Here is a 197,500-nt window from a genome sequence, read left to right as displayed (position 1 = left end):
GCAGCCATCATTTAAAGAAAGCGTAATAGCTCACTGATCGAGTCGTCCTGCGCGGAAGATGTAACGGGGCTAAGCCAGTTACCGAAGCTGCGGATTTGCAATTTATTGCAAGTGGTAGGAGAGCGTTCTGTAGGCCTGTGAAGGTGTCTGGTAACGGATGCTGGAGGTATCAGAAGTGCGAATGCTGACATGAGTAGCGTTAAAGGGGGTGAAAAGCCCCCTCGCCGTAAGCGCAAGGTTTTCTACGCAACGTTCATCGGCGTAGAGTGAGTCGGCCCCTAAGGCGAGGCAGAGATGCGTAGCTGATGGGAAACAGGTCAATATTCCTGTACCGATCAATAGTGCGATGTGGGGACGGAGAAGGTTAGCTCAGCCAACTGTTGGATATGTTGGTTCAAGCCTGTAGTCGTGCTCGGTAGGCAAATCCGCCGGGCTTAGATGAGGGGTGATAACGAGTCTGCTTGCAGACGAAGTGAGTGATACCCTGCTTCCAGGAAAAGCCACTAAGCTTCAGCTATTGACGACCGTACCGCAAACCGACACTGGTGCGCGAGATGAGTATTCTAAGGCGCTTGAGAGAACTCAGGAGAAGGAACTCGGCAAATTGATACCGTAACTTCGGGAGAAGGTATGCCCCAAGTAGGTGAACTCGTACAGAGGGAGCCCAACGGGGTTGCAAAAAATCGGTGGCTGCGACTGTTTAATAAAAACACAGCACTCTGCAAACACGAAAGTGGACGTATAGGGTGTGACGCCTGCCCGGTGCTGGAAGATTAAATGATGGGGTGCAAGCTCTTGATTGAAGTCCCAGTAAACGGCGGCCGTAACTATAACGGTCCTAAGGTAGCGAAATTCCTTGTCGGGTAAGTTCCGACCTGCACGAATGGCGTAACGATGGCCACACTGTCTCCTCCTGAGACTCAGCGAAGTTGAAATGTTTGTGATGATGCAATCTCCCCGCGGAAAGACGGAAAGACCCCATGAACCTTTACTGTAGCTTTGTATTGGACTTTGAACAGATCTGTGTAGGATAGGTGGGAGGCTTTGAAGTGAGGACGCTAGTTCTCATGGAGCCAACGTTGAAATACCACCCTGGTGTGTTTGAGGTTCTAACCTAGGTCCATTATCTGGATCGGGGACAGTGCATGGTAGGCAGTTTGACTGGGGCGGTCTCCTCCCAAAGCGTAACGGAGGAGTTCGAAGGTACGCTAGTTACGGTCGGACATCGTGACGATAGTGCAATGGCATAAGCGTGCTTAACTGCGAGACTGACAAGTCGAGCAGATGCGAAAGCAGGACATAGTGATCCGGTGGTTCTGTATGGAAGGGCCATCGCTCAACGGATAAAAGGTACTCTGGGGATAACAGGCTGATACCGCCCAAGAGTTCATATCGACGGCGGTGTTTGGCACCTCGATGTCGGCTCATCTCATCCTGGGGCTGTAGCCGGTCCCAAGGGTATGGCTGTTCGCCATTTAAAGAGGTACGTGAGCTGGGTTTAAAACGTCGTGAGACAGTTTGGTCCCTATCTTCCGTGGGCGCTGCAGATTTGAGGAAGCCTGCTCCTAGTACGAGAGGACCGGAGTGGACACACCTCTGGTGTATCGGTTGTCACGCCAGTGGCATTGCCGAGTAGCTAAGTGTGGAAGAGATAACCGCTGAAAGCATCTAAGCGGGAAACTCGTTTCAAGATGAGATCTGCCGGGGCCTTGAGCCCCCTAAAGAGTCGTTCAAGACCAGGACGTTGATAGGTCAGGTGTGGAAGCGCAGTAATGCGTTAAGCTAACTGATACTAATTGCTCGTGCGGCTTGACCCTATAACTTTGATAGCCAACACGCAACCAGCGTGAAGCTCAAAGTCTGTTATGCCAAGTTAGACGCAGTCAAATACACAAAATCTGATTCCAGACTCTATGAATTCGCCAGGCAGTTCACAAAAACTGCCCAGCACCAAGTTATGCCTGATGACCATAGCAAGTTGGTCCCACTCCTTCCCATCCCGAACAGGACAGTGAAACGACTTTGCGCCGATGATAGTGCGGGTTCCCGTGTGAAAGTAGGTCATCGTCAGGCTCTTACAGCCCAGAAAACCCCAGTCAGATATGACTGGGGTTTTTTGCTTTCCAGGCGCACAAAATTATTTAGACCACTTAGGCGCCTATATCGACTCACACGCCTTTCCGGCGTTGATCACCATCTATCAGCGTGGCTGAGTGTGCTATTTAGTTGCTGCTCAATAAGCGCTGGCTGGCCACGCATTGGGTGCGGTTATCCACCGTTCGGTGCGCGAAATCTCTGAACCCCGGCTTGGTCGAGAAAGCGCTCCAGCTTCCCATCCATCCACAGATGATGAAGATGTGCCAGCGCCTCACCCATAGCAAAAGTCATCTGGTGGGTGTCCAACTGGCGTTGAAACAGAATTGGCAAAGTATCCGCAGCGCATAGTGCGCGGCTGTGCGCGGCTTGCAAAATCTCAGTGAGCCGCTCGCGGTGATGGTCTTGTAGCTGTGCAACGCGCGTGCCCAGGCCTGTAAACGGCTTGCCATGCGATGGAAGCACCAAGGTGTCTTTTGGTAGATCCAGATACCGCAAGAGCGAAGTCAAGAACAGCTGTAGCGGGTTGGCCTCTGGCTCGCTGGCGTGGACACTGACATTGGTGGAGATGCGCGGCAACACCATGTCTCCGCTGATCAAGGTGGTCAGCTCAGCGCAAAACAATGCCATGTGTTCGGGTGCGTGGCCGTAGCCGCTGATGCAACGCCAGGTGTGGCCCCCGATGTTCAACGTGTCTCCATCCATGATTCTTCGAAAACGGGGTGGGAGAGCAGGGACCAGGGTCGGAAAATACGAAGCGCGTCCTCGCACATGGTCCAAAAAGGACGGTTCTTGTGCACCGTGCAGCGCATAAAAATCGGCCCCTGCTTCCCCGCCAAACCCCAGCGGGTCATAGATGGCGACACGCGCTACGTTGTAGTCCGTGGCACTGATCCACAAGCGCACATCCCAGCGCTCGCACAGCCAATGTGCCAGCCCGATATGGTCTGGGTGCATGTGGGTCACGATGACGCGAAGAATGGGCAAGCCCTCCATGCAGTTTGCAAATATCTGCTCCCACTGCGCGCGGCTCGCAGCGCTGTCGATGCAGCAATCCACCACGGTCCACCCGTCCACCAGCACACCGCCAGCATCCGGCTGGCGATCGCGCAGCAGCCACAGATTGATGTGATCCAGGGCAAAGGGCAGGCCCATACGGATCCAATGCACTCCAGGCGCGACCTCCAAGGTGGCGCCCTCGACGGGCAGCGCGTCGCCGAGCGGGTAGTGGATCTGGTGTTCAAGTGGATTCATGGAGGCGGTGTGATGGGTTAGCATTGACGTTAACGTAAACGTCATGCATTCGATGCATTGTAGGGAGCTGCAGCCACCCGGCTGTCTCCTGTGCGAAACCGATACTGCTGTGTGCAGCACCCACCATGGCCAATACCTACACCATCAGCGACCTTGCCAAAGAGTTCGATCTCACCACCCGGGCGATCCGTTTTTATGAAGACATGGGCTTGCTGCAGCCTGAACGCACCGGCGCCGCCGGCCGCAACCGGGTGTACAGCGCACGCGACCGCACGCGGCTGCGCCTGACGTTGCGGGCCAAGCGCCTGGGACTGTCTCTCACGGAAGCCAAGGAGATCATCGACCTCTATGACAGCCCCCGTGATACCGGTGTACAGCTCCGCAAGTTTCTGGACGTGCTGGTGGTCCATCGCAAACAACTCGAAGAGCAAATGGCCGATCTGCAGGCCAACCTGGAAGAGGTGCGCGAGCACGAAGAAGAGGCGCGCACGCTACTGGCCAAGGTAGAAAAGCAAAATTGATCCATAATTGACGTTTACGTAAACGTAAATCAGGAGACTGCAGTGAGCACGCCCCCCTTTGAGCCGCGTTGCATTGACTTTGCCGACCGCGTGCGCGACAGCTTTGCGCGGCAAGGGGCCATGCAGACGCTTGGCGCGTCGCTGGGATTGGTGGCGCCAGGTGCTGTAGACATTGAACTCCCATGGGCAGCCGCCCTGACCCAGCAGCATGGTTTTCTCCATGCGGGCATGGTGTCCACCGCGCTGGATTCGGCCTGCGGATATGCCGGTTTCACCCTCATGGCGGCCGATGCCGCCGTGCTCACCATCGAATTCAAGATCAACTTGCTGGCCCCTGCCAAAGGCGAGCGATTCCGCATGGAAGGACGGGTGCTGAAGCCCGGCCGCACCATCACCGTCTGCGAAGGCCGAGCCTTCGCTATCGACGGCAACCAAGAAAAGCTGGTCGCCACCATGGGGTGCACTCTCATGGCGGTCACCGGACGCGACAGCATCCAGGGCTGAGCCCTGCCCATTTCCCTACCTTCTACGAGGAGACAAACCCCATGAGCATTCCCGCCAACCTTCCCGGCCTCAACTTCCAGCTGGGCGAAGATATCGATGCCCTGCGCGATGCCGTGCGCGACTTCGCGCAGGCAGAGATCGCTCCCCGCGCGGCCGAGATTGACCGCAACGACCAATTCCCCATGGACCTGTGGCGGAAGATGGGTGATCTGGGCGTACTCGGCATCACGGTGCCCGAGCAATATGGCGGCGCCGCCATGGGCTACCTCGCCCACATGGTGGCGATGGAAGAAATCTCCCGCGCCAGTGCGTCGGTGGGCTTGTCCTATGGCGCTCACAGCAACCTGTGTGTGAACCAGATCAACCGCAACGGCAACGAGGCACAAAAGGCCAAGTACCTGCCCAAGCTCATCAGCGGCGAGCACGTGGGCGCGCTGGCCATGAGTGAGCCCGGCGCGGGCTCCGACGTGATCAGCATGAAGCTCAAGGCCGAGGACAAGGGCGGCTACTACCTGCTCAACGGCAGCAAGATGTGGATCACCAACGGCCCCGATGCGGACACCCTGGTGGTGTATGCCAAGACCGAGCCTGAAATGGGGGCACGCGGTGTCACGGCTTTCCTGATCGAGAAGGGTATGAAGGGCTTCTCGATTGCGCAAAAGCTCGACAAGCTGGGCATGCGCGGCAGCCACACCGGCGAGCTGGTGTTCCAGGACGTCGAGGTGCCCGCTGAGAACGTGCTGGGTGGCTTGAACCAGGGCGCCAAAGTGCTCATGAGTGGCCTGGACTATGAGCGCGCGGTGCTGACCGGCGGCCCCCTGGGCATCATGCAGTCGGTGATGGACAACGTGATCCCTTACATTCACGACCGCAAGCAGTTCGGCCAGAGCATTGGCGAGTTTCAGCTCATCCAGGGTAAGGTGGCCGACATGTACACCGTGCTGCAGGCGGGTCGCTCGTTTGCCTACACTGTGGCCAAGAACCTCGACATGCTGGGCACCGACCACGTGCGCCAGGTCCGCAAGGACTGCGCCAGCGTGATTCTGTGGTGCGCCGAAAAGGCCACCTGGATGGCCGGCGAAGGCGTGCAGATCTATGGTGGCAATGGCTACATCAACGAGTACCCGCTGGGCCGCCTCTGGCGCGATGCCAAGCTGTACGAGATTGGTGCCGGCACCAGCGAGATCCGCCGCATGCTGATTGGCCGCGAGCTGTTTGCCGAAACCTGCTGACCTGCGACAACTGATCGACCAACCCTCACACACCAAGGACCCCATGCCTTCCTCCATCGACGACCTGTTTGTTCACAACCGCGCCTGGGCGGCCCAGATGGAGCGCGAGCGGCCCGGCTTTTTCACCAGCCTGCTGGCGCAGCAGAAGCCCAAGTACATGTGGATCGGCTGCTCCGACAGCCGGGTGCCCGCCAACCAGATCACCGGGCTGGAGCCTGGTGAGGTCTTCGTTCACCGCAATGTGGCGAACGTGGTGGTGCCGACCGATCTCAACTGCCTGTCGACCATCCAGTATGCGGTGGACCAGCTGCGCATCGAGCACCTGATGGTGGTGGGCCACTACGGTTGCGGCGGTGTGCTGGCCGCGCTGGAGGGTACGCGCGTGGGCTTGGCCGACAACTGGATTCGCCATGTGCAGGACGTGCGTGACCGCCACCGCGACCTGATTGCCGCCACCGCGCCTGAGTGGCGCCACGACGTGCTGTGCGAGCTCAACGCCATCGAGCAGGTCGTCAACATCGCGCAGACTACCGTCATGCTGGACGCCTGGGGCCGGGGCCAGAAGGTTACGCTGCATGGCTGGTGCTATGGCCTCAAGGACGGGCTCATCAACAACCTGCACATGTCGGTGGACAGCACCGAAGGTCTGGAATCGCTGTACAAAGCAGCGATTGCTGGCGTGGCTGCTACCCGTCGGCAGTAAGCCGGGCGCCCGGCCTACGCATGCGACGGTTGCGCTGACAAGGATGCCCGCCACCATGTTCCCGCAACGCCTTGATGCGCCCCAGGCCTACGGCATTGCCAAGGCCATGATGGACGGCTTCAACCGGCATTACCGGTTGTTCCGCACCGAGTCCGCGCGCGCCAAACACCGTTTTGAAACCGCTGACTGGCACGGCCAGCAGCGGGCGCAGCGCGAGCGCATCGAGTTCTACGACCTGCGGGTGAAGGAATGCGTGCGCCGCCTGGAGAAAGAGTTCGAGGCCGGCGCGCAGCCGATGGATGTGTGGCACCAGGTCAAGCTGCACTACATCGGGCTGCTGGTGAACCACCACCAGCCCGAGCTGGCCGAAACCTTCTTCAACTCGGTCACCACCAAGATCCTGCACCGCACGCATTTCCACAACGACTTCATCTTTGTGCGGCCTGCGGTCAGCACCGAATACATCGAGAACGACGAGCCTGCCGCGCGGCCCACCTACCGCGCCTACTACCCCACGCGCGACACGCTGGGCGACACCTTCCAGGCCATCGTCGAGAACTTCCAGCTGCAGCGCGAATTTGCCGACCTGCCACGTGACACCGCTTGTGTGGTGGGCGCCATGCGCAGCCGGCTCGACAAGGTGAGGCTGCGCACCAACTTCCAGATCCAGGTGCTCACCAGCCTGTTCTTTCGCAACAAGGGCGCGTATGTGGTGGGCAAGATCATCAACGGCTTTAACGAGGTGCCGTTTGCGCTGCCCATCCTGCACGACGACAGCGGCAAGCTGACCATCGACGCCGCGCTGTTCGGCGAAGACGACATGCAGATGCTGTTCAGCTTTGCCCGCGCCTACTTCATGGTGGACATGGAGATCCCCAGCGCCTACGTGCAGTTTTTGCGCAGCCTCATGCCGCGCAAGCCGCGCGCCGAGATCTACAACGCCCTGGGCCTAGCCAAGCAAGGCAAGACACTGTTCTACCGCGACTTCCTGTACCACCTCAAGCATTCCAGCGACCAGTTCCGCATCGCGCCGGGCATCAAGGGCATGGTGATGCTGGTGTTCGACCTGCCGAGCTTCCCGTTCGTGTTCAAGCTCATCAAGGACTACTTTCCGCACCAGAAGGAAACCACACGCGAACAGATCAAGGCCAAGTACCTGCTGGTCAAGCAGCACGACCGCGTGGGCCGCATGGCCGACACGCTGGAGTACAGCGAGGTTGCCTTCCCCCGCGACCGCTTTGACGATGCGCTGATTGCCGAGATCGAGAAGTTCGCCCCCAGCCAGCTCGAAATCAGCGACCGCGACGGCGACGGCCAGACCGAGGTGATCATCAAGCACCTCTATATCGAGCGGCGCATGATCCCGCTCAACATCTACCTGCAGGAGGCCTTCGACACCGGCCTGTCCGACCCGCGCGCGCGCCAGCAGATGGAACACAGCGTCATCGAATACGGCAACGCCATCAAGGACCTCGTGGCCGCCAACATCTTCCCCGGCGACATGCTCTGGAAGAACTTTGGTGTCACGCGCAACGGCAAGGTCGTGTTCTACGACTACGACGAGATCGAATACCTCACCGACTGCAACTTCCGCCGCGTGCCCACGCCGCGCAACGAGGAAGAAGAGATGAGCGGCGAGGTCTGGTACAGCGTGGGCCCACGCGATGTGTTCCCCGAAACCTTTGGCCCCTTCCTGCTGGGCAACGACGCGGTGCGCGAGGTGTTCATGCAGCACCACGCCGACCTGCTCGACGCCGCGTTCTGGCAGTCGCACAAGGAGCGCATCCAGGCGGGTCATATGTTTGATGTTTTCCCCTACGACACGGAGCGGCGCTTTGCGCAAGGCGCTGCGGCCCGCTGAGCGCCCGCCAAAACCCCGGTTTTCGTCCCCACTTTTCCTCTGACCCTTACCCAGGAGACCTTCACCATGTCCATCCAAGACCCCATCGTCATCGTTGGCGCTGCACGCACCCCCATGGGCTCGTTGCAGGGCGACTTCTCCAGCCTGGCCGCGCACGACCTGGGTGGCGCCGCCATCAAGGCCGCCATCGAGCGTGCCGGTGTCTCGCCCGACGCCGTGGGCGAAGTGCTATTTGGCAACTGCCTGATGGCCGGCCAGGGCCAGGCACCCGCGCGCCAGGCCGCGTTCAAAGGCGGCCTGCCCAAGGGCGCGGGCGCCGTCACGCTCAGCAAGATGTGCGGCTCCGGCATGAAGGCCGCGATGATGGCGCACGACATGCTGCTGGCCGGCACGCACGACGTGATGGTGGCGGGCGGCATGGAAAGCATGACCAACGCCCCCTACCTGCTGCAAAAGGGCCGAGGCGGCTACCGCCTGGGCCACGACCGCATCTTCGACCACATGATGCTCGACGGCCTGGAAGACGCTTACGAAGCGGGCCGTAGCATGGGCACCTTTGGCGAAGACTGCGCGGCCAAGTACAGCTTTACGCGTGAGCAGCAGGACGCGTTTGCCACCACCAGCGTGCAGCGCGCCAAGGCGGCCACCGAGTCGGGCGCCTTCGCGGCCGAGATCGTGCCCGTCACCGTCAAGACCCGTGCGGGCGAGACCGTGGTGTCGGTGGACGAAGGCCCGGGCAAGGTCAAGCTCGAAAAGATCGCCACCTTGAAGCCCGCGTTCAAGAAGGACGGCACCATCACCGCCGCGTCCAGCTCCAGCATCAACGACGGCGCGGCCGCGCTGGTGATGATGCGCGAGTCCACGGCCAAGAAGCTGGGTGCCAAGCCCCTGGCCCGCATCGTGAGCCACGCCACGCACGCACAAGAGCCCGAGTGGTTTGCCACCGCCCCCCTGGGCGCCACACAAAAGGCACTCGCCAAGGCCGGCTGGCAAGTGGGCGACGTGCAGCTGTGGGAGATCAACGAAGCCTTTGCCGTGGTGCCCATGGCGTTGATGAAGGAATTGGACCTGCCCCATGACAAGGTCAACGTGAACGGCGGCGCCTGCGCACTGGGCCACCCGATCGGCGCCAGCGGTGCGCGCATCATGGTCACGCTGATCCATGCCCTCAAGGCGCGCGGCCTGACCAAGGGCCTGGCCACGCTGTGCATCGGCGGTGGCGAGGCCACGGCCGTGGCGCTGGAACTCGTCTGAGGCCGCTGGCTGGAGATGGGATGATCCCCGACTTTGCACAAGGACCGCGATGACCACTCCCTCTCCCGCCATCGGCGCCTTCTGGCGCGCGTTTTCGGATGCCCAGGCATCGCTCCAGGCCCAGCCGCTGCGCGAGCGCGTGGGGGCGGCCAATGCGCTGATCGATCAGCACCTGGAAGGCCTGGCGCTGGAGATGTCCGGCGACGATGCCGATGCCGTGGTGGACCTCATCGTCACGGCCCACGGCAGCATCGAGCGGTTTCCGTTGCTGGCGCAGGTGGTGGCGGCCGCACCCGCGCTGCCGCACTACCGCGTGCGCGCGTTTCGCGAGCGCACCACGCAGCCGGACTTTCCCATCGGCATGGAAGGCTTTGAGCTGGCCACGTCCGAAGTGCTGGTGGCGCTGGAGCAGGACGGCGGGCAGGCGGCGCTGGAGATCCGCTTTGGCCGCGAGATCCCCAGCGACTACCAGGACCATGCGCGCAACATGGCATTCATCATGCTCGACCATGTGCTGGGCGAGTACGACTTTGCCGTGAAGGTGGGCGCAGTGGACTTTGTGGGCGAGCCCGGCGACACCCACACGCCTTGGGTGCCGCTGAGCCAGCTGCCCCCGGTGTTCGACCGCTACTGGACCGACACCCTGGGCCACACCGGCCACTTTCCCACGGGCGATGCCGAATGGGACGGGCTGGAACTGCAGTTTGATTGCCCCATCGACGAGGACGGCAACGAACTGCCTCCTGACGACATCGACAGCGAAGACGCGCCCGAGACCGGCGTGGTCATGGTCAACACCAGTGCCAACGCTGTAGCCATGCGGGCCGACCTGGCCTATGCCCTCACCGTGGACCTGGCGGTGCCCGACAGCGACACACTGACTGCCGTGCAAGACCTGCACGAGCAAGCCGCCACGCTGCTCCAAGTGCCGCAGCTGGGCATTCTGGTGCTGACGCTGATGCGCGCGGGCCGCCGGCAGGCGCTGTACTACGTGAGCGACGAGCAACTGGCCAAACAGACGCTGGCGCCCCTGCTGCAGCGCGACGAGGCGGCATCGCTGGAGCTGAAGGTGGCGTACGACCCCGCGTGGTCGGGCTATTTCGAGTACGCCGGATACCTGTCTGCCTGAGTGGGTGTCGCTGTTTTGTTTACTCCTGAATTGATAGCTCTTGGCGAATGATTCACTAGCGCTTGCGGCATATTGGGCTTGAAAATGAACTCCATACTCGTGATGGGCGCGTCCCGGGGCATCGGCCTGGAGCTGGTGCGCCAGTACACCGACGCCGGGCGCCGCGTGATCGCCACCGTGCGCGACGACGCCGGCCGCGAGCGCGTGCTGGCGCTGGGCGCCGAGGTACTCACCGTGGATGTGGCCAATCCCGCCAGCGTGAGCGGCCTGGCCTGGCAGCTTGACGGCGAAAAGCTGGACCTGGCGCTGTATGTGGCCGGTGTCATCCGCCGCCCCAACGCGCTCACCCCACCCACGCAGCAAGACTTTGATGCCGTCATGCACACCAACGTGCTGGGCGCCATGCAGGCCATTCCGCAGGTGGCGCCCCTGGTGGTGGAGGCGGGCGGCGTGTTTGCGTTTCTGTCCTCGTCCATGTCGCAGATCGGCAGCGTGCCGAACAGTGGCTCGTGGCTGTACCGCACCAGCAAGGCCGCGCTGAACATGGCCGTGGCCGCCGCGCAGCAGGACTACCCCGACGCCACGCTGGTCACCATCGACCCCGGCTGGGTGCAGACCGACATGGGCGGCGGCGGTGCGCCGCTGACGGTCGAAGACAGTGTGCGCGGCCTGCGCAGCACGCTGGCCAGCGTGACCGCTGCCGACAAGGGCCGCCTGCTGCACCACGACGGCCGCCGCGCTGCCCACTGGTAGTCCGCAAGCCACTAAGCCCCCGAATTTTTGAACAACGACTCTGGAGACACTCCCATGCTGCTGACCCAAGACCAGGAAATGATCCGCGACGCGGTGCGCGACTTTGCGCAAACCGAGCTGTGGCCGAATGCCGCACGCTGGGACAAGGAACACCACTTCCCCAAGGAGACTCACCAGGGCCTGGCCGCGCTGGGCGCGTATGGCATCTGCGTGCCCGAAGAGTTTGGCGGTGCCCACCTCGACTACCTCACGCTCGCGCTGGTGCTCGAAGAGATCGCCGCCGGTGATGGCGGCACCAGCACCGCCATCAGCGTGACCAATTGCCCGGTCAACGCCATCCTCATGCGCTACGGCAACGCGCAGCAAAAGCGCGACTGGCTCACGCCGCTGGCGCGTGGCGAAATGCTGGGCGCGTTTTGCCTGACCGAGCCACATGTGGGCTCCGACGCCTCCGCCCTGCGCACCACGGCAGTGAAGCAGGGCGACGAATACGTGATCAACGGGGTCAAGCAGTTCATCACCAGCGGCAAGAACGGCCATGTGGCCATCGTCATCGCCGTCACCGACAAGGGCGCGGGCAAGAAGGGCATGAGCGCGTTCCTCGTGCCCACCAGCAGCCCCGGCTACGTGGTGGCGCGGCTGGAAGACAAGCTGGGCCAGCACAGCAGCGACACGGCGCAGATCAACTTCGACAACTGCCGCGTCCCCGCCGAGAACCTCATCGGCGCCGAGGGCGAGGGCTACAAGATCGCCCTGGGCGCGCTCGAAGGCGGCCGCATCGGCATCGCCGCGCAGAGCGTGGGCATGGCGCGGAGCGCGTTCGACGCGGCGCTGGCGTATTCCAAAGAGCGCGAAAGCTTCGGCACCGCCATCTTCAACCACCAGGCCGTGGGTTTCCGCCTGGCCGACTGCGCCACGCAGATCGAGGCCGCGCGCCAGCTCATCTGGCACGCCGCCGCGCTGCGCGATGCCGGAAAGCCCTGCCTGAAGGAAGCCGCCATGGCCAAGCTGTTTGCCAGCGAGATGGCCGAGCGCGTGTGCAGCGCCGCCATCCAGACGCTGGGCGGCTACGGCGTGGTGAACGACTTCCCGGTGGAGCGCATCTACCGCGACGTGCGCGTGTGCCAGATCTACGAAGGCACGAGCGACGTGCAGAAGATCATCATCCAGCGCGCGCTGGCCTGAGCCAGGGTGCCACTGTGCCCGGCCCGCAGTGCGCGGGCCTTTCGGGCGCAGCTCAAAAAACGCTCAGCCCCTGAGGCGCAACTCGCGCTCCAGCAGCGCCAGACGCTCGGGCTCGGCGTGGTGCCGGGCCACTGGCTGCACGCTGGCAAACACGGTGCGCCCCACTTCGGCGCGCCCGCTCCAGGCCAAGGCCAGTGCGTAGTCGCAGGTGCACACGGCCAGTGAGGGCCAGGCGCCCGGAGCCTTGCGCACCAGCCCCAGAAATTGCTCACACGCCTTGCCCAGGTGGCTGGCGGCCTCGCCCGCCCGGGCCGGGTCGCGCAGCGCAATCATGCCCCGCACCCAGTCGATGAACGCTTGCCCGTGGGGTGGCAGCATGGCGGGCTGCAGCGTGTCCACGAGGCGCTGCGCTTCGTCGGTGTGGCCCGCGCGGGCCTCACCCAGGGCCAGGTCCAACTGCAGAGTGGGCTCTCCCGGCCGCTGCGCCATCAGCTCGCGCAGGCGGGCGGTAAAGCCCGCATGGTCGCCCGTGGCCAGGGGCAGGGTGTAGATGCGTGCCAGAAATTCGCCCTCATCTGCCGGGCGCATGGGGTGGATGCGCAGGCGCAGGAGGGCGGCGTCCACCCCTTCGGCGCGCGCCTCGAACCAGGCCATGCGCACGGCGGCATCCCAGGCGGGCTGTCGCAAAAAGGCGTGCCGTTCGGCGGCGCGTGCCAGCCGCTGCGCCAGTACGTCCAGGCGGGGCAGGTCGCCCGTGGCGTGCGCGTGCAGCATCTGCTGGTACATGCGCTGGAACTGGTGCATGTAGGCAAACACGGCCAGGGGCGCCAGCGTGGCCGCCACCAGAATGGCCTGCACCCACGGGCTCCACTGGCGCCATACGGCCAGTGCCACCAGGGCCACGCCCACCAGCAGCCAGGTGCGGTTGTTGCGCAGCAGCTGGCGCAGCGTGGTCCACAGGCCGGGGTTCTGCTGCGCTTCGATCTGGTCACGTGCCAGCTGGCGCAGGGCCTTCACGTCCAACGGGCCCAGCACGTCGTCAGCCATCTCGGTCAATGCACGGGCATACAGACCCGAGGTGTGCAGCTGCACCTGGGTCAGCGGCGGTTGCTGCAGCGCTGCGATGGCCTGCAGGGCCTCTTCAGCTGTCTGGGCATGCACAAACCCCTCGGTGGGGCGGCCTTGGGCGTCTTGCGCCTGGTACAGCCAGCGGGGCTGGCCGGGCGGTGGGGGCGGGGTGGTCCCGGTGGTGGTCATGGCGTGGCTCCCTCCTGGTGTGATTTGCCAGCGTGTCGAGGTCGCCGGTCGTTGGCTGCGGATGGTAGGGGGCTGCGTGATCGCCGCGTGCAGCGGGCAGACGGGCGGTGCACCGCTGGCAGACGACCGGTGCCGTGATACCTGCCTTTGCCTGAGCAGGCCGCAGGCAACAACCGCACGTTCTGCGGCGGCTGGGGCTTCGAAAGACACCGGTAGGTGTACTACCGCGCTATTGGAAAGATAGCTGCCTGTGCTTATGGGAAAGGCACCGCGCTCTGGTCCTGCCGCCTGTTGCTGGGGGCCAGCCACTGCGCCAGCACAGCGTGCAGCTCTGCAGGGTTCACGGGCTTGCGCAGCACCAGGTAGCCCTCGTCTTCGGCGTCCCGCAAGGCGGGGGCGTCAAACTCGCCGCTGACCATCGCACCCCGGGCGGCTGGGCAGCGGGCCAGCAGCGTGCGCAGGATGTCAAAGCCGCTCTCGCCCGAGCGCAGTCGCTGGTCGCAGAAGATGGCATCTGGCACCAGGCCTTCGTCGAGCCGGCCATGGGCTTCGGCCCCGGTGGTGGCGTAGGCTGCCGTCACGCCCCAGGCTTCGAGCATGGCGCGCCAGGCCTTGAGCACCTGGGGGTCATCGTCCAGCACCAGGCACTGGCCCTGCAGCGGGCGGTCCATGATGGACTGGCGGTGTGCCGCCGTAGGGGCGGTGGTCGCGCCTGCATCGGGTGCCACATGGGCTGGCAGCCGCAGCCAGAAGCGCGACCCCTGTCCCGCCAGCGAACGTACGCCGTACGCCGCCCCCAACTGCTCGGCGCAGCGCGCCACCACAGCCAAGCCCAGGCCGTGCCCCGCTTCGTCCATCTGGTCGGCCCGCGCTCCCCGATAGTAGGGGCTGAACACCCGGGCCTGATCGGCGGGGGCAATGCCAATGCCCGTGTCCCGCACCTCCACCAGCCAGTCACCGCCGCGTGCGCGTGCGCTCACCAGCACCTTGCCCTGCGGTGTGTAGCGGATGGCGTTCTGCACTAGGTTCGCCAGCGCCTGGCGCAGCAGCACCGGCTCGGCCCACACGGTGGCACCACGGCGCGGCAGCCGCAGCCGCAGGGTCAGGCCGCCGAGGCTGGCTTGCTCGCGGAAGAGGCGCACAACGTCCGCCAGCAGCGCGCCAAGGTCCACGGCGGCTTTCTGGCCCAGCGGCTGCCCCGACTCCAGGCGCGACAGGTCCAGCAGCGCATTGAACAGCTGGCTCATGGCCTGCATGCTGGTGCGCAGGTCGGCCACCAGCGGGCGCAGGACCGGGTCGGTATTGCGCAGGTTGATCGCCTCCACCATCAAGGACATGGCGTGCACGGGTTGGCGCAGGTCGTGGCTGGCGGTGGCGAGGAACAGGTTTTTCTCGGTCAGGGCGCCTTCCGCCTGGCGCCGGGCTTCGGCCAGGGCCTCGTTGGCAGTGCGCGTGCGGCGGTACAGCCAGAAGCTGGCGCCCGCTGCAAGCAGTGCCAGTGCCACCGCAGCCGCCAGTCCGATCTGCTGCATGCGGCGCACGCGCAGCTCGGCATCCTGCACCCGGTTGGCCTGCGCCAGCTGCTCGATCTGGCGCTGCCGTTCAGCGCTGTCAAAGCGCTCCTGCAAGGTCGTCACGGCCTGGTCGCGCTCGGCATGGAACAGCTCCTTGGCCAGCGCCTGCTGCTTGCGGGTGGTGGCCATGGCCTCGCGGTACAGGCCGGCTTGCTCGTACATGCGCGACAGCTCGCCCAGCAACTGCTCTTCCATGGGCAGGGAGCCCGCTTCGTGCACGAACCGGATGCCCGCCTCCACCTCGTGCACGCCAGCCGCAATGCGGCCCTGGCCCATGAGTGCAAAGCCCAGATTGGCTTGCGCCATTGCGGCCCCGTTCAGCTCGTGTGCATTGCGGTACGCGGCCAGGGCCTCGCGCATCACGGGCTCGGCCGCGGCATACGCCTTGCGCTGCAGCAGGACGTCGCCCAGGTTGTTCAGCGCCGTGGCCTGGAGCCCGGTGAGCCCTCCAGCGCGGGCGATCTGCAAGGACTGCCGGTAGGCGGCCACGGCGGTGTCGAGGTTGCCCTGCACGTTTTCCACATTGCCACGGTGCAGGTGCAGCCAGCCCAGCGCCTGCCGGGCGTCCAGCTTTTCGGCCAGGGGCAACGCCTCGCGGATGGTCTGCAGCGCCCGCTCCGGGTTCTTCATGTCGAAGTGCAGCAGCTCCAGGTGGGTGCGCGACCGCAGCTCAGACGTGGCCGCCTGGCGTGGCAGCGTGCGCGAGAGTTCCAGGCTGCGCAGCAGGTGGGTCATCGCCGTTTCGAACTGGCCGTTGCCGCTGTGCAGGGCGCCCAGCGTCAGGTGGTAGAGCCAGCGCACCCAGGGGTCGGGTGCGCGCTCGGCGGCGGCCGCTTCGCGCGCCAGTGCGTCCAGTCCGGCGCGTGTTTTTCCCGCCACGGCCAGTTGCCGGGCCTCGAAGCAGACAGCCAGCACCTGCGACGACGGATCTTTCTGCGCAGCGGCGAGCGTCTTCAGCTGCGCAATGCCCTCGGTCACCACCGTCGTCTGCCCGGTCTCGAAGGCCGCGTCTGTCAGCGCCGCCAAGTAAGTGCGCCGGGTCGCGGCATCGGCCGCGTTGGCAAAACGTGCCGCGGCGGCCTGCAGCGCCTGCACGGCTTCGGCGCTGTTGCGTTGCGACAGGTTTTGCAGCCGGTCCAGCTCGGCCAGGTCCGGGTTCAGTGCCTGCGCCCTCGCGGGCAATGCCGTCTGCAGGCACAAGGCCGCGACCAGCACCACAGCCCGGACGAGGCGCATCAGGGCAGCTCCAGCCGCCGCCCGCGCAGCAGGGTGATGGCCTCGACCCGTGTGCGCACCCGCAGCCGCTCCAGGATGCCCGTCACGTGCTCCTTCACGGTGCTCTCTGCAATATCCAGCTGCGATGCAATGCGCTTGTTGGGCAGCCCCTGCAGCACCAGCGCAAGGATCTGGCCCTGCCGCGCAGACAGCCCCAGCTCGGCCGGTGTCACCGGCAGGTCGCGGCTGCGCAGCGGCTGGCTGCCCGGATGGCCCGGCTCAAACCAGACCAGCCCGCTCAGCAATGCCTCCACCGCCAGCCCGAAGGTTTCAGGCGCCGCTTGTTTGTGGATGAAGCCCTGCGCGCCTGCCTGCCGGGCCTGGTCCATCACGGCGGGGTCATCGTCGCCACTGATCACCGCGATGGGCATTCCGGGGCAGTGGCTGCGCACCTGGGCGATCAGGCGCACGGCGGCGCCTTCTGCCAGCCAGAAGTCGATGAGCGCGATGGCCGGTGTGCCCCGCGTGTCCACCCAGCGCAGAAGGTCGTTTGCCCCTGCTGCCACCACCACGTCCATCTGCGGCAGTCGGGCGCGCAGGAATTCGGCCATGCCGTGTGCCACCAACGGATGGTCGTCAAGAATGAGCGCGTACTGAGAGGTGGAGGACATGCGGTGGTGGAGGGCGCGCAACCCGGCGGGATGCCGGTGCCAGAAGGTATGCCTGCGGGCAAATTCTGCCAAGTGTTCAGCAGGATCGGCGGCGCGCAAACCCTACCAGCGTAGGGTTTCGCACGGGATGGGGTGCTGCACAGAATCCGCGCTCCATTCACCATCACGAGGTTTCTGTTCATGACACGACAAGCCAGCGCAACGGGTGCCGGGCGCACCTGGCACTCTGCACGACCTATCTTCCGCTGGGCCCCCCTGGGCCTGGCTGCCGCCTTGCTGGTGGGCTGTGGCGGCGGTGATGACGACAACGGCACGCCTCCGCCCAGCGCTGGCGCATTCAGTATCGGCGGCGCGGTCAGCGGCCTGGGGGCTGGCAAAACGGTGACGCTGCAGAACGCCGGCAAGGACGACCTGACGGTGAACACCAATGGCAACTTCGTGTTCGTCACGCGTCTGGACAACGGCATTGCCTATGCCGTCACCGTGAAGACCCAGCCCAGCGGGCAGCGCTGCACGGTGACGGAAGGCACCGGCACAGCCACTGCCAACGTGAGCAACGTGCAGGTGCGCTGCGAAAACCTGGCGGCTGCCACCTACACGGTGGGCGGCTCGGTCAGCGGCCTGGCGGGTGGCGCCGTGGTGCTGCAGAACAACGGGCGCGACGATCTGTCGGTCTCCAGCAACGGCGGCTTCACGTTTGGCACGGCACTGGCGGGTGGCACGGCCTACGCCATCACGGTGCGCACGCAGCCTTCGGGCCAGAGCTGCACGGTGCGCAACGGAACGGGCACGGTAGGGTCGGCCAATGTGAGTTCGGTGGACGTGAGCTGCGCGACGGCGCCGCTGGGGCTGCCGGAGGGCGACTGGAAGCAGGAGCTGTGCGTGGTGGTGCGGCCAGGAACCTGGGGACGCTCGCTGTGGCGCATCACCCGCCAGAGCGACACCCGCGTGACGGGGCAGATTGGCGTGGTGACCTATGCCGACGCCAACTGTTCCGGCACGGGCACCGTCGCAGGTCCGCTGACCGATGTGGGCAATGTGGCGTTCGACCGCAACGGCAGCACGGCCACGCTGACCGCTTTCTGGGGGCTGTGGACCCAGCCGTCGGGCCTGACATCGCGCGCCGTCTGGGCACGCAAGGGGCCCCGCCTGTGCATCTTTGGCGATCAGATACCCACCGCGTTCCCGACGGCGGCCAGCGTGGAGAGCTACGTGGACACCGTCTTGCCTGCCAAGACCTGCTACACGCAAAACTGAGTGCGGGCGGCTGTACGGCCCCCCAACCAACCCAAAGCCCCCGCAGCGAAGTTGCTGCGGGGGCTTTTCTTCGATCGGATGTGATCCGCTTTGTGTTGGAGCGCGCCCATTGCTGCAGGGCCACCCGCCCCGGTGTCCCCGCGGGGCATCCCTCAGGCTTCAGCGGGCGAGTTCAGCCGCCGTCGCCGCATCCAGCCGCCCGGATGTGGGCAGCCCCTTGTCGTTCTGAAAGGCGCGCAGCGCTGCCGTCGTCTTGCCGCCCATGGCGCCATCGGGTGTGCCGGCGTTGTAGCCCAGCTCGTTCAGGCGGGCCTGCGCATCGCGCAGCGAAAGTCCTGCGGTGGCTCCATTGTTTTGCGCGGCAGCACGCGCGGCCGATGTCTGCGAGGGCGGTGCGGCGCCGTCCACACTCAGCCGCCCGCCACCCCCCAGGCCCTGGCCCTTCACCGTCTGGGCGCGGTAGTTGCGCAGCGACTGCACCATCTGGTTGAACGCATCCATGAAGGCGGCCGCAATCACCTTGCCTTCGGCCGTGTTGGAGTAACCGCCCATGCGCGCGCCGCCCGATCCGCCCAGCAGTTGCCCCATGGCGCCAAAGTCGGTCTTGGCGGCACTGCCTTCCGACGCCGCCACTTGCACACCGGATCGGTTGTCGATGAGCGTGAGCAGCGCGCTGGCCTCTTTGGTGTTCATGTTGCCGCCGATGGCTGCCAGCAGGCCCCCCGCACGGCCACCGACCAGGCCGCCCAGCGATGCGGAGGCACCGCCTGCGTTGTTGTTCTGGAACACGATTTCGGGCGACAGGCCATAGTCCGAGGCCACCATCTGCCCCTGGCCAAACTGGCTGCCCTGCCGCATTTCGCCCGACTGCATCAGCGCGCGCTCGCGCGTCATCGCGTTCATGCCGGCGGCGCCGCGCTCCACCACCACAAAGCAGTTGGACTGCTGCACCAGCAGACGCAGCAGGTTGGCCGTGGGCGGCAGGCGGTATTGGTCACGCAGGATGGTGTACCAGCCAGCCTGCTGGTTTTCGATCAGCGAGACGGTGCCCAGCGGGCTTTCGCAACGCTCCAGCGAGTCGCTGGCGCCGGTAGAGGCTCCGCCCGCAGCGCTGCCGGTGGCCACGGTCTTGGCATCGGCGCTGCCCATGCGCATGTTGGTGGTCTCGCAGCCGCTCAGTAGTGCAGCAGCGGCCACGGCAGCGCTGACTGCGCACAGGCGCAGCGGGGTGGTTGAACGGGGCGGGGTGGCAGCGGCACGCGCGCGCCGTTGCTGGACAGAAAGGGTGATAGTCATGGTGACGGATGTGGCCGCATGTGCAGCGAAAGGGAGGAACACAAAGTCCTGATCTTTCGCCGTGCAGCCAATCACCGGCAACCCGACAGAGGTAGGGTGCAAGGGGTGGCGCACCCGGCCCGGAGTGCGCCCCGCGCTTATCAGAACGGTCAGCTGCTGGACAGCGCCGCGCTCTGCAACTGCGCCAGCGTCACAAACTCCAGCGCGCGGGCATGGGTGCATTCCAGGATCACCGGCGGTGCCACACCCGCCTCGTAGGCTTCTTTCCAGCGCAGGGCGCACAGGCACCAGCGGTTGTTGGCCTTGAGTCCTACAAACCGGTATTCGGGCCGGGGGGTGATGAGGTCATTGCCCCGCGACAGCGAGAAGTCCAGAAACGCCTGTGTCATGCGTGCGCAGATCACGTGGGTGCCGTGGTCGTGCTCGTCGGTGTTGCAGCAGCCATCGCGGTAGTAGCCGGTCAGCGGGTCGTAGGAGCAGGGCATCAGCATGGTGCCCAGAACGTTCAGTGCAGTCATATCGGGTCGCGTGTGTTGTGAGGGCCTATGGGGGGCGTAGATTGTTGGAGTGGGCGCGGGGCGGCTCAGCCCTCTTCGCCACGGCGGCGCAGCACCACGGTGATCTGCCCGTTGGTCTCGATGGTGGCGCGTTCCACTTCGTGCGCGTGCAGGCAGCCACCGGCGCGCAGTGCGGCCTCCACGTCGTCGCGGGTCAGCAGCTCCTTGCGCATCAGCGCCTGATTCAGCTCGCCCTGGTGGATCAGCACCTGGGCCTTGCCGTCCACCCAGCGCCCGATGCGCGGGAAGTGGAACGCCAGCCGCGCCAGCGCCACATGCAGCAGCATCAGCGTGCTGGCAGAGATCAGCCCGCCCACCAGCGAGTTGTCGCCAGCGTTCATCGAGTTCTGCACCGCGTTCGACAGGATCAGCAGCAGGATCAGGTCAAACGGCTCGTACTGCCCTGTCTGCCGCTTGCCCGACAGGCGCATGAACACCAGCAAGAACAGATACACCACCACGCCGCGCAGCACAAACTCCCACCACGGCACACTCATTTGCCACATTGCAAGGTTCCTTGTTGGATGCTTGGGTGGGGCCAGTCTACGGCCTGCGGCTTGCCCCTCATTCGCTGAGCGAAAATCCCGGGCAATCCCCCGCACGGCTCCGGCACAGTGCGCCCTCATTGCAGTGGCGGCCGAGTGGGCCTCCTCTGCTGCCCCCATCGAAAGTACCGCCCCATGCAACGCCGCCAATTCCACCAAACCAGCCTCATGGGGGCGCTGCTGTGCGCCACTGCGCAGCACGCCTGGGCGCTGTCGCTGGGCGACCTCACCAATGCCGACGCCTCCAGCGGCCTCAAGGCCGCGCTGACCCAGGGCGCGCAGGCGGCGGTGTCGCTGCTGGGCCGCAATGACGGGTTTCTGGGCAACCCCAAGGTGCGCATCGGCCTGCCGGGCTACCTGGACGACGCGGCCAAGGTGATGAAGTCGCTGGGCCAGGGCAAGCGCATCGATGAGCTGGTGGTGTCCATCAACCGCGCCGCGGAAGCGGCCGTGCCCATGGGCAAGGACCTGCTGGTGGGCGCGGTGCAGAATATGACGGTGACCGATGCCAAGAACATCCTCACCGGCGGCGACAACTCGGTGACCGCCTTTTTTGCCGACAAGACGCGCACGCCACTGGGCCAGCGCTTTCTGCCGGTGGTGAACCAGGCCACCGAGAAAGTCGGCCTCACGCAGAAATACAACGCCTTCGCGGGCAAGGCCGCGAGTTTTGGCCTGCTGAAGGTCGAAGACGCCAACCTGGCGCAGTACGTCACCGGCAAGACGCTGGACGGTCTGTACCTCATGATCGGTGAGGAAGAGCGCAAGATCCGCCAGGATCCGGCCGCCGCCGGCAGCGCCATCGCGCGCAAGGTGTTTGGTGCCTTGCGCTGAGAGACGTCACGATGCCTTTGCCACAGCCTAACGACCCCTGCCCCTGCGGGCGCCTGGCGCCTGCTGGCCCGGGTGGCAGCAAGGGCAAAAGCGCAGCCCCCTTGCCATTCGCCAGCTGTTGCGGCCGTTACCTGGCGGCACCTGGGCTGGATGCCATGGCCGCCCCCGATGCCGAAAGCCTCATGCGGTCGCGCTACACCGCCTTTGTGTGCGAGCGATCCGACTACCTGCAGGCCACCTGGCACGCCAGCACCCGCCCGGTCACGCTCGACTTTGATGCGGGGGCCAAATGGCTCGGGCTGGACGTGCGCCGACACGTCGCCACCGACGCCGACCACGCCGTGGTCGAGTTTGTGGCCCGCTACCGTGTCGCTGGGCGCGCCGTGCGCCTGCACGAGACCAGCCGTTTTGTGCGCGAGGAGGGGCGCTGGTTCTATGTCGATGGAGACCTCCATGGCTGAAATTCAAGCCAAAACCACCCCAAGCGCTAAGTGCAATATGCCCTGATAGCTATGAAATTTGAAGCAATCCTGTTTGACTGTGACGGCGTGCTGGTGGACAGCGAGCCCATCACCAACGGCGTGCTGCGCGACATGCTGGCCGAGGCCGGGTGGGTGCTGACGCCGGAAGAGTGCATGCGCCTTTTCATCGGCAAGATGGTGCGCAGCGAGGCCGCGCGCATTGAGCACCACACGGGCCGCCCACTGACCGACGAATGGATGTCGGCCTTCTACGCGCGCCGCAATGCTGCGCTGGAGGCGCAGCTCACCGCCATCGAGCACATCCACGGCGCTGTCGAGCGTGTGCACGCCCACCACGGCGGGCGCATTGCCTGTGCCTCGGGGGCCGACCGTTTCAAGGTCGAGATGCAGCTCGCCAAGGTGGGCCTGGCGCCGTACTTTGAAGGCCGCATCTTCAGCGGCCACGAAATGCCCGCCACCAAGCCCGCGCCCGATGTGTACCTTGCCGCCGCTGCAGCGCTGCAGGCAGCGCCCACGCGCTGTGCGGTGGTCGAAGACACGGTGACCGGCGTCACCGCCGGTGTGGCTGCCGGGGCCACCGTGTTTGCCTACGCCCCGCTGGACGATGGGGCCGCGCTGCGGGCTGCAGGGGCGCAGCACGTGTTTCGCAGCATGGCCGAGCTGCCCGGCTTGCTCGGCTGCTGACACGGGTCCACAAAAAAAGGGACATGGCGATGAACACCTTTGCGCGGGCCATGAAGCACACGGTACTGGCCGCCGCCCTGGCGCTGCTGGCGGGCTGTTCGTCGGTCAAACCCTGGATCAACGAACCCCTGCCTGCGGGCGATCAGAACATCCCTGTGCGCAAGTCCGAGCGCGACCCGACCATCCTCGTGGCCGTCACGCTGTCAGGTGGCGGCGCGCGGGCCGCCGCGTTTGGCTACGGCGTGCTGACCGAGCTGCAGCAGACGCGGTTTGTGTGGAACGGCCACCCCACCACCTTGCTGGACGCCACCGACGTGGTCAGCGGTGTGTCGGGCGGCAGCATTGTGGCGGCCTACTTTGCGGCGCATGGCATCGAGGGGCTGCCACGCTTTGAACAGGACTTTCTGCGCCAGAACTTCCAGAACAGCCTCATCACCCAGGCGCTGCGCCCCGGTAATCTGATCGACCTGACCTCCCCCTGGCTGGGCCGCACGCACCTGTTGGCACGGCGGCTGGACGAGCTGTATGGCGGCCTCACCTTTGGCGACGTGGAGCGGCGCCCGCGCCACCCGCAGCTGTTCATTACCGCCACCGACATGTCGCTGGGCACCGGCTTTGAGTTCACCTGGGAGCAGTTTTCGCTGATCTGCTCAGACCTGCGCAAGGTGCCGCTGTCGTTCGCCGTGGCGGCCTCGTCGGCGGTGCCGCTGCTGCTGAGCCCGATGACGCTCAAGAACTACGCCGACCAGTGCCCCGATCGTCCCTCCCCATCGGTCGCCGCGGCGGCGACGGGCGACTACCGCGTGCGGCTCAACCGCGCCCATGAACTGAGCTATGTGGATGCGCAGCGCAAGCCCTACATCCATCTGGTCGATGGCGGCCTGGCCGACAACCTGGGGGTGCAGCGCCTGCTGGACCGCGCCCTGGCCAATGGCGGCCTGCGCCAGACCTTCAGCGAGGTCGGCATACCGCCTGCCACCATTCGCAAGCTGGTGCTGATCACGGTAAACGCCGAGCGCGATCCCTCGGTCAACATCGACATGAGCGACAAGGTGCCCAACATGGCGCAGGTGGTGGACGCCCTGCTGTTCGGCACCGGCGCCCGCGCCACGCGCGAGACGCAAGAGTTCTTGCGCGACATCACACGCCAATGGCAGCGCTCGCTGGCGTCAGGCCCCACCGGCGCCAACGACGTGTTCGCGCCCGACGCGGAGATCCACGTCATCCCCGTCAACCTGCGCGACGCCCCCGACGACATCGCACGCCGCCGCCTGCTGCAGGTGCCCACGGCGTTTTCGATCGCGTCGGAAGAAGTCACCGACCTCATCGAGGCGGGCGGCAGCGTGCTGCGCCACTCGCCCGAGTTCCGGGCGCTGGTGCAATCGCTACTCAGCCCCGATCCCCATGTGCCACATGCACCGCCAGCGGGGCTGCAGGCCAAGGACTGAGGGCGCGCGCTCAGGGGCTCTTGACGGCGCTCAGGGACGCGTATCCGGCGCCGGGGTCGTGGGCACTCCCTGCTCCTCGGCAGCCCGCACCTGCGCTGCCATGGCACGCTGGTAGCCGGGCCGCTGCTGCAGCCGCTGCCAATAGGCCTGCGTGGCCAGGCCAAACTGCGCATCCAGCCCCAGGTGCTGCGCCAGCAGCAGCGCATACCCCACCGCCACATCCGCCGCCGTGAAGCGGCCCGCGCACAGGTGCTCGGTGCGGCTGTGGGTCAGGGCCGTTTCTACGGCGCGCAGCCGGGCCAGGAACCAGCGGCTGTAGTCCTCCACCACCTGCGGCTGCTGCCGCTCCGCAGGCTCAAAGCGGCCATAGCGCAGCACCAGCGTCTGCGGAAAGGTCAGCGTGGCATCGCTCATGTGCAGCCAGTTCAGGTAGGCGCCATACGCCGGGTGTGTGGGCGCCACGTCCAGCCCCGCGTCGGGGTGTGTGGCGGCAAGGTACTGGCACATGGCCGCCGACTCGGTCATGCGCACATCGCCTTGCACCAGCAGCGGCACGGTGCCCAGCGGGTTCTCGTCCAAAAACCACCGCGCCTTGGCGCGCGGCGGGAAGGGGAGCATGTGGAGCTGGTAGGGCAGTTGTAGCTCTTCGAGCATCCACAGGGGGCGGAAGGAGCGGGCGCTGACGCAGTGGTGGAGATGGAGCATGAAGGCAAGCGACAAGAGGGCGGGCGGGAGCGCTAGTCAGTGTAGTGGTGGCTGGCTGCGGACGCAGCCCCGTGGCAGCCATGCAGGGTGCAGATTGCGTCATTGGGCAACGTCCTGTCACGCTGGGCTCGCTTGGCGCCGAAACTCCGCCGGTGACTGCCCTGTCCACCCCCGGAACGCCCGGATAAAACTCTTCTCGTTCTCGAAACCCGCCGCCTCGGCCACCTGCTTGATCGGTCGCTGCGTGCGGTGCAGCAGCTCCACCGCGCGGGTGCGGCGCACCTCGTCTTTCAGGCCTTGCAGCGTGGCGCCTTCTTCCTTCAACTGCCGGTGCAGGGTGCGCGGTGACACATGCAACAGCGCGGCCAGTGATTCGGCGCTGTGCTGGGGCAGGGCGTGGGCGGGCTGGCCGGGCAGGGGGGCGGCCAGCAACTGGCGCACGCGCTGCACCAGCAGGCGGTCGCGGCGGTAGTGCAGCACCGTCAGGGGCAGGGCGTGCTGCAGCATCTGGCGCAGGGCCTGTTCGTCGCGGCGCAGGGGCAGGTGCAGGTAGCGGGCGTCGAAGTGGATGGCGGTGCGTGGTGCGTGGAAGGTGATGGGGCCTCGGAACAGCACGGCATACGCATCGGCGTGCGGGGGCGCATCAAAGGCAAATTCTGCGGCAATGAGCGGAATGCGCGAGTCCACCATCCAGCAGGCCAGTCCGTGCGCGTTGCGCAATACGGAGACCAGGCAGAACTCGCGCAGCGCACCCAGGTCGCGGGCCTCGGTGATGGCCAGGGTGGCGGTGTCGCCCTGGGTGGTGAGGTGCAGCGCAATGTCGTCTGCCAGCAGGCCATGGTGGCGGCACCAGCGGGCCAGGGCCACCTGCAGCGTGGGCGAGCTGATGCTGGCGCGCGCCAGCATGCCGTAGCTGCCCCAGGGCAGGCGGCGGCTGAACCAGCCCAGGGCTTCGTCGTCCAGCTCCTGCATGGCGGCGTCGGAGATCTGTTCCATCTGCCAGGCGGTGATGCGGGCGCTGTCGTCTTGCAGCAGCTGCGGCGCAATCTGTGCCTGGGCCAGGGCGCGTTCGGGGCTCATGCCGCGCCGTTCATAGGCCAGAGCAATGGCGCGCACGAACGCGATGGGCGTGGCCGCCGGTGCGATGGGCGTCGCTGCGGGGGCTGTGGCGGAAGCAGGCAGGCGGTGGGCGATAGAGGCAGGTGATTTCACGTTACAGAGTGTGCCAGCCGTGGCACGATTTGCAACCATTGTGGCAACCCGGCCGGGCCGTGGGCTTCTATGCTTGCCTATGCTTTCGAATGGCTTGCCACGCGTGCTCTGCCCGCGCTGGCCGGATGACCGAGGAGACAAACCTGTGACGACTGCAGCCGCAACACAATCCGCACCGCTGGTGGACAGCTACGCCCGTGGCGCTACCGATGTTCCCCTGATCGAGCAAACCATCGGCGCCTTCTTTGCCGACATGGTGGCCCGCCAGCCCGAGCGCGAGGCGCTGGTTAGCGTGCACCAGGGCCGCCGCTACACCTACGCCCAATTGCAGACCGAGGCGCACCGCCTGGCCAGCGCGCTGCTGGGCATGGGGCTCACCCCCGGCGACCGCGTGGGCATCTGGTCGCACAACAACGCCGAATGGGTGCTGATGCAGCTGGCCACCGCGCAGGTGGGCCTGGTGCTGGTCAACATCAACCCGGCCTACCGCACGTCCGAAGTCGAATACGCGCTGAACAAGGTGGGCTGCAAGCTGCTGGTGACCATGGCCCGCTTCAAGACCAGCGACTACTTGGGCATGCTGCGCGAGCTGGCGCCCGAGTGGCACCACCAGCAGCCAGGCCAGCTGGGCTCCGTGAAGCTGCCCCACCTGAACACGGTGGTGTGGATCGATGAGGCGGGGCAGGGCGCCGACGAGCCCGGCCTGCTGCGTTTTACCGACCTGCTGGCACGCGGCAACGCGGCCGACCCGCGCCTGGCGCAAATCGCCGCCGCGCTCAAGGCCACCGACCCCATCAACATCCAGTTCACCAGCGGCACCACGGGCTTCCCCAAGGGGGCCACGCTCACGCACCGCAACATCCTGAACAACGGCTTCTTCATCGGCGAATGCATGAAGCTCACGCCCGAAGACCGGCTGTGCATCCCCGTGCCGCTGTACCACTGCTTTGGCATGGTCCTGGGCAACCTGGCCTGTCTCACGCATGGCTCTGCCATCGTGTACCCCAATGACGGATTCGACCCGATCACCGTGCTGCAGACGGTGCAGGACGAGCGCTGCACCGGCCTGCACGGCGTGCCCACCATGTTCATCGCCGAGCTGGACCACCCGCGTTTTGCCGAGTTCAACCTCAGCACCCTGCGCACCGGAATTATGGCGGGCTCGCCCTGCCCCACCGAGGTGATGAAGCGTGTGGTGGAGCAGATGAACCTGCGCGAAATCACCATCGCCTACGGCATGACCGAGACCAGCCCCGTGAGCTGCCAAAGCAGCACCGACACGCCGCTGGACAAGCGCGTATCGACCGTGGGCCAGGTGCAGCCGCACCTGGAGGTGAAGATTGTGGACCCTGACACGGGCGCCATCGTTCCCGTCGGCCAGCGCGGCGAGTTCTGCACCAAAGGCTATTCCGTCATGCATGGCTACTGGGGCGATGAGGCCAAGACCCGCGAGGCCATCGACGACGGCGGCTGGATGCACACCGGCGACCTGGCGACCATGGATGCCGAGGGCTACGTGAACATCGTCGGCCGCATCAAGGACATGGTGATCCGTGGCGGCGAAAACATTTACCCGCGCGAGATCGAAGAATTTTTGTACCGCCACCCGCAGGTGCAGGACGTGCAGGTGGTGGGTGTGCCCGACCAGAAGTACGGCGAAGAACTCTGTGCCTGGATCATCGCCAAGCCCGGCACGCAGCCCACCGAGGACGACATCCGAGCCTTCTGCAAGGGCCAGATTGCGCACTACAAGGTGCCGCGCTACATCCGCTTTGTCACCAGCTTTCCAATGACGGTGACGGGCAAGATCCAGAAGTTCAAGATCCGCAACGAGATGAAGGACCAGCTGGGCCTGGAAGAACAGAAAACCGCTTGAAAGAGCCACAACGTATGACCATTCTCGACACCCAACTCAATGCCCGCTCGGCGGACTTTCTGGCCAACGCCACCGCCATGCGCACACTGGTGGATGACCTGCGCGCGCAGCTCGACAAAGTCGCCCAGGGCGGCGGTGAGGCGGCCCGCGCCAAGCACACGGCGCGGGGCAAGCTGCTGCCGCGTGAGCGCGTGCAGATGCTGCTGGACCCGGGAACGCCGTTCCTCGAACTGGCGCCGCTGGCCGCGCTCAACATGTACAACAACGACGCGCCCAGCGCGGGGCTCATTGCGGGGGTTGGCCGCGTGAGTGGCGTGGACTGCATGATCGTGTGCAACGACGCCACGGTGAAGGGCGGCACCTACTACCCGCTCACCGTCAAGAAGCACCTGCGCGCGCAGGAAGTGGCGCAGCAGAACCACCTGCCCTGCATCTACCTGGTGGACTCGGGCGGTGCCAACCTGCCCAACCAGGACGAAGTCTTTCCTGACCGCGACCACTTCGGCCGCATCTTCTTCAACCAGGCCAACATGAGCGCCATGGGCATCTCGCAGATCGCCGTGGTCATGGGATCATGCACGGCGGGTGGTGCCTACGTGCCGGCCATGAGTGACGAGTCCATCATCGTCAAGAACCAGGGCACCATCTTCTTGGGGGGGCCCCCGCTGGTGAAGGCCGCGACGGGCGAGGTCGTGACGGCCGAAGACCTGGGCGGCGGCGACGTGCACACGCGCCTTTCGGGTGTGGCCGACCACCTGGCGCAGAACGACATGCACGCGCTGCAACTGGCACGCAATGCAGTGCGCAATTTGAATAAAAACAAGCCGCAGGCGCCCGCAGATCATGCACCGGTAGCTCCTAAATTCGCAGCAGACGAGCTGTACGGCGTGATCCCCGTGGACACGCGCAAGCCGTTTGACGTGCGCGAGATCATTGCGCGCATCGTGGACGGCAGCGAGTTCGACGAGTTCAAGGCGCGCTACGGCACCACGCTGGTCACGGGCTTTGCACGCATCGAAGGGATGATGGTCGGCATCATCGCCAACAACGGCATTTTGTTCAGCGAGTCGGCCCTCAAGGGTGCGCACTTCATCGAGCTGTGCTGCCAGCGCAAGATCCCGCTGGTGTTCCTGCAGAACATCACCGGCTTCATGGTGGGCCGCAAGTACGAGAACGAAGGTATAGCCCGCAACGGCGCCAAGATGGTGACGGCCGTGGCCACGGCCAGCGTGCCCAAGTTCACCATCATCATCGGCGGCAGCTTTGGCGCAGGCAACTACGGCATGTGCGGCCGCGCGTACTCGCCCCGCTTCCTGTGGATGTGGCCCAATGCGCGCATCAGCGTGATGGGCGGCGAGCAGGCCGCAGGCGTGCTGGCCACGGTGAAGCGCGACGGCATCGAAGGCAAGGGCGGCCAGTGGAGCATGGAGGAGGAAGAAGCCTTCAAGGCCCCCATCCGCCGTCAGTACGAGGACCAGGGCCACCCCTACTACGCCACTGCGCGCTTGTGGGACGACGGCGTGATCGACCCGGCCGACACCCGCCGTGTGCTGGCGCTGGGGCTGGCCGCCACGCGCAATGCGCCCATTGAAGACACCAAGTTCGGCCTGTTCCGCATGTGAGGGGCTGCAGAGATGCGCGTGTCTTGTGGACTGTCTTGGGGTGTGGCGTTGGCGGTGCTGGCCAGTGCCGCGCATGCACGGGTGGTGGAGGAGCAGATCGATGTGCCCGTGCAGGTCAAAAACCCCTGGGGCAAGCAGATCGCCCAAGACATCCGCGTGACGGTCTGGTCCGACGACACCAACCCCCGGCCCGCGCCGATTGCACTCATCAACCACGGTCGCGCACCGGATGCGCAAGGCCGGGCCAGCCTGGGGCGGGCGCGTTATACCGATGCATCGCGCTACCTGCTGCGCCGTGGCTTTGTGGTGGCCGTGCCGACCCGCGTGGGCTATGGCGTGAGCGGTGGCGAGGACGTGGAGGACACTGGGGCCTGCAACAACCGCAACTACCCGCCAGGGTTCGACGCCGCAGCCGTGCAAATGTTGGCTGCGCTGAACGCTGTGCGCCAGCGGCCTGACGTGGCGACCGACAGAGTGCTGGTGGTCGGGCAGTCGTTCGGTGGCGCCAGCACGGTGGCCCTGGCCGCGATGAATCCGCCCGGAGTGGTTGCGGCCATCAACTTTGCAGGCGGCAGTGGCGGCGACCCCAAGGGCCGGCCCCAGAATCCCTGCTCGCAGCCAGCGCTGGAGCGCACTTTTCAGGCCTACGGTGCGCAGGCCAAGGTGCCTATGCTGTGGATCTACACCGAAAACGACATGTACTTCGGCCCCCAGTTGCCACGCCAGTGGCACGCTGCGTTCACCAAGGCGGGCGGCAAGGCGAGCTTTGTGCAGTTCCCGCACCATGGCGAGGACGGGCATTCCCTCTTCACGCGTTTCCCGCAGGTGTGGCAGCCCGCAGTGTCCGAGTTTCTGGATGCGAACGGGTTCCCCGCCGCCATTGCGCGTTGACTTGTCTGCCATGACGTTCGCCATCTACCTCTCTCCTCGCAAGGCCTTCGCCGCGTTGGCTCTTGTTGTCGCCTGCGTTGGCGTCTGCACTGGCGCCGCACGGGCCCAGTCGCCCGCTGGAGAGCCTGCGGCGCTGCACCAGGTGGAGTTGCCTTTGCCTTCCGGTACCGTGCTGCGTGCCCATTGGTGGCCAGCGCCCCAGCCATCATCCGCGCAGGCCAGTGCGTCTGTACAGCCGGCCGTTCTGGCGCTGCATGGCTGTGGAGGCCTGTTTGCCAAGGCGGGCGTGTTGTCCTCCCGCTACCGTGAAACGGCCGAAACGCTGCACGCCGCAGGCTATGCCGTGCTGATGCCGGACAGTTTCGGATCGCGCGGGCTGCGTGATGTGTGCCAGACCCGCTACAGCGACCGCAGCCTGAACGTGAACGACCGCGTGCAAGACGCGCGCGCGGCCCTGGTGTGGCTGGCCGCGCAGCCCGGCGTGGATGCGCGGCACATCGGCGTGATGGGCTGGTCCAACGGCGGCACCACCACGTTGAATTTGCTGGTGCAGCGGCTCACCCACCCGCGCGAGGGCGAGCCGACACTGGCCGGTGCTGCGGTTTTCTACCCCGGCTGCGGGCCGTTGCTCAAACACCAGGCCGTGGCAGAAAGTGTTCCGCTGCTGATGCTGCTGGGTGCGCTGGACGACTGGACCCCACCCCAACCCTGCGTGGACTGGGCCGGCGCGCTGAAGGCCCGCGCTGGCAGCGACGTGACGGTGCACGTGTACGAAGGCAGCTACCACGGCTTTGATGGCACTGCGCCCGTGCGCCTGCGCGGCGATGTGCCCAATGGCACGTCGGCCCATGGTGTGCACCAGGGCGGAAACCCCACAGCGCGCGTTCAGTCGCTGGCCGCGCTGCAATCCTTCTGGAAACGGGTGCTGGGCACCCCGACCGCGCCATGAACGCCACCGACCATTTCACCCAACTCGCACGCTACAACCAGTGGGCCACTGCTCGCCTGCTCGACGCAGTGGCGGAGGTACCAGGGGACGACTACCGGCGCGATGTGGGCCTGTTCTTCAAAAGCATCCACGGCACGCTCAACCACCTGCTGGTGGGCGAGCACCATCTGTGGTTCGTGCGCTTTGCCGAAGGCACCTCGCCCAAGGTGGCGCTGGATGCCGAGCTGGAGCGCGACCGCGCGCAGCTGGATGCCCGGTTGCGCGAAGGCGCTGCCCGCTGGGCACCGTTGATTGCGTCGTTCTCGCCTGATCGCTGGAGCGGCACGCTCGACTACACCACCATGCGTGGCACGGCGGCATCGCTGCCGTTTGCGGCCACGCTGGCGCATGTGTTCAACCACGGAACGCACCACCGGGGTCAGATCACTGCGGCATTGACCGCGCTGGGCCAGCCCTGTCCCGAGCTGGACTTCGTCTACTTTCTGCAAAACCCGTCCAAGCCATGAGCAGCCAGAACCTTTCCATCACTCAGACCGGCGCCGTGGCGCGCATCACGCTCACGCAGCCTGAAATTCGCAACGCCTTCAGCGATGAGGTCATTGCCGAGATCACCGCCGCCTTCATCGATGTGGGTGGGCGCGCCGATGTGCGCGCCGTGGTGCTGGCGGCCGAAGGCCCAGCCTTTTGCGCTGGTGCCAACCTCAACTGGATGCGCCGCATGGCCGACTACACGCGCGACGAGAACATCGCCGACGCGGGAAAGCTGGCCGAGATGCTGCGGGTGATCTATGAGTGCCCCAAGCCCACGGTGGCACGCGTGCAGGGCGATGTATATGCAGGCGGCATGGGCCTGGTGGCCGCGTGCGACATGGCCGTGGCCGTGGACACGGCGGGCTTTTGCCTCAGCGAAGTGAAGCTGGGGCTCATCCCCGCCACCATCAGCCCGTATGTGATCCGTGCCATGGGCGCACGCGCTGCGCACCGGTACTTCCTCACGGCCGAGCGTTTTGGCGCGGCCGAAGCCTTGCGCATTGGCTTTGTGCACGAGGTCGTGGTCGCTGACCAGCTCGACACCAAAGTGGACGAACTGCTCAAGGCCCTGACCAGCGCCAGCCCCAACGCTGTGCGCGTGTGCAAGAAGCTGGTGATGGATGTGGCAGAGCGGGAGATCAACGCGGGCCTCATCGCCGCCACCGTGCAGGGCATTGCCGACATCCGCGCCAGCGACGAAGGCAAGGAAGGTGTGCAGTCGTTCCTGAACAAGCGCAAGCCCAACTGGCTGAGCTGATCGCTACTTAACGGCCATGGACACCCTCTGGTTCAACATCGTGCAGTGGCTCCACACGCTGGGGCTGCATGTGGATGGCGGCACCGCGCGCGCTGTGGGCGACGCGGCAGCCACAGCAACGGCGAAGCTCGACATGCCCAGCCTGCTGGCGCTGGCCGCAGCGCTGGGCTGGGCCAGCGGCTTTCGGTTGTATGCCGTGGTGTTCCTGGTCGGCATGATGGGCGTGTTGGGCTGGATGCCCCTGCCGCCCGGCCTGGCGATGCTGCAGCACCCGCTGGTGCTGATGGTCAGCGGCTTCATGCTGATGGTGGAGTTTTTTGCTGACAAGGTGCCCTGGGTGGACAGCGCCTGGGATGCTGTGCACGCCTTCATTCGCGTGCCTGCGGGCGCCGCCTTGGCCTATGGCGTGTTCGGTGCCGACAACGCGACCATCGCCGTGGTGGCGGGGCTACTGGGCGGCTCGCTCTCTGCCACGGCCCTGGCCACCAAGATGACCACGCGGGCGGCGGTGAACACCTCGCCCGAGCCTTTTTCCAACTGGGGGCTGTCGTTCTTTGAAGACGGCCTGGTGGTGGCCGTGGTGTGGCTGGCCACACAGCACCCGGTGGCGTTTGGTATTGCGTTGGTCGTGATGGTGGTGGTGTCCGTACTGCTGCTGGTGGTGCTGTTCAAGTTTCTGCGCGCCGTCGTGCGGCGCTTGTCCTCTTTCTTTTCTGGTTCTGCCAAGGTGGCTTAAACATGTTCAACAAGATCCTTATTGCAAACCGTGGCGAGATCGCTTGCCGTGTCGCAGCGACCGCCAAGCGCCTGGGCGTGAAAACCGTCGCCGTGTACTCCGACGCCGACGCCGACGCTAAACACGTGGCCGTGTGCGACGAGGCCGTGCACATCGGCGGCAGCGCACCCAAGGACAGCTACCTGCGCTGGGAGCGCATCATCGAGGCCGCCAAGGCCACGGGCGCGCAGGCCATCCACCCTGGCTACGGTTTTCTGAGCGAGAACGAAGACTTCGCCAAGGCCTGTGCCGACGCGGGCCTGGTTTTCATTGGCCCCCCCGCCAGCGCCATCAATGCCATGGGGCTGAAGGCCGAGTCCAAGCGCCTCATGGAGCAGGCACAGGTGCCCCTGGTTCCCGGCTACCACGGTGCTGACCAGGACCCGGCGCTGCTGCAACGCGAGGCGGACCGTATTGGCTATCCCGTGCTCATCAAGGCCAGCGCCGGCGGCGGCGGCAAAGGCATGCGCGCCGTGGACAAGGCCGAGGACTTTGCGGCGGCGCTCGACTCCTGCAAGCGCGAGGCCATCAACAGCTTTGGTGACGACGCGGTGCTGGTCGAAAAGTACGTGCAGCGCCCGCGCCACATTGAGATCCAGGTGTTTGGCGATACGCACGGCAACTGCGTGTACTTGTTCGAGCGCGATTGCTCCGTGCAGCGCCGCCACCAGAAGGTGCTGGAAGAAGCGCCTGCGCCGGGCATGACGCCGGAGCTGCGCGCCCGCATGGGCGAGGCCGCTGTGGCCGCCGCCAAGGCTGTGAACTACGTGGGCGCGGGCACGGTGGAGTTCATCGTCGAGCAGCCCGGCGGCTACGACGCCCCCGAGCAGATGAAGTTCTACTTCATGGAGATGAACACCCGCCTGCAGGTGGAGCACCCTGTGACCGAGGCGATCACCGGCCTCGACCTGGTGGAGTGGCAGCTGCGTGTAGCGTCGGGCGAGCCCTTGCCGCTCCAGCAGCAAGACCTGCGCATCACAGGCCACGCCATCGAGGCCCGCATCTGTGCCGAGAACCCGGACAACAACTTCCTGCCCGCGACCGGTGCGCTCAATGTGTATGCGCTGCCCGATTGCGTGACGTTTGAAAGAGGCGCGGTGCGCGTGGATTCCGGCGTGCGACAGGGCGATGCGATCAGCCCGTTCTACGACTCCATGGTGGCCAAGCTCATCGTGCACGGCGACACGCGTGCGCAAGCCCTGGCCCGGCTGGATGATGCGCTGGCCCAGACCCACATCGTGGGCCTGGCAACCAACGTGCAGTTTTTGCGCCGCGTGGCACGCACCGATGCGTTTGCCCGCGCCAAGCTGGACACGGCGCTGATCCCGCGTGAGCAGGCTGTGTTGTTCCACCAGGAACCCGTGGGCTTGCCCCTGGCCGCTGCGGCGGCCGTGGCGCAGGCCCTGCTGAATGAGCGTACGAGCGAGGGCGTGGACCCGTTCAGCCGCCGCGACGGCTTTCACTCGCATGGCGTGGTGCAGCGCCGGTTTGAATTTGAATTTGGCGGTGAACACGCCAAGGCGCTGCTGACTTACGAGCGCGGTGGCGGCTTGCACTTGAAGGTGGGCGAGGGCGACGCTGCCGTGTCCGGTTCGTTGGTCTTTGGCGCAGCGCCCCAGGGCGCCATCGAGTTGCAGTTCGCCGGCCAGCGCACGCGCGCTGCCGTGTACGCGCAGGGCGAGGTGGACCATGTGTTCACCCCGCTGGGCGCCACGCAGATCACCGCCATCGACCTGCTGGCCCACGCGGGCGAGGCAGCGGCTGAAGGCGGACGCCTCACAGCCCCCATGCCCGGCAAGGTGGTGTCGTTTGCCGTGAAGGCGGGCGACAAGGTTGCCAAGGGGCAGCCACTGGCGGTGATGGAGGCCATGAAGATGGAGCACACCATCGCCGCCCCAGCCGACGGCGTGGTGCAGGAGCTGCTGTACGCGCCAGGCGACCAGGTGACCGAGGGGGCAGAACTGCTCAAGCTGGTAGCCGCCGACAAGGCCTGAGCCAAGTAGTGTCCCGAGTCGTCTGCAGGTGACAGCGCAGGGGGCCTAATGCGGCTACGCTTGGGCACCATGAAAATCACCTTTTGCTGTACCGATGCCAAGCCCGAGCCCTGGCTCCAGGGCTTTTCCGCCGCGCTGCCCGGCGTTGAGATTTCTGTTTGGCAACCCGGCGCCCCGCAGGCCGACTACGCCGTGGTCTGGGCACCACCCCAGCAGTTCATGGACGAACAGCCTGGCCTCAAGGCGCTCTTCAATATCGGCGCAGGGGTGGATGCCCTGCTCAAGCTGCGCTTGCCGCCCCAGGCCTTGGTGGTGCGGCTGGATGATGCGGGCATGGCCGTGCAGATGGCTGAATATGTGTGCCACGCGGTCATCCGCCACTTCCGCGAGTTTGATGGCTATGAGGCCGACACCCAGGCGGGCCGCTGGGGCTACCGCAAGCCACGCCTGCGCAGCGACTATCCCGTCGGTGTGATGGGCCTGGGCGTGCTGGGCGAGCGGGTTGCCAAGGCGCTGGCGCAGTTTGACTTTCCCATCAACGGCTGGAGCCGTGGCCCCAAGGCCATCGACGGCGTGCGCGGCTTTGCGGGCGCAGATCAATTCAATGACTTTCTGGCCGCGAGCCGCGTGCTGGTCAACCTGCTGCCCCTCACGCCCGATACAGCCAACGTGATCAACAAGGACACGCTGGGCCGCCTGTTGCCCGGCGCTTATGTGATCAATGTGGCGCGCGGTGCGCACCTGGTGGACGAAGACCTGGTGGCCGCCATCGACAGCGGCCACGTGGCTGGAGCCACGCTCGATGTGTTCCGCACCGAGCCGTTGCCAGCAGGCCATGCGTTCTGGACGCACCCTCGCATCACCGTCACGCCCCACACCTCGGCGCGCACGCTGCGCGACGAGAGCATTGCCCAGATCGCACGCAAGATGGTGGCGCTGGAGCACGGCGAGGCGGTGGCGGGCATCGTGAACCCCGCGCGAGGCTACTGAAGTCGCCGGTCCACGCGCTCGCGAGCGTAGAAAATGGCGGGCATGAGCACATCCACGTTCCGTCGTTTCTTTGGTCTTTTGGGCTGGATCCTGCTGGTGCCCAGCGCCTTGACCGCGCTGGGTGCGGCGTGGTTATTGGCCTCTGGCATGAACATGCTGGGCGACACGCACACCGCCAAGGGCCGGGTGGTGGCGCATGAAGAAATCATGACAGGCCCATCCCACCGCCGGGGGCTTGCCAAGAAGAGCATTGTGGAGTTTGTGGCGGGCGATGGGCGAACCTACAGCTTCACGGATTCGGTCGCACGCCAGCAGCAGGCCATCCACAAGGTGGGTGAGACTGTTTCGGTGCGCTACTCTGCCAAGGACCCGGTGCAGGCGGAAATCCGCAGTTCAACCACCGTGAAGATCGTGATCGGTGCAGTGATGCTGCTGTCCAGCGCCATCGGTATGGCTGTGGGCTGGCTGTTGCTGCGCTTGCGCCCCAGGTCTGTCGCATAGCCCTCTGTGCGCGGGCACAGAGGGTGTGCCTTTTCAATCCACCGTCACGCCGGCATCGCGCACCAGCTTGCCCAGTCGCTGCGCGTCGGCCTTGATGAGCGCCCCAAAGTCGGCCGCCGTGCCCCCCACCACGGGTGTGCCAATGGCTTCCCATTTGGTGCGGAAGGCGGGTTCCTTGAAGATCGCATTCACCGTGGCGTTGAGCTTGTCGACGGTGGCTTGCGGGGTGCCAGCGCGCACTGCAATGCCGTGCCAGCCGGTGATCTGGTAGCCCGCAATGCCGGCCTCCGCCATGGTGGGCACATTGGGCAGCACCTTGGCGCGTTCGCTGGATGTGACGGCCAGCGGAATGAGTTTGCCCGCCTGGATGTGGGGCAGGGAGCTACCGACGATGTCGAACATCACGTTCACCTGTCCGCCGATCAGGTCGTTGAGCGCGGGGCCAGCGCCCCGGTAGGGGATGTGCCCCATCTTCACGCCCGCTGTGGTGTTGAACAGCTCACCCGCCAGGTGCTGCGGCGTGCCGTTGCCGGCCGACGCGTAGCTCAGCACCGGCTTGCCGGCCTTGGCCATGGCCAGGAACTCGGCAAACGTCTTGACGCCCAGCGAGGGATGCACTTCCAGCACCAGCGGGAATGCCGACAGCTGGATCACCGGAGCCAGATCGGTCAGCGGGTTGAACGGCATGCTGGCGTACAGCGAGGGGTTGACCGCCATGGGGCCGCTGGCGGCCAGCAGCAGCGTGTGGCCGTCGGCTGGCGCCTGCTTGGCCACCTCCGCGCTGCCGGTGTTGCCACCAGCGCCGCCCTTGTTGTCCACCACCACAGGTACACCCAGGCGGCTTTGCAGCTCGGGCTGCAGCATGCGGGCCATCAGGTCGGTGGGGCCACCGGGCGGGTAGGGCACCACAAAGCGGATGGTCTTGCTGGGGAAGGCGGTGGCGGCCGTCTGCGCCGCTGCGTGACCTGCGATGCCCAGGGCTAGGGGCACGGCAAGGGCTGCGTGCAGCACGGTGCGCCGGGCGGTGCTAGGCGTGGACGAGTAAAGGTGGCGGTGGTGCATGTCTGTCTCCTGTGGGGATGGATAAAACCCGTCTGCTGCGGGTTGATGTCAATGAATGGGGAGCGCTGTGGGGCGGGGTAGCTCAGCCTGCGCCAAAGCGCTGCCGGATGTCGGCGGCGGTGGCCAGCGGGCGGCCCAGCGCGGCGGCCGCTTCGACGGCCTGGCGCACCAGCGCGGTGTTGTCGGGGGCCACGCTGCCGTCCTTGCACAGCAGGTTGTTTTCAAACCCCACGCGGGCATGGCCACCAAACACGGCGGCGGCGACCACGCAGGCGTTTTCTGCCGCACCGAAGGCGCACACGGCCCAGGGCTCGTTGCCGTCATGGGCGTTCAGAAACGGCAGCAGGTCGCGCGGGCTGGAGGTCTGGCCCGCGCTGTAGCGGCCCAGCACAAACAGCAGGAGCCAAGGTGCATCCGGCACCACGCCACTGGCGCGCAGCGCCTGCCAGCGGCGCAGGTCGGCCACGTCGTACAGGATGACCTGCACCATGGTGCGGCGCTGGGCGAGGCCGGTGAAGAAGCGCTGCAGTCCGGCTTCGCCGATCTCGGGCTTGTCTACTTCGCGCAGGCCGATGGACACGGCCTCGGGTTGCAGGGCCTCCACCATGGCGATCTGCGCGGGGGCCTGGTACACGCCTGCGGCTTCACTGGTGATCTGTATGACCATCGCGTCGCCCACGGCCTGGCGCACCACGCGCTGCGCCTCACGGTAGCCCTCCACGTCCAGGCTGTGGCGGCCTTGTGCGTCGCGGATGTGCATGTGCAGCATGGCCGCGCCTGCATCCAGGCAGGCTTTGGCCGTAGTGGCCAGCGTGGTGGGGGTGATGGGCACGGCGGGGTGGTCAGCGGGCTGTTTGTAGGCGCCGTTGGGGGCCACGGTCACGATCAGCGGGTCGGCCCACTGGCTGGCAATGGTGGGTGATGCGGGCGATGCACTCATGCGCGGGCTCCGGTGGTCGTTGGGGTGTCCGTCTGTGACGTGTCGGTGGGGGGCTCGATGGTGGGCAACTCGCTGGCAAGCAAAGCCAGGCCCTGGCGCAGCAGCGTGTCGTAGCGCGTGCGTTCGGCCCGCTTGCGGTCTTCGGGCCAGTCAAAAAAGCCCTTGCCCGTCTTCATGCCGAGCTGACCCTGCGCCACCTTGTCGCGCAGGGCCTGGGCGGGCACGTCGGTGTTCGACAGCGTGGGGTACATGGTGGCGGCTGCGGCGGTGTGCACCTCAATGCCTGCGTGGTCGCGCTGCAGCACCGGCCCGGCCGCCAGAAAACGGAAGCCAAAACCAAAGCGCACGGCGGCGTCCACGTCCTCCGGCGAGGCAATGCCTTCGTCGATGAGCGCAAAGGCCTCGCGCGAGAGCGCATGCTGCATGCGGTTGGCCAGAAAACCCGGCTTATCCTTCTTGACCAGCACCGGTACGCTGCCGCAGCCGCGCATGAAGGCGTGCAGCCAGGTGCCCAGCGCGGGGTCGCTGCGCTCGCCCAGCACCACCTCCACCAGCGGCACCAGGTGGGCGGGCATGAAGAAGTGCAGGCCCAGCATCCGCTGAGCCGTGCCCAGTCCCTGGGCGATGGCACTGATGGGAAAGCCCGAGCTGTTGCTGGCCAGCACGGCGTTGGGGGGGGCCACGGTTTCCAGCTCGGCAAACAGCTTTTGTTTGGCTGCCAGTTGCTCTGTGATGCATTCCACCACCAGCACCACGCCGTTCCAGTCCACATCCTGCAGGCTGGCGCACACCTGCACCGGGCCGGCGTGGGTAGCTTGGCCTGCGGCGGCCAGCTCCTGCGCAATGTGCGGCCGCAAGTGTTCGCGGCGGGCGGCGTGGGGGTCCACCACCGTGACCTGCGCGCCGCCACGGGCCAGGACCACGGCCACATCGGCCCCCATGGTGCCTCCGCCTACCACCACGGTGCGCGCGCTGCGCGGCGAACTGTTCTCCATCGTGTCTCCTTGATGCTCTCAATCTGTTCAAGCGGTGTGCTTGCGTTGAATTCAGTCTAGGGGCCCCACATTACGCGGTCCAGACGTCTTTTTCGATAGACTGATCGGTTATGAAGATCAATTGGTCCGCCCGCGAGGTGGATGTGTTCCTCTCCCTGGCCGAGACGCTGAGTTTTCGGCGCACGGCCTTGCAGATGCACCTGTCGCAGTCGGCGGTGTCGGGCACGGTGGCTCGGCTGGAGGAGATGCTGGACGTGCGCCTGTTCGAGCGCACCACGCGCACCGTGCAGCTCACGCTGGCGGGCGAGGTGTTTGCCGAGCAGGCGCGGTTTCTGCGCCACCAGATGGAGGAGACCGTGCGCCGCGTGCAGGAGGTGGCGCAGCTGCAGGTGGGTCGCATTGCGCTGGCGGCGCTGCCGTCGCTGGCAGCCGGGGCCGTACCCCGCGCGTTTGCCCGGTTCGCCACACAGCACCCGGGCGTGCAGATGGAGCTGATCGACAGCCTGGCGGGCCCGGCGTTTGACATGGTGCGTGCCGGGCGCGTGGACTTTGCCCTCACCGCCGCCAACCCCGCCTATGCGGATCTGGACTACACCCCGCTGGTGTCCGATCGGTTTGTGCTGCTGATGCAGCGCACGCACACCCTGGCCCGTGGGCGGGGTGCCATCGCCTGGGCCGAGGTGGCCGAGCTGCACCACATCTCCATGCCTGCGGGCACCAGCGTGCGGCAGTACGCGCAAGAGGCCCTGCTTACGCACCGCATCCGCTTTGAACCCCGCTACGAGGTGGAGCACCTGGCCACCATCGCGGCCATGGTGGCTGCGGGGCTGGGTGTGAGCGCGCTGCCCGAGCTGGCCGCCCAGGTGGTGCGCCGGCCCGAGGTGGTCACACGCCCGCTCAAGGCGCCCGTGCTGCACCGGCCCATCGGGCTGATCACGCTGCGCGGGCGGCCGCTGTCGCTGGCGGCGCAGGCCATGGTGGCCTTGCTGCGGCAGGAGGTGGAAGACGCTGACAGGCAAGGAGCCTGATGGCGCGTCCGGCGAATGGTCTGGCACGATATGGGGTGGCCCTGTGGAGGCGGTGGCGAGACAATGGCGGCATTCCTTGATCCACCACTTGGTAGCCCCATGAGCATTCCCTCCCGCGTCCGCCTCATCGACGTTGGCCCCCGTGACGGCCTGCAGAACGAAAAGACCCCGGTGCCCGCCGCCGTCAAGATCGAGCTGGTGCACCGCCTGCAGCAGGCCGGCCTGAAAGAGATCGAAGTCACCAGCTACGTCAGCCCCAAGTGGGTGCCGCAGATGGCCGACAACCACGAGGTGATGGCGGGCATCACCCGCCAGCCAGGCGTGGCGTATTCGGTGCTCACGCCCAACCTCAAGGGCTTTGAGGCGGCATTGCTGGACAAACCCGACGAGATCGTCGTCTTCGGTTCCGCCAGCGAGGCCTTCAGCCAACGCAACATCAACTGCAGCATTGCCGAGAGCATCGAGCGTTTTGCCCCTGTAGTGGAGGCCGCATTGGCCGCCGGCATCCGTGTGCGCGGCGCCATGAGCTGCACCGTGGGCTGCCCGTACGAAGGCGACATTGCCCCTGAGCGCGTGGCCTACCTAGCTGGCCTGCTCCAGGGCATTGGCGTGCAGCGCGTGGATGTGGCTGACACCATTGGTGTGGGCACGCCGCGCAAGGTGCAGAAGGCGCTGGAGGCGACGCTGCAGCACTTTGGCATCGACGCGGTGTCAGGCCACTTCCACGATACCTACGGCCAGGCGCTGTCCAATACGCTCGCCGCGCTGGAACTGGGCGTGTGGAACTTCCAGTCGTCCGTGGCGGGTCTGGGCGGCTGCCCTTATGCCAAGGGCGCCACCGGCAACGTGGCCACCGAAGACGTGGTGTACATGCTGCAGGGCATGGGCATTGAGACCGGCATCGACCTGGATCTCCTCATCGATGCCGGGGCCTACATCAGCGGCTTCCTGGATCGCAAGCCCAACTCACGCGCGGCCAATGCCTTGCTGACCAAGCGCGCGGGCTGACTATTGATCCATCTGCACCCGGCCGCCGTCAACCGGCGTCCGGGGTGCCTCCCAGCACCTTCCACAGCGTCACGCGGTTGACCTGCTCGGCCTGGCGCAGGCCGATGAGGGTCTGCTGCGCCGCATACAGGCTGCGCTGCGCATCCAGCACCGTGAGGTAGTTGTCCACCCCGGCCTTGAAACGCGCCTCCGACAGGTCGAACGCTTTCTGGGTGGCGGCCACCAGCCGCGTCTGCGCTGCAATGCGCTCGTCCCACTGCGCGCGGTCGGCCAGCACATCGGCGGTCTCGCGGAACGCGGTCTGCACGGCCTTTTCGTACTGGGCCACCGCGATGCGCTGGTTGGCCTCGGCCACCTGCACGTTGGCGCGGTTGCGGCCGGCGTCGAAGATGGGAAGGCGGACCAGCGGCACAAAGCTCCAGGTGCCGCTGCCTGCGCCAAACAGGCCATCCAGCTCGCGGCTGCCAGTGCCTACATTGGCCGTGAGGCTGATGGTGGGGAACAGGGCCGCCCGCGCAGCGCCGATGTTCGCCTCGCTGGCGCGCAGGGCGTTTTCGGCGGCCTGTACATCAGGCCGGGCGAGCAGCACACTGGAGGCCAGCGGCACCGGCACGGGCTGCAACGCCGCCGGGGCCTGCGCGTCTGCACGCAGCGTGCTGGCAGTGGGCCACAGGGCCGCAGGCACCGGGCCGCCCACCAGCAGTTGCAGCGCGTTGCGGTCGCGCTCCACCTGCGCCAGGTAGGTCGCCACATCACCGCGTGCCGCGTCCACCGTGGTCTGCGCCTGGGCCAGCACCAGTCCCGATGTGGAGCCGATGGCGTGGATGCGTTCGGTCAGCGCATAGGCCTTTTCGCGGCTGGCCAGGGTGTCGCGCGCCAGTTGCAGCCGGGCTTCATCGGCGGCCAGGGTGAGCCAGGCATTGGCCACATCGGCAATCAGGCCCGTCTGGATGTTGCGCTGGTTCTGCTGGCTCTGCAGAAACTGCTGCAGCGCTGCCTCGTTGAGGTTGCGCACCCGGCCCCAGAAGTCGATCTCGTAACTGGCAAACCCCAGTTGTGCCGTGTACTGCGTGGCCACCTGTGCGGGGGCTGTGGCGCTGCTCATGCCGGCGGCGGTGCGCGCGCGGCTGGCCTGCGCTTGCGCGGTGACGCTGGGCAACAGGTCGGCGCGGGTGACGCCGTACTGGGCGCGGGCCCGTTCGATGGTCTCGACGGCCACGCGCAGGTCGCGGTTGTTCGACAGCGCGAGGGCAATGACATCGCGCAGCGGCTGGGCCTGCACCCAGCCCAGCGCCGCTGCCGCCTGCAGGCTGGCATCGCTGGCCACGGCCGGCTGTCCGCTGGTGGAGCCCGCGGTGTCAGGCACCGGCAGGGCGGGGGTCTGGTGCATGGGGGCCAGGTTGCAGCCCGCGATCAGTGCGGTGGTGGCCAGGGCTGCAGCGATGGCGGCAAGCCGGCGCTGGCGGCGTGGCGAAAAGGGTGGGCGCGTCATGCTGCGCTCTCCTGAGTGGGGTGCGGTAGGGTGGTGGCAGGCGGTGGCGGTGCGTTGTCCTCGCTGCGCGACCGGCTCTTGAACCAGCGGCGGATCAGCAGGAAGAACACCGGCACCAGGAAGATGCCCAGCACCGTGGACGCCAGCATGCCGCCCAGCACGGCGGTGCCGATGGCCACCCGCCCGCCGGCACCCGCGCCGGTGCCGATGGCCAGTGGGATCACACCAAAGCCAAAGGCCAGCGACGTCATCAGGATGGGCCGCAGGCGCAGGCGCACGGCCGCGACGATGGCGTCAAACAGGTTCTTGCCCTGCTCCTGCAGCTGCACCGCAAACTCCACGATCAGGATCGCGTTTTTGGACGCCAGCCCCACCGTGGTCAGCAGCCCCACCTGAAAGTACACGTCGTTGGTCAGGCCCCGGGTGTAGGTGGCCGCGAGCGCGCCCACCACGCCCAGCGGCACGGCCAGGATCACCGACAGCGGCACGGTCCAGCTCTCATACAGGGCCGCCAGGCACAGGAACACGAACAGGATCGAGATCGCGTACAGCATGGGGGCCTGGGCGCCCGACTGGCGCTCTTGCAGCGAGGCGCCCGTCCACTCGTAGCCAATGCCGGGGGGCAGCGTGCGCAGGATGTCTTCCACGATCTTCATGGCTGCGCCCGAGCTCACGCCTGGTGCCGCGCGGCCTTCCAGCTCGTACGCCGGGTTGCCGTTGTAGCGCAGCAACTGCGGCGAGCCGTAGGCCCAGTAGCTGGTGGAGAACGCGCCAAACGGCACCATCTCGCCCTTGCTGTTGCGCACGCTCCAGCGCGCCACGTCCTGCGGCAGCATGCGCGCTGGCGCGTCGCCCTGGATGTACACGCGCTTGACCCGTTCGTTGTTCAGGAAGTCGTTCACGTAGGTGCCGCCAATGGCGCTGGAGAGCACGCTGTTGATGTCGTTGTACGACAGCCCAAGCGCAGCGGCCTTGCGGTCGTCGATCTCCAGGCGCAGCTCGCTGGCATCTTCCAGGTTGGTCATGCGCAGGTTGGTCAATTCGGGCCGCTTGCGCGCTTCGGTCAGAAAGGTGTTGGTGGCTGCCAGCAACGCCTGGTGGCCCAGGCTGTTCATGTCCTTGATCACGAAGTTGAAGCCCGAGCTGGAGCCCAGGCCCCGCACGGCCGGGGGCATGACGACCAGCACCCGCGCATCGCGGATGGAGGCCAGGTCGCGCGTGGCCTTGTAGGCAATCTGCGCGGCGGCCTGGTTGGGCAGCGTGCGGTCTTCCCAGGGCTTGAGGCGCACAAAGCCGCGGGCCGAGGCCTGGTCTCCGTTGATGCCCGAGACCTGGTAGAAGCTCAGCACATCGGGCTGCTGCGCAAAGTAGTCGCGCACCTGGTCCAGCACGCTCTGCAGCCGCGCATCGGCGGCGCCCGAGGGCAGGTTCACGTTCACGTACAGGAAGCCCTGGTCTTCGTCGGGCAGAAAGGATGTGGGCAGGCGCGCCATGAGCAGCCACACCACGCCACACACCGCCAGAAAGATCAGCACCATGCGCTTGGTGCGGCGCAGTGTGTAGGCCACTGTGCCCTGGTAGCGCGCCGAAGTGGCGTCGAAATGGTGGTTGAACCAGCGGAAGAACCGGTCGTTCAGGCCCAGCAGGCCGCGCCGGATGGGCCGGTCATGCCCGGCAGACGCGGCTGCGGGCTTGAGCAGCGTGGCGCACAGCGCCGGGGTGAGGGTGAGCGCCACAAACACCGACAGCGCCATGGCCGCCACGATGGTGATGGAGAACTGCCGGTAGATCACGCCGGTAGAGCCGCCAAAGAACGCCATGGGCACGAACACCGCCGACAGCGTGACCCCGATGCCCACCAGGGCGGGCGTGATTTCGCGCATGGACTGGCGGGTGGCCTCCTTGGCCGACTGGCCGGTCTCGTGCATCACCCGCTCGACGTTTTCGACCACCACGATCGCATCGTCCACCAGCAGGCCGATGGCCAGCACCATGGCAAACATGGTCAGCGTGTTGATCGAATACCCCGCCAGCGACAGCACCCCGAAGGTGCCCAGCAGCACCACCGGCACGGCAATGGCGGGGATCAGCGTGGCGCGGAAGTTCTGCAAAAACACGAACATCACGATCACCACCAGGATCATGGCTTCGCCCAGTGCGCTGACCACTTCCTTGATGGATGCGCGCACGAAGGGCGTGGAGTCCGAGCTCACGAAGTAGTCGATCTGGTTGGGAAAGTAGGGCTTGAGCTCGGCCAGCTTGGCGGCGATGGCGTCGGCCACCTGCATGGCGTTGGCGCCGTCGGCCAGCACGATGCCCATGCCTGCGCCGGGCATGCCGTTGAGCTTGGCCTTCACGGTCAGGTTCTCGGCGCCCAGCTCCACGCGGGCCACGTCCTTGACGGTGACCACTGACCCATCGAGCGCCGACTTGAGCACGATGGCCTCGAACTGCTCCACCGTCTTGAGCTTGGTGCGGGCGGTGATGGTGGCGTTGAGCTGCTGGTCGGACACTGCGGGCAGGGCGCCCAGCTGGCCGGCAGACACCTGGGCGTTCTGGGCGTTGAGCGCATTGACCAGGTCCGACGGCATCAGCGCGTACTTCTCCATCTTGGCCGGGTCCATCCAGATGCGCATGGCGTAGTTGGTGCCGAACACCGTCACGTCACCAACCCCGTCGATGCGGCCGATCACGTCCACCAGGCTGCTGGTCAGGAAGTCGCCGATGTCCACGGCGCTCATGGAGGGGTCTTTGGAGAAGAAGCTGTAAGTGACCAGGAAGTCCTGCCCGCCCTTGTTCACGAAAACGCCCCGGCTCTTGACGGCGTCGGGCAGGCGGTTGGTGGCGGCCTGCAGCTTGTTTTGCACCTGCACCTGCGCCACGTCGATGTTGGTGCCGGGCGCGAAGGTGAGCGTGGTGCGCGAGCGGCCCGAGGCATCCGAGGTCGAGCTCATGTAGAGCATGTTGTCGATGCCCTTGAGCTGTTGCTCGATGATCTGCGTGACCGAGTTTTCGACCGTCTCGGCCGAGGCGCCGGTGTATTGCGAGCCGATGGTCACGCGTGGCGGAGCGATGTCGGGGTACTGCTCCAGCGGCAGCGTGACGATGGACAGCGCACCGCCCAGCATGATGATGATGGCGATGACCCAGGCAAAAATGGGCCGGTTGATGAAGAACTGAGCCATGTGCTGCGTCCTTCGTGCTCAGCGGGGTGCCGCTGGGGCAGGGGCCGAGGCGGGCGCGGCACCTGCAGCGGGCGGCGCGTCGGCGCCTGGGGCTCCCTTGCGGCCCTTGGCGGGGGCTTTGGGGTCCACTTCCACCGCGCGCACCTTGTCGCCCGGTTTGACGCGCTGGAACCCTTCGGTCACCACGCGCTCGCCCGCAGCCAGCCCGCCTTGCAGCAGCCACTGGTTGCCCACCGCCCGGTCGATGCTGATCGGGCGTTTTTCCACTACATCGCCTTCCTTGACCACCAGCACGCTGGGCTTGCCGGTGAGGTCGCGGGTCACGGCCTGCTGGGGCACCAGCAGGGCTTCGGGCGCAAGGCCGGTGGGCAGCAGCGCCTGCACGTACATGCCGGGCATCAGCGTGCCCTTGGGGTTGGGCACCACGGCGCGCAGCGTGACGGTGCCGGTGGTGGCGTTCACGATCACGCCGGCAAACTGCAGCTGGCCGCGTTGCGCGTACTCGGTACCGTCGTCCAGGCGGATGCGCACGGGGATCTTGTCGCCCTCGACCTTCTGGAAGCGGCCTGCGTCCCAGTCCCGCTGCAACTGCATCAGCTCGGTGGTGGACTGGGTGAAGTCCACGTACATCGGGTCAAGCTGGACGATGGAGGTCAGCGCATCGGCCTGGTTGGCCGTGACCAGTGCCCCCGGCGTCACGTTGGACAGGCTGATGCGTCCACTGATCGGTGCCTCGATGCGGCTGTACTTGAGGTTGATGCGGGCGGTGGCCAGGTTGGCCTGGGCCACGGCCACGTCGGAGCGCGACTGGGCTGCGGCGGCCTGGCTTTCTTCAAAGGCCTGCTGGCTGATGGCGTCGATCTTCACCAGCTCCGCGTTGCGCTTGGCCGTGGCCTCCTGGGTGCGCGCTGTGGCCTCGGCCTTGGCCAGGGCTGCCTGCGCGCTGGCTTCGGTGGCCCGCAGCGAGGCGTCATCGATCTGGTACAGCGGCTGGCCTTGGCGCACCAGCATCCCTTCGGTGAACAGGCGCTTTTGCAGAATGCCCGACACCTGGGGTCTCACCTCGGCCGTGAGCGAGGCGCGGGTGCGGCCGGGCAGGGCGGCTTCGAGCTGCTGGCTTTGCTGCTTGAGCGTGATCACGCCCACTTCGGGGGCGGCCCTGGCCGGTGCGGGGGCCTCGTTGGGTTTGCTGCAGCCGGACAAGATGCCCGCGATCAGCAGCAGCCCCAGCAACGCTCCCCGGCATGGCAATGCCCCGAGGGCGGGGCGGCCCGGCACAGTGTTGGCAGGGGAGGTCGCGGGCAGGCTCGGGCACAGCGGGGACAACGCAGCATCGTTCATGGGCGTGGGAGCGGTTGGGTTGGGAAGGTTCGGCGCATTGTGGGGCGCACACATTTCCTGTTTGTAAAGTGGCCGGATTTGGCCCGGGTGCCGGAGCGCCGTGCAGGGACATGCGGGCCGGGGTGCGAGGGAGGCCATGGCGCGCGGCAAAATGGAGGGAGACCCGACCGAATCACGCCCCCCTGTAGACCTGCTGGAGACAACGCGAATGTGTGGAGCCGAACTGAAGAACCTGCCCGAGGGCGTACAGCGTGTGGCTGCCGAACTGCAGCGGCGCGGCCACCCGCACCTGCCGCAGATGCTGGACGATGCCGCACGCACCGCACAGCAGGCCGCCGATGCGCTGGGCATCCTGGTGGGGCAGGTGGCCAAGAGCATCATCTTTCGGCGCAAGAGCGACGATGCTGCGGTGCTGGTGGTCACCTCGGGCGACCGACGTGTGGACGAGAAAAAGGTGGAAGCCCATGTGGGCGGCAAGATCGGCCGGGCCGATGCCGAGTTCGTGAAATCGCGCACCGGCTTCTCGATTGGCGGCGTGTCGCCCGTGGCGCATGCCACGCCGCCCGTCACGCTCATTGACCAGGACCTGTTGCGCTTTGACGTGGTGTGGGCCGCAGCAGGCCACCCCCACGGTGTGTTCCCCTTGCACCCCACCGACCTGCAGCGCCTGACGGGCGCACCCGTCGTGGACGTGGTGCAAGCACCGGTGGCGGACGCGTCTGCGACCCAGGCGGCCGCATGAATGCTATTGATTTGCTAGCTGTCAAGGCAAAAGAGACTAGCGCTTCCGGCCAATTTGACCCCAAAAGTGCCGAGCCAGTGCCTTCGCCCTGCATTTCGGTGTGCCGCATGACGCCCGACCGCAGCCACTGCGAAGGCTGCTTTCGCACGCTGGATGAAATCCGCGCCTGGTCGCGTGCCGACGCTCCGCAGCGGCGCGCCATCTGGGCGCAGTTGTTGCAACGCGCCGGCATTGACTGGCCCGTGCCGGAGACCGAGGCATGAAGCGCATCACGTTCTACCTGGACTTCATTTCTCCCTATGCCTGGCTGGCGTTTGAGCGCTTGCCCGAGGTGCTGGAAGGGCTGACCTATAGCGTGACCTACCAGCCCGTGCTGCTGGGTGCCCTGCTGCTGCAGCACGGCAACCCCGGCCCTGCGGGCATTGCCCCCAAGCGCGACTGGACCTACCGCCATGTGACCTGGCTGGGCCATGCGCAAGGCACGCCACTGCAGATGCCTGCGCGCCACCCGTTCAACCCGCTGCCCCTGCTGCGCCAGGCCCTGGCATGCAGTGACGACGGCAGCATCAACCGCTACGTGGCGGGCACGGTGCTGCGGCACGTGTGGCAAGGCGGCGCCGACGCGCTGGACCCTGCGCGCCTGGCCACGCTGGCCGAGGCGCTCGCGGAGCAGGTGCGCCCCGGGCAGGACGTGAACAGCGACGGCCCCAAGGCCTTGCTGCGCGCCAACACCGAAGCCGCGCAAGCAGCCGGTGTGTTTGGCGTGCCCGCGTTTGGGGTGGACGGCAAGCTGTTCTGGGGGCTCGACGGCCTGCCCATGCTGCGTGCCTACCTCGATGGCGACGCCTGGTTCGACGGCCCCGCCTGGGACGCTGTCAGCCAGCTCCCATCGGGTTTACCCGGCAAGTCCTGAGCAATTTCCGGATGCTGAAAGGGGTGCTGCGGGTTTCACCCTAAGTTGTCAGAGAGCGGTCAGTTTGATGAAAGCTCTTGTTGGTTTCGCGTCAGAGGGTGGTCAGTGCCATCTCCAAGAATGCGTGCAGCCCGCCGCAGTGCGGTCTGTAACACCAATAGGAGACACACACCATGGCAACTGTTCATCCCGCACCGCGGCCGATGTCGCCCGAAGAGAGGAAGGTCATCTTCGCCTCGTCGCTCGGCACCGTTTTCGAGTGGTACGACTTTTACCTGTACGGCTCGCTCGCAGCCATCATCGCCAAGCAGTTCTTCAGCGGTCTGGATGCTGGTTCGGCGTTCATCTTCGCGCTGCTGGCGTTTGCTGCGGGCTTCATTGTTCGTCCCTTCGGCGCCATCTTCTTCGGCCGCCTGGGCGACATGATCGGCCGCAAGTACACGTTCCTGGTCACCATCCTGATCATGGGCCTGTCCACCTTCATCGTGGGCATCTTGCCGACTTACGCGTCCATCGGTGTGGCCGCTCCCGTCATCCTGATTGCCCTGCGCCTGCTGCAAGGCCTGGCACTGGGCGGTGAATACGGCGGTGCTGCCACGTATGTGGCCGAGCACGCACCGCACGGCAAGCGCGGCGCCTACACCGCCTGGATCCAGACCACCGCCACGCTGGGCCTGTTCCTGTCGCTGATGGTGATCCTGGGCACCCGCACCGTGCTGGGCGAAGAAGCCTTTGGTGATTGGGGCTGGCGTGTTCCGTTCATCGTGTCGATTCTGCTGCTGGCCATTTCGGTCTGGATCCGCCTGTCGATGAACGAATCGCCTGCCTTCCAGAAGATGAAGGCCGAGGGCAAGACCTCCAAGGCACCGTTGACCGAATCCTTCGGCCAGTGGAAGAACCTGAAGATCGTGATCCTGGCACTGGTGGGCCTGACCGCCGGCCAGGCCGTGGTGTGGTATTCGGGCCAGTTCTATGCGCTGTTCTTCCTGACGCAAGCGCTGAAGGTCGATGGCGCCACCGCCAATATCTTCGTGGCCGTGTCGCTGCTGATTGGTACGCCGTTCTTCATCGTGTTCGGTTCGCTGTCGGACAAGATTGGCCGCAAGCCCATCATCCTGGCAGGCTGCCTGCTGGCCGCGCTGACGTACTTCCCTGTGTTCGGTGCACTGACCAAGGCGGCCAATCCTGCCCTGGCTGAAGCCCAGGCCAAGAACAAGGTGGTGATCACCGCTGACCCTGCCGAGTGCTCGTTCCAGTTCAACCCCACCGGCACCACCAAGTTCACCAGCTCGTGCGACATCGCCAAGCAGGTGCTGGCTGGCGCTTCGGTGAGCTATGAAAACGCTGTGGCTCCCGCCGGTACGGTGGCGAGCATCAAGATTGGCGAAACCGCAATCCCCTCGTACACCAGCAAGGGCCTGAGCGCTGATGAAGCCAAGAAGAAGGACGCCGAGTTCAAGAAGCTCGTGGCCGACGACCTGAAGGCCGCTGGCTACCCCACCAAGGCAGACCCTGCACGCATCGACAAGGTGATGGTCACCATCATCCTGACCTACCTGGTGTTGCTGGTGACCATGGTGTACGGCCCCATCGCCGCCATGCTGGTGGAAATGTTCCCCACCCGCATCCGCTACACGTCCATGTCCCTGCCGTACCACATCGGTAACGGCTGGTTCGGCGGCCTGCTGCCCACCACGGCGTTTGCCATCGTGGCCCAGACCGGCAACATGTACAACGGCCTGTGGTACCCCATCATCATCGCCGGTGCCACGGTGGTGATCGGTGGCCTGTTCATCAAGGAAACCAAGGACGTGGACATCTACGCCAACGACTGATCGTTACTGACCGGTGTACAGGGCCCGCCCCGCAAGGGTCGGGCCCTGTGTTCCATCAAGGGGCTTGTGCCGCGCACCAGTACAACCCACAACCCTGGGGATGCTGTGCATGATTCGAGCGGTAAGTGTGCGCTGCGGATCGGGAGGGGCTGCAAGGCGCAAAACGCAGCAATAGCCGTAGCTATTGCGAGTATTTGCAACGCGGCAGACCACCCGAGCCCGCAGATGCATACGGCGCGACGAATCGTGCACGGCATCCCGAGCCAGGCCCCTTGATTGAACAAACCCATCCCAGGAGAAATTGATATGTGGAAGATTGTTGTTGGCTTCGTCTTGTTTGCCGCTTTGTCGATGTACGTGATCATCACGGCGGGCGACAAGGCCGACATGGGCGGAGAAAAGCACGGTGCCGATGCGGTGCACGCCCCCGAGGCACCCGCCAGCGCAGCTGCACCCGCAGCCGCCGCCGCGCCGGCACCCGCTGCAGCCCCTGCATCGGCTGCCAGCGCGCAATAAGCGCATTGCCCGGCATGACAAAGGCCCTGCCAGCAATCGCTGGCAGGGCCTTTTTTTGTCGTGTCGTCACGCGCGGGCGCTTGCGCCGCGTCAGCGCTTGAAGCGGCCGTCCGTGCCGATGATGGACAGGTCGGAGAAGTCCAGTCCGCTGTGGTCGGTGGGGCTGTAGCTCAGCTCCAGCCCACCCAGGTCCCACTTGTGGATGCTCTCCAGCCCTGCATGCAGCTTGGCGCGGTCGGGCTTGGCACCTGCGCGCTTGAGGCCTTCCACCAGCACCTTGGCGCTCACAAAGCCCTCCAGCATGGCAGGCGTCAGGTCGCCGATGTTCTTGGCCTTGGCCAGATCGATGGCCTCCTTGATCACCGGGTAGTTGAGCGAGCGCTCGGACGGGAACACCTGCGTCACCACCACGCCCCGGGCCTGGTCGCCCAGGGCCTTCACAAACCCGCCCGACGCGTTGTTGGACAGGGTGACGATCTGTCCGGCAACGCCCGCGGCGCGCAAGGCCTTGATGCCGTCGACCACCGCAGCGCCAGTGCCGATGAAGATCACGGCCTGGGGCTGCTTGCCGGCCACGCGCGGGGCGATGGCGCTGTAGTCGGGCTTGGCACGGTCAAACTTTTCGATGAACAGCGCCTCGATGTTGTTGGCCTTGAACCCGGCCTGTGCACCAGCCAGCCCGTCGGCGCCAAACGTGTCGTCCACATGCACCACGCCAATGCGCTGGATGCCCAGCGTGTGCAGGTGCGAAATGGCCTTGGTCACCTCGCGCTGGTAGGGCGCCCGCACGTTGAACACGTATTTGCTCACCGGCTGGTGCAGCGCAATCGCCCCGGTGGACGGACCCACCAGCGGCACGCCATGCTGCTCCAGCACTGGGATGATGCCCTGGGTGTGGGGCGTTCCACGGGTCATGAACAGGCCGATCACGCCCTTTTGTTCAATCAGGGTGCGGGTGTTGTCCAGGGTCAGCTTGGGGTCGAACTTGTCGTCCAGCGACAGCACCTCCACCTTCTGCCCGCCCACGCCGCCCTTGGCATTGACATGGTCGATGTAGAGGGCTGCGCCCTGCATGGATTCGGCCACCGTGGCGGCGGCCGAGCCGGTGATGCCCACCGTCTGGCCAATGAGGATCTGTGCATGGGCCGAACCGATGCCCAGGGCAGCAGCCAGAACGCAGAGCGCGCCGGCCAGGCCAGTTTTCTTCATGGGGTTGTCTCCTGCGTGTGGAGCGCCCGAGTGTAGGGACGCCCCCGCGCGGGACAACTGTAAAAACGCGTAGGCGGGCGCTCAGCGGCGGAAGCGCCCGTCCGTGCCGATGATGGCCAGGTCGGCAAAGTCCAGCCCGGTGTGGTCCTCGGGGCTGAAGTTCACCTCCAGACCGCCCAGGTCCAGCTTCTTGATGCTCTCCAGCGCGACCTGGATCTTCTCGCGGGTGGGCTTGGGGCCCGCGCGCTTGAGGCCTTCCACGAGCACCTTGGCGGCGGCAAAGCCTTCCAGCATGGCGGGACTGATTTCGGTGAGCCCCTTGGTCTTGGCCAGTTCCTGGGCTTCCTTCACCATCGGGTAGGTCACGGCCCGTTCGTTGGGGAACACCTGGGTCACGATCACGCCCCGCGCGTTGGCCCCCAGGCTTTTGATGAAGCCGCTGGAGGCATTGTTGGACAGCGTCACAATCTGCGCGGCCGAGCCCGCCGTGCGCAGTGCGGTGGTGGCATCCACCACCGCAGAGCCCGAGGCCACCATCAGCACCGCCTGCGCATCGGCCTTGGCCACCTTGGCGGCAATGGGGGCGAAGTCGGGCTTGGCGCGGTCGAATTTTTCAGACACCACCGCCGTCAGTTTGGCGGCCGCGAGGCCCTTCTGTGCGCCCTGGATGCCGTCGGCGCCAAAGCTGTCGTCCGCGTACACCAGCGCCACACGGGTGATGCCCATGGAGGCCAGGTGGGTGATTGCCTTTTCGGCCTCGCGCTGGTAGGTGGCGCGCACATTGAAGATGTATTTGCGCACCGGCTGGTGCAGCACCATGGCACCGGTAGACGGTGCCACCAGCACCACGCCGTGTTTATCCAGCAGTGGCAGGATGGCTTCGGTGTGGGGTGTGCCCCGGTTGAGGAACAGGGCCGACACGTTCTTGTCCTCAATCAGCGTGCGGGCGTTTTCCGCCGCCAGCTTGGGGTCGAACTTGTCGTCCAGGGAGATCAGCTCGATCTTCTGGCCATTGACACCGCCCTTGGCGTTGATGGCGTCGATGAACAGCAGCGCGCCATCGGTGGTCTCTTTCACGCCCGCTGCCACCTGGCCGCTGAAACCTGCGGTCTGGCCGATCAGGATCTGGGCATGGCTGGCTGCACTGGCCGCAAGCGCCAGGACCAGGCCAGCCGCTCGCAGTTGCCATTGTTTTGTCATGGCGGTCTCCTCTTGTTTTGTGTGAAAGGCCGCAGTCTAAACCGATGTTTCGGGCCAGAACACCCGCTTTTCGCCCGCCGTTGCTCCATTGCTTGTGCTTTGTCCACGGTCAAAGCACCGCAGCGCGCCTCGGGGGTAATCGGCGCGCGCAGGCGCAAACGCCGGGTGCGTCCCTAGAATGTCCCGCCTCACACCCGAAAGACCGCTTCCATGACCCAGGGACTGATCCGAATCCGCGGCGCACGCCAGCACAACCTCAAGAACCTGGATCTGGACATCCGTACCGGAGAACTCACGGTGGTCACAGGCCCCAGTGGCTCGGGCAAGTCCAGTCTGGTGTTCGACACGCTCTATGCCGAGGGCCAGCGCCGGTATGTGGAGACCTTCAGCGCCTATGCGCGCCAGTTCCTCGACCGCATGGACAAGCCCGCCGTGGACAAGGTCGAGGGTGTGCCCCCGGCCATTGCCATCGACCAGACCAACCCGGTCCGCTCCAGCCGATCCACCGTGGGCACGATGACGGAGCTGAACGACCACCTGAAGCTGTTGTTCGCGCGTGCCGGCCAGTTGTTCGACAAGCAGACGGCACAGCCGGTGCGGCATGACACGCCCGAGACCATTTATGCGGAGCTACAGCAGCGCAGCGCCGCAGCGGGCGACCCGCGCATCGTCTTAACGTTCCCCGTGGAGCTGCCTGCCAACACCAGCGCCGAGCAGGTCGAGCAATGGCTGTCTGCCAGTGGCTTCACCAAGGTGCAGGCCGAGCGCGAAGTGGCCACGCCCACCGGCCCGCGCAAGGTGCTGGATGTGGTGGCCGACCGGTTCCGGCTGGGCAACGCCGAGAAGGCGCGCGTGATCGAAGCCATCGAGGTCGCGCTCAAGCGCGGCACGGGGCGGCTGAATGTCTATCGTCTCGTGGATGAGGGTGAGGCCGAACTCTGGCGCTTCTCCACCGGCCTGCACTGCCCTGACAGCGACCTGCGCTACAGCGACCCCATCCCCTCGGCCTTCTCGTTCAACTCCGCCGTGGGCGCGTGCGACAGCTGCCGGGGCTTTGGCCGCGTGATCGGCGTGGACTACGGCCTGGTCATCCCCAACGACAAGCTCACCCTGCGCGCCGGTGCCATCAAGACCATCCAGACGCCGGCATGGAAGGAAGCGCAGGACGACCTCATGCGCCACGCAGAGGCGGCAGGCATCCCGCGCGACACGCCGTGGAACAAGCTCACGGACGATCAGAAGAAATGGGTCATCGGCGGCGCGCCCGGCTACAAGGACGGCCAGTGGAGCAAGCAGTGGTATGGCATCAAGCGCTTCTTCGAGTACCTGGAGAGCAAGGCCTACAAGATGCACATCCGCGTGCTCTTGTCCAAGTACCGCAGCTACACGCCGTGCCCCACCTGCGCCGGTGCACGCCTCAAGACCGAAAGCTTGCTGTGGCGCATCGGCCGTAAGGAAGATGCCGATGCGGTGCTGGAGCCTGGCAAACGGTTCATGCCCGAGGGGGTGCAGTGGTCGCGCGAGCAACTCGAAGCGCTGCCCGGCCTGTGCCTGCATGACCTGATGCTGCTGCCTATCGACCGCCTGCGAAGGTTCTTTGATCGCATGCAGTTGCCGGTAGGCGACGATGCCAAAGGCGGCGATGCGCAAGCGCTCAAATTGCTGCACGAAGAAATCACCACGCGCCTCAGATACCTGTGCGACGTGGGCATTGGCTACCTCACGCTCGACCGGCAAAGCCGCACGCTGAGCGGTGGCGAGGTGCAGCGCATCAACCTGACCACGGCCCTCGGCACCTCGCTGGTCAACACGCTCTTCGTGCTGGACGAACCCAGCATCGGCCTGCACCCGCGCGACATGCACCGCATCACCGAGGCCATGCTGCGCCTGCGCGACGCGGGCAACACCCTGGTGGTGGTGGAGCACGACCCGGCCGTGATGCTCGCGGCCGACCGCATGATCGACATGGGCCCTGGGCCCGGTCGCCTGGGTGGGCAGATCGTGTTCGACGGCACCACCGCCGACCTGCGCAAGGCCGACACCCTCACCGGCGCCTACCTGGGCGGGCGCAAGCATGTGGGCTTTGGCTTCAAGCGCATGGTGACGGAATCGACCCCGCGCCTTATCCTGGAAGGCGCGCGCGAGCACAACCTGCAGGATGTGACAGTCGAATTTCCGCTGCAGCGCCTGGTCACCGTGACGGGCGTGAGCGGCTCGGGCAAGTCGAGCCTGATCCAGGATGTATTGGCCCCCGCGCTGTTGCGCCACTTCGGCAAGGCCACGGATGCACCGGGCGCGCACGACCGCATGCTGGGCGCCGACCACCTGTCGGACGTGGTGTTCGTGGACCAATCGCCCATCGGCAAGACCGCACGTTCCAACCCCGTGAGCTACGTGGGCGCGTGGGACAGCATTCGCGAACTGTTTGCCGTGGCGCCGCTGTCCAAGCAGCGCAGTTACACCGCCGCCAAGTTCAGCTTCAACAGCGGCGACGGGCGTTGCCCCACCTGCGGCGGCTCGGGCTTTGAGCATGTGGAGATGCAGTTCCTGAGCGACGTGTACCTGCGCTGCCCTGACTGCGACGGCAAGCGCTACCGGCCCGAGATTCTGGAGATCACCATTGAGCGCGGCGGCAAATCGCTGAATGTGGCGGATGTACTGGCGCTGACCGTGGCCGAAGCTGCGGCCGTCTTTGCGAACGACCGCGACGTGATCCGCGCGCTGCAGCCCATCGTGGACGTGGGGCTCGAATACGTGGCGCTGGGCCAGCCCGTGCCCACCCTGTCGGGCGGCGAGGCGCAGCGCCTCAAGCTCGCAGGCTTTCTGGCCGAGGCTGCACGCGTACAAAGCAAATCGCGCCAGACGGTGGCGCGCAAGGGCACCCTGTTCCTGTTCGACGAACCCACCACCGGCCTGCACTTTGACGACATCGCCAAGCTGATGCGCGCACTGCGCAAGCTCATTGACGCGGGGCACTCGCTCATCGTCATCGAGCACAACCTGGACGTGATCCGCGCGAGCGACTGGCTGATCGACCTGGGGCCGGAAGGCGGCTACGCAGGTGGCCTCATCGTGGCCGAGGGCACGCCCGAAGATGTGCGGGCCCATGCCACCTCGCACACCGGGCAGGCACTGCGCGACTACGAACTGGCGCTGGGCGTGGGCGGTCACTCGTTGCACGAAAAGGCTGCGACGCTACGAAAATCAGAGCGCCTTGCGCATATGAATCTAGCGCCTGCGGCCAAAAACGCCATAGAAATCGTCAATGCGAAGGAACACAACCTCAAGAACCTGAGCGTAGACATCCCGCGTGGCAAGTTCAATGTGGTGACGGGCGTGAGCGGCTCGGGCAAGTCCACGCTGGCGTTCGACATCCTGTTCAACGAAGGCCAGCGCCGCTACCTCGAATCCCTCAATGCCTATGCGCGCTCCATCGTGCAGCCTGCAGGCCGGCCCGAGGTGGATGCGGTGTACGGCATTCCGCCTACCGTCGCCATCGAGCAGCGCCTGTCGCGCGGCGGGCGCAAGTCCACCGTGGGCACCACCACCGAGGTGTGGCACTTCCTGCGCCTGCTGTACGTCAAGCTCGGCACGCAGCACTGCGTGAAGGACGGCGCCGCCGTTCAGCCGCAGACGCCCGAGAGCATCGCCGCGCAGCTGCTCACGCAGTTCCGCGGCCAGCACATCGGCCTGCTCGCGCCACTGGTGATGAACCGCAAGGGCGTGTACACCGAACTGGCCGACTGGGCCCGCCCGCGCGGCTACACGCATCTGCGCGTGGATGGCAACTTCTTGCCCACCACTAATTTCCCGCGCATCGACCGCTTCAAGGAACACACCATCGAGCTGCCCGTGGCCAGCCTCGATGTGTCGCCCGAGAACGAAGCGGCTTTGCGCACCGCGCTGGCCGATGCGCTCACGCATGGCAAGGGCGTGGTGCATGTTCTCTCGGGCATCACAGGCCTGCGTGAAGCCATGGAGGGCGGCCAGCCAACGGCCGGTATTGGCACGCTCCAGGCGTTCTCCACCAAGCGCGCCTGCCCGGTGTGCGCCACCAGCTATGCCGAGCTGGACCCGCGCCTCTTCAGCTACAACAGCAAGCACGGCTGGTGCCCCGACTGCGTGGGCACCGGCGTCAAGCTCACCAAGGACCAGCGCAAGGTGTTTGACGACTCGGTGCAGGACGACAAGGAAAAAGGCCGCGAGCAGACCTTTGCCGAGCCCGAGGTGGAAGACCTGGCCGAAACGGCCTGCCCGAGCTGCAGCGGCACACGCCTGAACGCCACCGCGCGTGCTGTGCAGTTTGCCGGTGTGGGCATCACCGACATTGCCGCGCTGTCCGTGACCGATGTGCGCCGCTGGGTCGAGACCCTGCGCATTGAAGGTGGCATGACGGCGCGCGAGGCCGATATTGCCCGTGACCTGGTGCCCGAGATCCAGAGCCGCCTCGAATTTCTGGAAGAAGTGGGCCTGGGTTACCTCACGCTGGACCGGGGTGCGCCCACGCTCAGCGGTGGCGAGGCCCAGCGCATCCGCCTGGCCGCGCAGCTGGGCAGCAACCTGCAGGGCGTGTGCTACGTGCTCGACGAGCCCACCATCGGCCTGCATGCGCGCGACAACCAGATTTTGCTCAACGCCCTGCACAAGCTGGGCGACAAGGGCAACACGCTGGTGGTGGTGGAGCACGACGAAGACACCATTCGCCGTGCCGACCACATCATCGACATTGGCCCCAGCGCGGGCAAACGCGGCGGGCGCCTGGTGGCGCAGGGCAGCGTGGCCGACATCACGGGCGCCGAAGATTCACAGACCGGCCGCTACCTGCTGCACGCCATGAAGCACCCGCTGCAACTGCGCCGCAGCATGTCGGCCAGCGAAGTCAGTGCCGAGGCCACTGCCGCTTTTGCCCAGGCCGAAGCTGCAGTACCCACCGGTCGCCAAAGCGCCGCCGTCAAGAAGCGCGCCGCCCAGGCTGCATCGCTGGCCGCTGACGCGCTGACCGAGGCCAAGGAACGCGCCGCCATGCGCTGGCTCACGGTGCATGGCGCGCAGTTGCACAACCTGCAGAACGTGACGGCCACCGTGCCGCTGCACCGCCTCGTGGCAGTGACGGGCGTGAGTGGCTCGGGCAAGTCCACGTTGGCGCGTGACGTGCTGCTGGCCAATGTGCAGGCCTGGGTGCAACAGCGCAGTACCAAGGCCGGGCGTGATGCCATGGACGCTGGCAAGGCGCCGCCACTGGTCGGTTGCACGGGCCTGTCGGGCTTCGAGAGCATCGACCGCGTGCTCGAAGTGGACCAGACGCCCATCGGCAAGACGCCGCGTTCATGCCCCGCCACCTACATCGGCTTCTGGGACACCATCCGCAAGCTGTTTGCTGAAACGCTGGAGGCCAAGGCCCGTGGCTATGCCGCTGGGCGCTTCAGCTTCAACACCGGCGAAGGCCGGTGCCCCAGCTGCGAAGGCGCGGGCGTGCGCACCATCGAGATGAGCTTCTTGCCTGACGTGAAGGTGCCCTGCGAGACCTGCCACGGCGCGCGCTTCAACCCCGAAACGTTGGCCGTCACCTGGCGCGGCAAGAGCATCGGTGACGTGCTGCAGATGGAGGTGGACGAGGCCGTGGGCTTCTTCGCCACCATGCCCAGCATTGCGCATCCGCTGCAGCTCTTGCAGGACGTGGGCCTGGGCTACCTCACGCTGGGCCAGCCGTCACCCACGCTCAGCGGTGGCGAGGCGCAGCGCATCAAGCTGGTGACCGAACTCACCAAGGTGCGCGACGAGGTCGGCCGACGGGGCCAGAAGGCGCCGCATACGCTGTATGTGCTGGACGAGCCCACGGTGGGGCTGCACATGGCCGACGTGGACAAGCTCATCCGCGTGCTGCACCGCCTGGTGGACGGCGGCCACAGCGTGATCGTGATCGAACACGACCTCGACGTGATCGCCGAAGCCGACTGGATTCTGGACCTGGGGCCCGAGGGCGGTGGCGCAGGCGGTCGCATCGTGGCGGCGGCCACGCCCGAAGACGTGGTGGCGGCGGGTACCCACACCGGCAAGGCCCTCGCACCCGTGCTGGCCCGCTGAGGCGTGCAGGGCTGACGGCAGGAGGCTGGGCCAGCCTGGTGGTTGGCGCACAGCCCTGTCGGCCTCTGTCCTACGCACTGCGCAGAACATGGCGCACGCGCTGCATGGGATGGGCTTCCTACGATGGATTGCAGGGGATCGGCTCCCCACCTTCCATCCACATTTCAAGGACGCCCATCACCATGAACGCATTCAAATTCCTCAAGACCTGTACCGCTCTGGCGGCCACCTCCGTGTTGCTGGTGGCCTGCGGCGGTGGCAATAACGACGACCCATCTCCCAGCAACGAGCCCGGTGTGCTGACAGTCAGCAACGCCACCATCGACGGCCTGAATGGCGTGTATGGCAATGGCGCTCTCAACCTCACCGATGTCGACAAGAAGAACCCTGTCGGTTCGGTGCCGGAGCTGTGCACCTTCCGGTTTGATGGCGCCAACAAGGTGGGCTCATCGGCCACGGCCTTTGGCGATATCCGTTACCGCCCCGACGCCACCAGCCTGCACCAGGTGTTCCTGACGTTCGATGGCAAGGAATACGGCAGCGGCGAACCCACCGACACTGCCGTGGTCCGCGAAAGCGACCAGGTGCGCTTCAGCGGCAAGACGCTGACGGCGTCGGATGGATCTGGCGCCACGCTGCGCGTCAGCGGTATCGTGCCCATGCGCCCCAACCGTCCGTCGGGCTGTTGAGTCCGCGTTTCGCGCCTCTGAGACTCGGCTCAAGATCTGATTGCTTGTCTCCCTCCCCGGTCCCTTCGGCCGGTTCAGCCCCAGCTGCGATAGCGGCAGGGGCTTTTTTTTATGGCGCGTGCGCGGGTGCACACAGCTCTCCGTTGGGTTGCGGCGCAGGGCTGGGCGAACCTGTGCACCTGCGATCCCGGTGCGCGCAGCGGTTTGCTGGCGGCACAATGCATCGGTGTGCGTGCGGCGCTGTGGCCGCGCTGCACGCTACCCATCGTCCATGCCCGTACCACCCCCTCAACCAACCACCGTGGTGTGGCTGCACCCCGAAGCACCTGCCAAGCCGGCCGAGGGAGCACCCTGCAATGGCTGTGGTCTGTGTTGCTTGGCGGAACCCTGTCCGCTGGGTGTACTGGTCTCGCGCCGCCGCCGTGGCGCGTGCGTAGCCCTGCGCTGGAGCGATGTGGACCAGCGCTACTGGTGCGGCATGGTGGCCGATCCGGCCGGGGTGACGGGGCTCACCCACCCCTGGGCAGTGCGCGCCATGTCGGCGCTGGCGCGGCGCTGGATCGCATCGGGCGTGGGTTGTGATGCGCGGCTGGACGTGCAGGGTCCGCCACCAGGCAACCAGCTGAAGTAGACTGCTATAAATTCAATAGCTATTCGGGCATGTTCGACTAGTGCAAGCAGTGAATTGGACTGAAATTTCATCCCCCCGCACTGCGCCGAGCCAGGTGCACGCCCGCCAGCATGCAGCGCACCGATCCACCCGCCAGTTCGATGGTTGGCACGTCCAACGGCAGCAAGCGGGCGCTTTGCTCGATGGTGGCACGCTGCGCCGGTGTGAGGCTGGCAGCGGCGCGCGCCGACAGCGCCAGCACCCGGCCCTGGTCGCCCGAGAGCTCCAGCGCGTTGCCGCCAAATTCCATGATCTGGTGGGGGCTCAGGGCGATGACCTCGCGGCCCGTCTCGCGCAGGCGCTCGCACACGGCTGCACGGCGCGCAGGGTCGGTGATCATGTGAAAGCCACCCAGCGCAAACGCGGTGCCGATGCAGAGCATCACGTTGGTGTGGTAGCAGGGCTGGCCCTCGTCGTCGGCCGTGGCAAAGACCATGGGCTCGTAGTTGAAGTGCGTGCAAAAGCGCTCCAGAGCCACGGGGTCGGCGCGGTTCGATTGCGCGGTGTAGGCAATGCGGCCGATGTGGTCCAGGACCATCGCACCGGTGCCCTCCAGAAACATGCCATCGGCCTCCAGTCCCGAGTAGTCGATCACGTCCTGCACGCGGTACTCGGTCTTGAGCAACTCGATGACATCGCTGCGCCGCTCTCGCCGCCGGCTCCTGGCGTACATGGGGTAGATCGCCACATGGCCGCCCGCGTGGGTAGAGAACCAGTTGTTGGGGAACACTGCGTCGGGCGTGTCGTGCTCGCCGGGGGCGTCGAACAGGTGCACGCGCACCCCTGCGCCCTCCAGGCGCTCTGCAGCAGCAGTGACCTCGGCAAACGCGCGACGCGAGGTGTCACGGGCCGCCGGCTGCGCGGTGCGCACTTGAAAGGCGTTGTCGGCGGCGGTTTCGGGGTTGGGGTGAAAGCTGTGCGGGCGCACCATCACAACGGCGCTGGGGGCTTGGACTGAGGCGTGCATGGCGGGGCTGGGTGTGAAAGAAGCGGGAAGAAGTCCCAGAATTTTCTTGGCAGCCCCTGCTATCCTCTAGCCTCACAACTGGTCAAAATGGCTGATAAATTGCCGTTCTGCCAGTTCTGAAGCCCACTATGACCAAGCTCGACGACACCGACCGCGAAATCATCAGCATCTTGCGTGCGGACGCGCGCACCCCTGTGGCCACGTTGGCGCAAAAGCTGCGCGTATCGCGCGGCACAGTGCAGAACCGCCTGCACAAGATGGAAGAGAGCGGCGTCATCACCGGCTACACCGTGCGCCTGCGCCCTGATTCCGAGCCGCAGCGCATCCGTGCGTGGATGAGCATTGCGGTCGAAGGCAATGCCGCCCCCGCCGTCATCCGGGCGCTGCGCGGCGAGCCCACGGTGGGGACGCTGCACACCACCAATGGCCGCTGGGACATCGTGGCCGAGGTGCGTGCCGAGAGCCTGGAGGCGTTTGACGCGGCCCTGGGCCGCATTCGCCTCACGCCCGGCATTGGTAACACCGAAACCAGTATCTTGCTGTCCACCTACAAGGCGTGATGCGGCCCTGGCGGTGCACCAGCGCAAGGGCTGCGCGCTGGCGCCTGGGCGACAGCGGCTAGGGGGTTTCCGCATGCCCTCGCAGCGCGGCCTGCAGTCCAATGGTGAAGTCTTTGTTTTTGCATTTTCAGGAGCCTCGCCATGCAACGTCGCCAGATCATCCAATGGGGAGCCGCCAGCCTCGCCGCCCCCGCGTTCCTGGCGCAGGCCCAGAGCTTTCCCAGCAAGCCCATCAAGCTGGTCATCGCCTTTCCGGCCGGAGGCCCCACCGACATCACCATGCGGTCGCTGGCCGACAACGCCAGCAAGATCCTGGGCCAGCCCGTGATCGTGGAGAACAAGCCCGGAGCCGGCGGCACCTTGCCCGCACAGCAGCTGCAAACGTCTCCCGCCGATGGCTACACGGTGGCGCAGATTCCGCTGGGCGTGTTCCGCCTGCCCTACACCACCAAGATCAACTGGGACCCGGTCAAGGACATCAGCTACGTGCTCAACGTCACCGGCTACGCGTTTGGCCTGGTGGTGCCTGCCGACTCCCCGCTCAAGACCTGGACGCACTTCGTGGCCTGGGCCAAGGCCAACCCCGGCAAACTGAGCTACGGCTCCACCGGCACCATGACCAGCCCGCACCTGACCATGGAACTCATCGCCCAGCAGCTGGGCCTGGAGCTGCTGCACGTGCCCTACAAGGGCAGCGCCGACCTCATGCAATCCATCCTGGGCGGGCAGATCATGGCGGCGGCCGACTCCACGGGCTTTGCACCGCAGGTCGAGGCGGGCAAGCTGCGCGTGCTCAACACCTGGGGCGCCGAGCGCCTGGCCAAGTTCCCCGATGCACCCACGCTCAAGGAGCTGGGCCTGAACCTGGTGCAGAACTCGCCCTTTGGCATTGGCGCCCCCAAGGGCACGCCCGATGCGGTGGTCAAGCGCCTGCACGATGCCTTCAAGCAGGCCATGGAGCAGGAGAGCTACAAGACAGCACTGGCCCGCTACGACATGGTGCCGATGTACATGAGCACGTCGGCGTACAAGAAGTTTGCGCAGGACACCTTCACGCGCGAGAAGGCGCTGGTAGAGAAACTGGGCTTGGCCAAACCCACCTGAGGCCACTCCCTTCGGAGGGCGCAATGCGTTCCGTGTGATGATCCGCAGCATTGAACGGAACTCACACACGATATGGCATCCCCCTCCGACAGCATCAGCATGGCCCTGTTTTGCGACTTTGAAAACGTCGCCCTGGGCGTGCGCGATGCACAGTACGAAAAGTTCGACATCAAGCCCATCCTGGAGCGCCTGCTGCTCAAGGGCTCCATCGTGGTCAAGAAGGCCTATTGCGACTGGGAGCGCTACAAGGGCTTCAAGGCCACCATGCACGAGGCGAATTTCGAGCTGATCGAGATCCCCCATGTGCGCCAGTCGGGCAAAAATTCGGCCGACATCCGCCTGGTGGTGGACGCGCTGGACCTCTGCTACACCAAGTCGCACGTCAACACCTTCGTCATCATCAGCGGCGACTCGGACTTCTCGCCGCTGGTGTCCAAGCTGCGCGAGAACAACAAGCAGGTGATCGGCGTGGGCGTGAAGCAGTCCACGTCCGATCTGCTGATTGCCAACTGCGACGAATTCATCTTCTACGACGACCTGGTGCGCGAAAACCAGCGCGCCCAGGCCCGTCGCCAGAGCCCTGGCAGCAACCCGCCACCAGCACCCCGTCGCAGCCCCGAGGAGGAGCGCAGCCGCAAGGAAAGCCAGGACGCGCGCCGCACCCAGGGCGTGGAGCTGGCGGCCGAAACGTTTGAAGCCCTGCTGTCCGAGCGCGGCGACACCGGCAAGATCTGGGCCTCGGTGCTCAAGGAGGCCATCAAGCGCCGCAAGCCCGATTTCAGCGAAGGCCGCTACGGCTTTCGCACCTTTGGCAACCTGCTGGAGGAAGCGCAGGCGCGCGGCCTGCTGGAGTTTGGGCGCGATGAAAAATCGGGTGCGTATGTGTTCCGCAGCCACGGTGGGTCGACCGCCGCCGCGCCCGCGCGGCCTGAAGGAGCCGGTGAGCGAGCCAGCCAGGGCGGCGCCACGCGGCATGACTTTCATGCGGTGGCGACGGCACCCGATCTGCGTTCTGACAGTGGCGAAGGGCAGGGCGCGCCGGGCCGCAGCCGGGGGCGTCGTGGTGAGGGCGCAGACCGCACGGACACACGCTCCACGCAGCGCAGCGAGCCGCGCAATGACTCGAACCAGGAGCCACAGGCGTCCGAGCAGGCGGATGTGCCGTCAGAGCGCCCGGCCAGCCGCTATTTCAGCCAGCCGGTGGCCCACGAGGCCGGGCCATTGGAGCGGGTGATCGACAGCAGCCCTGAGCAGGATGCGCGCGCCGAAGCGTTGGATGGCTCCGAGGCCCCGGCAGCGCAGATGCCTGCTGAGAACGATGGTGCCGAGCCTGCAGCCCCTCGCCGCAGCCGCGCCCGCAGTGGAGGCGGTGCCAAGCCAGCTGCCAGCGCCCCCAAGGCTGCTGCTGCGCCCCGGGCGCGTGGCGCGCGTGCCGTGGCGGATGCGGGCGGTGCTACAGGTGCCGAGGCATCGGCTTCTGCGGCCGAGGCACCAGCCGCTGAGGCACAAGACGCGGCTCCCACCAAGGCGGCCGCTCCCCGTCCACGCAGTCGGGCCCGCAAGCCGGCCGCCAAACCCGCCGAGTAAGCGTTATTGGCCCGCTGCGGTCGCTGAGCGCTGCAGCGCCAGCCGCTCTTGCACTTCTTCGTAACGGGGGGGCGTGCAGCCCGCCCGCTCCACACAGTAGCTGGCGCTGGCCAGCGCATGGTGCAGCACGGCGCGCAGCCGGGCCTCCGCAACGGGCGCCGTCAGGCCACCCGGGCGCAAGGTCAGGGCTTCTTCGCCCCGCTCAGGCCCTGCCAGCCAGGCGGTGATCAACCCCGCCAGAAAGCAGTCGCCCGCGCCTACCGTGTCCACCACCGTGATCAGTGCTTCTTCGCGCGCATGCACAGCCAGGCCGTCGCGTTGCAGCAGCCAGGCACCTTCCGGCCCCAGGGTCAGGGCGAGCCATTGGGCCTGTGTTTGCTGCTGCAAATAGTGGGCGCGTTCCAATGCGTTGGCACCCGGAACAGCCAGCGCCTCCAGGTCATCGTCACTCACCTTGATGAGGTGGGCGTGCTGCAGGGCGGCCATCACGTTGGCGCGGTAGGCCTCCGCATCGTCCACGGCCGACAGGCGCAGGTTGGCATCGACCACCACCATGCGGCCTGCTGCGCGCTGCGCTGCCAGCCAGGGCTGGTAAACGGCAGCGTCCTGTGCCACCAGCGCCAGGCAGCCCGTGGCCACTACTTGCAGCTCTGGCAATGCGGCGCAAGCAGCCGTCAGCGCGGCGGCCGTCACCTGGCGGTCGGCCACGCCGTCGCGGTAGAAGCTGTAGCTGGCCTTGCCCTCGGCATCCAGTGCGGCCAGCGCCAGCGCGCTGGGTGCACGCACCGGCGTGGGGGAGGCCAGGGCCACACCCGCGTCGTGCAGGCCGCGTGCCAGTTGTCTCCCCAGCATGTCGCCCGATAGCGGGTTGAGGTACAGCGTGCCCACGCCCTGCAGGCCCAGCGCACGCGTGAGGTTGTAGACGGCGCCGCCCGCGCAGGGCTTGAGGCGGCCATCGGGCTCTTCGATCAGGTCAAACAAGGCCTCGCCCGCCGTGGCCACCCGCAGCGGCGGTGCGGTGTGGGCGGGGCTGGAGTCGGCGGACTGGATAGGGAAAACCATAAGTAAATCCACTTGATTTATTAACTTGTCGGCCACTATAGTTCGATCCCACCCACCCGACAAGAGTGGTTCACCTGCCAGCCGCGCAGCACGGGGCCGACAGGAATCTGCCATCCCACAACCCGGAGACAACACCATGCAACGCACCCCCGCCTTTGCGCTTTCTGCCCTTGCCCTCACCGGCGCCCTGGCCTGTGGCCTGGCCCAGGCGCAGACGTCCGAGCCCGTCATCGGCCTCATCACCAAGACCGAGACCAACCCCTTCTTCGTGAAGATGAAAGAGGGCGCCACGGCCGAGGCCAAGAAGCTGGGTGCCAAGCTGGTGTCGGCCGCAGGCAAGACCGATGGCGACAACGCGGGCCAGGTCACGGCCATGGAGAACCTGATCGCCGCCGGTGCCAAGACCATCCTCATCACCCCCAGCGACGCCAAGGCCATCGTGCCCGCGATCAAGAAGGCGCAGGCGCGCGGCGTGATGGTGATTGCGCTCGACAGTCCCACCGAGCCCATGGATGCGACCGACGCGCTGTTTGCCACCGACAACTACAAGGCGGGCGAGCTGATCGGCCAGTATGCCAAGGCCGCCGCGGCGGGCAAGAAACCTGTGATTGCCACGCTGGACCTGTTTCCCGGCCACCCGGTGGGCGCACAGCGGCACAACGGCTTCCTGAAGGGCTTTGGTCTGCAGGCCAACGATGCCAAGAGCAATGAGTTGTCGCGCCCGGCCGAAGTGGTGTGCATGGCCGACAGCTTTGGTGACCGCGCCAAGGGCCAGACCGGCATGGAAAACTGCCTGCAGAAGAACCCCGACATCAACATCGTCTACACCATCAACGAGCCCGCCGCTGCCGGTGCCTACAACGCGCTCAAGGCCGCAGGCAAGGAGAAGAACGTGCTCATCGTCTCGGTGGACGGTGGCTGCGCGGGCATCGCCGACGTGGGCAAGGGCGTGATCGCCGCCACCAGCCAGCAGTACCCGCTGCGCATGGCCGCCATGGGCGTGGCGGCAGGCGTGGAATACGCCAAGACCGGCAAGAAGGTCAGCGGCTACACCGACACCGGCGTGACGCTGATCGCTGCCAAGCCCATGGCGGGCGTGGACAGCAAGGATGTGAAGACCGGCACCGACCTGTGCTGGGGCGCCAAGTAAGAGCCGTTCTCAAAACTCTTCTGGCGTCGTTGCTGCGTCTTGTCGTACTACCGTACTGCCTGCGACGCAGCGCCTAGCCAGAACCGCTTCGCTGAGTTTTGCGATCGGCTCCCAACCGTCAACTGCTTTCTGAGCGCCCCCTTTGTCCACCCGCACGGAGCCGCCATGTCCTCGACCGCTTCCAAACTACCGCCCCTGGCCACGCTGGGGCCGTTCATCGCGCTGATCCTGGCGTGCGCCTTTTTTGCCACGCAGAGCGAGCGTTTCCTGTCGGCGCAGAACTTCGCGCTCATCCTGCAGCAGGTCATGGTGGTGGCGGTGATCGCCATTGGCCAGACGCTGGTCATCCTCACCGCGGGCATTGATCTGTCGTGTGGCATGGTCATGGCGCTGGGCGGCATCGTGATGACCAAGATGGCGGCGGACTACGGCCTCTCGGCCCCCGTGGCGATTGCCTGCGGCATGGCGGTGACCATGCTGTTCGGCCTGATCAACGGCCTGCTGGTCACCAAGATCAAGCTGCCGCCCTTCATCGTCACGCTGGGCACGCTCAACATCGCGTTTGCCGCCACGCAGCTGTACTCGGGCGCGCAGACCATCACCGACATCCCCGCTGGCATGACCGCGCTGGGCAACACCTTCCAGCTGGGGCAGACCGCCATCGTCTGGGGCGCGGTGCTCATGCTGGTGCTGTACCTCGTCACCTGGTTTGCGCTGCGCGAGACCGCGCCGGGCCGCCATGTCTACGCCGTGGGCAACAGCCCCGAGGCCACGCGCCTCACCGGCATTGCCACCGACAAGGTGCTGCTGGGCGTGTATGTGCTGGCCGGCCTGTTCTACGGCATCGCGTCGGTGCTGTCGGTGGCCCGCACCGGCGCGGGCGACCCGAACGCGGGCCAGACCGAGAACCTCGACGCCATCAGCGCCGTGGTGCTGGGCGGCACCAGCCTGTTTGGCGGGCGCGGCATGATTTTGGGCACGCTGGTGGGGGCGCTGATTGTGGGCGTGTTCCGCAACGGGCTCACGCTGATGGGCGTGTCGTCGGTCTACCAAATTCTGGTCACCGGCATCCTCGTGATCCTGGCCGTGGCCACCGACCAATTCTCGCGCAAAGGAGTGCGTTGATCATGAGCACCTCCCCACACACAAGGAACGCGCCGCTGGTCATGCAGGCCAAGGGCCTGGTCAAGCGCTACGGGCAGGTCACCGCGTTGGATGGCGCCGACTTTGAACTGCGCGCCGGTGAAATCCTGGCCGTGATCGGCGACAACGGCGCGGGCAAGTCGAGTCTCATCAAGGCGCTGTCGGGCGCCACCGTGCCCGACGAAGGCGAGATCCTGCTCGACGGCCAGCGCATCCAGTTCAAAAGCCCCATCGACGCGCGCCGCGCGGGCATAGAAACCGTGTACCAGGACCTGGCCGTGGCCCCGGCCATGACGATTGCCGAAAACCTGTTCCTCGGCCGTGAACTGCGCCGCCCCGGACTGCTGGGCAGCGCGCTGCGCATGCTCGACAAGAAGAAGATGCTGGAAGAAAGCGTGGCCCGCATGGCCGAGCTGAAGGTCGGCATCCGCTCCATGACGCAGGCGGTGGAGACACTCTCGGGCGGCCAGCGCCAGTGCGTGGCCGTGGCGCGCGCGGCAGCGTTTGCGCGCCATGTCGTCATCATGGACGAGCCCACTGCCGCCCTCGGCGTGAAGGAGGGCAACATGGTGCTGGAGCTGATCCGCCGCGTGCGTGACAAGGGCCTGCCTGTGATTCTCATCAGCCACAACATGCCCCATGTGTTCGAGATTGCCGACCGCATCCACATCGCCCGCCTGGGCAAGCGCGCTGCCGTCGTCAACCCCAAGAAGATCAGCATGAGCGACACCGTAGCCGTGATGACCGGTGCCATGGCGGCCTCCGACCTGCCCGCTGAATGCCTTGCCTGAAACATGCTGAAAAATATCGACCCCCTGCTGACCCCCGACCTGCTCAAGGTGCTGGCCGAGATGGGCCATGACGACGCCATCGTGCTGGCCGATGCCAACTTCACCGCCATGAGCCTGGGCGCGGGCAAGCCCGTGCTGCGCCTGCCCGGCATTGGCATGGCGCGTGCCGTGCAAGCGGTGGCCAGCGTGCTGCCATTGGCGCAGGACGTGCCGCACCCCGTGGCCTACATGCAGGTGGGCGGCACCGAGGTGCCGTACCGATCGGCCCTGCAGCGCGAAACCATGGACGTGCTGGCACGCGAGGGCGTGGCCAGCGAGCAGGCCGAAGGCGTGGAGCGTTTTGCGTTCTACGAGCGCGTCAAAAAGGCCTATGCCATCGTGGTGACGGGCGAGCTGCAGCCCTGGGGCAACTTCCTGCTGCGCAAGGGCGTCATCGGCGACACTCTGACCGCTTGATCGTTTCATCACCATGCTGGACACCGACGCATCCCTACCCGCCGTTGACAACACTGCCGCCAGCCCCGCGCTGCTGCGCCAGCGCGGCTCCAACCATGTGGGGCTGCGCCAGTTCAACGAGCGTGTGGTGCTGCAGGCGCTGCGCACCCATGGCAGTCTGGCCAAGGCCGAGATGGCGCGGGTCACGGGCCTCACGGCGCAGACCATCGGCCTCATCACCGCCCGGCTGGACGAAGACCAGTTGCTGCGCCGCGAAGCGCCCGTGCGCGGCCGCGTGGGCCAGCCTTCGGTGCCCATTGGTCTCAACCCCGACGGCGCCTTTGCCATCGGCATCAAGATCGGCCGCCGCAGCGCCGACTGGCTGCTGGTGGACTTCACCGGCCATGTGCGCGAGCGCATCGTGCTCGACTACGCCTTCCCTGACATCGATGTGCTGTTGCCCGCCATCCGTACGCACCTGAACCAGCTGCTCGACGGCCTGGGCCCGCTGCGCTCGCGCGTGGTGGGCGTGGGTGTGGCCGCGCCGTTCCAGCTGGGCGGCTGGCACCGCATGCTGGGGCTCACCGAGGCGCAGTCCGAAGCCTGGAACAACATCGACCTGGCCGAGCAGGTGCAGCAGATGACCGAGCTGCCCGTGAGCTTTGCCAAAGACACCTCCGCCGCGTGCGTGGCCGAGTTGCTGCAGGGGCGCGGGCGCGACATCCCGAGTTTTTTGTACCTCTTCATGGACACCTTTGTGGGCGGCGGGCTGGTCATCAACTCGCACTTGCACCGGGGTCTTCACGGCAACGCGGGCGCCGTGGCCTCGCTGCCGCTGTCACCCGCCCAGCCGGGCCAGGCACCCGCACAGCTCATCAGCCAGGCATCTTTGTGGGAGCTGGAGCAGCGCTTTCGCGAACACGGCCTCGACCCCATGGCCGCCTACGACAAGCGCGTGCTGCAGGCCCCTTGGCTGGAACACAGCCGGGGCTGGATCGCGCGCGCTGCGGCGGGCCTGGCGCACTGCATCGTCTCGGCCACCGCGTTTTTGGACCTGGATGCCGTGGTGGTCGATGGCGCCGCAGCCCCCGAGCTGCTGCAGGCGCTGTGCGAAAGTGCCCGCCACGCGCTGGCCGACTACAACTGGGAAGGCCTGCACCAGCCGCCCCGGCTGGAGCTGGGCACCATGGGCTCGGATGCCCGCGCGCTGGGCGGAGCACTGCTGCCGCTGCATGCGTGTTTTGCGCCGGATACCGATATCTTCCTCAAGGCTTGATGGTCGTGCTATTGAAATAATAGCTATCACGGCATATTCCACTGGCGCAAGCGGGCGTTTTCAGTCAAAACTGCTTCCTGGAGGTCTTGCGTGCACTGTGCCGTCTCGGGAGCGCTGGCCCAGTTGCGTCGATCAGCCAGGGGCTGTGGCGACTGCGACCTGTTGCCTGCTGCGCTTGCTTCGCTGACAGTTAGCGCCCCGCCAGGATCGCCCGCGCCACTTCGGCAAACCCCGCGCCCCGTTCGCCCTGCGTCACATAGCGTGGCAGATGTGTGAGCTGCGGCACAAACCGCGCGATATTGGCCACGCCCACGCTGTGGGTGAAGTGCTGGAACATCGCCTGGTCATTGCCCGAGTCGCCCACAAACACCCAGCGGTCCAGTTCCTGCGCAAGGTCGCGGCCCAGCAGCTCGCGCACGATCCAGTTGGCACCCTGCCATTTGTTGAAATCCCCAAAGCAGCCATGGATGTGGATGCTGCTCACCGTGGTCTGCATGCCTTCGCGCTGCAGTAAGTCCAGCACCTGCTGCACGGTCTCGGGCGGGTGCCGGTCGAACTCGGCGTAGTCAAATGCCAGGTCCGTCTCACGCCCGGCGCTGTCGCGGCTGAGGGCGACGCCTGGCACTTCCGCCGCGACCTGGGCGGCGATCTCACGCATGCGCGCCTGGTTGGCATTGCGCGTGGCGGCGTCTTGCTGGTAGCGCTTGACCAGCGTTGGTTGAGCGCCAGAGCTGCGGGTAAATGCCACGGCACCGTTCTCTGCCACCATGGCATCGACAGGCCAGGTCGAACCGGCAGGCCCCGCCATGAAAGGCTCGCACCAGCCAATCGGCCGCCCGGTGATGGGAATGACCACCAGGCCCGCGGCCTTCAGGGCGGCCAGCGCCTGCAGCGCATCGGGCGTGATGGCGCCCTCGGTGGTCAGGGTGTCGTCGATGTCGGTGAATATTCCCGCGATGGTGGAGCGAGCGGCCAAATTCCAGTGAGGCAGGGGCAGCATGTGGCAAATGCAGGAAGTGTTCTGGCCTGATGATCAGCGCGCAGCTTGCAGGAGGGGCCTCTCGATGCAGCGGAACCACAGCATGCTGATGGCAACAATTGCAACGGGAAGACCGAGCAGGAAGAAGAGCAATGACTGCGGTTCCGAAATACCAAGGGACATGCGCATTCGACCGCTGGCATCGAGCAGGAAGGTGTGAAGCAGATACAAACTGTACGAAGCATCGCCCACCGCTACCAGCCAGGTGGGCGGTGAAAACCTGGTTTGCTCGAGGCACAGGGCAATGACTAGAGTGGCAACGCCCACCACCCCGAAGCTCGCCGCCCGCATGACTTCGACACGATCAAAAAACGGCGACATGGAACCTATCGCAAAGCCCGAGGCTATCAGCAGGAGGCACAGCGGGATGGTGGTTTGACGTGTTCGAAAGATTGGAGCGCGTCTGTCATAGGCGTGGGCGACCAGTGCTCCTGCCAGGAACTCCAGCCCCAGTCCGGTGAGTCCATACCGTAGCGGTTGGTTGCCTTCAAACACACCTTGCGGGTCGATGATGACCCATGCGATGCCCCAAGCCGCGAGTACCAGCATTATCAAAACGATGGCTTTGATCCGATATCGCGTCGGAACGACTGCAATGGGAATGATCCACAGGTAGAAGTAGATTTCCATCGTCAGCGACCATGCTGGAGGCAGCCAGTTGTCCCAAATGTTGGGGTACAGCAGCAGTGTGCTGAAAATTATCTTCTGCAGTGGTGGCAGGCTCTCCTGGTATGTCCAGACTGTCGTCAGTGCGATGAGCAGCAGAACGGGCCAATAACCCAAATAGATGCGTCGCAACCGCTTCATCGCGAAAGGCTTGATGCCGCTCTCAGGAATGGTGCGCAGGGCCGAGCGGTAGACCACGAAGCCGCTGAGTGTGAAAAAAATGTCTACCCCTGAGAAGCCCCACCGTGTGATCGTGCTGGTTGCAGACAATATCGGCGACAGATCCCAATGAGGGTGCATGTGGAAGAAGAGCACCATCAGCGCAGCAATGCCACGCAGGGCTTGGATCCAGTGCAGGTCGGTTTTGACAGCGGTATCAGTCCTCATCGGATAACTCGGGACTGAGAGCCTCGCGCGGCACGTTGCTCACGTCATAGTGCAAAAAAGCAATCAAAAACTGAATGCCGATAATGAGTGGCAGCGCGGCGAACATCACAGTTCCGCTGGAAGCGGGAACTCCGGTGGCCATTCCGTGGAGCCAATGAAAGCCACCGAAGGTGATGCCTATTAGGCACAACAATGCGCCTAGGACGCTGTATAGGCTACCGATATTGAAATCCCGCAGGAGATACAGGTACACGTAGCGCTTGATAAGCCGAGAAATATGCTTGCCCAAAAATTCAGGCAGTATTTTGGAGACCTTTAGATTCGACTCTTCGGATGCATAGACTGAATCCATGGGAACGTCGTGTACGACCGCTCGAATGGTATTCAAGTGGTAAAGCATATCTGTTTCGAAAAAATACCGGCGCTCCAGTTTCGCAAGCGGTAGTTGGCGTAAAACCGCTGTATGAATAGCGGTGTAGCCATTGGTCGGATCCATTGAAGACCAATAGCCGCAACTGAACTTGGTCATCAAAGATAGCACCGCGTTGCCAAACATCCGCACTGGAGGCATGCCGCGCAGGGATTCGGGCCGATAGAAGCGATTGCCCTTTGTGTAGTCGGCTTGCCTGCGTATGAGAGGTCGTACGAACAATGGGAGCAGCGCTGGGTTCATTTGTCCATCACCGTCAATCTTGACTACGATGTCTATCCCATCGGCGATAGCGGCTTCGTAGGCCGTTACTACGGCACCGCCCACGCCCCGGTTCTCGGGGTTGTAAAGTACGCGGACGCGAGGGTCCGAGTTGTGCTTTTCAATAAAGCGGCCACTGCCGTCAGGACAAGCGTCGTCTACAGCGTAGATGACGTTCACTTCGGGCCCAATGGCGGAGATGACCCCGAGGACATGCTGCAATACCTTGTAGCAGGGAATGGCGACAGCAATGCGCATTTTCGTTTTCTCAGCTGGTGGAGGCCAACGCCACGCCTGCCATGATCAGCGCACCGCCAGCCAGCGTGCGCCAATGCAGAGGCTCGCCAAGGAACATCCAGGCCAGCGTTGGAACGATGAGGAATGCAAGGCCCATGAAGGGGTAGGCAAGATGCAGGGGTACATTGCGCAGAATCCATACCCAGCCCAGCGTTGTGAGGCCGTATAGAACCAGCGACGCGATGAGCCAGCCATTGAAGACAAACGCCTGCCATGTCAACGGCGCTGAGAACGCTCCGGACGCTTTCTTGAACAGGATTTGCCCAACGCTGATGGACAGCACGCAGAGCAGTGTGAGCGCTATGGTGACGTTAGGCATTTTCTTGCTCCGATGTCCGGCAAATGATGGGGAGCAAAACCAGCGGTGCAGTGAAAAACGCCAGAAGGTACCGGTATTCCCCCGCGATCGAAAAAATGAAAACGGCGGCCAGCTGCAGGGCATATGTTCCTGCAATCAGTGCAACGACCTTGTCGCGTTGTTTCATCGTGCGGCGAAGCGCCACTGCCAACAATACGAGCCCGCCCCAGGGTGCCCACAGGATTGCGCGATGCTGGATGGAAAAGTCATACCAGGCATGGAGATGTTTGCGCAGCGAGAACTTCAAGGGCTGGACACTGGATATGGACTTGGTGTACGGCAGTATCTTGCTGGTCTCGGAGGGGCCGGGGATGCCGCCATTGGCCATCGCCGCGTACAGGAAGATATTGACACGGCTGGCCATGAAGGCGGGGAAGTTGTGCCACAGGTTGTATTTGAAGAACTCCTTGAGGATGGTTCTTTTGGATTTGTCTGAGAGCGACATAAGAGCGGGGCCCGTGGGAAAGAAGATCAATGGGTCCCAGTAGTAGTGGTCGTAGAACTCGCGGATCTTGTCCAGCGATTGGCCCGTAGAGGTCAGCGCATCGACTGTTTTGGCTGTGACGCGTGGTTGGTCGTGTTCCCACAGCCCCATAGGCCGGTGCTCCAGGAAACCCACCGTTTCATACAGTGCGAGCGGGAATATCGAACCGATAGGGTTCTTGTACTTGTAGATGAACTGGCTGCCAAAGCCGACGATAAGCCAAGGGACGATGACCAAGCTCATGCGGATTCTGTAGGGCTTGGACAGTAGCCAAGTCAATCCCGCAAGCGGTATTAGATTCAACACGCCGTTGGGTCGCCCGAAGATTGCAAACGGTATGGTGACGAAGAAGATCAGCAACGACGATAGATCCACGCTGCGGTTGCGGATGCTCCTCCACACTTCGAACATCATGCCGCTGAGCGCAATCGCATAGATACCGTCCGAGTAGAAGCTGCTGGAGTAGTACACGACGCTGGGCGCCAGTGCGACAAAGATGAGGCAGTAGGCAAAGCTCTTCCACATGCGGCGCGCCAGCATCCAGGCCAGTATGCGTGCGCACACTGCTGCACAAATCAGCATCTGCAAAGCGATCGGAACCTCGACCCGCCCTGTTGCGCCGTAGGTGAGCAGCGCATAGAGATACCAGAATGCCGGCTTGTTGGCTTGGTGAACGCGATCGGTATCGACCTCCAGCATGATGGCAAGGCTGTCTTGCCCCAGAATTCCGGGCCAGGAGGCGACGAGCCAGGCGGCATACACGACGCCAATCAACGCCAAGACGAAGGCGAAGTACTGCAGTTCGGACAGCGCCAGAAAGCGGGTTTTGACGGCGCGCACGGCCGACGCGCCAAACCACACCTGCGAGGACGACGGCTTGAATCTCAAAGCTTGCTTCTCCACTAGATGCCAACTGGCGTAGGCCAGCACCACGGTAATGGCAAGCGATATGCAGAGCGTTCCTGTGAATCCCAGCTGGGGCCATCCATACTGAATGACGGTTTGCTGGATGGGAAATGCGAACAGATAAATGCCATACGAAGGATCTCCCCACCGGCCAGCGCGCCGGATGTATGCCGTGGCTTGAGTTCCGGAATAAATGATGAAAAACGGCAGCCCTAGCAGCAAAGCGCTATGCCGCCAGCCCGCCATCCACACGGAGGCAGTTGCAAGGGCGATGGCTCCGCCCCACAGCACAGGCCGACGGCGCCAGTACGGCTCCAAGGTGTAGAGCGCGGCGCCGGCCAAGAAGAACGCACTCAGCTCACGACCGTGGTGAACCGTGCCGGTCACGTCGGGATTGCTGCGGGCGAGAAACCAGCCGATCAGAACCGCAATGCTCAAAAGCAGCACGGGCCGGTACTTCAACAGACCAATCAACCCCGCCAAGCCCAGCGCAATGTAGCAGCGTACTTCGATGGGAATGGTCCACAGCGACCCATTCACGCCGAGGCGATAGGGGTTGTTCTCAAACACCCCGGGCAGCACGAAATGGATCTTCATCCCCAGCGCCTGCAGGTAGTTGGCCGTTGCGCGGTGTGTCAGGTACTCCTTCAACGGAAGTTGCGTGACCCAGGCGCCCAAGACATAGGCGGTCAATACCACTGCGACGGTAAGGGCTGGCCAGATGCGTAAAAAACGACGAAGCCCGAATCGCCAGAGGTTCGGATCCCTCTGCCAACTGGCATTCACCAGATACCCGCTGAGTACGAAGAAGATGGTGACCGCCAGCCCGCCCAGGCTGTGGATGCCGAAGAAAGACGGCTCCATCTGGCCCGTAAGCGCGAAGTGGTGGCTGTACAGCACCATCGTCGCGGCCACGATGCGGATCGCGTCGAAGTTGTTACCCGGGTGGGTGGCTGGGGATGGCACCCCCGTGTGGGCCTTCATGGAACTCGGGGCGCTCATGCGCTGGCCTGCAAAGCCAACCCCGCATGCTCCCGCAGAGGATGGAAGTGGATCTTCGGAAACCGCTCCTGCGCCAGCCGTACGTCGTAGGGCGAGGTGCAAAGGTACGCCAGTGTGTCGGCCGCGTCATGCGCCAGGCGCAGGGGGTAGGCGTCGGTGAACGCGCGCAGGTCGGCGGCATTGTCGGCCGTGATCCAACGCGCGCTCGTGTACTGGCAGCCCTCCAGCCGCACATCGGCGTCGTACTCGGCCTTCAGGCGGTGCTGCACCACTTCAAACTGCAGCTGGCCCACGGCGCCCAGCAGCATGTTGCCGCCGGCGTCGGGCTTGAAGACCTGGATCGCGCCTTCCTCGCCCAGCTGGGCCAGGCCCTGCTGGAGCTGCTTGGTGCGCAGCGGGTTCTTGAGCACGACGGTCATGAACATCTCGGGTGCGAAGAACGGCAGGCCAGTGAACTGCAGGTTGGCGCCGTCGGTGATGGTGTCGCCCAGCTGCACGCCGCCGTGCGTGGTGAAGCCGATGATGTCGCCTGCATAAGCTTCTTCGACGGCCTCGCGGCGCTGGGACATGAAGGTCACGACCGAGGTGGGACGCAGTTCCTTGGCGGTGCGCTGCACCTTGAGCTTCATGCCCGGCGTGTACTTGCCGCTCGCCACGCGCACGAAGGCGATGCGGTCGCGGTGGTTGGCGTCCATGTTGGCTTGCACCTTGAACACCACGCCAGCAAAGCCTTCGTCTTCGGGCTGGATGGTCTTGACCACGGGCTGTTTGTTGACTTCGAGCGTGCTCACGCGCGGGCCGGGTGGCGGTGCCATGTCTACCAGTGCGTCCAGCACCTCCATCACCCCGAAGTTGTTCACGCCGGAGCCAAAGAACACGGGGGTCAGCTTGCCGGCCAGGAAGGCCTCGTGGTCCCAGGCGGGGGAAGCGCCCACGGCCAGCTCCATGCTCTCCAGCGCGGCGTCAAACTCGGTGCCGAAGCGCGCGCGCAGTGTGGTTTCATCCGACAGAGGTATGGATTCAAAGTCCTGCGGGCGGCGTTCGCTGCCGGACTCGAACACCGTCATGGTCTTGGTGCGCAGGTTGATGATGCCGCCGAAGGCCTTGCCTTGGCCTACGGGCCAGGTCATGGGGCAGCAGGGCATGCCCAGCTCGCGCTCCACTTCGTCCATGATGTCCAGCGGGTCCCGCACTTCGCGGTCCATCTTGTTGACGAAGGTAATGATGGGCGTGTCGCGCTGGCGGCAGACTTCGATCAGGCGGCGCGTCTGCGCTTCCACGCCGTTGGCAGCGTCGATCACCATCAGCGCCGAATCGACGGCGGTGAGCACGCGGTAGGTGTCTTCCGAGAAGTCCTTGTGGCCGGGCGTATCCAGCAGGTTGATGACATGCTCCCGGTAGAGCATCTGCATGACCGACGAGGCCACCGAGATGCCGCGCTGCTTTTCAATTTCCATCCAGTCTGACGTGGCGTGGCGGCTGGCCTTGCGGCCCTTCACGGCGCCAGCGATCTGGATCGCGCCCGAGAACAGCAGCAGCTTTTCGGTCAGCGTGGTCTTACCCGCATCGGGGTGGGAAATGATGGCAAAGGTGCGGCGGCGCCGGGTTTCTGGGGCGTAGGACACAGGGGTTCCTGAATGGGATGGAGCGGGGCAGCGTGCCCTGCACAAGAATCTGGGGCGGGGCCTGCGGGGAGGCCACGAGGTCTGCGGTCGCGGGATTTTACTGTTCCGTGCAAGGCTGGGGGATGGATTGCCCCGCTGGCGTAGCGCCGGGCGAGCACTTGCTTTTATAATCCGCCGATCCGAGGAGCGTTGCAGCGTCCCCAGCACAGGCGGGGCGTGAGGCTCGGAGTCATCTAGCAACGACGCTCATCCACTTCGCGTGCGGTGAGTCGTATCGACCATCCCCTTCGCGCAGTGGCTTTTCAAACATGCTTTGGAGCACACCATCATGAACGCACGCGTCAACGCCCCGGTCAACACCGACTGCATCATTGCCGACATCGGCCTGGCCGAATGGGGCCGCAAAGAGATCCGCATCGCCGAAACGGAAATGCCCGGCCTCATGGCCATCCGCGAAGAATTCGCCGCTAAGCAGCCGCTCAAGGGCGCGCGCATCACCGGCTCGTTGCACATGACGATCCAGACCGCCGTGCTGATCGAAACCCTGCAGGCGCTGGGTGCACAAGTGCGCTGGGCATCGTGCAACATCTTCTCCACACAAGACCACGCCGCGGCCGCGATTGCTGCCGCTGGCACGCCCGTGTTCGCCATCAAGGGCGAAACCCTGGCGGAATACTGGGACTACACCCACCGCATCTTTGACTTCGGCGCTGCCGGCTCCGAGGGCGAAGGTCCCAACATGATCCTGGACGACGGCGGTGATGCCACGCTGCTGATGCACCTGGGCAAGCGCGCCGAAAAGGATGCATCACTGATCGCCAACCCGACCAGCGAAGAGGAAACCTGCCTGTTCAACGCCATCAAGGCCAAGCTGGCCGTGGACCCGACCTGGTACAGCCGCAAGAGCGCCCACATCATCGGCGTGACCGAAGAAACCACCACGGGCGTATTGCGCCTGAACGAAATGGCCGCCAAGGGCAGCCTGATGTTCCGTGCCATCAACGTGAACGATTCGGTGACCAAGAGCAAGTTCGACAACCTGTACGGTTGCCGCGAATCGCTGGTGGACTCCATCAAGCGCGCCACCGATGTGATGATCGCCGGCAAGGTCGCCTGCGTGGCGGGCTACGGTGACGTGGGCAAGGGCTCTGCCCAGGCTCTGCGTGCCCTGAGCGCCCAGGTGTGGGTCACCGAGATCGACCCCATCAATGCCCTGCAAGCCGCAATGGAAGGCTACAAGGTCGTAACGATGGAATACGCTGCCGACAAGTGCGACATCTTCGTGTCGGCCACCGGCAACAAGAACGTGATCCGCTACGAGCACATGGCCGCCATGAAGGACGAAGCCATCGTGTGCAACATCGGTCACTTCGACAACGAGATCGATGTGGCTTCGCTGGAGAAGCTGCAGTGGGACGAGATCAAGCCCCAGGTGGACCATGTCATCTTCCCTGACGGCAAGAAGATCACGCTGCTGGCCAAGGGCCGCTTGGTGAACCTGGGTTGCGCCACTGGCCACCCCAGCTTCGTGATGAGTTCCAGTTTCGCCAACCAGACCATCGCGCAGATCGAGCTGTTCACCAAGCAGGACGAGTACCAGGCTGGCAAGGTCTATGTGCTGCCGAAGCACCTCGACGAGAAAGTGGCGCGCCTGCACCTCAAGAAGGTGGGCGCCATGCTGACCGAACTCACTGACGAGCAGGCCGCCTACATCGGCGTGTCCAAGCAAGGCCCCTACAAGGCCAACACCTACCGCTACTGATCCCGGTGCAGCGCGCCCCGGCGACGGGGTGCACGCACGGTGGTCTGGCGCCGTTGCGCGGAGCAATGTCTGATTGCTCTTTAATTGATAGCTGCTGGCGCATGATTCACTAGCGCTACCAGCCGATTTGACTCTAAAAGGATGGGCGCGATGCGCGCAGACGTATTTTTGGTGGAGCGTGGCCACGCTGCCACGCGCTCGCAGGCGCAGCGCCTGATTGCCTCGGGCGTGCAGTGGCGCCTGTCGCCGCTGGCGCCCTGGCAGAAGGTGGCGAAGAACGGCGACGACATTCCGTCGGTGGCCGAGGTGCAGCTGCTGGACGATGCAGAAGCCAAGTACATCTCGCGCGGCGGGCTCAAGCTGGAAGGCGCGCTCAAGGCGCTGGGCCTGTCGGTGGCCGGCCTGCGGTGCCTGGATGTCGGGCAGAGCACAGGCGGCTTTACCGACTGCCTGCTTCAGCAGGGCGCTGCCCAGGTGATTGGGGTGGACGTGGGCCACGCCCAGTTGCACGACCGGCTGCGCAGCGATCTGCGGGTGGTGTGTGTGGAGGGCGTCAATGCCCGCTCGCTCACGCCCGATGCGTTGGTGCAGGCTTGTGAGATGGCCTTGTCCGAAGTCATCGTGCCGGAAGAAGACAACGAGACCCAACCCGAGGCCCCTTACAGCTGGATGCGCAATGGCGGCTTGGTGGACGAGGCGTACGACGACAGCGACGACGCCAAGGACCAGGACATTGAGGCCTTCAAGTCCGAGCGCGCGCAGCGCGCCCAGGGAACGCTGCCGGTGGAGCGCCGCCGCCGACCCGAGTGCGCTGATGTGGACATCACACCCAGTTTTGCGCTGGTGACCGGTGACCTGTCTTTCATCTCGCTCACCCTGGTGTTGCCTGCGTTGGTGCCGTTGCTGGCGCCCCAGAGCGACCTGGTCATGCTGGTCAAGCCGCAGTTCGAGCTGCAACCCGGGCAGGTGGGCAAGGGCGGTATCGTGCGTGACGAGTCCTTGTATGCGGTGGTGGAGCAGCGCATCCGCGATTGCTGCGCCGCGTTGGGCCTGGAGGTGTTGGCGTGGATCGATAGTCCCATCCAGGGCGGCGATGGCAACCGAGAATTTTTTGTACACGCAAGGAGAGCCGCATGAATGCAGCCCACGCGCAAGGCACCGGGTTCCCGGTGAGTTTCGAGTTTTTTCCGCCCAAGACGCCTGAAGGTGCCGACAAGCTGCGCGTGGCGCGCCAGCAGCTGTATGCGCTGCACCCCGACTTCTGCTCGGTGACCTATGGCGCAGGGGGGTCCACGCAAGAAGGCACCTTCGGCACGGTGCGTGAGATCCTGTCCGAAGGCGTGGGTGCCGCCTCGCACTTTTCGTGCATCGGGGCCACGCGCCAATCGGTGCGCGAGCAGCTGGCCACACTCAAGGCCATGGGTGTCAAGCGCCTGGTGGCGCTGCGCGGCGACCTGCCCAGCGGCTATGGCGCGGGCGGCGAGTTCCAGTACGCCAGCGATCTGGTGGCCTTCATCCGCGCCGAAACGGGCCGGGACTTCCACATTGAAGTGGCAGCCTACCCCGAGGTGCATCCCCAGGCCAGGTCGCCCGAGGCGGACCTGCAGGCCTATGTGACCAAGGTGCAGGCGGGCGCGGACTCCGCGATCACCCAGTACTTCTACAACAGCGACGCGTATTTCCGCTTCGTTGAAGACGCTCACCAGGCGGGTGCCGACGTACCGGTGGTGCCGGGCATCATGCCGATTTCCAGCTCCACGCAGCTGATGCGGTTTTCGGATGCCTGTGGTGCCGAGATTCCGCGCTGGATCCGCCTGCGGCTGCAGGCGTTTGGGGACGACACCGCCAGCATCAAGGCGTTTGGCCTGGATGTGGTGACCGACCTGTGCGACCAGCTGCGCAGTGCCGGCGTGCCCGCGCTGCACTTCTACACCATGAACCAAAGCGCCGCGACGCTGGAGATCTGTCGCCGGCTGGGGATCTGATGGCGGGGGGCACACAGCCTCCCGGGGCCCATCGCGGCGCTGCCCTGCGGGGGCTGCTGCGGCGAGCGGTGGGTCTGTGGCTGCTGTGCAGCGCTTGCACTGCTGTTCAAGCCCAGGGGTTGCAGGCAGAGCCGGATGCGCTGGCCCCTAATCTCTTGTCCGTGCCGGGCGAGGCCATGCTGATGGATCCCCCGGCCAAACCGGAACCCAGCACTCCTGCCGGGTCGCCGCTCAGCCTGGAGGCGGATGAGGTGGGCCTTGCCTCATGGTACGGGGCGCAGTTCCACCGGCGGCGCACTGCCAGCGGGGAGCTGTTTGACATGCGAGCGCTCACGGCCGCGCACCCCACGCTGCCCTTTGGCTCACGCGTGTGCGTACGCAGCCAGGCCACCGGGCGCACGGTGATCGTGCGCATCAACGACCGTGGCCCGCACACCCGCAACCGGGTGATTGACCTGAGCCGGGGCGCCGCCGAGGCGCTGGGCATGGTGGGCCTGGGGCTCAAGCCGGTGGAGCTGTTCGCCCTGCAGGACGACGACAAGGACTGCCCGGCGGCGCCTTGACGCCAGGCTTTGAACAGGTTCTTGGGAGGCCGGTCAGCCGCCCGATTCGAGCGTGTGGGTGGCGTGTTTGTCCTGCGCCAGCAGCTCGGCCATCTGGGGCAAGGCGTCTTTGAGCGCGGCCTTCAGCGTGTAGGGCGGGTTGATCAGGAACATGCCGCTGGCGGGCAGGCCTGGGCGCTTGGTGTCGCCGGTGACGGTTTCCGTGATCTTGCTTGACTTGACGGTGAGCGTGGCGTGCAGCCAGCTTTTGCCCGCCTTGGTGGCCAGCGTTTTCAGGCGGCGGGGCAGGTCGTGGGCTTCGGGGCGCGGAATGATGGGGTACCAGAACGCATAGGTGCCCGTGGCAAAACGCTTGAGCGAGTCGGCCGCCATGTCGAGCACCTTGGCGTAGTCGCTCTTGATTTCATAGCTGGGATCGCACAGCACCAGGGCGCGTCGGGCCGGTGGGGGCAGGAACTTTTTGATGCCCTCAAAGCCGTCCTCGTGCAGCACGGCCACCTGGCGGCCCGCCTCCAGCTGGGCCACGTTACCGGCCAGCGCGCGCAGGTCGGTGGGGTGCAGCTCAAACAGCTTGAGCTTGTCGTGGTCGCGCAGCAGGCGCTGAGTGATAAAGGGCGATCCGGGGTACACGCGCAGCGCCTTGCCCTGGTTGAAGGCGCCCACCATGTCCACATAGGCCTGCAGGGCGGGGGTGAGGGCGGGGGTGGTTGGCGCAAACAGCCGGGCCACGCCATCGGCGGCTTCGCCACTGGTGCTGGCATAGTCCCCGTCCAGCCGGTACAGGCCCGCGCCCGCATGGGTGTCCAGCACGGTCAGCGCCGCGTCTTTTTCGGTGAGATGTTGCAAGGCGGCAATCAGGACGGTGTGCTTGAGCACATCGGCATGGTTGCCTGCGTGGAAGGCGTGGCGATAACTGAACATGGCCCAATGGTAACGAGTGTGTTGCGCCAAGGGGGCTCCCATGTCCGGGCGCGGCACAATCGGGGGGGCCGTGTGGTGGCGGGGGATGTGATGTTTTTGGCAGACAGGCCGTACTTTGTTAGCCATTTGTTGCCAAATCCGGCGCGGCCATGCTTCATGATCGCGCCTGCGGCGGGGTCAGCGTTTCGCCGTCGCCGTAGTTGCCTCATTGATTTGCATTTGAAATTGCCAGCCCGCCCCGTCCTCTGACCATGACCGCAAGCTCCAGCACAGCCCCCGCCAGTGGTGTCAGCCATATCGATGCGCTGCCCCCTGGCACCCGCCTGGCGGAGTTCGAGATCCTGGGGTTGCTGGGGGTGGGCGGGTTTGGCATGGTCTACAAGGCGTTTGACCATTCCCTGCACCGGGCGGTGGCCATCAAGGAGTACATGCCCTCGGCGCTGGCCGGACGCTCGCAGGGGCAGTCGCTCTGGGTGCGGTCCTCGTCCGACCAGCAGACCTTCCAGGCCGGGCTGGTCTCTTTTGTGGGCGAGGCCCGTCTGCTGGCGCAGTTTGACCATCCCTCTCTGGTCAAGGTGTTCCGCTTCTGGGAGGCCAACAACACGGCCTACATGGTCATGCCACTGTACTCGGGCATGACGTTCAAGCAAGCCCGTGCCCAGATGCGCACCCCTCCACCCGAGGCCTGGCTGCGCAAGCTTCTGTGGTCGGTGCTGGATGCGCTGCGCGTGCTGCACGATGGCAACACGCTGCACCGCGACATTTCGCCCGACAACATTTTCCTGCAGGACAACGGCCCGCCGGTGCTGCTGGACCTGGGCGCCGCCCGGCACGCCATCAACGACCAGGACCGCAAGCACACGGCCGTGCTGAAGGTGAACTACGCCCCCATCGAGCAGTATTCCGACGGCGATGAGGAACTGCGCCAAGGCCCGTGGAGCGACTTGTACTCGCTGGCGGCGGTCATGCACGGGTGTCTGGCCAATGACACGCCCCTGCCCGCCACGCTGCGCTCCATCCGTGACCGCATGGTGTCGTTCTCCCGAATCGCCAAAACCGTCAAGCGGCAGTTTGGGGTGGAGTATTCAGCGCCTTTTGTCGCGGCGATTGCCCAATCGCTGGCCCTTCGGCCCGAGGACCGCCCACAGAGCATTGATGCCTTTCTCCAGACCATGGAGATGACGTCGGCGCCGGACGATGTGCAGCACTTCGACTTCCGGGCGGAGTTGGGCGACATCTGGGTGGAGCCCGCCGACCAGCCTGGCCCGGGTCTGGCCACCCCTACCGTGGACGTAACCTCCGCCCCCAAGATCGTGGCCGAGATGCAGGCACAGGCCCAGCGTGAGGAATTGGTGGCGGCGGCTCCCGCATCGGATGCCAGCCGCCCTGGCGATGATTTTGGTGGGGATACGGTCATGCTGGCTGGTCCTGACACCGTGGCGGCCGATGCTGGCGACACGGTGTTCATCGATGCCGGCGATACCGTGGTGGCCGACGACGATTCGCGCTTTGAGGACCTGCCACACCACCGTTCACCGGGCGCAGGCGGGTCGCGTGCAGCCGATCGGCGTTCTGCGCCTTTGGAGCGGGATGTAGTGCGCAGCAATGGCAAGCCGACCCCATCCCCACGGCGTTCCCCTTTGGTGGCGGGCATCGTGGTGGCGGCGTTGGTGGCTGTGGTGGCCGGCGCCGGTTGGCGCTGGAGCCAGGGCAGCAAGCCGCCCCGGGACGAGATCATTACGGAGATGGCCGAGCGGCCTGCCGCAGCGGCGGCTTCAGACGCTGCCCTGGTGGAGGTCAGCGCTCCGGCTGCTGCCGGGGGCGACGCGCAAGGTCTGAGCTCGGATGGCGCAGTGGCGTCAGCCAGCGCCGCCTCTGCGGCCGCACCTGCTCCTGCCTTTGTGGTCGCGTCTGCACCCAAGCCGGGCCCCCGGGTGGCCAAGCGTGCCGGCGCAGAGCCCGCACCCACACCCATCGTGGTGCATGAAGAGCCCGTGCCGGCGCCGCCTCCGGTGGTGGCCGAGCCCAAGCCCCGCCCCGCGCCGCCGCCCCGTCTGCCCTCGCCGCAAGAGGTCTGCGCCGACGCCAACTTCCTGGCCCGCCCGATGTGTATTCACCAGGAATGCCAGAAACCGTCCCAGGCCAATCAAACTGTCTGCGTGGAAAACCGTCGCCGTTACGAGGCCGACGAGCAGCGCCGCCGGCAGACGCCAAACTGACCGGAGCAGATGCCCTGAGGGCCGTGGCTGGGGTGCTCTTGCGCAAATGCATGGCTCTTTCGTATAATGGAAGGCTTCGCAGCGCTTTTGTGGTCCCGCGGCGAAGACTTTTTGCCACCTAAGAGGCTTCCTTCAGAGAAGCACCGACCGTGGAAAAGGACCCGCCAAACCCTCTTTTGAAGAGAAAACTCATGACAACTACTTTCAGCGCAAAGCCCGCTGAGGTCGTGCACGAGTGGTTTGTGATTGACGCGACCAACAAGGTCCTCGGACGAGTAGCCAGCGAAGTTGCTCTCCGTTTGCGCGGCAAACACAAGGCCATTTACACGCCTCACGTCGATACCGGTGACTTCATCGTCGTTATCAACGCAGCCCAACTCAAGGTCACCGGCACCAAGTCCCTGGACAAGGTGTACTACCGTCACTCGGGTTATCCCGGCGGTATCACGGCCACGAACTTCCGCGACATGCAAGCCAAGCACCCCGGCCGCGCGCTGGAAAAGGCTGTCAAGGGCATGCTGCCCAAGGGCCCCCTTGGCTACGCGATGATCAAGAAACTCAAGGTGTACGGTGGTGCAGAGCATCCCCACACCGCCCAGCAGCCCAAAGTGCTGGAAATCTAAGGAGCCTTGAGATGATTGGTGAATGGAACAATGGCACCGGCCGTCGCAAGTCCAGCGTCGCCCGCGTGTTTCTGAAAAAAGGCTCCGGCAAGATCACGGTGAACGGCAAGGACATTCAGTCCTACTTCGGCCGCGAAACCTCGATCATGATTGCCAAGCAACCCCTGGCGTTGACCAACCATGTCGAAACCTTCGACATCCAGATCAACGTGCACGGTGGTGGTGAATCCGGCCAGGCTGGCGCTGCCCGCCACGGTATCACCCGCGCCCTGATCGATTACGACGCATCCCTCAAGCCCGTCCTGAGCCAAGCCGGCTTCGTGACCCGCGATGCCCGTGAAGTCGAGCGTAAGAAGGTCGGTCTGCACTCAGCACGCCGCGCCAAGCAGTTCTCCAAGCGTTAAGCTGTGGCCCTGCCGGATGTTGCCTTGTGCAACATCCACTGCGAGGCACTCCTTGCGGGTGCTTTACAGAGAAAAACCGCCTTCGGGCGGTTTTTTCGTTTATGGTGCGCTCTTTTCGTTTTTTGGGGAGGCCTTCCATGGTCCGCCTGTTGAGCCTATGCGCTTTCGCCTGCTTCGCCGTCGGTTGACCATCAGCGCCCCCCGGGTGGCCATCCGCAGCGCCTTGCCCTGGCCCTTTCGATGGCTGGCTCTGGCCGTGGTGATGGGTTTCTGCGCTGCCGTGGCGTTGTGGGCCTTTGAATTCGGCAAATCCATTGCCGGGATCGATACCGTTTCGCGTGACGAAGTGGTCCAGATGAAGACGGAGATCAGCCGCCTGCGCGAAGAGGGCCAGGAGCGCCAGACGGTGGCATTGACCGCCGAGAGCCTGCTGGCCACCGAGCGCGCTGCCAAGGAGAGCCTGATGGCCCAGGTGCGCCAGCTTGAAGCCGACAATCGCACGCTGCGCGAGGATCTGGGCTTCTTTGAAAAGCTGATTCCTGCTGCCAAGACCGATGGGCTGGCCATTCGCGCGCTGCAGGCCGAGGTGCTGGGCGGGATGCAGCTGCGTTGGCAGGTGCTGGTGATCCAGGCCGCCCGCAATGCGCCGGAGTTCAACGGGCGGCTGGAGTTGGTGCTGGCGGGCACTCTGGATGGCAAACCGTGGGCACAGACCCAGCCACCCCAAGGCCAGTCGCTGCAGGTCAAACAATACCGCCGCATCGAGGGCGTGCTCGATCTGCCGCCCCAGGCCGTGGTAAAAACCGTGACCGCGCGCGTGCTGGAGGGCGCCACAGTACGCACCAGCCAGACCATGGCCATCGAATAGTGCAAGGTGGACGGTGGATGCGCTGATCAGGTCTTGGCGCTCTCGCAACGGCAATCCAGCCCCAGCTGCCACCCACAACCATCCGCCTTGCAGGCACGAATTCCACCCCCAAGCGGGCCTTTGTAACCGCTTGGCACTTCAGGAGTCTTCCGACCATGTTCTCGCGTAAAAAGCAGCCACCCATTAAAAGCCTGGTGGCACAGGGCACCAAGATCGAAGGCAATGTGCATTTTGCCGAGGGCATGCGCATTGACGGTGAAGTGGTCGGCGATATCCGGGCGGCGGCGGACCAGCCCAGCATCCTCGTGATTTCCGAGACGGCGCGGGTCGAGGGGGCGGTGCATGCCGACCATGTGATCATCAACGGCCAAGTGCTGGGCCCTGTGCATGCGGGAGAGCTGCTGGAGCTGCAGCCCAAGGCGCAGATCACGGGCAATGTGCATTACAAGGCCCTGGAGATGCACCAGGGCGCCGTGATCGCGGGGCAATTGATTCCAATGGCCGTGCTGGTGGAGGAAAAGCCCCCACTGAAGTTAGCGTCAAACAGCCAGTGACCTGAATTCCCGAGAGGTTTGCAGTAGTATTCCCTGCAAACCCTGAACCCGGAGTACCCCATGAGCGCAGTTGCCGAGAACATCCAGACCGAAATGCCCGCCCCCATCCTGTTCACCGACAGCGCGGCGGCCAAGGTGGCGGACCTGATTGCCGAAGAAGGCAACCCCGACCTGAAGTTGCGGGTGTTCGTGCAAGGCGGCGGCTGCTCCGGCTTCCAATACGGCTTCACGTTCGATGAAATTACCAACGAAGACGACACCACCATGACCAAGAACGGTGTGTCGCTGCTCATCGACGCCATGAGCTACCAGTATCTGGTGGGTGCTGAGATCGACTACAAGGAAGACCTGCAAGGCGCGCAGTTCGTGATCAAGAACCCGAACGCCACCACCACCTGCGGCTGCGGCTCCAGCTTCTCGGCCTGAGGGGCGCCGTGACAGGCGCAGCCCTGCTCCCCTGACTGAATCAACCGCCTTCGGGCGGTTTTTTCATGGGGCGCGTTCGTTTCGTTTGAAAACCCTGCAAACCGTGCACCAGGAACCCTCCCAGAAAGTACTGCTGTGGCTGGTGGCCGTCGGCTTCTTCATGCAGACGCTGGACGCCACCATCGTCAACACCGCGCTGCCCGCCATGGCACAGAGCCTGGGCGAGAGTCCGCTGCGCATGCAGTCGGTGGTTGTTGCGTACTCGCTGGCCATGGCGATGCTGATCCCAGCATCGGGTTGGGTGGCCGACCGGTTTGGTGCGCGCCGGGTGTACTTTCTGGCCATCGTCTTTTTTGTTGCGGGCTCGGTGTTCTGTGCGCTGTCGCACAGCCTGACCCAACTGGTGGCCGCCCGGGTGCTCCAGGGGCTGGGGGGCGCGCTGCTGCTGCCCGTGGGGCGGCTGGTGGTGTTGCGCACCTTTCCGCGCGAGAAGTTCTTGCAGGCCATGAGTTTTGTGGCCATTCCCGGGCTGATCGGCCCGCTGATCGGTCCCACGCTGGGGGGCTGGCTGGTCGAGGTGGCCTCCTGGCACTGGATCTTCCTGATCAACGTGCCGGTGGGCCTGCTGGGCTGTGCCGCCACCATGCGCTACATGCCCGGGGTACCCGCGCCGACGGTGGCGCGGTTTGACCTGGCGGGCTACCTGATGCTCGCCTTTGGCATGGTGGCGCTGTCGCTGGCGCTGGATGGCCTGGCCAGCCTGGGGCTGCGGCAGGCGAGCGTGCTGGTGCTCATGATCTTTGGACTGGCGAGCCTGGTGGCCTACTGGCTGCACGCGGCGCGGCGGCCCGACCCCTTGTTTTCGCCCCGCCTGTTTTCGGTCGACACCTTGCGCATCGGGCTGCTGGGCAATCTGTTTGCCCGGCTGGGCAGCTCGTGCATGCCGTTCCTCATTCCGTTGCTGCTGCAGGTCACCATGGGCTATTCGCCGCTGCAGGCGGGCATGATGATGTTGCCCGTGGCGGTAGCGGGCATGTCCATGAAGCGGTTCACCACCACGCTGATCACCCGCTTCGGCTACCGCCAGGTGCTGGTGGGCAACACGCTGCTGGTGGGGGTGACCATGGCCAGCTTCGGGCTGGCGGCACCCTCGCAGCCGCTGTGGGTGCATGTGGTGCAGCTGGCGGTGTTTGGTGCGGTGAACTCGCTGCAGTTCACGGCCATGAACACGGTGACCCTCAAGGACCTGGGGCACGACATGGCCAGCAGCGGCAACAGCCTGCTGTCCATGGTGCAAATGGTGGCCATGGGGATGGGGGTGGCTGCGGCGGGGGCGGTGCTGGCGGCGTTCACCGATTTCTTCCAGCCTCCGGGCACCGCCCAGACCCTGCAAGCCTTTCAGGCCACGTTTGCCTGCATGGGGCTGATCACGGTGGCTTCAGCCGGTATCTTCTGGCAACTGTCGCCGCAAGACCGTTCCGGCACCCAGGCAGGCGCCTCGGTTGATGCCGGGGACCATGGCTGATCGCCCTGTCCAGGGCTGTGTAGACCGGACGGTTCAGGCGGGGTACACCGCGCCCAGCACGCGGGTACCGGCCGCACCGGTCACGCTGGGCAGGTTGCCTGGCGCCCCCTGCTGCGCCTGGCGCGCCAGCCAGGCAAACGCGGCGGCCTCCACCTGCAGGGCGGGCAGGCCCAGCGCATCGGTGGCCACCACCTGCAAGGACGGGCAGGCAGCCTGCAGCCGCTGCATGAGCTGGCCATTGAGCGCACCACCGCCGCATACGGCCAGGGTTTTGCTATTGTTTAGATAGCTGTTGGCGCATATTGCACTAGCGCTTGCGGTGAATTCGGTCAATGTAGCCTGCACATCGGCCGCAGCGGCCTGCGCAAAGGGCTGCAGGTGCGCGGCCAGCCAGGCGGGGTTGAACAGGTCGCGGCCCGTACTTTTGGGGGGCGCCTTATGCAGGTACGGCTCCTGCAGCAACGCGGCCAGCAGGTCCGGCAGCACCTGTCCGGTGGCGGCCCAGGCACCGTCCTTGTCAAACGGCTGGCCCGTGTGCTGCTGGCACCAGTGGTCCATCAGGGCGTTGCCCGGGCCGCAGTCGAAGCCCAGCACGCTGTCATCTGCCCCCAGCACGCTGAGGTTGGAGATGCCGCCAATGTTCAACACCAGCACCGTCTCGTCCGGCCGGCCGAACACGCCCTGGTGGAAGGCGGGCACCAGCGGCGCACCTTGGCCGCCCGCGGCCACGTCGCGGCTGCGCAGGTCGGCCACCACGGTGATGCCCGTCAGCTCGGCCAGCAGGGCGGGGTTGCCCAGTTGCAGGGTGTAGCCTGTGCCGTCAAATTCCTGGGGGCGGTGCCGCACCGTCTGCCCGTGGGCACCTATTGCACGGATGGCGCTCGCCGGGTGGCCGCTGCGCTGCAGCAGGGTGTGCACCACCCCGGCATAGGCCCGGGATAGCGCGTTGCCTGCGAGGGCAGCGCGGTGCAGTTCGTTGTCGCCGGGGGTATTGAGAGCCAGCAGCTCGGCGCGCAGTGCGGGGGCAAAGGCGGCGCTGGCGTGGTGTGTGACCTGCAGGCGCGGACCCGAGAAATCAGCCAGCACCCCGTCGATCCCGTCGAGCGAGGTGCCCGACATCAGGCCGATGTACAGATCGGACATGGCCTGACGGGTGGTATCTGGAAGTGCGGGGGATCAGTCTGCGCTGGCCTGCTCGATGAGCGCAGCGGCGTTCAGCTGAACACGCATGTTGGCCGCGAGGCGGTCAAACGCAGGGCGTGCGGCTGCAGACACCGGTGCTGCGGCTTCGCTCTGGGCCACGATGGTCATCGGGTCCTGGTGCACGCCGTTGACGCGGAACTCGAAGTGCAGGTGCGGGCCGGTGGCCCAGCCCGTGGCGCCCACGGCGCCCAGCGTCTGGCCTTGTTCGACCGACTGGCCCTGGCGCACGTCAATGCGGCTCAGGTGGGCGTACACCGTGACGTGCTGGTTGCGGTGCTTGATGAACACCACGTTGCCGTAGCCGTTCTGCACGCCTGCAAACTCCACCACGCCATCGCCCACGGTGCGCACGGCGGTGCCTGTGGGGGCTGCAAAGTCGGTGCCCAGGTGTGCGCGCCAAGTTTGCAGGATGGGGTGCAGGCGCATCTTGAAGCCGCTGGTCACGCGCGAGAACTCGACGGGCGAGGTCAGGTAGGCGCGGCGCATGCTTTCGCCATCCAGCGTGTAGTACGCGCCCTTGGTGGCATTGGGTTCCTGGAACCAGACGGCCTGATGGGTCTTGCCGTTGTTGACGAACTCGGCGCTCAGCACGCGGCCGCTGGACAGGGGCTCGCCATCGGCTTCCAGGGTTTCGTACACCACCGAGAAGCGGTCGCCCTTGCGCAGCGAGCGGCGGAAGTCGATATTGCCCGAGAACAGTTCGGCCACTTGCACGGCCACGGCGTCGGGGATGTTCGACGCGTCGGTGGCGGCAAACAGCGAGCTATTGATGATGCCGCCCGCCAGACGGCTGTTGGTCGTCATCTTGGCGGTTTCGATGCGGGTCGCAAACTTGTTGTCGCCCGTGCGCTCGACGATCAGGCGGCGGAAGTTGCCGCTGTCGTCCGGCACCCAGCGCACCGTCAGGCGGATGAGTCGGTGGTCGTCGGTGGTCTCTGCCGACACGATGCGGCCGGTGCGACCCAGCACGTTCTGGCGCACCGGCGTGTCGCTGCGCATGAAGGCGGCGGCGGCCGGGTCGGCCACGCCCATGCGCTGCAGCAGCGACTCGGGGGTGTCGCTGCTGCGCACCTGTTCGGAGCGGAACAGCGAAAAACTGGGCGCATCCAGCTGGCCGAGCACCATGTTTTCGGCCAGCGATTCGACCGGGTAGTTCACCATGCGCACCGGCAGCTCGGCTGGGTCGGGTGCGAAGGAGGCCACAGCAAATGCGCCGCCGCCGCCCGTCAGCAAAATGGCTGCGACGGCGGCGGTGATGCGTTTGGGATGTTGTTGGATCGTGCGGGACAGCCGGTCAAGCAAAGCGATGCTGGCGGTGCGGACCGTAGTGAGGCCGTGAATCAAAGGTCTATCCCCAGGGTGATTGCGGTTCCGTGGCACACCCCCGGTGTGAATGCGGGGCGGGGCCAGGAGCACAGACTGTCAGGCTGCAGCCATTCGACAGGTTGATGAAAAACAGGTCGAAACGGCGGGCCCACTAGAATCCGCCTCTGCAATGTGGGCTGAAGTATAGCGGTGCATGCTGTCTAGACATCCCAAAAAACCCTTATGAATCAATCTGCTGTTACAACAACCCCGGTCTCTGATGGTGTAAGACAAGCCCTCGAAATCTCGCTGCGCGGCGTGCAAGAGCTGCTGCCACAGGACGAATGGGTCAAGAAGCTGGCGCGTTCGGAGGCCACGGGCCAGCCGCTGCGCATCAAGCTGGGTCTGGACCCCACGGCCCCCGACATCCACATCGGCCACACGGTGGTGCTGAACAAGATGCGGCAATTGCAAGATCTGGGCCACCAGGTCATCTTCTTGATCGGCGACTTCACCAGCCTGATTGGCGACCCCTCGGGCCGCAACAGCACCCGCCCGCCGCTCACGCCCGAGCAGATCAAGGCGAATGCCGAGACCTACTACAAGCAGGCCAGCCTGGTGCTGGACCCGGCCCGCACCGAGATCCGCTACAACAGCGAATGGAGCGAACCCCTGGGCGCCACCGGGATGATCCAGCTGGCCGCCAAGTACACCGTGGCGCGCATGATGGAGCGCGACGACTTCCACAAACGCTTCACCACCGGCCAGTCCATTTCGGTGCATGAGTTCCTGTACCCGCTGATGCAGGGCTACGACTCGGTAGCCTTGAAGAGCGACCTGGAGCTGGGTGGCACCGACCAGAAGTTCAACCTGCTCATGGGCCGTCACCTGCAGCAGGAATATGGCCAGGAGCCGCAGTGTGTGCTCACAATGCCGCTGCTGGTGGGCCTGGACGGCGTGGACAAGATGTCCAAGTCCAAGAACAACTACATCGGCATTGCCGAGGACGCCAACACCATGTTTGCCAAGGTGCTGTCGATCAGCGACACCCTGATGTGGGACTGGTACACGCTGCTGTCGTTCAAGAGCCTGGCCGACATCGCCGCGCTCAAGGCGGAGATCGCTGGCGGGCGCAACCCCAAGGACGCCAAGGTGATGCTGGCCAAGGAGATCACCACGCGCTTCCACAGCGCGGCTGCCGCCGATGCGGCCGAGCAGGACTTCATCAACCGCAGCAAGGGCGGCGTGCCGGATGAGATCCCCGAGGTGAGCGTGTCTGGCGCGCCGTTGGGCATCGGTGCGCTGCTCAAGCAGGCCAACCTGGCCCCCTCGACCAGCGAGGCCAACCGTCTGATCGACGGCGGCGGCGTGCGCGTGGAAGGCAGCGTGGTCAGTGACAAGGGCCTGAAGCTGGACGCCGGCACCTACGTGGTGCAGGTGGGCAAGCGCAAGTTTGCACGGGTGACTTTGGCCTGATTGGGGGTTAAATCAGCCACAAACGCTAGAAGAATAAGCACTGATAGCTATCAAAATGAAAGCGCTGAGGCCGCAAGGCCCAGCGCTTTTTTCATGATCCGTCCAGGTTGTCGTTCAGGTCCGGGTCGGGCACATCGCCAATCGCCTGGCGGGTGGCCTCGGCCTGCACCTGCAACCAGGCGCAGAAGGCCTTGATCTCCGGCCGTTGCGCGCTGCGCGGCCCCACCATGAGCCAGTAGGCCAGGGGCGAGTCGATGCGGTGGCCGGGCAGCACCTCCACCAGGTCGCCCGCGGCCAGGGCATCGGCAATCAGTGGCATGCGCGCCAGGGCCAGGCCCTGGCCGGCCAGCGCGGCCTGCACGATCTGGTGGGCGTAGTTGAAGTACAGCCAGCGCTGGGGTTGCAGCTTGGTCAGGTCGCGGGTGTCGAACCAGCGGCGCCAGCTCAGGTATTCCAGGTAGTGCGTGCGGTGGGCGTCGCCCGCCTCGATCAGGGTGAACTGCGCCACATCGGCGGGGGTGCGCAGCGGCTTGCCGCTCTTGAGCAGCCAGGGGCTTGCCACCACGGCCAGTTGCTCGCCAAACAGGCGGATGCCGCCCTGCGTGGCTCCGGCCGGCATGGCATAGCGCAGGGCCAGGTCCACGTCCGAGGTTTCCAGGTCCACCTGCACGTCGCTCGCATCAATGCGGATGTCGATGCCCGGGTTGTCGCGCTGGAACTCCTCCATGCGCGGTATCAGCCACATCGATGCAAAGCTGGCCCAGGTGGTGATGGCCACGCTGCGGCGCCCCGCCGTCTGGCGCACCAGGCGCACGGCGGCGTCCATGCGCTCCAGCGCCGGGCCCACGGCGCGCTGCAACTGTGCGCCCGCGCTGGTCAGCTCCACGGCACGGGTGTGGCGCAGGAACAGGGGCACGCCCACCTCTTCTTCCAGCGCCTGGATCTGGCGGCTCACGGCCGACTGGGTGAGGGCCAGCTCGTCGGCGGCCGCGCGAAAGTTCAGGTGTTTGGCTACGGTCAGGAAGGCGCGCCAGTGCCCTGTGGCCACGGGCCGGGTGCGCAAGACGGCGGGAGAGTATTCGGCAGAGGCCATGGCAGTGATCCTGAGTGCGATTCATGCGTTGACGGAATGAATAGCGTACCTTGTTTTCATTGGACTGTGTACGGTGTAAAGCGCACTATCCAGTCTCCTCAACACGTTTTACTGAAGCCAAGGAGCCTGTCATGTCCCCCCGCAACGTTCTGGAATCGCAACAATCCGTCCATGCCGCCACGGCTGGCCGTCGCGCGGCCGGTTGCTGGAAACTGGCCACAGGCCAGGCCTTGTCATTGCACCCAGACACCCATGGCGTGCTGCAGATCGCCCAGGGGCAGGCGTGGGTCACCTTGCGTGGCGTTCTGGCGGACATGCCGGGCGCCGCTGTGGACCACGTGCTGCAGCCCGGTCAACAGCTGACGGTTGCGCCGGGGCAGCATGTGGTGATGGAAGCCTGGACCGGTTCCGGCTGCGCGGAGCCGGTGGCTTTCCGCTGGGACGTCGTGGCAGCCCCCGCTCTGGTGCAGCCCGCCAGCACAGCCGCCAGGGATTGGGAATGTGGCGTCGTGCAGCCGCTGCGCGATCTGGGGCAGGCGCTAGGGCAGGGCGGACGCGCCCTGGGCACGGCGCTGGCGGGTGTGGCGGGCGCGGGCGGCCGGTTTGCCGTCGGCTTTGCCCGGTTTGCTCTGCTTCGGATAGCAGCGCCGCTACAGCGCAGGCCGGCCTAAGAGCCTGTTCAATGTCTTTTTGGAGATCGCATTGGAGTGCAATCGGGAGGAGTGGATGCTTCGGATGCGCCGCATGGGCTCGTGCCCGTGCAAGCAGCCGGGGCGTCCAATCGCCCGATTTCACTCCAACCCTTCGGGCAAGTGCCTTGCCGGGCGGTCTGCGGCGTTGCGGCGCTTGCCGATAGCACGGGCTATCGGCGGCGCACCGCGCCTAGCATTCCATCCCGGCAAGGTACTTGTGCGACTCCAAAAAGACGTTGAACAGGCTCTCCCATGCAGGAAAAGCATCAATCGGTGCCGTGCTTTTCATTGGACGTTGTTCTGCAACCGGCGCACCATACGGTCATATTAGGGTTAACCCGGAGAAAGCCATGACAACCTCTCACGCTCCTCATCTGTTTGCATCTTCCCGCGCCACGGGCGCTGCCGCCGGTGAGGCGGGACATGTGGCCGCAGGCGCCGCCGTCACCTTGGCTCCCAAGGCCGCGATGACCCTGCGCATTGCCGAAGGCCAGGCCTGGGTCACGCTGGGCCAGGGCCTGGGCGATGGCAGCGACGTATTTCTGTGCGCCGGTCAGTCGCTGCCTGTGGCGGCAGGCCAGGCGGTGGTGGTCGAACCCCTGAACGGCCGCCGCCTGCAATACCGCTGGGTGCGCGGCGATGCCGCCGATGCGCGCCCTGCCACGTGGTGGCGCCGTGCGTCGGTGGGCAATGGGGCTCCCGCCTGGGGCGACGCCTGCTGCGCCTGACATGATCCCTGGGGCGTCTTGCCCCGGGTGATGTGACTTGTTAAGAACGGCCAGTGCTTGTGACGCAAGCGCTGGCCGTTCTTTTTTACTTCGAGGGGCTGGTGGATGTGTTGTCCAGCCAGTCCGTCAGCTGCGTCTGCAGCGTCGCCATCAGCTCATTCGACAACGCGGGTTGCGCCGCTGCCGTGGCGCGGGCCAGCACCATCCCCCCCACCATGGTGGCCAGCACATGGATCGCGCGGGCGCGGTCTTGTGGCGATGGGGTGGCGCCGCCGCCGGCATCGGCAGCGCCGTCAGCCAGCAGCTGGGCAAACCGCTGGATGTTGCGCTCGATGCCCTGGGCAAATACTTCAGACAAGCCGCCGCCCGCCCGCGCGGCGTCCACCGCCAATGCGGCCACGGGGCAGCCTGAGCCCGGCGCGTCGCGGTGTTCAGGTGAGAGGTAGCGCTGGATGCGGTCGCCCACCGTGGCGTGAGGCCGCTCGCCGTCCAGCACGGGGATGGACCAGTCGAACGCCTTGGTGCACGCCTGCTGCACCAGCACATCCTTGGACGCGAAATGCCGGTACAGCCCGCCATGCGTAAGCCCGGCATCGCGCGTGATGTCGGCCACCCCTACGCCGGTCAGCCCCCGCTCGCGGTACAGGCGGGCCGCCGCGTCCAGGATGCCCTGCCGGTTTTCTGCGGCCTGTGCTTTGGAAACCTTCATGAAAGCCTCTTATTGATTGCGGTCGTAAGCAAAAATGGGTTTGCGGTTTATGATGACGGTTGCAATCATAAAGGTGCAGAGCCTCTGTGCCCCAACTGTCTGACGAGGTGAATCCATGAAAAATGCGAGTGGTATGAGCAGCAACGAGGGAGTGACCTGATGCGCCGCGTGGTGGTCACGGGCATGGGCCTGGTGTCGCCGCTGGGCTGCGGTGTAGAACTGGCGTGGCAGCGCTTGCTGGCTGGGCGCTCCGGCCTCTCGCGCTTGCCGGACGCGGTGACAGAAGGCATTGCCGCCAAGGTCGCCGGGCAGGTTCCCGGCATAGCGCAAGACCCCGAGGGCGGCTGGGATGTGGACGCCATCGTCTCGTCCAAAGACCAGCGCAAGATGGACCGTTTCATCCCCTTTGCACTGGGCGCCGCGCAGCAGGCGCTGGCGCAGGCGGGCTGGCCGCCGGCCGACGAGCGGGCGCGTGAGCGCACGGCCACGGTGATCGCCTCGGGCATCGGCGGCTTTGGTGCGATTGCCGAGGCCGTGCGCACCACCGACACGCGCGGGCCGCAGCGGCTGTCGCCGTTCACGGTGCCATCGTTCCTGGTCAATCTGGCGGCGGGGCAGGTGTCGATCCGCCACGGGCTCAAGGGACCGCTGGGGGCTCCGGTCACTGCGTGCGCCGCCAGCGTGCAGGCGATTGGCGATGCCGCACGCCTGATCCGCAGCGGCGAGGCCGATGTGGCCGTGTGCGGCGGCAGCGAGGCCGCTATCGACCGTGTGAGCCTGGGCGGTTTTGCGGCGGCCAAGGCTTTGGGTACGGCGTTCAACGACACGCCTGAGCAGGCATCGCGCCCGTTCGATGCGCAGCGCGACGGCTTTGTGATGGGCGAGGGCGCAGGCATGCTGGTGATCGAGGCGCTGGACCATGCCTTGGCGCGCGGCGCACAGCCGTTGGCCGAGCTGGTGGGCTACGGCACGTCGGCCGACGCGTACCACATCACCTCCGGCCCCGAAGACGGTGACGGCGCCGCGCGCAGCATGTGGGCCGCTCTGGCGCAGGCTGGGCTCAAGCCCCAGGACGTGCAGCATCTGAACGCACACGCCACGTCCACCGGTGTGGGTGACCGGGGCGAGCTGGCCGCCATTCGCAGGGTGTTCGGCGCGGGTGCGCAGGTGGCCATCAGTTCGACCAAGTCGGCCACCGGGCACCTGCTGGGGGCGGCGGGCGCCGTGGCCGCCATCTTCACCACCCTGGCGCTGCGCGACCAGGTGGTGCCTGGCACGCTGAACCTGCACACGCCCGATGCGCTGGCCGAGGGGCTGGACCTGGTGGCCCTGCAGCCCCGGCCCATGGCGCTCACGCATGCCATGCTCAACGGGTTTGGTTTTGGCGGCGTGAATGCCACGCTGATCCTGCGGCGCTGGTTGCCCACGGCTTGAGGCTGGCCACGCGGGCGCACGCACCGCACGGTGTGCAAAGGGCGCCGGGCGGCGCCTGTTCAGATCACGAGTTCTCCGCGCATGGCTTCAAACGCGGCCAGTGCCGCTTCACCATCGAGCCGCTCCATGCGGGCCAGCGCATCGGCGTCTTCCACCGTGCTGAACGCCAGGCTGAACTGCTGAAACCGCCGCCCCGCCAACGGGCCGTTGTGCACCACCTCCACGTTCACATGGCGCGGGTCGTTGCGGATGCGTTCGATGAGCTTGAGCACAGCCTTTTGCGGGCCTTCGAGCTGCTGGCAAAAGCGCTGGCCGTCAAAGATCAGCAGGCCCGTCACGTCCAGCTCGGCATTGACCTGGCGCGCCTTCGCGGCAATCTCTGCCACGACGGCGGTCGGCTGGTCGGGCGCCAGCGTGCTGACGTAGAGAACTTCGTAGAGGGCGGAGCTGATTTTCATAAGTAGCGCCCAATGTAGAAGGCCCGGCTGCGCGGTGCAATGTCAAAAGACATAGGCGCGGCAGGCGTTGCGGGGCGGCTGCACAGCTTCGCGGTCACGGCCCGGGTCCCTAGAATGGCGCCACCATGAACGTCTCCCTGCCGCCCCATGCGTGTCCGCCCGCCTGCCAGCAATGCCGCTTGCGCAAAACGGGGGCCTTCACGGCCGTGAAGCCGGAGGTGCTGGATTTCATCGAAGGCTTTCGCACCGACAGCCTTGCCGTGGAAGCGGGCGGTGCGCTGGTGCGCGAGAACCAGACCAACGCCAAGCTGTTCACGCTGTACTCGGGCTGGGCGTTTCGCTACAAGACGCTGAGCGACGGGCGCCGCCAGATCCTCAATTTCCTGCTGCCCGGCGATCTGGTCGGGCTGCAGCAGGAGTTTGGCGATGTATCGGCGCACGGCATCGAGGCGCTGACCGACTGCTCGCTGTGCGTGTTCCAAAACGACAGCCTGTGGGCGCTGTTTCGCGAACACCCTCGCCTGGGCTACGACATCACCTGGCTGTCGGCGCACGAAGAGGGCCATGTGGACGACAACCTGCTCACCGCCGGCCGCCGCAACGCCACCGAGCGCGTGGCCATGCTGCTGATGCACCTGTACCGGCGGCTCGACCGCATCGGGCTGGTGGAAGATGGCTCGGTGGCCTTCCCGCTCAACCAGCAGCACATTGCCGATGCACTCGGGCTGTCGCTGGTGCACACCAACAAGACGCTGCGGCGCCTGTCCATGCTGGGCCTGCACGAGCTGAAAAACGGGCGGCTGCGCCTGCTCAACACCCGCGCGCTGGCGCGCATTGCCGAGTACTACGACACCCCGCCACGCTTGATGCCGCTGCTGTAGCGCCGTCGTTGCGGCAGGTTTGGGGTTCAACAGGCCGCAAGCGCTAGTCAATCATATGCAGTTAGCTATGGATTGGATAGCGTGTTGTGCCCCGTGGGCTGCAGCCGATAATCCACGCAACGCCCGCGCGTCGGGCTTGTGCTGCGCAACCCCCATTCCATTTTCATGACCCCACTCGACATCCTCATCATGGCGGCCGGCAAAGGCACGCGCATGAAAAGCCGCACCCCCAAAGTGCTGCAGCGCCTGGCCGGGCGCCCGCTGTTGCACCACGTGCTGGACCAGGCCGCGCACCTGCAGGCCCGCAGCGCCATTGTCATCACAGGCCATGGTGCTACAGAAGTAGAAGCGGCTACCGCAAACACGACTAGCGCTACGGGCACTTTTGACCTGAAGTTTGTGCGCCAGGAGCCCCAGCTGGGCACCGGCCACGCCGTGCAGCAGGCCGTGCCGCACCTGCGCGACGACGGCACGGCCGTGGTGCTGTCGGGCGATGTGCCGCTGACGCACGCCGACACCCTGCGCGCCCTGGTGGCTGCCAGCGAAGGTGACAAGCTGGCCCTGCTGACGGTGACCCTGCCTGATCCCACGGGCTACGGCCGCATCGTGCGCAACGCCGACGGCGCCGTGCAAGGCATCGTCGAGCACAAGGACGCCACCGACACCCAGCGCGCCATCACCGAGGTCTACAGCGGCATCATGGCCGTGCCCGCGCGGCTGCTCACGCCCTGGCTGGCGCGGCTGACCAACCACAACGCCCAGGGCGAGTACTACCTCACCGACATCGTCGCCATGGCCGTGGCCGATGGTGTGCCCGTGGTGGCCCACCGCATCACCGACGCGCTGCAGGTGGCAGGCGTCAACAGCCCGCTGCAACTGGCCGAGCTGGAGCGTGCCCACCAGCTGCGCCAGGCCCGAGCCTTGATGGAGCAGGGCGTGCGCCTGGCCGACCCCGCCCGCTTCGATGTGCGCGACGACACCCGCACCGGCGTGCGCGGGGAACTGGTCTGCGGGCAGGACGTGGAGATCGACGTGAACTGCGTCTTCACCGGCCGCGTGGAGCTGGGCGAGGGCGTGAGCATTGGCGCGAACTGCTGCATTGCCAATGCGCGCATCGCAGCAGGCGCGGTGATCCACCCATACACCCACATCGACGGCGAAAAGGCTGGAGCCACCGTGGGCGAGGGCGCGCTGATCGGCCCCTTTGCCCGCCTGCGCCCCGGCGCCCAACTGGGCCGCGAAGTGCACATCGGCAATTTTGTGGAAGTGAAGAACAGCACGCTGGCCGACGGCGCCAAGGCCAACCACCTGGCCTACCTGGGCGACGCCACGGTGGGCGAGCGCGTGAACTACGGCGCAGGCAGCATCACCGCCAACTACGACGGCGCCAACAAGCACCGCACGGTGATCGAGGCCGACGTGCATGTGGGCAGCAACTGCGTGCTGGTGGCGCCTGTGACCATTGGCGCTGGCGGCACGGTGGGCGGCGGCAGCACCATCACCAAGAGCACGGCGCCTGGCGCGTTGAGCGTGGCGCGGGGCAAGCAAGTCAGCATTGCCAATTGGTCCCGCCCGAAAAAATGAAGCACCCCCTGAGTCGCTTCGCGCCTTCCCCCTCCAGGGGGACGACAGCCTTTGCTGCGGGGCGGCCCTTGCTGGCTGTCCTCGCCTGCGCCTGCGCCTTCGTCTTCGTGCGTAGCGCGTTGGCGCCTCGTTGTGCCGTGCACACTTCTGTGGTCTGCGGCGGGAGATGAAAGTGGCTGGTGCAGACATGACCCCCGAACAGCTGCGCGCCGAACTGGCCCGCAGCCAGCAGCAGGTGGTCGATATGGCGGCTGCGCAAGAGGAGTTCTTGCGCGCCGTCTCGCACGACCTGCGCGCGCCGCTGCGGCATGTGACGTCTTACGGATCGCTGGTGCGCGAGGTGTTGGGCGACCTGCCGCTCGAGGTGGTGCAGGGTGCTGAGGTGCAAGAGGCCCTGGGCTTCCTCTCCACCATGGACCAGTCGGCTCGGCGCATGGGGCTCATGATCGACGGCCTGCACGCCCTGGTGCGTGCCAGCCGTGCGCCGCTGCGCCTGCAGCCCGTGCCGCTGACCGGTGCCATGGCCCAGGCGCGCGCCACACTGGCCCCGGCCAAGGTCGGACGCGCGGTGGAATGGCGGGTGGGCGCCGATTTGCCCACGCTGTGGGCCGACCCGACGCTGCTGCAGGATCTGCTGGTACAACTGCTGGGCAACGCCCTCAAGTTCACGCGCCCCGTGGCGCACCCGTGTATCACGGTGTTGGCGGATGCGGCACCCGCAGGCCAGGGCGCCTTCTCCGTGCACGACAACGGCGTGGGCTTTGACCCGGCACGCGCGGGCAGCTTGTTTGGCGTGTTCCAGCGCCTGCACCGCGAGACCGAGTTCGAGGGCGTGGGCACAGGGCTCGCGCTGTGCCGTGCCATTGCGCAGCGCCACGGCGCACAAATCAGTGCGACGGCGGTGCTGGGGGGCGGTTGCACGGTGCAGGTGCAGTGGCCGGTGAATCCTGCAGTCGCCACCGACGAGTCCTGAACCTGCACGCAGTGCTGGTGGCTACACCGCCGGCACCAGCGCCGGTTCCATGCACCCCGCCACCTGATTGCGTCCGCCGTTCTTGGCGACGTACAGCGCCGCATCCGCCGCGTCGATCCACGCACGCAGGCTGCTGTGGCGGTGGTCGGCCGGGGCCACGCCGATGCTGCTGGTGATGCGCAATTCGGGCAGGCTGCGCAGGCGCACGCCTTCGGTCTGCTCGCGGATGCGCTGGGCAATGGCCAGGGCGTCCCGGGCCTGCATGCCGGGTAGCACGATGGCGAACTCGTCCCCGCCGTAGCGCCCCGCGCAGTCGCCTGCGCGCACGTTGCCCCGCACCACATGGGCCAGCGCGCGGATCACCTCGTCGCCCACGGTGTGGCCGTAGGCGTCGTTGATCTCCTTGAAATGGTCGATGTCCAGCATCAGCATGCAGGCGGGCTCGTCGGTGGTGTGGTGGCGGCGCAGTGCGGCCTCTGCCTGCTCTTGCCAGTGGCCGCGCCCGAACAAGCCGGTCAGCGCGTCCACACGGCGCAGTTCGTCCAGCATCTGGTTCTGCCGTGCGGACTGCCGGATGAGCTGGTAGCTGACCACGCTGACCGACAGCGTGTGCAGCGACATCACCGGCAGGCAGGCCACCATCACGCGCATGGAGGTCTCGGGCGCCCAGTGCAGGCCCATGACCACTGTGCTGGCGGCGCCGGCCGCCAGCATCACCCACAGGGCCCGCGCCCACAGCCCCCGGATGCCGGTCGTGATCTTGTCCACCATGGTGAGGGTGAGCAACATCACGCTGGGCAGCAGGTTGAAGTGCATCAGCGGAACCAGCGCAGCGACCAGCGCCGAGTCGATGAGCAGGTTGCGCACCTCGGCGGCATAGGGGTCGGTGGCGCGGCGGGTGAGCAGGTAGGCCACATGCGGCCACACCAGCGTGGCCAGCAACAGCGCCGTCCAGGCCAGGGGGGATGCCTGGCGCTCCCACAGCACCGTCGCCACCACCATGCCGCCCAGCCCCATGCCCAGGATGCGCAAGGGGTAGATGCGGCGTGGCATCTGGCGGCGGGGCGTCGGCATGGGGGTGCAGGAGAAGGGCGGTGCTGCCACGCGGGCATCCACCGGCCAGGTAGGTTGAAAGTGCGGGGGAGCTTACAACGCACCGCCAGGCGAGACCAGCAAGAAATGACCGCGGGCCATGCCCCGTCCGTCGCCTGGATGGCGTTGATGGGTGGTGGGGCCTTGTTGCCGGGACTGTCAGGGTGGTTTGTGGGGCTGGGTGGTGAGAGGGCGTCGGTGAGGATTTGGGGTGATCTGCTAACAAATTAATAGCAACCAGGGCATATCACACTAGCGCCACTGGCACTTTTGTTTCAAATTTGGCCCGCCGGGTCGCAAAGAATGCCTTCACATTGCGCACGTTGGCGTCACCGGTGAACAGCCGCTGCGACAGCGCCAGGTAGCCCGGCATGTCCCGCGTGTGCACCACCAGCACAAAGTCGGGCCCCGGCGACACGCGCCAGCACTGCTGCACCGCGGCCTCCTGCACGGCGCGGGCTTCGAACGCGTCGAGTTGTTCTGCGCCCTGGCGGTCCAGCGACACCTCCACGATGCACCCCAGCCCATGGCCCTGCAGCGCTGCCAGTCGGTCGGGCTGCAAGATGGCAACCTGCCGCTCGATCAGCCCCACATCATGCAGGCGCTTGACCCGGCGCAGGCAGGTGGGCGGGGACACATGCACCTGTTCGGCCAGGGCCTGGTTGCTTTGTGCGGCATCGGTTTGCAGCAGGTTGAGCAGCTGGAGATCGATTGCATCGAGAGATATGGATTCCATCGATTGATAAAAAATGAATAAAAATTTCACTGATGTGAAATGGTGAAATTTAAGTTCATTTTTGTGCAAATATCAATGAGTAATTTTTCTCTTTGCTGCCTACGATCGCCCCATCAAATCCAACCCAAGGGCAACCACCATGTGCGGCATCGTCGGCGCAGTCTCCACGCGCAACATCGTTCCCATCCTCGTGCAGGGCCTGCAGCGGCTTGAATACCGGGGCTATGACTCCTGCGGCGTGGCGGTACATGCCTCCAGCCTCGATGCAGCGCGCCCGGCGGGCCTGCAGCGCGCCCGCAGCACCGCCCGCGTGGCTGAGTTGCTGGAGCAGGTGACCACCGAACACATCGACGGTGCCACCGGCATTGCCCACACCCGCTGGGCCACCCATGGCGCGCCCGCCGTGCACAACGCCCACCCGCACTTCAGCCACGGCACTGGCGCAGACGCGCAGGCCCAAAGCGCAGGCCGAGTAGCCCTGGTGCACAACGGCATCATTGAAAACCACGAAGAACTGCGCAAGGCGCTGCAGGCACGCGGCTATGTGTTTGTGAGCCAGACCGACACCGAAGTCATCGCCCACCTGGTGGACAGCCACTACAGCGGCGACCTGTTCGACGCCGTGCAGGCCACCGTGGCCGAACTGCATGGCGCCTACGCCATCGCCGTGATGCACAAGGACGAACCGCACCGCGTGGTGGGTGCACGCGCCGGTTCGCCGCTGATCCTGGGGGTTGGAAACGGGGGCGCAGAGCACTTTCTGGCCAGCGATGCCATGGCCCTGGCGGGCGTCACTGACCAGATCGTTTATCTGGAAGAGGGTGACCTGGTGGACCTGCAGCTGGGCCGCTACTGGATCGTGCGCAAGGACGGTGCCGCACTCACGTCCGAACAGCGCCCCGTGCGCACCGTGCTGGCCCACAGCGGCGCGGCCGAGCTGGGCCCCTACCGCCACTACATGCAAAAGGAAATCTTCGAGCAACCGCGTGCGATTGCCGACACGCTCGAAGGTCTGGCTGGCATCGTGCCCGAGCTGTTCGACGGCGCGGGCCAGCATGGCGAACCTGGCGCCGCCGCCTGGCGCGTGTTCAAGGAAATCGACAGCGTGTTGATCCTGGCCTGCGGCACCAGCTACTACAGCGGCTGCACCGCCAAATACTGGCTCGAAGACATCGCGGGCATCCCCACGCAAGTCGAAGTGGCCAGCGAATACCGCTACCGCACCAGCGTGCCCAACCCACGCACCCTGGTTGTCACCATCAGCCAGTCTGGCGAGACCGCTGACACCCTGGCCGCGTTGCGCCACGCGCAGAGCCTAGGCATGCAGCACACGCTGACCATCTGCAACGTGGCCACCAGCGCCATGGTGCGCGAATGCAAGCTGGCGTACATCACGCGCGCCGGTGTCGAGATCGGTGTGGCCAGCACCAAGGCCTTCACCACCCAGCTGGCAGGCTTGTTTTTACTGACGCTGGCGCTGGCCCAATCCAAAGGCCGTTTGAGCGACGAGCAAGAAGCCGCCCACCTCAAAACCATGCGCCACCTGCCCGTGGCCTTGCAGGCCGTTCTGGCGTTGGAGCCACAAATCATCAGCTGGGCCGAAGACTTTGCGCGCATGGAAAACGCGCTCTTTTTGGGCCGGGGGCTGCATTACCCCATCGCCCTCGAAGGTGCCCTGAAGCTCAAGGAAATCAGCTACATCCACGCCGAGGCCTACCCGGCCGGAGAACTCAAGCACGGCCCTCTGGCCCTGGTGACCAGCGCCATGCCCGTGGTCACCGTAGCACCCAACGACACCCTGCTCGAAAAGCTCAAGAGCAACATGCAAGAGGTGCGTGCGCGCGCGGGTGTGCTGTACGTGCTGGCTGACGCCGACACCCGCATCGAAAGCAGCGAGGGCATCCACGTCATCCGCATGCCCGAGCACTACGGCCCCTTGAGCCCGCTGCTGCATGTGGTGCCGCTGCAGCTGCTGGCGTACCACACGGCCTGCGCGCGAGGGACGGATGTGGATAAGCCCAGAAATTTGGCCAAGAGCGTCACGGTGGAGTGACTTGTCGAACGGACCGCTTTTTTTTGACTCCAACAAATAAAGTGCGTCGGACGTAAATAAAGTCCGTCGGGGAAATTCCGTATTGAGAAATTAATCCTGCCTCATTTGAGGCGGTTCATGTATCGATGCATGCGGAGGGGAAGGGCGGTGGGCTTCTTCAGGCTGGTTGCCGTCGCTCAGTCTGACAATGTCGTTGGCCGCTTTCTTCGAAAGCAGACCTTCCACTTCTCGTCGAGTCAGCTATTTCCGTCTTTGAACCCCTTGCCTTGTCCAGTTCTGGGGATTACCAGACTCCGATGTCGTGCTCAAATCCCTCACCTATGAAGCGTGACCCTTTGCATCTTCCCGCCTTGCGCGGTGGCTTTCTCGCCCTGCTGGCGGCGGTACTCTTCGGCATCAGCACGCCCGCGGTACAGAGGCTGGGCGCAGGGCTCGGGGCCTTCACGACCGCAGCGCTGCTGTACTTAGGAGCGGCCCTGATCGGGGCACTGTCGCTGCGGACTGCTGCGCATGAAGCGCGAGTGCAGAGGTCCGACATTCCGCGCCTTCTGGCGATGGCTGGCTTTGGCGCCGCGCTGGGGCCGGTGGCCCTGGCCTGGGGCCTGCAGCACACGAGCGGAGCCAGCGCGTCGCTCATGCTCACTCTGGAAGCGCTGTTCACCGCCACGCTGGCATGGTGGCTGTACAGCGAAACCATGGACCGCCGCGTGTGGGCCGCCATGCTGTTGCTGCTCGCAGGAGGAATGGCGCTCGTTCTGGACCAAGGCCTGCAAGGAGGCGTGCAGTTGCTGGGGCTGCTTGCCGTGCTGCTGGCCACGGTCGCCTGGGGGGTGGACAACACCTTGTCCCGTGGGCTGGCTGAGCGCGACCCCAGCCAGGTGGTGATGGCCAAGGCCACCCTGGGGGCCGCAGCGACGGCTGCATTGGCTGTTTCGACTGGGGAGCCTTTGCCTTCCCTGTCCGCAGCACTGGGACTTCTCGCCGTTGGAGCCACTGGTTACGGCCTGAGTCTGCGCTGTTACCTCCTGGCCCAGCGGGCATTTGGTGCGGCGCGGACGGGCTCGGTGTTCGCCTTCGCGCCCTTCATTGGTGCTGCCGTGGCCTTCGGTTTCGGGGAACGCTCTGCGGGGTGGTTTATGCTCTTTGGTGGAGTGTTCATGTTGGCGGGAGTAATGCTCCATCTGGCGGAAAGCCATGGACACGAGCACACGCACGAAGTGCTGGAGCATGAGCATGCTCACCGGCACGACGATGGGCACCATGCACATGTGCACGTAGTAATGCCAACTGGCAGCCACAGCCACAAGCACACCCATGAGCCTGTGACCCACGCCCATCCCCATGCTCCTGACGTGCACCATCAGCACGTTCACTGAACCCGCTAGATCTAACCAACAGCGCGGACCGCGTGAGCGCGCGTGCCGCGCAGCAGCCTCAGCCCATTGCCAACCACCAGGAGGCTGGCCCCCATGTCCGCAAAAACCGCCATCCACATCGACGCGTTCCCAAAGACCGCAAGCACCAAGAACACCGTCTTGATACCCAGCGCCAGCACGATGTTCTGAAGAAGGATGCCCCGCGTGCGCCTGGAGAGCTGGATGACTTCGGGGATGCGGCGCAGATCGTCATTCATGATGACGATGTCCGCAGCCTCCATGGCCGTGTCGGTTCCTGCTGCACCCATGGCAAGGCCGATGTCGGCGCGTGCCAGCGCAGGTGCGTCATTGATGCCATCCCCCGTCATCGCCGTGGCACCGTACTGGGCCTGCATCTGCTCAATGGCCGACAGCTTGTCTTCTGGCAGCAGGTTTCCATGCGCCTGGTCGATGCCCGCCTGTTTGGCGATGGTCTCTGCCGTGGCTTGGTTGTCTCCGGTCAGCATGACCGAGGCGATTCCCAGCGCGTGTAGCTGGGCGATGGCCTCCCGTGAGCTGTCCTTGATGGTGTCGGCCACCGCAAAGATGGCAAGAACCTCCGATTGACTGGCCAGAAGGGTCACCGTGCGGCCCTGCGATTCCTGTGCCTGTAGCAGCGCCTCAATGGCGGGGCTGCAAAGACCCCGTTCCTCGATGAGCCGGTGATTCCCCAGAATCAGGGGTTGGCCTTCAAGCTGGGCTTCCACACCACGTCCGGCAAGGGCCGTGAAGCCTGCCACGATGCCCTGGCCAGCAGACAGTCCTTGCGCGATGGCCTTGGACACGGGGTGGTCCGAGTGCCCGGCCAGGTCCGCCGCCCAACCCAGAATCTGGGTTTCGGGATACGTTCTGGCCAGCACGTGCTGGGCCACCAGTTTGGGTTTTCCTTCCGTGATCGTGCCGGTCTTGTCGAGTGCAATGGCCTTGAGTTTGTGCGCGCCTTCCAGATACACCCCGCCCTTGATAAGGATGCCGCGCCGGGCCGCAGAAGCAAGACCACTGACCACCGTCACCGGCGTTGCGATCACCAGCGCGCAGGGGCAGGCGATGACCAGCAGTACCAGAGCCTTGTAGACGGCATCCACCCACGTCAGGCCCATGAAGACCGGAGTGAGCGTCGCCACAAGAACGGCCATGATGAACACGGCCGGGGTGTAAATGGCAGCAAACCGGTCCACGAACTGCTGTGTGGGGGCGCGTGAGCCCTGCGCCTGTTCCACCGAGTGAATGATGCGGGCCAAGGTGGTGTTGCTGGCCTCTGCCGTGACCATCACCTCCAGGGTGCCTGTTTCGTTGATGGTGCCAGCAAACACGGGATCTCCAGGAACCTTGTCCACCGGAATGCTCTCTCCCGTGACCGGCGCCTGGTTGACTGCGCTGGTCCCAACGGCCACCGTGCCGTCCAGCGGCATGCGCTCGCCCGGCCTGACCCGGACGATGGCGTTGACGGGAACCTGTGCAGCGGCCACCGATTTCCAGCTGCCGTCAGGCTGGCGTACTTCGGCCGTCTCGGGCGTGAGATCCAACAGGCTCTTGATGGCATTGCGTGCACGGTCTACCGCGCGGCCTTCGATCAATTCAGCAATGGCATAGAGGGCCATCACCATGGCGGCTTCTGGCCATTGGCCAATGAGAAACGCGCCGGTCACGGCCACTGTCATCAGCGCATTGATGTTCAGCCGTCCCTGCAGCAAGGCGGCAAACCCCTTGCGATAGGTGGAAAAGCCCGCCAGCCAGATGGCCGCCGCCGCCAGGGCCATGCCAATGCCCTTGAAGACCAGCGTGTCTGGAGAGAAGAAGGCCACGGCTTCAGCACAGACGGCCAGGCCCAGCGCCAGCCCCATGCGCCCGAGTCCGTCGGTGGTGGAGGCCCGTCCAGGGGCCTCGCCCGTTGCCGCACCAGTCGCCACGGGCTGCGGGTCGAACCCTGCCTTGCGAATGGCCGCCAGGGCTTGAGGAATCACAGTATCGGGGGCGTCAATGGTCAGCGTGCGCGCGCCGAGCTGAAACCCCAGGCCGCGCACACCGGCAATTGGCTCCAGCGCGCGGCGGATCTCACTTTCTTCGGCTGCGCAGTCCATGGCTTCGATGCGGAACATGGCTCCTTGGGGGCCACGCCCATTTGCAACCGAAGGCGCTGCGATTGCTACCGAATGTGGGGTACAGCAAGTATCTGGGGCGGCCGCAACCTGGCTGGCGCAACAGGAATCCAGCTGAGTAGAGACGGGAGCGGCTGGAGCGCAGCATGGGTCCTGGGAGGTTGGTTTTTGTGCTTCGTCGCAGCAGGATTTCATAAATTTCTCTCCTTGATGCCTCGATTGGAAACCTTGGAGTCGCTACAGTGTCAAGACTTCCCAATATCCCGCTCTCAACATGCAGATCAAGGAACTGGCCGCCGCAACAGGCGTTGACGCCGAAACGATCCGTTTTTACGAAAAGGAAGGCCTCTTGCCTCTACCCGCGCGGCTGGCCAATGGCTATCGCAACTACGCTCCGGCCCACCTGGAGCGGTTGTCGTTTGTGCGGCACTGCAGGGCGCTGGACATCCCGCTAGCTGACGTAAAGAGCCTATTGGGTGCATTGGATGCGCCACAGGAGGCATGCGCAGACGTCAACCATTTGATCGATGACCAGCTAAGTCGGCTGCGCGCTCGCCTCATCAGCATGATGGCGTTGGAAAAGCAACTGCTACAACTGCGTTCTGCATGTAGTGGAGAGCATGCACATCAAAGCTGTGGAATCCTCAACGAGCTTGTCGCGGCCGCCCATGGTGAGGCCTGTCTGTGTCATGGAGAAAAGTCGCCCCAAAGCTGATACACAGCCTCTTCCCTAGAGTGCCAGATCCCAGCCTTTGATCAGGGCAACTGCGTGGCATTGACCCAGCCAGCTTCGCCGCCCATGTCACGCATTCCATCGGCTGTCACGGGAGCGCGCTTGGCCGCTTGAAGTTCTTGCAACACTTGGTCACGGGTCTTGGTGAGGGTCGGTCCTTTGACCAGTGGATAGCTGGCTGGATAGCCTCGGCCAATCCACGGCAGCGAGCCATCCTTTTGTGCAGCCAGCACGGCACTTTGCACGGATTCGCGGCTGACCATGTTGCCAAGGTGGTCAGGCTTGAACACGCTGCCTTCTTCCTGAACCGAACTCGCGTGATACGCGGACGACGCAAAGGATGAGGTCGTAGCGGCAGCCAAGCTGGCGATGATGAGGACGGTGCGAACTTTCATAACAAATCTCCTGTTGCGCCGGGGCCCAAACTGAGTCACCCGGATGACGCATTGGGTGCATCACGGAGAGAAGTCTAAAAATTGCATACCCCATGGGGCGTGACCGTCAGATTACGTTTTTGCAAGAATCAACTGAGCCCTAACGCGGAGTAGTGAAGCAACGTCGCGATGCTTCTATCGGTCTGCCCCATGCTTGCGCACGGACAAGGATTCGATAGGCTGCAGCCTTGCGGATGCTGTTTTGAGTACCATCGCACCATGCTCTTCGCCCGAAGCACCGTATCGCGCCAAGGACGCTGGATAACCAGCGTTCTGGTCGCGGCGTTGCTTCTGATGCAGTTCGCGTTGGCCGCCTATGCCTGTCCCAAGCTGGACTCCGCAGCCCACGCGGCATCGATGCAAAAAGCGGGCATGGCCATGGAAGATGCCATCGGCATGCCCTCCATGCCCGATTGCCACGCGATGGCGGGCACCATGGATGAGCAGGATCCTCAGCTGTGCCGAGCCCATTGTGACGGCGACAGCTTGTCCTCCCCCTCGCTCCAAGGTCTCGATCTGCAGGCGATCGCGGCGCACGCTATCTGGGTTGCCTATGTGCTGCCTGTGATCCTGGACTCCGAGCGCCATATTGACCCTCGGGCTGTCTACGCGGAGCTGGACAGTCGAGCGGGCGCTCCCCCCATCTATCTAACCCATCAGGTCTTTCGGAATTGATCGTGCACGGCTTGCGCGCTGCCTTGCAGCGTTTGCGCAAGTCTGATTTCGTGCCCTTTCATTTCGAGGACCATCATGCCCATCACCTCCTTTGGCGCTCCCTGCGAGCGCCTGTCTGCGCCCCAGCGCATTCATCCCATCTCTGAGCGCATCCAGGTGCGCAACCTCCACCATCTGCGCCTGGGCGCTCTCGGGGTCCTGTTGGCCAGCATTGGCTTGGCTGGCAACCAGGCACACGCACTGGGCTTTTCCGAAGCGTTGGACCTGGCCGAGCAGCACAGCCCTCGCATCACGGCCCAGCGGCTGCAGATTGACGCGGCCAGCAGTTCCCAGAAGTCGGCGGGAACCCTGCCGGACCCCAAGCTCTCAGTCGGGATCGAGAACTTTCCCGTCAGCGGCATGGACCGCTTCAGCCTCACGCGTGAGTCCATGACCATGCAGCGCCTGGCGCTGATGCAGGAGGTGCCCAACCGGGCCAAGCGCGATGCCCAGATCGCCGGTGCCGAGGCCAAGGTGGAACGCGAACGCGCCACCCTGGCGGTCCAGCGCCTGCAGATCCGCCAGGAACTGAGTCAAGCGTGGATCCTGGCCCAGGCTATCGAGCAACGTGACCAGGTACTCACCGGTCTACTGAGTGAGAACCAGCGCCTGCAGGACAGCCTGCCCGCCCGCATCGCCGGAGGCACGGCCCAGGCCGCAGACCTGCTGATGGCCAGGCAGGAGGCGCTTGCGCTGTCGGATCGCAGGGACGATCTGCAGCGGGATCGATCCAAGGCCAGGGCGATGTTGCGGCGCTGGGTTGGCGCTCGCGCCGACGAGGCGCTGCAGGGAACTCCTGGGCCGTTGAGTCGCCCATTGGACCAGCTGCGCTCGGAGGTGCATCGCCATGCCGAACTGGCGCAGTACCCCGCCATGCAGGCCATGGCCTTGGCGGAAACACGCGAAGCCCAGGCAGAAACCAAGGGTGATTGGTCCTGGGAAGTCGCCTACAGCCGCCGCGACCGCCGCTGGGGCGACATGGTGTCCTTCCAGGTGACCTTTGACCTTCCCTGGCAACAGGAGCGACGCCAGGCACCCCAGATCAAGGCCAAGCAGCTGGAGCTGCAGCGCCTGGAAGCCGAGCAGGAAGACGTGACCCGCAGGCATCTGCAGGAGCTGGAGGACAGCGCCTCAGAACTGGCGGCACTGAACAGTCAGATCGAGCGGCTGCAATCGGCTGGCATGGGCTTGGCACAGGGGCGTGCCGAACTCGCGCTGGCCAATTACCAGTCTGCCAAAGGCGACTTGAGCGCCGTGCTGGCGGCAAGGGCCCAAGTGCGGGAGACGCACTGGCGGCTCATTGATTTGCAGGCACAGCGGGACACCGTAATTGCCCGCCTGAACAGCCTGATCGCCGACTGAAGGGAGAACCACATGACAAATTCTGTTTTCAAGAAGACCGCTGTGGCCGTGGCACTGGTGGCTGCTGGCATCGCTCTCGGCTGGGGGGGCTCCCAATGGCGCATGGCGAGCAGTCATCCGTCTGGCGCTACCCCTCCATCGGCAGAAGCGGCGAAGGCCGACCGCAAGGTGCTGTACTGGTACGACCCCATGGTGCCAACGCAGAAGTTCGACAAGCCAGGCAAGTCGCCCTACATGGACATGGCCTTGGTTCCCAAGTATGCGGATGAGGACACTCAGGAAAACTCCGGCCTGAGCGTCTCCGCCCAGGCGGTGCAAGCCCTCGGCCTACGCACGGCCGCCGTGGAGCAGCGCGACATTGGATCCGACGTGGACGTGCTGGGCACGGTCCAGCTCAATGACCGGGATGTGAGCATCGTCCAGGCACGTTCTGCTGGATTTGTGGAGCGTGTCTATGCCCGGGCCCCGGGCGACGTGGTGGCCGCAGGCGCGCCATTGGTGGATCTTCTGCTGCCTGAGTGGGTGGCTGCGCAGCGCGAGTTCCTCGCTGTCCGGGCGCTCAAGGACGAGTCGCTAACGGCCGCTTCGCGCCAGCGGCTGTCACTGCTGGGCATGCCTGCCTCGCTCGTGGCCCAGGTGGAGCGCACGGGCGAACCTCAGGGCCGTTACACGGTGACCTTCCCACAAGCAGGGATGGTGGCCGAACTGATGGTGCGCCAGGGCATGACGGTCTCTGCGGGTGCCAGTCTCGTACGCGTAAACGGTCTGGCCAGCGTCTGGATCGAAGCGGCCGTTCCCGAAGCGCAAAGCGGTCCCTTGCAACTGGGGCAGGACGCCCAGGTGCGCCTGGCCGCGTTTCCGGGCGAAACCCTCAAAGCCCGTGTCGTGAGCATCCTCCCAGAGGCCAACCGGGACACCCGCACGGTGCGCGTGCGCCTGGAGCTTCCCAACCCCACCCAGCGCCTGAAGGCGGGCATGTCCGGGCAGATTGCCCTGGCCGGACGTATGCAACCAGCGCTGCTGGTGCCCAGCGAAGCAGTGATCCGAACCGGTAAGCGGGCACTGGTTTACGTGGTGGACGGCCCCGGCAAGTACCACCCCGTCCAGGTACAACTTGGCGCGGAAATCGATGACCGACTCGTCATTCAAAGCGGACTCACCGCAGGGCAGCAGGTGGTCGCCTCGGCGCAGTTCCTGATCGACTCGGAAGCCAGCCTGCGAGGCATCATGCCCGCTCAACCTCCCGGCAGCAGCGCACAACCCATCGCTGAACAGGGTTCCTCGGCCTCTGCGGCTCCGGCGTCCAAGAGCTTTACGGTGCGAGGGGTGGTCGATGAGGTCACGCCAACCGAGCTGACCCTTACCCACGAGGCCGTGCCTGAACTGAAGTGGCCCGGCATGACCATGCCATTCAAGCTGGCAAACCCAGAGCTGGCCAAGGCCCTGAAACCGGAGCAGCAGGTCAAGTTCACCTTCCAGCAGCAAGGCAAGGACTTCGTGATCACTGCCGTGGAAAGGATCAAGCCATGATCGCACGTCTGATCCGCTGGTCGGTGGCGAACCGACTCCTGGTTCTGCTGGCGACCGTGATGCTCACGGCCTGGGGCGTGTGGGGCGTGCGCAGCACCCCCGTGGACGCGCTCCCCGATTTGTCGGATGTCCAGGTCATCATCCGCACCTCCTACCCCGGCCAGGCGCCGCAGATCGTGGAAAACCAGGTGACCTACCCGCTGGCCACCACCATGCTGTCCGTCCCGGGCGCCAAGACGGTGCGCGGCTTCTCGTTCTTTGGCGACTCGTTTGTCTACATCCTGTTCGAGGACGGCACGGACCTGTACTGGGCACGTTCCCGGGTGCTGGAGTACATGAACCAGGTGCAGGGGCGACTACCCGCCACGGCCAAATCGTCGCTCGGCCCCGACGCCACCGGGGTCGGCTGGATCTACCAATATGCGCTGGTGGACCGCACCGGCAAGAACGATCTCGCCCAGCTGCGGGCCCTGCAGGACTGGTTCCTGAAATTCGAACTCAAGAGCCTGCCCAATGTCGCGGAAGTGGCGTCGGTGGGCGGCATGGTCAAGCAGTACCAGGTGGTGCTCGATCCGATCAAGCTCGCAGCCCAAGGGCTGACCCAGGGGCAGGTGCGTGATGCCATCCTGGGAGCGAACCAGGAAACGGGAGGGTCGGTGCTGGAGTTGTCCGGGGCCGAATACATGGTGCGGGCCAGCGGCTACCTCAAGACGCTGGACGACTTTCGTTCCATCCCGCTGGTATCGCGCGCCGGGATTCCCGTGCGTCTGGGCGATGTCGCCACGCTCCAGATCGGGCCAGAGATGCGGCGCGGTATCGCCGAACTCGACGGCGATGGCGAGGTGGCCGGTGGCGTGGTGGTTCTGCGCTCGGGCAAGAATGCCCAGGAAACCATCAAAGCCGTCAAGGCCAAGCTCAGCGAGCTACAAAGCAGCCTGCCCCCGGGCGTGGAGATCGTCACCACCTACGACCGCAGCGCACTCATTGAGCGGGCGATCCAGAACCTCACCACCAAACTCGTGGAGGAGTTCATCGTGGTGGCTGTGGTCTGCGTCTTGTTCCTCTGGCACTTGCGCTCGGCACTGGTCGCCATCATTTCTCTGCCGCTGGGGATCATGGCGGCGTTTCTGGTGATGCGCTACCAGGGCATCAACGCCAACATCATGTCCCTGGGCGGGATTGCCATCGCCGTGGGCGCCATGGTCGATGCAGCCGTGGTGATGATTGAGAACGCCCACAAGAAGCTGGAGGCCTGGCAGCACAAGCATCCCGACCGGCAGTTGGTCGGGGAAGAGCGCTGGAAGGTGATCACCGAAGCCGCCGTGGAGGTGGGCCCCGCGCTGTTCTTCTCGCTGCTGATCATCACCTTGTCCTTCGTGCCTGTCTTCACGCTGGAAGCGCAGGAAGGTCGCCTGTTCGGACCGCTGGCGTTCACCAAGACCTATGCGATGGCCGCAGCAGCGGCTCTCTCGGTCACGCTGATCCCCGTCCTCATGGGCTACTGGATCCGAGGGCGTATCCCTGACGAGCAGAAAAACCCGATCACGCGCGCGCTGATTGCCGTGTACCGACCTTGCCTGGAATGGGTTCTGCACCGCCCCAAATCCACACTGGTCATCGCCGTGCTGGCGCTGACGACCACGATCTGGCCACTGTCGCGGCTGGGGGGCGAGTTCCTGCCCAGGCTGGACGAAGGCGATCTGCTGTACATGCCGTCGGCGCTCCCGGGTCTGTCGGCCCAGCGGGCGACGGAGCTTCTGCAACTGAGCAACCGGATGATCAAGACGGTGCCCGAGGTCGAGCGCGTCTTCGGCAAGGCGGGCCGCGCGGAGACCGCCACCGATCCGGCACCGCTGGAAATGTTCGAGACAACGGTGAAGCTCAAACCCAGAGACCAATGGCGCCCGGGGATGACGCCGGAGGACCTGATCGAAGAGTTGGACAAGGCCGTCAAGATCCCCGGCCTATCCAACATCTGGATTCCGCCCATCCGCAACCGGATTGACATGCTGGCCACCGGCATCAAGAGTCCCATCGGTGTCAAGGTGACCGGCAACGACCTGAAGGTGATCGACGGGATCGCTGCCCAAGTCGAGCAGGTCGCCAAGGGCATTCCGGGAGTGACTTCGTCTTTGGCAGAGCGCCTGACGGGAGGGCGGTATGTCGATGTCCGCATCGACCGCACGACCGCAGGGCGCTACGGGCTGAACGTGTCCGAAATCCAGGCCGTGGTCTCCGGGGCCATCGGTGGAGAGAACGTCTCGGAAACGGTCGAGGGCCTGGCCCGCTTCCCGATCAACCTGCGCTATCCGCGTGAGTGGAGGGACTCCCCGGAACGCCTGGCCCAGTTGCCCATCTCCACCCCCATGGGGCAGCAGATCACGCTGGGCTCGGTGGCCGGCATCTCCATCGCCGATGGACCACCCATGCTCAAGAGCGAGAACGCCCGCCCATCGGGCTGGGTGTATGTCGATGTGCGGGGGCGCGATCTGGCATCGGTCGCCAACGACCTGCGCGATGCGGTGAGCCGCCAGATCAAGCTGGAGCCCGGGGTCAGCATCACCTACTCAGGCCAGTTCGAGTACCTGGAGCGGGCCAATGCCCGCCTGAAAGTCGTGGTGCCAGCCACGTTGCTGATCATCTTCGTGCTGTTGTACCTGACCTTCACGCGCATGGGTGAGGCGGGACTGATCATGGCAACGCTGCCATTTGCGCTCACTGGGGGCATCTGGTTCCTGTACCTGATGAACTACAACCTTTCGATCGCCACCGGTGTGGGCTTCATCGCCCTGGCGGGGGTCGCGGCTGAGTTCGGGGTGGTCATGCTCATCTACCTCAAGCAGGCACTCGCACAGAGATGTCCAGACGGCAGGCAGCCCACGCTGGAAGAGCTGCTGGATGCGATCCGGGAAGGTGCTGTGCAGCGCGTGCGACCCAAGGCCATGACCGTGGCTGTCATCCTGGCGGGCCTGGTGCCCATCGTGTGGAGCAGCGGTACAGGCTCGGAGGTCATGAGCCGCATCGCAGCCCCCATGCTGGGCGGCATGGTGACAGCGCCGCTGCTGTCCTTGTTCGTGATTCCTGCGGCCTATGTGCTGATGAGAAAGCCTAGAGTGCGGACACAACCGGACACTGTGGCCCCGTCACGTTGACGTGGGCCACACATCGTCTTGCCGGGACGGCAGAGAGTGGTGCCGTCCTGCTCGGTGCTTGGAGCATCAGGTCAGCCGCAGCAACTTGTCGGAGTTGTGGCTGACTTGGCTTGCTTGGCTATCAGCGCGGCATCACTCAGACTGAGGTCCTTGAGGATGGTGCACTTGGGGGCCGGACCGCCTACGCATTGCTGAGTACATGCCCTCACGAACCGACTGAGGCTGCGCTCCAGCGCCAGAAGCTCAGCCAACTTGGCGCGGACAGTGTTCAGATGAACCTGCGCGATCTCCCTGGCTTCTATGCAATCTTTGTCGCTGCTGGACGCCAGCGATACCAGAGCCCTCGTGTCGTCGACAGAGAATCCAAAGTCACGGCAGTGCCGGATCAGCGTAAGCAACTCCTGTGCTTCTGCGCCGTACACCCGGTGCCCACTCGGCCGGCGCATTGCCTCGGGAATCAGACCTACTTCCTCGTAGTACCGGATCGCAGAGACGTTTAGACCGGTGCGCTCTGCCAGGGCACCTATGGTCAGCTGCGGGGAAGGGTTATTCATCTTCAGTCCTTGCATCTCAAGCTACTTGAGGTTTTAGAGTCAGTCTATCCGAACTACTCATTCCAAGGAACCCAATGAAAAAGCCTCTTCTCACCACCCTCGGACTGGCCGGCGCTTGCGCGGCGTGCTGCGCAGTACCTCTTCTCGTACCCGTTCTATCTGGTTTGTCGGCAGCAGGATTGGTCGGGGTCGATTGGACGCAACTGGCCATCAGCCACGGGTATGTGGCCATTGTGAGCGGTGTCGTTGTGGCTTTTGCGGTCACGTTCGGGGTTTGGCTGATCCGACGCAAGCGCGTGACGAATGCTTGCTCCAATGCGGTTGTGCCCCATAGCGGCGAAGTACAGACAGCGCTTTCTTGCGGATGCAGTGGCCCCTCCAATTCCGCTTCCTGTGGACGGCAGTTATGAGATTGATGGTTGCCCACCGATAGGGCCTCACAGGCTCCTTGGCCTGGACACTGGGACCTGTCGTCGCCCCAAGTGCTCGTATCGTGTACCACACTGCAATACCTGCACGTCTGAACTTAGAAACACTGAAAAATGCAAGACCTCCGAGGTGCCTTTGAGAAGCATCAAATACCGATCTATTTTGTGGCAGTGATCGCCGCCGCTGTTGTCGCTTTGACGGTCTCTGGCACAACGGTGCTGGAGCGCGCTATAAATCCAGCTCTGGCTGTGATGCTCTACGTGACCTTCTTGCAGGTTCCGATCGCCGAACTCCGACGAGCATTCGGGCAGGTTCAGTTTCTTGCCGCGCTGATGCTCGGCAACTTCATTGCCGTTCCCGTTTTGGTCTGGGCATTGGTCCAATTTCTGCCAGCAGAGCCGATGTTGCGATTGGGTGTGTTGCTGGTCCTGCTTACGCCGTGTATCGACTACGTGGTCACGTTTGCCCACATCGGTCGCGCCGACTCGCGGCTGTTGCTCGCATCGACGCCCGTTCTCCTCGTTATGCAGATGGTTCTGCTGCCAGGATACCTGGGCCTGTTCCTTGGCGAGCATGCAGCAAGCTTGGTCCAGGTCGGGCCTTTCATCCATGCATTCGTCTGGTTGATCGCAGTCCCATTGGCACTTGCTGCCGTCACCCAGCTATGGGCGGCCAAGCGCCCGAGCGGAGCACGAGCGTTCGCAATCATGGGACTGCTCCCGGTGCCTACCACGGCGCTGGTGCTTTTTGTGGTGGTGGTGGCCGTGTTGCCACAACCCGGCCCTGCAATAGGTTCCGCACTGCAAGTTGTTCCCATCTATGGGGTATTCGCGGTCGTGGCGCCGGTGCTGGGATGGTTGGTAGCCCGCATGTTCAGGCTGGACGCACCGGCTGGTCGTGCGATGGCCTTCAGTACCGGCACACGCAATTCCCTGGTCGTACTCCCGCTTGCGCTCGCGGTACCGGGAGCGATCCCCATCCTGCCAGCGGTCGTCGTTACTCAGACATTGGTGGAGTTGCTGGGCGAACTGGCCTACATCCGCTTGATAAAGAAACTGCGGTGACAACAGAGCCGTGAAGGCAGAACCCAATCATTCCGGTCAGCCATGTTTCTTAGCGGACTTGTCGTGGGGTCGCCTGACTTTCTGCAGACGCCTTCTGAACCGCCTTGATAGCAGCCGGGTGTACTTCGCTTTGGGGGGCGCTATCAGCCGGCCGCCGCACCGGAACCACAGGTAGTGCAGGAATGCGACTACAGCGACGAAAACCACCCACATGAGCAGCAGCGTCAGTGTCATCTGATCGTGCTTGAGATGAGTGAACATTTTTGCCCCCACTCGCTTTCAAGGCCGCTAGTGGTTCGCTTGGCACGGGGCTGTACATTGAGTCCATCCATCAGAGACGCCCTCAAGACCCAACGCAATTAAGGCTCAGTGCGCGTTTCCACCAGGCTCTCGCAGCTGTAAACGTTCACATAGACTGCCGAGCCCACCTGGATGGAGGCCTGACTGGGTACCGGAGCAACGCGCCAGCGAACTCTGCTCATCTCCTTCCACCGGATGACAGCCAGCGACTCGATGGATGGGCGTTTTGCTGTCAATAGACATTGCCCCTCGTACCTACTTCGAAGCACGTCGTCAGCGCCGACCTGCACGACGACACCCGCTCGCCAGCCGTCTTTCCAGGCAAGTCGGTTTTCATACACAGGGGTCGCGCACCCGGCTAGAGCCGCTGCAGCCAATAGAGCTGCGAGCCAACCCGATCTAAGAATCATGGCATTTGTACCTCTGTAAGAGAGTCATTGCAGCGCAGGCTGCAGCGAGCCTGGAAAAGCTCAGGACCCAGACATTCGCCTGGGTCCTTTACTGGATCAAGCCTCGGCCAGGTGACCAGGTTGCACTTCCTTTTGGTCGGCCTTCTCGCGACGGCGATGCGCCGTGCCGTACAGCATCGGCAGCACCAGCAGCGTCAATGCGGTGGAAGACAGAATGCCCCCGATCACCACCGTGGCCAGTGGCCGCTGCACTTCGGCACCGGTACCTACGGCAATGGCCATGGGTACAAAACCCAGGGAGGCCACCAACGCAGTCATAAGCACAGGCCGCAGCCGCGTCAAGGAGCCTTCGCGGATGGCGACATCCAGTGTCATCCCATCCTCTCGGAGGCTTCGGATATAGGAAATCATCACCAGACCGTTGAGCACGGCGACACCAGACAAGGCAATGAAACCCACCCCTGCAGAGATCGACAGGGGAATGTCACGCAGCCATAGCGCTACAACGCCGCCGGTGAGTGCGAACGGTATGCCGGTGAACACCAGCAATCCATCCTTGGCATTGCCGAACATCACGAACAGCAGGGTGAACACCAGCAGCAATGCGACAGGGACGACGATCTGCAGACGCTTGGAGGCTGACTGGAGTTGTTCAAACGTACCGCCCCACTGCGTCCAGTAGCCGCTCGGTATTTCCACCTGCTGTGCCAGCTTGCTCTGAGCCTCGGCCACAAAGCTGCCGATGTCCCGTCCGCGCACGTTGGCCGTCACCACGACACGCCGTTTGCCATCTTCGCGGCTGATCTGGTTGGGACCGGGGGCCGAAACGATGGCAGCGACATCCGATAGGCGGACAAAGCCGCGTGTACTGGAGCCTTCAGTGGCTGGCAGGCGGACCGGAAGCCGCTCAATGGCTTCGATGTCGCTGCGAAGAATGTCAGGCAAGCGCACCAAAATGTCGAACTGGCGATCTCCCTCAAAGACGCGGCCAGCCTCCTGCCCACCCAGTGCGGCGGACACGCTGTCTTGTACATCGGCCACGTTCAAACCGAGGCGAGCGGTTCTTTCCCTGTCGATCTTGATGGTCAGCATCGGTAGCCCGGTGGTCTGCTCGACCTTGACGTCCGCAGCACCGGCGATGCCTTCAAGCACCTGGGAAATCCGTTCGGCGCTCTCGTTCATCTGGTCCATGTCATCGCCAAACACCTTGACCGCCACATCACTGCGCACGCCCGAGATGAGTTCGTTGAAGCGCATCTGGATCGGCTGTGTGAACTCGTAATTGTTGCCTGGCACTTTGGCGACCGCTGCCTGCATTGCTGCGACGAGGTCTGCCTTGGTCCGCTTCGGATCCGGCCACTGATCGCGCGGCTTGAGCATGACGAAGTTGTCTGCCACGTTGGGGGGCATGGGATCGGTTGCGATCTCGGCGGTACCGAGCTTTGCAAACACCGTGTCTACCTCGGGAAACTCCTTGATCGTCTTCTCCAGCTGAATTTGCATGCCAATGGCCTGCGTCAGGCTGGTCCCTGGAATGCGAAGCGCGTGCAGTGCCACGTCCCCTTCGTCCAGATTGGGGACGAACTCGCTGCCCATGCGTGTCACCAGCAGCCCGGACAGCAGGACGCAGGCCGCTGCTGCCGTGAGCACCAGTGGCTTTCTGTCCATCACCCAGTCGAAGGTGGGTGCGTATCCGCGCTTGGCCCAGAGCATCAGGCGGCTTTCGGTTTCGCTCACCTTGGAGCCGATGAACAGAGCGACCGCGGCAGGAATGAACGTGACCGACAGGATCATGGCGCCCAGCAGTGCAATGACCACCGTGAATGCCATGGGGTGAAACATCTTGCCTTCCACCCCAGTGAGCGCAAAGATGGGGAGGTAGACCACCATGATGATGAGCTGTCCGAACATCAACGCGCGGCGAGACTCCTTGGCAGCGGAAAACACCTCGTGGAATCGCTCATTGCGCGTCAGAGGCCTGCCTGCGGCGGCCTGCGCGTGCGAGAGCCGCCGTATGCAGTTCTCCACGATGACGACCGCGCCATCGATGATGATGCCGAAGTCGAGCGCCCCCAGACTCATCAGGTTGGCACTGACTTTGTTGCTCACCATCCCGGTGAACGTGAACAACATCGCCAGGGGGATGACCAGCGCCGTGATGATGGCAGCACGAATGTTCCCCAGGAAAAGGAACAGGATGGCGATCACCAGCAATGCACCTTCCAGCAGGTTTTTCTTGACGGTCGCAATGGCTTTGTCCACCAACACGGTACGGTCATAGACTGTCTTGGCGATGACCCCCTTGGGCAAGCTCTTGTTGATGGCCTTGAGCCGCTTGTCCACCGCCGTAGACACGTCGCGACTGTTTTCTCCGATCAGCATGAAGACGGTACCGAGAACGACCTCCTGGCCGTTCTCCGTGGCCGCTCCGGTGCGCAGTTCCTTGCCCAGAATGACATCCGCGACATCGCGGATACGGACAGGCACACCCTTGGTGGTTGCGACCACCACGTTCTGGATGTCTCCTATCGATCCCACCTGGCCCGGCGCACGGATCAGATACTGCTCGCCGCGACGCTCGATGTAGCCTGCACCCACGTTGGCGTTGTTGCGCTCCAGGGCCGTGACCAGGTCTGCGATCGTCAGTCCGTGGGCCACGAGCTTGTCTGGCCACGGCGCCACCTGGAATTCCTTGGCATACCCGCCGATGGTGTTGATTTCGGTGACACCCGGAACGGTGCGTAGCTGCGGTTTGATGATCCAGTCCTGGATCTCCCGCAGATCCATGGGGGTGTACTCGCCGCCATTGGGCTTGCGCGCTCCTGGCTCGGCTTCCACCGTCCACATGTAGATTTCGCCCAGGCCGGTGGAAATGGGCCCCAGCGAAGGCGTCAGCCCTGCAGGGAGTCGGCCACGCGCTTCCTGGATACGCTCACTCACCAACTGGCGCGCGAAATACAGATCGGTCCCCTCCTTGAAGACGACTGTCACCTGCGACAGGCCGTAGCGCGAGATGGAGCGTGTCTGCTCGAGCTTGGGCAGGCCCGCCATGGCGGTCTCGATGGGAAAGGTGACGCGCTGCTCCGATTCCAGCGGTGAATAGCCCGGAGCCTCGGTGTTGATCTGCACCTGCACATTGGTAATGTCTGGCACAGCGTCGATGGGGAGCTTCTGGTAGCTGAAAACGCCGAGCGCGGCCATTCCCAGAACCGCGAGCAGCACAAGCCATCGCTGATCGATGGCAAAGCGGATGATGCGTTCAAACATCGTGGTGTCCCTTAGAGCGCGGCATCGGCGCGTTCACCCGTGCGAGTGCGCACGACATCGATGAGTTCGACCACGCCGATCACGCCGTCGCCGCTCTGGCCGGTACGCGCCGCATTGGCAATGGCATCGACGATGCCTGGAGCATCGCCGTCGTTGCAAAACACCATCAGTACCAACTGCTGGTGGTTGTCGGGACTCCATTCGTCGTTGTCGAAGCGGTGGTCGTGACCATGCCCTCGCGGATGGCCGTGGGCCGGGAAAACCGTGAACCCCGGTAGATGAGGCAGCGCGTGCAGTGCCGCTTCCACGGCGTCAAGGCGGTGGGGCCGGATGATGGCGGTGATCTGTTTCATGTGCAGCTCCTTCATCAGTGGTCGTGGCTGGCGCCGGCTTTGCCCAACTCCGCTTTGACAACGAAGCTATTGGTGGCCGCGTAGCGTTCTCCGGCCTTGAGGCCACCTTTCACCTCCACCATGCGACCGTCGCTACGCCCCAGCTCCAGAGGCCTCGCCTCCAGGCTTTCGCCATAGCGGCCGAACACCACCTTCCAGTCACGCAGGTCCTGCACGGCCTGGACGGAGACTGCAACCGGCACTTCTTTCTCTTCCAGCAGCACTTCCACCGTGACGGGCAGACCGGGCCTCCACAGTCCCTTGGGGTTGGGCAGCGTGGTGCGTACCATCGCGCTGCGCGTTTGCTCGCCAACGAGAGCGCTGATGTAGGTCACCTTGCTCGTAGCCGTGGCCTCGAATGCACTTGCCCGCACGTTAATCGGCTGACCCACAGCCAAACCGCCAAGGTCCTGGACCGATACCGGAGCCTCCACCCAGACAGAGGACAAATCCGATACCGTGAAAACAGCACTGTCCTCCTTGACGGCTTCACCCAGCGAGATGCGCTTCTCTGTCACGACGCCGTCAATGGGCGAGCGCAACTCGTATCGGGTGAGACCACCGCTTACTGCTGCGCCGCCCAGGGACGCTGACTTGCTCTGTGCGCTCTGCACGGCAATTGCCGCTTCCTGCATCGCGGACCGGGCGCTGAGCATGTCCTGCTCAGCGGTGATTTTTTCTTCCCACAGCTTTTTCTCGCGTTCGTACGTTGTGCGCGCGAGGGACAGGCGCTGCTGCGCAGCCAGTAACTCAGCGCGCTGGTCTGCCAGTACCTGGCTGCTGAGAATGGCCATCACCTGGCCTTTGCGGACCGTATCTCCGGCGCTGACCAGCACCTGCTCAACGAGCCCTGCCAGGCGCGGAACGATCTGCACAGTCCGGTCGCTGTTGTACTTGACCTCGCCCAGCAGGCGCAGGGTGGTGCCGATCTTGGCCGGACCTACCACTCCCAGTTCCACACCGGCTGATCTGAGCTGATCGTCAGACATCGCGATCCGCGCCTCCACCTGCTCGTAGCCCAGCTCGTGGGTTTTTCCCGCGTAGGTGGCGGCAACCTTGACCTCGAATGAATGGGGTTCCTCCACCACCGCGTCTCCGAGCAGGTAGTCCTTCTCCTTGCGGAACGTGAAGGCCTGCGGCGGCTGCCCCAGTCGCAGCAAGTTCAGCTGGATCTGGCTCTGGGCGGGATCGATGGGCTTGCCGCCCAGGTAGGTGTACAGCCGAAACTGAGGCTCCACCCCGGTCTCGAAGATGGTGACTTCCACGGCGTAATCACCGGATTTCAGGAGCTTTCCGCCATGGGGGCCCTTGGCGGGCTTTTCGGCTTCGGCGTGGTTGTCGCCATCCTTGTGCGCCTCACCGGCTTCTGCTTCCTGGTGGCCGTGTTCATCGCCGCCGCCGGAACTCTTCTTCCCGCTGACGATAAAGATCCCGAGAACGAGGGTAACGATGAGGACCGCTGCGATGGCCAGCCATTGCTTCTTGGGTTTGGTAGTCATGAATGTGCTCCGGAGTTCAATGCGCACTGGTCAGCGCGTCGGTTCCCAAAATTCGATGGAGTTCGGCGCTTGCGCGACGGGCTTCTGCAAGGGCCTTGAGGTACTGGCTGCGCGCCTGGAGCAGCGTGCGCTGGGCGTCCAATGCCTCCAGGAAACTGAATTTGCCCAGCTCGAACCCTTTGGTGACGGCGTCATAGGCGGACTGGGCTCCGGGAACAACATCCGCAGCAAGCGACTGTGCTTCCGCGCGGGCACTGAGCAGGCGTTCACGTGCCTGGATGGCTTCGTTTTCCAGCTGCACGCGCGTGGCTGCCAATTCCTGGCGCGCCTTGTCTTCGCGCTTGAGGGCTTCCAGGATGTTGCCTTCGTTGCGGTCAAACAAGGGAAGCGGGATCGACAGCCCGATCACCGCCTGGGTACGGCCTTGCTCCTGATCGCGTTTGGCGCCCAGGCTGACCGTGATGTCGGAGATGCGCCGTGCGTTCTCCACGGCGGTAAGGGCCTTCCGGCGTCGAACTTCCATCTCTGCGCGCTGCAACGCGGGGGATTGATCCAGCTGTGCCTGAAACCCCTCATAGTTCTGGATCGGAGGCAGATCGTCGAGCCGCCCCTCCAGCACGAGGGCTCCCAGGGGACTGCCCATTGCGCTGGCAAGGCGCGCACGCGCGGCACTGGATTCCGAGCGGGCCTGTGCCAGCTCAATGCGCACATTGGCCTCGGCAACCCTGGCCTTGGTTTCTTCGACGGGAGACAGTTTGCCCGCCTTCACGCGCTGCGATGTCGCCAGGCTTGACCTCTGGGACAACTCCAGCGCCGCCTCGGCCAGGCGCAAGCGCTCCTGGATGGTGAGCACGTCAAAGAATGCCGTCACCACCGCAGCGGCAATAGCATGGCGGCGCGCAGCCAGGTCTGCCCGGGCCAGCTCGGCGGCACTCTCGGCTGCCGTCATACGGGCCTGCCGCTTGCCACCCAGCTCAATGGGCTGATTGATCTGCACTGTAGTCGTGCGCGATGGGCTTTTGGTGCCTTCCTGGGTGAAGGACAACTCGGGATTGGGGCGTGCGCGGGCCTGAAGGCTCGCACCGCCCAGCGCTTCCACCTCAGCCCGGGCAACGGCCAGTTCGGGATGGCCCGCCAGTGCCTGTTCTACAGCCTGCCGCAAGGAGAGTTGCCCCATGCCCAAGCTTGGCCGCTCAGGTATTTGAACTGCTGCAGGTGCAGATAGAGGGGGAGTGCCCTGGGCAAATGCCACGGGCACAAGAAAAGCCGCTCCCAGGAACGGCAACAAAGGGTATCGCATCGAATTCTCCGCTGATCACTGAAACAGGAGGAATTCGGCGAGATGGGGGGCGACGCTCGCCCTCTTGCTAGGTCAAGAAGCGTTCAAACATGCCCAGGCCCTTCCCGCCGAAGAGTTTCAGCGAGGGCCTTGGGGGGGCGTTCGAGTCCTGATGTCGTTGCTGTGGAGAAATCCACACTCAACTCAGGCGGGGATGCGGAGACTGTGCCGACAAGGAATGGCTGCACATAGAGTGAGGGGAATGGGTAGGCGCCCGGCAGATGATGGTGGTCCGCATTCACTGAACCAACGAGGGACTCCCCATCGAGGGAGGCATGATCGCTGCCCGCTTCGGCGAACGCATCTTCCAAGTGTTCAGCCTCGTGGTGGCCCCAGTGCGTCGATCCTTCCAAATGCTCATGCATGCAGGTTGCCGCCGCCGCACTCCAGGAAAACTGGAAGGGCAGCAGCACCATCAGGCAGATGAGGAAGGCGCGACGCATCGGGGCGAGTGTACCTGTCGGCGATCACTGCATGCCGATGCTCAGCCGCCTGCGCCATACATTTCCTGCAGGCGCTGCTTTTCAGCGGCGGACATGCCCAGGAACTCTTGCTGTACTTGGTCGCGGGTTTTGGCTGGGCCGGCTGCCTTGACAGGCAGAGTACCCCCACGCGACAGGACCGCCAGTGTTCCATCCTTGCGTGCGGCTTCCACCGACTGCATCACTTCACCACGGGATTTGGTGCTCTGAACATGATCCGGGTGTGTGGTGTAGCCGATTTCACCGCCCGTGGGGTGGTACAGCGACGAGGCAGAGGCCAGGCCAGGGGCTGCGATCACCAGTGCGGCCAATGAAAAAGCGAGGGATTTACGAGTAGTCATGGGTGCGTCTCTTGGTTCAAGTGAGCCTTTGGCGACTTGCCTCGGCTATGCCTTTCGACATGGGGTGCACTTTAGAAAGCGGCCCACGACAGGGCACCAACAGCCAGATGACAAATTCGTAATCTACGAACGTCCCGCATTCTTCGAGAATGGGTGTATGAAAATCCTTCTCATCGAAGACGAAGTGAAGCTGGCCGAGTACCTGCGCAAGGGTCTTGGAGAAGTCGGTTACGTGGTGGATGTCGCGCACAACGGCGTAGACGGTTTGCACATGGCGCTGGAAGGCGGGCATGACCTGCTTGTGCTGGATGCCATGCTGCCGGGAATCGATGGCTTCAGCCTGCTCAACGCTTTTCGTAAATCCAGGCAGACACCGGTCCTGATGCTGACGGCCAGGGTCAGCGTGGAGGACCGGGTACTGGGACTGCAAACAGGCGCAGACGATTACCTAGTCAAACCCTTCGCGTTTTCCGAACTGAATGCCCGCATCCAGGTACTGCTCAGGCGTACCCATGGCGCGCGGGACACATCCGAACCCACGCAACTACGCCTGGCCGACCTCGAAGTGGACTTGTTACGGCGCAAAGCCTCCAGGAGTGGCCAACGGCTGGACCTGACGGCCAAGGAATTCCTGCTTTTGACGCTGTTCCTGCGGCGCAAAGGTGAAGTCCTGTCACGCACCGAGATTGCCGAGCAGGTATGGGACATGAACTTCGACAGCGATACGAACGTGGTGGAGGTCGCGATCCGTCGTCTGCGTAGCAAGATAGACGTGCCTTTCCAGAGGCCGCTGCTTCACACCATCCGGGGCATGGGCTACGTCATGGAAGAGCGCAACGCATGAAGGTACTGGACCGCCATCGTTCGTTACGCCAGCGGCTGTCCTGGTGGCTGGCGCTGCAGAGTTTTGCCGGACTCGGGTTGGTCTGTCTGGCCGTCTACTTGGTGACGGAGTTCAATTTTCGTGACCGCCAGGAGGAAACGCTGGCGCAAAAGGAGAACGTCATCCGGCACCTTCTGGCGGATGGCAAGGAGCACCGGGATTCCGAGGACCTGACTCACAAGCTTGATGACTTTCTGGTGGGGCACGGGGATCTTTCACTCCAAGTTTTGCAGCCTGACGCAGGCGTGCTTTACACGCACACCCAGAACCAGAACGCGCATACGGTGCTGCGCCAGCGGCAATTCGACGTGGCGCAAGGCGATGGGCTGGCGCCGAGGGTATTGCGCGTGCAACTGTCGCTGGACATACAGACCGACAACCAGTTGCTGCACCGGCTCGCAGTCACTTTGCTCGTGGCTGCGATCGGGGGCACGATCGTGGTGTCGCTGGGAGGATTTTCCCTGGTCAACCTCGGGCTGGCGCCAGTGCGAAGGCTTGCCAGTCAAACACGTGCACTGTCTGCGGATAGCCTGCATCAGCGGCTCGACGGCGGAGAGCAACCCCTTGAACTCGTGCCACTGATTGACCAGTTCAATGCACTGTTGGCACGCATCGAGAAGGCCTATTCACAGATGGAGGGCTTCAATGCGGATGTGGCGCACGAGTTGTGCACACCGCTGGCCACGCTGATTGCCAACAATGAATTGGCACTCCGGCACCCCGACCAAGCGGACATGCAGGAAGTCATCGCATCCAATCTGGAGGAACTGCATCGCCTGACGGGCATTGTCAACGACATGCTGTTTCTGTCCCAGGCGGATCGCGGTGTGGGTGCGCGCCGTGCACCAGTGTCAAGCCTTGCGTCGTTGGCTGCGGACGTTCTGGACTACCACGAGGCGTCGCTGGCTGAGGCGGGACTCACGGCCAAGGTGGTGGGAGACGTGCAAGGCGCCTTCGACGCCCCTCTGCTGCGTCGGGCGTTGTCCAACCTGCTGGGAAATGCCACGCGGTACGCAAGGCCGGGTTCGATTGTTCAGGTGTGTTTCAAGATGACTGACGAGGACCGTGTGCTCATCACCGTCACCAACTGCGGCGACACGATTGACCCCGAGATACTTCCGCATTTTTTTGATCGATTCTTCCGCGCCGATCCAGCCCGCAGCCATGGGCAAAGCAACCATGGGCTCGGCCTGGCCATCGTTGGCGCAATTGCCCGCATGCACCAGGGCAAGCCCGTCGCGTGGTCAGACAGTGGGGTAACAAGCGTTGGTCTGGAGATCAACGCCCATTGATACCGGTCACCCTACCGGAGTGTTTATGGGCAGTCTTCTTGCAAGGGCATCTGAAGCTACTTTTCGACGGCTTGTGCTCACTCATGCTTTTTCAGCTGCGAGTGTTTCGTTCATTCGTACAGCAGCGATCACACCTGACAGCAAGGTGATGGCCGCGACCAGCCACACTGCGGCGGCCAACCCAAAAAGGTCCGCAGTGATCCCCGCCAAGAGCGCACCGACCGCGTAGCCCAGATCGCGCCAGAGCCGGTACACACCCACCGCAGAAGCGCGCCAGGCGGGATGGGCTACATCTCCGATGGCCGCCAGCAAGGTCGGATAGACCATCGCGGTACCGAGCCCGAGAAGGACAGCGCCAAAGCCGAATCCCAGAAAGCCTGCACTCAGCGCGGTGACGGCAACACCCACCGCCTGCACCCACATTCCCCAAACGATCAGTTGTTTGCGTCCGATGCGATCAGACAGCGCTCCCGTAAAAATCTGCGCCATTCCCCAGACAGCCGGGTAGATTGCGGCGAGCGTGCCTATCTGCGCCAAGCTCATGCCTGCAGCGGCAAAAACCAGGGGAAACAGGCCCCAGGCCATGCCATCGTTGAGGTTGTTGACGAGTCCTGCCTGGCTGATGCTGGAGAGGTTTTTGTCGGTCAGAGAGGCGCGGCGGAAGATTTCCCCCTGGCTGGGTAGTGCCACTTCTTGACCGGCATGGTGCGTGAGCACTTCTTGGGCCACATAGTGCCGGGTCTCGCGGACCGCCAGCACCGAGAACGCCAAGCCAAACAGCACATAGGCCACACCAAGGTAGAAAGGTTGTGGCCGCAGCCCGTAGTGAGAGGCCAGCCAGCCGGTGGCAAGAGCACTGCCCGCCACCGCAAAGTAGCCAGAAAACTCGTTGAGACCCATAGCAAGGCCCCGCTGCTTGGGCCCCACAAGATCGATCTTCATGATGACGGTGGTGGACCAGGTGAGGCCCTGGCTCACCCCCAGCAGCACATTGGCCGCGACGATCCAGTTCCAATCGGGCGCCCACATCAGCATGAAGGGCACAGGGGCTGCAACAAGCCATCCAGCCACCAGGACATGCTTGCGGCCATAACGGTCGGAAAGCCGTCCCGCAAAGTAGTTGGTCAGCGCCTTGGTGATGCCGAAGACGACGATGAACGACAGAATCGCCGCCCGCGCCGCAATGTGGAACTCTTGCTCGGCGATGGCCGGGAGAATGCTGCGCTCCAGGCCCACCATCGCGCCGACGAAGGCATTGACCAGGACCAGCAAAGAGAACTGGCCCAGGTTTTCACGCAACCCCAGGCGGACGGCGGCCGTGTGCATCGTTCAGCCCTCCAAACCGAGGTTGAAACGCACCATCGCATCCATGGCGGCCGGGCGCGGGGGAATCTCCTGCGTCAGGAAGCTGATGAAGGCACCGCGCTCCATCGTCAATGCCGGATTCCAGCGTTTCTCGAATCCCAGCGTTGAAGAGGGCTTGCCAGACAAGCCCGCACCACAGGCGCTGCCAGCCTGGTGCCCCGGATAGATTTCGATTGCGTCGGGGAGCGACAGAAGCTTGGTGTGCAAGGTGTCATAGAGAACACCCGCCATCTGCTGCTCCTGCCCAGCCAAGTCAGGCCGACCAACGGCGCCAACGAACAGGGTGTCGCCGGTCACGACGAACCAGGGAGCCTCACCGCGCCGCTTGTCGGTGACCAGCAGACACAGGCTGTCCGGCGTATGCCCTGGCGTATGCAGAACCTTGACTTTGACGTTGCCGACATCGAGCAGCTGTCCGTCCTGCAATGGCAGAAAGTCGTACTGCACCTGACCGTGATTGGATTCGTGCAGGCAATAGGGGGCATGAACCTTCTGTGCCAGCGAACGACCACCCGAGTAATGATCGGCGTGGACATGGGTGTCGATGACGTGGGTGATTTCGACATTGGCCTCACGAGCCGCCTGCATGAACCAATCCTCGTCGCCAGCCACCACATCGACCGCGATGGCTTTGCCCAGTCCAGCGCAGCCGAAAAAGTACGACAAGGAGGACTCCTTGGTAGCCAGTTGCTTGAAGAACATAGGTGCCTTCTTAAAAAACGAGAACTTGTCGGCCTTTGCCGTCCAGGCGATCAGTTCGCTTTGAGGGCCGACTCAATGGCCTCACTGCGCGGAGGTTTCGATGGGCAGGCCGCTGGCAGCCCACTCGCTGACACCGTCACTGATCTTTCTGGCTACGAAGCCACGGGCGCGCAGCAGTTGCACTGCCTCGTCAGACATGAGGCAGAAAGGCCCCCGGCAGTAAGCGACGATGGTGCGATCCGCAGGCAGATCAGCCAGACGCTTTTCCAGCTCATCCAATGGCATAGAGCGCGCAAAAGGCAAATGCCCCGCGTTGAACTCGCTGGAAGGCCGTACGTCGATCACGACGATCTCTCCGTGCCGTGCTTTTTCCAGCAGGCTCTCCCGCCCCTCCGATACCAAGGTATCTGGCTGAGACGTCATTTGCTCAAGGGCAACGCGTAGTTCGACCAAATGCTCTTCAGCGGTCTCCCGCAGGGCGACCCACAGATGAGACACGTCTTGACCGCTCAGGCGGTAGTAGATGTGCCGACCGTCGCGCCGAGTTGCTACTAGGCGCGCTTCCCGCAGTGCTTTGAGATGCGCGCTGGCCAGGCGCAAGTCGATACCAGCCTGCAAGGCCAAGGTCTCGACCGATTTCTCGCTTTGGGCGAGCAACTCCAACAGCTCCAGCCGTTTTGGGCTTGAGAGGGACTTACCAATGCGGGCGACCTGCTCGTAGAGCAGGTCTTTCAACGTTCGTGCATTCATGATCTTTTAATCCAACGATTATTGGATTATATGGCGAATGCTATTTTTCAGCTGCCACAGTTCGCACTCGGGCGAGCCGATGCGAGCGTCTGGTCCCTCCCCCTTGAAAGGGTTGCAAGTGGGGAAATAGCGCGGGCGCGTCGTTGCCGGATCCACAGATACCCCGTAACTGCTGAGGAATCACACAGGCGCGACTTCGCATGGGTTGGTTTTCTCAGCCGCGTTGGTTCTGATGAAAGTCGCGCTGGCCGCGACTGCCGAACAAAAGCCGGTCTCTAACGCCCGCGCAGTACCAAGGTGAAACGCGGGCCTGGTGACGGAGGAAGCCGTCGGCGTACCTTCTATTTCATTGACCCGCCACGTGTTCGTGCGGTTGTCACTTGGACGGCATGGCCGCTTGGCGGTCCACCATCATTTGCATCATCTGTTCCATCATGACCATGCGGCGCTCCATCTGGGCGTGCATGCCCATCATGCCGCCCATGCCCGAGCTTCCAGAGGCTGCAGGCATGGCCGGTTTGGCCTGCGCCCCTTGCGGGATCATTCCCATACCCATGCCACCAGAACTACCTGCGCCCATCATGGCCATGCCTGACTGCATGAGCTTCATGTGTTCATCCATCAGCGCAGAACGTTCGGCGGGAGTCTTAGCTGCCTGCATATTTTTGTGCATTTCCTGCATCGCCTTCATCTGACGATCAAAGGCGTCCGGTGTTGGCGGGGTAGTAGCTGCCGGGGCAGTCTGGGTGGCTACGCCACCGCTCTGCGCATCACCGGGGTGGTGGCCTGCATGTTCGTCCGCAGGTTTTGGAGATTGCGCGATAGCACAGCCCGCCACGAAAAGCGTTGTCAACAGCCCAGCGACGACGTTCAGACGCATGATGGTCTCCTTGTTGGTTCAACTGCAGCATGACGACGTACGGATCGCAGCATCTTGATTCACGTCAACAGAGGTTGTGGATCGAGACGGACAGCAGCAGCCACCGGTTGTTCGGCGCGATGAAGTCGCCACCACTGCGTCTGCTTTGTATCCAGCACGCTCAATCGCGGAGCGGACAAGCTCCACAGTGCGTTCTCCGGCTTGCGCAGGGATGCGCACCTGACGTGCGGCTACGTCGATTTCTACTTCGACGCCCGCTGGCATTTGGGCCTGAGTTATTGCTCGACGAATGCGCTGGGCGCAACCGCCGCATGTCATATCAGGAACATTGAAATGGACCATGTGAGCCTCCTTTGGTTGATTCACGGTTTGACTATGAACCTTGCCATGATGAGAAGGTCAATCCCATTCGCAAAGATCAACCGGGCGTCAAGATCGAGAGCGGCCGTCGCTTGAGTAGATAAGGCTATGCCAATTCGATCATGCTTAGCGAGCTGCATGCTGAGAGACACTTAACGTCTTATCAAGCCGCTTATGAACCTCCCGAACCTACTTAGGCTGGCTTGAAGGCGCAAGCCGTGTCCGGATTCAACAGATTGTTGTGTTTCATCTCCATCCCGAAAAAGGATGGCCCCCGCTCCGAACCTCCGATAAGAGATCGCCAGCGGACTTCCATGGCGGCTGGACGACCGACCGCAACCGCTGCAAAGCGATCCCAGCCAAGGAGCGCATTGCTGCAGAAACCCGGTACGCCCAAGCTCTGGACAAGCAGCTCGGTGGCCCAGAACAGGTCGCAGCCGCGCTGGACACCATGCACCGCCTGGAAGAATCGCCACCCGAGGTGGTGTCTCCTGGCGATCTCACCTTGCTCAAGGCCTGGGACAAAGCCAGTGCGGCGGCCAAGCAGACGGGGTTCAGGGATCTGGGGGAAAGGGATGGGGCGTACTTTGAAGTACGGCTGGTGTGAGGGTGTAGGTCCACTGAGGACACGCCATGCCGATCAACGCGCCCTGGAACTACCCGACCTTGATGTGCACGCCACCAGGCGGGGGCGGTGGCGTGTTCCCCACGGAGATCCTGCTGCCGCTGGAGGCTGAGGCGTATGCGGTCACGCAGGAGTGTGAGATCTGGCGGGTGACGGTGAAACACCCCGATGAAGCGGTGTATGCGGGGCCGGGGCCTGTGGTGCTGGTGGAGTCGCCTACGCCGTTTTGAAGCAATTTGATTGCACCGCACCAGCTACTGGTTGTATGGTGCAACAGCCTGCAAGGAGTCGATATGTCGATAGACCGTGCCAACTATCCTGAGGTGCTCGCCTTCAGCAACTACTCAGTTCTCCATCTCCACTTGCTCCTCCAGTTAGGCGACAGGCTGCGGCGTCTCAGGAAAGCTCAAGGCCTGAGCACGGTGGCGATGGCGAGTCACTTGGGAATCTCGCGCGCAACGCTGAGAGCGGTCGAAGCAGGAGATTCCACGCCGTCTATGGGCACATACTTGAAAGTCATGTCCGCTGTGGGCATCGAGGGCGACTTGGCGTTGTTGGCAGATGGCGTCATGCAAACGGTCAAGCCAAACACTGCGGCGGCAGGAGCAAGCCGCGATGCGCCGTTGGCTCGAATCATCGTTTCTGCAGATGCCTCTCGCCACCGGATCCAGGATCTACAAAGTCTCGCTCTCCATGAAGAAGCGGTGCGACGCGTTCGCGCTGAGCCTGCGTTGCTCCAGCAGGCCCAGGCAGTGCTTCAAAAGTGGCTGGATGTTGGGGACCAACGCTCAGCGAGCCTGTGGGTTGAGTGGAAAGACATCCTGGAGCATCGCAAGTGGCGTAAGGCACTGGGGAGAACCCATCGAGCGCAGGAACTGAGGCAAGCGTCCCCGATGACCGCTGTTCTGCCGCCAGAGGTCCGAAAACACATCCTCCAAGAAGTTCGTGACCTGAAGGAAGGCGTCGTTCTTGAAATCGCCGGTAGGGCTCGTCAATGACCAGCGCAGTTCGGACTAGCCACTGGCGACGGCCGGAATTTGACGCTCAATCCCCAGGGTCGCACCATCGCTGGTGCGCACTGATCCCCGCCATTTCCACGGAGCAAGCCATGGCCCTTGAAGAAGACATCTCTGCTCTCACCGAGCTTGTACAGGGCATGGTCGATGAGTCAGGAGACCAAACCGGTTTTGATGCAAAGGTGTGGCTGTACAGTGGGCTTACTGGTGTGGTCCCAGCATTGGGACATCGAAGACCCATCGATGTGCTCAATGAGTCGGACGGCCTGGAAGTCGTGAAGAGCTTGCTCTTGCGAGCCCAATCCGGTGCCTCCTCGTAGGCATGGGCAGGGAGTGGGTTGGTCGTGAGTCAGGTCTGGACCAGTCGCTATCCCCGCTGACCAATTGACACCGTGCAGAATGCCTACGGCTATGTCCTCTAGCCAGAACGCCCCGTATCTCCCTGCGTCTACTCCCCGTAGCGCGGATGTCGCTCTGTACCTAGACCTCGATGGTGTTGTCCACCATGAAAAGGTGCTCTGGCATCCCCGCAAGGGCATCTACATGAGCCCGTATGAGGCTGCAGGACACACTCTTTTCGAATGGATTCCTATCCTGGAGTCGGTGCTTGAACCGTACCCGGCAGTCGCTCTGGTGCTGAGTAGCACCTGGTGTATCCGCCCCGGATACAGCGCAACCCTCAAACGGCTTCCGGCCTCCCTGCGTGCCCGGTTCATTGGTGGGACGTACCACAAGCGTGTCCATGGCGTGGATCCCTGGAACCTTTCCATGTTTCGCACTACACCCCGGGGTGTGCAGGTTCAAGAAGACGCTCGGCGCCGAAGGCCCCGGCAGTGGCTGGCACTTGATGACGATTTGGAGGGGTGGCCTGACTCTTGTCGGGAAAATCTGGTTGCGTGCGAAGGAACTACCGGCTTGTCCAACCCCGTAGTTCAACACGAGCTGAAGGAAAAACTGCGCGGCTGCCATACAGGGTTGTCCGCCTAACCCAGTAGTTTCTGAAAGCAACCAACCGATGATGCGACGCCACTCCGACATCCTCGCGGTCTTGCAATCTGTCGCTGGCATCGTGAAACTTCGCCACGCGGCCAATGTGCTCAGCCGTCGGACAGCCAGTATCGGCTTCATGGATTTGGATATCGGACCGTTGGTTCTCGAAGCGCCAGCTCGCCACATCGGCGAGGTATTCGCCTTGTCCTCACCTCCGGTGGCCAAGCTCGAGCAGGCTGTTGCATTGAGCTTGCCCCGCACTTCGTATTTCAGTAGGAAGGTCAACGGCCGCAAGTGGCCATTGATGAGGTCCCCATGAAAACACACTCAACCTCAACGAGTCGCCTCACAAGCAACAGCCCAAGCGCAGTTGAACATCCGTCGCCCTACGCGTCTGCTGCTCAGACCAAGGCCTTTCTGGCTGGCAGCCTGGCCGCCCGGACGGCTCGCTTGGAAGCTAATGACATGCTCTGCACAGACATGGCTGCGGATCTGGTCGGTACCACCCCAGTGACGATCAATGCGTGGGTCGCCAAAGGGCGGGCGATCGGATTGACCCAGGCCCGGCGTGGATTCAAGTTGCCTCGTTGGCAGTTTGAACCTGCCCTATGGGATGCATTGCCCAAGCTTTCAAAAGCCTTGGGAACGACTGAGGGCTGGGCACTACTCGCCTTCTTGGAGACACCATCGGGCGCTTTGGGTGGCCGGACACCGCGTCAGGCGATAGAGCAGGGTCATCTGGCCCGTGTGATTGAAGTGGCGGGTGCTGAGGGCTATTGACCCCCCTACGCCTCATGAATCTCGCAGATCTTCAGTACATCCCTTACTTCTAGCTCCTAGTTCCGGAGCTTCTTTTCAGCGTTCAGTATTCGAGCGCCCCTGCGGGCACGGTGAATATAGGGACACGGCTACTCCTGTTGCCTCAATCGAATCTGCTTTCACGGCGATTTGACAATACCGGTCAGCCGGTTGCCTACCTTGCTGAACGCCCTGAAACCGTATTTACGCGGCGATCTGTCGTCGTGAAGCCTGATGAGTGTCATCTGAGATGGTGAGTGCAAAGCCATTTCATAATGAAAGCTCCCGTGGAATCCGACACATCGCCCAGGCAGGCCTTGTCGGGAGTTCGTGGCGGGAACAACCACCGCGTTATCGGAACCTGCGCTTGGGATATGTAGACACGAAGGATTCAGAAATGGCAGACGCAGTTGAAGTTGGAAGCACCAATGTATATGCCGACCTTGGATACCCAGACGCTGAGGCGTTGCAGCGAAAGGCTTCGTTGGCGTCGCATATAGCTTGGACGATCAATGCGCGACATCTGACCCATGAGGCAGCTGCAGAATTACTTGGGATAGATCAAGCAGACATCGTGAAGATTGTTCGTGGGCAGTTCCGCGGCACGAGTGAAGCAATGATGCTTGAATGGATTGCGAGGCTCGGTCACGATGTGACGATCCTGGTGACCAAAACAGCACGGCAAAGGCCGGGGAAGATTAGGCTGGAGTTCCACTGCTCATCCTGAGCACCAAGCTCACCAGAACGTTGTTTTAGATAGAAGCCGCGATCATCAGGGCCGCATTTCTTCCGCCTCCAGCCTCTGGTGAGGCAGCCCAGCCCAACGTTCACTGCTTACAGTGGATTGAGCAGTGCCAGCGCCTTGCGCTTACCCAGCTTGAGCACTTCAGCAATGCGCTCCAATTGCGCTGCCCGTGGATGAACATGGCCCGTCTCCCACTTGTAGACAGATATCGAAGAAGCACCCAGCAACTGAGCCATCTGCTTCTGCGTAATACCGAGTGCTGCGCGTTTGTCGATCAACACCTGAGCATCGAACGGGATCTGCTTTGACTTCTTGGGAGTGACGTCTTCAGTCACTGCCTTGGCTTTGGGCGCATCCGTTGCTTTTACCTGCCGTTGGGTGGCCTTGAGCTGTGAGGTCAGCGCCTTGACCTCACGCTTAAGTGCTGCGATCTCCGAGCGATGGCTGGTGATCGCCTTGCGCATCCCCTGAAGCTCAGGTTTGAGCTCCTTGCGCGCCATGCGAACAACTTCTGCGCGAAAGGCATTGGAAAACGTATTCATAGGCCCAATGGTAACTTTGACGCCTTATCGCGCGCTTAGGGGCAGACGCACCACCGTATCGCACACCTTCTTCGTCCCCCAAAAACAAAACCGCCAGAGGCCTGAGCTCATGGCGGTTTGCTTCGGTGGTGACGAGAAAGTTTGACTTACTTCCCAGCCTTGTCCGCCTTGCGCTTGGCAGCCTTGGGATCCACCACGGCCTTGAACTTGGCACCCGCCACAAACTTCGGCACCGTGCTTGCAGGAATCTTCAGCGCAGCACCGGTCGATGGATTCTTGCCCGTGCGTGCTGCACGCTTGGCGGACTTGAAGGTTCCAAAGCCCACCAGCTGCACGGCATCGCCTTTCTTCACAGCGGTCTGGATGGTGTCGATCAGCGTTTCCAGCACTGCATTGGCTGCGGTCTTGGACAGATCATTCTTGGAAGCCAGGATTTCAACGAGTTCTGCGCGGTTCATGGATGCTCACGTGTAGAGGTTGGAAAGGACCGATTTATACCCCCGCCGCTGACACGGCCCTTGCTGCGTCTCAATGCTGCAGTGCACTTCTTGGCAAAAACTCCACTCCCGTGCGCTTGACCAACTCCTGATAGCTGATCGGCCGCCCCACCGTCTCCCCTTCGCGGTTCTCTTGCCAGTGCGCCCAGGCCCTTTGGGTGGTCGCGTCGTACACCAGCTTGTACAGATAGGTTGGCACCTTCACCCCATTGGCTCCGATGCGGGGTCCAGCATCCGTGAACACCGGCCCCGTGATCACAAACACATCTCCCTTGGCCCGCTTCACATAGTGCCGTGTGTCCTGCTCAATCTTGTTCCAGGCACCTCCGTTGTGCTGGGCGTTTTGGGGAACCATGTTCGCCAAACTGAAACTCTGGGCCATAGAAGTGGGGGTGGCCATATCTCCCGCCGGCGCCATGTGGCCTCGGGAGTAACCTGAGTTCTTGTAGTCCTCCAGCTCCGCCCGCTCACCACTGGGCAGCCGCGCATCCGCGAAGAACCGTTTGGCCCGTTTCTCGTTGGCCCCATCCAGCATCTGCCGATTCAACCGCTGGGCTACGAACACTGGCGTCTTGGTGGTGCCGGAGTGCAGTACCGCAAACGCTTCATAGCAAAGCTCCCGCAATTGCGGACGGGGTGTGATGGCCGGTGGTATGCCATTCGCAAAGAACTGCGGACACTGCGCAAAAGAGGTGGGCTCGGGCGTGAGCAGGGCCGCACTGTCGAACTGCGGAAACCGCGCCCAGGAAAGATTGGGGAGAGCAACGCTGGCAAGAGACAGGGCCAGCACAGCTGCCAGGCGCACATGGCCTGGCCAAGAGAACAAACGATTCACAGAAAGAACATTCGGGTCGAACAAAACGGAGCCCGATTGGAGCACCATTCATCTCTCGCTTTAGGCCCGAATGCTCGGATCCCGCAGGGTTTTACAGCTGCTTGCAGAGTGGCGCCCACAAACAGAAAGGGCTCCCCAAAGGGAGCCCGATCTGCCTGCCCGCCCCTGCGGCTCAGTTAACACTCCCCATGGCAGCAGCACTCGCACTGTGCGAAGTGCCACCGCCATGGAAGTCCCGCAACTGCTTTAATCCAACTCAAGCAGTTGGTCTGTCAGATACGCAGGCATTCACAAGCCGCCTTGCGGGAACGCCTGCAGGTTCGTCAGTTTTGCTGAAGTCACGCTTGCCCTTGGTTTTGAAGGCTCGCCTACTCCGTAGGCGTTGGCTCGGAAAGCGACAGCTATCGCGCTAACTGGGTGCCAGCGGCCCTTTTTCATCAAGCTTTGCACCCGTTGCCGATATTTCTGTGGATTTGGCGCATTCTCCTCACGCCCTTTGTGTCGCCGAGTGTTGCACCACCAACAGGCAGCAACGATGTTTTGTGCGGAATCGCGCCCTTGATCCTGGCGAGCAGTTAGATGCTCAGCCGTGCAACGAAGGTACTTTTGGAATTTAGGCTTGAGTTCTTTGGGCGTGAACTCAGGCAACGCAGGTTCGATCATTGCCAAACCGCAGTAGAAGCAACGGCATTGTTGGATGAGCGCGGACTGGATACGGAGTTTGGCTATCTTGTTCATTTGGCAGCGGGGGTAGTGTTGAAGCTACTCCCGTTGCCGATAGCCGGACTGGTCGGGCGCCGGGGCATCGCACCACTCGGCTATGCGCCAGGTAACCCGGACGCGGCCGGGTTCGCGTTAGCCCGGACAACCAATAATTTATATCGCTGCGTCCAATCGGCGCAAGTACTGGCTGTTGTGCGCATGCGTCATGCTGACTCAACAGGTAACTCGACTTGCTGCGCCGGATCCTTCGCCCTGTGCACAAACAGCTCCACCGGTGGCACCTTGATCAGCGACTCTGCCTGTTCGATGCTGCCGTGCAGCCAAGCATCCCAATCCCCCTTTTCCAGCGGCACCACCGTGCGCTTGTCCTGCATGTCGGGCGGCCGCTTAGGGTCGGGCCGATGCATCAGGTTGAGCACCGGCACGTCGTCGCAGTTCTGCGTGATCATGGTGTAGCTGGGCAGCACCTCACCCGTGGCCGGGTCTGTCCACTCGCTCCACAGGCCCGCGAGACCCCAGGGCTCGCCGTCGGCGCGCTCGAACTGCCAGGGGATGTGCTTGCCAGTGCCCCAGTAGGGTTCGACGTACAGCTGTGCCGGGATGATGCAGCGCTGCCCCTTGCGCCAGGGGACACCGTAGGTCCATGACTTGGCCATGCCTTCGCGCCGGGCGTTGACGGTGCTCAGGCGTTTGCCGTCCTTGCCGGTGGGGATGTGCGTCTTGGAGTGTGGCGGGATCATGCCCCACTGTCCCACCACGAGTTCTCGCCCAGCTTCGCCCTTGGCCCGCAGGAACGGTCCCCGGTACAGCGGACTCATCTTGTCGCGCCACTCTTCCTCGGGCACGTCACCGAAGTGCAGCACCAGCTGCTCACGGCCCGGGACCTCGTAGTAGGTACACATGGCAACATTCTGGCAGCAGGGAGCTATACTGTAAATATGTACAGTCTTTGGAATTCCCCGCTACCCGTGCCGTACGACACGGCGGCGCAGTCGCTGGCCTTGCCCCTGTGCGGGGTGAGCGTGCGCGCGGGGTTTCCATCGCCAGCTGACGACTTCGTGGTGGAGCGGCTGGACATCATGCAGCTGCTTGTGAAGCACCCCCAGGCCACCTACTTCTGGCGCGTGCGGGGCGACTCGATGAGGGACGCGGGCATTGAGGACGGAAGCATCATCGCGGTGGACCGGGCGATCAAGCCCAAGCACAACAGCATCGTCGTGGCCATTGTGGACGGCGAATGCACCGTGAAGTATCTGCACCAGCGCGCGGGCCGCATCAAGCTGCGCGCGGCCAACCCCACCTATCCCGACATCATCCCCCGAGAAAGTCAGACCATTGAGGTGTGGGGCGTGGTGAGTGGGTGCGTGAAGCTGTTTCTCACCTGATCTGATGGACGGAGGCCAGCATGTACGCGCTGGTGGATGGCAACAACTTCTACGTGAGCTGTGAGCGGGTGTTCCGCCCCAGCCTGAACGGCCGCCCAGTGGTGGTGTTGAGCAACAACGACGGCTGCGCAATTGCCCGCAGCAATGAGGCCAAGGCCCTGGGCATCAAGATGGGGGCGCCATGGTTTCAGATACGGCACATGGAAGAGACCCACGGCCTGGTGGCCTTGAGCGCCAACTTCACCCTGTACGGCGACATGAGCAATCGGATGATGAGCCTGGCGGCGGGTCTGGGCCCCTCGCAGGAGATCTACAGCATCGATGAGTCGTTCATCGGCCTGCAGGGGCTGCGGGGCGATCTGCTCACACGCAGCCACGCCATCCGCGCCCGCATCCACCAGTGGGTGGGCATCCCCTGCGGTATCGGCATTGGTCACACCAAGACGCTGGCGAAGCTGGCGAATCACATTGCCAAGACGGCCGAGCGCAAACCCGGCAGCTACCCCGCCGAACTGGCCCAGGTCTGCAACCTGACCGCCTTGCCCGCCCAGGACTTGGACGACGTGCTGGCCAGCACGCTGGTGGAAGAAGTCTGGGGCGTGGGCCGCAAGATCGGCGCGCAGCTGCATCAGTGTGGGGTGCATACGGTGCTCGACTTGGCCCGGCTGGACCCGGCCATGGTGCGCAGGCGCTGGAGCGTGGTGCTGGAGCGCACGGTGCGTGAGCTGCAGGGTATGCAGTGCATCGAGCTGGACGACGCGCCCGAGCCCAAGAGAGAGATTGCATGCACCCGGTCATTCGGCCAGGCAGTGACCGAGCTGCCGCCGCTGGTGGAGGCCGTGAGCGAGTTCGCCAGCCGTGCGGCCGAGAAGTTGCGCAAACAAGGCAGCCTGGCCAGCCAGCTGCTGGTGTTCTGCCACACCTCCCCCTTCCGCCCCGGCCCGCGCTTCAACAAATCGGTGGTGGTGCCCCTGCGCCGGCCTACGGCTGACACCGGCAAGCTGGTGTGGGCGGCCTCAGCTGGCATGCGCCGCATGTACGAGCCTGGCTACAAGATGGCCAAGGCCGGGGTGATGCTGCTGGACCTGGTGCCGGGCAGCGTGCTGCAGGGTGAGCTGGATCTGGAGGAAGAAGACCACCGCGACCGCACCAGGCTGATGGTGGCGCTGGACACCCTTAACCAGCGGTACGGCAAGGGCACCGTGCATTCAGGTGCCACGGGCGGCACCAACAGGGGCAAGGACTGGGGGATGAAGCAGGAGAGGCGTACGCCGCAGTACACGACGCGGTGGGAGGATGTGCCGGTGGCAAGGGCCTAAGAGTGGGGGCGATACCGCGCTCGAAGTCGGCTCTGCAGCGGTTGCAGCCGGTGTCAGCCCGCAGATGTATTTACTGCTTTCTGGCACGAAGCAGTCTTTCACTGCAGCGATCCTCACGCTTCAATAGGAGCAAGACGCACTTTGCCAAGCCGCACATTTCTCGGTGTGACTTTGGGAATTGTTGTTGCACAATGTTTCTGAACACGAGATTCAGGACAGGAGGGAGACATGGCTCGCACGAACACAATGTGCGCCTTGATCGGGGTCAAGGATGGAGAGTCCACTGACAGGCAATCCATGCAGGCGCTCGGGTGATGTACGCACCTCGGGCTATGCCTTCCAGACACCGCCTACTTCCGGATGGACACGTCATCGTGACCGGAGCGGCCGGGGACTTTGCGTTCTTTGACCGTGAGGAATTCGATCGATTTCGCGCATCCCCGCAAAAGCTCGACCTCAGAAAACAAGCCGACTTGCGAGCCCGTTTTTTGCTCAGTGATGGTGCGATATCAAAGGGCATGCAACGCTTACTGGCTTCGCGTATTGCAGCGAAGCGAGAGACCGTTACCTCTGGTCCATCGCTTCATATCATCGTGCCCACCCTGCAATGCGCCCACTCCTGCCAGTATTGCCAGGTAAGCAGGTCTCTCAACGACGAGGGCCATACGATGTCGCTTTCGGATCTGAATGCAGCATGCGACACCATTCTCGAAAGCAAATCCAATCAGCTCACCGTCGAGTTTCAAGGCGGCGATCCGCTGCTGAGATTTGACCTGGTCAAGCATGCCATCCTGCGCATCCGTGCGGGAGCTGCGGCGAGCCGTCGAATTCGCTTTGTAGTCGCTTCAACTCTCCATCAGCTCGACGACGCGATGTGCGCCTTTTTCAAGGAACACAGCGTCTACATGTCGACCAGCTTGGATGGGCCTCGCGCACTACATAACGCTAATCGACCTACCCCAGGTCGAAATGCTTACGAACGTACCCTGGCTGGCATCCATCTCGCACGAGAAAAAATAGGAGCTGATGCCGTTGCCGCCTTGATGACGACAACCAAAGCGTCTCTGGCTTTCCCTGAAGAGATCGTTGACGAATATGTTCGCCAGGGGTTTCGGGAGATCTTTCTGCGACCGCTCAGCAGCTATGGGTTCGCCAAACGCAATCAAAACCTGCTTGGTTACTCTGTCCAGGATTTCGTGAACTTCTACCGGCGCGGCCTGGATCGCATCATGTATTGGAACCAGCGCGGTGTGGAGCTGCGAGAGGTCTACGCATCGATCCTGCTGAACAAGATGCTTTCCACCTTTGATGCGGGCTACGTGGATCTTCAAAGCCCAACAGGTGCAGGCTCTAGCGTCCTGGTCTACAACTACGACGGGTTCGTTTATCCCAGTGATGAAGCGAGAATGATTGCAGAGACCGGAGATCGATCGCTGCGAATGGGGCGCATTGGTGAATCCTTGGGCGAGCTACTCAACTCCCCGGTACGGCAGCAATTGGTAGAGGCCAGCGATGTTCGTTCCATGAGCGATTGCCGAGACTGCGCCTACAACTTGTACTGCTCGCCAAACCCCGTCGATGCCCAGGCTCAACACGGAACAATGACTGTCGCGGCGGGGGCAACTGAACACTGCCAGCGGCATATGGCTCTCTTTGATGCCATGTTCACGGCCCTGCGCACTGCTGACGAGGATACCTCTGCGCGAATGCACGATTGGGCACAAGTGCGGGAGTCATGCGCCAATGCGTAAAGTGTCTGCAGATCTCGATGAGAGATGCGGCCCGCGCGTGCGTCGGGTGGTGGATTTCGAGGGCTTTGCGGCCCAATGGGAGCCGTCTCTGTATTTCTTGGTTCGAGTTCAGACTTCCGAGGAGAGACGTTCCATTGAGGACTTGCAGAGTACCGGCCTAGACAACCTCGCTTGGGTCGTAAGCGATCAGCTGGAGATTGGGGACATCGTTGTCGCGCGCCCATTCAAGGGAGAGTTGATTGTCCTACTACGTGAATCTGATACCCACCACGCGCTGTTCCTCACTAATCGATGCAACAGCAACTGCTTGATGTGCTCCCAACCGCCGACCAAAGAAGACGACGAATGGCTCGTTGAGGAAGCCCTGGAGGCCATCCGGCATCTGAACTGGCATCCTCAGACTATCGGTCTCACTGGCGGCGAGCCATTGTTGTTGGGAGCAGGCCTGCGGAGGGTTCTGGATGTCATTGGCAAGAGTCTTCCCCAGACAGCCGTAGAAGTTTTGACCAACGGCCGGTTGTTTGCAGATGCCTCTGTGGTGCAGAAGGTGTTGACCGGCCTCACTACGAAGGTCGGTTGGTTGGTGCCTCTGTACGGGCATGCCAACTTTTTGCATGACTTTGTGGTGCAGGCCCCCGGCGCCTTTGACGAGACCATTGATGGATTGCTCACACTCCAGGAGTACCAACAAGAGATCCAATTGCGCTCTGTGCTGATTTCTCCTGTCTTGGAGGTGCTGCCGGAGCTAGCCATGTTCGTCGCTCGAAACCTTCCATTCATCCGAGAGTGGGCATTGATGGGATGCGAGCCAATCGGATTTGCTCTTGCCAATCGAGACGCATGCGAAGTGGATCTGGTCGCTTGGAGCACAACACTGGAGCAAACCCGCAGGGTGCTTCGCACCTACCGGATTCCCCACGTTTGGATGAACACGCCTTTGTGCGCATTGCCTCAGCCTCTTTGGCCTCAGGCACAGAAGAGCATTTCCGACTGGAAGAACGTCTTCGCACCTGAGTGTGAGGGTTGCGCAGCAAAGAAGAACTGCTCCGGACTGTTTGCGTGGCATGAGCGAGGCTGGAAACCTGCGCCCCTAAGAACAATGGAGACAACCGAGGTTAATTTATGAGCAAGTTCGTCCGAAACCTCTCTCTTTTCGTGGCGGGGTTGCCTTTACTGGTCACCAAGAGCGTATCGGCGGCACCCGCACCCAGAGCAGAGATGGAGCCGCTCGACTCGACCGGTGCCGTGCCGTTGCGCCCATTGAACTTGGAATCGGATAATCTGTTTGCAGGGCATCGCTCGCATTCCAGCCACAGATCGCACTCAAGCCACAGCTCTCACTACTCAGGCTCCAGCGGCGCCTCTAGCTACCGGGCACCCGCATACGTAGCGCCGAGCCCGGCTCCATCGTACGTAGCACCGTCCCCTGCCCCAGCATCTCCTCCTGCGACGAACCGCTACGTTCCGGAGTCTGCGCCAGCCCCGGGAGCACCTCGGCAGTTTCTGGATTCAAACAATGCATCGGGATCCAACACCCCTGCGAAGAATGGCGTGTCCCAGTCATCACAACCGGGCAAGCAGCCCCAAGCATCAGATGAGCTGACTCATCCAGAGAAGCTGCGGCTCCAGATCATGCGAGTTCAGATCAAGCTTCGCAGCCTGGGCCTTTACGAGGGATCGATTGATGGGGTGATGAATGACGGCTTGCGTGAGGCACTCAAGCACTTCCAAGAGCTGAAGGGATTTCCTAAGACCGGGACCATGACAACGCCTACGCTGAATGCTCTTGGTATACCTGCCGTGAACTGATGGCGCATGCAGACGGGCGCTTTGATGAACTACCTGCTAGCCGTATCTGTTGCGAGCATGCCAGCCGGCAACAATCGCAAATCATGAAACTCCCCTATCGCAGTTCGATCGCGATCATTGGTTTCTGTAGTACGTTCATTTCCGCATCGGCTATCGCGCAATCCAGCGTGGGCGCCGCGCCAAAGGGTGATGCGAAAGTCGTGGCTAGCAGGATCATCAAACACAATTTTCCGAGTTGCAGAACCGTCTCCAACGCCGTTAGAGCGCCTGATGGATCGATTCGTGCTCGGTGCGATACGAGCAACTACATGGTTTTCACGATCTTCAACGCGAAGGAAGGAAAGACCTCTGAGATCGCGCTGAACTGCAGTGCGGCAAAAAAGCTCTTGAACGTAGATTGCTGACGATTCATGGCCGCGAACGCCGTCACTCGATACAGCGCATCCCTAGGCTATCAACCATATCAGCCAGTGCCCCTCGCGGCAGCATCTATGTTCACCGTCCAAAGAACGGGGCGACTAGCCGCATGAGACGGCGGTGTCCACCTAGGGGAGGCAACGTTGAAACTGATAGTTCCGCCAGTATTTGGTGTCAACGAAAAGTACCGGCACGGCGCAGTGCGCCAAGTGCTATTGGAGAAGCAAGAGCTGTCTGGTCGGTTCGTGAAGTTCACAACGGACAAAGCGACCTGGCTTCGGTTTACGCCAGACACTGGCGGGCCAGATATTCTCCTTTTCAAGAAAGTGCCCGACGGCTTCACGATGCCGACAGATGTCTCGGTCTTGGTGAAGTCCAGCCTCCCCGCCGAGGTGCTGCCGGAGGTTGACGCGCAAGAGGCCCTATGGGACCAGCACCCGCTCTTGAGCGCAACGGCCGGTTTGGACGTTGCCGGTCGGGCGCAACGTGCTCGCGAGTCCTGGCGGGGAGCGTTCCACTACGTCGATGAGGACAGCGCCGCAAACGGCACAATCGCGCTTCGTCGTCCCCAGGTTGGGGCGTTGCACGCCATCCATGCGCATTGGTCGGTAAGCGACGGCGTAGCGACTATCGTGATGCCGACGGGGACGGGCAAGACCGAGACAATGCTCGCAACCACAGTCTCCAGCCAATGCCAGCGCATTCTCGTTCTCGTGCCGACGGACGCACTTCGAAGCCAGGTCGCACAAAAGTTTGTCACGCTTGGAATACTGAAACTGGAAGAGAGCGCCATTCTTGATGCGGCGGTTCAGCGCCCGGTAGTCGGCATCATGACCTCCGCGCCCCGTGACATTGGCGAAGTCGACGCCTTCTTCACCACCTGCAATGTGGTCGTCACCACCAGCCAACTCGCGAGCAGATTCACGCAGGAGGTTAAGAAGCGCATTGCATCGCTGTGCAGCCACTTGTTCATCGACGAGGCGCACCACGCAGAGGCACCGACTTGGAAGGATTTCAAGGAGCACTACGCTGACAAGCGCGTTCTGCAGTTTACTGCCACTCCTTTCCGAGAGGACAACCGACGCATCGACGGAAAAATCATCTACGTTTATCCATTGCGAAAGGCCCAGGCAGAGGGCTACTTCAGGCGCATTCGCTTCAGTCCAGTCTCTGAGTTCGGATTCAAGAAGGCAGACCGGGCAATCGCTCAACAGGTGTTGAAGGAGCTGGACACGGACGCCACAGGAAAACATGTGGCCATGGCCCGAGTCTCATCGACTGACCGAGCAAACCAAGTTGCTGCGATTTACCAGGAGCTCGGCCGCTTCAACCCCGTAGTCCTTCACACAAAGATTTCTACGACAGAGCGCAAGACGGCCCATGCAAAGCTGCGCTCTGGCGGGTCCCGCATCGTCGTATGCGTGGACATGCTGGGAGAAGGCTTCGACATGCCGGAACTGAAGATTGCCGCGTTCCACGACCTTAGGAAGAGCTTGGCGGTAACGCTGCAATTGGCAGGTCGATTCACCCGAGCGCGGAGCGACCTGGGCGACCCTGTTTTCATTGCGAACACCGCAAGCGTCGACCTCACCGAAGAATTGGAAAAGCTCTACTCGCAAGACCCCGATTGGAATGAGCTTTTACCGGAGCTTAGCGAAGCGGCCATCGCAGATGAAGTGGGCGCGCAGGACTTCATGGCAGGATTCGTGGGCAACCTCGGCGGCATCCCAATGAAGGAATTGAACCCGTCCGCGAGCACCGTGGTCTTTCAAACTGCCTGTGCGAACTGGACTCCGAAGAGGTTTCGGAAGGGTATCCGTGGAGCGACCAAGTATGAACAGGTGCATTCCTCTCTGAATGAGAAGGAAAACACGCTCGTCGTTATCACTGCAAGCCGACATGTGGTGCCGTGGACCGCGGTCTCGATTGTTCAGGATTATTCCTGGGAACTCTTCATCGCCTACTGGGACAGAGAACGCCAGCTTTTGTTTATCCATGGCTCCAGTAACAGCAGCGAATTCAAGGACCTTGCGAAGGCGTTGGCTGGAGATGACGTCACTCTCGTCGTTGACCCCGTTGTGTACCGCACCTTCCACGGTATCAATCGGTTGCTATTAACAAACGTTGGACTCGACGAGCATTTCGGCCGTCAGATTCGGTACACCGGGCGAATGGGGGCAGACGTTGGTTCACGGTTGTCAGAAAGCACAAAGAAAGGTGCACGGAAGGCTGTGCTGGCGGGCATCGGGTATGAGAATGGCTCGCGCACCACTATTGGCGCGGCCAAGCGCGGCCGCGTTTGGTCTGCACAGCGTCTGCGTATTGACACGTTCACGGCCTGGTGCCGCAACATCGGCGGGAAAATTGTTGACGAGACTATTGACCCGGAAGAGGTCCTCAAAGGGACGCTTATCCCGCGCCAGGTCGATGCTCGGCCCAGTGTCGTGGCCATCGGCATTGACTGGCCATCAGATGTCCTTGACGTTGTTGAGTCGATGACCACAGTCGTTTGGCCGTACGGCGCGGAGAACCGACTCACAGACCTGGGCATTGAGTTGATTGAAAACAGCGCCGACAAGCCCATCGTGTTCAGAGTATTTACCGATGAGCGTGAAGTGCGCATACGGCTCGAATTGTTCCGCGTCAGCGAGTCGGCGACTGACTTCAAGTTCGTTTACGAACGAAGAGACACCGCTCGTATTCGTCGTGGCGGCGAGCGTGACCTCTGCGAATATTTCACCGAGAAGCCTCCCACTATCTGGTTTGCCGATGGTTCTTCCTTGGAGGGCAATCTCTACGTCGAACTTGTGAAGGCTTTGGAGCTGTACCCCGTCGACAAGCTCGTAGCAGTCGACTGGACGGGCATTGACATTACTAAGGAATCGCAGCGCGACGAGAAGCGGCAGGACTCAGTCCAGTACCGCGTCATTGACATCCTGCGGAAGAATGGTAACTACGACGTTGTGTTCGATGACGACGGCTCCGGCGAGGCGGCAGATGTCGTTGCCATTCGCATTGACGACCCGAAGAACCCCAAGCGAATTGAAGTGGAGTTGTACCACTGCAAATTCTCGATGCACTCTGAAGCGGGCTCACGAATTGATGACCTGTATGTGGTGTGCGGCCAGGCCCAGCGCAGCATCGTGTGGCTTCATAACCGCGACCGTCGTAAGGACCTCTTTAGCCATCTGTTGAAGCGCAACGAACAGCGTGTGGACGCCGGGCGTCCTACGCGATTTGAGGTCGGAAATGACACGCGGCTCATCCAGCTTCGCGATCTGAGCAAGCGTTGCGAGCTACGACTCTCTGTATTTGCGGTGCAGCCCGGTGTCTCACAGGCCAAGGTCAGCCCAAGCCAGCTGACGCTCCTCTCGGTGGCGGACCAATTTCTCCAGGAAACCTATCAACTTGACTTCCATCTGTGGTGCAGTGCCTGAATAACGCATTTGCATACTTGGTCACTGGCTGCTATTGGCAAATGCGGTCGCTCCGAGCTCCGCCGGGGCAACGGCTGCAACCAGCCTGGAGCCGTCACGCCGTAGGTCTGCTCTGCAGCGGTTGCTGTCATCCGATCTGCGTCGTTGAACGCGTACTGTCGGCCAAAAAGCGGCCACTCCTGGTGGCAGTCAGTAGGCTAGGCGCTTCCAGCGCTGCGATCACAATGCGGAGGACACCCGCTCGATGAGCCCACGCATCCACGCCTGCGCCGCGTTGGCGTCGGCCCGGCGGTGCCAGATCAGGTTAAGAACGATTTCCGGCAAGGCGACCGGCGGAGGGAAGAAGGCCAGTTCCTTGCTGGCCAGCGCATGCGACGCCACACGCTTCATGACCGTGGCGGCCAAGTCGGTGCGGGCGATGACGGCCGGCAGGGCGAACATCTGCGGCAGGGTCAGGCTCAGGGTGCGTTGCTTGCCGTGCAGCGCTAGTGCCTCGTCAACCAGCCCGTGGCGCTGGCCTTCCGGCGAAGCCAGGGCATGGGGCAGCGCGAGATAGGTTTTCAAGTTCATGCCGCGTCTTGCCGCCGGGTGGTCGCGGCGGAGAATGGTGATGAACTCGTCCCGCAGGATGGGGCGCGCCAGGATGCGTTCTTCCGACTGGGTGGGCGTGACACCGATGGCCGCGTCGATGGCACCGGCATCGAGCAGACTCACCGCATGGTCCCGGTCGTGGTAGCCATGCACTTGTACGCAGATGTCCGGCGCCTCGGTGCCCAGCACCTGCATCAGCGGCGGCAACACGACGAAGGCAGCGTAGTCGGTCAGGCCCAGGTTGAAGGTCAGCCGGGCCTCCGACGGCACGAAGCCCGGTTGACGCACCAGGGCAGCCCGGATGCCGCCCAGCGCTTCCTGGATAGGCGCTGCCAGCTCGCGCGCCCGCGGTGTTGGCAATAGGCCGTCGGAGCTGCGGTGGAACAACGGGTCGCCCAACAGCAGGCGCAGCCGGGATAGGGCTGCGCTCATGGCCGGCTGGCTAACCCCCACATGCGCCGCAGCACGGGTCACATTCCGCTCAGCCATCAGTGCGTCGAAGGCCACCAGTAAATTCAAATCGACGCCATGAAAATCCATAAATCAAATAATCATATATATAAGATATCTGTTGGACAGATTTTATCCTGGCATCAAAACTACAGGTCTTCCAAACCTGAAAGCAATAGCCATGATCACCCAAGACCTCGACATGACCGAACGCCTGCGCACCGAACGCCTGGCCGTCGAGACCCTGTACCGCGCCTTCAGCGAACAATCTCCAGACCTCGTTGACACCGTGCTCGCCCCGGACTGGGACGACATTCCCCTAGCACCCGGCCAGGAGTCCGGCCCCGCAGGCATCAAGCCCATCATCCAGAGCGTGGCCAAGGCCTTCCCCGATGTGCGCGTCGTCATCCATGACGTCATCCAGGCGCCCGGCCGCGTTGGCGTGCGCGCCGAGATCACCGGTACGCACCTGGGCGAGCTGTTCGGCATTGCCGCTACCGGCAAGAAGGTCAGCTTCCGCCTGCACGAGTTCCACACAGTCGAGAACGGCTTGGTCAAGACGACCTGGCACATGGAGGACTGGTTCGGCCTGTTCCTGCAACTCGGCCAATTCCCGCTGCAGGCCTGAGCCTAGGAGTACCCCCATGAAAGCAGCCATGATTTCCAGCTTCGGCGGACCTGAGGTCATCACCACCGGCGAACTGTCGTTGCCCAGCCTGCAGCCTGACGCGGTGCACATCCGCGTCGTGTCCGCAGGCCTCAACCCGCTGGACGTGAAGATGATCGCCGGCTACCTGCAGCAGGTCTTCCCGGTCACCCACCCCTACGTACCGGGCACTGACTTCAGCGGCGTCATCGTCGCCGTTGGCGCCCAAGTGCAGCACCTGCAAGTGGGCGAGCGCGTCTACGGCCGCACGTCCCCGGTCGTCGGCGGCGCCTTCGCCTCCGAATTGATGATCGCAGCCACCGAGGTTTGTCCCATCCCGGCTGACATGTCCTTTGAGCAGGCTGCATCCCTGCCTACCACCTTCGGCACCGCCCACCAGGCGCTGTTCGCTGTCGGAGAACTGGCCGCCGGCGAACGAGTGCTGGTACACGCGGCGGCCGGCGGCGTCGGCAACATGGCAGTGCAACTAGCTCGCCAAGCCGGCGCCCATGTCATCGCCACGGCCTCGGAGCGCAATGTGGAGCTGGTCAAGAGCCTGGGCGCCCACGAGGTCATCGACTACCGCACGCAAGACTTCAGCGCCCTACGGGACATCGACCTAGTGCTGGATCCGCTGGGTGGCGAGACCCTGGAAAAGTCTTGGGCGGTTTTGCGTGCGGGTGGCCGCATCGCCAGCCTAGTGGAGTTCGGCATCCAGGACCGCGACGGGAAGATCGGACGCTCGGTGTTTTTCGTCAGCGCGGCACCGACCCTCGCACTGGCCGTGGTGCACTTCCAGGCCGGTCAACTCCAGATCATCACTGACTCCGTCTACCCGCTGGCCGAAGCCCGCGCGGCGCTTGAAAAGCAGGCCACCTGCCACGCACGGGGCAAAGTGCTGATTCGCACCCCCGGCTGAACAAGGAGGTCAACCATGACAACCAAGAATCCGGAAGTGGTTTTGGTCACCGGCGCTGGCTCCGGCATCGGACGTGCCATTGCCCTGGCACTGGCGCGCGCTGGACACAAGGTGGTCGCCAGCATGCGGGAACCTGAAGGCCGCAACGCCGGGCGCAGCCTGGCTCTGCGCCAGTTGGCCGAGACGGAGGGGCTACCCCTGCAGGTACTCGAACTCGACGTGCTGTCGGAGACAGCGTGTCGCGCCGCAGTGGACGCCATTGAGGCCGAACACGGTCGGCTCGACGTGGTGGTCAACAACGCCGGCATGCTGATGACCGGCGTTACCGAAGCTTTCTCGGTGGAGCAGGTGGCCCGCATCATCGACACCAACGCTCTGTCCTGGCTGCGGGTCAACCGCGCGGCATTGCCGGTGATGCGGCGCCAGGGCCGTGGTGTACTGATGTATGTCGGCAGCACCACCTCGCGCCTGCACGAGCCCTTTATTGGCCCTTACGTGGCCAGCAAGGCTGCCGGTGATGCTTTGGCCGAAGCCATGGCGATGGAGGTCCGGCCCATGGGTATCGAGAGCATCATGCTGGTTCCGGGCGCGTTCACGCAGGGCACGGAGCATTTCGCAGATGCTCATGGTCCAGCCTATCCTGCCATCGTCCGGCAATACGGCCCCTTGGCTGAACGTCTGCAAACGCTCGGCGGCAAGCTAGACGCTATCGACGCAAAACTCGGCGGTGCACTGGATGTATCGGCCGTCGGCAGGGCGGCCGTGCATGCACTGGCCCATCCGCGCGGCAGCCGACCGTATCGCGTCACTGTGGATGGGCAGCAAAAGGGCACGGAGGCCATCGATCGCGTTTACCACGAGAAGCAAAGCGCATTTCTGCAGCAACTCGGCCTGGGAGATATGGTCCTGCCATGCGCATAGGCACCACTCCTAAACCAACTAAATTTACAAGAAGTTCGCCATGAGCCCACCCTCCACCCGCGCCGCCATCGTGACCGGTGCGTCACGCGGCATCGGCCGTGACATCGCCTTGCGGCTGGCGCAAGACGGCCATGCCGTGGCTGTCGGCTATGCGCACGACCCGGCAAAGGCACAGGAAGTGGTAACCGCCATCGTAAACGGCGGTGGTCGTGCCCTCGCCATTCAGGCCGACGTGTCCGCGCAGGACGATGTCGAACGCCTGTTCTCAACCGCTCAATCGGCCTTCGGCCGGCTGGATGCGGTGGTCTGCAGTGCCGGCGTCATGGGTATGGCAACGGTGCGAATGGAAAACGTCGCGGATTTCGACTCCATGATGGCGGTCAACGCCCGCGGCACCTTCCTGGTGCTGGCGAAGGCTGCGGAAACGCTGGCCGAAGGCGGACGCATCGTGGCGCTCTCAAGCAGCGTCATTGCCAAGGCCTCGCCCGGCTATGGTCCATACATCGCGTCGAAGGCTGCCGTGGAAGGCTTGGTCCATGTGCTGGCCAACGAGCTGCGCGGGCGCGGGATTACCGTCAATGCCGTGGCACCTGGACCGGTAGCCACCGAGTTGTTTTTTAAGGGCAAGACCGAAGAGCAGGTGGCGATGCTGTCCAAAATGGCGCCGCTGGAGCGGCTGGGTGAACCCACAGACATCGCAGGCGCTGTCTCGTTCCTTTTGGGTCCTGACGGCGGTTGGGTACATGGGCAGGTGCTGCGGGTAAACGGCGGATTCGCCTAAAGCCGCGCTCGTTCGCCCACTTCACCAATGTCTGCTTTGGACCGATTGCGTATGTCCAATGACAGCTGATCAACGACAGCAATCAGCCTTGAGCAGTCCTCAGTCCTCGGACCTCGGTTTGGCAGTGCTACAGGCTGCGTAGCCGTTCAACCAGCGCCTCGGCATTGGCCGCGGTCATACCTGTCTTGCCATCCACGAGGAACAAGGAGCGATTGAACGTACGGTACAGCCATGAGCGGTCGTCAATAGCCAACCATGGAAACGCAACGCGATCATTTGTACGTAGCCACCGTTGCATTCGAATTCCCGTTCGAAAGCCTGGAGCGGCTCAGGAACGCTCTCCAACTGGCTGAGTTTTGCTGTGACACCGACGATGCGATGGGCAACGTCACGGTAGAACCGGGCGCGTAGCTGTTCGAACGGAGCTTGAAGACGCCAGTACTGGTGATCACAACGTCCCAGTCGGAAGTACGGCGCAGCACTTGTTCGAAGACTGGCAGGCAGCAGAAATGCCGAGACTCCTGGCAGTGCTCCGGATGCAAGACGCCGTCCAAGCCCAAGAAACGCACCAAAAATGTATAGGGGGATATCTGCTGTAGGGAGCTCCTGACACAGTTGAGATTTCGCAGGTATTCCGCTAGCACTCGGAGATGGCGTCGGCGCGTTGCTACCCGAGTCCTGTAGTCCTGAGGTGGCTCTTTGGCGACACAAGTAGGCACCTCCAGCCTTTCCTGGAAGAAGTAATGCGTGCCCTCCACGTTGATTTGCGTGCTAGATCGCAATGTGTAATAGTAGAACAATGTTCGTATATCCCACATCTCAAGGAGAGCTAATTCGAGCCGCGCGCGGTACACGTACGCAGGCTGAATTTGCGAAGTTGCTAGGTTGCGACCGCTCTTGTCTCTCGCGCTATGAGAGGGAACAGCTCGGCGCTTCCCCCATGGTGATTAGTCGATGCTTAGACATAGTTGCGAAGTCGATGAGGAGCAGCGGGGAGACGCCTGGGCCATATGACCGTGCGCTTACGCAAGCGCGCAGTGTTGTTGCAGAACTGGAGAGGTTGGGGAACAAATGAATCTGCCGCTCTTGGCGCCTATGCCGCACGAGTTCGTGCTTGCCCACGCTGGGAGGATTGGATTCTTTTTCTGCGGTCGAATTTCCAAGAGCCAAAGGTTCCGGCTCATTGAGAGGGCCGCGGAGAAGCACTGCGAAGGCGCGGCTGCGTTCTCTTTGCTGGAGCAGGTGACCACGATCGCGGGAATGAACGCCTCAGACTACGCGAGGCGCCACAGCCTTTTGCCTGCGCTCAGAGTCGCAGAGCGGGATGCAGCGCCAGCCCTTCATGGATCTACTGTCAAGCCAGAGATCACAAAACTCGTCGGATCGAGACTGCACACAGACAGAGTGCACCTGTGCCCCAAGTGTGTAGCAGAAGATCTGTCGCACTGGGGTTATAGCTGGTTTCGACGTACCCACAATCTTGTAGGTGTTGAGGCCTGCCCCTTACACAGTGAGGCTTTGCACTGGGTGAACCATCCAGACCCGTTTTCACTTCTTCCGCAGCACTGGGTGAAGCTGGGCGAGATCAAGCGCGTTGAGTATGACGATGCTAGTGAAGCAGAACGCCAGTTTCAAACTCGCTTACAAGATATCTATGAGATCTTTCTCGAGCGAGAAAGACCATTCGGATTGACATCAATCGGTGGATTCTTGGCCAGGAGGTTGGAAGAACTCGATCAGAAGAACAGCCTTTCCGGGAAGAATCCCCTGCTTAGCGACTATGTTCTGAACTCTGCACCACGAGCGTGGCTTGGTCGCCATTTGCCAAAGCTTGGCAAGAATGAGCCTGGAAAGCGTCTTCCTGCACTTGATCGGCTTCACAGGTTCAAAGTTGTCCCAGGCTCGGGTTTCGCCTATGCCCTGGCACTTACGACGCTCTTCGATTCAGCGGAGGACGCGGCTCGATCAATTGCTATCCGAGTTGTCCGACATGGGCAGGATGATGAGAAATCCGCAATGAAATCTTAGTAATCGCCTTAGCTCAGAGATCTGATTTTCTGAAGGTCTGCGTAAATTGCGCAGGCAGCTTGGTGCTTTTGCGAGGCAAATTGGCTGCAGTAGGCGCAATGTAGCAATGATAGAAATCTCTCTGTGCCGTCATTGATCGGGGCAGAGCCTCGCCTAGGTGGCGTGGTTTTGAGAGATTCTTTGCGGAGAGATCGTAGCAACGGCTTTATCAGCTGTCGCAGCTGTACTACTATGTCACTGCGTCGTCGAGATGGTGAGCGGTCTGCATGTCCTTGTCATCGCGCAGGAGGACCGTGTGACAGCCACATGGCTGGAGCGACTTGTACTGCGTATCTGACTATGGCGTCAGAGGTGGGTGCTTCGCCCGATCACATCGAAGATTGCAGCGCGCGTGAGCGGCAGGCGATCCAGCCTATTCAGCTTCGCCTTCAATTCTGGGATTCGCTGATACAGATGGTGGAGTTTGATGCGCAGCACACGCTCTACCTCGACCAAGCTCAGCGCAGTAACGCAGACCAGATTGGCAAGTTCTCGATCTCGGGTATCCCAGTCGACGCGAGACTGAGGGCGTCGGACTGCCTTGGCCATATCGCCAGTCCTTTCGCTAAGCCAGTCGCGGTCGTTGCGGTAGAGCCAAGCGTATGTGGCTGGCTCAGCCATCCGTGCAGCCTTGACACCAGAGAACGGGTTTGTCGCGATGAATCGCTGCCAGGTACGTCGATAACGCAGTCGTGCGTTCTCGAACCCTGCAAGCCGCCAGGCCTCATGCAGACCCACTTCCGTTCTGAGCAATGTGGTGACGGTCTGGATGGAGACCTTGCTATAGGTGGCCGCGTCAGCCTTGGGCAATCCCTGGCGCAGCAGCTTGATAAGCTGCGTCCGATCATTGCCCTTAAGCGTCTTTGGGCGCCGAGGCGTGGCTAACCCGGCAGATGCAGCCCAGACCATGCCTGTTGTCGTGTCGATACCGGCCTCTCTTGAGGCTGCCGAGGTCGACAGACCGGTGGCCAGCACTTTGAAGAATTGCGCACGTCGCGGATCTACGGGACTCGGTGCCTCCGTCGCGTCTTTAGTGACCTCAAATGCCTTCGGCGCGGTCGCCTGATCAATGCATGCAAGCAACTGGTCGAGGTTGTCGAACAGCCACGCAGCAAGAGCCACACGTCTCAACGGATGGACGCCGGATCGCTCTGAAGCGATCTGCCGGGCGATTTCGGCGCAGGCTTCATCTGCTGATGACGGAAGGCCATCCATTTGCTCGAGGTTAAGCAGCGGCGCAAGGAATGCTACGTAGGCATCGCCTGCGGCGGCATGTTTTAGACGCTGCTTTGGACCTGTGAGAAAGCCTTTTTCAGCGAGCGCGGCCCGAAATGCTGCTCCCAGCATCGGTGTAGAGAGGCGTACGTCGGATCTGCCAACGAGATCAGCCACCATCCGCGCAAGCCGCACGGTGCTGTCGGCTATAGCGGTTGGCTCCGCTGCGTCAGTGAACTGGGAGGGCGAAGGCAATACCCAGTGAAACCTTGAGACACCCGTGGCCTTGAGGTTTGATGTCTCTAGCTTGCGCTCGTGGCGAAGACACACCCAGACCCCTGGCAACTGATGCTCGCGATGCCAGTACGGCGTGCTGTGCGCCTTCATGTCCTCGTCCATGCAATAGGGGCAGGCCTTGAGCGGGTGGTTTGCCCGAAACCTGCTCGTGAGGAGCCCGAGTTGGAACTTCAGCCTGCCTGAAGAATTCAGGGCGGCCGCATTGAGGGTTGCATTGACCTGGTTTGTGCTGGCGAACCGAAGGTACAGCGGCAGGACTGTTCGGTGCTCTACGATGTGCTCCACGCTACCGAGTGCGTTTCCAGAAACTGCTAGGAAGTGATTGAGCCGCGCAGGAAAGTCGTGGGCGCATCCCTGGTTCGGATGTCCAAAAAGCAATCGACATGTCGTTGATGCCAGTCGTTGTCCACTGGCGCGGTGATACCGGCTACACAGGCTGAATAGCGTTTCGTCGGGCAACCAGGACTGAGGTAGCCCTAGATCGATTGTGGCCAGCATCGTTCTCGCGCCGTCAGTTGGTTGGCAGGACTACGAAATCCTACGGATGTGTCTACCGGCCTGGGACGTTTTCCTGCGGCGTTCGATTGCGACAAGTTCCTGCGCACGCAGCGCTGCTTTGGAGGCCCTTTTGATCTGCCAAGCGCCGGTGGCAAGTAGGATGATCGAGTAACCCGACCACATCAGTACGTCAAGATGGTCCTTGCCTGGAAGCGGTGCGACGGAGACGCACACGCAGAACGCAGCCAGAGCCAGCATACTGATCCCAAAATGCCGCTGCCTGTTGGCGAGGGCCTGAGATGGTTCGTTCAGTGACTCGCCAACTTCTCCCGCGAGTCCCTCAAGGCGCTCACTCATCTCCCGTTTGCCCGCGTGATCTATCAACCAAGCGCCAAGGAACATCAGCACGATGGCCAGGACGCCGAGCGCTAGTCTCCAAAATGGTAACGATGTAGAAAGCGGAGATAGCGCTGTAATCGCAACCATGCACCCGCTAGCAAGGATAAGCAGCGTGGTACCGGCAAGACGCTGACGGCGACGCAGCCCTAGAGTGCGAGGATCTGGCTGATGCAGCAGCAGATCCTGCAGTGCCTCATCCAGCAATATGGCAGTTTCGCTCGCAACATCAGGGGGAGGAGGGCGATTCACAACTCAGGCCGCCATCTGCAGAGTTTCGTTCAGCAGGTGTGCGTCGATCTGCTCTCGTGACGCGAACTGCAGGTACAAGTGCTTGACGAGCAGTGCCTTCTTCTCGGGATGCAGCTTGACGCCCCGCATTCTTGCCCAGTCGTCTACTGATTCTGAAATCTTCATGGCCAAATCCCAGTTCAGCAATCGACCAGCCGCTGTCTTGCCTGGTTCGTCGGTAAGAACCTTGAGTACGTCAAAGCCAGCCGCACCGAGCTTCAAGAGTCGCTCTGCGCCGAGAGAGGTCTGGTCCGTTTCGATCATGCCGACGACTGATCTGCTGGTGCCGAGCACCGTGGCCACCGCTTCTTGGCTGAGCTTCAATCGTTTTCGCTCGGAAGCGAGACGAGAGCCAAACATTGTGAGTACTCCTTGAATGTACGGATGCTATCAAAATTTTGAGCACATGTCGCAATTTCGATCATATGCACAAAATTTTGACAAATGTTGGAATATGAGAGACGATTCGGCATGCCATCTCTCAGAACGCCGACCGAGGCCCGCGCCTGGCTGCTACGCCACGGTGTAACCATTACGGAGTGGGCCCATGTTCATGGGTTTAAACCGTCAGTCGTGGCCTCGCTCTTGGCCGGACGGTCGCAGGGTAACTGGGGGGAAGCGCATCAAGCGGCAATCGCGCTGGGGCTGAGATTGCCACCGGCGCCCGATGAGGAGCATCCGCTGGCTTCAGCCCAGTCGCAGGCTGCGCAGCTAAATCACGGAGGAGTTCCTTCATGACCTGACCCACAACCTCAACAATCGTGGGACAAAAGCACCACGCCCGGAGACCTCGCCAAAGGTCACCGGGCGTGTTTGGAATGTGCGAGCCAGTTCTTGACAAAGCGGCTTAGTTCGACTTTCCATCAAATCGCGTCTCCTGTCAATCCGTTTCGAGGAACCGGATTGCATCGCGTTGCTTGTCCCGAACTCAACCTTTCGGCTGCGGCCGATGCATGGTGACGTAGATGGAAAAGCACAGGCTTACTGAGTCCCGCTATCGAACGATCCTGAGGCGCCAACTGACACCGACCTTTGGGCCAGGTTATGAACCCTCGATCAAGGCATGCCGTGAAGAGGCGCCCGCTAAGAGCAGTCCCGCGACCGTATGGTCTGACCTATTGCAGCGAGACATACACACATTGTCGGAGCCCGAGCGATACGTCCTTGCGGTCCTGCTCTACTGCCCCTGGCTCGTGGACTTGCAGGAGCAGCGCATGTTGCCCAATGTTCCGGCTGCCCACCCGCTCGAAGGGCACCCACTTGCTGGCCCTATAGAACTGAAGCGGTTTCGAGGCACTTTGGCAGTAGCAGCCGATCTGCACCACATGCACTTTCATCCGGTCGTCCCGTGGACCACCGACGACAAGGAAAAGCGCGAGACACCCGGCTGCTGGATCGGCGATTTCCTCGTATTCCTGAAGGACGAGCGAGGAATCTACTGCGTCAACTTCAATGTCAAACAATCGCGGGGCGAATTCACCGTTCCAGCGGTGGGTGTGACAGTAAAGACCAACATGAGGCGCGCCACGGCAAGAGAGGCAGTAAGGCACGAAGTAGAAAAGCAGGTCTACGCAGAAGTTGGCATTCGGACCATTGAAGTGGCGGCCGATGAGCTCCCGAGCATCTTGGTTGCCAATCTGCGATGGGCACAGAGCTGGCAGCGGCGAAAACACGGCCTCTCGACTGCGCAGCAGCAAATCGTCCTTGACGCTCTCAACGATGGCCTAGATAGGTATGAGTCGGCGTTGGACGTGATGAACGGTGTGGAAGTCTCCCATGGCATTGACCTGTATCGGCAAAAAATTTTTCTAGCGCACGGTGTCATGGCTCGAAAGGTCCGCCTTGATCTATTTGAATGTCACTTCTTCATAGACAAGCCGATGCTCCCCGAGCAGCAGGATGTACTAAAAGTGTTTGCTGACTGGTTCAGGCGGCCGACATGAGCATCACTTCTGGAACTGTCATCCACGCGCCAAAGGGGTTCCATGAACTAGCAACCGGAGCAACTTACTTCTTTCTGCGTAGCAGTCCGCAAACGAAGATCGTCACGTTACTGGAGTTTGTAGAGCGCCCTGCAAAAGTAGTTGTCGGCGAAAGCAAGAACGATGAGGCCGGCGAAGATGGAATGAGGAAGAAAAGGCTGAGACGGACGGTCACTCGCTTGCCGTCGCCATTGCCTATTCCCATCTATCTGCCGCGCGACGTATGGGAGAGTGGCTTGCTACGGGGGATGGTCGTCGCTGGAGAGGCCAAGACAATGCCGCCCTGGCTTGATGCTCTCGAAGGCTTGGACTTGGCGGAAATCGACCTACACCGCACAGACGCCGCGAAGTTACATCGGGACAGGGTCGATGACAAGCTCTTTTGCATCTCGAAGCTGGTGGCTGAGGCGCCCGAGATTTTGGACCATGAGAACCTCGACAAATACATCAATGCGCATGCGCGCAGCTTGATGCCCGTCCAGAATGAGACGCGCGTCAGATTGTGGTTTTACGTGTACCTAGTCTTCGGTCGAAACAGGGACGCGCTTCACTATCCGATCCATCGCATTGGGCACTGGGACCGAATGGCGCCTGAGCATGCGCAAGACGAGAAACGAGGTGCTCCGGGCCGCAAAGGCGGCTACAACACCACAACGGAAATGCGGCAGATGATCATCGAGTCATATCCGCGTCGCGCAGGAATTGGTGTTAGCGACGATCAGGTCTACACGGACGCGATGACAAAGGACTTCGGGTGTAAGTCACGAATCGTGTGCCGAGGCCATGTAAAACAGTTTGAGTTGTATCACCCTGAAGGAAAGGCGTTTCCGCAGATTGGAGCGTACTTTTACCACGTCAATCAGCACTTCAGGCCACACCTAGTGCGTGAAACGCGGCTAGGAAAGAAACGAGCGCAGTCCAAGTTCAAACCCGCTCTCGGTAGTTTTACCGAATCGGCCTGGAATTTGATGCAACGTGTCGAAGCAGATGGGTATCGTGTTTTCGACTTACCCAAAGGCTACATTGAAGGCAGCGACCTTCCGGCGTTAGTTGTAGTCACTATACGAGATGTCGCCAGCGGAAAAAAGGTTGGCATCGGGTTCTCCCAGGGCAGCGAAACCGCTGCTGCTTACCGCATGGCGCAGTTCTGCGCCGCAATTGGTCTGGAAGCCTTCGGGGCACTTCTCGGTCTGAAAATCAAAGACAGAGCAAAGGGCGTTTCACCGCACATGGTCACCGATCGAGGACCTGGTGCGACGGCTGGAGGGCTCCCGCGTGATGCGGAACTGCTGCCCGTGGTTCGGCAGCTCACGCCGTCCCATTCGGGCAAGTCAAAGGCCATTGTGGAGACATCCAATCCAAAGACACCGTCCGACGACGAAGCTCCTTCATTTCGCCGATCCAACCAGACGACCGTAGCACTCGCACGGCGTGAGTTCGCCAACCTGCTGGCCTACAACGAATTGACGCAGGTCGCCAGCCGGGTAGATCCGGAGCTGGAGCATCGAGTAAGCCGCCTTAGCCCCAACGGGGTCTGGGACGCGATGGACTCGGTCGGGCGCAATGACGCCGTCCAGGTGAACTTCGAGTCTGCAGTCCGCGGCTACCTGGACCTTGTGCCAGCGAAACTGAAAGACGGCTACCTTGAGATAGCTGGACGCAGGTACTACTCAAAGTCGGAAGCTTTTATGGAAGCTCTTTCCACCGTGAAGGGCGGAGGCCGCCAGATAGATGTGAAAGTCTACGTCTTGAACTGCTGCATTCGGCATGTTTGGTTCGAATGGAAAGGCAGGCTCGTTCAGCTAGACGTTCGGTATCCGACGCCCGTTTCTAAGGAAGTGATGGATATGTCGCTCGAAGAAGCCGTCGAGTTCGACGCGCACATGCAAGGCCGCATCAAGGAGCACACTGAACATAAGCGCGGCGCAAGGGTCTTTTTCGAACAAGACTACAAGGAGCAGACCGGAGAAGAACTGGCGTCCGGAAGTCGCGTTGTCGGCCGACCCAAGCGTGGCGGTGCTGTAGCCCAACGGGAGGCCAAGGAGGCGAAAAATAGTGCTGTGGGGCGCAAGGTAGCGTGACCAAGATTGATCCATCAATCTGGGCTGGGCGGTACGAAGAAGCCCTCAAGCCTGGAGTTATCAAATCTCGAGGCGAGAGCCGAGGCAGACCTTTGCAGTCCCATATGACGTTGGACGTTGAAGCAGCATGTAAGGCAATTCGGGAAGGAATGGAAGAGGTAGTTCTGGTAACTGCTCAGGTGGAGGCAATCGCGAAAACCCTGATCCAAAGAGCAAGGGCTCATGCCGTGGATATCTACAAGGATCCACATGCTGTACTGAAATTTGCGTACCACGGAGCAACGATTGAGGACTTTGTTACGCCGATGTTCCTGACGGGACTGGCTGGGGTCGGAAAGTCACGCCTTCGAATCGTGCTCCGAAGGGTGCTTTCAGGACGCAGACTGGTTCAGATAGATGCGGCACATCCTGCTGTGCCCCTGATCGATTTCGTCGACGGCAATATCGGTAGGAAGACCGGCCCCTCTGCCGTCGTGAAGAGCTTGATTGAAGAAGTCTTGGGCATCGGTGACATGGACGGTAAGGGCGGGGCGGTTAAAGAGTGCGCCCGCGTCATCCGCCTCAGCGGTGCGTGTCTCCTCGGTGCGGATGAAACGCAGTTTATGGCGCAATCAGCGTCTGCCGCAACACTGATAACTCGCACCTTGCTGAGTCTCGCGGACCTCCAGGTTCCTTGGTTCGTGATCGGAAATTACTCTTTGGGGTGGAAGCTGTGTGAACGCGATCCCGAGGCGACGCAACGTCTTATCCATGACCCTGTGATCATGATGCCCGATCCGCCCGATTCCTTAGATTGGGTAAATCTTTTGGCGGAGTACCAGGTCGTGTTAGCGGAGGTGCTGGACTTTGAGTTGTTGACCTATCAAGTTGAACTCTGGAATCTCAGCGCTGGCCTAAAGCGCGAGCTCGTCAGCCTCCTCGTGACCAGCTACCGTATATCTCGGCATGGGGGAGACTCGCAGATTTCCTGGTCACACGTGCGCCGAGCTTTCGCCTCTGCATCTTTTAGTGTTGCGCGTGCCGACATAAACGCCTTGATTTCAAATGCTGGGCAGGGAGGCAAGCTCAAGCGAGGTTTACGGTGCCCATTCGATGGTCCCGAGATCCAGGCCGCCATCAGCACGTATTCAGAAAAGCTCCGCGAGGCACGTGCTGAGAAGGTGGCAATCGCCACTGTGAAAGCGTCTATGAACCGACAAGAACGAGAGGCTATCGAGAACATTGAGAATGCCGCCGAGCCCTCGCGAGCATCGCCAGCGCAAGTCATCAAGATGCCAAAGAGGCGTAAACCTCGCACGCTCGAGGGCATGCAGGAGGCGGCTCAAGATTTCTTGGCGTCGCTGGCAAAAGATCCGTCTGCAAAGACCTAGTCTCACATATCCTGAGCACTTTGCTGGGCAGCCTAGGAGTCCTTCTCGAAAGGCCTGCTCAGTCGCTTCGTGTGGCTATCGCCGACAGGCGGCAACTGGCATCGGGCAGTCCTGTGTAGGGGCGGGCTCGGAGCCGCTAGCGTTCTTCAGATCGGGAAAAATTTGGCGCTGTGGTCAGTCTTGAATTTGTACTGAGCAGCTTCGCGTGCGCGGCGTCTCGGATCTGTCTTGAACTTCCGACGGACTATATTTGCGATGACGCGAGGTCTTCCTTCTGTTTGGGAATCTCCGACGAACTTTCGCGCAATGCGCAAGCGTCGAAAAATCAATAGCTTATGAGCGATGATCTCGACGCACTTTATTTATCGGAGTCATTTTGATCGTAAAAATAAAACCTGTGACCGGTACATAGAACCTGTAAGGGTTCAGTGCACCCTGTACCGTTGGGTTCCAAGCGCCTCAGTTGAGGCGCTTTTTTGTCAAATCACCAAGCTATGGGAGAGTTGGATGGGCTGCTTCAGGCTGAGAGCAGCCGCTCGTCCCACCATTGACAACTGTCCGCTCGTAGCGAGAGCGGACATTCATCGTCAAGCCAGCACCGCGTTTCTAGATGATGATCTGACACCGTCGGCGCGGGTTAACCATAGACAACGTCGCTCGAAAGGCGCATCGTCCTTGATCCCTCAACTCAGTGGGAGACCATCATGGAATCCAGTACTGACGCTGTACGCCGTGAGCCCTGGAATAAGGGCAAGATCGTTGGTCAGAAAGCTCCGTTTAAGCCCAAAGATATCTGGGCACTACGAGTGAGGCTGCAGATGGAGAATCGCGTGCGGGAATTGGCGCTGTTCAATCTCGGCATCGACAGCAAGCTGCGGGGATGTGACTTGGTGGCCCTTAGGGTCCGCGATGTCTGCCATGGCGATAAGGTCGCTTCGCGAGCGCTGGTCATGCAACACAAGACCCAGCGCCCAGTTCAATTCGAAATCACAGCAGTCACCCGTGAAGCGCTGCAAAAATGGATTGAGCTTGCTGGACTAAGGTCAGAAGATTTCCTGTTTCCCAGCCGACTGCACAAGTCTCCTCATCTGGGAACTCGCCAGTACGCGCGAATTCTCGGGCACTGGGTGGACCAGCTTGGTCTCGACCCGACAGAGTATGGAACCCACTCAATTCGGCGCACGAAAGCGACGCTCATCTACCGACGAACAAAGAACCTTCGGGCGGTGCAGCTATTGCTCGGGCACTCAAAACTCGAGTCAACTGTCCGCTATCTAGGAATTGAAGTGGATGACGCCCTGGAGCTGTCCGAGCAGACAGAGATATGAGGCATCGGGTACCACTTAAGTCGGAAATTGCAGGAGGGAGGGCCACCCCGAAGCTTTGGAGTGTGGATAGGCGTACATGGGCAAAATACCCGCATCAACGACCCGCTCTCAGAAATCCAAAGTGATCAGCACCGCATCCGTCTCAAAGAAATCGCGTCTTCGCGGGGCTATGTATGGTCTGCTCATCGGCGACGCGTTGGGAGTGCCTTACGAATTCTCCTCTGCGATAGATTTGCCTGAGACCTGTTTGATTGAAATGGCACCGCCGCCCTGGTTTCACCGTGCTCATGCTGGCGTACCAGCAGGAACGTGGAGCGACGATGGGGCTCAAGCTCTTCATCTCCTGAAGGTTCTTCTCGATGGGGAGACTGGCCTTGAAGAACGATTTGCTGCAGGGCTGCAGGCTTGGTATTCGGCAGGTGAACTGACTCCCGATGGCCAAGTGTTCGATATTGGTATCCAGACTCAGGAGGCCTTGGCCAGGCTAGCGCGAGGCGTTCCTCCAAGCCAGAGCGGCCCCTATGAAGAGCGTAACAACGGGAACGGGTCGCTCATGAGGGTGCATCCCGCGGCCCTGGTCCCCGCAGCGGACGACCGTGTTCTCGTAGATCGCGCGCGACGCCAAAGTCTTCCCACTCATGGGCACACAAGATCTCTGCTCGCCTGCTCCCTAGCAACGATCACATCTGCGCGGTTACTCGCAGGTCTGCCGTTCGTGGAAGCGCTTGACCAAGCTCAGGAGTATCTTGAAACAACGACGGTAGACGCGGAACGAAACGAGCTTCGGATCGTATTGGATGGTCGGCTAGACGCGCCAAATGGGAGCGGATACGTAGTGGACTGCCTGTGGTCGTCAGTAGCAGCGGTTCTGCGCACTCGCAACTTTGAGGACTGCGTCCGGTGCGCGATCAGCTTCGGCAATGACACTGACACCACGGCTTGTGTTGCGGGCGGTTGGGCTGGGCTGATCTATGGCGAGCAAGCAATTCCGCTGCGATGGCGCGAGCAGTTGCATGGCAAGCAGCTCGTGGAGCCAATGCTCGAGCGTCTAGTTGCGGCCTGGGACTGATTTCGGTCAGAAGCTGCCATTGGTGGCAGATAAATGCGGACGCTCAACTTTTGAAGATGAGGCAGGACCCTGTTCGCACTGACGTGCCCACATGGCTGACCTTTTAGGATGCGCCTCGCTTCCGTGAAGATAAATAGATCCACCCAAGGAGGCCGCCAATGCCGACGGTTTGGCCTAAAGCGAGGACTCCGAAGGCTAGATACGAGGTGAGCGAGAGATGACCGTGAGCTTCCTGCAGGCCTGGAAGAACTGCCGCCGCGAAGGTTAGTGCTGGCTCGTGCAACATAACCCAAACAGAGACCCATGATCTTGCTTGCGAATCGGTTATCTGTCCGATAGAAATCAAGCCGACCAATACAAGCAGGTCGACTATGACCGCTGATACTGCCCACAGTCGTACGCGGCGGCGCACAGAGTTGTTGTTAGCGGCTCCCATACGCTCCAACGAAATTTAGCCTGCCGAACCTGCGGGACAGTCTGAACTGTGCGCGATGAACTTTGCACTCATTTCCCCTGAAAATGGCTTGCGACCTAGGCTTGCAAGCAGATATAGGATCATGGCCCGCTTTAGAGAGCGAGACGCATTGAAAGCTATGGCCCCTACCGCCCCTCCTGCGGGGCCGAATTCGGCCAGGAGCGGAAGTTCGTGCCAGCCCGCTGAAGGCCGTTTGGCGGCACGCGTATGAGTGCTGTATCGCTTCGCAGAGACATCATGAAACTTCTCAGCTTCGACCTTTCTAGAGATACGCCGACGCCGATTGCCTCTCCAAATCTCGCGGACCTTCATCGGCTGTGGGACAGCCACGAAAGGTTCCACTTGAACATGGGCAAATCCTACGCGGCAACTTGGCCGGTGATTCGGGTAGATATCGAAGACGACCGTGAGCGGCCGCGAGGCCTCACTGACTTCATGTCCACAGTCCAATTCCGGATTGCCTCCGCCCGGCTCGTGAACGTATTCAGGGAGTTTCAATGCGAGTGCGAGTACCTGCCCCTTCAAGTACGCTATGGCTCGGAACGGCTGGTAGGGCGCTACTTTGCGCTCAATGTCCAGAGAATTTTGAAGAGTGCCGTCGACCGCGAGCGCTCAGTCATCGGGTTCTACGACGAGGAATTCGGTATGGCAGAGGACATTGAAGATCTTGTGCTCAAGGAGGGCGCTATTGGTGACGCGCCGCTTGCCTATTTGGCCGAGATTGAACGCTTTGCTGTCAGTGATGAACTCGCCGACGTGCTCATGAACACCGGAATGGTCGGGCTTCAGACTATCGATCCCGAGTTGTTTCCGACGCGCATAGGTGAGTGATTTCGCGCTCTAAGACTGGCGGCGAACGCCCGCTTTGGAGCGCATCAAATGTCTCTTCAGGGCCCGTTGCTGCCCTTCGTCGAGCGTAGTTGAACGTCGATAGTGCAGCGCTTGCCGTCGGTCGTGCACGGGAGCTGGGTTCACAGTGCATTGCGCGAAGCTGTCATCGGCTCACCCATCAGCACGGCGGCATCAATGACAGGTATCAAGGTGGCTGCAGTCATCCGTAAGCGCGCGGCCATCCCATGGCTCGCGTTGGTCGGCCTCAGCGCCAGTTCGCCAAATCTATCGCGGCCTGCAATGCTGAACTTGGCCCCTCAAGAACCCGAAGGCATCAACTCATTGAGCAGTCGCTTGTCCGCCGCGTAGCAGTTGCACGCTGCTTGCTGCAGACCCAGCCGATCGAGCACAGTGAGCTCACCGCGGTGATATTCAATCAGTCCACGCCGCTGGAATTCGCTGGCTGCCCCGCTCACTCCCACGCGCCGTACGCCCAGCATCTGCGCGATGAAGTCCTGGGTCACATGAAACCGGTCGGCGTGGGAGCGATCCTGGCTCATGAGCAACCAGCGCGCCAGCCGCTCGCTTATCGTGTGAAAGCGCTGGCAGGCTGTGGCAAGTGATTGCTGATGCAGGCGGACCATCAAAGAGCCTTGCACCAGTTCTCGCAGCTCGGGCATGGTGGCTATGGTCTTGCGCAACACATGCGCTTCCAGGCGCCAGCAATTGCCAGCGCCTTGCACCACGGCTCTCCAGGGCGTCTTGGCCACTCCGAGCACCAATTCCGCCCCTAGCATGGACTCGGGTCCGATCATGCCCACCGCCAACGGCGGGTGCGTCTCGATGTCAATCACCAGCGCAATGAAGCCGGAACGTGGAAAGTACGCGTGGCTCAGTGGCGCCCCATGCTCGATCAGGTCGGACAATGCCACCAGCTCGAACCGGGTACACAGCGCAAGAAAACGCTTGCGCAACGCTTTCGGAAGACGCTCAATGAGGTGGTTCTCTGCGTTGTCCATGGGAAGCCCTGGTACACGAGAAAACCCCTCTCGGAGCGAACCCGCAAGGTTCGCAAGACAGGATGTCTTGCATTCCCTTGTCGACTGTAGACCTGTTCGATTGACTGTTCTGTCTGGAACCGAACAAATACTCAAATCAAACACACTGGTAGCTTTGAGGGAGGGCGCAGTTCCAAGGCTTTGCGTATGAGACCTCTGACGGTGAAACTCACCGTCGGCCAAATCTAAAGTGAGATGGCCTGGATTCGCTGCTAGCGGTGTGGCAGCAGCTCACCGATCTGACTGGCGCGCTGCATGGGCAGGCGTGCCATCACGTCGCGCAGGTAGACATACGGGTCGTGCCCGTTCATGCGCGCTGACTGGATCAGGCTCATCGCCGCTGCCGCCCGCTGGCCCGCGCGCAAGCTGCCAGCGAACAGCCAGTTGCTTCTGCCAATGGCGATGGGCCTGATCTGGTTCTCGGTCCAATTGTTGTCAACCGAATTGCCCATCATCTGCAAAGCGGATGAGCGCTATCCAACGCTTGAGGCTGTAGTCCAGCGCCTTCGCTGTGGCCGATCCGTCGGGCACCTTGCGCCGCTGCAGCGACATCCGTTCGTGAAGGGCGTCCAGGAGTGGCTTTGTTCTCTCCCGCCGGACTGCGAGACGCTGCTCGGCGTTCAGCTCCTTGACCTCCTGCTCGATCTCATAAATGCGGGCCATCTGCTCCAGCGCACTCAGGGCGATCTGGCTTTGGTTGTCCGCGCCGACGGAGATTTAATCCAATCAACATCAAGCATGGTCTGTGGCCATGTAGCGCTGCATGGCATCGATCACCAGCGCGGGGTGACTCATGTGAGCAGCGTGACCCGCCACGTCCATGACTTCCAAGATGCTGCCCTTCAGTTGCTGGTTCAGATACTCACCCACCGCAAGCGGAACCAGGCTGTCTTCCTGGTGCTGAAGAATGAGGCAGGGGCGAGACACCTGGGGCAGGTCAGCCCGGTTATCAGCAAAAAAGGTGGTTTGCGCAAATACGCGCATCGCGACCGGGTTCGTGGAGCAAAAACTGTCGTAAAACTCACCAGCCAACGCTTCGCCCTGCGCGGCACCCGCCACCACGGACGATAGGTGATTGGCCCAGCCGATGTAGTCCTGATCCATCAGCGACAACAGGCCTTGGAGGTCGGCACGCTCGAAGCCTCCGGCATATTCGGGCGGATAGTTCAAGAAACAGGGCGTGGGCCCCACCAATATCAAGCGATCAAACAAGTCAGGGCGTGATATCGAAGCCAACAGTCCGACGTTGCAACTGGCCGAGCGGCCCACGAATGTGACGCCGCTCTGCAGCCCTTGCGCTTCGCACACGTCCAGAACATCTTGCGCGTAGCCGGCCAAGCTGCTGTAGCGAACTGCGCTAAAGGCCGATAGCTGCGACTTGCCGCTTCCAACATAGTCAAACAAGATTTGGCGATGTGTGCCAGCGAAAGCGGGCGTGATGCGGCTCCATACGGATTGGCTACAGCCAAGCCCGTGGGCAAACAAAATCGCTGGCCCGCTGTTTCCCAAGGATTTGACGTTGTTGCGTTTGTTGACGTTCATGGTCTTAAGCTGAAAACAGGGTGGTGAACCTTACCGCGGGGTGGTCAAGACTTTAAGCGTTCTGCCACAGGCCATTGATTCAGGACTTTTCGCGGCATAGCGGCGCCCCGCGTTCACCACAAACCGCCACGAACGCAGACATGTCTCATCTCCGTCATTCTTCTGGTAGTCGATGGGCTTCACTCACTTCAGCCTCTTCCGGCTGGCGGGGGGGCAGATCAACTCGGCACCTTGAGCGGCACGTCGATGTTGAATGGCCGGTGCTGAAGGTGCAGCGGACGCTCGCCTCGCAGGATGGCGAATGTCAGGTTCCGGCGGCGGCTGCCATCGGTCTGCAAAACCTGAGTGGCTGCAGTCAGTCTTGGGACCGCCTACCAGAGTGCCGCTTGGCAGCGGTTGCTGCCGTTCGAGTTTTCAACGTGAATGCCCTTGGCGTGCCGGATTGCGATCACTCCTATTCATGCATCGTGGTAATGCGCAGAGACAGGTTTCAGGCGCGCAGTTGACATTGCTAGAGAGTTGACAACAGCGTGCAGAGATCTGCAAGCTCGACGAGCAAGACTGCAGCAGCATCAAGCATGGTGCGATCAATCACCTGGGCGTGTCGCCAGCGTTGATGGCTTACCGCGAGCACAAGGCCATGCTGGGCAAGACTTAGGCCGGCGAGAAGTTCCCGGCGGTTGTGATGATGGGGGCTGGCTGGATGGTGGTCCCCGACATCAAACCAGGCAAGTGATGGTGAGTGGCTGACCCGCCCTGGGTCAGCCACTCAGTCGGGATCGCTGTTTGCAGGTGATCCCGTCCTTTTTGTCAGTTGGCGCAGCAGCGCTGTGGCCAACCAGCCATCACTTTGATCCACCCGAAGCCTTGGCCACGTAGGCCGCCAGGGCGGCAATTTGCGCATCACTGAGTTTGCCGTTGTAGGACGGCATCTGCCCAATGCCGTTGCGCAGCGCGGTGGCCACGCGCTTGGCATCGGGCTTGAGCTCGTCCAGGCTGGGGCCCACGGCGCCTTCGGCTCCCGCGTCCTTGAGCGCATGGCACAGGGCGCAGGCAGGCACCGCGCCTTGGCCGAACAACACCTTGCCTTGTTGAAGTTGCGCGGCATCGTCGGCGGCGTGCACGGGCAGCACTGTGAATGCCAACGACCACAGGGCAGCGACCAACGCGTGTTTTTGGATTGTGCGCTTCATGCCACGCTCACTTTCACGGCGTGGTCGGCCCAGCTGGTGTTGTTGTAGCCGCCCGCGTTTTCCATGCGTTGTTCGGGCTGCACGTTGCCTGCGGTGTCGGTGGCTCGGCTCGCCAGGGTGAACTGGCCCGCCGGCAGGCGCGCCGCAAAAACAAACTGCCGCCACGCAAAGCGGCCGAGGTCGGGCCCCACCATGCGCGCGAGCTGCCAGGTTTTTCCGCCGTCCAGAGAAACCTCGACCTTGGCCACCGCGTTCATGCCGCCAAACGCCACGCCATGGATCTGTGTGTCACCCGCTTTAAGCGGGGCGCCGTCCGTGCCGGGACCGTTGATCCACGACTTCACCGTCATTTCCTGCACCGATGGCTGCGACGGGTCGCCCTTCGCGCCGGGCGGTGAAATGCGGTAGCCGTGCGACATGATGCGTGCGTCGGTCTCCTGAGCGGTGAAGGCCAGGCGTTTGACGTACTTGATGTTGTTCACGCCCGTGTAACCCGGCACGATCAAGCGCAGTGGGCCGCCGTGGGCCAGCGAAATCGGCACACCGTTCATTTCCCAGGCCAGCAGGGCATCGGCGAGTGCGGCAGCAGGCACCGAGCGTTCCACGATCACGCTCTTGGGGTCCAGTCCATCGGGGAGTTTTTCGCCGCCTGTGCCGGTGAGGTAGGCCATGCCGGCCTCCACGCCGCCCAGGGCATCCACCACCCAGCGCACCGGCACACCGCTCCACACCACACAGCCTGCTGCGCCCACTTGCCAAGGCGTTCCACTGGGCTTGTTGGGGAAGTAGCCGCGTCCGTTGCCAGAGCATTGCAACACCATCGCCGTGGTCTCGATGCCCATGCGCTTGAGGTCGCCCAGCGTGAGTTTGCGCGGGTTCTTCACCCCCTCGATGTTGATCTCCCAGGCATCGCGGTTGCCCAGGATCGAGGCGTCGGGCGCGGGCAGATTGTTGCGGATGTAGAGCTGCTCGGACGGCGTGATTACGCTGGTGCCGAACACACTGCGCTTGGTCTCAATGGTGGTGCTGCTGTGCACGATCAGGCTGGCCGGGTCCTTCCAGCCCACGTACGCTGGCAGAGGCTTGGCAGCACCGGCCACGGCGACGGGCGCGGTCTCACCAGCAGCGGCTGCGGTGCGGCCAAAGCTGGCCAGACCAACGGCAGCCAAAGCAGCGCCGCTGCCGGCCAGCAGGTGGCGCCGGGGGAGCGAGGTGGGTTGTTGGTTCATTTCTGGGGTCTCCGGTGGTTGGGCGTCGTGCGCCGGTTGGGGTGAAAGGGGTGAGCGGTTGATTCGTTGACAGGGACGCGGTGCCTCAGCCTGGCCCGGACACGGGAGGTGCCTGCAGTGCCGTCTGCGCGACCGCCAGTGCCTTCTTTTTCTGGGCCACCAGCAACAAGGGCTTGCCCTCGCGCGAGCGGATCACCTTCCAGTGCACGTTGCTCCACCAGCCGCTGGCCTCGCGCAGGTCCACAGGCTGGTCAAAGGCATACACCGTCACCATGCCGCCCTTCTCGAAGAACGTGGTGAGGTGGTAAGCGAGGTGACCTTCGATATCGCATGGCCGCATGAGTTGGGGAAACCCGGGCACCACGTTGGCGTCCCGCATGCCCAGGTGCATGAGCAACTGGCGCTGCTCCATGAAACTGCCCCGCAAGCTGCGCTCGTGGTATTCGTGGTCGATCGCGTCGCGCACCATCGCTGGCGGTCGCACGGCGAGCACCCCGCCGCTGGTGCCACCGGCCAGCAAAAGCGCCGCCAGAAAACGCTGCAAGCCGCGTCGCGCCAGCAGCGGCTGCGGCTTTCGGTACAGGTGTGCCGGTGCGTCGCTGGCCTCGAAGGCGATCGCCAACTCGGCGCGCGCGCGCAAATCGAATTCGCTGTCGGGCAGGAAAGGCGCGTCGGTATCGGGGCTCATGTCTTGGTCCTGCGAAACGGGGTAACGTTGACATCGGCCTTGGGTGTCGCAGGTACCCCCATGGCCAGCTTCAAAGCGTCGCGCGCACGGGCTAGGCGCGACAACACCGTGCCGGGCGCGATCTCCAGCGCCTCGGCCATCTGGGCGGTGGGCATGTCGTCGAAATAAAACAGCACCAGCACCTCGCGGTGGATGGGCGCCAGGCGCGCGAGCGCCTTGACGACATCGAGTTTGTCGTCCAGCCCCGCGTCGGGCGCCGCTTGCTCGGGCTGCTCTTCATCGTCCAGCGACTGCATGCTGGGTGCGGCCTGGCGAAAGGCGGCGCGGCGCATGATCTGAAAGAGCCAAGCCCGTGCCAGCGCAGCGTCGCGCAGTTGCTCCCGGTGCTTCCAGGCGTTGGCAAAACAGTCTTGCACCACGTCTTCGGCAATGGCGCGCGAACCAGTGAGCGCCCACGCACTGCGCAGCAAAAAACGGTAGTGCTCACGCACCCATTGGTTATAGCGGGACTCGGCAGACTGGAACAGCATGGTGATCAAGAGCGCTGCGTGGCTTGGTTCATTCCGTGGCGCTCATCGGTACTTTCCCTAGGGCTGTCGATCAAGGCCCCCGCGTCCCACCCAGCGACGGAAATTCCGCTTCCGCACCTTTGGCTGTGCGCTGCTGCAGGGTGTGCAGTCGGCGTTGCATGCTCTGGATCTCCACCGTCTGCCCGGCAATGATTTCCTCGGCCAACTGCCGGGTGACAGGATCGCGCCCATGCTGCAACACCAGCCGCGCCATGTCCACAGCGCCGGCGTGGTGCGGAATCATCATCGCCAGAAAGTCCTGGTCGGCCTGGCCTGCGTAGCCCGGGCTGTGCATGGCCTGCATCATGCGGGCCATCGATTCGTCCATATCCCGCTGGAATGCGCTGGTGTGCGCGGCGCTGGCGCCGTGGCTGGTGTGCGCGCCGCTCATGCCGTCTGGCCCTTCTCGCCCACACGCACGTAGACGAGGTTGATGCTCTTTTTGTTGCGCAGCGCGCCAGAGGGCAGCGTCAGATTGCCCAGGGGGATCTGCGCAATGAAGGTCGGGCGCAGCGGGTCGCTCACATCAAATGCACTGCACACGGTCTGGCCCGCGTTGGGCGTGCCGGGCAGCTCGTCCTGTTCGTGGGCCACATACAGCAGCGTGTTCTCGGGGTTGGTCCACAACCCGTGCGACTCGCGGCCACGGCTGGAGAAGGTGCCCACCACCTTGCGCTGTCCGCCCGGAGCGCTGCGGTCGATGATGGCGATCGGGCTCGACGCCACGCCGCCGGGGCCACCATCGTCGATGCGCGCCAGGCTGGCATAGACCACGCTGCCGCGCGCATTGCGCACGAACTCAACGTGGTTGGGCCGAGCGCCCATGCCGAGTGGCACGGTGTCGATCAGGTCGAAGCCACCCTGCGTCGAGCGGCAAGACACCGCATCAGCCAGCTTGTGCGAGAACCACACCTCGGCACCGTCGGGTGTGGTCTTCATGAAGGGCGTGAAGCCGGGTTTGTCCTGTGCGCTGATGTCCAGCGTGGTCAGCCGCTGCGGTTGGCTGTGGCCATCCGCGCCGGGGTTGACGCGGAACACGTCGATCTTCGACACCTTCTGGCTGGCCACAAAGGCCAACGTACCCTCACGGTTGAACCACACCTGCGCCGGGCCGCTCAGTGTGGGCAGGTATTGGCGAACCGCGCTGGAGCCCGGGCTGTCGGCCCCCTTGAGCTGGCGAACGGCACGATCGACGCCGACGATGGCAATGCGGTCTTCACCGCGCAGCGTGACCCACAGCTCGCGGCCGTTGCGCGTGAAAGTGGGCTCGTGCGGTTCGCGGCCCAGCAGCAGGCCACTACTCAGGCGCTCGGGGTTGGTGGTGGGCCCAGACGCAGGGTTGGGTGTGTTGCCGATGACGCGGCGCTGCTCGGCGTCGATCAGATAAATGTTGCTGGAGCCGCGCCCGCTGGTGGCCAGCAGCCGGCCGTCGGGCGACGGCACCGCGCCGTGGGCGTCGATGCAGCCGTGGTACAGCGGCTTGTGGATCATCGCCGCGTGTGTCGGCGCCACGCCGGCGGTGACGTAGCGAAATGGAGGCCGCGGGTCTTCGTCGAAGCTGGTCAGGTTGATCGTGCTCTCGACGGTGTTCGTCTTCGGATCGATGACGACCAGCGTGTTGGAGTCTTCATTGGTGATGAAGACGCGGTCGCGCGGGTCGATGCCGGTGGCTGCGGCTCCCGCTGAAGCGCCGGACGGGGCCTGGGCATGTGCTGCGGGCAGCGCGCTGGCTGCCGCGGCGGCCAGGGTGTACTTGAGAATGTCGCGGCGTTGGGTGGTCATGTGTGCTTTCTGAGTTGGTGTGGAGAGTGATCGCTTGGGTCGTTAGCCGGCAGCCGCCGATGAACCACTGCCCAGCGCTTGCTTCAGGTCAAGAGCGCGGCTCAGGCCGTTTCATTCCCTGGCGCGAGCCGACAGCGCGTCGCGCCGACGCCGCCCTGGCCTTCAGCGCGGGGTGCCAAGTTGCCGATAGACCTCGGCCGACACCTGCGCCAGCACGCTGCGGTCGGCGTCGGACGACAGGGCGTAGCCGAAGGGACCGTCGACCCAGTAGAAGACATTGACCGCACCTTCGCGTGCGAAGCGGAAGGCCGTGTCTGTGTTCTTCACGCCGGCCTGCAGTGCCTTGTCCGGCCCCGCGGCACTGCCCACGTCGGCGACATCGTTGGACACGTACAGCGTCAGTTTGCTGCCGAGCTCGTTGCGGTACATGAACTGCGCAACCGGCCCCTGGCCACCCGGCAACAGGCGCCCGCCTTCCAGCGTGTAGCCCTGGGCCTGCAGGTGCGGCGGCTTCATCGGCGCGCCCATGCGCTTGGACAGCCATGCCACCAACTGGTCCTCGTGCGCCGCGTCCACCTCGACCGGGCGGCGCGCGTCGGGACTGTATACCGCGTGAGCCACCGCCGCGCGCTGCGCGAAGCCGCCCGCTGACGCCAGCGTCAGGCCGCGCTCGGCGGGTGCCGCGGCGGCCATGCGGCCGGCATCGTCGCCCCCCGCGGGCAGGCCGCCCCGCAAGCCCCAGCCAGTCGCGCCGCTGATGACGGCGATGGCGATCCCAGCGGCCAGGCGCTGGAGGTACCAAGGCGTCTGCGGCACGGCGCGCGGGCGCGCCGATTTCAGCAGGCGCTGCGGCGGCTGTTCATCCAGCACGGGATCGAGCAAGGCGTGCAGTTTGCGCTTCTGCGCCCGGTAGGCCTCCAGGCGCTGCGCGTCTTCAGGGCGTGCGGCCAGATAAGCGGCGATCTCGACCTGGCGCTCAGCGGGCAGGCGGCCATCAACGAACGCATGCAGGTCGGCCTCGGTGACCGGGGGAATGGACGGTGGCGGACGGTCGGTATTCATGGGTTGCTTCGCAACATATTCATTTGACGACTTTCAGCCGCACCGGTTCTGCGCGGCCTTCCATCAGGCCGCGCAGGCGCTCACGGCCTCGCGACAGGCGCGACATCACGGTGCCGATGGGGATACCCAGGGCCTGCGCCACATCGGCATAGGCCATGTCTTCCAGCGTCACCAGAAGAAGCACTTCCTTCTGCTCGACGGGCAGCAAGTCCAGTGCAGCCTGCAGATCCAGTACAGCCAGCCTGTCGGTTTGTGTCGGCGCCACCGGCACTTCGGGCGTGTCGTCGTCCATGGTCACGGTGTGCAGCCTGGGACGGCGCACGCCATCGACGTGCAGGTTGTGCATGATGCTGAAGAGCCAGGCGCGCATGTCGGCCACGCCGCCCCACAGGTTCGACTTGGCCCAGGCCCGCTCCAGCGTGTCCTGCACCAGATCGTCGGCGTCGTCACGGTTGTTCACCAGCGCGCGCGAATAGCGGCGCAGGCGCGGCACCCAGCTCAGCAGGCTTGCGTCGTCTTGCATCGGGGGGTCGTGGCCTGAGGGACTGGACGGAAGTCGACAGCAAATGTCATTCCTTGATGATGTGCCAGACGTCTTTGAAGTTGTCGCCGGCGCGGTCGCCGGGCTTCTGGTCGGCCTGGTAGGTGTAGACCGGCTTGCCCTTGTAGGCCCACTGGCGCGCACCGTCGTCGCGCATGACGATCGTGTATGCACCGGCGGGTTGGTCGCTGGCGGCGGCCATCGCGGGCGGCCACAGCGCGGCGCAGCCGCCGTTGCAGGTGCTCTTGCCGCTGCCTGCCACGTCCTTGTCGAAGGTGTAGAGCGTCATGCCCTTGGCGTCGACCAGCGCGCCGTTGGCGAGCTTGGCCGGCGCGTCGGCAGCCATAGCGCCGGTGAGTGGTGCCGCGAAGGAAGCCGCTGTGATCAGCAGCGCGGCCAGAGTCGAAAGGTGCTTCATGGGGTTGTCCTTTAGGGTCTGGTGGAGAGTAGCCACGCTGCGTGCCGTTCAGTAAGCCGCAGCCACCGCCAGCTTGGGGTCGATCTGCCAGGTTTCACTGACGATCTTGCCTTCACGGAACGTCAGCACGTAGCGCACCTTGATGGGCATCTTGCCTTCGAAGACGACGTTGGCCGAGACGGTGGCGCCCTTGGGGTTGGCCGATTCTTCAATCTGGCCGACTGTGAGCTTCAGTGGGCCGACGGCCTTGCCGAACTTCTCCCAGGTGCCGCGAATGGCATCGGTGGTGGCATAGGTGCCGTCGAGTGGGCCGCCTACCCAGTTCAGCTGGGCCTGGTCGGCATAGGCACGCATGACGATCTGGGTGTCGCCCGAGGCGATGGCCTGGAAGTGCGTGCGGGCGTCGTCGCTGGGGGCGGCGAAGGCGCTGCCGGAGGCGAGCGTCAGGGCGGTGGCGGCGAAAGCGAAAGTCTTGAACATTGTGGGCTCCGATGAAGGGTTGGTGTGAAGTGAAGGGGGGTGAGTGCTGGACGAAGGGTCCGATAGGTCCCGACAAAAGAGCAGACGGCGTCGGCATGCGGTCTATTCCAGAGCGTGCAAAGAAATTTAGGGTCAGGGCCCTGGGCCGTGAATTCGAGGCTTCAGCCCAGCAGGGCCGGCACCCAGCGGTTGATGAGCGCGCCTCCGACGATGAGCCAGCCGAACAAGATCAACGCCAGCAGCAGCGGCTTGGCCCCGGCCTTGCGAATGGCGCCGATGTGCGTGGCCAGGCCGAGCGCAGCCATCGCCATCGCCAGCAGCGCGGTGTCAATCTCGATCGTCACTGCCACCACCGACGCCGGCAGCCATTGCAGCGAATTGAGCAACACAACCGCGACGAAGCCGAAGGCGAACCAGGGCACAGCGAGTTGACCCTTGGCGTGAGCATGCTCTGCCTCCACCAGGGCTTGCAGGGTGCTGTCGCGCGCCAGCCAAGCCGACAGCATCACCAGGAACGGCGCCAGCATCATTACTCGAACCATCTTCGCGATGACGGCCGAGTTGGCTGCGTCCGGGCCCACCGAACGTGCTGCGGCCACCACCTGGGCCACCTCGTGGATGGTCGATCCGACGTAGATGCCGAACCCGTTGGCGCCGCCGGGGATCAGCGCCCAGTGCCGGTTCAGCTCGAACAGCGCCGGGTACAGGAAGATCGCCAGCGTGCCGAACACCACCACCGTGGCCACCGCCACCGTGACCTGCTCGGCGCGCGCCTTGACCACCGGCTCGGCGGCCATCACCGCAGCAGCGCCGCAGATGGCACTGCCAGCGCCGATCAGCATCGCCGTCTTGCGCTCCAGGCCCAGCCAGCGCGTGCCGATGAGGCAGGCCAGTGCGAAGGTCGAGCCCAATATCATCGCGTCGATGGCGACACCAGCTATGCCAACATGGTCAATGTCCTGCACGGTGAGCCGCAGGCCGTACAGCACCACGCCCAGGCGAAGCAGGTTCTGCTTGGAGAAGTTGACGCCGGCGCCGCTGGCTACCGCCCAGCGCGGGGCCCACGGGTAAACCGTGTTGCCCACGATCATGCCCAGCACGATGGCCAGCGTCAGCGCACTGAAGCCATGGTCCTGCAGCCAGGCGATGCGGCCCAGCGCGATACCGGTGGCAGCCAAGGCGCCGCTCAGGGCCAGGCCGGGGAGCATGCGTGCGAAAGCCGATGCAGAGGCCGATGTGCGTGGCTCAGGAAGTACGTTGATGGTCATGCTGCTTGCCTCCGGTTGAAGTTCATGAGGACGAAGCTTCCGGCTTCATAGATGACCCGTCAAACGGGTTGTATCGCTAAGATGTACCCATCTGATCGCTTTGCAAACAAATCCGCCATGAATACCCTTCGCCTCACGCTGCGACAGCTGCAGATCTTCGTGGCGGTTGCGCGCAGCGGCACTACCACGGCAGCCAGCGCCGAGATCGCGCTGTCGCAGTCGGCCACCAGCTCGGCCGTGAATGAACTTGAGCGGCTGCTGTCGCTGCGCCTGTTCGACCGCGCGGGCAAGCGCCTGCTGCTCAACGACAACGGCCGTGCGTTACTGCCGCGGGCCCTGGCGCTGCTGGACGGTGCCGCCGGCATCGAGTTGATGTCCCGCGATGGCAGCGCCCAGGCGCAGTCGCTGCGCATCGGCGCCAGCACCACCATCGGCAACTATGTGCTGCCCAGGCTGCTGGCCCGTTTTGTCGCAGCGCAACCGGGCCATGCCAGTGCCTGGCGCTCAAAGGTCGTGATCGGAAACACGGCGGCCATCTGTGACGCGGTCGCTGCGTTTGAACTGGACGTGGGCCTGATCGAAGGGCCTTGCCACCAAGCGGCGCTGGCCGTCACGCCATGGCACCAGGACGAGATGGTGGTCGTTACATCGCCCGACAGCGCGTGGGCACGAATGAGCCTGGCCGGCGAGCGGGTGCCAATGCGGACACTGCGTGAAGGGGTCTGGCTGGTGCGTGAGTTGGGCTCGGGAACGCGCGAGGCCACCGACCAAAGTCTGCTGCCCCACTTGCGCTCCTACCGTCGAAGCATCGAGCTGGGAAGTTCGGAGGCGATCAAACATGCGGCCGAGGCGGGTATGGGCGTGGCCTGCCTTTCGTCGTGGGTCGTGAGCGACGCTTTGGAGGCCGGCCGCCTGTGCCGCATCGCCACGACCTTGCCGCGGCAGCTCCGACAATCTCACCTGGTCGTGCATCGCGACAAACAGCCCACCGCTTCGCTGCTGGCATTTGTCGACCAGGTATCTGGCGCCGAGAACACGGCGCCATGAAATGTGACTCCATCGAGGTCAGGCCTGAGCAGCTCGCCAGTCGGCGCTCAAAGCTTATCCACGCACCTTCAACGAGATTCACGGCAGGCTCACCTGCACAAATGCCGGATGCGGATGGCGAGGTCAAGACTGCCGCATATCCACATACCGCGCGCGATGTCTTGGGCATTGCGATCCAACGGCCACCCCTTGTCTCCTTCTTTATTTGCGGCGAGAGCAATGATCAGAATGTTGCAACAGCATCAGGTCAAAGTGAACTATTGCCCGTCTATCACGCACTTTGAGGAGCACTGGGAACCCGGGTGGCGGGTATTGCGCTACGGACACTGAAGGACCAAAAGAAGTGATTCGCCCTCCCTGCTGGCGCTTGAAGAAGGCCTGCCCATGGTCCAGAACACCGTTTCGTCCGTGACGCAAAGGGCCATTCCAGAACTTTGCACTTCGCTACAGTGCCGAACGACCGGTACAGGTAATCGATCGGTCGCTTGAGATCCTGACCGGTAAGCGACCGCTTGCGTTGGCGCCCATGGACTCTGCCGTCGAACCTAAGGCTACGCTGAACAAGTAGCCGATTTGAGCGATCCGCTGCCCAATGGGTCGCTGACGCGGGGAAGCCTCGCGGTTTGACCGCGTTCCCCGGCCATACCGGCCGTGCTTGCGCACTTGGAGTGCGCAACGGGCGCACTCATGCCGCGAGGCGCTGCCGCGCCAGGTAGATGTTGGCCAGACCCAGCACCACGAACGAACGTGTGGCGTTCTTGGCAAGGCCTCGGTAGCGCACCTTGGCAAAGCCCCAGAGCCGCTTCACCACGGCAAAGACGTGTTCGACTCGGGCGCGGACCTTGGACTTGTTGTGATTCTTCGAGCGCTCGACCTCGTCGATCTCGCCATCCCTGCGCACGCGCTGGTTGGTGAAGTCCTTGGTCTGGGGCGCCTTCGATTCGATCAACGCCCTCTGGCTGGCGTAGGCGCTGTCGCCGTATACACGCTGCTCGTTCCCGTGCAACAGCTCGGGCAATGGATGTTTGTCATGCACGTTGGCTGCCGTGACCACAGCGCTGTGCGCCAGCCCAGTGCGGCTGTCCACGCCGATGTGCATCTTCATGCCGAAGTACCACTGCTGGCCTTTGCGGGTCTGGTGCATCTCCGGGTCGCGCTGTTTGTCGGCGTTCTTGGTCGAGCTGGGCGCGCCGATGATGGTGGCATCCACGATGGTGCCGGTGCCCACCTTCATGCCTCGGGCCTGCAGCACCTCCCCCACCTTGGCAAACAAGGCCTCGCCCAGCTTGTGCTTCTCCAGCAGGCGGCGAAACTTCAGCAGCGTGGTCCCGTCAGGCACACGTTCACGCCCCAGATCAATGCCTACAAAGCGGCGCAGCGCCGTGCTGTCGAGCAGAGCCTCCTCGCAGGCCTCATCAGCCAGGTTGAACCAGTGCTGCACGAAGTACATCCGCAGCATGCGTTCCAGTCCGATCGGTGGGCGCCCGTTGCCGGCCTTGGGGTAGTGCGGTTCGATGACCGAGCACAACTCCTGCCACGGCACGATCTGCTCCATCGTCGCCAGGAATGTGTCCCGCTTGGTGAGCTTGCGGTATTGCTCGTAGCCGTCGCCTTGATCGGCTGCCATCGCCAGGGTTTGCTGTTTCATCTTCACCTTCGTGTCTCTGGTGTCTCGATACATGCAAACCTCGCGCCACCTCTCAACTTGTTCAGCGTAGCCCTAAGTGGCAGCAATCAGTCTTGACTTGACGATGGGCACGGAGACGTGAACGGCCGCTGATGGCCGATGTGCGTCATGGTAGCGGGGGCGGTGGTGGGCACTGAGCGGACTGAGACCTTGGGACCTTACCTCGACTGGTCTTTCAGTACTCGCAGCGCCAAGTAGGCTACGCAAGCGCCGAGGGCCGTCCAAAACAGGTGGTAGGCAACATGGCCGGCAGGCACACCAAGTGCTGCCTTCAAGACTTGCGCCAGACCGTTGCGGAGCGACGAGATGGTTGGCGACGGCGGTGCCAATGTGACGGCCGCCCATGCGCTGAGCAAACTCAAGCCGGCTCCCACAACGAAAAAGAACCAAGCAGCAATCTTCGCTTCGCGCACGTTGCCTCCTCCTCGAATGTCCACTTCTGGCCGCTTTCGGCAGTTTGGCTGCAGTCCGGTCAGTTGTTCTTAAGTTGTTCTCTCGCGTCCTGCCAGTCTTCCCAGCAGTGCTCTGGCCTGACATCTCGATAGCCCCGCTCTTGCTCCATAGCTAAAGCCGCGCTGTAGGGCATGCTCATGCACACAGACTTATCGCGGATGGCATGTACTTCCAATTCTGTTAGTGGCGAACCCTTTTCACTCTCCAGCCGATACAAAATCGCGACGAGGGCTGGTATGAAAACGAGGCAAACAGGGTCATCTTCGACCGTTTTCTCTTCCATGGAGTCTGGCGCTTTCCAATTGATTTAACGTCTGATTGTGGCCGGTGTCAGACTCTTGCAAGTTCAGCCTCAACGAATCGCTGAATCCTATTTATCAGACTGGCGAGTTCAGGTTGGTTTCCATACATGTCGAACTCCCGGGTGGCGATGAGACCCATAGAAAAAGGTCCTGGTCTGGGGCCTTGCTTGCCACTCGACGCAAATTCGCGACACCAGGCAAGTTGACGCTCAATGCTTTGTGCGGGCTCCAGGCCGGCTAACGCCATAGGGTAAATGTCGGCTAGTGCGCCGTCTATGAGTGCGAGCAGTTCGTTATTCATGTAAATGTTGAATGGCTGCTTCTGGCCAATAGTACGCGTTCGATGGCTAAGTCTGGAGGACGGCAATCGCTGCGTAACTGGCATTCCTGATAGCAGTAGGCAGAGTCACTGCTGCACTGACAGAGGGAAGAAACAGACCCCATGTGGTCTATCTAAATGCCTGAGCAATTGCCGTTCTCGGCCAGGCAAGTGACTGAAGACGACTACGGCAGGTTCTACAGTACGTGAACTGAGCTTGGCATCCGAAGACACTGCGCGTAGGCGCACCGTAAGGTTGAGTCGCATGGGGGCGACAAACAAAGGCTCAAGGCCCCGCGTTGAGTACATGTGATTGAATCCGAGGCAACGCGCCGAACCGTGCGCACAGGCGTGTCTCTGAGGTGCACCGCCTGTACACCCTCGATCTCCCAATGTTCACTCGCCGTCTTGCCCTGCGCACTTTTCTGACACTCGCACTATTGGCGGTTTTGCTGCCCCTGGTGCTTGCCAGCAGCAGTTTGTTTTATCGCTCTGCTACGGGTGCCATGGAAGAGTTCGCGCTGCAATTGGCTGACGAGGTCTCAGGCAGGGTCCGCGAAAAGGTGGTCTCCTTCTTTGATGTGCCGCAGCGCGTAGTCGCTTTCAATGTCGAGCAAGTGCGCGCCGGATATCTGATGGTTCAGCAACCTGACGTGTTGATGCGCCAGTTCATGCTGCAGATCGACCAGCAACCCCAACTGACCTTCATATCCATGGGCATGCCTGATGGCCAGTACTACGCCGGCAGCCGTCCCCCTTTGGGGGAGGACCGCGCTTTGCGCATGCTGCGCGCACGGATCATTGATGGCCGGGCCATGGAGGTTTTGCGCATCGACGCCGTGAGTCGCGAGCCAACGCTGATTTCCCGCAGCGAGGTGGGCTTTGACGCACGTACCCGTCCGTGGTACCAGTCAGCGATTGCCAATGATGGGGTCGCATGGTACGCGCCTTATCGCTACATGATCAACGATGCGCAAGGCGCATATGCCGCAATTGGCATGGGGATTTCAGCTCCGGTCCGCTCACGCGATGGCAGTTTGATCGGGGTAGTCACCGCCGATGTGGCGCTGTCCCAGCTCAACGAGTTTCTGGCCGCGCTGGCCTCCGAGTCCGGGGGCAGGGCCTTTCTGGCCGAGGCCTCGGGAGAACTGCTTGCAATGTCCTCGCACGATCCGTCTGCAGGTGTATCGGCTTTGGTGGATGGGCAGCGTGTGCGCATCGACCAAAGCCACGACCCTGTGATGCGTGCGTTGGGGCAGCACATCCTGCAGAGCGGTCAACGCGAGGGAAACCGATTCATGGATGTGGACGGTGTGCGTCACCTGGCGCGTTGGTGGACGCATGCGCTGGATCGCGGTCCTGTGCTGACGATGGCGATCATCCTGCCTGAGAGCCGCTTCAACACGCCGTTGCGGGGAGTGCTACGCAACACGATCTACACCACGCTGGCCGTCTTGCTGGCTTCAGTGCTGTTTTCGGTATTTGTGGCCAGCCGGTTGGTGAGACCCTTGCAGGTACTCAGTGACTGGGCAGTCAGACTGACCCAGTCCGACTGGAATGCCCAGGCGCCTAAATCCAGCCCTATTCGCGAGTTACGATCTCTGGCGGATTCCATGGGCTACATGGCAGGGCATTTGAAGGAGCATGCCGAAGATCTGGAGCAAATGGTCGCGCAACGCACCCAGGAGTTGGAGAGTGCTGTGGCCTCGATTGAGCAGACGCTGACCGACCAGCGCCATTTCATCGCCATGCTGTCCCATGAGGTACGTTCTCCACTGGCGGTGATCAACACCGCCGGGCAGTTGCTTGCGCTGCGCTCCAAGGATGTGCCTGCGCAGCTGGCATTGGCGCAACGCATCCTGCGGGGCTCGGCGCGATTGAGCTACTTCTTTGACAACTGCCTGACCCAGGACCGCATTGATAGCCACAACTTTGCGGTAGAGCCAGTACCCGTTGACGTGGGAGAGTTGTGCTTGTGGGTAACGGAAAACGGAGGCCAACTGTCTGCCGAGCACCCGCTGTACCTGGCGGTGGAACCCGGGTTGCCATCATTGAATGGCGACCCCGTGCTGTTGCGCGTGATGCTCATGAACGTGCTGTCGAACGCATTCAAGTATTCCGAGGTGGGTGCAACGGTGTCTCTTAGCGTGCACCAGCAAGAGGGCCAGTGCCGTTTTGTCATTGAGGACGAAGGCCCTGGCATTCCGCTGGAAGAGCAAACGCTGGTGTTTGAGAAGTACCGCCGCGGCCGTACGGCAGAGGGCAAACCCGGTGCCGGACTGGGGCTGGCTTTGGTAAAACGGATCGTTGACTTGCATGGTGGGGCTGTCCAGCTACAGGCCGTCCAACCCCAAGGCACTCGCTTTGTGATCGACATCCCGTTGAATGTGACACCGGTGGCCTGAATGTTGCATTCCGGACAGGTGCCGGAGGTATTCGCAACATGACCCAATCCAAGCCCAGCATTGCTATCGTAGAGGACGACTCCGATCAACTGCACAGCATCGAGGAGTTCTTGCTCGACTCGGGCTACAGCGTTTGGGGTGCGGGTAGCGCCGAGGCGTTTTACAAAGGTTTCACCGTTCAGCCGGTCGATGTGGTTCTCTTGGACCTGGGGCTTCCCGGTGAGGATGGCCTCAGTGTGGCGTCGCTACTCAAGTCCAGACCCGAGGTGGGGGTGATCATCCTCAGCGCCCGAGATTCACTGGACGATCGCCTGGCAGGAATGCGTGCTGGGGCAGATCGTTACCTGGTCAAGCCGGTCAACCTGCTGGAGTTGGCTGCAAATATTGACGCTACGGCGAGCCGACTTGCCCCCAGGACAGCCGTAGACCCCGCAGGATCGCTGGTTGCTGCGACCATACCTGTCGCAAAGACGGCGTGCTGGGTGCTGGCCATGAAGGACTGGGTACTGTCATCGCCGCAGGGCAAGTGTCTGCCACTGACGACCCACGAGTTCATGTTCTTGCAGCAACTCCTGCGAGCGGATGGCCAGCCAGTGCCCAAGCGCGACCTCAGCACTCACCTGTTTGGTGCTCGTGCCCAAAACGGGGCTGAACGGCTCAACTTGCTTCTCACGAGGCTGCGCAAAAAGGCAGCGGAAGCGTTTTCTGAACCTCTGCCAGTCAAGACGCTGCACCAGATTGGCTACGCCTTTACAGCCTCAGCACAGCTCGTGCAGGACACTCAACGGCTGCATTGACACTCCCGTGATCCCCTTGAAGCGGCGCTAAACCAGACGGGGAGCGCGCCGCGGCTTGGCCGCGCCAGCAAAGAAAGCGTGCTGGGTTAACCCTGTGCTTGCATGAATCCAAATGAAAGATTTGGAAAGATCAGGAAGGTGGTTTCTTGGACACCATGGAGGTGGCAACTCTTGATCTCCCACTTCTACTCACTGGAGTCCTCCATGCAACGTCGTCATCTTCTGCAAGTCTCGGCACTGAGTGCGCTGTCCGCCTCTATCGGCCTGACCCGCAGCGCCTTTGCGCAGGCCCCGGGCGCCATTCAGTTTGGCTGTCCGGTACCGATGTCCGGTCCTTTTGCGGCCAACGGAAAGTTCGCCGACATGGGGATGCGACTGGCCATTGAGCAATATGGCAAAGCCCTCAATCGCCCGCTGGCCTACACACTCCTGGACACAGAGGGCAAGCCCGCTACAGCCGTGCGCAAGGTGCAGGAAGCAGCCCAGCAGCAAGGGGCTCGATTCTTCGCGGGCGGCATCCTTTCGGGCGAGGCCCTGGCCATGGGCAAGGAGGCCGAGAAGGCTGGCGGCCTGTTTGTGACCACGGCTGGGGCCGATGAAATCACTGGGTCGGACTGCAATGCTGCGACCTTCCGTTGGTCGGTGCCCACTTTCGGCGCCGTCGAGCAGACGGTGCGTCCGCTGATCGATTCCATGCCTAAGGCCAAGCGCTGGTACACCATCACACCGCAGTACGTGTTTGGCGATGGCCTGCTGTCGGCTGCCAAGAACATCTTCAAGGAAAAGGGGATCGAGCATGTGGGTAACAGCTACCACTCGCTGACCGAGAAGGAGTTCAGCGGCTACATCACCAACGCTCTGGCCGCAAAGCCCGATGTCCTGCTGCTGCTGAACTTTGGCGCGCAATGTGCCGACACGCTTCGCCAGGCCGTGAGCTTTGGTATGCACAAGAACATGACGATCCTGGTGGCCTGGGCCTCTGGTTTGGAGCAGTTCGAATCGCTGGGCGCTGACCTGTGCGACGGTATCTACTTTGGTGCCCAGTACTGGCACACGGTGGATTCCGAACTCAACCGCGATCTTGTCAAACGCACCAATGACAAGCTCAAGATGAACCCCAACTACAGCCTGGCGGGCTCCTATATCTGCACAAAGCTGCTGATCGACGGAATCATCAAGGCCGGGTCCGTGGAGCAAAAAGCCGTGATCGCCGCACTGGAGGGCCACAAATACCAGGGTCTGACCGGTGAGGAAGAGGTACGAAAGGCGGACCACCAGGTGCTCAAGAACTACTACCTGCTCAAGGGCAAGGCCAAGTCCAAGATGAAGAACAAGGACGACTACGTGGACGTGCTCAGTTCGGGCAAGTCGTTCCTGCCCATCGACCAGACGGGCTGCAAGCGCGCCTGACCCTCGCGGCGTCCGCCGGGCTGGGCATAGCCCCATGCGCGCGCTGTGGCCGCCCCATTTTTTTGAGAACCCCAGCGGCATCGACAGGGTGCGGCTGGTGGTCGTTCGGCCGAGCACTTTATGAACATTTACCTTCTACAGGTCATCAATGGAATCGGCATTGGCATGCTGTATTTCCTGTTGGCGGTGGGCCTGTCCATTGTTTTTGGTTTGCTGCGATTCGTGAACTTCGCGCACGGGGCGTTCTACCTGATCGGAGCGTATTTTTGCTACCAGATGACGCGATGGGGCATGAGCTTCTGGTTGGCTCTGGTAGTGGTGCCGCTGGTGGTGGGGGCGATTGGCTGGGCCACGGAAAAGCTGGTCCTGCGCCACGTGTATGCCTCGGACCATGAGTTTCACATCCTCGTGACGGTGGGTCTGGCACTCGCAGTCCAGGAGCTGGTGATCCTGCAATGGGGCCCACTGGGTGACAGCGTGGCGGTTCCCGACGCGCTGCAGGGAGTGGTGATGTGGGGCAGTTTCATCTACCCGAAGTACCGCCTGTTCGTGATCGGCTTTACTTCGGTGCTGGCAGTGCTGCTGTGGTGGGTTCTTGAGGGCACGCGACTCGGTAGCGCTGTGCGAGCAGGCAGCGAGTCGACCGAGATGGTCTCGCTGCTCGGCATCAATGTGCTGCGTATTTTCAGCCTGGTATTTGGTTTGGGCGCAGCCACCGCTGCACTGGCCGGCGTGCTTGCATCCCCCATTCGTGGAGCAGAACCCTTCATGGGCATTGAAGCCCTGGCGGTAGCTTTTGTCGTGGTGGTCGTGGGGGGGCTGGGCAGTTTCAGTGGCGCATTGCTGGGCGGATTGATGATCGGCATTGTGCAAAGCATCATGAGCACGCTATGGCCAGAAGGGGCCCGCCTGATGATCTATGTGGCTATGGCGGCCGTGCTGCTACTGCGTCCCCACGGCCTGCTGGGCCGCAAGGAGTGAACCCCATGAAGAAATACACGCATTTCCTGTTTGCAGCAGTGGTGGTGGTGGCCATGCCGTTGCTGATGCAGTCGGGCTCCTTGGCTAGCGAGGTACTCATCTTTGCGCTGGCGGCCATGGGATGCAATCTGCTGCTCGGCTTCACCGGCTTGCTTTCGTTCGGGCAGGGCATTTTCTTTGGTCTGGGCAGTTACACCGTTGCCTTGCTACTCACCCGCTGGCCTGTTCCCATGCCGCTTGCGTTGCTGCTCGCCACCGTCATGGGAGCGCTCGGGGCGGCCGTGGTGGGCTGGGTGGCCATTCGCCAGCGTGGCACCTACTTTGTGATGCTGACATTGGCCTTTGCGCAGATGTTCTATTTCATTGCGTATACGGCGACCGGCTTGACGGGGGGGGACAACGGGTTGATGGATATCCCTCGTCCCAATGTGTCCATCCTGGGCTTTGACCTGTGGACGTTGGCGTCGCCCTGGCAGTTCTATGGTTTTGTTTCGCTGATTTTTCTGGTGGTGTTCTGGCTGCTGCTCAAGGTGTCACGCTCGACATTCGGGCGAACCTTGCTGGCAGTGCGAGACAACGAAGAGCGTGCGGCTGCCATTGGCTACAACCTCAGGCTGCTCAAGCTGCAGGCGTTTGTGATCTCGGGTGCTGTCACCGGTCTCGCGGGGGCGCTGCATGCCATGATGACCGGCCTGGCTCCGCTGTCCAACGCGGAGTACCACACCAGTGAAATGATCCTGGTGATGACCGTTATTGGCGGGACGGGCAACCTGTTTGCCTCGCTGCTGGGATCAGCGTTCTACCTGCTGCTGGCCGACTGGCTGTCTCAACTGTGGCCGCGTTGGCTTTTACTGCTGGGCATTGCATTGATGGCCGTGAGCCTCTGGATGCAGCGCGGGCTGTGGGGCCTGGGTGAAACGGTCTGGAATCGGCTGCAAGGGCATCGCAAACAGTCGGCTGGCATGGTGGTGGCGCCATCGGCAGCTGCAGTTCCTGCGAAAGGAGAACAGGCATGAGCCCAAAGACCCCGATCTTGTTGGAAGCCATTGATGTCGAGAAGCACTATGGCAAGTTTGCAGCGCTGGGCGGTGTCAGTCTCCAGGTGCGTGCGAATACCGTGCATTCGGTGATTGGCCCCAACGGTGCTGGCAAGACCACGTTGTTCCATATGCTCACCGGCACCAAGACAGTCAGTGGGGGCCGGATTCTTTTTGATGGACAGGATGTCACGCATGAGCCAGACCATCGGCGGGTGCAGCGAGGCATTGCGCGTTCATTCCAGGTGACCAGTCTGTTCTTGAGCTTGCCGGTGCGTGAGAACCTGCGCCTTGGCGCACAAGGCGTACAGCCTGCACGCGCCCTGAATCCTTGGCACGAGCCGGTAGGGGCGCGTGCGCAGTCGCAGGTGGTTGACGCCGTTCTGTCGAAGGTGGGACTGGAGAACCTCGCAGACACCCCCGCTGGCAATCTTTCGCATGGCCAGCAGCGCCGGCTGGAAGTGGGCATGGCCCTGGCTGCACGGCCCAAGGCCATTTTCCTGGATGAGCCCACGTCGGGCATGGGCATCGATGACCTGGACGACATGAAGTGCTTGATCAAGAGCCTGCGCGACGAACACACGGTGGTCTTGATCGAGCACAACATGAACATCGTGATGGATATCTCGGACACCGTGACGGTGATGCAGCTGGGGCGCGTGCTGGCCGAAGGCATGCCACACGACATACGCAGCGACGAAAGGGTGCGGACTGCGTACTTGGGCAACATGATCACAGGGGGCAAGGCATGATTCTCGATGTTGACAACCTGCATGCCCACTACGGCAAAAGCCATGTGCTTCAGGGTGTGTGTTTCACGGTGGGTAACGGCGAACTGGTCACCCTGCTGGGGCGCAACGGCGCAGGCAAGACCACCACACTCAAGAGCATCGCCGGGGTAGTCGCTCCCACGCAGGGCCGTGTGGCATTTGCCGGCAAACCGCTGCAGGGTCAGGCTTCGCATGTGATCGCCCGGCAGGGGGTGTGTCTGGTACCGGAGCACCGGGGCATCTTCAAGCTGCTGACCGTGGAAGAGAACCTGATGCTGGGCCTGCGAAAAAGCTCACCCTGGCAACTGGACGACGTGTACCGCATTTTCCCCAGGCTCAAGGAGCGCAAGCGTAACGGCGGTGGGCAGCTCTCCGGCGGCGAGCAGCAAATGCTAGCGATCGGCCGCGCGCTGATGAACGACCCCAAGCTGCTCATGTTGGACGAGCCCGTGGAGGGGCTGGCCCCCGTGATCGTGGAGGAAATCGTGGCCCAGCTCAAGACCATCAAGGCCGCAGGCGTTGCCATCTTGCTGGTGGAGCAGAACCTGGAGGTCTGCACGCAACTGGCCGACCGCCATTGCATCCTGGAACAAGGACGCATCGTCTACACAGCCGACAACGCAAGCTTTCTTGCCGATGAAGAGGTCAAAGACCGTTATCTGGGCGTGGGCTTGGCCTGAGCCCTGGCCCATCCCGCATTGAATCCCGAAGGGCGTTTCATGAAGTTTCTGATTGCTCGTCTTAACCACGAGACCAATACCTTTTCTCCAGTGCCCACGCCCTTGAAGGCGTTTGCGCCGGAGTACGACGCGGCGGCCTTCCATGCCAACTTCGGCATGCGAACGGCGATGGCGGCTTTCATTGATGCAGCAAAGCGGGTAGGGGCGCAGTGCGTGACGCCCGTCTCCGCCACGGCAAACCCCAGCGGACCGGTAGATGCCGACGCCTACCGCCAGTTGACGGACCGCATCGTCGCCGCAGCGGTGGGTTGCGATGCCATCCTGCTCGATTTGCATGGCGCGATGGTGGCGCAGAACACACCGGACGGGGAAGGAGACCTGCTTGCCCGGGTGAGGGCGGCTGCGCCTGGCGTACCTTTGGGTGTAGCACTGGACCTGCACGGCAACATCACGCAGAAGATGGTCGATAACGCCGATGTGATGGTCGGGTTCAAGACCTACCCGCATGTGGACATGTACGAAACGGGCGAGCACGCGGCACGTCTCGTATTGCAGATGTTGCAGCAAGGCACGCGCTATGCCGTGCGCTGGCGACAGTTGCCCCTGCTCAGTCACACCCTGCGCAGCACGACCTTGGGTGGCGCTATGGCCGCCGCCGTGTCATCGGCGCGGCAGGCTGAAGGGGAGGGTGTGCTGGCCATGACCATCTTTGCAGGCTTCTCCTTGGCCGACATCGCCGCACCATGCGTGAGCGTAGTGGCCACGGCGGAATGCACTGCCGAGGGTGAAGCGCTGTGCGCCGCTGCGCTGGACCGCGTGGCTGCCCAGATCTGGGCGGAACGTGAAGGCTACGTATATGCAAGCGAGCCCTTGGCCGAAGCCTTCGTTCGGGCGCAGCGCATGGCCGAAGGAGCGGGCAAGCCCGTGCTGCTGCTGGATCACAGCGACAACTGCATGTCCGGAGGAACCTGCGACACCATGGACGTGCTGCAGGCCGCCTGGCAGCATGGCCTGACTGGTATCGCCACGGGGCCGCTGTCTGATCCGGAGGCCGTTGAGCAGCTCGTGGCGGCCGGTGTGGGCGCGCAGGTGTCGGTGCGCCTGGGCAACAAGGTGCCGCTGGCTCGGCTGGGCATTGTCAAAGAGCCCGTGCTGGTGCAGGGCACAGTGCGTGCCATCAGCGACGGCAGCTACACCGTGACGGGCCCGATATACACCGGCCAGCGCTGCTCCATGGGACGTGCCGTCTGGCTGGATGCCGGCGGCACGCAGATCGTGGTGGTGGAGCAGCCGCACGAACCGTGGGATCTGGGCGTTTTTTCTTGTGTGGGCCTGAACCCCACGGCATATCGTTACCTGCTGCTCAAGTCGCGCATGTACTGCCGACCGGTCTTCGTGCCGCTCTCTGCTGGATTGGTGGAGTGCGATAGCCCCGGCGTGACCAGCTCGGACTACCAGCTGTTCCCGTTCGAAAACCTGCGCCAGCCCGTCTACCCGTTGGGCGACGTGCTCACATATCCCTGACTGAGCTATATCTCTGGAGCTTCTATGGACACCAAAGTCAAACCCGACATCGAGACCCTGCGCATCAACGGCGATCGCCTGTGGGCGTCACTCATGGAGCTGGCGCAGATCGGCGCCACCCCCAAGGGCGGCGTGTGCCGCTTGACCCTCACCGACCTGGACAAACAGGGTCGTGACTTGGTGACCCGCTGGGCGCGTGAAGCGGGCATGACCGTCACCATCGACAAGATCGGCAACGGCTTCATGCGCCGCCCCGGCCGCAACAACAGCCTGCCACCCATCATGACCGGCAGCCACATTGACACCCAGCCCACCGGCGGCAAGTTCGACGGCAACTACGGCGTGCTCGCCGGCATCGAGGTGGTGCGCACGCTCAACGACCATGGCATCGAAACCGAGGCCCCCATCGAAGTGGCCTTCTGGACCAACGAAGAAGGATCGCGTTTCGTGCCCGTGATGATGGGCTCCGGCGTGTTCGCCAAAGCCTTCACGCTGGATCACGCCTACGCAGCTACCGACACCGAAGGCAAGACCGTGAAAGGCGAGCTGGAGCGCATCGGTTACATCGGAGACCAGGAACCGGGAGACCACCCCATTGGCGCCTACTTCGAAACCCACATCGAACAAGGCCCGGTGCTGGAAGACAACGACAAGACCATCGGCGTGGTCAGCGGCGTGCTGGGCATCCGCTGGTTTGACTGCACCGTCACCGGCATGGAAGCCCACGCAGGCCCCACCCCCATGGCCCTGCGCAAGGACGCGATGCTGGCCGCCACACGCATCATGCAAGACGTAGTCGCCGCCGCCCACCGCCACCCGCCGCACGGGCGCGGCACCGTGGGCATGGTGCAGGTGTTCCCCAACAGCCGCAACGTGATTCCGGGCCGGGTCAAATTCAGCATCGACCTGCGCAACAGCACCGACGCGCTGGTGGACGCCATGGCCGCCGAGGTCAAGGCCTTTGCCGACCAAGTGGCCAAGGAGCATGGCGTGCAAGTCCACATCGAAATGGTGTCCAGCTACCCCGCACAGCTCTTCCAGCCCGAATGCGTGCAGGCCGTGGGCCGCGCCGCCGCCAAGCTGGGCTACAGCCACATGCCTGCCGTCTCCGGCGCGGGGCACGATGCCGTGTACATGGCCAAGCTCGCACCCAGCGGCATGATCTTCATCCCCTGCAAGGACGGCATCAGCCACAACGAGATCGAGGATGCGAAACCCGAGCACATCGAGGCGGGATGCAACGTGCTGCTGCACGCCATGCTGGAGCGGGCTGGTACCTAATGCTATACAAAATATAGCGGCAGATACATGATTCCGTAGCGCTTGCACCCGTTTGGATGCAAAAAGCGGGTGGAACGGATCAGTCCAGCTTCGTCAGCCCCAGAAAGTGGTCCAGCATGTGGAAGTGGTCTTCGAAGAATTCCTCTTCCAGGCCTGCCAGCTGGTCGATGGGGATCCACTGCACCAGCGCTGCATCGTCATCGGCCTGCACCACCGGGAAGGGCGCATCGCCCAGGTCAAAGTAGTGTGCATGCGTGATGGTGCGACCGCGCTGGCTGCGGTCGGGGTGGTCGAACACGGCCACTGACTGCAG

At 63.3% G+C, this 197,500-nt stretch carries 182 protein-coding genes, 2 rRNA genes, 2 pseudogenes and 1 riboswitch (1 of these 187 cut by a window edge); of the genes and pseudogenes, 112 read left to right on the top strand and 74 right to left on the bottom strand.

Annotated elements, in window-relative coordinates:
• Both ACTJKQ_RS16050 and rrf read left to right on the top strand, forming a co-directional pair.
• Positions 1 to 1,817, top strand: a 23S ribosomal RNA gene (locus tag ACTJKQ_RS16050); it begins 1,062 nt to the left of the window's first position.
• Positions 1,818 to 1,960: 143 nt separating this feature from the next.
• A 5S ribosomal RNA gene (gene rrf / locus ACTJKQ_RS16045) occupies positions 1,961 to 2,073 on the top strand.
• A 195-nt stretch (positions 2,074 to 2,268) separates the two neighbouring features.
• Here the strand turns inward: rrf and ACTJKQ_RS16040 are convergent.
• Entirely contained in the window at positions 2,269 to 3,348 is a 1,080-nt protein-coding gene (locus ACTJKQ_RS16040) for an MBL fold metallo-hydrolase (RefSeq protein ID WP_440597425.1), read from the bottom strand.
• A 125-nt stretch (positions 3,349 to 3,473) separates the two neighbouring features.
• Here ACTJKQ_RS16040 and ACTJKQ_RS16035 point away from each other — a divergent pair, with 125 nt between their 5' ends.
• From ACTJKQ_RS16035 to ACTJKQ_RS15995, 9 genes are all read left to right on the top strand, one after another.
• Positions 3,474 to 3,869, top strand: a complete 396-nt coding sequence (locus tag ACTJKQ_RS16035) for a MerR family transcriptional regulator (RefSeq protein ID WP_056057775.1) — start codon at positions 3,474 to 3,476, stop codon at positions 3,867 to 3,869.
• 42 nt (positions 3,870 to 3,911) lie between these two features.
• Complete coding sequence (locus ACTJKQ_RS16030; RefSeq protein ID WP_056743734.1) at positions 3,912 to 4,373, top strand: PaaI family thioesterase; 462 nt, start codon at positions 3,912 to 3,914, stop codon at positions 4,371 to 4,373.
• 41 nt (positions 4,374 to 4,414) lie between these two features.
• Positions 4,415 to 5,605, top strand: a complete 1,191-nt coding sequence (locus tag ACTJKQ_RS16025; RefSeq protein ID WP_274109919.1) for an isovaleryl-CoA dehydrogenase — start codon at positions 4,415 to 4,417, stop codon at positions 5,603 to 5,605.
• Positions 5,606 to 5,648: 43 nt separating this feature from the next.
• Entirely contained in the window at positions 5,649 to 6,308 is a 660-nt protein-coding gene (can, locus tag ACTJKQ_RS16020) for a carbonate dehydratase (RefSeq protein ID WP_056057784.1), read from the top strand.
• A 55-nt stretch (positions 6,309 to 6,363) separates the two neighbouring features.
• The gene (gene aceK, locus ACTJKQ_RS16015) at positions 6,364 to 8,169 is read left to right on the top strand and encodes a bifunctional isocitrate dehydrogenase kinase/phosphatase (RefSeq protein WP_192422296.1); all 1,806 of its coding nucleotides are present in this window, start codon (positions 6,364 to 6,366) and stop codon (positions 8,167 to 8,169) included.
• Between the two features lie 66 nt (positions 8,170 to 8,235).
• Complete coding sequence (locus tag ACTJKQ_RS16010) at positions 8,236 to 9,423, top strand: acetyl-CoA C-acyltransferase (RefSeq protein WP_440597424.1); 1,188 nt, start codon at positions 8,236 to 8,238, stop codon at positions 9,421 to 9,423.
• A 49-nt stretch (positions 9,424 to 9,472) separates the two neighbouring features.
• The gene (locus tag ACTJKQ_RS16005) at positions 9,473 to 10,552 is read left to right on the top strand and encodes a DUF695 domain-containing protein (protein WP_440597423.1); all 1,080 of its coding nucleotides are present in this window, start codon (positions 9,473 to 9,475) and stop codon (positions 10,550 to 10,552) included.
• Positions 10,553 to 10,636: 84 nt separating this feature from the next.
• Entirely contained in the window at positions 10,637 to 11,305 is a 669-nt protein-coding gene (locus tag ACTJKQ_RS16000) for an SDR family oxidoreductase (protein WP_440597422.1), read from the top strand.
• Positions 11,306 to 11,359: 54 nt separating this feature from the next.
• Complete coding sequence (locus tag ACTJKQ_RS15995) at positions 11,360 to 12,490, top strand: acyl-CoA dehydrogenase family protein (protein ID WP_440597421.1); 1,131 nt, start codon at positions 11,360 to 11,362, stop codon at positions 12,488 to 12,490.
• Between the two features lie 63 nt (positions 12,491 to 12,553).
• On the opposite strand, the gene ACTJKQ_RS15990 is transcribed toward ACTJKQ_RS15995, so the two are convergent.
• From ACTJKQ_RS15990 to ACTJKQ_RS15980, 3 genes are all read right to left on the bottom strand, one after another.
• A complete protein-coding gene (locus ACTJKQ_RS15990) occupies positions 12,554 to 13,747 on the bottom strand; it encodes a hypothetical protein (RefSeq protein ID WP_440597420.1) in 1,194 nt (397 codons plus the stop codon).
• A gap of 254 nt (positions 13,748 to 14,001) precedes the next feature.
• The gene (locus tag ACTJKQ_RS15985) at positions 14,002 to 16,557 is read right to left on the bottom strand and encodes an ATP-binding protein (protein ID WP_440597419.1); all 2,556 of its coding nucleotides are present in this window, start codon (positions 16,555 to 16,557) and stop codon (positions 14,002 to 14,004) included.
• Positions 16,557 to 17,207: a LuxR C-terminal-related transcriptional regulator gene (locus ACTJKQ_RS15980; protein WP_056057803.1), complete on the bottom strand. Its 651-nt coding sequence runs from the start codon at positions 17,205 to 17,207 to the stop codon at positions 16,557 to 16,559. The genes ACTJKQ_RS15985 and ACTJKQ_RS15980 overlap by 1 nt, the downstream gene beginning before the upstream one ends.
• 180 nt (positions 17,208 to 17,387) lie before the next feature.
• On the opposite strand from ACTJKQ_RS15980, the gene ACTJKQ_RS15975 reads away from it, so the two are divergent.
• Positions 17,388 to 18,464 (top strand): hypothetical protein, encoded by a 1,077-nt coding sequence (locus tag ACTJKQ_RS15975; protein WP_440597418.1) that lies wholly within the window; start codon positions 17,388 to 17,390, stop codon positions 18,462 to 18,464.
• Between the two features lie 159 nt (positions 18,465 to 18,623).
• On the opposite strand, the gene ACTJKQ_RS15970 is transcribed toward ACTJKQ_RS15975, so the two are convergent.
• The 3 genes from ACTJKQ_RS15970 to ACTJKQ_RS15960 form a co-directional block, all read right to left on the bottom strand.
• Positions 18,624 to 19,760 carry a peptidoglycan-binding protein gene (locus tag ACTJKQ_RS15970; RefSeq protein ID WP_440597417.1) on the bottom strand — a complete coding sequence of 379 codons (1,137 nt, stop codon included), beginning with the start codon at positions 19,758 to 19,760 and terminating at the stop codon, positions 18,624 to 18,626.
• A 149-nt stretch (positions 19,761 to 19,909) separates the two neighbouring features.
• Positions 19,910 to 20,278 (bottom strand): DUF2237 family protein, encoded by a 369-nt coding sequence (locus tag ACTJKQ_RS15965; RefSeq protein WP_440597416.1) that lies wholly within the window; start codon positions 20,276 to 20,278, stop codon positions 19,910 to 19,912.
• 65 nt (positions 20,279 to 20,343) lie between these two features.
• Positions 20,344 to 20,823, bottom strand: coding sequence for a DUF421 domain-containing protein (locus tag ACTJKQ_RS15960; RefSeq protein ID WP_056057813.1), 480 nt, complete (start codon positions 20,821 to 20,823; stop codon positions 20,344 to 20,346).
• Positions 20,824 to 20,997: 174 nt separating this feature from the next.
• Between ACTJKQ_RS15960 and ACTJKQ_RS15955 the strand changes: the two genes are divergently transcribed.
• The 4 genes from ACTJKQ_RS15955 to ACTJKQ_RS15940 are packed head-to-tail and all read left to right on the top strand — an operon-like array spanning position 20,998 to position 24,310.
• A complete protein-coding gene (locus tag ACTJKQ_RS15955) occupies positions 20,998 to 21,696 on the top strand; it encodes a DUF4197 domain-containing protein (RefSeq protein ID WP_440597415.1) in 699 nt (232 codons plus the stop codon).
• 11 nt (positions 21,697 to 21,707) lie between these two features.
• Complete coding sequence (locus ACTJKQ_RS15950; RefSeq protein WP_440597414.1) at positions 21,708 to 22,157, top strand: YchJ family protein; 450 nt, start codon at positions 21,708 to 21,710, stop codon at positions 22,155 to 22,157.
• Positions 22,158 to 22,208: 51 nt separating this feature from the next.
• On the top strand, positions 22,209 to 22,862 hold the full coding sequence (locus ACTJKQ_RS15945) for an HAD family hydrolase (protein ID WP_436075743.1): 654 nt from the start codon (positions 22,209 to 22,211) through the stop codon (positions 22,860 to 22,862).
• A 23-nt stretch (positions 22,863 to 22,885) separates the two neighbouring features.
• A complete protein-coding gene (locus ACTJKQ_RS15940) occupies positions 22,886 to 24,310 on the top strand; it encodes a patatin-like phospholipase family protein (protein ID WP_440597413.1) in 1,425 nt (474 codons plus the stop codon).
• Positions 24,311 to 24,340: 30 nt separating this feature from the next.
• Here the strand turns inward: ACTJKQ_RS15940 and ACTJKQ_RS15935 are convergent, their stop codons facing one another.
• Both ACTJKQ_RS15935 and ACTJKQ_RS15930 read right to left on the bottom strand, forming a co-directional pair.
• The gene (locus ACTJKQ_RS15935; protein WP_436075741.1) at positions 24,341 to 25,015 is read right to left on the bottom strand and encodes a glutathione S-transferase family protein; all 675 of its coding nucleotides are present in this window, start codon (positions 25,013 to 25,015) and stop codon (positions 24,341 to 24,343) included.
• A 117-nt stretch (positions 25,016 to 25,132) separates the two neighbouring features.
• A complete protein-coding gene (locus ACTJKQ_RS15930) occupies positions 25,133 to 26,266 on the bottom strand; it encodes an AraC family transcriptional regulator (RefSeq protein WP_440597412.1) in 1,134 nt (377 codons plus the stop codon).
• 106 nt (positions 26,267 to 26,372) lie between these two features.
• Between ACTJKQ_RS15930 and ACTJKQ_RS15925 the strand changes: the two genes are divergently transcribed.
• The 10 genes from ACTJKQ_RS15925 (at position 26,373) to ACTJKQ_RS15880 (ending at position 37,113) form a co-directional block, all read left to right on the top strand.
• Complete coding sequence (locus ACTJKQ_RS15925) at positions 26,373 to 28,103, top strand: AMP-binding protein (RefSeq protein ID WP_440597411.1); 1,731 nt, start codon at positions 26,373 to 26,375, stop codon at positions 28,101 to 28,103.
• A gap of 14 nt (positions 28,104 to 28,117) precedes the next feature.
• Positions 28,118 to 29,725 carry a carboxyl transferase domain-containing protein gene (locus ACTJKQ_RS15920; protein ID WP_440597410.1) on the top strand — a complete coding sequence of 536 codons (1,608 nt, stop codon included), beginning with the start codon at positions 28,118 to 28,120 and terminating at the stop codon, positions 29,723 to 29,725.
• 18 nt (positions 29,726 to 29,743) lie between these two features.
• The gene (locus ACTJKQ_RS15915) at positions 29,744 to 30,616 is read left to right on the top strand and encodes an alpha/beta hydrolase family protein (RefSeq protein ID WP_440597409.1); all 873 of its coding nucleotides are present in this window, start codon (positions 29,744 to 29,746) and stop codon (positions 30,614 to 30,616) included.
• Positions 30,617 to 30,626: 10 nt separating this feature from the next.
• Positions 30,627 to 31,565, top strand: a complete 939-nt coding sequence (locus ACTJKQ_RS15910; RefSeq protein WP_440597408.1) for a dienelactone hydrolase family protein — start codon at positions 30,627 to 30,629, stop codon at positions 31,563 to 31,565.
• Complete coding sequence (locus ACTJKQ_RS15905) at positions 31,562 to 32,071, top strand: DinB family protein (protein WP_436075740.1); 510 nt, start codon at positions 31,562 to 31,564, stop codon at positions 32,069 to 32,071. The genes ACTJKQ_RS15910 and ACTJKQ_RS15905 overlap by 4 nt, the downstream gene beginning before the upstream one ends.
• Positions 32,068 to 32,853, top strand: a complete 786-nt coding sequence (locus tag ACTJKQ_RS15900; RefSeq protein WP_440597407.1) for an enoyl-CoA hydratase/isomerase family protein — start codon at positions 32,068 to 32,070, stop codon at positions 32,851 to 32,853. Before ACTJKQ_RS15905 ends, ACTJKQ_RS15900 begins: the two co-directional genes overlap by 4 nt.
• Before the next feature lie 16 nt (positions 32,854 to 32,869).
• Entirely contained in the window at positions 32,870 to 33,589 is a 720-nt protein-coding gene (locus ACTJKQ_RS15895) for a DUF4126 domain-containing protein (RefSeq protein ID WP_440597406.1), read from the top strand.
• 2 nt (positions 33,590 to 33,591) lie between these two features.
• Entirely contained in the window at positions 33,592 to 35,622 is a 2,031-nt protein-coding gene (locus ACTJKQ_RS15890) for an acetyl-CoA carboxylase biotin carboxylase subunit (protein WP_440597405.1), read from the top strand.
• Positions 35,623 to 35,691: 69 nt separating this feature from the next.
• Positions 35,692 to 36,612 (top strand): 2-hydroxyacid dehydrogenase, encoded by a 921-nt coding sequence (locus ACTJKQ_RS15885; protein WP_440597404.1) that lies wholly within the window; start codon positions 35,692 to 35,694, stop codon positions 36,610 to 36,612.
• Between the two features lie 42 nt (positions 36,613 to 36,654).
• Positions 36,655 to 37,113, top strand: coding sequence for a DUF3592 domain-containing protein (locus ACTJKQ_RS15880; RefSeq protein ID WP_056743908.1), 459 nt, complete (start codon positions 36,655 to 36,657; stop codon positions 37,111 to 37,113).
• A 33-nt stretch (positions 37,114 to 37,146) separates the two neighbouring features.
• Here ACTJKQ_RS15880 and ACTJKQ_RS15875 read toward each other — a convergent pair whose 3' ends face one another.
• The 3 genes from ACTJKQ_RS15875 to ACTJKQ_RS15865 form a co-directional block, all read right to left on the bottom strand.
• Positions 37,147 to 38,175 (bottom strand): Bug family tripartite tricarboxylate transporter substrate binding protein, encoded by a 1,029-nt coding sequence (locus tag ACTJKQ_RS15875; protein WP_440597403.1) that lies wholly within the window; start codon positions 38,173 to 38,175, stop codon positions 37,147 to 37,149.
• Between the two features lie 82 nt (positions 38,176 to 38,257).
• Positions 38,258 to 39,115, bottom strand: coding sequence for a 3-keto-5-aminohexanoate cleavage protein (locus ACTJKQ_RS15870; protein ID WP_440597402.1), 858 nt, complete (start codon positions 39,113 to 39,115; stop codon positions 38,258 to 38,260).
• Entirely contained in the window at positions 39,112 to 40,110 is a 999-nt protein-coding gene (locus ACTJKQ_RS15865; RefSeq protein ID WP_056743787.1) for a 3-hydroxyacyl-CoA dehydrogenase family protein, read from the bottom strand. Before ACTJKQ_RS15865 ends, ACTJKQ_RS15870 begins: the two co-directional genes overlap by 4 nt.
• 110 nt (positions 40,111 to 40,220) lie before the next feature.
• On the opposite strand from ACTJKQ_RS15865, the gene ACTJKQ_RS15860 reads away from it, so the two are divergent.
• Positions 40,221 to 41,138: a LysR family transcriptional regulator gene (locus ACTJKQ_RS15860; RefSeq protein ID WP_056743789.1), complete on the top strand. Its 918-nt coding sequence runs from the start codon at positions 40,221 to 40,223 to the stop codon at positions 41,136 to 41,138.
• Positions 41,139 to 41,237: 99 nt separating this feature from the next.
• Positions 41,238 to 42,146, top strand: a complete 909-nt coding sequence (locus ACTJKQ_RS15855; RefSeq protein ID WP_440597401.1) for a hydroxymethylglutaryl-CoA lyase — start codon at positions 41,238 to 41,240, stop codon at positions 42,144 to 42,146.
• 28 nt (positions 42,147 to 42,174) lie between these two features.
• Here the strand turns inward: ACTJKQ_RS15855 and ACTJKQ_RS15850 are convergent, their stop codons facing one another.
• From ACTJKQ_RS15850 to ACTJKQ_RS15840, 3 genes are read right to left on the bottom strand one after another with little or no spacing between them, the layout of a single operon-like run.
• A complete protein-coding gene (locus ACTJKQ_RS15850; protein ID WP_440597400.1) occupies positions 42,175 to 43,638 on the bottom strand; it encodes an efflux transporter outer membrane subunit in 1,464 nt (487 codons plus the stop codon).
• Complete coding sequence (locus ACTJKQ_RS15845; protein ID WP_440597399.1) at positions 43,635 to 46,823, bottom strand: efflux RND transporter permease subunit; 3,189 nt, start codon at positions 46,821 to 46,823, stop codon at positions 43,635 to 43,637. The genes ACTJKQ_RS15850 and ACTJKQ_RS15845 overlap by 4 nt, the downstream gene beginning before the upstream one ends.
• 18 nt (positions 46,824 to 46,841) lie before the next feature.
• A complete protein-coding gene (locus ACTJKQ_RS15840) occupies positions 46,842 to 48,164 on the bottom strand; it encodes an efflux RND transporter periplasmic adaptor subunit (RefSeq protein ID WP_440597398.1) in 1,323 nt (440 codons plus the stop codon).
• Between the two features lie 208 nt (positions 48,165 to 48,372).
• On the opposite strand from ACTJKQ_RS15840, the gene ACTJKQ_RS15835 reads away from it, so the two are divergent.
• The 5 genes from ACTJKQ_RS15835 to ACTJKQ_RS15815 all read left to right on the top strand — a co-directional run bounded on the left by ACTJKQ_RS15835 (position 48,373) and on the right by ACTJKQ_RS15815 (position 52,170).
• Positions 48,373 to 48,906, top strand: coding sequence for a YbaK/EbsC family protein (locus ACTJKQ_RS15835; protein WP_116748021.1), 534 nt, complete (start codon positions 48,373 to 48,375; stop codon positions 48,904 to 48,906).
• A complete protein-coding gene (locus tag ACTJKQ_RS15830; RefSeq protein ID WP_116748020.1) occupies positions 48,903 to 49,169 on the top strand; it encodes a DUF1289 domain-containing protein in 267 nt (88 codons plus the stop codon). Before ACTJKQ_RS15835 ends, ACTJKQ_RS15830 begins: the two co-directional genes overlap by 4 nt.
• Positions 49,166 to 49,819 (top strand): 2-hydroxychromene-2-carboxylate isomerase, encoded by a 654-nt coding sequence (locus ACTJKQ_RS15825; RefSeq protein WP_440597397.1) that lies wholly within the window; start codon positions 49,166 to 49,168, stop codon positions 49,817 to 49,819. The genes ACTJKQ_RS15830 and ACTJKQ_RS15825 overlap by 4 nt, the downstream gene beginning before the upstream one ends.
• A 173-nt stretch (positions 49,820 to 49,992) precedes the next feature.
• Positions 49,993 to 51,654 carry an MFS transporter gene (locus tag ACTJKQ_RS15820; RefSeq protein ID WP_056057882.1) on the top strand — a complete coding sequence of 554 codons (1,662 nt, stop codon included), beginning with the start codon at positions 49,993 to 49,995 and terminating at the stop codon, positions 51,652 to 51,654.
• 306 nt (positions 51,655 to 51,960) lie between these two features.
• Complete coding sequence (locus ACTJKQ_RS15815) at positions 51,961 to 52,170, top strand: hypothetical protein (protein ID WP_056057887.1); 210 nt, start codon at positions 51,961 to 51,963, stop codon at positions 52,168 to 52,170.
• A gap of 90 nt (positions 52,171 to 52,260) precedes the next feature.
• Here the strand turns inward: ACTJKQ_RS15815 and ACTJKQ_RS15810 are convergent, their stop codons facing one another.
• On the bottom strand, positions 52,261 to 53,379 hold the full coding sequence (locus ACTJKQ_RS15810; RefSeq protein ID WP_440597396.1) for an ABC transporter substrate-binding protein: 1,119 nt from the start codon (positions 53,377 to 53,379) through the stop codon (positions 52,261 to 52,263).
• 81 nt (positions 53,380 to 53,460) lie between these two features.
• Positions 53,461 to 54,579, bottom strand: a complete 1,119-nt coding sequence (locus ACTJKQ_RS15805; RefSeq protein ID WP_192422265.1) for an ABC transporter substrate-binding protein — start codon at positions 54,577 to 54,579, stop codon at positions 53,461 to 53,463.
• 210 nt (positions 54,580 to 54,789) lie between these two features.
• On the opposite strand from ACTJKQ_RS15805, the gene uvrA reads away from it, so the two are divergent.
• From uvrA to ACTJKQ_RS15790, 3 genes are all read left to right on the top strand, one after another.
• The gene (uvrA, locus tag ACTJKQ_RS15800) at positions 54,790 to 60,663 is read left to right on the top strand and encodes an excinuclease ABC subunit UvrA (protein ID WP_440597395.1); all 5,874 of its coding nucleotides are present in this window, start codon (positions 54,790 to 54,792) and stop codon (positions 60,661 to 60,663) included.
• A gap of 182 nt (positions 60,664 to 60,845) precedes the next feature.
• Positions 60,846 to 61,352, top strand: coding sequence for a hypothetical protein (locus ACTJKQ_RS15795; protein WP_056057896.1), 507 nt, complete (start codon positions 60,846 to 60,848; stop codon positions 61,350 to 61,352).
• Between the two features lie 271 nt (positions 61,353 to 61,623).
• Complete coding sequence (locus ACTJKQ_RS15790; RefSeq protein ID WP_260668555.1) at positions 61,624 to 61,983, top strand: hypothetical protein; 360 nt, start codon at positions 61,624 to 61,626, stop codon at positions 61,981 to 61,983.
• Positions 61,984 to 62,050: 67 nt separating this feature from the next.
• Here ACTJKQ_RS15790 and ctlX read toward each other — a convergent pair whose 3' ends face one another.
• A complete protein-coding gene (ctlX, locus tag ACTJKQ_RS15785) occupies positions 62,051 to 62,989 on the bottom strand; it encodes a citrulline utilization hydrolase CtlX (protein WP_440597394.1) in 939 nt (312 codons plus the stop codon).
• Positions 62,990 to 63,117: 128 nt separating this feature from the next.
• Between ctlX and ACTJKQ_RS15780 the strand changes: the two genes are divergently transcribed.
• The 3 genes from ACTJKQ_RS15780 to ACTJKQ_RS15770 all read left to right on the top strand — a co-directional run bounded on the left by ACTJKQ_RS15780 (position 63,118) and on the right by ACTJKQ_RS15770 (position 66,240).
• Positions 63,118 to 63,549 (top strand): Lrp/AsnC family transcriptional regulator, encoded by a 432-nt coding sequence (locus ACTJKQ_RS15780; RefSeq protein WP_056057905.1) that lies wholly within the window; start codon positions 63,118 to 63,120, stop codon positions 63,547 to 63,549.
• Positions 63,550 to 63,690: 141 nt separating this feature from the next.
• A complete protein-coding gene (locus ACTJKQ_RS15775) occupies positions 63,691 to 64,653 on the top strand; it encodes a Bug family tripartite tricarboxylate transporter substrate binding protein (RefSeq protein WP_108498456.1) in 963 nt (320 codons plus the stop codon).
• 72 nt (positions 64,654 to 64,725) lie between these two features.
• Positions 64,726 to 66,240, top strand: coding sequence for an NYN domain-containing protein (locus ACTJKQ_RS15770; protein ID WP_440597393.1), 1,515 nt, complete (start codon positions 64,726 to 64,728; stop codon positions 66,238 to 66,240).
• 3 nt (positions 66,241 to 66,243) lie between these two features.
• Here ACTJKQ_RS15770 and ACTJKQ_RS15765 read toward each other — a convergent pair whose 3' ends face one another.
• Complete coding sequence (locus ACTJKQ_RS15765) at positions 66,244 to 67,302, bottom strand: PfkB family carbohydrate kinase (RefSeq protein ID WP_440597392.1); 1,059 nt, start codon at positions 67,300 to 67,302, stop codon at positions 66,244 to 66,246.
• A gap of 136 nt (positions 67,303 to 67,438) precedes the next feature.
• Here ACTJKQ_RS15765 and ACTJKQ_RS15760 point away from each other — a divergent pair, with 136 nt between their 5' ends.
• The 5 genes from ACTJKQ_RS15760 (at position 67,439) to ACTJKQ_RS15740 (ending at position 72,097) form a co-directional block, all read left to right on the top strand.
• A complete protein-coding gene (locus ACTJKQ_RS15760; RefSeq protein WP_056638934.1) occupies positions 67,439 to 68,452 on the top strand; it encodes a sugar ABC transporter substrate-binding protein in 1,014 nt (337 codons plus the stop codon).
• 165 nt (positions 68,453 to 68,617) lie between these two features.
• Positions 68,618 to 69,577 carry an ABC transporter permease gene (locus ACTJKQ_RS15755; RefSeq protein WP_440597391.1) on the top strand — a complete coding sequence of 320 codons (960 nt, stop codon included), beginning with the start codon at positions 68,618 to 68,620 and terminating at the stop codon, positions 69,575 to 69,577.
• Between the two features lie 2 nt (positions 69,578 to 69,579).
• Positions 69,580 to 70,386, top strand: a complete 807-nt coding sequence (locus ACTJKQ_RS15750) for an ATP-binding cassette domain-containing protein (protein ID WP_440597390.1) — start codon at positions 69,580 to 69,582, stop codon at positions 70,384 to 70,386.
• Positions 70,387 to 70,389: 3 nt separating this feature from the next.
• Positions 70,390 to 70,842 (top strand): RbsD/FucU family protein, encoded by a 453-nt coding sequence (locus ACTJKQ_RS15745; protein WP_099729239.1) that lies wholly within the window; start codon positions 70,390 to 70,392, stop codon positions 70,840 to 70,842.
• A gap of 13 nt (positions 70,843 to 70,855) precedes the next feature.
• Positions 70,856 to 72,097 carry an ROK family transcriptional regulator gene (locus tag ACTJKQ_RS15740; RefSeq protein WP_055393077.1) on the top strand — a complete coding sequence of 414 codons (1,242 nt, stop codon included), beginning with the start codon at positions 70,856 to 70,858 and terminating at the stop codon, positions 72,095 to 72,097.
• A 190-nt stretch (positions 72,098 to 72,287) separates the two neighbouring features.
• Here ACTJKQ_RS15740 and ACTJKQ_RS15735 read toward each other — a convergent pair whose 3' ends face one another.
• Genes ACTJKQ_RS15735 through ACTJKQ_RS15710 form a run of 6 tightly spaced genes read right to left on the bottom strand, consistent with a single transcriptional unit; the run spans position 72,288 to position 79,552 of the window.
• Positions 72,288 to 73,097 (bottom strand): HAD-IIB family hydrolase, encoded by an 810-nt coding sequence (locus ACTJKQ_RS15735; RefSeq protein WP_440597389.1) that lies wholly within the window; start codon positions 73,095 to 73,097, stop codon positions 72,288 to 72,290.
• A gap of 33 nt (positions 73,098 to 73,130) precedes the next feature.
• On the bottom strand, positions 73,131 to 74,189 hold the full coding sequence (locus tag ACTJKQ_RS15730; protein WP_395456376.1) for an acyltransferase family protein: 1,059 nt from the start codon (positions 74,187 to 74,189) through the stop codon (positions 73,131 to 73,133).
• The gene (locus ACTJKQ_RS15725) at positions 74,179 to 75,138 is read right to left on the bottom strand and encodes a glycosyltransferase family 2 protein (RefSeq protein ID WP_395456374.1); all 960 of its coding nucleotides are present in this window, start codon (positions 75,136 to 75,138) and stop codon (positions 74,179 to 74,181) included. Before ACTJKQ_RS15725 ends, ACTJKQ_RS15730 begins: the two co-directional genes overlap by 11 nt.
• A gap of 10 nt (positions 75,139 to 75,148) precedes the next feature.
• Positions 75,149 to 75,496: an EamA family transporter gene (locus tag ACTJKQ_RS15720; RefSeq protein WP_056057932.1), complete on the bottom strand. Its 348-nt coding sequence runs from the start codon at positions 75,494 to 75,496 to the stop codon at positions 75,149 to 75,151.
• The gene (locus ACTJKQ_RS15715; protein ID WP_440597388.1) at positions 75,489 to 77,909 is read right to left on the bottom strand and encodes an acyltransferase family protein; all 2,421 of its coding nucleotides are present in this window, start codon (positions 77,907 to 77,909) and stop codon (positions 75,489 to 75,491) included. The genes ACTJKQ_RS15720 and ACTJKQ_RS15715 overlap by 8 nt, the downstream gene beginning before the upstream one ends.
• Before the next feature lie 14 nt (positions 77,910 to 77,923).
• The gene (locus ACTJKQ_RS15710) at positions 77,924 to 79,552 is read right to left on the bottom strand and encodes a peptide chain release factor 3 (RefSeq protein WP_440597387.1); all 1,629 of its coding nucleotides are present in this window, start codon (positions 79,550 to 79,552) and stop codon (positions 77,924 to 77,926) included.
• A 175-nt stretch (positions 79,553 to 79,727) separates the two neighbouring features.
• Positions 79,728 to 79,807, top strand: a riboswitch (S-adenosyl-L-homocysteine riboswitch).
• 73 nt (positions 79,808 to 79,880) lie between these two features.
• On the opposite strand from ACTJKQ_RS15710, the gene ahcY reads away from it, so the two are divergent.
• The 4 genes from ahcY to ACTJKQ_RS15690 all read left to right on the top strand — a co-directional run bounded on the left by ahcY (position 79,881) and on the right by ACTJKQ_RS15690 (position 83,862).
• A complete protein-coding gene (gene ahcY / locus ACTJKQ_RS15705) occupies positions 79,881 to 81,314 on the top strand; it encodes an adenosylhomocysteinase (protein ID WP_440597386.1) in 1,434 nt (477 codons plus the stop codon).
• 150 nt (positions 81,315 to 81,464) lie between these two features.
• Positions 81,465 to 82,451 carry a TlyA family RNA methyltransferase gene (locus ACTJKQ_RS15700; protein WP_440597385.1) on the top strand — a complete coding sequence of 329 codons (987 nt, stop codon included), beginning with the start codon at positions 81,465 to 81,467 and terminating at the stop codon, positions 82,449 to 82,451.
• Positions 82,448 to 83,299: a methylenetetrahydrofolate reductase [NAD(P)H] gene (metF, locus tag ACTJKQ_RS15695; RefSeq protein ID WP_260668536.1), complete on the top strand. Its 852-nt coding sequence runs from the start codon at positions 82,448 to 82,450 to the stop codon at positions 83,297 to 83,299. Before ACTJKQ_RS15700 ends, metF begins: the two co-directional genes overlap by 4 nt.
• 176 nt (positions 83,300 to 83,475) lie before the next feature.
• Positions 83,476 to 83,862 (top strand): septal ring lytic transglycosylase RlpA family protein, encoded by a 387-nt coding sequence (locus ACTJKQ_RS15690; protein WP_369816936.1) that lies wholly within the window; start codon positions 83,476 to 83,478, stop codon positions 83,860 to 83,862.
• Between the two features lie 33 nt (positions 83,863 to 83,895).
• Here ACTJKQ_RS15690 and ACTJKQ_RS15685 read toward each other — a convergent pair whose 3' ends face one another.
• Positions 83,896 to 84,783, bottom strand: a complete 888-nt coding sequence (locus ACTJKQ_RS15685; protein ID WP_099729247.1) for a 23S rRNA (adenine(2030)-N(6))-methyltransferase RlmJ — start codon at positions 84,781 to 84,783, stop codon at positions 83,896 to 83,898.
• Positions 84,784 to 85,034: 251 nt separating this feature from the next.
• Between ACTJKQ_RS15685 and ACTJKQ_RS15680 the strand changes: the two genes are divergently transcribed.
• From ACTJKQ_RS15680 to mdtD, 7 genes are all read left to right on the top strand, one after another.
• Positions 85,035 to 87,002 carry a serine/threonine protein kinase gene (locus tag ACTJKQ_RS15680; RefSeq protein ID WP_440597384.1) on the top strand — a complete coding sequence of 656 codons (1,968 nt, stop codon included), beginning with the start codon at positions 85,035 to 85,037 and terminating at the stop codon, positions 87,000 to 87,002.
• A 191-nt stretch (positions 87,003 to 87,193) separates the two neighbouring features.
• Positions 87,194 to 87,625 carry a 50S ribosomal protein L13 gene (gene rplM, locus ACTJKQ_RS15675; RefSeq protein ID WP_015015720.1) on the top strand — a complete coding sequence of 144 codons (432 nt, stop codon included), beginning with the start codon at positions 87,194 to 87,196 and terminating at the stop codon, positions 87,623 to 87,625.
• Positions 87,626 to 87,636: 11 nt separating this feature from the next.
• A complete protein-coding gene (gene rpsI, locus ACTJKQ_RS15670) occupies positions 87,637 to 88,029 on the top strand; it encodes a 30S ribosomal protein S9 (RefSeq protein WP_005798582.1) in 393 nt (130 codons plus the stop codon).
• A gap of 157 nt (positions 88,030 to 88,186) precedes the next feature.
• The gene (locus tag ACTJKQ_RS15665) at positions 88,187 to 88,897 is read left to right on the top strand and encodes a DUF6776 family protein (RefSeq protein WP_056057952.1); all 711 of its coding nucleotides are present in this window, start codon (positions 88,187 to 88,189) and stop codon (positions 88,895 to 88,897) included.
• A gap of 155 nt (positions 88,898 to 89,052) precedes the next feature.
• Positions 89,053 to 89,451: a bactofilin family protein gene (locus tag ACTJKQ_RS15660; protein WP_056057955.1), complete on the top strand. Its 399-nt coding sequence runs from the start codon at positions 89,053 to 89,055 to the stop codon at positions 89,449 to 89,451.
• A gap of 60 nt (positions 89,452 to 89,511) precedes the next feature.
• Positions 89,512 to 89,877: an iron-sulfur cluster insertion protein ErpA gene (erpA, locus tag ACTJKQ_RS15655; protein ID WP_008907234.1), complete on the top strand. Its 366-nt coding sequence runs from the start codon at positions 89,512 to 89,514 to the stop codon at positions 89,875 to 89,877.
• A gap of 103 nt (positions 89,878 to 89,980) precedes the next feature.
• The gene (gene mdtD / locus ACTJKQ_RS15650; RefSeq protein ID WP_288851787.1) at positions 89,981 to 91,402 is read left to right on the top strand and encodes a multidrug transporter subunit MdtD; all 1,422 of its coding nucleotides are present in this window, start codon (positions 89,981 to 89,983) and stop codon (positions 91,400 to 91,402) included.
• A gap of 33 nt (positions 91,403 to 91,435) precedes the next feature.
• Here mdtD and ACTJKQ_RS15645 read toward each other — a convergent pair whose 3' ends face one another.
• Together ACTJKQ_RS15645 and ACTJKQ_RS15640 are read right to left on the bottom strand one after the other, a co-directional pair.
• Positions 91,436 to 92,545, bottom strand: a complete 1,110-nt coding sequence (locus ACTJKQ_RS15645) for an anhydro-N-acetylmuramic acid kinase (protein WP_436075721.1) — start codon at positions 92,543 to 92,545, stop codon at positions 91,436 to 91,438.
• 33 nt (positions 92,546 to 92,578) lie between these two features.
• Positions 92,579 to 93,949, bottom strand: coding sequence for a M23 family metallopeptidase (locus ACTJKQ_RS15640; protein WP_099729252.1), 1,371 nt, complete (start codon positions 93,947 to 93,949; stop codon positions 92,579 to 92,581).
• 204 nt (positions 93,950 to 94,153) lie between these two features.
• Between ACTJKQ_RS15640 and tyrS the strand changes: the two genes are divergently transcribed.
• Entirely contained in the window at positions 94,154 to 95,386 is a 1,233-nt protein-coding gene (gene tyrS, locus ACTJKQ_RS15635; protein ID WP_440597383.1) for a tyrosine--tRNA ligase, read from the top strand.
• A 91-nt stretch (positions 95,387 to 95,477) separates the two neighbouring features.
• On the opposite strand, the gene ACTJKQ_RS15630 is transcribed toward tyrS, so the two are convergent.
• Complete coding sequence (locus ACTJKQ_RS15630) at positions 95,478 to 96,479, bottom strand: LysR substrate-binding domain-containing protein (RefSeq protein ID WP_056743853.1); 1,002 nt, start codon at positions 96,477 to 96,479, stop codon at positions 95,478 to 95,480.
• Positions 96,480 to 96,610: 131 nt separating this feature from the next.
• Between ACTJKQ_RS15630 and ACTJKQ_RS15625 the strand changes: the two genes are divergently transcribed.
• Positions 96,611 to 97,150 (top strand): DUF2917 domain-containing protein, encoded by a 540-nt coding sequence (locus ACTJKQ_RS15625; RefSeq protein ID WP_440597382.1) that lies wholly within the window; start codon positions 96,611 to 96,613, stop codon positions 97,148 to 97,150.
• Positions 97,151 to 97,521: 371 nt separating this feature from the next.
• On the top strand, positions 97,522 to 97,899 hold the full coding sequence (locus tag ACTJKQ_RS15620; RefSeq protein ID WP_440597381.1) for a DUF2917 domain-containing protein: 378 nt from the start codon (positions 97,522 to 97,524) through the stop codon (positions 97,897 to 97,899).
• Positions 97,900 to 97,984: 85 nt separating this feature from the next.
• Here the strand turns inward: ACTJKQ_RS15620 and ACTJKQ_RS15615 are convergent, their stop codons facing one another.
• Positions 97,985 to 98,608, bottom strand: coding sequence for a TetR/AcrR family transcriptional regulator (locus ACTJKQ_RS15615; protein ID WP_440597380.1), 624 nt, complete (start codon positions 98,606 to 98,608; stop codon positions 97,985 to 97,987).
• Between the two features lie 159 nt (positions 98,609 to 98,767).
• On the opposite strand from ACTJKQ_RS15615, the gene fabF reads away from it, so the two are divergent.
• On the top strand, positions 98,768 to 100,042 hold the full coding sequence (gene fabF / locus ACTJKQ_RS15610) for a beta-ketoacyl-ACP synthase II (protein ID WP_440597379.1): 1,275 nt from the start codon (positions 98,768 to 98,770) through the stop codon (positions 100,040 to 100,042).
• 59 nt (positions 100,043 to 100,101) lie between these two features.
• Here fabF and ACTJKQ_RS15605 read toward each other — a convergent pair whose 3' ends face one another.
• Positions 100,102 to 100,500, bottom strand: coding sequence for a BLUF domain-containing protein (locus ACTJKQ_RS15605; protein ID WP_056743858.1), 399 nt, complete (start codon positions 100,498 to 100,500; stop codon positions 100,102 to 100,104).
• Between the two features lie 125 nt (positions 100,501 to 100,625).
• On the opposite strand from ACTJKQ_RS15605, the gene ACTJKQ_RS15600 reads away from it, so the two are divergent.
• From ACTJKQ_RS15600 to ACTJKQ_RS15590, 3 genes are all read left to right on the top strand, one after another.
• Positions 100,626 to 101,381, top strand: a complete 756-nt coding sequence (locus ACTJKQ_RS15600; protein WP_108497190.1) for a Crp/Fnr family transcriptional regulator — start codon at positions 100,626 to 100,628, stop codon at positions 101,379 to 101,381.
• Positions 101,382 to 101,546: 165 nt separating this feature from the next.
• The gene (gene glmU, locus ACTJKQ_RS15595; RefSeq protein WP_436075720.1) at positions 101,547 to 102,965 is read left to right on the top strand and encodes a bifunctional UDP-N-acetylglucosamine diphosphorylase/glucosamine-1-phosphate N-acetyltransferase GlmU; all 1,419 of its coding nucleotides are present in this window, start codon (positions 101,547 to 101,549) and stop codon (positions 102,963 to 102,965) included.
• Positions 102,966 to 103,152: 187 nt separating this feature from the next.
• A complete protein-coding gene (locus tag ACTJKQ_RS15590) occupies positions 103,153 to 103,938 on the top strand; it encodes a sensor histidine kinase (RefSeq protein ID WP_440597378.1) in 786 nt (261 codons plus the stop codon).
• 21 nt (positions 103,939 to 103,959) lie between these two features.
• Here the strand turns inward: ACTJKQ_RS15590 and ACTJKQ_RS15585 are convergent, their stop codons facing one another.
• Together ACTJKQ_RS15585 and ACTJKQ_RS15580 are read right to left on the bottom strand one after the other, a co-directional pair.
• On the bottom strand, positions 103,960 to 105,012 hold the full coding sequence (locus ACTJKQ_RS15585; RefSeq protein ID WP_440597377.1) for a diguanylate cyclase: 1,053 nt from the start codon (positions 105,010 to 105,012) through the stop codon (positions 103,960 to 103,962).
• Positions 105,013 to 105,277: 265 nt separating this feature from the next.
• A complete protein-coding gene (locus ACTJKQ_RS15580; RefSeq protein WP_108498955.1) occupies positions 105,278 to 105,766 on the bottom strand; it encodes an Lrp/AsnC family transcriptional regulator in 489 nt (162 codons plus the stop codon).
• A gap of 139 nt (positions 105,767 to 105,905) precedes the next feature.
• On the opposite strand from ACTJKQ_RS15580, the gene glmS reads away from it, so the two are divergent.
• Positions 105,906 to 107,819, top strand: a complete 1,914-nt coding sequence (gene glmS, locus ACTJKQ_RS15575; protein WP_121422873.1) for a glutamine--fructose-6-phosphate transaminase (isomerizing) — start codon at positions 105,906 to 105,908, stop codon at positions 107,817 to 107,819.
• A 320-nt stretch (positions 107,820 to 108,139) separates the two neighbouring features.
• Positions 108,140 to 109,195: a DMT family transporter gene (locus tag ACTJKQ_RS15570; protein WP_309826199.1), complete on the top strand. Its 1,056-nt coding sequence runs from the start codon at positions 108,140 to 108,142 to the stop codon at positions 109,193 to 109,195.
• A gap of 11 nt (positions 109,196 to 109,206) precedes the next feature.
• Here ACTJKQ_RS15570 and ACTJKQ_RS15565 read toward each other — a convergent pair whose 3' ends face one another.
• Positions 109,207 to 111,528, bottom strand: coding sequence for a heavy metal translocating P-type ATPase (locus ACTJKQ_RS15565; protein WP_404976594.1), 2,322 nt, complete (start codon positions 111,526 to 111,528; stop codon positions 109,207 to 109,209).
• Between the two features lie 79 nt (positions 111,529 to 111,607).
• Here ACTJKQ_RS15565 and ACTJKQ_RS15560 point away from each other — a divergent pair, with 79 nt between their 5' ends.
• Complete coding sequence (locus tag ACTJKQ_RS15560) at positions 111,608 to 112,048, top strand: Cd(II)/Pb(II)-responsive transcriptional regulator (RefSeq protein ID WP_309826200.1); 441 nt, start codon at positions 111,608 to 111,610, stop codon at positions 112,046 to 112,048.
• Between the two features lie 41 nt (positions 112,049 to 112,089).
• On the opposite strand, the gene ACTJKQ_RS15555 is transcribed toward ACTJKQ_RS15560, so the two are convergent.
• Positions 112,090 to 112,461: a hypothetical protein gene (locus tag ACTJKQ_RS15555; protein WP_440597376.1), complete on the bottom strand. Its 372-nt coding sequence runs from the start codon at positions 112,459 to 112,461 to the stop codon at positions 112,090 to 112,092.
• Positions 112,462 to 112,719: 258 nt separating this feature from the next.
• Here ACTJKQ_RS15555 and ACTJKQ_RS15550 point away from each other — a divergent pair, with 258 nt between their 5' ends.
• The 4 genes from ACTJKQ_RS15550 to ACTJKQ_RS15535 all read left to right on the top strand — a co-directional run bounded on the left by ACTJKQ_RS15550 (position 112,720) and on the right by ACTJKQ_RS15535 (position 119,258).
• Entirely contained in the window at positions 112,720 to 113,175 is a 456-nt protein-coding gene (locus ACTJKQ_RS15550; RefSeq protein WP_309826204.1) for a hypothetical protein, read from the top strand.
• Between the two features lie 75 nt (positions 113,176 to 113,250).
• Positions 113,251 to 114,576 (top strand): TolC family protein, encoded by a 1,326-nt coding sequence (locus ACTJKQ_RS15545; protein ID WP_309826206.1) that lies wholly within the window; start codon positions 113,251 to 113,253, stop codon positions 114,574 to 114,576.
• Between the two features lie 12 nt (positions 114,577 to 114,588).
• Positions 114,589 to 116,106 (top strand): efflux RND transporter periplasmic adaptor subunit, encoded by a 1,518-nt coding sequence (locus tag ACTJKQ_RS15540; protein WP_309826208.1) that lies wholly within the window; start codon positions 114,589 to 114,591, stop codon positions 116,104 to 116,106.
• A complete protein-coding gene (locus tag ACTJKQ_RS15535) occupies positions 116,103 to 119,258 on the top strand; it encodes an efflux RND transporter permease subunit (protein WP_440597375.1) in 3,156 nt (1,051 codons plus the stop codon). The genes ACTJKQ_RS15540 and ACTJKQ_RS15535 overlap by 4 nt, the downstream gene beginning before the upstream one ends.
• Before the next feature lie 71 nt (positions 119,259 to 119,329).
• Here the strand turns inward: ACTJKQ_RS15535 and ACTJKQ_RS15530 are convergent, their stop codons facing one another.
• Positions 119,330 to 119,812, bottom strand: coding sequence for a MerR family transcriptional regulator (locus tag ACTJKQ_RS15530; protein ID WP_309826211.1), 483 nt, complete (start codon positions 119,810 to 119,812; stop codon positions 119,330 to 119,332).
• A gap of 542 nt (positions 119,813 to 120,354) precedes the next feature.
• Here ACTJKQ_RS15530 and ACTJKQ_RS15525 point away from each other — a divergent pair.
• Complete coding sequence (locus ACTJKQ_RS15525) at positions 120,355 to 121,305, top strand: arsenic resistance protein (protein WP_440597374.1); 951 nt, start codon at positions 120,355 to 120,357, stop codon at positions 121,303 to 121,305.
• An 806-nt stretch (positions 121,306 to 122,111) separates the two neighbouring features.
• Here the strand turns inward: ACTJKQ_RS15525 and ACTJKQ_RS15520 are convergent.
• The 6 genes from ACTJKQ_RS15520 to ACTJKQ_RS15495 form a co-directional block, all read right to left on the bottom strand.
• Entirely contained in the window at positions 122,112 to 125,282 is a 3,171-nt protein-coding gene (locus ACTJKQ_RS15520; protein ID WP_440597373.1) for an efflux RND transporter permease subunit, read from the bottom strand.
• 11 nt (positions 125,283 to 125,293) lie between these two features.
• Positions 125,294 to 125,635 carry a P-II family nitrogen regulator gene (locus ACTJKQ_RS15515; RefSeq protein WP_309826217.1) on the bottom strand — a complete coding sequence of 114 codons (342 nt, stop codon included), beginning with the start codon at positions 125,633 to 125,635 and terminating at the stop codon, positions 125,294 to 125,296.
• Positions 125,636 to 125,649: 14 nt separating this feature from the next.
• Positions 125,650 to 127,173: an efflux RND transporter periplasmic adaptor subunit gene (locus ACTJKQ_RS15510; RefSeq protein WP_309826219.1), complete on the bottom strand. Its 1,524-nt coding sequence runs from the start codon at positions 127,171 to 127,173 to the stop codon at positions 125,650 to 125,652.
• 16 nt (positions 127,174 to 127,189) lie between these two features.
• Positions 127,190 to 128,350, bottom strand: coding sequence for a TolC family protein (locus ACTJKQ_RS15505; protein ID WP_309826221.1), 1,161 nt, complete (start codon positions 128,348 to 128,350; stop codon positions 127,190 to 127,192).
• Between the two features lie 206 nt (positions 128,351 to 128,556).
• Complete coding sequence (locus tag ACTJKQ_RS15500; protein WP_309826223.1) at positions 128,557 to 128,955, bottom strand: hypothetical protein; 399 nt, start codon at positions 128,953 to 128,955, stop codon at positions 128,557 to 128,559.
• 41 nt (positions 128,956 to 128,996) lie between these two features.
• Positions 128,997 to 129,335, bottom strand: coding sequence for a DUF4148 domain-containing protein (locus ACTJKQ_RS15495; RefSeq protein WP_309826225.1), 339 nt, complete (start codon positions 129,333 to 129,335; stop codon positions 128,997 to 128,999).
• A 157-nt stretch (positions 129,336 to 129,492) separates the two neighbouring features.
• Between ACTJKQ_RS15495 and ACTJKQ_RS15490 the strand changes: the two genes are divergently transcribed.
• Positions 129,493 to 130,179 (top strand): heavy metal response regulator transcription factor, encoded by a 687-nt coding sequence (locus ACTJKQ_RS15490; protein WP_440597372.1) that lies wholly within the window; start codon positions 129,493 to 129,495, stop codon positions 130,177 to 130,179.
• A complete protein-coding gene (locus ACTJKQ_RS15485) occupies positions 130,176 to 131,510 on the top strand; it encodes a heavy metal sensor histidine kinase (RefSeq protein WP_440597371.1) in 1,335 nt (444 codons plus the stop codon). Before ACTJKQ_RS15490 ends, ACTJKQ_RS15485 begins: the two co-directional genes overlap by 4 nt.
• A gap of 81 nt (positions 131,511 to 131,591) precedes the next feature.
• On the opposite strand, the gene ACTJKQ_RS15480 is transcribed toward ACTJKQ_RS15485, so the two are convergent.
• From ACTJKQ_RS15480 to ACTJKQ_RS15460, 5 genes are all read right to left on the bottom strand, one after another.
• Positions 131,592 to 132,836 carry an MFS transporter gene (locus tag ACTJKQ_RS15480; RefSeq protein ID WP_309826229.1) on the bottom strand — a complete coding sequence of 415 codons (1,245 nt, stop codon included), beginning with the start codon at positions 132,834 to 132,836 and terminating at the stop codon, positions 131,592 to 131,594.
• 3 nt (positions 132,837 to 132,839) lie between these two features.
• Positions 132,840 to 133,577 (bottom strand): MBL fold metallo-hydrolase, encoded by a 738-nt coding sequence (locus ACTJKQ_RS15475; RefSeq protein WP_309826231.1) that lies wholly within the window; start codon positions 133,575 to 133,577, stop codon positions 132,840 to 132,842.
• 81 nt (positions 133,578 to 133,658) lie between these two features.
• Positions 133,659 to 134,327, bottom strand: coding sequence for an ArsR/SmtB family transcription factor (locus ACTJKQ_RS15470; RefSeq protein ID WP_309826233.1), 669 nt, complete (start codon positions 134,325 to 134,327; stop codon positions 133,659 to 133,661).
• 376 nt (positions 134,328 to 134,703) lie between these two features.
• Positions 134,704 to 135,207 carry a hypothetical protein gene (locus ACTJKQ_RS15465; protein ID WP_309826236.1) on the bottom strand — a complete coding sequence of 168 codons (504 nt, stop codon included), beginning with the start codon at positions 135,205 to 135,207 and terminating at the stop codon, positions 134,704 to 134,706.
• Positions 135,208 to 135,225: 18 nt separating this feature from the next.
• Positions 135,226 to 135,549: a heavy-metal-associated domain-containing protein gene (locus ACTJKQ_RS15460; RefSeq protein WP_309826238.1), complete on the bottom strand. Its 324-nt coding sequence runs from the start codon at positions 135,547 to 135,549 to the stop codon at positions 135,226 to 135,228.
• A gap of 469 nt (positions 135,550 to 136,018) precedes the next feature.
• Here ACTJKQ_RS15460 and ACTJKQ_RS15455 point away from each other — a divergent pair, with 469 nt between their 5' ends.
• From ACTJKQ_RS15455 to ACTJKQ_RS15420, 8 genes are all read left to right on the top strand, one after another.
• A complete protein-coding gene (locus tag ACTJKQ_RS15455) occupies positions 136,019 to 136,174 on the top strand; it encodes a hypothetical protein (protein WP_440597370.1) in 156 nt (51 codons plus the stop codon).
• 26 nt (positions 136,175 to 136,200) lie between these two features.
• Positions 136,201 to 136,422, top strand: coding sequence for a hypothetical protein (locus ACTJKQ_RS15450; protein ID WP_440597369.1), 222 nt, complete (start codon positions 136,201 to 136,203; stop codon positions 136,420 to 136,422).
• Between the two features lie 63 nt (positions 136,423 to 136,485).
• Positions 136,486 to 137,190 (top strand): helix-turn-helix transcriptional regulator, encoded by a 705-nt coding sequence (locus tag ACTJKQ_RS15445; RefSeq protein WP_440597368.1) that lies wholly within the window; start codon positions 136,486 to 136,488, stop codon positions 137,188 to 137,190.
• A gap of 110 nt (positions 137,191 to 137,300) precedes the next feature.
• Positions 137,301 to 137,528 carry a hypothetical protein gene (locus tag ACTJKQ_RS15440; RefSeq protein WP_440597367.1) on the top strand — a complete coding sequence of 76 codons (228 nt, stop codon included), beginning with the start codon at positions 137,301 to 137,303 and terminating at the stop codon, positions 137,526 to 137,528.
• Between the two features lie 79 nt (positions 137,529 to 137,607).
• Positions 137,608 to 138,195 carry an HAD domain-containing protein gene (locus tag ACTJKQ_RS15435; protein ID WP_440597366.1) on the top strand — a complete coding sequence of 196 codons (588 nt, stop codon included), beginning with the start codon at positions 137,608 to 137,610 and terminating at the stop codon, positions 138,193 to 138,195.
• Positions 138,196 to 138,226: 31 nt separating this feature from the next.
• Positions 138,227 to 138,517, top strand: a complete 291-nt coding sequence (locus ACTJKQ_RS15430; protein WP_440597365.1) for a hypothetical protein — start codon at positions 138,227 to 138,229, stop codon at positions 138,515 to 138,517.
• Positions 138,514 to 138,978 (top strand): hypothetical protein, encoded by a 465-nt coding sequence (locus ACTJKQ_RS15425; RefSeq protein WP_440597364.1) that lies wholly within the window; start codon positions 138,514 to 138,516, stop codon positions 138,976 to 138,978. The genes ACTJKQ_RS15430 and ACTJKQ_RS15425 overlap by 4 nt, the downstream gene beginning before the upstream one ends.
• Before the next feature lie 415 nt (positions 138,979 to 139,393).
• A complete protein-coding gene (locus ACTJKQ_RS15420) occupies positions 139,394 to 139,723 on the top strand; it encodes a helix-turn-helix domain-containing protein (protein ID WP_440597363.1) in 330 nt (109 codons plus the stop codon).
• Between the two features lie 107 nt (positions 139,724 to 139,830).
• On the opposite strand, the gene ACTJKQ_RS15415 is transcribed toward ACTJKQ_RS15420, so the two are convergent.
• The 5 genes from ACTJKQ_RS15415 to ACTJKQ_RS15395 form a co-directional block, all read right to left on the bottom strand.
• A complete protein-coding gene (locus ACTJKQ_RS15415) occupies positions 139,831 to 140,283 on the bottom strand; it encodes a helix-turn-helix domain-containing protein (protein WP_440597362.1) in 453 nt (150 codons plus the stop codon).
• 146 nt (positions 140,284 to 140,429) lie between these two features.
• Positions 140,430 to 140,741, bottom strand: a complete 312-nt coding sequence (locus tag ACTJKQ_RS15410) for an HU family DNA-binding protein (RefSeq protein WP_056057356.1) — start codon at positions 140,739 to 140,741, stop codon at positions 140,430 to 140,432.
• A 70-nt stretch (positions 140,742 to 140,811) separates the two neighbouring features.
• Positions 140,812 to 141,663, bottom strand: coding sequence for a DNA/RNA non-specific endonuclease (locus tag ACTJKQ_RS15405; RefSeq protein ID WP_440597361.1), 852 nt, complete (start codon positions 141,661 to 141,663; stop codon positions 140,812 to 140,814).
• 240 nt (positions 141,664 to 141,903) lie between these two features.
• Positions 141,904 to 142,353: an HNH endonuclease gene (locus ACTJKQ_RS15400; protein WP_440597360.1), complete on the bottom strand. Its 450-nt coding sequence runs from the start codon at positions 142,351 to 142,353 to the stop codon at positions 141,904 to 141,906.
• 188 nt (positions 142,354 to 142,541) lie between these two features.
• Positions 142,542 to 143,240, bottom strand: coding sequence for an SOS response-associated peptidase (locus ACTJKQ_RS15395; RefSeq protein WP_440597359.1), 699 nt, complete (start codon positions 143,238 to 143,240; stop codon positions 142,542 to 142,544).
• 36 nt (positions 143,241 to 143,276) lie between these two features.
• On the opposite strand from ACTJKQ_RS15395, the gene ACTJKQ_RS15390 reads away from it, so the two are divergent.
• From ACTJKQ_RS15390 to ACTJKQ_RS15360, 7 genes are all read left to right on the top strand, one after another.
• Positions 143,277 to 143,723 carry a LexA family protein gene (locus ACTJKQ_RS15390; protein WP_056642969.1) on the top strand — a complete coding sequence of 149 codons (447 nt, stop codon included), beginning with the start codon at positions 143,277 to 143,279 and terminating at the stop codon, positions 143,721 to 143,723.
• 20 nt (positions 143,724 to 143,743) lie between these two features.
• Complete coding sequence (locus tag ACTJKQ_RS15385) at positions 143,744 to 145,042, top strand: Y-family DNA polymerase (protein ID WP_440597358.1); 1,299 nt, start codon at positions 143,744 to 143,746, stop codon at positions 145,040 to 145,042.
• Between the two features lie 314 nt (positions 145,043 to 145,356).
• The gene (gene hxsB / locus ACTJKQ_RS15380; RefSeq protein ID WP_440597357.1) at positions 145,357 to 146,793 is read left to right on the top strand and encodes a His-Xaa-Ser system radical SAM maturase HxsB; all 1,437 of its coding nucleotides are present in this window, start codon (positions 145,357 to 145,359) and stop codon (positions 146,791 to 146,793) included.
• Positions 146,786 to 147,919 carry a His-Xaa-Ser system radical SAM maturase HxsC gene (gene hxsC / locus ACTJKQ_RS15375; protein ID WP_440597356.1) on the top strand — a complete coding sequence of 378 codons (1,134 nt, stop codon included), beginning with the start codon at positions 146,786 to 146,788 and terminating at the stop codon, positions 147,917 to 147,919. Before hxsB ends, hxsC begins: the two co-directional genes overlap by 8 nt.
• Positions 147,916 to 148,602, top strand: coding sequence for a His-Xaa-Ser repeat protein HxsA (gene hxsA, locus ACTJKQ_RS15370; RefSeq protein WP_440597355.1), 687 nt, complete (start codon positions 147,916 to 147,918; stop codon positions 148,600 to 148,602). Before hxsC ends, hxsA begins: the two co-directional genes overlap by 4 nt.
• Before the next feature lie 83 nt (positions 148,603 to 148,685).
• Positions 148,686 to 149,006 carry a hypothetical protein gene (locus tag ACTJKQ_RS15365; RefSeq protein WP_440597354.1) on the top strand — a complete coding sequence of 107 codons (321 nt, stop codon included), beginning with the start codon at positions 148,686 to 148,688 and terminating at the stop codon, positions 149,004 to 149,006.
• A gap of 156 nt (positions 149,007 to 149,162) precedes the next feature.
• The gene (locus ACTJKQ_RS15360) at positions 149,163 to 152,456 is read left to right on the top strand and encodes a DEAD/DEAH box helicase (RefSeq protein WP_440597353.1); all 3,294 of its coding nucleotides are present in this window, start codon (positions 149,163 to 149,165) and stop codon (positions 152,454 to 152,456) included.
• 219 nt (positions 152,457 to 152,675) lie between these two features.
• Here ACTJKQ_RS15360 and ACTJKQ_RS15355 read toward each other — a convergent pair whose 3' ends face one another.
• Positions 152,676 to 153,536 carry a LysR family transcriptional regulator gene (locus ACTJKQ_RS15355; RefSeq protein WP_440597426.1) on the bottom strand — a complete coding sequence of 287 codons (861 nt, stop codon included), beginning with the start codon at positions 153,534 to 153,536 and terminating at the stop codon, positions 152,676 to 152,678.
• Between the two features lie 142 nt (positions 153,537 to 153,678).
• Between ACTJKQ_RS15355 and ACTJKQ_RS15350 the strand changes: the two genes are divergently transcribed.
• From ACTJKQ_RS15350 to ACTJKQ_RS15320, 7 genes are all read left to right on the top strand, one after another.
• A complete protein-coding gene (locus ACTJKQ_RS15350; protein WP_440597352.1) occupies positions 153,679 to 154,125 on the top strand; it encodes an ester cyclase in 447 nt (148 codons plus the stop codon).
• Positions 154,126 to 154,141: 16 nt separating this feature from the next.
• Entirely contained in the window at positions 154,142 to 155,062 is a 921-nt protein-coding gene (locus ACTJKQ_RS15345) for an NADP-dependent oxidoreductase (protein WP_440597351.1), read from the top strand.
• A gap of 15 nt (positions 155,063 to 155,077) precedes the next feature.
• Positions 155,078 to 155,983 carry an SDR family NAD(P)-dependent oxidoreductase gene (locus ACTJKQ_RS15340; RefSeq protein ID WP_440597350.1) on the top strand — a complete coding sequence of 302 codons (906 nt, stop codon included), beginning with the start codon at positions 155,078 to 155,080 and terminating at the stop codon, positions 155,981 to 155,983.
• A 40-nt stretch (positions 155,984 to 156,023) separates the two neighbouring features.
• Complete coding sequence (locus ACTJKQ_RS15335) at positions 156,024 to 156,764, top strand: SDR family oxidoreductase (protein ID WP_440597349.1); 741 nt, start codon at positions 156,024 to 156,026, stop codon at positions 156,762 to 156,764.
• Positions 156,765 to 157,019: 255 nt separating this feature from the next.
• The gene (locus ACTJKQ_RS15330; protein ID WP_440597348.1) at positions 157,020 to 157,175 is read left to right on the top strand and encodes a hypothetical protein; all 156 of its coding nucleotides are present in this window, start codon (positions 157,020 to 157,022) and stop codon (positions 157,173 to 157,175) included.
• A gap of 370 nt (positions 157,176 to 157,545) precedes the next feature.
• Complete coding sequence (locus ACTJKQ_RS15325; protein ID WP_440597347.1) at positions 157,546 to 157,839, top strand: helix-turn-helix domain-containing protein; 294 nt, start codon at positions 157,546 to 157,548, stop codon at positions 157,837 to 157,839.
• Positions 157,836 to 158,792, top strand: coding sequence for a TniQ family protein (locus ACTJKQ_RS15320; protein ID WP_440597346.1), 957 nt, complete (start codon positions 157,836 to 157,838; stop codon positions 158,790 to 158,792). The genes ACTJKQ_RS15325 and ACTJKQ_RS15320 overlap by 4 nt, the downstream gene beginning before the upstream one ends.
• 345 nt (positions 158,793 to 159,137) lie before the next feature.
• Here ACTJKQ_RS15320 and ACTJKQ_RS15315 read toward each other — a convergent pair whose 3' ends face one another.
• Complete coding sequence (locus ACTJKQ_RS15315; protein WP_440597345.1) at positions 159,138 to 160,841, bottom strand: TnsD family Tn7-like transposition protein; 1,704 nt, start codon at positions 160,839 to 160,841, stop codon at positions 159,138 to 159,140.
• Positions 160,842 to 161,492: 651 nt separating this feature from the next.
• Positions 161,493 to 161,888 carry a helix-turn-helix domain-containing protein gene (locus ACTJKQ_RS15310; protein ID WP_056637541.1) on the bottom strand — a complete coding sequence of 132 codons (396 nt, stop codon included), beginning with the start codon at positions 161,886 to 161,888 and terminating at the stop codon, positions 161,493 to 161,495.
• A gap of 84 nt (positions 161,889 to 161,972) precedes the next feature.
• On the opposite strand from ACTJKQ_RS15310, the gene ACTJKQ_RS15305 reads away from it, so the two are divergent.
• The 7 genes from ACTJKQ_RS15305 to ACTJKQ_RS15275 all read left to right on the top strand — a co-directional run bounded on the left by ACTJKQ_RS15305 (position 161,973) and on the right by ACTJKQ_RS15275 (position 170,664).
• Complete coding sequence (locus ACTJKQ_RS15305) at positions 161,973 to 162,266, top strand: DNA-binding protein (protein ID WP_440597344.1); 294 nt, start codon at positions 161,973 to 161,975, stop codon at positions 162,264 to 162,266.
• 476 nt (positions 162,267 to 162,742) lie between these two features.
• Positions 162,743 to 163,471, top strand: a complete 729-nt coding sequence (locus tag ACTJKQ_RS15300) for a hypothetical protein (RefSeq protein ID WP_440597343.1) — start codon at positions 162,743 to 162,745, stop codon at positions 163,469 to 163,471.
• Positions 163,468 to 165,591 carry a hypothetical protein gene (locus ACTJKQ_RS15295; RefSeq protein ID WP_440597342.1) on the top strand — a complete coding sequence of 708 codons (2,124 nt, stop codon included), beginning with the start codon at positions 163,468 to 163,470 and terminating at the stop codon, positions 165,589 to 165,591. The genes ACTJKQ_RS15300 and ACTJKQ_RS15295 overlap by 4 nt, the downstream gene beginning before the upstream one ends.
• A 104-nt stretch (positions 165,592 to 165,695) precedes the next feature.
• Positions 165,696 to 166,961: a hypothetical protein gene (locus ACTJKQ_RS15290; protein ID WP_440597341.1), complete on the top strand. Its 1,266-nt coding sequence runs from the start codon at positions 165,696 to 165,698 to the stop codon at positions 166,959 to 166,961.
• A 704-nt stretch (positions 166,962 to 167,665) separates the two neighbouring features.
• Complete coding sequence (locus ACTJKQ_RS15285; RefSeq protein ID WP_260669152.1) at positions 167,666 to 168,289, top strand: tyrosine-type recombinase/integrase; 624 nt, start codon at positions 167,666 to 167,668, stop codon at positions 168,287 to 168,289.
• A 76-nt stretch (positions 168,290 to 168,365) separates the two neighbouring features.
• Entirely contained in the window at positions 168,366 to 169,358 is a 993-nt protein-coding gene (locus ACTJKQ_RS15280; protein WP_260669153.1) for an ADP-ribosylglycohydrolase family protein, read from the top strand.
• A 712-nt stretch (positions 169,359 to 170,070) separates the two neighbouring features.
• Complete coding sequence (locus ACTJKQ_RS15275; protein WP_260669132.1) at positions 170,071 to 170,664, top strand: imm11 family protein; 594 nt, start codon at positions 170,071 to 170,073, stop codon at positions 170,662 to 170,664.
• Positions 170,665 to 170,981: 317 nt separating this feature from the next.
• Here the strand turns inward: ACTJKQ_RS15275 and ACTJKQ_RS15270 are convergent, their stop codons facing one another.
• The 14 genes and pseudogenes from ACTJKQ_RS15270 to ACTJKQ_RS15205 all read right to left on the bottom strand — a co-directional run bounded on the left by ACTJKQ_RS15270 (position 170,982) and on the right by ACTJKQ_RS15205 (position 182,494).
• Positions 170,982 to 171,683, bottom strand: coding sequence for a Crp/Fnr family transcriptional regulator (locus tag ACTJKQ_RS15270; RefSeq protein WP_260669133.1), 702 nt, complete (start codon positions 171,681 to 171,683; stop codon positions 170,982 to 170,984).
• 251 nt (positions 171,684 to 171,934) lie between these two features.
• Positions 171,935 to 172,421 (bottom strand): annotated as a pseudogene (locus ACTJKQ_RS15265) (IS66 family transposase); the annotation flags it as partial.
• A 33-nt stretch (positions 172,422 to 172,454) separates the two neighbouring features.
• The gene (locus tag ACTJKQ_RS15260) at positions 172,455 to 173,264 is read right to left on the bottom strand and encodes an alpha/beta fold hydrolase (RefSeq protein WP_057268698.1); all 810 of its coding nucleotides are present in this window, start codon (positions 173,262 to 173,264) and stop codon (positions 172,455 to 172,457) included.
• Positions 173,265 to 174,109: 845 nt separating this feature from the next.
• Complete coding sequence (gene sorU / locus ACTJKQ_RS15255; RefSeq protein WP_008904214.1) at positions 174,110 to 174,457, bottom strand: SorU family sulfite dehydrogenase c-type cytochrome subunit; 348 nt, start codon at positions 174,455 to 174,457, stop codon at positions 174,110 to 174,112.
• Entirely contained in the window at positions 174,454 to 175,686 is a 1,233-nt protein-coding gene (sorT, locus tag ACTJKQ_RS15250) for a SorT family sulfite dehydrogenase catalytic subunit (RefSeq protein ID WP_062405656.1), read from the bottom strand. Before sorT ends, sorU begins: the two co-directional genes overlap by 4 nt.
• A gap of 85 nt (positions 175,687 to 175,771) precedes the next feature.
• Positions 175,772 to 176,374 carry a hypothetical protein gene (locus ACTJKQ_RS15245; RefSeq protein ID WP_008904212.1) on the bottom strand — a complete coding sequence of 201 codons (603 nt, stop codon included), beginning with the start codon at positions 176,372 to 176,374 and terminating at the stop codon, positions 175,772 to 175,774.
• Entirely contained in the window at positions 176,371 to 176,904 is a 534-nt protein-coding gene (locus ACTJKQ_RS15240) for an RNA polymerase sigma factor (RefSeq protein WP_050813810.1), read from the bottom strand. Before ACTJKQ_RS15240 ends, ACTJKQ_RS15245 begins: the two co-directional genes overlap by 4 nt.
• A 70-nt stretch (positions 176,905 to 176,974) precedes the next feature.
• Entirely contained in the window at positions 176,975 to 177,334 is a 360-nt protein-coding gene (locus ACTJKQ_RS15235) for a DUF305 domain-containing protein (protein ID WP_008904210.1), read from the bottom strand.
• Positions 177,331 to 178,725 carry a YncE family protein gene (locus ACTJKQ_RS15230; protein WP_062405660.1) on the bottom strand — a complete coding sequence of 465 codons (1,395 nt, stop codon included), beginning with the start codon at positions 178,723 to 178,725 and terminating at the stop codon, positions 177,331 to 177,333. The genes ACTJKQ_RS15235 and ACTJKQ_RS15230 overlap by 4 nt, the downstream gene beginning before the upstream one ends.
• Before the next feature lie 162 nt (positions 178,726 to 178,887).
• On the bottom strand, positions 178,888 to 179,787 hold the full coding sequence (locus ACTJKQ_RS15225) for an anti-sigma factor family protein (protein WP_067513519.1): 900 nt from the start codon (positions 179,785 to 179,787) through the stop codon (positions 178,888 to 178,890).
• Between the two features lie 19 nt (positions 179,788 to 179,806).
• The gene (locus ACTJKQ_RS15220) at positions 179,807 to 180,310 is read right to left on the bottom strand and encodes an RNA polymerase sigma factor (RefSeq protein ID WP_008904230.1); all 504 of its coding nucleotides are present in this window, start codon (positions 180,308 to 180,310) and stop codon (positions 179,807 to 179,809) included.
• 46 nt (positions 180,311 to 180,356) lie between these two features.
• Positions 180,357 to 180,674 carry a COG4315 family predicted lipoprotein gene (locus ACTJKQ_RS15215; RefSeq protein WP_231624607.1) on the bottom strand — a complete coding sequence of 106 codons (318 nt, stop codon included), beginning with the start codon at positions 180,672 to 180,674 and terminating at the stop codon, positions 180,357 to 180,359.
• A 120-nt stretch (positions 180,675 to 180,794) separates the two neighbouring features.
• The gene (locus ACTJKQ_RS15210; protein WP_008904227.1) at positions 180,795 to 181,226 is read right to left on the bottom strand and encodes a nuclear transport factor 2 family protein; all 432 of its coding nucleotides are present in this window, start codon (positions 181,224 to 181,226) and stop codon (positions 180,795 to 180,797) included.
• Between the two features lie 161 nt (positions 181,227 to 181,387).
• The gene (locus ACTJKQ_RS15205; RefSeq protein ID WP_067513517.1) at positions 181,388 to 182,494 is read right to left on the bottom strand and encodes a YeiH family protein; all 1,107 of its coding nucleotides are present in this window, start codon (positions 182,492 to 182,494) and stop codon (positions 181,388 to 181,390) included.
• 117 nt (positions 182,495 to 182,611) lie between these two features.
• On the opposite strand from ACTJKQ_RS15205, the gene ACTJKQ_RS15200 reads away from it, so the two are divergent.
• Positions 182,612 to 183,541 carry a LysR family transcriptional regulator gene (locus ACTJKQ_RS15200; protein ID WP_067513515.1) on the top strand — a complete coding sequence of 310 codons (930 nt, stop codon included), beginning with the start codon at positions 182,612 to 182,614 and terminating at the stop codon, positions 183,539 to 183,541.
• Positions 183,538 to 183,825: a hypothetical protein gene (locus ACTJKQ_RS15195; RefSeq protein WP_143434382.1), complete on the top strand. Its 288-nt coding sequence runs from the start codon at positions 183,538 to 183,540 to the stop codon at positions 183,823 to 183,825. Before ACTJKQ_RS15200 ends, ACTJKQ_RS15195 begins: the two co-directional genes overlap by 4 nt.
• 401 nt (positions 183,826 to 184,226) lie before the next feature.
• Here ACTJKQ_RS15195 and ACTJKQ_RS15190 read toward each other — a convergent pair whose 3' ends face one another.
• The 4 genes from ACTJKQ_RS15190 to ACTJKQ_RS15175 all read right to left on the bottom strand — a co-directional run bounded on the left by ACTJKQ_RS15190 (position 184,227) and on the right by ACTJKQ_RS15175 (position 186,284).
• Positions 184,227 to 185,189, bottom strand: coding sequence for an IS5 family transposase (locus ACTJKQ_RS15190; RefSeq protein ID WP_440597340.1), 963 nt, complete (start codon positions 185,187 to 185,189; stop codon positions 184,227 to 184,229).
• A gap of 197 nt (positions 185,190 to 185,386) precedes the next feature.
• Positions 185,387 to 185,641: a hypothetical protein gene (locus ACTJKQ_RS15185; RefSeq protein WP_146191298.1), complete on the bottom strand. Its 255-nt coding sequence runs from the start codon at positions 185,639 to 185,641 to the stop codon at positions 185,387 to 185,389.
• A 59-nt stretch (positions 185,642 to 185,700) separates the two neighbouring features.
• Entirely contained in the window at positions 185,701 to 185,964 is a 264-nt protein-coding gene (locus tag ACTJKQ_RS15180) for a hypothetical protein (protein ID WP_108498061.1), read from the bottom strand.
• Between the two features lie 47 nt (positions 185,965 to 186,011).
• Entirely contained in the window at positions 186,012 to 186,284 is a 273-nt protein-coding gene (locus ACTJKQ_RS15175; protein WP_146191299.1) for a hypothetical protein, read from the bottom strand.
• Between the two features lie 410 nt (positions 186,285 to 186,694).
• Between ACTJKQ_RS15175 and ACTJKQ_RS15170 the strand changes: the two genes are divergently transcribed.
• The 9 genes from ACTJKQ_RS15170 (at position 186,695) to ACTJKQ_RS15130 (ending at position 197,187) form a co-directional block, all read left to right on the top strand.
• Entirely contained in the window at positions 186,695 to 188,707 is a 2,013-nt protein-coding gene (locus ACTJKQ_RS15170) for an ATP-binding protein (RefSeq protein WP_440597339.1), read from the top strand.
• Positions 188,708 to 188,745: 38 nt separating this feature from the next.
• Positions 188,746 to 189,504, top strand: coding sequence for a response regulator transcription factor (locus ACTJKQ_RS15165; RefSeq protein WP_440597338.1), 759 nt, complete (start codon positions 188,746 to 188,748; stop codon positions 189,502 to 189,504).
• 204 nt (positions 189,505 to 189,708) lie between these two features.
• Positions 189,709 to 190,914 carry an ABC transporter substrate-binding protein gene (locus ACTJKQ_RS15160; protein ID WP_108498876.1) on the top strand — a complete coding sequence of 402 codons (1,206 nt, stop codon included), beginning with the start codon at positions 189,709 to 189,711 and terminating at the stop codon, positions 190,912 to 190,914.
• A 120-nt stretch (positions 190,915 to 191,034) separates the two neighbouring features.
• On the top strand, positions 191,035 to 191,895 hold the full coding sequence (locus tag ACTJKQ_RS15155) for a branched-chain amino acid ABC transporter permease (protein ID WP_440597337.1): 861 nt from the start codon (positions 191,035 to 191,037) through the stop codon (positions 191,893 to 191,895).
• 5 nt (positions 191,896 to 191,900) lie between these two features.
• A complete protein-coding gene (locus tag ACTJKQ_RS15150; protein ID WP_440597336.1) occupies positions 191,901 to 192,911 on the top strand; it encodes a branched-chain amino acid ABC transporter permease in 1,011 nt (336 codons plus the stop codon).
• Positions 192,908 to 193,684, top strand: coding sequence for an ABC transporter ATP-binding protein (locus ACTJKQ_RS15145; protein WP_440597335.1), 777 nt, complete (start codon positions 192,908 to 192,910; stop codon positions 193,682 to 193,684). The genes ACTJKQ_RS15150 and ACTJKQ_RS15145 overlap by 4 nt, the downstream gene beginning before the upstream one ends.
• Positions 193,681 to 194,382, top strand: coding sequence for an ABC transporter ATP-binding protein (locus tag ACTJKQ_RS15140; RefSeq protein WP_056058922.1), 702 nt, complete (start codon positions 193,681 to 193,683; stop codon positions 194,380 to 194,382). The genes ACTJKQ_RS15145 and ACTJKQ_RS15140 overlap by 4 nt, the downstream gene beginning before the upstream one ends.
• Before the next feature lie 39 nt (positions 194,383 to 194,421).
• The gene (locus tag ACTJKQ_RS15135) at positions 194,422 to 195,906 is read left to right on the top strand and encodes a M81 family metallopeptidase (protein WP_440597334.1); all 1,485 of its coding nucleotides are present in this window, start codon (positions 194,422 to 194,424) and stop codon (positions 195,904 to 195,906) included.
• Between the two features lie 24 nt (positions 195,907 to 195,930).
• Entirely contained in the window at positions 195,931 to 197,187 is a 1,257-nt protein-coding gene (locus ACTJKQ_RS15130) for a Zn-dependent hydrolase (RefSeq protein ID WP_440597333.1), read from the top strand.
• A gap of 79 nt (positions 197,188 to 197,266) precedes the next feature.
• Here ACTJKQ_RS15130 and ACTJKQ_RS15125 read toward each other — a convergent pair.
• Positions 197,267 to 197,500, bottom strand: a pseudogene (locus ACTJKQ_RS15125) (cytidyltransferase); the annotation flags it as partial.

The organism is Acidovorax sp. 22279, from assembly GCF_052045435.1.
Lineage (GTDB): Bacteria > Pseudomonadota > Gammaproteobacteria > Burkholderiales > Burkholderiaceae_C > Acidovorax > Acidovorax delafieldii.
This window is presented reverse-complemented; position numbering and strand designations above follow the sequence as displayed.

Coding starts and splice junctions, on each gene's coding strand:
- ACTJKQ_RS15215 (WP_231624607.1), bottom strand. CDS start 180,674: ATGGCTGCCGACGCGCCGGCCAAGCTCGCCAACGGCGCGCTGGTCGAC.
- ACTJKQ_RS15775 (WP_108498456.1), top strand. CDS start 63,691: ATGCAACGTCGCCAGATCATCCAATGGGGAGCCGCCAGCCTCGCCGCC.
- ACTJKQ_RS15295 (WP_440597342.1), top strand. CDS start 163,468: ATGAGCATCACTTCTGGAACTGTCATCCACGCGCCAAAGGGGTTCCAT.
- ACTJKQ_RS15430 (WP_440597365.1), top strand. CDS start 138,227: ATGCGACGCCACTCCGACATCCTCGCGGTCTTGCAATCTGTCGCTGGC.
- tyrS (WP_440597383.1), top strand. CDS start 94,154: ATGAATCAATCTGCTGTTACAACAACCCCGGTCTCTGATGGTGTAAGA.
- aceK (WP_192422296.1), top strand. CDS start 6,364: ATGTTCCCGCAACGCCTTGATGCGCCCCAGGCCTACGGCATTGCCAAG.
- ACTJKQ_RS15275 (WP_260669132.1), top strand. CDS start 170,071: ATGAAACTTCTCAGCTTCGACCTTTCTAGAGATACGCCGACGCCGATT.
- ACTJKQ_RS16040 (WP_440597425.1), bottom strand. CDS start 3,348: ATGAATCCACTTGAACACCAGATCCACTACCCGCTCGGCGACGCGCTG.
- hxsA (WP_440597355.1), top strand. CDS start 147,916: ATGAGCAAGTTCGTCCGAAACCTCTCTCTTTTCGTGGCGGGGTTGCCT.
- ACTJKQ_RS15535 (WP_440597375.1), top strand. CDS start 116,103: ATGATCGCACGTCTGATCCGCTGGTCGGTGGCGAACCGACTCCTGGTT.
- ACTJKQ_RS15965 (WP_440597416.1), bottom strand. CDS start 20,278: ATGACTGCACTGAACGTTCTGGGCACCATGCTGATGCCCTGCTCCTAC.
- ACTJKQ_RS15500 (WP_309826223.1), bottom strand. CDS start 128,955: ATGCGTCGCGCCTTCCTCATCTGCCTGATGGTGCTGCTGCCCTTCCAG.
- ACTJKQ_RS15480 (WP_309826229.1), bottom strand. CDS start 132,836: ATGCACACGGCCGCCGTCCGCCTGGGGTTGCGTGAAAACCTGGGCCAG.
- ACTJKQ_RS15840 (WP_440597398.1), bottom strand. CDS start 48,164: ATGAACGATGCTGCGTTGTCCCCGCTGTGCCCGAGCCTGCCCGCGACC.
- ACTJKQ_RS15950 (WP_440597414.1), top strand. CDS start 21,708: ATGCCTTTGCCACAGCCTAACGACCCCTGCCCCTGCGGGCGCCTGGCG.
- ACTJKQ_RS15725 (WP_395456374.1), bottom strand. CDS start 75,138: ATGCGCATTGCTGTCGCCATTCCCTGCTACAAGGTATTGCAGCATGTC.
- rplM (WP_015015720.1), top strand. CDS start 87,194: ATGACAACTACTTTCAGCGCAAAGCCCGCTGAGGTCGTGCACGAGTGG.
- ACTJKQ_RS15330 (WP_440597348.1), top strand. CDS start 157,020: ATGGAAACGCAACGCGATCATTTGTACGTAGCCACCGTTGCATTCGAA.
- ACTJKQ_RS15195 (WP_143434382.1), top strand. CDS start 183,538: ATGAAATGTGACTCCATCGAGGTCAGGCCTGAGCAGCTCGCCAGTCGG.
- ACTJKQ_RS15960 (WP_056057813.1), bottom strand. CDS start 20,823: ATGTGGCAAATGAGTGTGCCGTGGTGGGAGTTTGTGCTGCGCGGCGTG.
- ACTJKQ_RS15865 (WP_056743787.1), bottom strand. CDS start 40,110: ATGGAGAACAGTTCGCCGCGCAGCGCGCGCACCGTGGTGGTAGGCGGA.
- ACTJKQ_RS15495 (WP_309826225.1), bottom strand. CDS start 129,335: ATGACTACTCGTAAATCCCTCGCTTTTTCATTGGCCGCACTGGTGATC.
- ACTJKQ_RS15470 (WP_309826233.1), bottom strand. CDS start 134,327: ATGAATGCACGAACGTTGAAAGACCTGCTCTACGAGCAGGTCGCCCGC.
- hxsB (WP_440597357.1), top strand. CDS start 145,357: ATGTACGCACCTCGGGCTATGCCTTCCAGACACCGCCTACTTCCGGAT.
- ACTJKQ_RS15975 (WP_440597418.1), top strand. CDS start 17,388: ATGACACGACAAGCCAGCGCAACGGGTGCCGGGCGCACCTGGCACTCT.
- ACTJKQ_RS15245 (WP_008904212.1), bottom strand. CDS start 176,374: ATGAGCCCCGATACCGACGCGCCTTTCCTGCCCGACAGCGAATTCGAT.
- rpsI (WP_005798582.1), top strand. CDS start 87,637: ATGATTGGTGAATGGAACAATGGCACCGGCCGTCGCAAGTCCAGCGTC.
- ACTJKQ_RS15605 (WP_056743858.1), bottom strand. CDS start 100,500: ATGAAAATCAGCTCCGCCCTCTACGAAGTTCTCTACGTCAGCACGCTG.
- ACTJKQ_RS15760 (WP_056638934.1), top strand. CDS start 67,439: ATGCAACGCACCCCCGCCTTTGCGCTTTCTGCCCTTGCCCTCACCGGC.
- ACTJKQ_RS15580 (WP_108498955.1), bottom strand. CDS start 105,766: ATGGAATCCATATCTCTCGATGCAATCGATCTCCAGCTGCTCAACCTG.
- ACTJKQ_RS15690 (WP_369816936.1), top strand. CDS start 83,476: ATGCTGATGGATCCCCCGGCCAAACCGGAACCCAGCACTCCTGCCGGG.
- ACTJKQ_RS15985 (WP_440597419.1), bottom strand. CDS start 16,557: ATGCGCCTCGTCCGGGCTGTGGTGCTGGTCGCGGCCTTGTGCCTGCAG.
- ACTJKQ_RS15540 (WP_309826208.1), top strand. CDS start 114,589: ATGACAAATTCTGTTTTCAAGAAGACCGCTGTGGCCGTGGCACTGGTG.
- ACTJKQ_RS15440 (WP_440597367.1), top strand. CDS start 137,301: ATGGCCCTTGAAGAAGACATCTCTGCTCTCACCGAGCTTGTACAGGGC.
- ACTJKQ_RS15445 (WP_440597368.1), top strand. CDS start 136,486: ATGTCGATAGACCGTGCCAACTATCCTGAGGTGCTCGCCTTCAGCAAC.
- ACTJKQ_RS15810 (WP_440597396.1), bottom strand. CDS start 53,379: ATGAAGAAAACTGGCCTGGCCGGCGCGCTCTGCGTTCTGGCTGCTGCC.
- ACTJKQ_RS15905 (WP_436075740.1), top strand. CDS start 31,562: ATGAACGCCACCGACCATTTCACCCAACTCGCACGCTACAACCAGTGG.
- ACTJKQ_RS15625 (WP_440597382.1), top strand. CDS start 96,611: ATGTCCCCCCGCAACGTTCTGGAATCGCAACAATCCGTCCATGCCGCC.
- ACTJKQ_RS15365 (WP_440597354.1), top strand. CDS start 148,686: ATGAAACTCCCCTATCGCAGTTCGATCGCGATCATTGGTTTCTGTAGT.
- ACTJKQ_RS15505 (WP_309826221.1), bottom strand. CDS start 128,350: ATGGGGCAACTCTCCTTGCGGCAGGCTGTAGAACAGGCACTGGCGGGC.
- ACTJKQ_RS15465 (WP_309826236.1), bottom strand. CDS start 135,207: ATGCGTCTGAACGTCGTCGCTGGGCTGTTGACAACGCTTTTCGTGGCG.
- ACTJKQ_RS15510 (WP_309826219.1), bottom strand. CDS start 127,173: ATGACTACCAAACCCAAGAAGCAATGGCTGGCCATCGCAGCGGTCCTC.
- ACTJKQ_RS15615 (WP_440597380.1), bottom strand. CDS start 98,608: ATGAAGGTTTCCAAAGCACAGGCCGCAGAAAACCGGCAGGGCATCCTG.
- ACTJKQ_RS15720 (WP_056057932.1), bottom strand. CDS start 75,496: ATGCCTAACGTCACCATAGCGCTCACACTGCTCTGCGTGCTGTCCATC.
- ACTJKQ_RS15180 (WP_108498061.1), bottom strand. CDS start 185,964: ATGGAAGAGAAAACGGTCGAAGATGACCCTGTTTGCCTCGTTTTCATA.
- ACTJKQ_RS15555 (WP_440597376.1), bottom strand. CDS start 112,461: ATGAAAGTTCGCACCGTCCTCATCATCGCCAGCTTGGCTGCCGCTACG.
- ACTJKQ_RS15475 (WP_309826231.1), bottom strand. CDS start 133,577: ATGTTCTTCAAGCAACTGGCTACCAAGGAGTCCTCCTTGTCGTACTTT.
- ACTJKQ_RS15665 (WP_056057952.1), top strand. CDS start 88,187: ATGCGCTTTCGCCTGCTTCGCCGTCGGTTGACCATCAGCGCCCCCCGG.
- ACTJKQ_RS15455 (WP_440597370.1), top strand. CDS start 136,019: ATGCACCGCCTGGAAGAATCGCCACCCGAGGTGGTGTCTCCTGGCGAT.
- ACTJKQ_RS15590 (WP_440597378.1), top strand. CDS start 103,153: ATGACCCCCGAACAGCTGCGCGCCGAACTGGCCCGCAGCCAGCAGCAG.
- ACTJKQ_RS15235 (WP_008904210.1), bottom strand. CDS start 177,334: ATGAGCGGCGCGCACACCAGCCACGGCGCCAGCGCCGCGCACACCAGC.
- ACTJKQ_RS15730 (WP_395456376.1), bottom strand. CDS start 74,189: ATGAGGACTGATACCGCTGTCAAAACCGACCTGCACTGGATCCAAGCC.
- ACTJKQ_RS15230 (WP_062405660.1), bottom strand. CDS start 178,725: ATGACCACCCAACGCCGCGACATTCTCAAGTACACCCTGGCCGCCGCG.
- ACTJKQ_RS15425 (WP_440597364.1), top strand. CDS start 138,514: ATGAAAACACACTCAACCTCAACGAGTCGCCTCACAAGCAACAGCCCA.
- ACTJKQ_RS15920 (WP_440597410.1), top strand. CDS start 28,118: ATGACCATTCTCGACACCCAACTCAATGCCCGCTCGGCGGACTTTCTG.
- ACTJKQ_RS15780 (WP_056057905.1), top strand. CDS start 63,118: ATGACCAAGCTCGACGACACCGACCGCGAAATCATCAGCATCTTGCGT.
- glmS (WP_121422873.1), top strand. CDS start 105,906: ATGTGCGGCATCGTCGGCGCAGTCTCCACGCGCAACATCGTTCCCATC.
- ACTJKQ_RS15205 (WP_067513517.1), bottom strand. CDS start 182,494: ATGACCATCAACGTACTTCCTGAGCCACGCACATCGGCCTCTGCATCG.
- ACTJKQ_RS15395 (WP_440597359.1), bottom strand. CDS start 143,240: ATGTGTACCTACTACGAGGTCCCGGGCCGTGAGCAGCTGGTGCTGCAC.
- ACTJKQ_RS15210 (WP_008904227.1), bottom strand. CDS start 181,226: ATGTTCAAGACTTTCGCTTTCGCCGCCACCGCCCTGACGCTCGCCTCC.
- ACTJKQ_RS15895 (WP_440597406.1), top strand. CDS start 32,870: ATGGACACCCTCTGGTTCAACATCGTGCAGTGGCTCCACACGCTGGGG.
- ahcY (WP_440597386.1), top strand. CDS start 79,881: ATGAACGCACGCGTCAACGCCCCGGTCAACACCGACTGCATCATTGCC.
- ACTJKQ_RS15520 (WP_440597373.1), bottom strand. CDS start 125,282: ATGTTTGAACGCATCATCCGCTTTGCCATCGATCAGCGATGGCTTGTG.
- ACTJKQ_RS15130 (WP_440597333.1), top strand. CDS start 195,931: ATGGACACCAAAGTCAAACCCGACATCGAGACCCTGCGCATCAACGGC.
- ACTJKQ_RS15880 (WP_056743908.1), top strand. CDS start 36,655: ATGAGCACATCCACGTTCCGTCGTTTCTTTGGTCTTTTGGGCTGGATC.
- glmU (WP_436075720.1), top strand. CDS start 101,547: ATGACCCCACTCGACATCCTCATCATGGCGGCCGGCAAAGGCACGCGC.
- ACTJKQ_RS15645 (WP_436075721.1), bottom strand. CDS start 92,545: ATGTCCGATCTGTACATCGGCCTGATGTCGGGCACCTCGCTCGACGGG.
- ACTJKQ_RS15240 (WP_050813810.1), bottom strand. CDS start 176,904: ATGCTGTTCCAGTCTGCCGAGTCCCGCTATAACCAATGGGTGCGTGAG.
- hxsC (WP_440597356.1), top strand. CDS start 146,786: ATGCGTAAAGTGTCTGCAGATCTCGATGAGAGATGCGGCCCGCGCGTG.
- ACTJKQ_RS15835 (WP_116748021.1), top strand. CDS start 48,373: ATGTGTGGAGCCGAACTGAAGAACCTGCCCGAGGGCGTACAGCGTGTG.
- ACTJKQ_RS15890 (WP_440597405.1), top strand. CDS start 33,592: ATGTTCAACAAGATCCTTATTGCAAACCGTGGCGAGATCGCTTGCCGT.
- sorT (WP_062405656.1), bottom strand. CDS start 175,686: ATGAACCAACAACCCACCTCGCTCCCCCGGCGCCACCTGCTGGCCGGC.
- ACTJKQ_RS15990 (WP_440597420.1), bottom strand. CDS start 13,747: ATGACCACCACCGGGACCACCCCGCCCCCACCGCCCGGCCAGCCCCGC.
- ACTJKQ_RS15805 (WP_192422265.1), bottom strand. CDS start 54,579: ATGACAAAACAATGGCAACTGCGAGCGGCTGGCCTGGTCCTGGCGCTT.
- ACTJKQ_RS15405 (WP_440597361.1), bottom strand. CDS start 141,663: ATGGTGCTCCAATCGGGCTCCGTTTTGTTCGACCCGAATGTTCTTTCT.
- ACTJKQ_RS15820 (WP_056057882.1), top strand. CDS start 49,993: ATGGCAACTGTTCATCCCGCACCGCGGCCGATGTCGCCCGAAGAGAGG.
- ACTJKQ_RS15190 (WP_440597340.1), bottom strand. CDS start 185,189: ATGAAACAGCAAACCCTGGCGATGGCAGCCGATCAAGGCGACGGCTAC.
- ACTJKQ_RS15885 (WP_440597404.1), top strand. CDS start 35,692: ATGAAAATCACCTTTTGCTGTACCGATGCCAAGCCCGAGCCCTGGCTC.
- ACTJKQ_RS15310 (WP_056637541.1), bottom strand. CDS start 161,888: ATGTTTGGCTCTCGTCTCGCTTCCGAGCGAAAACGATTGAAGCTCAGC.
- ACTJKQ_RS15830 (WP_116748020.1), top strand. CDS start 48,903: ATGAATGCTATTGATTTGCTAGCTGTCAAGGCAAAAGAGACTAGCGCT.
- ACTJKQ_RS15660 (WP_056057955.1), top strand. CDS start 89,053: ATGTTCTCGCGTAAAAAGCAGCCACCCATTAAAAGCCTGGTGGCACAG.
- ACTJKQ_RS15525 (WP_440597374.1), top strand. CDS start 120,355: ATGCAAGACCTCCGAGGTGCCTTTGAGAAGCATCAAATACCGATCTAT.
- erpA (WP_008907234.1), top strand. CDS start 89,512: ATGAGCGCAGTTGCCGAGAACATCCAGACCGAAATGCCCGCCCCCATC.
- ACTJKQ_RS15910 (WP_440597408.1), top strand. CDS start 30,627: ATGACGTTCGCCATCTACCTCTCTCCTCGCAAGGCCTTCGCCGCGTTG.
- ACTJKQ_RS16000 (WP_440597422.1), top strand. CDS start 10,637: ATGAACTCCATACTCGTGATGGGCGCGTCCCGGGGCATCGGCCTGGAG.
- ACTJKQ_RS15145 (WP_440597335.1), top strand. CDS start 192,908: ATGAGCCCAAAGACCCCGATCTTGTTGGAAGCCATTGATGTCGAGAAG.
- ACTJKQ_RS15700 (WP_440597385.1), top strand. CDS start 81,465: ATGCGCGCAGACGTATTTTTGGTGGAGCGTGGCCACGCTGCCACGCGC.
- ACTJKQ_RS15940 (WP_440597413.1), top strand. CDS start 22,886: ATGGCGATGAACACCTTTGCGCGGGCCATGAAGCACACGGTACTGGCC.
- ACTJKQ_RS15825 (WP_440597397.1), top strand. CDS start 49,166: ATGAAGCGCATCACGTTCTACCTGGACTTCATTTCTCCCTATGCCTGG.
- ACTJKQ_RS15745 (WP_099729239.1), top strand. CDS start 70,390: ATGCTGAAAAATATCGACCCCCTGCTGACCCCCGACCTGCTCAAGGTG.
- ACTJKQ_RS15150 (WP_440597336.1), top strand. CDS start 191,901: ATGAAGAAATACACGCATTTCCTGTTTGCAGCAGTGGTGGTGGTGGCC.
- ACTJKQ_RS15285 (WP_260669152.1), top strand. CDS start 167,666: ATGGAATCCAGTACTGACGCTGTACGCCGTGAGCCCTGGAATAAGGGC.
- ACTJKQ_RS15305 (WP_440597344.1), top strand. CDS start 161,973: ATGTTGGAATATGAGAGACGATTCGGCATGCCATCTCTCAGAACGCCG.
- ACTJKQ_RS15620 (WP_440597381.1), top strand. CDS start 97,522: ATGACAACCTCTCACGCTCCTCATCTGTTTGCATCTTCCCGCGCCACG.
- ACTJKQ_RS15530 (WP_309826211.1), bottom strand. CDS start 119,812: ATGAATAACCCTTCCCCGCAGCTGACCATAGGTGCCCTGGCAGAGCGC.
- sorU (WP_008904214.1), bottom strand. CDS start 174,457: ATGAAGCGCACAATCCAAAAACACGCGTTGGTCGCTGCCCTGTGGTCG.
- ACTJKQ_RS15420 (WP_440597363.1), top strand. CDS start 139,394: ATGGCAGACGCAGTTGAAGTTGGAAGCACCAATGTATATGCCGACCTT.
- ACTJKQ_RS15875 (WP_440597403.1), bottom strand. CDS start 38,175: ATGCACCACCGCCACCTTTACTCGTCCACGCCTAGCACCGCCCGGCGC.
- ACTJKQ_RS15515 (WP_309826217.1), bottom strand. CDS start 125,635: ATGAAACAGATCACCGCCATCATCCGGCCCCACCGCCTTGACGCCGTG.
- ACTJKQ_RS15280 (WP_260669153.1), top strand. CDS start 168,366: ATGGGCAAAATACCCGCATCAACGACCCGCTCTCAGAAATCCAAAGTG.
- ACTJKQ_RS15385 (WP_440597358.1), top strand. CDS start 143,744: ATGTACGCGCTGGTGGATGGCAACAACTTCTACGTGAGCTGTGAGCGG.
- ACTJKQ_RS15735 (WP_440597389.1), bottom strand. CDS start 73,097: ATGCTGCCCCTGCCTCACTGGAATTTGGCCGCTCGCTCCACCATCGCG.
- ACTJKQ_RS15850 (WP_440597400.1), bottom strand. CDS start 43,638: ATGACGCGCCCACCCTTTTCGCCACGCCGCCAGCGCCGGCTTGCCGCC.
- ACTJKQ_RS15685 (WP_099729247.1), bottom strand. CDS start 84,783: ATGTTCAGTTATCGCCACGCCTTCCACGCAGGCAACCATGCCGATGTG.
- ACTJKQ_RS15320 (WP_440597346.1), top strand. CDS start 157,836: ATGAATCTGCCGCTCTTGGCGCCTATGCCGCACGAGTTCGTGCTTGCC.
- ACTJKQ_RS15550 (WP_309826204.1), top strand. CDS start 112,720: ATGCTCTTCGCCCGAAGCACCGTATCGCGCCAAGGACGCTGGATAACC.
- ACTJKQ_RS15770 (WP_440597393.1), top strand. CDS start 64,726: ATGGCATCCCCCTCCGACAGCATCAGCATGGCCCTGTTTTGCGACTTT.
- ACTJKQ_RS15350 (WP_440597352.1), top strand. CDS start 153,679: ATGATCACCCAAGACCTCGACATGACCGAACGCCTGCGCACCGAACGC.
- ACTJKQ_RS15585 (WP_440597377.1), bottom strand. CDS start 105,012: ATGCCGACGCCCCGCCGCCAGATGCCACGCCGCATCTACCCCTTGCGC.
- ACTJKQ_RS15355 (WP_440597426.1), bottom strand. CDS start 153,536: ATGGCTGAGCGGAATGTGACCCGTGCTGCGGCGCATGTGGGGGTTAGC.
- ACTJKQ_RS15325 (WP_440597347.1), top strand. CDS start 157,546: ATGTGTAATAGTAGAACAATGTTCGTATATCCCACATCTCAAGGAGAG.
- ACTJKQ_RS15155 (WP_440597337.1), top strand. CDS start 191,035: ATGAACATTTACCTTCTACAGGTCATCAATGGAATCGGCATTGGCATG.
- uvrA (WP_440597395.1), top strand. CDS start 54,790: ATGACCCAGGGACTGATCCGAATCCGCGGCGCACGCCAGCACAACCTC.
- ACTJKQ_RS15340 (WP_440597350.1), top strand. CDS start 155,078: ATGACAACCAAGAATCCGGAAGTGGTTTTGGTCACCGGCGCTGGCTCC.
- ACTJKQ_RS15630 (WP_056743853.1), bottom strand. CDS start 96,479: ATGGCCTCTGCCGAATACTCTCCCGCCGTCTTGCGCACCCGGCCCGTG.
- ACTJKQ_RS15900 (WP_440597407.1), top strand. CDS start 32,068: ATGAGCAGCCAGAACCTTTCCATCACTCAGACCGGCGCCGTGGCGCGC.
- ACTJKQ_RS15410 (WP_056057356.1), bottom strand. CDS start 140,741: ATGAACCGCGCAGAACTCGTTGAAATCCTGGCTTCCAAGAATGATCTG.
- ACTJKQ_RS15200 (WP_067513515.1), top strand. CDS start 182,612: ATGAATACCCTTCGCCTCACGCTGCGACAGCTGCAGATCTTCGTGGCG.
- ACTJKQ_RS15450 (WP_440597369.1), top strand. CDS start 136,201: ATGCCGATCAACGCGCCCTGGAACTACCCGACCTTGATGTGCACGCCA.
- ACTJKQ_RS15945 (WP_436075743.1), top strand. CDS start 22,209: ATGAAATTTGAAGCAATCCTGTTTGACTGTGACGGCGTGCTGGTGGAC.
- ACTJKQ_RS15135 (WP_440597334.1), top strand. CDS start 194,422: ATGAAGTTTCTGATTGCTCGTCTTAACCACGAGACCAATACCTTTTCT.
- ACTJKQ_RS15165 (WP_440597338.1), top strand. CDS start 188,746: ATGACCCAATCCAAGCCCAGCATTGCTATCGTAGAGGACGACTCCGAT.
- ACTJKQ_RS15930 (WP_440597412.1), bottom strand. CDS start 26,266: ATGGTTGCAAATCGTGCCACGGCTGGCACACTCTGTAACGTGAAATCA.
- ACTJKQ_RS15570 (WP_309826199.1), top strand. CDS start 108,140: ATGAAGCGTGACCCTTTGCATCTTCCCGCCTTGCGCGGTGGCTTTCTC.
- ACTJKQ_RS15415 (WP_440597362.1), bottom strand. CDS start 140,283: ATGAATACGTTTTCCAATGCCTTTCGCGCAGAAGTTGTTCGCATGGCG.
- ACTJKQ_RS15260 (WP_057268698.1), bottom strand. CDS start 173,264: ATGAACGTCAACAAACGCAACAACGTCAAATCCTTGGGAAACAGCGGG.
- ACTJKQ_RS16035 (WP_056057775.1), top strand. CDS start 3,474: ATGGCCAATACCTACACCATCAGCGACCTTGCCAAAGAGTTCGATCTC.
- ACTJKQ_RS15290 (WP_440597341.1), top strand. CDS start 165,696: ATGACGTTGGACGTTGAAGCAGCATGTAAGGCAATTCGGGAAGGAATG.
- ACTJKQ_RS15490 (WP_440597372.1), top strand. CDS start 129,493: ATGAAAATCCTTCTCATCGAAGACGAAGTGAAGCTGGCCGAGTACCTG.
- ACTJKQ_RS15980 (WP_056057803.1), bottom strand. CDS start 17,207: ATGTCCTCCACCTCTCAGTACGCGCTCATTCTTGACGACCATCCGTTG.
- ACTJKQ_RS15955 (WP_440597415.1), top strand. CDS start 20,998: ATGCAACGCCGCCAATTCCACCAAACCAGCCTCATGGGGGCGCTGCTG.
- ACTJKQ_RS15335 (WP_440597349.1), top strand. CDS start 156,024: ATGAGCCCACCCTCCACCCGCGCCGCCATCGTGACCGGTGCGTCACGC.
- ACTJKQ_RS15390 (WP_056642969.1), top strand. CDS start 143,277: ATGTACAGTCTTTGGAATTCCCCGCTACCCGTGCCGTACGACACGGCG.
- ACTJKQ_RS16025 (WP_274109919.1), top strand. CDS start 4,415: ATGAGCATTCCCGCCAACCTTCCCGGCCTCAACTTCCAGCTGGGCGAA.
- ACTJKQ_RS15160 (WP_108498876.1), top strand. CDS start 189,709: ATGCAACGTCGTCATCTTCTGCAAGTCTCGGCACTGAGTGCGCTGTCC.
- ACTJKQ_RS15560 (WP_309826200.1), top strand. CDS start 111,608: ATGCAGATCAAGGAACTGGCCGCCGCAACAGGCGTTGACGCCGAAACG.
- ACTJKQ_RS15765 (WP_440597392.1), bottom strand. CDS start 67,302: ATGGTTTTCCCTATCCAGTCCGCCGACTCCAGCCCCGCCCACACCGCA.
- ACTJKQ_RS15345 (WP_440597351.1), top strand. CDS start 154,142: ATGAAAGCAGCCATGATTTCCAGCTTCGGCGGACCTGAGGTCATCACC.
- ACTJKQ_RS15795 (WP_056057896.1), top strand. CDS start 60,846: ATGAACGCATTCAAATTCCTCAAGACCTGTACCGCTCTGGCGGCCACC.
- ACTJKQ_RS16005 (WP_440597423.1), top strand. CDS start 9,473: ATGACCACTCCCTCTCCCGCCATCGGCGCCTTCTGGCGCGCGTTTTCG.
- ACTJKQ_RS15315 (WP_440597345.1), bottom strand. CDS start 160,841: ATGCTGGCCACAATCGATCTAGGGCTACCTCAGTCCTGGTTGCCCGAC.
- ACTJKQ_RS15545 (WP_309826206.1), top strand. CDS start 113,251: ATGCCCATCACCTCCTTTGGCGCTCCCTGCGAGCGCCTGTCTGCGCCC.
- ACTJKQ_RS15600 (WP_108497190.1), top strand. CDS start 100,626: ATGAACGTCTCCCTGCCGCCCCATGCGTGTCCGCCCGCCTGCCAGCAA.
- ACTJKQ_RS15815 (WP_056057887.1), top strand. CDS start 51,961: ATGTGGAAGATTGTTGTTGGCTTCGTCTTGTTTGCCGCTTTGTCGATG.
- ACTJKQ_RS15300 (WP_440597343.1), top strand. CDS start 162,743: ATGTTGCCCAATGTTCCGGCTGCCCACCCGCTCGAAGGGCACCCACTT.
- ACTJKQ_RS15460 (WP_309826238.1), bottom strand. CDS start 135,549: ATGGTCCATTTCAATGTTCCTGATATGACATGCGGCGGTTGCGCCCAG.
- ACTJKQ_RS15140 (WP_056058922.1), top strand. CDS start 193,681: ATGATTCTCGATGTTGACAACCTGCATGCCCACTACGGCAAAAGCCAT.
- ACTJKQ_RS15740 (WP_055393077.1), top strand. CDS start 70,856: ATGCTGGACACCGACGCATCCCTACCCGCCGTTGACAACACTGCCGCC.
- ACTJKQ_RS15225 (WP_067513519.1), bottom strand. CDS start 179,787: ATGAATACCGACCGTCCGCCACCGTCCATTCCCCCGGTCACCGAGGCC.
- ACTJKQ_RS15175 (WP_146191299.1), bottom strand. CDS start 186,284: ATGAATAACGAACTGCTCGCACTCATAGACGGCGCACTAGCCGACATT.
- ACTJKQ_RS16010 (WP_440597424.1), top strand. CDS start 8,236: ATGTCCATCCAAGACCCCATCGTCATCGTTGGCGCTGCACGCACCCCC.
- ACTJKQ_RS15790 (WP_260668555.1), top strand. CDS start 61,624: ATGCCCGTACCACCCCCTCAACCAACCACCGTGGTGTGGCTGCACCCC.
- ACTJKQ_RS15485 (WP_440597371.1), top strand. CDS start 130,176: ATGAAGGTACTGGACCGCCATCGTTCGTTACGCCAGCGGCTGTCCTGG.
- ACTJKQ_RS15435 (WP_440597366.1), top strand. CDS start 137,608: ATGCCTACGGCTATGTCCTCTAGCCAGAACGCCCCGTATCTCCCTGCG.
- ACTJKQ_RS15170 (WP_440597339.1), top strand. CDS start 186,695: ATGTTCACTCGCCGTCTTGCCCTGCGCACTTTTCTGACACTCGCACTA.
- ACTJKQ_RS15845 (WP_440597399.1), bottom strand. CDS start 46,823: ATGGCTCAGTTCTTCATCAACCGGCCCATTTTTGCCTGGGTCATCGCC.
- ACTJKQ_RS15220 (WP_008904230.1), bottom strand. CDS start 180,310: ATGCAAGACGACGCAAGCCTGCTGAGCTGGGTGCCGCGCCTGCGCCGC.
- ACTJKQ_RS15860 (WP_056743789.1), top strand. CDS start 40,221: ATGAAGATCAATTGGTCCGCCCGCGAGGTGGATGTGTTCCTCTCCCTG.
- ACTJKQ_RS15755 (WP_440597391.1), top strand. CDS start 68,618: ATGTCCTCGACCGCTTCCAAACTACCGCCCCTGGCCACGCTGGGGCCG.
- ctlX (WP_440597394.1), bottom strand. CDS start 62,989: ATGCACGCCTCAGTCCAAGCCCCCAGCGCCGTTGTGATGGTGCGCCCG.
- ACTJKQ_RS15750 (WP_440597390.1), top strand. CDS start 69,580: ATGAGCACCTCCCCACACACAAGGAACGCGCCGCTGGTCATGCAGGCC.
- ACTJKQ_RS15565 (WP_404976594.1), bottom strand. CDS start 111,528: ATGAAATCCTGCTGCGACGAAGCACAAAAACCAACCTCCCAGGACCCA.
- ACTJKQ_RS15855 (WP_440597401.1), top strand. CDS start 41,238: ATGAGCATTCCCTCCCGCGTCCGCCTCATCGACGTTGGCCCCCGTGAC.
- fabF (WP_440597379.1), top strand. CDS start 98,768: ATGCGCCGCGTGGTGGTCACGGGCATGGGCCTGGTGTCGCCGCTGGGC.
- ACTJKQ_RS15400 (WP_440597360.1), bottom strand. CDS start 142,353: ATGAACAAGATAGCCAAACTCCGTATCCAGTCCGCGCTCATCCAACAA.
- ACTJKQ_RS15715 (WP_440597388.1), bottom strand. CDS start 77,909: ATGAAGGCCCACACGGGGGTGCCATCCCCAGCCACCCACCCGGGTAAC.
- ACTJKQ_RS15870 (WP_440597402.1), bottom strand. CDS start 39,115: ATGAGTGCATCGCCCGCATCACCCACCATTGCCAGCCAGTGGGCCGAC.
- ACTJKQ_RS15680 (WP_440597384.1), top strand. CDS start 85,035: ATGACCGCAAGCTCCAGCACAGCCCCCGCCAGTGGTGTCAGCCATATC.
- ACTJKQ_RS15995 (WP_440597421.1), top strand. CDS start 11,360: ATGCTGCTGACCCAAGACCAGGAAATGATCCGCGACGCGGTGCGCGAC.
- can (WP_056057784.1), top strand. CDS start 5,649: ATGCCTTCCTCCATCGACGACCTGTTTGTTCACAACCGCGCCTGGGCG.
- ACTJKQ_RS15270 (WP_260669133.1), bottom strand. CDS start 171,683: ATGGACAACGCAGAGAACCACCTCATTGAGCGTCTTCCGAAAGCGTTG.
- ACTJKQ_RS15935 (WP_436075741.1), bottom strand. CDS start 25,015: ATGCTCCATCTCCACCACTGCGTCAGCGCCCGCTCCTTCCGCCCCCTG.
- metF (WP_260668536.1), top strand. CDS start 82,448: ATGAATGCAGCCCACGCGCAAGGCACCGGGTTCCCGGTGAGTTTCGAG.
- ACTJKQ_RS15970 (WP_440597417.1), bottom strand. CDS start 19,760: ATGACTATCACCCTTTCTGTCCAGCAACGGCGCGCGCGTGCCGCTGCC.